Here is a 230,686-nt window from a genome sequence, read left to right on the forward strand (position 1 = left end):
AGCTCCGCCTCCGTCTCGGCGCGCCGGGCGCGGTCGCGCAGGCTCAGCATGAGCTGCCGCTTGGACCGTACGAACATGCCCCAGCCGATGACGGTGAGGGTGAACAGTTCGGTGAACGCGACCGCTCCGGCGTACGGCAGGTCGGGGTCGGGGCGCAGCCAGAAGAAGACCGGGGTCAGGGCGAGTTGGATGCCGCCGATCCAGGCCACGTACCGGAAGGGGCGGTGCACGGCGAGGGTGAAGAGGGCGACCAGGCCGGCGCCGCCCGCCGTGGTCGAGACGAGGCCGACAGGGATCATGGCGATCGCAAGCCCGACCGGCCAGCGGCGGCGCAGCCACACGGCGCCGCAGGCGAGGACTCCGACGAGCTGGTCCGCGACGGCGAGGGGGTGCGGGGTCGCGGTGTCGTTCTTGAGGGTCTTCGCGGCGGCCAGGCCGATGAACACGGCCAGCAGGAAGCAGCAGACGTCGACGACCCAGTCGCGGGCGGTACGGCGGGGGCGCCCGGGCCGTACGACGTCGGGATCGAGCTCGTCGGCCACGGCGGACGGCAGCAGCCAGCGGCGCCCCGCGAACGCCGCCGGTACCTGCGCGGTCCTGTCATCAGTCACGGTCGACAAATCTACGCAGGGCCAGGTCCGGTCACCCCACCGCGACGGGGATCGCCGACCAAAGTTGCGGCATCACAGACTTTCGGCGGACATGCCTCGCCCCGCGGCCCATGAACGTGGGGGGAGCCGCGGGGCGAGGGGCGAGCAGTGGTGCAGCTGGGCGTTCGGCTCAGCAGCCGAAGTTGATCAGGTTGAACGTGACGTAGTGGTCCGAGGTGTAGTAGTCCTCCTGGGACTCCTCACCGGTGACGATGCGGCGAGCTCCGCGCGTGGACGAGCCGGGCGTGATGACCGTGTACTCGTGGTAGTAGCCCGACGACTGCGAGGGCAGGACTCCTTCCTGGTTCCGGAAGACGACCCCGTCCTGCGAGTAGGGGAACGGCCCGTCCGATGCGATCAGGTCGAGCGTGTCGTACGCCTGGGACGGCAGGGCGCTGTAACAGATGCTGCCGACCGCGGCGGAGGCCGGCGAGGCGGTGGCGACGGTGCCGCCCACAAGCAGGGCGGACAGGAGAGCGGCTGCGGCTCCGATGCGAGTGGCGCGTGGGGGGAATCTCATGGCTCCATGATGACGCGCGTAGACAGTGGCATGTCAATGACAACTCTGCAGAATTTCCCGTCAAGTCCGATGAGTTTTCCAGGAGTTAACGTGCGGCCCCGCGCCCCCACGCGGTCCCCACAAGTACGAGCACGCCGCCTGCCAGCCCGAACGCGCCGAGCCGTTCGCCGCCGAGCGCGATACCGGCCGCGGCGGCCCACAGGGGTTCGGTGCCGAGCAGCAGGCTGACCCGGGAGGGGGAGGTCCGGCGTACGGCCCACATCTGGACGAAGAACGCGAACAGGGTGCAGAACGCGGAGAGGAACAGCAGCCCGGCCCACTCGCGTGGCCCGAAGTCGGCCGCCGTCGCCCACGGTGTGGTGTCGGCGCCGGTCGACAGGATCGCGAACACCGCGACGGCGGTGGCGAGTTGGACGGTGGTCAGGGGCAGCGCGTCGGCGCCCTGCACGGACTTGACGCGCGACATGGCGAGGACGTGCAGGGTGCGGGCGAGGGCCGCGAGCAGCATGAGGAGGTCGCCGAGGGAGGGGCGGGAGAAGCCCGCGCCCTGGGTCAGCAGCAGCACGCCGAGCACGGAGAGGGCTGCCGCGCCGAGGAAGGCCCGGGAGGGCCTGGTGCGGGTCACGGCGGCCTCCGCGAGCGGGGTGAAGATCATGGTGAGGCTGATGATCAGGCCCGCGTTGGTCGCCGAGGTGTGGACGACGCCGTAGGTCTCCAGGAGGAAGATCCCGGCGAGGATCAGCCCGAGCAGGCCCGCGCCGCGCCACTGGGCGGCCGTGAGAGCGCGCAGCGAGCGGTGGCCCACGACCGCGAGGACGGGCAGGACGAGGGCGAAGCGCAGGACCAGGACGGCGAGGACCGTGCGGGCCGTGGTGATGTCCTTGGCGGCGAGATAACTGGCGCCCCAGACCACCGCGACCAGCAGGACGGGCAGGTCGGTGAGCCAGGCTCGGCGGGGGGCGACGGCGCGCGGTACGGCGATCGAGGACATGGGGGCGGCTCTCCCGGTCTCCAGCGAAGGGGTGGAGACATCGGCGGCTGCCACACGGAACGATCACCGTACCGGCGCGGACCTCGGCTGACTAGGCGTTTTCCGCATCGGCGTCCGCGTACGAGCCGTAGGTCGGGCGGCCCGCCAGGTCGTACGACTGGATGGAGACGCCGGTGCTGGTGACGCGCCCGCCCGTGTGCCGGAAGGCCATGGGGGCGGTGCCCTCGGGGAACAGCCGCAGGCCGCTGCCGAGTACGACCGGGAAGGTCACCAGGTGGAGCGTGTCGACGAGGTCGAGCGCGAGGAGGGACCGGACGAGGGCGCCGCTGCCGTGCACCTGGAGTTCGCCCTCGGTGCGCTCCTTGAGGTCGGTGACCTCCTTGGCGAGGTCGCCACCGAGGACGGTGGTGCCGGCCCAGGAGGGGTCGGTGACGGTCGACGAGGCGACGTACTTCGGCAACGCGTTCAGCTTGGAGGCGATCGGGTCGGCCGGGTCGGTCTTGTCCGGCCAGTACGAGGCGAAGATGTCGTACGTACGGCGGCCGAGCAGATAGGCGCCGGAGCGGTCGAAGACCTCGACCACGAACCGGCCGAAGTCGTCGTCGCCGTAGACGAAGCTCCAGCCGCCGTGCTCGAAGCCGCCGCGGGTGTCCTCTTCGGGGCCGCCGGGTGCTTGGTAGACGCCGTCGAGGGTGACGAAGATGGTGGAGACGAGCTTGCCCATGTCGGGTGCCTGCTTCCTGGTGCGGGAGCGGATGGTGTCATCAGCTCAGACCCCTTGGGCCCCCGCAACTCATCGGTCTTCTCACCGGTCTTCTCACCGGTCTTCTCATCGGTCTTCGCTACGGCGTCTCATCCGGCGTGCGTCGAGAACATGCCGCCCGTCGGGCCCTGCTTGTCGCCGCCCTGGGCCTTCTTCAGGGCGTTGGCGAGGCTCTCGATGGTGAGGGACTGGAGGATCACGCGGCCGTTGCCCTCCAGGGTGGCCAGGGACAGGCCCTCGCCGCCGAACACGGCGTTCATCAGGCCCTGGCGGTTGAGGCCGCCGATGCGCTGGACGCCGTACTGGACGCCCTCCTCGAAGGCGACGAGGCAGCCGGTGTCGACCTCGATGCGGCCGCCGAAGTCGGCCGGATTCAGGTCGATGAAGTTGCCGGCGCCGGCGATGATCACCGTGCCGTGCCCGGTGAACTTCTCCAGGACGAAGCCCTCGCCGCCGCTCATGCCGGTGCGGCCGCCCTGGAAGGCGATGCCGAACTGGACGGTGGACTCGGCGGCCACGAAGGCGTCCTTCTCCGCGAACCACGCGCGCGTGCCGTTCAGCTCCAGGGCGCGCATCTCACCGGGGAGCACGCCCGCGAAGCCGACGGTGCCCTCGCCGCCCTGGGAGGTGAAGTACTGGAACGCCATCGACTCGCCGGCGAGCACGCGCTGGCCGACCTGCATGGCGGTGCCCATGGCCTGGCGGAGCATGCCGCCCATGCCGCTGCCGCCCGAGCCGCCGCCTTGTTGCTGGCCGCCGCTCGACGGTCCGCTCAGGCGGGTCTCCATGGTCACGTTCGTCGTCTTGAACAGGAACTTTCCGGCCTCGCAGTACACGGTCTGGCCGGGGTTCAGGTTGACGACCGCCATCTGCATGGCGTTGCCGACGATTTCTTGCTGAAGGGTCACGAGAGGAGAACGTAGCGGGTGGCCGTCTCGGTTCCGGGTGCGGGTGGGTTGTGGCTCGTGTCCCTGGGGGCTCCGCCCCCAGACCCCCGTCGGCCCTGAAGGGGCCTCGTCCTCAAACGCCGGACGGGCTGGATGATGCCGGCCTGTGTTGGAGAAGCGCCGGAGGGGCTGAGAATCAGCGCCTCCGGCATGTGGCAGCAGGCGTCAGCCGCCCAGCTCCTGATGGCGGGCCGCCAACCCCGCCGCCCCCTGCTCCGTCAGCGAGCCGAACAACCGCAGTCGCGAGATCCCGCCGTCGGGATAGATGTCCACGCGCGCGTGCGTACCGATCGCCGGGGTCGGCAGGACGAAGCGGTGGTTCGTGTCCGGCTGGAGGCGGGTGCGCGGGAGGATCTCCGTCCAGGTGCCGGTCTCGCCGTCCCGTACCGATACCGATGCCCAGCCCGCGCTGTTGCCCTTCAGGTACGCCGTGTCGATCTCGATGGCGCGGATCTGGGACTGGCCGGCCAGGCCGTAGCGGATCCAGTCGTTGCCCTGGTCGCGGCGGCGGCGGGTCTCCCAGCCGTCGTCCATCTTGCGGGAGCGGCCGGGCTGGATGGTGTTGGTCGCGGGTGAGTAGAAGAGGTTGGAGGCGTCCTCGGCCCGGCCGCCGTTCTCCAGGGCGACCACGTCGAAGGTGCCCAGCGCCGCCAGCCACTTCGGGTCGGGTACGACCTCGCCGTAGATGCGCAGGCGGGCGATGCCGCCGTCGGGGTGCTGGTTGACGCGGAGGTGGGTGAAGCGCTGTTCGACGGAGATGGCGAAACCATTCGCCGCGTGGCCGCCGACCGGTGTGCGCGGGACCAGGGTCGTCCACTTCACGTCGTCGGAGAGCAGGTCCTCGGGGGACGGGGAGCCTTGCGCCGAGACGCCCTCGACCGACACCGCCTGCGGGTAGTTGCCGCGGAAGTGGGCCGTGTCGACGACGATGCCCCGGACGACGCCGGGGGCGCCGAGGCGGACCAGCGCCCAGTCGTGGTCCTCGGCCGTCGGCCAGGGGTGGTCCGCCGAGGCGCCGCGGCGGCGGCGGGTCTCCCAGCCGTCCATGATCTTGCCTTTGTGGCCGAAGTGCTCGGGATCGAACTCCGCGGGCCCGGGTACCAGGAGGTTCTCGCGCTCGGCGAAGAACTCGTCGTTGGCGGCGATGACACCGGCGCCGAGCTGCCGGTCGGCGAGGTTGGCGTACTGGGTGAAGGGGAAGTCGGCCGTGCGGTAGTCCGCGTACGGGTCGCCGCCTCCGTAGGGGTTCGCGTCGCCGGTGAAACTGGGAATCGCCGTCACTGCTGTGTCTGCCTTTCGGGAGTGGGCCGCTGCGGGTGCGGGGTGTGAATCAGGGGGTACGGGTCAGGAGTTGGCCCTTCGGGTCGGTGAACTCGCCGTCCAGCACGATGCGTTCGCCGCGCAGCCAGGTCGACTTCACGACGCCGCTGAGGGTCTTACCGGCGTACGCCGTGACGCGGTTGCGGTGTTGGAGGGCTGCCGGGTCCACGGTGAACGTCTCGTCGGGTGCGAGGACCGCGAAGTCGGCGTCGCGGCCCGCCTCGATGGCGCCCTTCTGGTCAAGTCCCGCCAGCTGTGCGGTCCTTGAGGACATCCAGCGGACGACGTCCGTCAGGTCGTGGCCGCGCTTGCGCGCCTCCGTCCACACTGCGGCGAGGCTGAGTTGGAGGCCGGAGATGCCGCCCCACGCGGTGGCGAAGTCGTGGGTCTTCAGGTCGGCCGTCGATGGCGAGTGGTCCGTGACGACGCAGTCGATCGTGCCGTCGGCCAGCGCCTGCCACAGCAGGTCCTGGTTGGCGGACTCGCGGATGGGCGGGCAGCACTTGAACTCGCTTGCGCCGTCCGGGACTTCCTCCGCCGTGAGGGTCAAGTAATGGGGGCACGTCTCCACCGTGATGCGGACACCCTCGGCCTTCGCGGCGGCGATGAGGGGGAGTGCGTCCGACGAGGACAGGTGGAGCACGTGCACGCGCGCGTTGAGCCGCTTCGCCTGTGCGATCAGCCCCGCGATGGCCGTGTCCTCGGCGTCGCGCGGGCGGCTGGCGAGGAAGTCGGCGTACTTGGGGCCGCCCTGCTGCGGGGCCGCTTCGAGGTGGTGCGGGTCCTCCGCGTGGACGATGAGCAGGCCGCCGAATCCGGCGATCTCGGCCAGGGACAGGGCGAGTTGATCCTGGTCCAGGTGCGGGAACTCGTCCACGCCGGAGGGGGACAGGAACGCCTTGAAGCCGAAGACTCCGGCGTCGTGCAGCGGGCGCAGGTCCTTGACGTTGTCGGGCAGGGCGCCACCCCAGAAGCCGACGTCTATGTGGGCTTTCGTTGCGGCGACTTCCTGCTTCGTACGGAGGTTGTCGACCGTCGTCGTCGGCGGGAGGGAGTTGAGCGGCATGTCGATCAGGGTGGTGATGCCGCCGGCCGCCGCCGCGCGCGTGGCGGTCCAGAAGCCTTCCCAGTGGGTACGCCCGGGGTCGTTCACATGGACGTGGGTGTCGACCAGGCCGGGCAGCAGGACGTCGTCGCCGAAGTCCTCGAACCGTGCTCCGGACGGGACTTGGGCGTCGTACGGGAGGACGGCCGTGATCTTTCCTCCGGCGACCGCGACCGCCGCCGCGCGCGTCCCCTCGGGAGTGATGACACGTGTGGAGCGCACCACCAGTTCAGCGTCGGACACCCGGACCCCTCTCTCTGCCGCCGTCGTCACTTCCGTTACTTCCGGGAAACGGGATTTACGTCCACGTAACGGAATTCAACGTTCTGTTGAAGGAGTCTTCACTCCCGCTCCCGTACCGTCAAGGGCACACTTCTCCACGATGCGCCCCATGCGCACACTCTGGACGTTTCCACAAAGCGGAATTAAACTTCCGGCAAGCAGAACGTAGCTACGCACAGGCGGGGAGTCAACCGACCCCCGGGTAGGCTTCAGCCCTTCCCGCCCGTGCCGAAAGGAACGCGCCGTGCCGCCGTCCAGCGCCAGCACCACCGACTCCACCAAGTCCGCCACGGGCGGTGTCCAGTCCCTGGAGCGCGCCTTCGACCTGCTGGAGCGGATGGCCGACGCGGGCGGTGAGGTCGGCCTGAGCGAGCTCTCCGCGAGCAGCGGCCTCCCGCTGCCCACCATCCACCGCCTGATGCGCACGCTCGTGGCCTGCGGTTACGTCCGCCAGCAGGCCAACCGCCGGTACGCCCTCGGCCCGCGCCTGATCCGCCTGGGCGAGTCCGCGTCCCGGCTGCTCGGCACCTGGGCCCGCCCCTACCTCGCCCGGCTGGTCGAGGAGACCGGCGAGACGGCGAACATGGCGCTCCTCGACGGCGACGAGATCGTGTACGTCGCGCAGGTGCCGTCCAAGCACTCGATGCGGATGTTCACCGAGGTCGGCCGGCGCGTCCTTCCGCACTCCACCGGCGTCGGCAAGGCCCTCCTCGCCAACACTCCGGACCACGAGGTGCGCGCGCTGCTCGCCCGTACCGGCATGCCCGCCGCGACCGACAAGACGATCACCACGCCCGAGGGTTTCCTCGCGGCGCTGGAGGACGTGCGCCGCCTCGGCTACGCGATCGACGACAACGAGCAGGAGATCGGCGTGCGCTGCCTCGCCGTCTCCGTGCCCAACTCCCCCACCGCCGCCGCGATTTCGATCTCGGGCCCGGCGGGCCGGGTCACCGAGTCGGCGACCGACAAGATCGTGCCGGTGCTCCAGCAAGTGGCCGGCGAACTGTCGGAGGCACTGGCCAGCCAGAACCCCGCGTGAGCGCCGGGCAGTTCTGGCCCGGCCGGTACACCGACCGGCATGGCACCGAGGCGGTCGTCTTCGAGTCGGACGGCCGGGAGCTGATCCGCACGACGATCAGGGGCGTCCGCTTCGAGGGCTACAGCATGGACGACCTCGGCGCGCTCGGCGGGGAACCGCCGGAGGCCCCGTTCGCCTTCTTCGACGGGGCGTTGTGCTCCTGCCTCCTGGAGTGGGAGGTGCCGATGTCCGTCGCGGTCGAGGGGCAGGGCGTGCGTACGGCGGTGCTGGACTGCGCGTTGCGGCTCGGGGCGCCGGGCAGGCCGGGCAGGGGTCTGGACGCGGAGACACTGACGACCACTCTGCGCCTCGACGGGCACGCGTACCGGAGCAGGGACGGCCAAGGGGACTTCGAGTCGGCGCTGACCGACATCCAGCGTCTGCTTCCGGCGGGCGTCCGGATCCGGGCCTGCGTCGCATGCGCATGGTCCGACTACAACCCGGCCGGCAACGGACTCATGGCGGGGCTGGCCTGCTTCCGTGACGTCAAGGACCGCTACCGTCAGATCGACGACAAGCACGGACCCCGGGGCATCTTCGCCCTCTGGGACGAGCACACCGAGTTCGTCCAGGAGACCTGGCTCTGCGGGGAGTTCGAGCAACGGGACGGGGACGCCGGCTACCGGGGAGCGTTCCCGGCGCCGAACTAGCCCTGGCCGCGCCGCGGTTGACCGAACAGTTCCACGGCGTTGCGTACGTCCGTCAGTCCCCTCGTGAGCGCGCTCACCGAGCCGATCGCACCGGCGATGAGGAGCAACGAGCGGCGCAGGCGCGGGATTTCGGGGATGCCGTCGATGGTCATCGCGGCCAGCGCCGCGAGTTCGTCCTCGGCGATGACACGGTCGGGGAACTCGGCCGGATGCGCGGCCAGTTCGCGGCGCAACCGGGACACCGCGGTCCGCAGTTCCGCCACCCTCGGATCCTCGTCGCTGCCGGTCAATGACCTCTGCCCCAAGCTCCGCAACACAGCTCTCCCCCCTCGCACGCCTTCGTGCGCAAGAACTTTGTGATCCCGCCGCGCACCCCGCGAACACTGGTCGGGCGCCGAGGGACGCGGGCCAGTAAACGCCACCCGGTGCGGGGCGCGCCACTCCGTGGACCGAAATTAAGTAGGAGGATTCCGTCCGGTAGCCGCCGCGTCAGGTATGCAGGACGCATGACGCGAAACGAAGACCAGGTCGCCGGGCTGCTGCTCGCCGCGGGCGGCGGCCGGCGGCTCGGCGGGCGGCCCAAGGCGCTGCTACGACACCGGGGGCGGCCCCTCGTGGAGCACGCGGTCGGAGTCCTGCGCGCGGCCGGCCTCACCCGCGTCCATGTGGTCCTGGGGGCGCGCGCAGAAGCCGTACGGGAGCAGGCGGAGCTGACCGGGTGCGTGGTCGTGGAGAACCCGGAGTGGGAGCAGGGCATGGGGTCCTCGCTGCGGGCCGGGCTCGGCTCGCTGGCGGGTACGGGCGCGCGGGCGGCGCTCGTGTCGCTCGTCGACCAGCCCGGGATCGGCGCGGAGGCGGTGGCGCGGGTGCTGGCCGGGTTCACGGACGAGGACTCCCTCGTCTCGGCCGCCTACGACGGGGTACGCGGGCATCCGGTGCTGTTCGGTGCCGCGCACTGGGCCGGGATCGCCGAGAGCGCGACCGGGGACCGGGGGGCGCGGGCGTACCTCAAGGCGCACGCGGACGCGGTCACGCTCGTCGAGTGCGGGGATGCGGCGGAGCCGTACGACATCGACACTGAGGCGGACCTCGTCCACCTTGAGTGAGCGGGGTGGCACTGAGCGCCACTTTGGCTCGATCCGGAGAATCTCGATATCAACAAACCATTGAACTTCCACAATGAGGAAACTAGTATCCACTGTTCAGAAGCGCCCGACGGCCCCTCGGGTGCTCCCAGCCCTACCCGGGTCACTTGGCACCCGGTGCCACGCTGAAGGAAGTGACAGTTCATGTCCGCACCAGCGCCGTCCTCGCCGGTCGTCGTCGACGCCGAACCCCTCCCCCGGCAGGAGGAGGTCATCACCACCGAGGCCCTCGCCTTCGTGGCCGAGCTGCACCGCCGGTTCACACCCCGCCGGGCCGGACTCCTCGCCCGCCGGGCCAAGCGCCGCGCGGAGATCGCCCGTACCTCCACCCTCGACTTCCTCCCGGAGACCGCCGCGATCCGCGCCGACGACTCCTGGAAGGTGGCCCCCTCCCCCGCCGCCCTGAACGACCGGCGCGTCGAGATCACCGGCCCCACCGACCGCAAGATGACGATCAACGCCCTCAACTCGGGCGCCAAGATCTGGCTCGCGGACTTCGAGGACGCCTCCGCGCCGACCTGGGAGAACGTCGTCACCGGCCAGCTCAACCTGATCGACGCCTACACGCGCGCGATCGACTTCACCGACCCCAAGTCCGGTAAGTCGTACGCCCTGAAGGCCGAGGACGAGCTGGCGACCGTCGTGATGCGGCCGCGCGGCTGGCATCTGAACGAGCGTCACCTCCTGGTCGACGGTGAGCAAGTCCCGGGCGCCTTCGTGGACTTCGGGCTGTACTTCTTCCACAACGCGCAGCGGCTGCTGGATCTCGGCAAGGGCCCGTACTTCTACCTCCCGAAGACCGAGTCGCACCTCGAAGCCCGGCTGTGGAACGACGTGTTCGTCTTCGCGCAGGACTACGTCGGCATCCCGCAGGGCACCGTCCGCGCGACCATGCTGATCGAGACGATCACCGCCGCATACGAGATGGAGGAGATCCTCTACGAACTCCGCGACCACGCCTCGGGGTTGAACGCGGGCCGCTGGGACTACCTGTTCTCCATCGTGAAGAACTTCCGTGACGGCGGGCCCAGGTTCGTCCTCCCGGACCGCAACGCGGTGACGATGACGGCCCCGTTCATGCGGGCGTACACCGAACTCCTCGTCCGTACCTGCCACAAGCGCGGAGCGCACGCGATCGGCGGCATGGCGGCGTTCATCCCGTCCCGTCGTGACGAGGCGGTCAACAAGGTCGCGTTCGAGAAGGTCAAAGCGGACAAGGACCGTGAGGCGGGCGACGGTTTCGACGGGTCGTGGGTGGCCCACCCGGACCTGGTGCCGATCGCCATGGCCTCCTTCGACGCGGTGCTCGGCGAGAAGCCGAACCAGAAGGACCGGCTGCGCGAGGACGTCGACGTCAAGGCCGCCGATCTGATCGCCGTGGACTCACTGCACGCGAAGCCGACGTACCCGGGGCTCGTCAACGCCGTTCAGGTGGGCATCCGTTACATCGAGGCGTGGCTGCGCGGGCTCGGTGCGGTCGCCATCTTCAACCTGATGGAGGATGCGGCCACCGCCGAGATCTCGCGCTCGCAGATCTGGCAGTGGATCAACGCGGGCGTCGAGTTCGAGAACGGCGAGAAGGCAACTCCCGAACTGGCGCGCAAGGTTGCCGCCGAGGAGCTGGAGAACATCCGCGCCGAGATCGGTGCGGACGCCTTCGCCGCGGGCCACTGGCAGCAGGCCCACGACCTGCTCCTGGAGGTCGCGCTCGACGACGACTACGCGGACTTCCTGACGCTGCCCGCGTACGAGCAGCTCAACGGCTGACACACCGTCATCTGTCCGAGTGGCCCAGGGACTTGTCCGGGGCCACTCGGTCGCGTACGAGCTGCTTCACGGCCGTGGGCTCCGGGAAGCCCTGTTCGCGCCGGTCCCACACGACCTCGTCGTTGACCCGGACGACGAAGACACCACCGGTGCCGGGCTTCAGGGACAGTTCCGTCAACTCGGTCTCGAAGGTGGTCAACAGCTCCTGCGCCAGCCAGGCCGCGCGCGGCAGCCAACGGCACTGGGTGCAGTACTCGATCTGTACGCGGTTCTCCGCGAGGACGTCCGTCATCCGAGGTGTACCGACCAATCCTGTTCAGCCGCCGGTTTGCCGTGCAGGTCGGGGACCCGCTTGAGCCAACTCGGGCGGCCCTGCTGTGTCTTCGCCGCGCGGAGGGCCTCCTCGGCGGCGCGTTCCTCCCCGCTGGGGAAGTCGGTGGGGAGCCAGGCGGCGGAGGCCTTCACGCGCGCGTGGAGGTAGGCGACGTACGCCTCCCGTACGGCGTCGGGTGTGGCGAAGCCCGGTTCGTCGGCAAGCCAGGCGTCCGGCACCTCGGCCGCGATGCGGCGCAGCAGCTCCGCGGTCACCTTGGGGGCCAACTCGGCGTCTGCGGCCCGGGTGTTCGGGGTGTAGTGGCCAAGGGCGTGGTGGCGGAAGTCGTAGGCCTTCGTGGGGTCGGCGCCGTCCCAGCGGTGGTGGAAGACGAGGGCGGCGCCGTGGTCGATGAGCCACAGGCGCGGGGGTGCGATGCCTAGCGTGGGCCAGATCATCAGGTTGGAGCTGTGGACCGTACGGTCGACGTTGACGGTCAACGCGTCGAGCCAGACGATCTTCCCGGCCTCCAGTGGGTCGACCGTGCAGCGCGCGGCGACCTCCGGGGTGAAGTCCTGCGCGCCCGGCAGATAGTCCATGCCGAGGTTCAGTCCGGCGCTCGCGCGGTGCAGGTCCCGGACCTCCTGGTGGGGTTCCTCGTCGGCGATCTCCGGATCGAAGTGCACGAGCACCAGCTCGGGGAAGCGCAGCCCGAGGGCGCGGGCCAGCTCTCCCACGATCACCTCGGCGACCAGCGCCTTGCGGCCCTGCGCGGAGCCGGTGAACTTGACGACGTAGGTGCCGAGGTCGTCGGCCTCGACGACTCCGGGTACGGAACCGCCGGACCGCAGGGGCGCGACATAGCGGGTTGCCGTGACCTCTCTCAGCGTGTTCTCGGGCCCTTCGCCACCCACGGTGCGCCCCTTGCTTCCGGCTTTCGGCATGAAGTGAGCATAGTAACCAAGGGTGACTGCCACCTGTCCGGCATGGCCTCCGGCCGGATACTCCGGGGCAACCTCAGCCCACCCGTACTCGTCTCCCGACCGGGAACCCTGTCCCGTCGAGACAAGTGAAGGTGTCCGTATGACGACCCATCGCGACCAGGTACTGGCGCTGATGTTCGACGCACAGACCGCGCTCGTCCGGGCCTTCGAGGAGTGCGACGGCGAGTCCCGCTTCACGCCGCACGCATGGGAACGGCCCGGTGGCGGGGACGGCTGGGCCCGAATACTGGAGGGTGGCGCGGTGTTCGAGCGCGCCGGGGTCAACGTCTCGGCGGTGCACGGCGAACAGGTGCCCGCCGCGATCACCGACCGGCAGGACATCGACCCCGGCGCCGGGTTCTTCGCCACCGGCCTGTCCACCGTGCTGCATCCGCGCAACCCCTGGGTGCCCGCCTTCCACGCGAACTTCCGCTACTTCGAGGTCGGCGAGGGGCGCGAGGTCTGGTGGTTCGGCGGCGGCGCCGACCTGACCCCCTCGTACGGCTTCGAGGAGGACGCCCGGCATCTGCACCGGACTCTGAAGGACTGCTGCGACACGTTCGACCCGGACTTCTACGCGCGGGCGAAGAAGAGCTGCGACGAGTACTTCTACCTGCCGCACCGGGAGGAGACCCGGGGTGTGGGCGGCATCTTCTTCGACCGGATGCACCCGGAGGGGCCCGACGGCTGGGAGCGCGCCTACGGGTTCGTCGAGCGGGGCCTGAACTCCCTTGTCCCCGCCTACCTGCCGATCGTGCGGCAACGCGTGCAGACCGTCTACGGCGAACGCGAGCGGCAGTGGCAGCTGCTGCGCCGGGGACGGTACGCGGAGTTCAACCTGATCCACGACCGCGGCACCCGGTTCGGGCTGGAGAGCCGGGGCAACACCGAGGCCGTCCTGATGGCGCTGCCACCGCTGGCGTCCTGGAGCTTCGGTGTCGTCCCACGGCCCGGCAGCGAGGAGGAACGTCTCGCCGAGTTCCTACGACCTCGGGACTGGCTCACCGCCTAAGCGCTCCGCTGGAAGTGCCGCGAAGGCCGTCGAACGACTGCGCCACCGTCGTGGCGGGTCGCGCCCACGCGGCGGAGCCGCATATCGACACAGCCCCGCGCCCCTTCGGGGCGCTACCGAACCGCAGTCGACTTCACCGGGTCCGCTTAGCCGGCCAGCGGGTTCGGCAGCGGCAGATAACGCGCGTCGGCGCCGTCGGCTCCGGTCCAGCGCAGCAGCAGGTTGGTCTTGCCGGGCAGGGTGGGTGAGGAGAGGAGGGCGGCGACCTCGGGGAGGTCGTGGCGGGCCAGTTCGGCGCGGGCGGCGGGCCAGGGGTCCAGCTTCGGGTGGCGCTCGGCGAGGACTCCGGCGATTTCGATGAGGTGGTTGACGATCAGGCAGTACACCAGCCGCTCCCACCCGGCGGCCCGGTCCACGTCCGCCGGCAGCTTCACGCCCTCCGCGTCCCGGTACAGGGCCTGCACGGGCATTCCGTCGGTGTCGACGGCGACCAGCGTGTTCTGCAGATGCGCTTCGAGTACGACGCCGTGGTCGGCGAAGGCGGTCAGCGCGGGCGGTACGACCTGGCGCAGATATGCCTCCCACCAGGCCGCCGGGTCGGCCGTGGTGTCGAGCGGGTTGCCCTCGAAGCCCTCCACGAGGCCCGCGGCGAGGAGCGGCGTGGTGCCGGGCAGGACATGGCCGTGCAGGCCGTCGCGGACCAGGACGGCGAGTTCCTCGAAGGCGAAGTCGGCGGTGCGGTAGCCGCGGTCGCTCAGCCAGGCCGCAGGGCCGCTCATCGCCGCGAAGGCGTCCTGGACGGCCGTGTCGGTGCGCCGGAGTTTCAGCAGGTCGTGGCGCCACAGGCGGCGTACGTCGTTGGTGATGCGCACATCGAGGCTGAACTTGAGAAACAGGTCGTCGACGGGGCTGTAGAGCGTGCGGATCGCGGCCGTCGGCCAGGCCTCGGTCGCGGTCGTGCCGAGCCGGACGAGCCGGCCGTCCGCGAAGGCCTCCGCGAGGCCGGTGCCGACGAGGTCGAGCTGCCAGGGGTGGGCGGGCAGCAGCCGGTAGCCGGGCGGGGCCTCGGCGAGGGCGTCCAGGGCCGAGGTGTCGCCCTCCTCCACCACCGCGTCCTCGCGCACTCCGAGGAGCACCAGCGGAAAGTGGGCGTACGCCTCGGGGGCGTAGGGCAGCCAGCCCGCGACGGGGCCGCCGCCGCGGGCCTTCGGCGCGGGATGGTAGGGATGGCCGGTGATCAAGGACTGTTCGGAGCGGAGATACGGGTCGTCGGGCGCCGTCGCCCGGTCGCGGGCGGTGAGCAGCGCGGCGACCGCGTCACGGCTGTCCGTCATCTCGGCGGGCAGCTCGTGGTTGGACACCCCGGTGTGCCGGCGCAGTTCTTCGGCGACGAGTTTCACGAGTTCGTCGTGGCCGACGGGGTGCCAGTCGCCGCCCGCGTACACCTCGGGCTCGGCGGGCCGCCGCTCGCCGCGCACCCGCAGCAGCCGGCCGCTGCCCGGCAGCCGGTACACCCGACGCTCCCCGGTGTCCGGGAGCGGCTGGGCCACCTCCCGCAACAGGCAGTTGAGCAGGGGCGCGGTCGCGTACGCGTCGGCGCGCTCCGCCATGTCGTCGCCCGGGGGTGTGAAGTCGACGCGATCCATTCGTTCCCTAAGTCCGTGTCCTTCGATCGCGATCAGTATGTCTCTCGTCGTCACCGACCATGACGCCCCGTCCGCACCCGAGGAGTCGACCGTGGACCGTCCCCCGCTTCCCGAGGCCGAGGTCGCCGAGGAACTCGCCGTCGTACGGCCTGACCTCCTGCAACGGTACGCGGCCGAACTGCCCGGTGCCCGAGCCGCGGTGCTGACACGGCTGTGGCGGGCGCTCGCCCACGAACCGCTGCCGTGGATCGTCGGCCGGACGCCCGGCCTTGTCCTGCGCCTTGCCGACGGCCGTTCGCTGCACGGGCCGCGCGCCGATCCGTACGCGACCGGTGCGTACGTCACCGTCGTCCACCTGGGCAGCGTGCCCTACGACGATCCGGCGCGCCTGATGACCGATCTGGCCGTGCCGCACGGGACCGCATTCGCGGCCGAACTCGGGCACAGCGTCGCCTCGTTGGCGCTGTCCCGGGCCAACCAGCCCGCCCACTCGGAGGGCTGGCCGGCGATCGACTGGGAGTGGGAACAGCGGATCGTCGACGGACACCCCTTCCACCCCAACTGCCGTTCCCGGCCCGGGTTCTCGGTGGCCGAGCAGCTCGCGTACGGTCCCGAGCACCGGCCCGTGGTGGCCCTCGGGTCGCTGCCGGTGCGGGTGGACGAGTGTCTGGTGACGGGGGTGTGGCCGGGCGAAATGCGGGACGGGGGGCGGCTGTTGATCCCGGTGCACCCGTGGCAGGCGGCGCATGTGCTGAAGCGGGCCGGGGACGGTCCGGTGGACGCGCGTCCGCTGATGTCCCTGCGGACCCTCGCCCTGCCGGACGGGCCGCACATCAAGACCGCGCTGAGCGCCCGGCTGACGTCCTCGGTGCGGGACATCTCCGTCTACTCGATCGGTCTCTCGGCGACGTTGTCCGCGTTCGGGGAGACGCTGGCGGCGCGCTCGGACGGCCTGTTGCACGTCACCCGCACCTTGGGCGCCGTGACGGCCGACTCGCCCGACCTCGCCGCCGTACTGCGCGAGTCGCCGCAGACGTACGCGGACACGGAAGCGGGCGAGCGGGTCCTGCCGGTGGCCGCCCTCGCCGTCACCGACCTGCCCCGATCGCCCGCCTGGCTGGCCGAGTTCACGCGCCTCGCCCTCGTCGTCTGTCTGCGGCTGCTGGAGTCCGGTGTGGCCCTGGAGGCACACGGTCAGAACCTGCTGGTGGTGCTGGACCGGACGGGTGCCCCCGTGCGCCTGGTCTACCGCGATCTCGCCGACATTCGCGTCAGCCCCAAGCGCCTTGCCCGGCACGGGATTCCGGTGCCCGACCTGAGCGGACGCATCGTCACCGACGACGAAGTCACCCTGCGCCGCAAGCTGTTCGGGTCTCTCATCGCGGGAGCACTCGCGGGTACGGCGGGTTCCGGTACGGCACTCAGGGCGGCGCTCGCGGCGGTCGTACCGGATCTGCCCCGGACGCCGGACCTCGTGGCGCTGCTCCAAGAGCCGCTGCCGAGCAAGGCGTTGACGCTGATGCGGCTGTCGCCGGAGCTTCCCGGGGACCAGTGGACCGGGCTGCCGAACCCGCTCGTTTTGGAGCCCGGTCCATCTGATCAATAGGATCCGGCGATGATCACAAGACAACGGCTGGCGGCGGGGATCTGTGCCCTGCTCGCCACCCTCACGGCCGGGGTCGCCTTCCCCGCCGGAGCGGTCGCCGACGAGACGGACTCCACGGCCTCCCCCAAGGTCGAACTCGTGCTGGACGTCAGCGGTTCCATGAGCGCCAAGGACATGGATGGCGGCTCGCGGATGGCAGCGGCGAAGCAGGCGTTCAACGAGGTGCTCGACGCGACACCCGAGGAAGTGCAGCTCGGCATCCGCACGTTGGGCGCCAACTACCACGGCAACGACCGGAAGACGGGCTGCAAGGACACCGCGCAGCTGTACCCGGTGGGCACCCTGAACCGCACCGAGGCCAAGACCGCGGTGGCGACGCTCACGCCCACCGGCTGGACGCCGATCGGCCCCGCGCTGCTGAAGGCGGCGGACGATCTGAACGGCGGTGACGGCACCCGCCGTATCGTCCTGATCAGCGACGGCGAGGACACCTGCCAGCCGCTGGACCCGTGCGAGGTGGCCCGCGAGATCGCGGCCAAGGGCATCGGCCTGACCATCGACACGCTGGGCCTGGTGCCGGACGCCAAGACCCGCGACCAGCTCAGCTGCATCGCGGACGCGACCGGCGGCACGTACACCTCCGTGCAGCACAAGGAGGAACTCTCCGACCGTGTCGGCCAGTTGGTGGACCGCGCCGCCGACCCGGTGGTGACCCCGGTCGCCACCGAGGGCACCGCGCAGTGCACCAGCGCCCCGACCCTCAAGTCCGGTCTGTACACGGACCGCGAGGAGTTCGGCAAGCAGCGCTTCTACCGCGTGGACGTCAACCCCGGCCAGGAACTGCGCGCTTCGGTGAGCGTGGGCGCCGACCGTGAAGTCAACCCGGACTACGGGGTGTTGCTGCGCGCGGTCACCGTGCACGGCCGCGAGATCGTACGCGGCGAGGGCACGGGCAACGGCCGTACGGACGTCATCTCCACCGGCCTGCGCTACCCGAAGGCCGAGAGCGACGACGACAACGCCCCGGCCGAGACCGTGTGTCTCCAGGTCACCAACTCCTTCTCGGCCGTCTCCGGGGTGAAGACCACCCCCGGTCTGCCCCTCGAACTCACCGTCGACGTCGTGGACGGACCCAGCAAGGCGAGCGACGTGGCCTCCTTCGGCCTCGGCCGCGGCTGGTGGCTCCTCGGCGCCCTCGTGCTGACCGGCTTCGTGGCGGGTCTGCTCTGGGGCTGGGTGTCCCGTTGGCGTCTCGCGGTCTGGAGGACCAACTGATGCGGATCACACGCGTGTTGAGCACGGCCCTGCTGCTGGCGGGGCTGGCCGCGGGACCCGCGGTGGCGGACTCCTCGCCCTCGGCGAGCCCCTCCTCCTCCGACGACAGCTCGGCCCCCACCCAGGCCGGCACCTCCTTCCGTACGGCGACGGAACTCGACCAGGGCCAACAGGCCACCGCGAGCGGCTCCACAGGTGACTACCTGTACTGGTCGTTCGCCGCGGACGCCGGCCAACGCCCCACCGTCAAGGCGACGGTGAAGCTGCCGGAGACGCACGCTGGCGAGACCTGGCAGCTCGACGTCTACGACGGGCTGCGGCGCCGCCAGGCCTGCCAGTACGGGGCCGCGACGCGCACCGCCGCGCAGGACGCGACCTCCCTGGACCTGGCGTGCACGCTGCGTACCGTCCGTGCCTGGTCGGAGACCTGGGCCAACGATCCGCTGCCGGGCACGTACTACGTCCGGCTGACGGTCGTGGATCTCCCGTCCTCGGACCTGGGTCTCCCGGTGAGCACCGAGCTGCGGGTGGACTCCAAGGACATCGGTGGTTCGGCGGCGGTGGACGGTTCGCTGGCGCAGCCGCTGACGCCGGGGATCGCGGTCAAGTCGACGTCTAATGACGACAGTTCGTCGTCCTCGTCCTCGACCTCGGCCGCGCTGTCCAGCATCGAGCCGGACGGCGGCTGGTCGTCCGGCTGGTGGTCCGACCGCTGGGTGTGGACGGGTGTGGGTGGCGTGCTCGCCGCGCTCGCGGGGATCGGCGGCTACGCGCTCACGCGCGGGTCGGGACAACCCAGGCGGGTTCCGCCCACTGTGTGACGGTTCATCAGAAGGCCCGCTCCTGGCGGGCCTTCTGCCGTTTCAGGCCGCGTCTCACCCCTCCCGCAGCGCCTTCGCGAGCGTGCCCTCGCCGCTCACCTCGGCACGTCCGGCACGCACCGCGTCGGGAAGGCTCAACTCTCCCTGGGCGACGGCCGTGCAGGTGTCGACACCGAGCACCAGCCGAGCATCCGGCTCCCGGGGCGCAGGCCCTTCGCCGTAGACAGGCCCATCCCCCTCCGCCCCCACCCACAGATGGAACTCCCCCTCCTCCAGCCGGACTTCGACCAGCCCCTCGCCCTCCAGCGCGCGCAGCAACGGCAGCGCGAACCAGTGCGCACGCACCGCGTCCGTCGGCCGCCGCTCCCCCAGCTCGGGCGCGCCCCACGCACCGAGGGCTTGCAGCACGGGCAGCAACTCCCGCCCCCGGCCGGTGAGTTCGTAGACGTAGGCGGCACCCGGAGGCAGCAGCCGCCTACGGGTCGTCAACCCGTCCCGCTCCATGTCCTTCAGCCGTGAGGCGAGTACGTCCGTGCTGACACCCGGGAGATCCGCGTGCAGGTCCGTGTAACGGCGCGGGCCGGCGAGGAGTTCGCGGACGATCAGCAGGGTCCAGCGGTCGCCGACGAGGTCGAGCGCCCGGGCCGCGGAACAGTACTGGTCGTAGCTTCGGCGAGGTGACATGCGACGCAGTCTAGACATGTTGTTGGACTTTCCAAGCTCACACTTGGTAAAACCAAGCAACACACGAACCCGATGGGGCGAGGGCGCAATGGAGTTCCGGCAGTCGAGCAAGCTCAGCGAGGTCTGTTACGAGATCCGCGGTCCGGTGATCGAGCACGCCAACGCACTGGAGGAGGCGGGCCACAGCGTCCTGCGCCTGAACACCGGCAACCCCGCGCTCTTCGGCTTCGAGGCGCCCGAGGAGATCATCCAGGACATGATCCGGATGCTCCCCCAGGCCCACGGCTACACGGACTCGCGCGGCATCCTCTCGGCCCGCCGCGCGGTCGCCCAGCGCTACCAGACCCTGGGCCTCGAAGTCGACGTGGACGACGTGTTCCTGGGCAACGGCGTCTCCGAGCTGGTCTCCATGGCCGTACAGGCACTGCTGGAGGACGGCGACGAAATCCTCATCCCCGCCCCGGACTTCCCGCTGTGGACGGCGGTGACGACCCTCTCCGGCGGCAAGGCGGTCCACTACCTCTGCGACGAACAGGCCGACTGGTACCCGGACTTGGACGACATGGCGGCGAAGATCACCGACCGCACCAAGGCCGTCGTCATCATCAACCCGAACAACCCCACCGGCGCCGTCTACCCCAAGGAGATCATCGAGGGCATCCTCGACCTCGCCCGCCGCCACGGCCTGATGGTCTTCGCCGACGAGATCTACGACCAGATCCTCTACGACGACGCCGTGCACCACTCGGCCGCCGCGCTCGCCCCCGACCTGGTCGTCCTCACCTTCTGCGGCCTGTCGAAGACGTACCGCGTGGCAGGCTTCCGCTCGGGCTGGCTGGTGGTGACGGGCCCGAAGCAGCACGCCAAGAACTACCTGGAGGGCCTGACGATGCTGGCCTCCATGCGGCTGTGCCCCAACGCGCCCGCGCAGTACGCCATCCAGGCCGCGCTCGGCGGCCGTCAGTCCATCCGCGACCTGACGGTCCCCGGCGGGCGACTGCACGAACAGCGCAACGTGGTGTGGGAAAAGCTCAACGAGATCCCGGGGGTCTCCTGCGTGAAGCCGAAGGGCGCCCTGTACGCGTTCCCTCGCCTCGACCCGAAGGTCCACAAGATCCACGACGACGAGAAGTTCGTCCTGGACCTCCTGCTCCGGGAGAAGATCCAGGTCGTCCAGGGCACGGGCTTCAACTGGCCGACCCCCGACCACTTCCGCATCCTCACGCTGCCGTACGCGGACGACCTGGAGGCGGCGATCGGGCGGATCGGGCGGTTCCTGGGCGGATATCGGCAGTAACAGATATCCGCGCGTCGCCCTGGGTAGCTCCTCCGCATGACGGACCGCCCCCTGCTGCTCCTCGATGTCGACGGCCCCCTCAACCCGTACGGCGCCCGGTTCCTGCGCCACCGCGGCTATGTCACCCACCGGCTGTGGCCGACGAACTGGTCCGCCCGGCAGCAGCCCGGCTCCCGGCGACTGCGGCGCGGGCTGCGGGTGCGCCTGCACCCGGGGCACGGCGAGCGAATACTGGCGCTGCCGTACGAGCCGGCCTGGGCCACCACCTGGATGCACCAGGCCAACGAGCTGATCGCACCGGCGGTCGGGCTCCCCGGCGACCTGCCGGTGATCGAGTTCACCCAGCTGTTCGCCAAGGCCCCGGACGGCCTCTACTGGAAGACCCGCCAGATCGTCGCCTGGGCGGCCGGGCGCCCCTTCGTCTGGGTCGACGACCTGGTCACCGACCTGGACGTACGGCATGTCGAGGCACAACATGACGGGCCGGCGCTCCTCCTCAAGGTGGACCCGCGCAGGGGTCTACGGGAGGGCGATTTCGCGACGTTGGAGCAGTGGGCCCATAGCCTGTGAGGTATGGGTGATCTTTTCCTCGTACGGCACGGAGAGACCGAATGGTCCCGGTCGGGGCGGCACACCGGCTGGACCGATGTCCCGCTGACCGCGAAGGGGCGGGAGGAGGCGCGCGGGCTGGTGCCGCTGATCCGTTCGCACCGGGTCGGCGCCGCGTTCGTCAGCCCCTTGCAGCGCGCGCGGGAGACCGCCGAGCTGATCGGGCTGACCGACGTACGGATCGATGTGGATCTGCGGGAGTGGGACTACGGCGGGTACGAGGGGATCACGACCGTCGAGATCCAGCGCACCCGGCCGGACTGGTTCCTGTTCACCGACGGGGTCGCGCCCGGGCCGCCCGACCATCCCGGGGAGAGCCCAGAGCAGGTGGGCCAGCGCGCCGACCGCGTGCTGTCCGAGGTGGACGCGGCGCTCGCCAACACCGAGGGCGTTGTCGTCCTGGTGGCGCACGGCCACTTCCTGCGGGTGCTCACCGCGCGGTGGCTGGGTCTGGCGCCGTCGAAGGGCGCGCTCTTCCAGCTCGCGACCGGGACGCTGTGCCGGCTCAGCACGGAGCACGGGCGGCCGGTCATCGCCGCATGGAATGTCAGACCCCCGTCGTAGCCTTCGAATGGAGGGCACATACGACATCTCGGTGGACCGACGAACGGAGAGGAGCACGCCGTGACACGACCGCCGACCGCCGCGCAACGGCGTGTCATCGACGCCGCCGATCCCGTCACCGGACGGCTGCGGGGTACGGAGGCGCAGCTCGCCGCGCTGGTGAAACGGGAGCTCGCGTTCCGGCATCCGCGGCCACCGCACGACCACTTTCTGACGCCTGCGGGGCATCGCATACGGGAGTCCGCGCCGGAGGTTCCCGAGCCGGTCGTGGCAACCCCTGCGACCGCCGGCGTGTTCGCCGCGCGTATCGGCGGTGAGGACGTGACGGGCGACGGTCCGGCCCGCACGCGTGAGGTGCACAGCGCCTGGCAGGGGTTGCTGGAGCTGCGCCGGATGACGAACCCGGACGGTTCCGTGGAGCGGCCGTGCGGCTGGGAGCGGACGCATCTGGTGCAGGCCGCCGCGCTCGCCCTGGAGGCCGCAGGGCACCGGCCCGCCACGGGACAGGATGCGGAGGGCTACCGGGTGCGCGTGACCCCGCAGCCCGAGGCGGTCGCCGTGCGCGAGCCGGACGGGGAGGCGTTGCGCGCCTGCGCGGGGACGCTGGAGCGGGCGGGCTGGCAGGTGAGCGAGCACAAGGAGCCGCGTACGGGGGCGAGTTATCTGCTTGCCTCGCCGCGACGGACGTGAACGGACCCGACCGGACCTGACGGGCATGCCAAGATCGGTGCGGCAGATCGTCCATCAGTGCGAGAAGGGAACGCAGTGAGCGAGCCGTTTTCCGTCCCGGTGACCGTCCGCGGATACGAGACCGACAGCCTGGGACACCTCAATCAGAGCGTGTACCTCCAGTACGCGGAGCATGCCCGCTGGGCGCTGTTGCAGGCCGCGGGAGTGGGCCAGGCCGAGTTGCTCGCCCAGGGAATCGGGCCGATAGTCCTGGAGACGACCATCCGCTATCTCCGCGAACTGCGCGCGGGCGAGGACGTCGAGGTGAGCTGCGCCTTCGAGTGGGGCGAGGGCAAGACGTTCCGGGTTCTGCAGACGATCACCAAGACGGACGGCACGGTGTCCGCCGAGGCCGTGTCGGTCGGCGGACTGCTGGACCTCGAAAAGCGCAGGCTGGTCGCACAACCACGGGAGTTCTTCGAGCGGTTGACCACCGATCCGGGCCTGTTCGGGATCTGAACCGGGGCCACCGGGACTGACGCCCCGGTCCCCGCCCCCGCCGAGGTCACCCCTCCCCGAACGCCGCCCTGTGGTCCTGGGCCCACTCCCGGAAAGTCCGCGCCGGACGGCCCAGGACCTCCCGTACGTCATCGGTGACGACCTCGTTGCCGCCCTCCCGGACGAACTCCCTGCTGATCTCGGAGGCGTCGACGAACGTGTCGCTGTAGCCCAGCCCGAGCAGATACACGCGGGCCTCGGCCGAGGAGAGGCCGCGCACCTCGACCGGACGCCCGAGGGTCTCGGCGAGCACGGCTGCCTGGTTCGGAACGCTGAGCACCTCGGGGCCGGTCAGCGTGTACGTCCGGCCCGAGTGGCCCGCGTCGAGCAGGGCGGCCACCGCCACCTCGGACACGTCACGCGGATCGACCACTCCCTGGCCGCCGTCGCCGCTCGTGTTCGGTACCGGGCTGCCCGCCCGCAGGGATGCCGCCCAGCCGAGCGTGTTGGTGGCGAAGGCCGAGGGGCGCAGGATCGTCCACTCCAACTCACTGTCCCGCACGGCCTGTTCACCGGGTACGTGCCAGGTGCCGACCGGTCCGACGGCCGGGTTGCCGGCGCCGATACCGGAGAGCTTGACGATCCGGCGCACGCCCGCCGCCCGTGCCGCCTCGACGAGGCCGCGATCGTGCCCGCCGTCGTCCGGTCCGAACACCCCGACGAGGAAAGCGACTTCGGCGCCGGTCATCGCCGCCTCCACCGAGGCCCGGTCGGCGTGATGGCCCCGCGCCGCCTCAACTCCCTCCGGAAACAGGGCCTTTTCAGGGGTCCGGGTCAGAGCGCGCACCTTCTCACCGCGCGCCGCGAGTTGTCGTACGACTTCACTGCCGATGGTGCCCGTGGCACCCGTGACGAGGATCATGGCCACCACAGTGGGCGGGGAAGCGGCCTTGGTTCTAGGAGATTCCGGCACGTTCGGGGACCGTCTTCGGACCGGTGGCGCGCTTACCGTGGAGGGGTGACGAACGCCTTGTCCGAGCGGGCCGTGCCCCTGCCCGACGAACTGCGCCCCTGGATCGCGCGCGTCGGCGCCCTGCGGCTCGACGCCATGCCGAAGGAGCCGTTCGTGCATCTTCCGGACGCGGACACGAAGGTGGTCGTGCGGGTTGAAGGGAGCGGCCGTCGCAGCATCCTTGTCGTCGGGCCGCGCGTCCGGGCCACGTATCACGCGGGCAAGCCTCTCGTGTCCTGTGTGGAGGTGCGGCTGGCGCCGGGCACGACGTTGCCGCTGCTGGGCGTTCCGGCGGTCGACCTGGTCGGCCGGGCGGTGTCCCTGGGTGACCTGCCCGACCGGAAGGCCCGCCAACTCGCCGACGAACTCCGCTGGTTGGATCCCGACCCCGAGCGGACGGTGGAGCGGCTCGCGGAGGTGCTCCCCGCGCGGCTCACCGCCGTGGCGGACTCCTCGCGCACGGAACTCGTACGGGCCGGCGTCGACGCGATGTCGATCCGCACCGGACACCTTCCCGGCCCGGTGCCCGACGTGGCCCGCGAACTCGCCGTCAGCGAACGGCAGTTGCGCAACCTGTTCGCCGAGGGGGTCGGCCTCTCCCCCAAGCACTACGCCCGCATCAACCGCGTCCGCGCCGTGCTGGCCCACGCCACCGAACTCTCCTGGGCCCAACTCGCCACCGCCACCGGCTACTACGACCAGTCCCACATGACATCCGACTTCCGCGCCCTGATGGGTGTGCCACCCCGGTCGTACTTCACGGGACGGCTCCCGGCGGCCATGCCCTGCCAGTCGGTCCGGCGCGGCTGAACGCGGAATTCACAGTGCCCTGCTAACGCCACCCCACGGCTCTCCCAAGTTGACGCGCGAGTCTCAGCTGCCTTTCACAGTTGACGAGTACCGCGCCCGCCTTGGAGATGACGTGCCGTTCTTCCGAAGAAAAGCCGCCCGCCGCACCCTGCTCGCAGCCTTCGGTACGGCGGCGATCGCGAGCCAGTGGCCGTCCGCGGACGCCTCCACGTCGGGTGGGGCGGGGCTCGACACCCCGGCGAAGAAGGACATCGCGATGCGGCTGGTGTCGAGCGCGGAGAACTCCTCCCTGGACTGGGAGGCGCAGTACCCGTACATCGAGGACATCGGCGACGGCCGCGGCTACACCGCCGGGATCATCGGTTTCTGCTCCGGTACCAGCGACATGCTGGCGCTCGTCGAGCTGTACACGAAGCGGGCTCCGGACAACGTCCTCGCCGGCTATCTGCCCGCGCTGCGCGCCGTGAACGGCACCGACTCCCACAAGGGACTGGCCCCGGGCTTCCCGGCAGCGTGGCGGAAGGCCGCGAGGACGTCCGCCGCGTTCCGCAAGGCGCAGCGCGACGAGCGGGACCGCGGCTACTTCGACCCGGCCGTCGCGCGCGCCAAGAGGGACGGGGTGGGCACGCTCGGCCAGTTCGTCTACTACGACGCGATGGTCATGCACGGCCCGGGCACGGACGCCGTCTGCTTCGGCGGCATCCGCGCCCGGGCCCGCAGGCACGCCGACACACCGGCGGACGGCGGGAACGAGACGACGTATCTCGACGCGTTCCTCGACGCCCGCGTCTGGGCGATGAAGCAGGAGGCGGCGCACAGCGACGTGACCCGAGTCGAGACGGCCCAGCGGGTGTTCCTGAAGAAGGGCAACCTCGACCTGGACACACCGCTCAAGTGGAAGGTGTACGGGGACAGTTACGAGATCGGCTGACCGGCGAGGGGTACGGCCTCGGTCGTGCCCGTGACCTGTGCGCGGGCCCGGCCGAGGTGGTTGAAGACCAGGTTCAGCGCCACCGCGGCCACGCAGCCCGTGGAGATGCCCGAGTCGAGGACGATCCGCACGGTCTGCGGGAAGGCGTGGTAGAAGTCCGGCGCCGTGATCGGGATGATGCCGACGGCCAGCGAGACCGCCACGATCAGGATGTTGTCGCCGTGCTCCAGGCCCGCCCTGACGAGGGTCTGGATGCCGCTCGCGGCGACCGAGCCGAACAGGACCACGCCCGCTCCGCCCAGTACCGGGCGCGGTACGACGGCGATGAGCGACGCGGCCATCGGGCACAGGCCCATCAGCACCAGGAAGCCGCCGCCGGTGGCGACGACGTACCGGCTGCGGATGCGGGTCATGGCGACGAGGCCGATGTTCTGGGCGAAGGCGCTGCACATGAAGCCGTTGAAGAGGGGGCTGAGAGCCGAGCCGAGAGTGTCGGCGCGCAGGCCGGCGGTGATGGTCGCCTCGTCCGCCGGGCGTTCGACGATCTCGCCCAACGCCAGCATGTCCGCGGTGGATTCGGTCATCGAGACCACCATCACCACGCACATCGAGATGATCGCGGCGAGCTGGAACTGGGGTGCGCCGAAGTGGAACGGGGTCGGGAAGCCGATCACGTCCGCGTCCGCGACGGGGCTGAAGTCCGTTACGCCGAAGGGGATCGCGAGGAGCGTGCCGATCAACAGGCCGAGGAGCACGGCTATTTGCTTCACGAAGCCGCGCGTGAAACGACGGAGGACCAGGACGACGACGAGCGTGGCGGCGGCGAGGCCCAGGTACGTCCGCGAACCGTAGTCGTGTGCCGAGGGGTCCGGTCCCTGCGCCCAGCCGAAGGCAACGGGCAGCAGGGACACGCCTATCAGCGTGATCACGGTGCCGGTGACGACCGGCGGGAAGAAGCGCACCGCCTTGCTGAAGAAGCGGGCGGCGAGGAAGCCGAGGAGTCCGGCGACGATCACCGCGCCGAAGATGACGGGCAGCGCGTCGGACTTGTCCTTGGTGGAAGCCGCGATCGCGGTCATCGGAGCGACTCCGGCGAAGGTCACGCCGTTGACGAAGGGCAGCCGGGCGCCGATCTTCCAGATCCCGAGGGTCTGCAGGAAGGTGGCGAGGCCGGCGGTGAAGAGGCAGGCGCCGGTGAGGAAGGTGAGTTCGGTGCCGGAGAGGCCGACGGCCGCCCCGACGATGAGCGGCGGGGCGACGACGCCCGCGTACATGGCGGCCACGTGTTGCAGTCCCGTGGTGGCCATTTTGAGTGCGGGGAGTTTTTCGTCGACGGGGTGGGCGGTCACGGCGGTTCCTCCGGGTCAGCTAACACGTCGGCTCTGACGTGGGTTTCATGGAGGTGGTGCGCGGTCGTGCGGGACCGAGGGACGGAACTCGACAAAAGGGGTAAATAAGGCCGTTCCGGGGCGCACACAACCATGCACGCCCCGGCCGCGGCCACCGATCGAGGGCCGTCCCCCTCGACCGGAGATCTTCAACTCAGCGACGCCGTACGGCGATTCATGCTGAGCGTGGTCAGCCCTGCGCGGCGATCCGCGCCAGGCGCTGGGCTTCCTCCCGCGTGGAGCGGGCGATCGCGTCCTCGTCGACGTGCAACAGCCGGTTGTCCTCGACGATCTGACGACCGTTCACGAACGAGGCCGTGACGGGGGCTGCCGCACCGAAGACCAGCGCGGTCACCGGGTCGGCGATCGAGGCGTGCGCGAGGGTGTCCAGGTTCCACAGCACCAGGTCGGCCAGCTTGCCCGGCTCCAGGGAGCCGATCTCGCCTGCCCGGCCCAGGACTTGGGCGCCGCCGTACGTTCCGAGGCGCAGCGCCTGGCGGGCGTTCAGGGCTGCTTCGCGGTGGGCGCCGAGGCGGTTGATGAGGAGCGCGTTGCGCAGCTCGGTGTGGAGTTCGCCGGACTCGTTCGAGGCGGTGCCGTCGACGCCGAGGCCGACGGGGACGCCGGCGGCGAGCATGTCGGGGACGCGGGCGATACCGGCCGCGAGCCGGGCGTTGGACGAGGGGCAGTGGGCGACACCGGTCTTCGTCCGGGCGAAGGCGGCGATGTCGGAGTCGTTCATGTGGACGCAGTGCGCCATCCACACGTCCGCGCCGAGCCAGCCGGTGGACTCGAAGTAGTCGGTCGGGCCCATGCCGAACAGTTCCTTGCAGAACTGCTCCTCCTCGACCGTCTCCGAGCCGTGCGTGTGCAGCCGTACGCCGAGCCGGCGGGCCAACTCGGCGCCCTGCCGCAGGAGTTCGGTCGACACGGAGAACGGTGAGCAGGGGGCCACGGCCACCTGGGTCATCGCGTCGAAGGAGGCGTCGTGGTGCTCCCGTACCGTCGCCTCGGTCGCGGCGAGGGCGCCCTCCAGGGTCTCGACGGCGAAGTCCGGGGGCAGGCCACCGTCCTTCTCGCTGCGGTCCATGGAGCCGCGGGCCAGCGTGAAGCGGACGCCCATCTCGCGGGCTGCGCCGATGATGGCGCCGGAAAGGTCGCCGGAGCCCTGCGGGAAGACGTAGTGGTGGTCCATCGCGGTGGTGACACCGCCGCGGGCCATCATCGCGAGGGAACCCTGCGCGGCGGCGCGGACCATCTGCTCGTCGATGCGCGCCCAGGTCGGGTACAGCGCGACGAGCCAGTCGAAGAGGTTGTGGTCGGTGGCCAGACCCCGGGTGATCCACTGGTAGAAGTGGTGGTGGGTGTTGACCAGGCCGGGGGTCACCAGGTGACCGGACGCGTCGATCCGTCGTACGACGTTCTCCAGGCCCTCGGGGGCCCGGCCCGCGCCGAGGGACTCGATGCGGTTGCCGGCGACGACCACATATCCGTTCGCGTACTCCGTGTCGGCGGCGTCGACGGTCGCGATCGAACAGTTCTCGATGACGATGCGCTGAGTTGCTGCCATGGTTCGTCCTATTCACTGTGTGGAATGGGCACGGCAGGACCCTGGGATTTGAGTACCGCGGCCCGCGCTGGAGGGCGGACCACGGGTGCCGCAAAGGGAGTTGCTCAGAGGTTGGTGAGATCCACCGGGATCTTCGGCTCGCAGCCGTCCCGCAGGATCGTCGCCTCGATCAGGCCGTAGGGCCGGTCGGCGGCGAAGTACACCTCATTCTCGTTCTTCAGCCCGAACGGCTCCAAGTCCACAAGGAAATGGTGCTTGTTGGGGAGGGAGAAGCGGACCTCGTCTATCTCGCTGCGGTTGTTGATGATCCGCGAACCCATTTGGTACAGGGTCTGCTGGAGGGACAGCGAGTACGTCTCGGCGAAGGCCTGGAGCATGTGCTTCTTCACCTGCTCGTAGGACTTCTCCCAACTCGGCATCTTCTGCTCGTCGTCGGACCAGTTGAAGCGCCAGCGGGCGGAGACCTGGGTGGCCAGGATGCGGTCGTAGGCCTCGGGGAGGGTCGTGTACTTGTCCTTGACGTAACCCCAGAACTCGGAGTTGGTCGAGTTCATCACGACCAGGTCCTTCAGCCCGGATATGACCTCCCACGACTCACCGTCGTAGGTGATCTGCGTGACCCGGGTCTCCTGCCCCTTCCGTACGAAGGAGTGCTTGACCTCGTCGGCCCCGATGAACTGGGAGTTGGCGTCGGAGGCGTCGATCCGCTCCCACGCGTACTCCTCGATGCGGATGCGCGCGGTCTTGATCGGCTCCTGGCTGGTCACGAAGTGCCGGGCGAGGTGGATGCCGAACTGCTCGGCGGACTCGATGCCGTGCTCCTTGGCGAACGCGTACACCGTGTTCTTGGTGGTGTCGGTCGGCAGCACGTTGGCGTTCGAGCCGGAGTAGTGGACCTCGTCCATGTCGCCGCTCAGCGACACGGACACGTTGAGGTCCTTGATGTGATGGGTGGCGCCGTCCCGCGTGATCTTGACGACTCGGTTCTCGGCCTTGCCGTACTGGTTCTGTCCAAGAATCGTGGGCATGTCTGCTAGCTCCCTCGGTAAACGGAGTAGCCGAACGGGTTGAGCAGCAGCGGTACGTGGTAGTGCTCGCCGGGCTTCACGGCGAAGGTGATCGCCACTTCCGGGAAGAACACTCCGGTCGTCGCACCGCTGTCCCGATTCGCGGGGGCGTCCTGCTGCGCATCGGCTTGCTTCTTTTCGAAATACGGCTCTACGGCGAAGTCGAGCCGTACGTGTGTGGTGCCCTCCGGCAGTGCGGGGAGGTCCTTGCACCGCCCGTCCGCGTCGGTGGCGGAACCTCCGAGCGGCTGCCACTCCCCCAACGGGCCGCTGCGGGCGGCGAGTTGGACGGCGACGCCCTCGGCGGGGCGGCCGACCGAGGTGTCCAGGATGTGCGTGGACACCGAGGCGGTGGTGCTGGTGCTCATGCTCGGGCTTCCTCTTCGACGATGCGGGCGAGCCGGATGCGGTTGATCTTGCCCAGCTCGGTGCGGACGATCTCCCGTTCCTGCTCGGGCGAGTTGCCGATCCGCTCCTTGACCGCGTCGCGCATCTGCTCGCCGGTCCGGCCGGTGGCGCAGATCAGGAAGACATGGCCGAACGTCTCCTGGTACGCCAGGTTGAGATCGAGCATCTCCGCCCTGAGGTCCTCGGAGGCGCCCGCCATGCCGCGCTGTTCGCGGGCAGAGGTGGGGTCGCCGGGCTTGGGACGGCCGATCGGCGGGTGGCCGGCCATCGCCTCGGCCAGGTCCTCGGCGGTCAGGTCCGCCATCGCGGCATCGCTCGCGGTGTAGAGGTCCTCGGGACCGGCGTACGGGCGGGCGGCGAGCAGTCGCCGGGCCCACGCCGTGGAGGCACACGCCTCAAGGAGAGCGGCGAAGGCCGCGTGCTCCTCCAGGACGTTGAACCGGGCGAGGCCCGGCGGCGTGGAAGTCGACGTCACGGGAGCCTCCGTGGCCTTGTGCTGAACGGGCTGTCCAGTAGCTAACGCCCTCGACAACATCACGTCAACACTTTGTTGAAAATTCCGGGTAACAACCGGGCGCGGTGGCTCAGGCGCCCCTCTCGCGGTTCAGGCGTCCTTCTCGCGATTGAGGTAGTTGTACACGGTGAACCGGCTGACCCCGAGAGCGCTCGCGACGGTCTCCACGCCGTGCCGTACCGAGAAGGCGCCGCGCGCCTCCAGTATCCGTACGACCTCCTGCTTGGCCTTGCGGTCGAGGTCCGCGAGGGGCTTGCCCTTCTTGCGTTCCATGGCGGCCAGGATGTGATCCAGCGAGTCCGCGAGCTGCGGCAGCCGTACGGCGACCACGTCGGCGCCCTCCCAGGCGAGCACGACGTCGTCGGGGCCGGCCTCGTCGGGCGGGAGCATCTCGCCGCCCATGGCGTCGACCAGCGGCTTCACGGCCGTGATGAACGGCTCGTCCCCGATGCCGGTCACCGGTCACCCTCGCCGATCACGTTGAGCTGGAGCGAGACCCGGGTGGCGCCGGCCTCCAGGGTCCTGCGCAGCAGGGCGTCGACGGCGGTGAGCACCGCGTCGGTGCCGCCCTCGGCCGTGTTGCCGAACGGCCCCACATCCACGGAGTCCAGCTCCGCCGCCTCGATGACCTCCCTGGCGACCACCGCATGCGCGGGCGCCTCGTCGAGGTCGAAGGGCTCTGTCGTGAACTCCACTCGCAATCGCACGGGCACAACCTAACGCGCGGCGCCGTTTTCCACCGAGCCCTCTTGACAAGCTCCGACACCCGACGGCACTCTTCCGTTAAGCAGAAACAATATTCCGCAATACGGAATCTCAGTCAGCATCTCGACACGGAAGGGAGCGCGGCCCCAGATGGGATTCGCAGACCAGCGCTTCAACGTCAACCTGTCGATCCTCTTCACGGAACTCCCGCTCCTGGAGCGCCCCGCGGCCGCCGCCGCGGCCGGCTTCACCGCGGTCGAGCTGTGGTGGCCCTGGGTCGACTCCCCCACCCCCGAGCAGTCCCAACTCGACGCGCTCAAGCGGGTGTTGGAGGACGCGGGCGTCCAGCTCACCGGCCTGAACTTCTACGCCGGACAGCTACCCGGCCCCGACCGCGGTGCCCTGTCGCTCCCCGGCGAGGAGTCGGAGAAGTTCCGCGCGAACATCGACGTGGCCGCCGACTTCGCCCACTCCCTCGGCGCTACGGCTCTCAACGCGCTCTACGGCAACCGTGTGGCCGGCGTCGACCCGGCCGAGCAGGACGCGCTCGCGCTGGAGAACCTGGTCCTCGCGGCCCGCGCCGCCGACCGGATCGGCGCGGTCCTCCTGATCGAGGCCCTGAACAAGCCCGAGTCGCCGCTGTACCCACTCGTCAGCGCCCCCGCCGCCGTGGGAATCGTCGACAAGGTCAACGACGCGACCGGCCTCGACAACGCGCGCTTCCTCATGGACCTCTACCACCTGTCCATGAACGGCGAGGAACTCCCGTCGGTGATCGAGCAGTTCGCCGCGAAGACCGGCCATGTACAGATCGCGGACAACCCGGGCCGCGGCGCCCCCGGCACCGGCACGCTCCCCCTCGAAGACCTCCTCGACCAGCTGAGGAAGGCCGGTTACGACGGCTGGGTGGGCCTGGAGTACAAGCCGGGCGACCGCCCGAGCACCGAGGCCTTCGACTGGCTCCCGCGCGAAGCGCGCTGAACTCCCCGACGCAGCAGAGCAGTTAGAGAGGCACCCCATGAGCAGTCTCCCCAAGATCGCCTGGATAGGCCTCGGCATCATGGGCTCCCCCATGTCCGAGAACCTGATCAAGGCGGGTTACGACGTCACCGGATTCACCCTGGAACAGGACAAGTTGGACCGCCTGACCGCCGCCGGCGGCACCGCGGCCGGTTCGATCGCCGAGGCCGTGCGGGACGCCGACGTGGTGATCACGATGGTCCCCGCGTCCCCCCAGGTCGAGGCCATCGCCTACGGGCCGGACGGCATCCTGGAGAACGCCCGCGCCGGCACCCTCCTCATCGACATGTCGTCGATCACCCCGCAGACCTCGGTCGACCTGGCAAAGGCCGCCGTGGACAAGGGAGTTCGGGTCCTGGACGCGCCCGTCTCCGGCGGTGAGGCCGGTGCGATCGAGGCCGTGCTGTCCATCATGGTCGGCGGCGGACAGTCCGACTTCGAGGAGGCCGAGCCGATCTTCGACGCGCTCGGCAGGACCATCGTGCTGTGCGGTCCGCACGGCTCGGGTCAGACCGTGAAGGCCGCCAACCAGCTGATCGTCGCCGTGAACATCCAGGCGTGCGCGGAGGCCGTGGTCTTCCTGGAGAAGTCGGGCGTGGACCTGGCGGCGGCCCTCGACGTCCTCAACGGCGGGCTCGCGGGCTCCACCGTGCTGACGCGGAAGAAGGACAACTTCCTCAACCGCGACTTCAAGCCGGGCTTCCGGATCGACCTGCACCACAAGGACATGGGCATCGTCACGGACGCGGCCCGCAACGTCGGCGCGGCGCTGCCCGTCGGTGCCGTAGTGGCCCAACTGGTGGCATCGCTGCGCACCCAGGGCGACGGCGGACTCGACCACTCGGCGCTGCTGCGGGCCGTAGAACGCCTGTCGGGCGCACAGCTCTAGCACACCCCCCCAGACCCCGGGCGGCGCCCTCGCTGACAACTGTCCTGTCGCGCCCAGGCGTTGGCGCCGCCCGGAACCATGCCCACCAGTTCAACAAATTGTCGAGGAATGCTCTCCATGTCGCAGCGCGTGCTCACGACCGAGTCCGGCGCCCCGGTCGCCGACAACCAGAACTCCGCCTCCGCCGGCATCGGCGGCCCGCTCCTCCTCCAGGACCAGCACCTCCTTGAGAAGCTCGCCCGGTTCAACCGCGAGCGCATCCCGGTGGGGGCACCTCCCACGCCCTTAAGGCAGTGGGGGAGCGTGGTGCACGCCCGGGGCTCAGGCGCGTACGGCTACTTCGAGGTCACCGACGACGTCACCGGCTTCACACACGCCGGCTTCCTCAGCACGGTCGGCAAGCGCACCGAGGTCTTCCTGCGCTTCTCCACGGTCGCCGACTCGCTCGGCGGCGCGGACGCGGTGCGCGACCCGCGCGGCTTCGCGGTCAAGTTCTATACGGAGCAGGGCAATTACGACCTCGTCGGGAACAACACCCCGGTGTTCTTCATCAAGGACCCCATCAAGTTCCCGGACTTCATCCACTCGCAGAAGCGCGACCCCTTCACGGGCCGTCAAGAGCCGGACAACGTATGGGACTTCTGGGCGCACAGCCCCGAGGCCACGCACCAGGTGACCTGGCTGATGGGCGACCGCGGCATCCCGGCGTCGTACCGCCACATGAACGGCTACGGCTCGCACACCTATCAGTGGACGAACGCCGAGGGCGAGGCCTTCTTCGTCAAGTACCACTTCAAGACCAACCAGGGCGTGCGCAGCCTGAGCAGTGAGCAGGCGGCGGAGATCGCGGGCAAGGACCCGGGCTCCCATCAGACGGACCTGCTCCAGGCCATCGAGCGGGGCGTGAACCCGTCCTGGACCCTGCACGTCCAGCTCATGCCGGCGGCCGACGCGGCGGAGTACCGCTTCAACCCCTTCGACCTCACGAAGGTCTGGCCGCACGGCGATTACCCCCTTCAGCATGTCGGCCGCCTGGTGTTGGACCGCAACCCGGACAACGTGTTCGCCGAGGTCGAGCAGGCCGCGTTCTCCCCGAACAACTTCGTTCCGGGCATCGGCCCTTCGCCCGACAAGATGCTCCAGGGCCGCCTGTTCGCCTACGCGGACGCGCACCGCTACCGCCTGGGCGTCAACCACACCCTGCTCGCGGTGAACGCCCCGAAGGCGACGACCGCGCAGAACTACGGCCGCGACGGCTTCATGGCGTCCAACGCCACCTCCCAGAGCCGCGCGGCGAAGAACTACGAGCCGAACTCCTACGACGGCCCGACCGAGACCGGCCGCGCCCTGTCGGCCCCACTGGCGGTCACCGGCTACACGGGCACGCACGAGGCGCCGCAGCACACCAAGGACGACGACTTCTACCAGGCGGGCGAGTTGTACCGCCTGATGTCGCCCGAGGAGCGGTCCCGTCTCGTCGCGAACATCGCCGGCGGCCTCGCGCAGGTCTCCCGCGACGACGTGATCGAGAAGAACCTCGCGCACTTCCACGCCGCCGACCCGGAGTACGGCCGGCGCGTGGAGGAGGCGGTCCACGCCCTGCGCGAGGACTGACCTCACCGACGGCCCGTGCGTGCCGGACGACCCGGATGAGGGGTGGTCGGCGGCACCGCGCGGGCAGGGCCAGGACCGCGGCGGTGTGCGAGCCAGTGCGGTGGTGAAGGTCCCGAGGCCTCCTTCTCGACCTGAGGGAAGGAGCACCCCGGCTCCGTCGCGACCGCCGCGGTCCCAGCCGAACGCCCAGACTCCGTCCGGCGGCGCGAACGTCCTGGCGCGCCCAGCCTCGCACCGCCGGACGGCCAGCCCACGCCACGCTCCCTACACCGGGTTCTCCCCGGCGAGGGAGCGTTCGGCGTTGTCCAGGAGTTCCTTGTACGTCAGTACCTCGCCCGGCACGAGCCGCCGCTGCGGAGTTCAGCGGCCTGGAGCGGGAGCCGCCCGCTCCAGCCACAGCATCATCTCGGGCACCCGGAGGAACTGCGCGTCCTCGCCCTGTGCTGCGAGGTCCGACTGTGCCGCCGACGTGCGCGTCCGCCCGTTCCGCAGGAGGCTTGAGGGATGACTGGCATGACACCCCCACCGTCGGGGTTTCCGCACATCGTGGTGCATCCTCCGGCCCTCGACGGCTCCCGCCGGGTCACCACCGGCGACGAGACCCTCGGTATCGCCTCCCACCTCGACGATGTCGTCGAGATCCTGCGTCTGGCCGACCTGGACCGGATCGAGGTCGAGGAGAGCGACCTCATCGAGTGGCAGGGCGGCGGGCCCGAGGACTGGCCCGGGCTGTCGGAACACCACGAGCACCGCGATCCGTGAAGGGGCGTACGTCAACGGGCGTATGCCGGCTACGGCATCCTCAAATCAACCTCTGAACACCCCTCCGGAGGCTTCAACCACCCCCGGGCGCGGGCACATTCGTCACACGAGGCCCGCCGGCACGGGGGCGGCGGGCCTCGTTTTCCGATCGGCGCTTCGCGGCTCACGAACAAGGCGGCGGCCCATCCTCCCGGATGGGCCGCCGCCTTTATGTATCCGCCTTTATGTATCCGCGCCTCAGACCTTCAGGGGCCTGATCGACGTCGGTGCATGGCCCGGCTCGGTCGCTATCTCCTCGAACTCCACCACGTTGCTGATGTCGTTCGTCTTGCTCATCGCGATGTTGGTGACACGTTCCAGGATCGCCTCCACGACGACCGGCACCCGGAACTCCGCGGCGAGCTTCTTCGCCTGTTCGAAGGCGGTGCCGAGTTCGGCGGGGTCGGTGACCCGGATGGCCTTGCAGCCGAGGCCTTCGACGACCTTGATGTGGTCGACGCCGTATACGCCCAGCTCCGGGGAGTTGATGTTCTCAAACTCCAGATTGACCTGGAAGTTGATGTCCAGGCCGAGCTGCGCCTGCCGGATGAGGCCCAAGTAGGCGTTGTTCACCAGGACATGGACGTACGGGATCCGGTGCTGGGCCCCGACCGCCAACTCCTCGATCATGAACTGGAAGTCGTAGTCGCCGGAGAGCGCGACGACGGACGCCTCGGGGTCGGCCTTGGCCACGCCGAGCGCGGCCGGGATCGTCCAGCCGAGGGGGCCCGCCTGGCCGCAGTTGATCCAGTGGCGCGGGCGGTAGACGTGCAGCATCTGGGCGCCGGCGATCTGCGAGAGGCCGATGGTGGAGACGTACCGGGTCTCCGGGCCGAAGGCCTTGTTCATCTCCTCGTAGACACGCTGCGGCTTGATCGGGATGTCGTCGAAGTGCGTACGGCGCTGGAGAGTCGACCTCCGCTCCTGCGCGGACGCGGCCCAGGTCGAGCGGTCGGGGAGTCGGCCCTCCGCCTTCAACTCCCTTGCCACCTCGACGAACAGCTCCAGCGCGGCCTTCGCGTCGGAGGCGATGCCGTAGTCGACGGCGAAGATCCTGCCGATCTGGGTCGGCTCGATGTCGACGTGGACGAACTTCCGTCCGGCGGTGTAGACGTCCAGCTTGCCGGTGTGGCGGTTGGCCCAGCGGTTGCCGATACCGAGGACGAAGTCGGACTCCAGGAAGGTCGCGTTGCCGTAGCGGTGCGAGGTCTGGAGGCCGACCATACCGGCGTTCAGCTCGTGGTCGTCGGGGAGCGCGCCCCAGCCCATCAGGGTCGGGACGACCGGGGTACCGGTCAACTCGGCGAACTCGACGAGGAGTTCGGCCGCGTCGGCGTTGATGACACCGCCGCCTGCGACGATCAGTGGTCGTTCGGAGGCGTTCAGCAGGCCGATGGCCTTCTCGACCTGGGCGCGGGTCGCGGTCGGCTTGTAGACCGACAGCGGCTCGTACGTCTCCGGGTCGAACTCGATCTCGGTGAGCTGTACGTCGATCGGCAGGTCGATGAGGACCGGGCCGGGGCGGCCGGAGCGCATCAGGTGGAAGGCCTGCTGGAAGACGCCGGGGACCTGGGCCGCCTCCAGCACGGTGACCGCCATCTTCGTGACCGGGCCCGCGATCGAGGCGATGTCGACGGCCTGGAAGTCCTCCTTGTGGATCACGGCGGTCGGGGCCTGGCCCGTGATGCACAGGATCGGGATCGAGTCACCGGTCGCCGAGTAGAGGCCGGTGATCATGTCGGTGCCGGCCGGGCCCGAGGTGCCGATGCAGACGCCGATGTTGCCCGGGCGGGTACGGGTGTAGCCCTCGGCCATGTGCGAGGCGCCCTCCACATGCCGGGCGAGGGTGTGGTGGATACCGCCGGAGGCCTTGAGGGCGGCGTAGAAGGGGTTGATCGCCGCGCCCGGGACACCGAACGCGTCGCTGACGCCCTCGCGCTTGAGGATCTCGACTGCCGCGCGGGCAGCGGTCATACGAGCCATGGAGTACTCCTGCTTCGGCTGTCGGATTCGCGTCACCGTCGCGCCCCGCGGTGAAACTCCTCGATGACTTCCACATTATGGAAATTAACTTCTACTATCTGGAAGTAATGTAGGTGGAGGGGTCAAGGCCGTCAAGAGAGGGACAAGCAGGGGTTTCCAGGAGGACTATGGGGCGCATGTCCGAGAGCGTGCCGGTGCGCTGTCCGGCCTGTCGACGTGAGCACGTCTATGCCGCGCCGTCCTATCCCTGTGTGTGCGGGGCCCCCGTCGCCCCGCCGCTGGATCGGCGTGGGGTGGTGGCGGTCGTGACCCACCGGGTCTGGGACGAGGACTGGGTCGCGGTGCGCTGTACGGCCTGTGGCCGCCTGGACGAGTGGCCGTACCCGGAGCTGGGCTGCCCGTGCGGGATCCTGCTGCGGATTCCCGTCGCCGGGGAGGAGCCGCCGGCGCAACCGGCCCCGAAGGCCGCCGAGGTCGGCACCGGCGTCCGGGGCCGTCCCGCCTTCCAGCCCGTCACGATCCGCACCGCGCGCGACGCGGTCACGGCTGCCGCGCTGTATCTGCGCTGGCTCGGCTACCACGACATCCGCCGCGCCGACCAGCGGCCCCCGTCCGGCATCGGCCTCGCCGCCCGCGGCATCCTGGCGCAGGTGGACCCGACCGTACGGCCGGCCTCACTGCGCGACGTGGAGTGCCTGTGGCTGACGGCCATGACGGAGTCCACCGACTGCGTCTACTTCTCCCTCGCCGGATACGCCGACGACGCCCGCGTCCACGCCGACACCCTCGGCGTCCCACTGTTCGTCCTCGACCTCACGGGCACACCGCAGCCGGTGAACGAACTGGCCGACCAACTCGACGCGGCGGGGAGTTAGTTGGGCGGTCGGGGCGGTATGCGGCGACCACGGCGGGTTCGTGACGACAGACAACAGACGACAGACACCGCGCTGCGAGCGGCGGGCGCCAGGCAGCAGGCGACTGCCGGACCGCCGGACGCAGACGCGGGCCCCGGAGGCCATTCGCCGACGAACGGCTCCCGGCTGCGGGCTGCGGGCTGCGGGCTGCGGGCTGCGGGCTGCGGGCTGCGGGCTGCGGGGCGTTGCCACGAGGCCGCGCTGCAAGTCGCCGGACTCGCCGCAGACCGTCCCGCCAGATGCATCCCAGGCCGTAGGGCGCACCGAGTCACAGCAACTCGGCCGCCGAGCGCCGAACCCCCTCAACTGAGCGCCCCGTACGCACCACCGGCCGGCCGGGCACCCCACCCAGGTCACCCCTCACCCCGGCACCCCGGCGCCGCAAAACCCCAGCGCCCCCGGCACCCGGGGCCCACCACAACACCCGCGAACGCCCACCGACACCCACGGCCCCCGCCCGCACCCCCCAACACCCCCCACCTCACCGCCCCCGAACAGCCCGCTCCCGCAGCTCGACCTTCCGTACCTTCCCCGACACCGTCATCGGAAAGGCGTCCATGATCTGGAGCTGGGTCGGGATCTTGTAGTGCGCCAGCCTGCCCTCGCAGAAGCCGCGCAGGTCCTCCAGCGTCAGCGGGTCCGCCGGGTCGCGTGGGATGACGCAGGCCAGGACCTCCTCGCCGTAGCGCTCGTGCGGGATGCCGACGACCTGGACGTCCGCGACCTTCGGGTGGCTGTAGAGGAACTCCTCGATCTCGCGCGGGTAGATGTTCTCGCCGCCCCGGATGATCATGTCCTTGATGCGGCCGACGATCTCGACGTAGCCGTCCTCGCGCATCATCGCCAGGTCACCCGTGTGCATCCAACGGCCCGCGTCGATCGCCTCGGCGGTCTTCTCGGGCTCGTTCCAGTAGCCGAGCATCACGCTGTAGCCGCGGGTGCACAACTCGCCCGCCGTGCCCCGGGGTTGGGTCACACCGGTGGCCGGGTCCACGACCTTGACCTCCAGGTGCGGGAGGACACGGCCGACCGTGCCGGTGCGGTGTTCCAGGTCGTCGTCCATCCTCGTCTGGAGCGAGACCGGGGACGTCTCCGTCATGCCGTAGCAGATGGAGACCTCCGCCATGTGCATCTCGGCGACCACCCGTTTCATCACCTCGACCGGGCAGGGTGAGCCCGCCATGATGCCGGTGCGGAGTGAGGAGAGGTCGTATGCCGCGAAGTCGGGGAGGTTCAACTCCGCGATGAACATGGTCGGTACGCCGTAGAGGGACGTGCAGCGCTCCTGCTGGACCGCCTTCAGGGTCGCCGCCGGGTCGAAGGACGGGGCCGGGATCACCATGCACGCGCCGTGCGAGGTCGCCGCCAGGTTGCCCATGACCATGCCGAAGCAGTGGTAGAAGGGCACCGGGATGCAGACCCGGTCCTGTTCGGTGTAGGCGATCAACTCCCCTACGAAATAGCCGTTGTTGAGGATGTTGTGGTGGGAGAGCGTGGCGCCCTTGGGGAAGCCCGTCGTGCCGGACGTGTACTGGATGTTGATGGCGTCGTCGCAGGACAGTTCGGCGTAGGCGTACGGCTCGTCACCCGTGCCGCGGCTCAGCAACGCCTCCCAGCTCGGGTCCCCGATGTACACGACCTCCCGCAACTCCGGGCACCCGCCCCGCACTTGGTCGACCATGGCCCGGTAGTCGCTGCCCTTGTGGCTGACCGAGGCGAACAGGACCGAGATCCCCGCCTGCTTGAGGACGAACTCGACCTCGTGGGTGCGGTACGCCGGGTTGATGTTCACCATGACCGCGCCGACGCGGGCGGTGGCGTACTGAACCAGCACCCACTCCGCGCAGTTGATCGCCCAGATCCCCACCCGGTCGCCCTTCGCCACCCCGCTCGCGAGCAGCGCCTGGGCCAACTGCTCGATGTCGGCGGCGAATTCGGCGTACGTCCAGCGCCGCCCGGACGGTACGTCGACGAGTGCCTCGCGGTCGGGCCACGCGGCGACCGCCCGGTCGAGGTTGGCGCCGATGGTGTCACCGAGGAGTGAAGTCCCGCTGGTTCCATGGCTGTACGAGTTCATCGGCGGGTTCGTCGGCGCGTTCACCGGAAGTCCTCCTCGCGGTACTCGGCGGCCGACCCCGCGGCCGTCGCCTCACGCAGTTCGATCCGGCGGATCTTGCCGGAGACGGTCTTGGGCAGGTCGGCGAACTCCAGCCGCCGGATGCGCTTGTAGGGGGCGAGGACGTCGCGCGAGTGCTCGAACAGCACCTTCGCGGTGTCGGGTCCCGGCTCCCAGCCCGCCGCGAGCACGACGTACGCCTTCGGTACGGCGAGTCGCAGTTCGTCCGGCGCTGGCACCACGGCGGCCTCGGCCACCGCCTCGTGCTCCAGCAGGGCGCTCTCCAGCTCGAACGGGGAGATCTTGTAGTCGGAGGCCTTGAAGACGTCGTCGGACCGGCCGACGTAGGTGATGTAGCCGTCCGCGTCCCGGGCACCGATGTCGCCGGTGCGGTAGTAGCCGCCGGCCATCGCCTCCGCCGTACGGTCCGGGTCGCCGTGGTAGCCGGTCATCAGGCCGACCGGCGGATCGGACAGGTCGAGCGCGATCTCGCCCTCGGCCACGCCCGGCGCACCCGACACCGGGTCGAGGAGTTCGACGCGGTAGCCGGGGCTCGGCCGTCCCATCGAGCCCGTCTTCAGCGGCTGGCCGGGGCTGTTGGAGACCTGGACCGCGGTCTCCGTCTGTCCGAAGCCGTCCCGGATGGTGACGCCCCAGGCGCGCCGCACCTGCTCGATCACCTCGGGGTTCAGGGGCTCCCCCGCGGCCAGCGCCTCGCGGGGCGGGGTGCGCAGCTGGGTCAGGTCGGCCTGGATGAGCATCCGCCACACGGTCGGCGGGGCACAGAAGGTGGTGACGCCCGCGCGGTCCATCTCGGCCATCAGCCGGGCCGCGTCGAAGCGGGTGTAGTTGTGGATGAAGACGGTCGCCTCCGCGTTCCACGGCGCGAAGAGGTTCGACCAGGCGTGCTTGGCCCAGCCCGGCGAGGAGATGTTGAGGTGGACGTCGCCCGGGCGCAGACCGATCCAGTACATCGTGGCCAGATGGCCGATCGGGTACGAGGTGTGGGTGTGCTCGACCAGCTTGGGGTGGGCGGTCGTGCCCGAGGTGAAGTAGAGCATCAGCGGATCGTCGGCCAGGGTCGGGGCGTCCGGCGTGAACTCGGCGGGGGCGGCGTACGCGTCCTCGTACGTCCGCCAGCCCTCGACCGCGCCGCCGACCGCGATCCGTGTGTACGTCCCGGGCACCTCGTCGAACTTGGCGACGTCCCCGGAGCGCACGATCACCTGCCGGACCCGGCCGCGGGCGACGCGGTCGCGCAGGTCGGCGGGGCCGAGCAGCGGGGTGGCGGGGATGACGACAGCGCGCAGTTTCATCGCGGCGAGGGCCGTCTCCCACAGCTCGGTCTGGTTGCCGAGCATGACGAGGATGCGGTCCTCGGCGCGGACACCCTGGGCGCGCAGCCAGTTGGCGACCCGGTTCGAGCGCTCGGACATCTCCGCGAAGGACAGGACGGCCTCGGTGCCGTCCTCCTCGACGATGCGCAGGGCCGTGCGGTCGTTTCCGGCCGCGATGACGTCGAACCAGTCGAGCGCCCAGTTGAAGTGCTCGGGCCGGGGCCAGGAGAATCCCTCGTAGGCCGTGGCATAGTCCTCGCGATGCGCCAACAGGAAATCACGCGCACTACGGAACGACTCGATCGCCCTCGTCATCTGTCCTCCTAGGTACCGGACCATTGCCGGGCGGCTCTCTGACATCGTGTAATCCGTGATGCAGGTCTCACTACCCCCGTACGGGGGTGTGTGCAGCAGGGCGGCCGCAATGAAGGGGCAAGCGGGTGGCGACGGACGCGGCAGGGATGGTGGAGATTCAGTCGGCGCTGGTACGGCTGCGGCGCGGCACGGGGCTGCCGGTCGCCTTCGGCGGCCTGGTGGAGAGCGGTCGGCAGCAGATGCGCATCAGCGAACTGAGCGGCACGTTGACCCCGTCCCTGCGCGCCCTCGCGGTGTCCTCGGGCAACGGTCTGGGCGGCAGGGCGGTCGCCCTCGCCCGCCCGTGCGCCGTCCTGGACTACTCCGCCTCGCGCCAGATCAGCCACGAGTACGACGCCCCGGTGGCCGCCGAGGGCCTGCGCGCGATCCTCGCGGTCCCCGTCGTCGTACGGCGCCGGGTGCGCGGCGTGCTGTACGGCGCGCTGCGCACGGCCCAGCCGTTGGGCGACCGCATGTTGAGCGCGGCGATGGAGGCCGCCCGGGACGTGGAACAGGCGCTGGTGGTACGCGAGGAGGTGCTGGAGCTGCTGAGCGCGGCGCGCCCGGCACCGGCCCCCGACCCGGCGGCGAGCGCGGTGTGGGAGCAGGTGAGGGAGGCGCACGCGGCGCTGCGGGCGCTGGCCCCGCGCATCCCGGACCCGGAGCTGCGGGCCGAACTGCTCGACGCCTGCGGCCTGTTGACGGCGGAGGCCGCCCTCGGGGACGTAGGACTCGCACCGCGGGAGCTGGATGTGCTGGCGTGTGTGGCGGCGGGGGCGACGAACGCGGTGGCGGCGGAGCGGCTGGGGCTGCGGCCGGAGACGGTGAAGGGGTATCTGCGCTCGGCGATGCGGAAGCTCGGGGCGCACACCCGCGGGGAGGCCGTGGTGGCGGCGCGACGGGCGGGGGTGCTGCCGTGAGAGGAGCGGACGTACCCCCTGAGGCGGCTCCCGCGACGACCGTCTATTCATTCATCGGAGCTTTGAATTTCCTCATGCTGCACAGTTGTTATTTCCCTCACCACCCCATCCATCCGAATTTCAAGGACTGATTGCCTAATATTGGCCCGGACACGACACACGAGGGGAGCGGTGACCGTGCGACGGGACTTCAAGGAGCCTGCCAGAACCCGCCCCGACCTGGTCATCGGCCGGGAGGAGATGTTCTCCGCCGCCCGTGACCAGCTCGCCGAGGGTGGCAGTGTGCTGCTCCACGGCCCCGCCGGAATAGGAAAGTCGACCGTCCTGCGGGCGTTGACCGCGGAATACGGCGACACGGCGCGGACCGTGTTGCGCTGCTCGGCCACGGAGTCCGAATCCCATCTCCCCTTCCTCGCCCTCGCCGACCTCCTTGGTCTGGTCCTGGACGAGGTGTCCGAGCGGCTGCCCGTCGCCCAGCGCACCGCACTGGAATCCGCGCTCACCGGCCGCGGCGAGTCCTCCCTCCAGCGCGACGGACTCGCCCTGCGCCTCGCCGTCCTGTCCGCGCTGCGCGCCCTCGCCGCCGACGGCCCCGTCCTCGTCGTAGCCGATGACCTCCAGTGGCTGGACCCGGCCAGCGCGGAACTCCTCGGCTTCGCCGCCCGCCGCCTCGGCGACACCCAGGTGCAGATGGTCTTCGCGGTGCGCACCGAGGGCCAGGAGTACGACCGGTTTCTGAACGCCTCGCCGCCGGACACCCTCGCGTTCCGGCTCAGCCCGCTCTCCCGGGCCCAGGTGTCCGCGCTCCTCGACCACCGCGGCTACACCGGTCTGCCCCGCTCCACGGTCCGCGAGATCCACCGTACGAGTGGCGGGAACCCGTTGTTCGCGCTGGAGTTGGGCCGCGCCCTGGCCGAGAACCCGACCCCGCCGAGACCGGGCGAGCCGCTGCCCGTGCCCACGTCACTACGCGCGTTGGTGCTGAGCCGGCTCGACATGCTGCCCGCCGAGGCCCGCCGCACCCTGCTGGTCGCGAGCGCGGGCGCCCGCCCCACCGTCGCCCTGCTCCAGACCGCCGGCCGCGAGAACGCGGAGGCGGAGACCGCCCAGGCCGCCGAACTCGGCCTGCTGGCAACGGAACCCGAGGGTCCCGCCGTACGGTTCGCGCACCCGCTCATCTCGGCCGCGCTGTACGCGGAGGCGCCCGCGCAGGAGCGGCGGGCCGCGCACGCGGCGCTGTCGACCGCCGCCTCCGACCCCATCGAGCGCGCCCGGCATCTGGCCCTGGCCACCACCGGCACCGATCCGGAGGTCGCCGCCCGGCTCGCCGAGGCCGCCACGCTGGCCCGGGACCGCGGGGCTCCCTCGGTCGCCGCGTCGCTGGGGCTGCTGGCCGCCCGGCACACTCCGGCCGACAGCGTGCCGGGCCCCGACGAGCGACGGTTGCAGGCCTCCGAGGACGCGATCACCGCGGGCGAGCTGGACCTCGCCCGGGACATCGCGCGCGAGGTGCTGACCCGGGCCACGGTGCCCGCCGAGCGGGTACGGGCCTGGATCATCGTGATCGACACCGCGGGCCACGCCATGGCCGATGTCGACGCCGTCTTCCCGCAGGCCCTCGCCGACGCGGGTGAAGATCCCCGGCTGGTCTCCCTGGTGCGCTACCAACTGGCGTGGCGCGGACTGCTCGTCGAGGGCGACTTCGCCGAGGCCCGTGCGGAGGCCGCACGTTCGGCGGAACTGGCCGCGCTGGGCGGCGACCGGCGCACCGAACTCCTGGCGCTGTCCTTCCAGGCCCAGATCGAGACCCTGATGGGCCATCCGGACGCTCCCCTCACCATCAAGCGCGCGCTGAAGGAGCCCCAGGACCCGAGGGTGGCGTGCCATCACAACGGGGCGGGCTCGGCCCGGTTCCGCTGGCTGGTGATGAGCGATCAGCTGCCCGAGGCCCGCGCGACCATCACGGCGCTGCTGCGCGAGGTGCGGCGGCGGGGGTCGGTGGAGAGCGAGGTGCACTTCCTGCGCGGCTTCGCCGAGACCGAACTGCGCTCCGGGCACTGCGGCCGCGCCCTCGACCTGGCCCGCGAAGGCCTGCGGCTGGCCCGCGACTCCGGGATCGGCCAGACGGCGTCCGCGATGCTCACCGCGCTCGCCGAGGCCTCCGGCGGTGACGTCGAGGAGGGGCTGGCGCTTGCCCGGGAGGCGGTGGAACACGCCGAGGAGGACGGCGACCAGATGTATCTGTCCCGTGCCCTCGGGGCCCTGGGATACGCCCAGTTGGTCGCCGGGGACGCGCACGGCACCGTCCGCTCGCTGCGCCGGGTCCGCGAACTGGAGCAGGCCCTCGGGGTGACCGACCCGGCACGCGGACGCTGGCACGGCGACCTCGCCGAGGCCCTCGTCCGGATCGGCGAGACCGCCGAGGCCCAGGACGTCATCGACGTGACACGTGAACGCGCCCTGCGCCTCGGCCGCGAGAGCGTCCTCGCCGTACTCGACCGCGCCGAGGCCCTGGTCCGGGCGGCACGCGGCGAACACGACGAGGCCGTAGCGCAACTGACGTCCGTCCAGGACCGCCTCGCCAAGCTGGGCTACGGCCTGGAGGAGGCCCGCGCCGCCTTCGCGCTGGCGTCGCTGCGCACCGCACAGCCCGGACCCACGTCGTACGACGAGGCGACCCGGCTGTTCCGACGCTGCCGGGCGCTGCCCTGGCTGCGCCAGGTGGACGAGGCCACCGTCGCCAGGCCGCCGGCGGAGCCGACGCCCGTCCCCGCACCCGCACCCACCCTGGAGGGGCTCGACGGGCTGGCCTCGATGGAACGTCAGGTCGCCGCGCTCGTCATGGAGGGCGCCACCAACCGGGAGATCGCCGCCCGGCTGTTCATCAGCGTCAAGACGGTCGAGGCGACCCTGACCCGGGTCTACCGCAAGCTGGGGATCCGCTCGCGGGTGGATATCGTCCGACTGGCGGCGGGGCGCCGTCCGAACTGAGGACCTACGGGTTTACTGTGCGGCGACCGAGGGTTTTCCCTGCCCAACTCCCCTAGGGGGTTCCCTCATTGGGAGCAGGGTGTGCCGGGTCCTAGCTTAGAGATGTGCCGCTCGCCCGGGCATACGGGGGTCGGTCCCGCGACCCCCGTTGCACACCCCCACACCCGCGCGACCCCCCACCGGCAACCCTAATGAGGAGACTCATGTTCGGGCTCAACCGCGCAAAGAGAACCGCGGCTGTCGTCGCAGCAACCGCTGCCGCCGCCGCGACCGCACTGCTCAGCGCCCCCACCGCTGTGGCAGCCCCCCAGCCCATCGTCGGCGGTTCCACGACCACGACGACGTCGTACCCGTTCGTCATGCAGATCACGGACGCCTCGCAGAACCAGTTCTGCGGCGGCACACTCGTCTCCGCCACCAAGGTGGTCACCGCCGCCCACTGCATGGTCGGCGAGACCACCAGCAGCGTGCGCGTCGTCGGTGGCCGTACCTACCTCAACGGTACGAACGGCACCGTCAGCAAGGTCAGCAAGATCTGGATCAACCCCAGCTACACGGACGCCACCAACGGCGACGACGTGGCCGTCCTGACACTGTCGACGTCGATGCCGTACACCACGGCCTCCTACGTCTCCTCGTCGGACACCTCCGTGTACGCGGCCGGCACCACGGCCCGCATCCTCGGCTGGGGCACCACCTCGGAGAACGGCAGCTCCTCCAACCAGCTGCGGACCGCGACCGTCCCGATCGTGTCCGACTCCAGCTGCAAGAGCTCCTACGGTTCGGACTTCATCGCGTCCGACATGGTTTGCGCCGGATACACATCCGGCGGCGTAGACACCTGCCAGGGCGATAGCGGCGGTCCCCTGCTCATCGGGGGCGTCCTGGCAGGGATCACTTCTTGGGGCGAGGGCTGTGCCGAGGCGGGTTACCCGGGTGTCTACTCCCGGCTGACCACGTTCTCCAGCCTGGTGACCACGCAGGTCAACTCGTAACCCGGAAGAACTCCTGAGCACCCCTCAGGGAAATACCAGGGTGCGTTGCGGGCTTCCACGAGCAGCCCGCAACGCACCCTATCCATGTGCCCGTTGACGCCTGTTTCTTGTCGGCTACTTGTCGGCGGTGAGCTTCCCCGCCGCGCCCCAGCTGTCGGCAGGCACCTCGTGGATCCAGACCTGCACGCTGTCGGCGGGGATCTTGTACGCGTCGACGAAGGCGTCGGTGATCCGCTTGACGAGGTCCCGCTTCAGCTCGACGTCGCGCGGGCCCTGCTGGACGGTCACGATGGGCATGCTGAACTCCCTTGACTTGTCTGCCTGTTCGGTGACCCGAGTCCATCGCGTCGGGCGTCCCCGACCAAGAGGCAGTCCGCGACCGCAGCGATCAGTTCTCGTGATCGCCGCAGGCCAGCAGCAGGGCGTCCAGGTGCGGTGACGCTTTCGTGGCGTGCACGGCCAGGCCCGTCGAGAGCGTGAGGCCGGGCGCCGCGAACGGTACGAAGGCCACGCGCGGGCTGCGCAGCACGCGCGCGTGGGAGGCGTAGACGACCGTCCACAGCGGGCGCGCGCCGATGCTCGCGAGGGTGTCCTGGAGGGAGCCGCTCACCGGCCCGGGCAGCGCCTCGAACCCGGCCTCGTGGCAGGCACCGACGACCAGGTCGACCAGCGCGGGATTGTTCCGGCGCTCGGTGATGGCCAGCGGCAGCGCGGCCAGCTCCTCGATGCGGATCTCCGGCCGCCCGGCCAGCGGATGCGCGGCAGGCAGGGCCGCCACCAGCGGATCGGCCCACAGCGGCAGCACCCGTACACCCGGCGCCGGCTCGACCGCCCGGACGAACGCCGCGTCCAACTGCCCGCCCGCGACCCGCGCGAGCCGCTCGCCGACCGGCAGCGAGAACAACTCGACGGGCACATCCGGCGCCCGCTCGGCGAACGCACCGAGCACCCGGTCCAGATGCGCGCCGAGCCCGGTACTGGTGCCGATCCGCAGCCCCGACGGCGGGGCGACGGCCGCCCGGGCCCGCTCGGCGGCGGCCAGCACGGCCCGCGCCTCGGGCAGCAACCGCTCCCCCGCCCCCGTGAGCCGCACCCGCCGGGGCGACCGGTCGAACAACTCGGCGCCCAACTCCCGCTCCAGCCGCTGGATCTGCTGACTGACCGCCGACTGCACGATGTGCAGCCGCTCGGCCGCCCGCCCGAAGTGCAGCTCTTCGGCGACCGCCACGAAATAGCCCAGCTGCCGCAGTTCCATGGGTCCGACTCTAGAGGGAGCTCCCCGGTAGCTGTTTCAATGAGCGGCGGATGGGAGTGATCGCATGGTGTCCACGGACCGTTTCCTCGCCTTCGCGGCGATGTCGTTGCTGGTGATCGTGATACCGGGACCCAGCGTCCTGTTCGTCATCGGCCGCGCGCTCGCCCACGGCCGCCGCACGGCGGTGGCGACGGCGCTCGGCAACGTCTTCGGCTCGTACGTCCTGGTGACGGCGGTGGCGTTCGGCATCGGCTCACTGGTGGAACGGTCGGTCACGATCTACCTGACGGTGAAACTGGCGGGCGCGGCGTACCTCGTCTACCTCGGGGTCCAGGCGTTCCGCCACCGCAAGGACCTGAAGGCGTCCGCGATGCAGACAGGTCCTGCGACGGAACCCCGCGGCGATCTCCGCACGGTCCTGGACGGTGCCCTCGTCGGCGTCACGAACCCCAAGGGCGTGGTGTTCTTCGCCGCCGTGCTCCCCCAGTTCGTCAACCACTCGGCGGGCAGCGTCCCCCTCCAGATGCTCCTGCTGGGCCTCATCCCGATCTCCATCGGCCTGGTCACGGACACCCTGTGGGGCCTGACCGCCTCGGCCGCCCGCACCTGGTTCGCCCGCTCCGACCGCCGCCTGTCCCTGATCGGCGGCGCGGGCGGCTTCACGATGATCGGCCTGGGCGTGACGGTCGCGGTGACGGGGCGCGCGGACTGAGCGGATCTACGGCACAACAGTGCCGAAGCGGATGTCGTACGACGTCCCCTTGTGCATGGTGTCGAGCATCAGCGCTCCCTCTGCGACCACTTCGCCCCGCTGGGCCTTGGTCAGCGTGCCGAAGGGTTCGATGACGAGGTCCTGACCGTCGATTTTCCAGACACCGGCGAGGAACCCGTCGACGAGGAGCGTGCGGTGGGCGAGGTTGCCCTGCCAGGCGCGGCCCCGGTACTCGGGCGGTACGACCCGGGCGCGGTCGGCGTGCGAGAGGAGCAGGTTGTCGAACTCCGGCAGGAAACGCGGCGGGGCCGGGGTGTCGGCGGCGGGGCGGGACGCGTCCGGGAGGTCGAAGAGTTCGACGCCGTTCGGGTCGTAGAAGCTGACGAGCCGCGGACGCAGCCGCTCGAAGGCCTCGCGCAGCCGGGTCAGACCGGCCCACATCTGCATGTCCTTGACGGAGGCCGGGCCGAAGGCGCCGAGATAGCGCAGCACGGTCTGGTCCGGCGTGGGCACGGGCTCGGCGGGGCGCCCCAGCCAGTGCTCGGCGGTGGTGAGCGCGACCTGACCACTCCTCCCCCACAGCCCGCGCGGGGTGACCTGGACGAGCGGCAGCTTGCAACGGGCGGCGATGGCGAGGGCCTGCGGATCGGCGTCGGGCCACTCGACGAGCAGCGCCTCGCGCAACTCCTTCATGGTGCGCGGCTCGGCATCGACGAGTTCCCGGGCGAGTACGGCGAGCCGGTCGAGATCGACCCCGCCGAGCCCCTTGCGGAAATTGCCGAGCTCACGATCACGGGCGGCCTGCACCAACGGGCGCAGGGTGAGGCAGTCGGCGGCAGTGTGAGTGTGGATGGTGGAACGCATGGTGACGATCCGGACGACCTCCCGCTCGGCCATCAACCCGGACAGCTCCTCCGGCGTGAACCCGTCGAGGCGGGCGGCGAGCGCGTAGTACGGCGGCTTGACGTTCTGGGCCTGGAGGCCGAGCAGATGCTCGACAGCGGCGCGGGCGGAGAGGGGCGAGCGGCGCAGGAGGAGCTGCCGGTCGAGGGTGGCGCGGTTGAGGGCGCGGATGTCGAGTACGGGGCCGCCGGGGGTTGCCGCCTGCGTCGCCTTGGTCGTCATGCTCCGCACGCTAGCGGCGGTTGCGGACACCTTCGGTCCGCAACTCTCACCGAATCCCGGACCTGGTTCACACGCCCAGGTCGTTTGCCCCCGTATATCCTGCTCATGCTCCGTGATCACGCAGACGTAGATCCGACCGAGAGGCAGCCGCGATGCCCCAGCGACGCGCCCGCCCCACCTCGAAGAACGGCAGCAACGGCAGGAACGGCAGGACGTCCGGCTGGCGCCGCACGCCGGCCCCGCCCCCGCCGCCCGCACCGAAGCCCTCCGCATCGGCCGCAGACACACCGCCCTCGGAACCCTCCGACGCGGGCAGCGTCGTCCAGGCCGCCCTGTACCGCGACGGCGTACGCGTCTCGGCACCGGACACCCTCGCCGACACCTTCCGCGAACTGCGCGACCAGCCGTCCGGCATGGCCTGGATCGGCCTCGCCCGCCCCACCGAGAGCGAACTCCTCTCCCTGGCAGCGGAGTTCGACCTCCACCCGCTGGCCGTCGAGGACGCGATGGAGGCCCACCAGCGCCCGAAACTGGAGCGCTACGGCGAGACGCTGTTCGTAGTCCTGAGCGCCGCCCGCTACTTGGACACGACGGAGGAGGTCGACTTCGGCGAGCTGCACGTCTTCGTCGGCCCGGACTTCGTGATCACGGTCCGGCACGGCGCGGCCCCCGACCTGTCGGCGGTCCGCCAACGCATGGAGGAATCACCGGAGTTGCTGAAACTCGGCCCCGAGGCCGTGCTGTACGCCATCCTCGACGCGGTCGTCGACGGCTACGCACCCGTCGTCGCCGGCGTCCAGATCGACATCGACGAGATCGAGACGGAGGTCTTCCGCAGCGAACCGCAGGTCTCCCGCCGTATCTACGAACTCTCCCGAGAAATGGTCGAGTTCCAGCGCGCCACCCGCCCCCTGGTGGGCATGCTGCACAGCCTGATGGCCGGCTTCGCGAAGTACGGCACCGACGAGGAACTCCAGCGCTACCTCCGCGACGTCGCCGACCACGTCACCCACACCAGCGAACGAGTCGACGGCTTCCGCCAGGCCCTCACGGACATCCTCACGGTGAACGCGACCCTGGTCACGCAGCAACAGAACGCGGAGATGCGGGCGTTGGCTGAGGCGGGGTTCGAGCAGAACGAGGAGATCAAGAAGATTTCTTCTTGGGCGGCGATTTTGTTCGCGCCGACGTTGGTGGGGACGATCTATGGGATGAACTTCGAACGGATGCCGGAGTTGCACTGGGTGCTCGGGTATCCGTTCGCGATCATCCTGATGGCGGTTGTATGCACCAGTTTGTACGTCATCTTCAAGCGGAAAGGCTGGCTCTGAGCAGTCCATGGTGATGGTCGGGCTCGAATGGCCGAGCCAGCGGGCCGGAGCGACGACGAACTCGCCCGCCTTCTTCCGCATGGGAATGGCGAGCGAGAATCTCCACCGGCGAGCGGGCGGGCGACGAGGTCGTCCAGCTCTACCTCCACGATCCAGTGGCGAGCATCGTCCAACCGGTACGCCGACTGCGCGACTTCCGCAGGGTGAACCTGGCCCCGGGCAGGGGCATCACCGTCCGCTTCCGCCTCGACGCCGACGACCCCCTGGATGGCCCCCTGGACGGAGGACGCGAGTCAGGCGTCCAGACGTCGCTTGGCCAGCCAGGCGACGATCTCGGGGTCGTGATGGTCGAAGAACAGCGAGGCACCGGTGTCGAGCGTGCCGATCTGAGTCATCTGCTCGTCGGTGAGCTGGAAGTCGAAGATGTCGATGTTCTCCGCCATGCGCTCGGCTCGCACGGACTTGGGGATGGCGATGACGCCGCGCTGGGTCAGCCAGCGCAGGACGACCTGCGCGACGGACTTGCCGTGTTCGGTGCCGATCCTGGCCAGCAGCGGGTTGGTGAAGAGGTCGTTCTTTCCTTCGGCGAAGCCGCCCCAGGACTGGATCCGCACGCCGTGCTCGCGCATGAGGTCCTGGTAGTCGGCGCGCTGGAAGAACGGGTGGGTCTCGACCTGGTTGACCTGGGGGGTGATCTCGTTGTTGACGATCAGGTCCAGGAGGCGGTCCGGGTAGAAGTTGGCGACGCCGATCGCCTTCGTGAGGCCCTCGCGGTTGAGGGCTTCCATGGCGCGCCACTGGCCGTAGACGTCGCCGAAGGGCTGGTGCATCAGGTACAGGTCGAGATGGTCCAGGCCCAGCTTGGTCAACGACGTCTCGAAGGCACGCCTGGTGTTGTCCTCGGCCGGAGCGTCCTGGACCCACAGTTTGGTGGTGACGAACAGGTCCTCGCGCGGGACGCCGCCGGCCTTGATCGCACGGCCTACGGCTTCTTCGTTGCCGTAGGCGGCGGCCGTGTCGAGGAGCCGGTAGCCGGCGGCCAGCGCGTCGGAGACGGCGCGCTCGGTGTCCTCGGCGGGGATCTGGTAGACGCCGAAGCCGAGGATCGGCATCTCGACGCCGTTGTTCAGGGTCACGTACTGCATGGGGGGAAGTCCTTTGCTGTGCGGGCGCGTTCGCGGGGTCAGGGGGTGATGAGGGCCTTGAGGACCTGGCGGTCGGCCATTGCCCGATAGGCCTCGGGTGCCTGGTCGAGGGGGAAGGTCCGGTCGAAGACGCGGCCGGGGGCGATGGTGCCGTCGAGGACGTCCGGCAGCAGCTGCCCGATGTAGGCGCGTGCGGGGCTCGCCCCGCCGGTCAGGGTGATGTTGCGCATGAACTCGGCCGGGCCGATCGGCCCCTGTTCGTACTGGGGGACGCCCAGGCGGCTGATGGTGCCGCCGTCCAGGACCGCGCCGAGGGCGGTGTCGAGTGCCTGGCGGGTGCCGACGGCCTCGATGACCTTGTCCACGCCGCCGGTCAGCTCGCGGATGCGGGCGATGCCTTCCTCGCCGCGCTCGGCGACCACGTCGGTGGCGCCGAACTCGCGGCCCAGAGCGGTACGGGCTTCGTGGCGGCCGGCGAGCACGATCCGTTCGGCCCCGAGCCGCTTCGCGGCGATCACCGCGCACAGGCCGACCGCGCCATCACCGACGACCAGCACCGCGTCGCCGCGTCCGACACGTGCGGTGACGGCACCGTGATGGCCGGTGGTCATCACGTCCGACAGCGCCAGCAGCGACGGCAGCAGCGCGGAGTCGGCGGCCACCGGCAGCTTCACCAGCGTGCCGTCGGCGTACGGGACGCGAACCGCTTCGCCCTGCCCGCCGTCCACGCCGTCGAATCCGTAGCGGCCACCGTTGCGGCACGAGATGTACAGGCCCTTGGCGCAGTAGTCGCAGGTGTTGTCGCTGTAGGTGAACGGGGCGACGACCAGGTCACCGGCCTTCAGGCCGGTCACGTCCGCGCCGGTCTCCTCTACGACGCCGAGGAACTCGTGTCCCATGGGACGGCCGGGGTCGGTAGCGGGCATCGACCGGTAGGGCCACAGGTCGCTGCCGCACACACAGGCCGCGACGACACGGACCACGGCGTCGGCGGGCCGCACGATCTTCGGGTCGGGCCGGTCCTCGACACGGACGTCTCCGGCTCCGTACATCAAGGCTGCACGCATGAGAGGCACTGCTCCAAACGGGGGAATGCGGGGGGGCCGGGGGGTGCGGAAGGTCAGCGTTCGAGCAGGCGCGCCTGGGCCTCGGTGTGGGTGTCACCGGCGGCGGGCGGCAGGCTGCTGAGCTGGTCGAGCTGGTGGGCGGTCAGGGTGACGGCATCGGCGGCGGTGTTCTCCTCGACCCGGGTGACGCGCTTGGTGCCGGGGATGGGGGCGATGTCGTCGCCCTGGGCGAGCAGCCAGGCCAGGGCGACCTGCGCCGGGGTGGCGCCGACCTCGTCGGCCAGGGCCTTGACCTCGTCGGCGAGCGCCAGGTTGCGCCGGAAGTTCTCGCCCGTGAAGCGCGGGTTGTCGCGCCTGAAGTCGTCCTTGTCGAACTGGTCGGCGGAGCGGACCGTGCCCGTGAGGAAGCCGCGGCCGAGCGGGGAGAACGGCACCAGGCCGATGTTCAGCTCCCGCAGCACGGGCAGGACGCGCTCCTCGATGCCGCGGGTCCACAGGGAGTACTCGGACTGCACCGCGGTGACCGGCTGGACGGCGTGCGCGCGCCGGATGGTGTCCGGGCCGGCCTCCGAAAGACCGAAGGCGCGCACCTTGCCCTCGGCGATCAGCTCGCCGACTGCTCCGGCGGTCTCCTCGATCGGCGTGTTCGGGTCGACCCGGTGCTGGTAGTAGAGGTCGATGTGGTCGGTGCCCAGCCGCTTCAGGGAACCCTCGACGGCGGTACGGATGTTCGCCGCGCCGGAGTCCGGGTTCCAGGCGCCTCCTCCGCCGTGGGAGACCATGCCGAACTTGGTGGCCAGCACCACCTGGTCCCGGCGCCCCTTGAGCGCTCGCCCGACGAGTTGCTCGTTGGTGTAGGGGCCGTAGATCTCGGCGGTGTCGATGAGCGTGACGCCCAGCTCCAGCGCGCGGTGCACGGTCCTGATCGACTCCGCGTCGTCGGTGCCGGAGCCCGTGTAGCCGTGGGACATCCCCATCGCGCCCAGGCCGATCCGGGAAACCTCCAGGTCACGCAGCTTGATGTACCGCATCTCGCCCTCTTCCGATCCGTCGTGTTGCCCGGTCTCCCACTCTCGCCCGGCCCGGCAGGTCGTGCCGGTCGGCGGTGCGGGGGCGAGCGTCTTCCTCATTCACCTTGGCCGGGATTGCCGCGGTGTGGCAGGGCGGGATCTTCAGGGGTAACGACAGGGCCCCCCTCCCGCCCGCGCGGCGGGTGCCCGGCGGGTGAGACTGGAGTCATGGCATCCGAGAGCGCGCACAGCGAGGGCGCCGAGCTGGGCCGCTACCTGCGCGCCCGCCGCACCCAGACCAGCCCCGAACACGTCGGCCTCACCGTCGGCGCCGGCATCCGCCGCACCCCCGGCCTGCGCCGCGAGGAGCTGGCCACCCTCTCGGGCATCAGCATCGACTACTACGTACGCCTGGAACGCGGCAAGGAGACCCGACCCAGCCCCGCCGTCCTCGACGCGCTCGCCCGCGCCCTGCACATGGACGACCAGGAGCACCAGCACCTGCGCGAGCTCGCCGCGCGCGCCGCCCGCTACGTCTCCGGACCCCCGCCCGCGCCCAGCCGAACCGTGCGCCCCCACCTCAAGCTGCTGCTCGACTCGCTGCGCCCGAATCCGGCGTACGTCATCAGCCGCAGCATGGACATGCTGGCCTGGAACCCCGGCGGCCTGGCCTTGTACGCGGGCCTGGAGGACTGGCCGGCCAAGCAGCGCAACCTTGCCCGGTACCTGTTCCTGCATCCCGCGGCCCGTGATCTGTTCGCCGACTGGGACCGGCAGATCACCGCATGCGTCGCCCGCCTGCGTGCCGTCGCCGGCACCGCTCCCGACGCCCCCGACCTCACCAACCTCGTCGGCGAACTCCTCCTCAAGAGCCCCGACTTCGCGGGCCTGTGGGAGCGCTACGAAGTGACCGGACGCAAACCCGCCCACAAGACGTTCCAGCACCCGCAGGTGGGAACGGTCACCCTCACCTCGCAGTCACTGCATGTCGAAGGCACCCCCGGCCAGCGCATCGGCGTCTACACCGCCGAACCCGGCACCCCGGATCACGATGCCCTGCTCCTGCTCGATTCGTATCGGAATCTCACGGCTGGTGTCGGAGGGAAGCCGGATCCGACGTAGCGCCGAGACATGCAGCTCGCAGGCCGGGGCCTCAGTCGCGAGGGACAACCGGCCCGGGATCGCCGTCGGCGTCGGCGTCAACGTCGAGCGCATCGAGCACCGCGTCGCCGTTCGCCCTCGCCCACTCGGTCAGCATGTGGATCGGATCGATCAACGTCGCCCCGAGCGGGGTGAGTTCGTACTCGACGCGGGGCGGCACCTCGGCGTAGGCGTGGCGGCGGATGAGTCCGTGTGCCTGGAGCCGTCGGAGCGTCTGGGTGAGCACCTTGCGGGAGATGCCGCCGATCAGCTCGATCAACTCGCCATGGCGCACCGGGCCCTTGCTGAGGCCGTAGAGCACGACCGCCGTCCACTTGTCGGCGATGAGCTCGACGGTCAGACGCGCCGGGCAGTCGGCGAGGAAGGGATCGCCGGGACCGAAACCGCTCATGGCGCCTAAGGTACCTGCCGGTTCCTTTCAGAAACCTAGCCTGGGTTCTCTCCCCCCTTCCACAACACAGGAGAGTCATGCGACTCATGCGAGTCATCACCCAGCAGACGCTCGGCGGCCCCGAGGTGCTCACCGTCGTGGACGCGCCCGAGCCCCGGCCCCTCCCGACCGAGGTTCTCGTCCGCGTCAAGGCGATCGGGCTGAACCCGCTGGAGGCGCGCCTGCGGGCCGGCGAGTTCCCGCTGCTCGGCCGGCCGCCGTTCGTCCTCGGCTGGGACATCAGCGGCGTGGTCGAACAGGCGCCGGGGACATGGCGGTTCAGGCCCGGCGACGAGGTGTTCGGGATGCCGCTGTTCCCGCGGGCGGCGAGCGCGTACGCCGAGGTCGTGTCGGCGCCGGCGCTGCACCTGGCACGTAAGCCGGCGTCGCTCTCGCACGTCGAGGCGTCGGCGCTGCCGGTCGTCGGGCTGACGGCGTGGCAGGGCCTCGTCGACCTCGGCGGCGTGGGCGAGGGCGACCGGGTCCTCGTCCACGGCGGTGGTGGCGGGGTCGGTCACGTCGCGATCCAGATCGCGAAGGCGCTCGGCGCGTACGTCGTCGCGACCGCGAGCGGAAGCAAGCGGGAGTTCGTCGAGGGGTTCGGCGCCGACGAGGTGATCGACTACAGGGCGGTCGACTTCACCGAGGTGGTCCGCGACATCGACGTCGTACTCGACACGATCGGCGGCGACACCGTCGAGCGGTCGCTCGGAGTGCTCCGCCCGGGCGGTCACCTGGTGACGGCGGTCGCCGAGGAGGACGCGGAGCTCGTCGCCAGGTACGAGGCGGCCGGCATGCGCTTCAGCGGCATCGCGGTCGACCCCGATCCGGTCGCCCTGCGGGGTCTCGTCGAACTCGTCGAACAGGGCAGGCTCCGGGTCCATGTGCAGCGGACGTTCCCGTTCGACCGTGTCGCCGACGCGCACCGGCTGCTCGACGACGGTCACCTCCGGGGCAAGCTCGTCCTCACCGTCTGATCCCGACGTGGGGCATCGCGTGGGTCAGGCATCGGGTGTGTGTCGATACCGCTCGGCGTCGCAGGACGCCGAGCACGACCGCCGTCCTCCCGGTCGGCCTGGTCGACCTACCGTGCCGGGCGGAACGGTTGCAGAAAGCGGATCCCGTCCTCGATGCCGCCGTCCATCAGTTCCAGCAGTTGGGGCACCAGGTCCTGCATGCGGGGTGCGTGCAGGTGGCCTTCGAGGGCCTCGCGGCTCTCCCAGCGCTCGAAGATGACGAACGTGCCCGGTTCTCCCTCGACCTGGTGTGCCTCGTAGTCGATGTTGCCCGCGTCGTGACGTGATGCGGTGACGGCGGCTGTCATGAACGCCTTCATCGCGGCTTCCTTCCCGGATGTGGCCCGGGCTTCCCACAGCACGGTGACGTAGTGGTTCGACGTGGTGGTCATGCTTGCTCCTCCTGGCTCCGAACAGCACGGTCGTGCGCCGTTCACGACTCGACACTGAGCCCTGGGGAGCGTCGGCGGGAGCTACGGGGCTTCGTGGTACAGGGCGTACCACCCAGCGTGGCGGGGTGTGCGCGAGGATGGTGTGCATGGATCAACTCGGTGCCGCGCTGCGGGCGTGGCGGGACCGGCTGGATCCCGTGACGGTGGGCTTCGCACACGGCTCACCCCGTCGGGTCCCCGGTCTGCGGCGCGCGGAGCTGGCGACGCTGGCCGGCATCTCGGTCGAGTACGTGGTCCGGCTGGAGCAGGGACGGGTGGCGACGCCCTCGGCGCAGGTCTGCTCCGCCCTGGCTCGCGCCCTGCACCTGTCCGACGACGAGCACGCCCACCTTCTACGCATGGCCGGTCACGCGGCGGATCCGGCCCGGGTCCCGCGCATGATCCCGGGGAGCCTGTACCGGATCGTGGACCAGCTCGCCGGCAACCCGTTGGCGATCTACGACGCCACCTGGCAGTTGCTGCACTGGAATCCGCTGTTCGCGGCCACGTTCGGCGATCCCACTGTCCGCGGTGTGGGCGACCGCAACGTCCTGATCTGGCAGTTCCTGGGTGAGCTGCCCCGGGTCCGGCAGACGGCGGCCGAGCGGGCGGCGTTCGAGGAGTCCCTCGTCGCCGACCTGCGCGCGACGACGAGCCGCTACCCCGACGATCCCGACCTCGCGGCATTGGTGTCGAGGCTGGACCTCAGCCCACGGTTCCGCGAGTTGTGGAGCCGCCGGGCGGTGGGCGGTCACCAGAGTGCGCACAAACTCGTCGAGCACCCGGATGTCGGAGACATCGCCATGAACTCCGACATCCTCAACACCCAGGACACGAACCTCCGCCTCGTGGTGTACACGCCGCAGCCGGGCACCGACGCCCGCAGCAAGCTCGAACTCCTTGCGGCCATAGGGGTCCAGAGGATGTCTCCGCAGACATGAAGCCGGGTGGTACGCGCCGTACCAGGAAGTCCCGTAGCTCCCGCCGGCCCTCCCGGGAACCCAGCATGAAGTGCGTGAACAGCGCACGACCGTGCTGTCCGGACCAGGAGGAGCCAGCATGACCACCACATTCGTCACCGGGGCCAACAAGTCCCTCGGTCTTGAAACCGCTCGTCGCCTCGTCGAGGCGGGGCACACCGTCCTCCTCGGTGCCCGCGACCGTGAGCGCGGTCGGGCCGCGGCCGCCTCGCTCGGCGCCCGGTTCGTCCAGATCGACGTGACCGACGACGCCTCGGTCCAGGCGGCGGCCGAGGATGTCGCCGCGCACGAGGGAACGATCGACGTCCTGGTCAACAACGCCGGCGTCCTCGGCAAGGTCGGCGCCGTCGAGGAGTACACCGCGGCCGACATGAGCGCCGTGCTCGACGTGAACGTCGTCGGGATCGTGCGCGTCACGCACGCCTTCCTCCCGCTGCTACGCCGGTCCCCGAACCCCGTCATCGTCAACGTGTCCAGCGGGATGGGCTCCTTCGGCATGACCCAGGACCCGGCGCGGATCGAGTCGCAGTACGCCCTGCCCCTCTACTGCGCCTCGAAGGCCGCGGTCACGATGCTCACGACGCAGTACGCCAAGGAACTGAAGGACGTGAAGGTCAACGCCGCGGACCCCGGGCAGACAGCGACCGACTTCACCGGAGGCCTCGGCCACAGCGTCGTCGACGGCGCGGAGTCCATCGTGACCCTCGCGACGATCGGCCCGGACGGGCCGACGGGACAGTTCATCGACCGCTCCGGGAACCTCCCGTGGTGAACCTGCCTTCGCGAGGCCAACGGCCGGTATACCGACAGCGCCTCCGCATACGACGACGCCGCGCGGCTGTGAAGCACGATCGGCAACCGTGCCCAGGAGGCTCGTGCCTTGGTGTGCGTGGCCGGACTTGGAGTGGTAGTCATTCCAGGTGCCGGCGTGGTCCGCGCGCCCCTGCGATCGGCCGGTCCGCAGAATTGGGTGGCCCATCGACATATATCCCCTGTCCCCGACGGGAACAGCCGGTCCGGTCGACACGGTTGCAACGGCTGAGGGACCGGCGCCGCACGGTCGGGGAACACGGAGACCACAAGGTCGTCCGCCCCACCAGGATCCGGGCCCCACGACCGCTGTAAGCCCGCCGTGCACGGGGACCAAGACGTATTTCTGCAGGAGGACCTTTTCATGACTGACCGGCCCTTGACGCTCATGGCAGTACACGCCCACCCCGACGACGAGGCCACCAGCACCGGAGGGGTCCTCGCGCGGTACGCGGCGGAAGGCATCCGCACGGTTCTCGTGACCTGTACCGACGGCGCCTGCGGTGACGGACCGGGAGGTGTCAAGCCGGGCGATCCCGGACACGATCCGGCAGCCGTCGCCCTGATGCGCCGTCAGGAACTTGAGACGAGCTGTGAGGTCCTGAAGGTCAGCGATCTGGAGATGCTGGACTACGCCGACTCCGGAATGATGGGCTGGCCGAGCAACGACGCCCCCGGATCCTTCTGGCAGACCCCCGTGCAGGAAGGCGCGGCCCGGCTCGCGGACCTCATGCGGCACTACCGACCCGATGTGGTCGTCACCTACGACGAGAACGGCTTCTACGGCCACCCCGACCACATCCAGGCCCACCGCATCACGATGGCGGCGCTGGAGATGACCGCGCTGACACCGAAGGTGTACTGGACGACGATGCCCCGCTCGGGAATGCAGCGGTTCGGCGAGATCATCCGCGAGTTCCATCCGGACATGCCGGAGCCGGATCCTGCCGAGGCCGCCGAGATGGCCAAGATGGGCCTCCCCGACGATGAGATCACCACGTGGGTGGACACCATGGCGTTCAGCGGCCAGAAGTTCGACGCGCTGGCCGCGCACGCCAGTCAGGGCGACAACATCTTCTTCCTCAAGATGGGCAAGGAGAGGTTCGGCGAGCTGATGGGCATCGAGACCTTCGTACGCGTCCAGGACACCACCGGCGCGGCCGTACCCGAGAACGACCTCTTCGCCGGGCTGCGCTGATCCGAACGGCTGACGAAGCCGAGCCCTGCCCCCCTGCCTACGGGACCCCCACCTCGAACAGCACATACCCGGCGTACGACCCCGACGCCACAGCCGCGATGCCGAGCAGCAGGCACAGCGTGGGCAGGCCGAGGGTGCGCAGTTTGACGGCCAGGGGGATGAAGAGGGGGAAGCACGGGAGCAGGTAGCGGGAGACGTTGCCGAAGATCTGCTGGCTGCCCAGGACCAGGGCGATGGTAAGCACCGTGTGGACGAGCAGGACGGCGGGTGGGCGCAGTCGGATCAGGAGGGGGATCAGGAGTGCGGCCAGCAGGACGACGGCCACGCCGATGATGTCTTCGAGGGGGTACGCGAACAGGTAGTCGAAGCGGCCGACCGCCATGGAGCTGAAGACGTCGACGGTCTGTTCGCCGTAGTCGAAGCTGTGCGCCCACGCGCCGCTCTGGAGCTTGAAGTAGCCGGCCAGGTCGCCCATTTGATTGCCGACCCAGAGGAGGTAGCCGATCAGGCCGAGCGGTGCGATCGCCATCGCGGTCCAGGGGCCCGCGAGGTTCTCGCGGCGGCGGTGGAGCGTCTGCAGGGCGGCGACGGTGAGGGCGGCGATGAGCGCTACGGCCGTCGGGCGGTTGAGGCCGGCGGCGAAGGTGAGGACGCCCGCGGTGAGCCAGCGGTCGGTCATGACGGCGTGGCAGGCCCAGACGGCGAGGGCGATGTAGAGGGACTCCGAATACGCCGACCACTCCATGCCGGAGCCGGGCCAGACGGCCCACAGTCCGGCAGCGGCCAACCCTGCGCGCCTGCCCCCGAAGCGGGCGGTGACGGCGTAGATGCCGAGTGCGGCGGCGAACGAGGCGACGACCGAGACCAGCATGCCGGAGCCGTACAGGCCCAGGCCCGTGGCGTCGGAGACCAGTCGCATCGTCGCCGGGTAGAGCGGGAAGAAGGCCGCCGAGTTGCCTTCGAGGGTGATCAGTCCGGTGGCGCCGGGGACCTGGACGAGCGCGGGGTGGTAGCCGTGTGCGGCGACCTGCTGGTACCACCAGCCGTCCCAGGTGGCGAGTACGTCCCAGACGTGGGCGCCGCCGCCGAAACGCGGGTTCCTCGTCCGGAAGCCGCCGTCGGAGTCCAGCAGGTACATGAAGACGGAGAAGCCGATGAGCTTCAGCACGCCGTACAGCGCGAGCACGGGGCCGTAGTACCTGACCGTACGGCGCAGGTGTGTGCCAATGGCCTTGAAGGGAACGGTAGTTGAGGTTCTGGGCGCGGCTTCGGCGACGGGTCGGATCAGGGTCGTCGTGTCGTTCATATCGTGGTCGCCTCCGCCTCTCGGCGGCGCCCGGTGGGGAACACCCAGGCCCGAAAGAGCAGGAAGCGTAGGAGAGTCGCGGCCAGGTTGGCGGCGACCAGGATCCCGACTTCCGTGGTGCGTGCGGGAGTTGGTTTCGTGTGGTGCAGGAGTGCCAGTGAGCCGCTGGTGAGCGCCAGGCCGACCGTGAAGACCAGGAGTCCCTGGGCCTGGTGGCGCAACGCGCCGGTGCGGCCTCGTAGTCCGAAGGTGAGGCGGCGGTTCGCGGCCGTGTTGGCGAGGGCGCAGAGCAGCAGGGCCAGCGCGTTGGCGGCCTGCCCGCCCGTCTCCGGACGCAACGCCACGTACAGCAGGACGTATCCGAGCGAACTCACCGCTCCCACGGCGGCGAAGCGCAGGAGTTGGACGGCCAGGCCACCCGGGCGCGAGCCGTCGGCGGCGGCCCGGCGCAGCCCCGCCGTCGGGAGTGTGCCGCGCGCCAACTCCCGTCCTATGCGGGCGATTCCGCGTAGGTCGGCCAGTGCAGTGGCGAGGATGTCGACCCGGCTGTCGGGGTCGTCCACCCAGTCGACCGGGACCTCGTGGATGCGCAGTCCGGCCCGTTCGGCGATCACCAGCAGTTCGGTGTCGAAGAACCACCCCGAGTCCTTCACCAGGGGCAGCAGCCGCTCGGCGACATCACGCCGTACCGCCTTGAAACCGCACTGCGCGTCGGAGAAGCCGACGGCCAGGGTGGAGCGCAACAGGGCGTTGTAGCAACGGGAGATGGCCTCCCTCCTGGGGCCGCGCACCACCTGGGAACCTCGGGCCAGGCGGGTGCCGATCGCGATGTCGGAGTGGCCGGAGATCAGCGGGGCGACCAGCGGGAGGAGCGCCGCCAGGTCGGTCGACAGGTCCACGTCGACGTAGGCGAGCACGGGCGCCCGTGACCCGGACCAGGCCGCGTGCAGGGCCCGGCCCCGGCCCTTCTCGGCGAGCCGCAGCCACTCCGTCTCGGGGAGTTCGGCGGCCAGTTGGGCCGCTATGCGTGGCGTGTCATCCGTACTGGCGTTGTCCGCGACCGTGATGCGGAACGGGTACGGGAACGTCTCCAGCAGGTGTGCGTGCAGCCGCCGTACGCTCGGTTCGAGGTCCTTCTCCTCGTTGAACACGGGGACGACCACGTCGAGGACGGGCTCGCGGTGGTGTGCCGACACCGGGGTGCGGAGCGGTAGTTGACTCGTCGAAACCGTCTGGATCGTCAGCATTGCCATGTTCCGTCCTGGTCTGTGGGCTGCCGCAGGGCATGCGGGATCGCCTGCGGGCGCGATGTCGCAGCTGGACTTACGGGTTGGGGTGGTCTGAGCTGTCTAGGTGGTCTACGGGGCGGGTCAGCCGGAGCCCGTCGGGCCCCCGGACGCGGATGTCTCCGTCGCCGGCGGTGTCGTGGTCGTACTCGACGAAGTGCTGCGCCCCGATGACGAGTTGGCCGTCCCCGTGCCGGAAGGCGGCGGTGCAGTGTCGGACGTGGTCGGGTCCGAGGACGTGGTGGCCGAACTCCCGGTCGGGGTCGAGCCAGGTGTGGCGGGTGACCCGGTGGTCTGCGTGGCCGTCGGGCTGGTGGTCCCGGTCGGGGGCGTGTCCGGGGTACGGGTCGGGGTGGCGGTCGGGAGCGCCGGGCTCACGGCGGGTACGGGCAGTGGGGCCTGCGGCCTGTTGTCCACCTGGTCGTGGGGCAGCAGGAAGAAGCCGAGGCCGATTCCCGCGACGGCCAGGGCGGAGCCGACCGCCTTCTGTGCCGTGCGAACCCGGCGCCGGGCCAGCACACCGGACCGGAGACGCGTCCGGTGCCTCGGTTCGAAGGGGGTCGTTTCCTGGGTGTCGCGCATCATCCGCGCGAGCTCCCGCTCGAAGTGGTCGAACTGATCGTGGTCGAAGTGGTCCATCAACTCCCCCTATCCCACCGGCTCGATGACATCGCCGAGGATCCGGCGCAACCGCGCCACGCCCCGCGACGCATGGGACCGGGCGGTGCCGACCGGACACCCCAGCACTTCGGCGACCTGCTTGTCGGGCAGGTCCTGGTAGTAGCGCAGGACCACGGCGGCCCGTTGCGCAGGCGGCAGTTGGGCCAGCGCGGCCTCCAGCCGTGAGCGTTCCGCCACGGCGGCGGACACGTCGTCCACCTCCGCGCGGTCGGGCAGTTGCTCGACCGGGCGCTCACCCCACCAGCGCCGCCGCGCCGAACGGGCCGCCGCCCGCGCCAGGATCCTGCGCACGTAAGGCTCCGGTGCCTCCTCCGCGATCCTGGGCCAGGCGAACCACAGCTTGACCATGGCCTCCTGGAGCAGGTCCTCGGCGCGGTGCCGATCGCCTCCCACGAGCAGACAGGCCAGATGGAACAACGCCGACCAGCGTGCTGCCACGAACCCGTCGAACCCCTCGGCCCGACTCTGTTCCATCCGTACCGTCCACCGTCCCCGTTTCGGGCAAGCCCCTTACACAGAGAGAAAGGCCGTGGACCCCGCACCGCGCTGCACTTCAGTGCTGTGATCCGGGTTACATCCCGGTCAAGAGTGCGTCATGTGAAATCCGCGTCTGAGAGAGCGGGAGCCGTCCGACGTACAAGGGAGCATGCAGCTGCGACTCCCCCCGAAGGACAATTCCTTGATCCCGCGACGTATCCTCCTGAGCCTCGTCGTAGGGCTCGCCGCCTCGTTCCTGCTGGGGGCGTGCGACTCCTCGAACGGCACCGGCTCCGACAGCGCGGCCTCGGTGGCCCCGGTCGCATCGGATCCCGCGATCTCGACACCGGTCGCCTCGCCGTCGAAAGCCGGCGCGAGCAGCAGTTCCGGTGACGGAACCACGACCACCGCCGTGACGGCCAAGGCGATGAACGGCCTGGGCGACGTGGTCACCGACAACAACGGGAAGACTCTCTACCGCTTCGACAAGGACGAGCCGTCCCCCTCCAAGTGGACGTGCAAGGGCGCCTGCACGATGACGTGGATCCCCGTCATCGTGCAGGACTCCGTACAGACGTCGGGAGTCGCGAAGAGCCTGCTCGGCACGGTCCACCGGAACGGTCTGAAGCAGCTCACCCTCGCAGGCTGGCCGTTGTACCGGTACACCGGCGACACTGCGGCCGGAGAGGCGAACGGCCAGGGCAAGGACAACGCGTGGTACGCCATCACCCCGTCCGGACAGAAGTCCGCCGCGTCGGGCTGAACCGGTGAGCCGGACGCCACGTACCAAGTCATCGTGGTGGCACCGTGCCGCGGGCGGCAAGCACGCTGCCAGGAGAGAGGGTTGAACGATTTCCGTGGACTCAGGCCGTCCGGCCGGCAGCACTCTCGACGCGGCCGTCCCGGCAGCACAGCAGGAACCGGCGAGCACAGCGGGCGTCCGGCCGCCGCAAGTGCGGGGCCTGGACGGTCTTCGCGGCCTGGCGGCACTGTATGTGGTGCTGTTCCACTGCTGGCTGTACGCCTTCCCCGGCTATCCCCACAGTTCGGCGCCGCCCTGGCTGAAGGGGCTGATGTTCGGGCGTGTCGCCGTCGTCTTCTTCCTGGTGCTGTCCGGCTTCTCCCTGGCCATCTCCCCCGCACGTCGCGGCTGGCGTTCGGGCGGCGTCGCCGAGTTCCTGCGGCGACGCGCGTGGCGCATCCTGCCGCCGTACTGGGCCGCGCTGGCCATGAGCCTGATCATTTCCGCATTCATCGTGCCGGCCTCGCACTTCGGACCGCCGACCGTCCGGTCCTTTCTGGTGTACGGCGTCGTCGCCCAGGACGTGATCACCGCGCCCACGCCGAACGGTGCGTTCTGGTCGATCGGGGTGGAGGCCGAGCTCTATCTCCTCTTCCCCCTTCTCCTCCTGGTACGGCGGCGCTCGAACGCGGTGATCCTGGCCGCGTGCGTGACACTTCCGGTGATCGCCCGTGGGCTGATGGCGCCCGGCGCGTCCCCGGTGGAGGGCGACAACTGGCTCGCTCCCCATCTCGCGCCCGTGTTCGTCGCGGGCATGATCGGCGCGGGAGTCGTCGCTGCTCGTGACCGGGTCCGGCGCCTACCGTGGGCATGGTTCGCCGTCCTGGCGGCCCTGCCCGTCGTGGTTCTCGGCGTCGTCCAGGGTTCCGTGTGGACGGTGAACCACTACTTCTGGATCGACCTCGCCATCGCTCCCGCCATGACGATGCTGATCGCCGCGGTGGCCACCGGCAGGCCCGCACCACTTCTACGGTTCCTGACCGCGCGCCCCGTCCAGAGTCTCGGCGGCTTCTCCTACAGCCTCTACCTGATTCACCTGCCGATCGTCATGGTCGTCATTCGCCGGGTGGCCCCGCATGTCGTGTCTCCCGGCCTGCCCACGTTCTTGTTCACGCTGGCCGTGGCCCTGCCTGTTTCGGTGCTGGGGGCATGGGTGTTCTCCCAGATCTTCGAGATGCCGTTCAAACGCAACAGATCCTGGAAAACCCTGATCGCACGGGGCCGCTTTCACCAGCTCAGCGGGGCCCGGGCGGGCGAGCGACCGGAACGGCAGCCCTCACCCTGAGCCCGGTGCAACAGGGCGTGCCGCTCAGCGAGTTACCGCCCGGGACGGCGAGACGGGGGCCGGCTCGGACGCCGCGGATGCTCGGGAGAGGGGCGACGGCGGGCCCGCGGCCGAAGACGCGAGAGCGCATCCTCGATGCCGCGATGGACGTGTTCGCCGAGGAGGGCATCGCTCCGGCCTGAGAAGCCGTCGGGAATGACCGGTCAGGGCGAGCGCTGCCGGGCGGCTTGCCGCCCTGGAACGGGTTACGTCCACCTGCTCGCGTCGGGCTGAGTCGGGCCCACCTCCCGCAACGCAGGATCACGCAAAAACTTGCGTGATCCTGCGTTCACTTGCAGCCCGGAAGCGCAAGTCCGCAACCGCCACCGAGTCGCAGAGCGGACCGCGCGGGCCCATAAACCTTGCCTCAACGCCCGCCACTTGACCGCCCCGTCGGCCCGGAAGTGGCGTCCGCGTCGCCACCGCCCCCGAGTGATGGGTGCTTCTGGTGAAAATTGCGCTGTTCCGGCTGTAGACCGACTCACTCCACTCTGCAATATTTCGATGAAACAACGCAAAATCCTGCCTCACGGTCTCCTCGTGGAGACCTCCCGCACCTTTCTGCACCTGCACCACTCCCTCCGCCAGGAAAGAGCCGCCCTCGCCGCCCCCACCGGCGCGCGAGCCTCCGCAGGAAGTGACCCCGTATGACTCGACCGACTCGACACAAGCAGAGATCCCCGAGGCGGCGCGCAGCCGTCGCCGCACTCGCCTCCGCCGTGATGGTGCTGGGCCTGCCCGCCGTCGGCGCGCACGCGGCCGGCGGTCCCAACGTCGCCGCGGGCGCGAAGACCACCGCGGGCAGCACCCGCGGCGCGCACAAGGCCACCAACATCACCGACGGCGACACCGACACCTACTGGCAGGCCGGCAAGAAGTCGGCCCAGTGGGTACAGACCGACCTCGGGAAGAGCGAGCGCGTCCGGCAGGTCGTGCTGCGGCTGCCCGAGCACTGGCAGACCCGCAAGCAGACGCTGGCGCTCCAGGGCAGCGACGACGGAAAGAGCTTCGCGACGCTCAAGTCGTCGGCGCAGTACGTCTTCAGCCCCGGTGACGACAACACGGTGAAGATCTCGGTGCCTTCGACCCTGGCCCGGTACGTACGGGCCGACTTCAGCGCCAACTCGGTTGCCGGTACGGCCCAGTTGGCCGAGATGCAGGTCCTCACGGCCACCGCCGAAACCGCCAACCTCGCCCAGGGCAAGCCCTTCAGCGAGAGCGGGCACGCCGATGTCTACGGTGCGGCCAACGCCGGTGACGGCAACCGTGACACCTACTGGGAGAGCACGAACAACGCGTTCCCGCAGTGGCTCCAGGTCGACCTCGGCTCCTCGGTCAAGGTCAACCAGGTGACGTTGCGGCTGCCCAGCGGCTGGCCGAGCCGCAGTCAGACGCTCAAGGTCCAGGGCTCGACCGACAACCAGAACTTCACCGACCTGACGGCCTCGAAGGCGTACACCTTCGACAGTTCCGACGACCAGTCGACGACGATCAGCTTCGACACGACCACCACGCGGTACGTGCGCGCGCTGTTCACCGCCAACACCGGCTGGCCCGCCGGGCAGGCGTCCGAGCTGGAGGTCTACGGACCGGCGACCGGTGACACGCAGGCGCCCACCGCGCCCGGGAACCTGAGCTACACCGAGCCGGCCACCGGGCAGATCGAGCTGAACTGGACCGCGGCCACCGACGACACCGCCGTGACCGGCTACGACATCTACGCCAACGGGCAGTTGAGGTCGAGCGTCGCCGGGAACGTCCTGACCTACACGGACACCCAGCCGGCCGGCACCGACATCACGTACTTCGTGCGGGCCAAGGACGCGGCGGGCAACGTCTCCGCCAACAGCAACAGCGTCACCCGCAAGGGCTCGACCGGCGACACCCAGGCGCCCACCGCGCCCGGCAACCTCGCGTACACGCAGTCGGGCAGCGACGTGAAGCTCACCTGGCAGGCGTCGAGCGACAACGTCCAGGTCACCGGGTACGACATCTACGCCAACGACCAGGTCGTCAAGTCCGTTGCGGGTGACGTGACTTCGTACACCGACACCCCGTCGGCGACGGCCACGGTCACCTACTACGTGAAGGCGAAGGACGCTGCCGGGAACGTGTCGGTGGCGAGCAACAGCGTCACGCGGGCCGGTAACGGTGCCGGGTCCGACCTCGCGCAGGGCAAGCCCATCGAGGCGTCCTCGTACACCTTCACCTATGTCGCCGCGAACGCCAACGACGGCCAGACAGCCACCTACTGGGAGAGTGGGGGCGGTGCCTACCCGGCCACCCTCACCACCAAGCTGGGTGCCAACGCCGACCTCAGTCAGGTCGTCGTCAAGCTGAACCCCGACCCCGCGTGGTCGACGCGTACGCAGAACATCCAGGTGCTGGGCCGGGACCAGGACGCGACCGCGTTCACGAGTCTCGTCGCGGCGAAGGACTACGTCTTCAACCCGGCGAGCGGCAACACGGTGACCATCCCGGTCTCCGGCGCCGCGGCCGACATCCAGCTCAAGTTCGCCTCCAACACCGGTGCCCCGGGCGGGCAGGTCGCCGAGTTCCAGGTGATCGGTACCCCGGCCGCCAACCCGGATCTCAAGGTCACCGGTATCACCCACACGCCCGCGGCCCCGGTCGAGTCGGACGCCATCAGCCTGACGGCGACGGTCACCAACAGCGGCAGCAAGGCGTCCAAGGCCACCGACCTGAACTTCACGCTCGGCGGCACGAAGGCCGCCACGGCGGACGTCCCGGCCCTCGCGGCGGGCGCGTCTACGACGGTCACGGCGAGCATCGGCACCCGGGACGCGGGCAGTTACCCGCTCGGCGCCGAGGTGGACCCGTCCAACAAGGTCATCGAGCAGAACGAGGGCAACAACGTCTTCACCGCCCCCGACGCCCTCGTCGTCAAGCCGGTCTCCAGTTCCGACCTGGTCGCCGCGCCGGTCGCGTGGACCCCGTCGAGCGCCTCGGCGGGCGACAACGTCACGTTCACCGTGGCGATCAAGAACCAGGGGACGGTCGACTCGGCCTCAGGCTCCCACGCCGTCACGCTGACGCTCCTGGACGCCAACGGCGCCACCGTGAAGACACTCACCGGCTCCTACAGCGGCACCATCGCCGCCGGCCAGACGACCGCACCCGTCAGCCTCGGCTCCTGGACGGCCGCCAACGGCAAGTTCACCGTCAAGACGGTCATCGCCGACGACACCAACGAACTCCCGGTCAAACGGACCAACAACACCACCACACAACCCCTGTTCGTCGGCCGCGGCGCCGACATGCCGTACGACATGTACGAGGCCGAGGACGGCACAGTGGGCGGCGGCGCCCAGGTCGTCGGACCGAACCGCACGATCGGCGACATCGCCGGGGAGGCGAGCGGCCGCAGGGCGGTGACCCTCAACTCGACCGGCCAGTACGTCGAATGGACCACCCGCGCGTCGACCAACACCCTGGTCACCCGCTTCTCCATCCCCGACGGCACCGACACCACGCTCGACGTCTACGTCGACGGCCAGTTCCTCAAGGCCATCGACCTCACCTCCAAGTACGCCTGGCTGTACGGCGCCGAGACCGCGCCCGGCAACTCGCCGAGCGCCGGTGCCCAGCGCCACATCTACGACGAGGCGAATCTCCTGCTGGGCAGGACAGTTCCGGCCGGTTCCAAGATCCGGCTCCAGAAGGACGCGGCCAACACGTCACCCACCTACGCCATCGACTTCATCAACACCGAGCAGGCGACGGCGACTCCGAACCCGGACCCGGCCGCCTACGCGGTCCCGGCCGGCTTCTCCCAGCAGGACGTGCAGAACGCGCTCGACACGGTCCGCATGGACACCACGGGCAAGCTCGTCGGCGTCTATCTGCCCGCCGGTGACTACGAGACCTCCAGCAAGCTCCAGGTCTACGGCAAGGCGGTCAAGGTCGTGGGAGCCGGGTCGTGGTTCACCCGCTTCCACGCCCCCGCCTCGCAGGAGAACACCGACATCGGCATCCGGGCCGAGGCCACGGCCAACGGCTCGTCGTTCACCGGCTTCGCCTACTTCGGGAACTACACGTCCCGAATCGACGGACCCGGCAAGGTGTTCGACTTCTCCAACGTCTCCAACATCACCATCGACGACATCTGGGTCGAGCACATGGTGTGCATGTACTGGGGCGCCAACACCGACAACATGACCATCAAGAACTCCCGCATCCGTGACACGTTCGCCGACGGCATCAACATGACGAACGGCTCCACGGACAACCACGTCGTCAACAACGACGCCCGCGCCACGGGCGACGACAGCTTCGCGCTCTTCTCGGCGATCGACGCGGGCGGTTCCGACGAGAAGAACAACCTCTACGAGAACCTGACGTCGACGCTCACCTGGCGTGCGGCCGGTATCGCCGTCTACGGCGGCTTCGACAACACCTTCCGCAACATCAGGGTCGCCGACACCCTGGTCTACTCCGGCATAACGATCTCCTCGCTGGACTTCGGCTACCCGATGAACGGCTTCGGGACCGATCCGACGACGATCGAGAACGTCTCCCTGGACAGAACGGGCGGCCACTTCTGGGGCTCCCAGGTCTTCCCCGCCATCTGGGCGTTCTCGGCCTCGAAGGTCTTCCAGGGCATCCGGGTCAACGACGTGGACATCGACAACTCCACGTACGGCGGAGTGATGTTCCAGACCAACTACGTAGGCGGGCAACCGCAGTTCCCGGTGAAGGACACGATCTTCACCGACATCTCCATCACCAACTCCAAGAAGAGCGGAGACGCGTTCGACGCCAAGTCAGGGTGGGGCATCTGGGCCAACGAGCTGCCCGAACCCGGTCAGGGACCGGCTGTCGGGTCGGCCACCTTCATCAACCTGCGGATGAGCGGCAACGCCCAGGACATCCGCAACACCACCAGCACGTTCACGATCAACGTCCAGTAACTCCCGCCGCCAGAAGCTGAAGCGGGGCCGCCCTTCCTGACGAGGGCGGCCCCGTTTCGCGATGTGTGCGCGCCTACCAGCCGACGGCGACCAGGAGCCACTGCGGGTTGGCGTGCGAGATGAAGGAGGACTGGCCCGCTACGTCGTCGTAAGGGAAACCGTAGGCAAGCTGGTTGATGGCGTTGTCGTGCCAGAACTTGGCGTAGTAGTTCGCGGGCGCCGCCTTGTAGAACTGCGCCGGGTCGGACTGCTGCGACGCCGGAAGCGTGGCCACATGGCGATTGAGAGCGGCGCACGTGTTGGGATCGGCGGCCAGCGAGCCGGCGCACCCGAAGATGTCGGAGGTCGCCGCGTTCACGCCGACCGACTGGGCGTACGACGTGAAGTAGTTGGCGTTGGCGCCACCCGCGCGGAAGCTCGGGTCGCTCCCGGGCGCGATGATGCGGTACGGCGCCTGGGTCTGTGCCAGCACCTTGAACTGGGACGGCACCGCGTCCGTGAACCGCTGGAAGGTGGTGGCGCGGTCCTCGGCGAAGGTCGCCCGGTTCTCGCCGACCTCGGTGTCGTAACCGTCCTTGCTGTGCAGGCGCATGGCGAGTTTGAGGCCGAAGGCGTCGACGCGGGTGGTGTTGCCGTTGAAGACGTTGCTGCCGACCGTGAACTCGATGAAGTCGTAGTAGGAGCTGGTGGGCGAGCCCAGGTAGAAGTACATGCGGCCCGCGGAGTTGGCGGGCATGTCCAGGTAGGGCTGCTCGGCGATGGAGTGCGTCTGCCCGTTGAAGCTCCAATACACCTGGCTGTCCGGGTACTTGCCGTTGGTGCGGTTGAGGATCTTCACCTCCACGGCGTTGTTGGCCGTGGGGATGTCACTGGTGCTGCCCCAGAAGTCGTCGGGCGGAGTGGTGCTCCCGGGACCGTAGACCTGGAACTCCCAGAGCGAGTAGCCCCATTGGGTGGCCCGGGCGGTGCCGTACAGGCGGACATAGCGTCCGCTGCCGGTGACGGTGAGGTTCTGGGTGCCGCCGGTGGCGGTCGTGGTGGAGTAGACGGTGGTCCAGGTGGTCGCGTCGGTGGAGGTCTGGATCTGGTAGCCGGTGGCGTACGCGGCCTCCCAGTTGAGCGAGACGCGGGTGATCTGCTGGACCGTTCCAAGGTCCACCTGAAGCCACTGCGGGTCGGCGAAGGCGGAGGACCAGCGGGTGCCGGTGTCGCCGTCGACGGCCGCGCTCGCGGGGAAGGACGCGCTCTCGGTCGAGGACGCGGTGGCGGGCCGTCCTTGGGACAGCAACTGGTCGGCGGCGTGGGCGGGTGAGGGGCTCAGGGCGGCGAAGAGGGCGACGATCAGGACGACGACCAGACCGAGAGCCGTACGGGAGCGTACGACTGCGGTCGACGGTCTGCCGGGTGTGCCGGATACGCCGGCGGAACTCTGCATGGGGGGGTCTCCTCAAGCCGGTTCGGCGTGCGGGGGGTCAGGAGCAACAGCGGTTGCGAGAGCGCTCCCCCGGGTTGTAGTCCCGCCCTTGCCCGGCGTCAACAACTGAAGCCGAATCCACGGCAGTTCGTCGAAGTGGGTGTGCCACTCCGGGAATCTGTTCAGGATCCGACCCCAGGTCTCACCTCAACTCGACCTGTTCCTCCATCACTTGACGTATCCGGTCTGGACCTTCCCGCCCGGCTTTGGCCGCCATCAGTCCTTGTGGTCGGGGGCAATCCGCTCGACCAGCCGGAGCAGCGCCGACCACGCGAGGTCATACGCCTTGTCGTCCTGGAGGTCCGAATCGGCGTCCTCGCCGGTGAGTTGGCGGGCGGTGAGTGCGCAGACGTCAGGGGCGGGGGTGAGGAGCGGGGTGCCCGTGGCGGTGGCCGTGGTCTGGATCTCGCAGGCCTTGTCCAGGTAGTACATGCGCAGGAATGCCTGGGCGGGGGTCTCTCCTACGGTGAGCAGGCCGTGGTTACGGAGGACCATCGCGGGGTGGTGGCCGAGGTCGGCGACCAGGCGGTGTTGTTCGGCGAGGTTGAGGGCCACGCCTTCGTAGTCGTGGTAGCCGAGCCTGCCGTAGAACTCCATGGAGATCTGGTTGAGCGGGAGCAGGCCGTGCTGCTGGGCGGCGACGGCGCAGCCGGACCTGGTGTGGGTGTGCAGGACGCAGTGGGCGTCGGGGCGGGCCGCGTGGATGGCGCTGTGGATGACGAAGCCTGCCGGGTTGACCGGGTACGGGGAGTCCTCGACGGCGCGGCCGGACAGGTCGATCTTGACCAGGTTCGATGCGGTGATCTCCTCGAAGAGGAGGCCGTAGGGGTTGATCAGGAAGTGGTGTTCGGGGCCCGGGAGGCGGGCCGAGATGTGCGTGAAGATCAGGTCGGTCATCTTGAAGTGCGCCACGAGCCGGTAGACCGCGGCGAGTTCGCGGCGCAGTCGCCCTTCCTCGACGGCCGCGGTCGCGGCGGTGCGGTCGGGGTGGAGGGACAGCTCGGTCATCTGTGGTGCTCCTTCGGGGTGTTGGGCGCGTGCCCCGGGTCGGGTGCCCGGGGCACGGTCGGTGGTGGTCAGGCCGGGCTCAACTCGCGTACTGCGGTGGCCTGTTCGCCTGCCAGACGGCGGTGCCAGGCCTGGACCACGGCTTCTTCGGTCGGCTTGGTGAGCAGGCTGACGGCCACGTAGGCGGTGAGGCCGGCCAACAGGCCGTAGTAGATCGGCTCGTTGGCGAGGAGGCCGTCGGTCACCATGAAGATGATGACCGTCAGGCCGCCCGCGATCATCGAGGCCATGGCGCCGGGCAGGTTGCCGCGCTTCCACACGAGGCCGCCGAGGATGGGCACCAACAGACCGCCGACGAGCAGGTTGTAGGCGACCGTGAGGGCTTCGATGACGTCACCGAGGGCGCAGGCGATGGCCATCGCCGCAACTCCGAGGACGACAATCGCGAGCCGGTTCGAACCGATCTCGTCACCGTCAAGGGAAACCGTGCGACGGCGCAGCCGCGCCCAGATGTCGTTGTTGGCGACCGTCGCGGAGGCGATCAGGGCGCCGCTCGCGGTGGACATCATCGCGGAGAGGGCGGCGGCCAGGACCAGGCCCCGGACGCCGGTGGGCAGCGCGTGCCGGACGATCGTCGCGAACGCGTCGTCGGCGCTGGGGAGTTGGGGGTAGAGGGTCTTGGTGGCCATGCCGATGACGGCGCCGGCCAGGGCGTAGACCAGGCAGTAGACGCCGGCGACGGTGCCGCCCCAGGAGGCGACCTTGTCCGAGCGGGCGGTGAAGACGCGCTGCCAGATGTCCTGTCCGATGAGCATGCCGAAGGTGTAGATCAGCACGAAGGTGAGGATGGTCTGGCCGCCGATGGAGGTCGGCGAGAAGTAGCCGTGCGGCAGTCTGTCTGCCATGGCACCGAAGCCTCCGGCCCTCACCACGGCGATGGGCAGCAGCAGGACGAGCACGCCGAGGCTCTTGACCACGAACTGCACCATGTCGGTGAGGGTGATGGACCACATGCCGCCGAGCGCCGAGTAGCCGACGACGATCGTGCCGCCGATGACCACCGCGACCCAGCGCGGCACGTCGAACAGGACGTCGAAGACGCTGGCGTACGCGATCGTGGAGGTCACGACCAGCATGAGGGTGTAGATCCACATCACGACGCCGGAGATCACGGCGGCGGTGTCGCCGTAGCGCAGGGAGAGCATCTCGGCGACGGTGTAGACCTTGAGGCGGGCGATGCGGGCGGAGAAGAAGACGCTCAGGGCCAGCAGTCCCAGGCCGATGGCGAAGACCATGGCGGCGCCGGAGATGCCGTAGGTGTAGCCGAGGCGTACGCCGCCGATGGTGGAGGCGCCGCCGAGGACCACGGCGGCCATCGTGCCGGTGTACATGAGCGGGCCCAGCCGCCGTCCGGCGACCAGGAAGTCGCTCTTGGAGGCGGCTCGTTTCTTGCCCCACCAGCCGACGCCGATGATGCCCAGCAGGTATGCGGCCATGACGAAGTAGTCGACGGTCATCTGAGTTCTCCGGGATCGAGGGGGACGTGCCCTGGAAGTGGGATGACGTTATCGGCGTTCGCACTGGCATCGAAGTGGCGGTTCTGTCCAATATGGAGTCGCCCATTGGATGATTCCGGCAGTCCGCCATAGTGCCGCCGGATCGGGAGGATGCCCCTCATGACCGAGTCCGAGCAGCCGTCCGTGCCGCTGAGCGTGCTGCTCGCCGACCCTGCCCTCGGCCTGCGTCAGGTCGCCGGGCCCGCCGGGAACCAGCAGGTCAGCACGGTCGGCACCACGGAAATCGAGGACCCGTCGCCGTACCTGGTGGGCGGCGAACTGCTCCTCACCGCGGGGGTGCGGTTGCCGCTCGACGCGGAGGGCATCGACACGTATGTACGGCGGGTCGTCGCCGCCGGGGTGAGCGCCCTCGGGTTCGGTGTCGCGCCGGTGCACGAGGAGGTGCCGCCCGAACTGGTCGCCGCCTGCGATCGCCACGGGCTCCCGCTGCTACGGCTGCCGCCGGCCACCCCGTTCGTGGCGGTCGGGCAGGCCACCTACGCGGCGATCGCCGAGGCCCGCAACCGAGAGCTGCGCGAGATCTCCCGGGCGCAGTCGGCGCTGGCCACGGCCGCCGCCCGGCCGGACGCGCTCCGGGCCGTGCTCGCCCAGCTCGGCGCGCACACCGGCGCCTGGGCGGTCCTCTACGACGCCCGGGGCAACGAGCTGTTCAGCGCGGGTTCCCGGCCCGCGTCCCCGACACCGGGGCGGCTGCGCGAGCTCGCCGTGCGCACCGTCGCCCGGGTCCGCACCGGTTCCGCCGGACGACGGTCCGCACCGGCCGCGGCGGCCGACCACCAGGGCGGCATCCACCTGACCGTGCACACCCTGCCCGGGGCGGACGGCACCGCGACGGCCCTCGCCCTCGGCCAGGCCGCCACCACGGCCCCGACCCTGGTGCACCGGCAGGTCACCAGTACGGCGGCCGTGCTGCTGGCCCTCCTCACCAGCCCCCGGCACGCCCTGGGCACCGACACGCACAGCGCGGGCGCGCTGGTACGGCTGATGCTGGGCGCAACCCCGGCGGAGGTCGCGGGCGATCTCACGCCTGTGGGGACTTCGGAGGCGGGGCACTGGGTCGTGGTCCATGGCCGGCAGACCACCCCGCGTTCTGCGACGGCGCCGCTCCAGGGTGATGATCCGGCCCAACTCGCCACCCTGGGCACGGCGTTGGGCACGCCGTACCTGTACGTCGACGGCGCCGAGTTGAAGGCCCTGGTTCCGAGTGCGCCGGACGCTCGCCCCGACGTCCCCGCACAGGCCGCCGACTTGGGCTGGGTCCTCGGGTTCAGTACACCCGCGCCGGCCTCGGACCTGGCGCACGCCGATGTCCAGGCCGGACGGGCCCTGCAACGCGCGATCGCGGCGCAGGTGCCCGCCGTCGTCCACACCGGGGACCCGCTCACCGTCCACGGGATCGTCCCGTCGGCCGACGCCCGCGACCTGGCCCGTACCCGCTTCGCCCCGCTCGACGGGGCCGCTTCTCCGGGCGCCCCGGTCCTGCTCGACACCCTGCGAACGTGGCTGACCCTGCACGGCAGTTGGGACCGCACGGCGGCGGCCCTGCACGTCCACCGGAACACCGTGCGGCACCGTCTTGCACGGATCGCCGAACTGCTCGATGTGGACCTGCAGGACCCCGGCGTGCGGATGGAACTCTGGTTCGCCCTGCACTGGTTGCCGGACGCGACGCACCAGGACTCCTCGGATCAGCGGCTGTAGCCGTCCGAGCGCTTGCGGTGGATCGTGAACGTCTCGAAGACCGACAGCTCGCCGTGCGGCTTGTTCACGTTGTAGTACGTCACGTGCATGCGGGTCGTGTCACCGGCGTGCCGGCCCGGGTCGACGGTGAACGCCGCGAAGCCATAGGGGTGTTCGAGGTCGCGGACGCCGGTCCAGATCGCCTCCTCCTTGGTGTAGGTGGAGGTGCGCTTGCCGTTGGAGCCGGGGCTCGACGACACGGCGGTGATGACCTTGGCGGTGCCGTCCTTGAAGAAGGCCTGGTTCGTGGTGCCCGAGACGCCACCGCCGCCGAGGATCATGTGCACGGTGCCGAGGCCGGTGTCGATGGAGTCGGTGGCCGTGGAGACCGGGTTCGGGGTCAGCGTCTCACTGCCGGTGACGACTCCGCGGACGGCCAGCGAGCGTTCGTAGTTGTGCTCGTGGCCGCACAGGACCAGGTCGACGCCGTAGCGGTCGAAGAGGGGGCCGTACTTCTGGCGCAGGCCCAGGTCGGCGCCGTTCGCGTCGGAGGAGCTGATCATCACCTGGTGCATGGCGACGACGATCCAGTCGGTGTCGCGCGAGACTCGGGCGGCCTTCAACTCCTTCTCCAGGAAGGCGAGTTGGCGTCCGCCGGAGTAGCCGTTGATGTAGACGTCGCCGCCGTCCTGGAGGCAGTTGTCGTCGTTCTGCAGCACGATCACGCGGACCGAGCCGACCGTGAACGCGTAGTACAGGCCCGCGAGTTCGGCGTCGGTCTCGGTGGAGGGGAGGTTGAAGTAGGTCTGGTAGGCGCCGAGTCCGATCGGGCCGTTGGCCTTCTCGATCTCGTGGTTGCCGGCCGCCGGCATCCAGGGGCGGAAGCGGGCCGAACGGGTGTTGTTGGTGAAGAAGTTGTTCCAGGTGCGCACCCGGTCGACGTCCAGGTTGGCGTAACAGAGGTCGCCGTTGAGGAGGTGGAAGAGCGGGGCGACCTGCTCGATGCCGGTGACGATGTCCTTCGTCGCCGGGGTGGAGTTCGCGTCGAGCGCGACGGTGCCGTCGGCCGCCCAGGTGACCTGCGGGGCGGACTGGTCGCCGAAGCTGGTGAAGGTGAACGGGGCCCGGCCGCGCGGCGCGGTGCGGAAGGTGCCGCTGTCGGGCGTCGCGCCCTCGTGGGTGGCCATGTAGACGTAGTCGGTGCCGGGCTTCAGGCGCTTCAGCGAGGCGTGGTGGACGTGGACGGTACGGCTGGAGGTGCCGTCGACATAGGTGACGGTGTGCGCCTCGGCGCTGGAGCCGAAGCCGTGCTCCAGGGTGCCGTAGCGCACGACGGGTCTGGTCACCGGTTTGTCGGTGATCCACGAGACGTTCATCTGGGTGCGCGGGTCCGCGCCGAAGGTGAGGTGCAGGCCCTGGACCGGGGACGTACCGGAGGAGTCCGCGGTGAGGTGAAGGGCCGGGGCGGCGAGCGGAGCGGCCTGCGCCGTGCCTGCTCCCAGCAAGGGGGTGACGGCCGCGCCGGCGCCGGCCGTACCGAGGAGGCCCAGCGCGTGACGCCGGCTGACCCCCTCGGACGACTGCGCCGACCCGTCCGACGTCTCTGTCTGTGTGGTCATGGTGCCCTCCCTGGCGAGCAGTTGAGCTGACAACGTCCGCACATTGACGCTTGCCGGCGGCCCCCGAGTGAACAGTGCGTGGCCAGACGGTCATTGGGGCGCACGGTCCGGGCCGTGGGGGCGATTCTTGCCCCGCGCTTTGCCAGGGACGGCCACTTCGTTGACACGGGTGGGCGGCCGGGCGCCGGTTGCGCATGATTCCGGCCAGGTGTCGACGTATGTATCGACGTCCATGTCGGTGTGCGCCGAGGAGTGAACGACGATGGACAGTGGCGGTGGGAGGCGGCAAGCCGTGGTCGGAGTGAGCGGTTCGCCGGGGAGCCTGGCGGCACTGCACCAGGCCGTGCGCGGGGCCCGGCGCACCGACGCCGAACTCGAAGACGGCTGCGCCCGGACCGGACTGCCCGTGCCCCGGCTCACCCTCGAACCGGGTCGGGCGATCGTCGGCCCCGCCGGGGTCCCGTGTACTGGGTACTGGCCGTCACAGGCTCAAGCGGTACGGCACCACGCACACGACGACATCCGTACGGGCCCGCAGCACCGCCGCGAGCAGCAGCCCGCGCTGGTTCTGCAGGATCTGGTAGCGGCGGTGGCGGGGTTCCACCTCCGGGATGAGTACGGCGATCTGCCGCCCGTCCGCCGCCGCCCGCCGTACGTAGTCGACGATCGGCTGCACCAGCGAGCGCTGCGGGCTGTCGATGACGTCGAGTCGCACGCCCGGCTCCCAGCGGGCCCAACTCTCTTGCAGGGAACGGGTTCTGTCGGGGTCACCGTGCACGGCGACCGCGACGACCTCGTGGCCGAGGGCGCGGGCCGCGGTCAGGGCGAGCTGGGTGACCTTGCTGATCTCGCCGACGGGCACGATGACGAGGGAGTCGGTGAGGCGTACCGGCGGTGGCACCTCGCCGAGACCGAGTTCGTGGGCAACTGTCTTGTAGTAGTGCTGGATTCGGGCGAACAGCAGCATCAGCAGCGGGATCGCGACGACGACCACCCAGGCCCCTTCGAGGAACTTGCTGGCCAGCAGTACCAGTCCGGCCACGCTGGTGAGCAGCGCGCCGACGCCGTTGAGGAGTGCGCGGCGCAGCCAGCCGGGCGGACGTTCGCGCGCCCAGTGCCGTACGAGTCCGATCTGGCTGATGGTGAAGCCGATGAACACACCGATCGCGAACAGCGGGAGCATGCGGTGCGTGTCGGCGCCCACGGCGATCAGGAGGAGTGCGGCGAGCAGGGCGAGGGCCACAACTCCCCAGCGGTAGACGGGGCGTTCGGTGCGCAGTCCGAACAGGTGCGGCAGCCGGTGGTCCTTGGCGAGCAGGCTCATCAGGACGGGCAGACCGCCGAAGCTGGTGTTCGCGGCGAAGGCGAGCGCGAGGGTGACGACGAGGTTCGTGGCGTAGTACGGCCATCCCGTGCCGTAGGCGTCGGCGGTCAGTTGGGCGAGTACGGTGACGCCGCCGCGCGGGGCCACGTGGTCGCGCCGGATCAGTACCGCGAGGCCGATCAGCATCATCCCGAGGAGCGCGCCCAGCATCAGTTCGGTGCGCTGCGCCCGCCGCACCCGTGGCTCGCGGAAGGCGGGCACTCCGTTGGCGATGGCCTCGACCCCGGTCAGCGCGGAGCAGCCGGAGGAGAACGCCTTCAGGAGGAGCAGGATGCCCAACGCCTCGGTGGCGTGCACCGGTTGGGCGGTGCCGACGACCGCCGCGGGGTGCGAGCGCGCCAGGCCGAGGACGACGATGCCGAGGATGCTCACGACGAACAGCGCGGTGGGCAGCATCAGCACCCGCGCGCTCTCGGCCACGCCCCGCAGGTTCACGGCGGTGAGCAGGGCGAGCCCGACGAGACAGAACTCCAGCAGATGCGAGCCGAGGGAGGGGAACGCGGAGGCGAGACTCGCCGCGCCCGCCGCCAGACTGACCGCCACCGTCAGCACGTAGTCCACGACGAGACTCGCCGCCGCGAGATAGCTCGTGCGGGGCCCCAGGTCCTTCTTCGCCACCGCGTAGGCGCCACCGCCGTCCGGGTGAACAGCGATGACCTGCCCGTACGACACGACGAGCACCGCCAGCAGGCCGGCGATGACCAGCGTCACCGGCAGGGTGGCGTTCAGCGCGCCCGTCCCGGCGGTGATCAGCACGAGCACGATCGCCTCGGGCCCGTAGGCCACCGAGCTGAGCGCGTCGAGGGACAGCGCGGCCAGGCCTTCGAGGCTGGTCAGGTGGCTGCGGTCGCCCTCCCCCGGTCGCAGCGGAACCCTGGGCCGCAGTTCGCGGCGGGCCAGACCGAACGCCATGGAGGACCTCGCGATGCAGAGGGGTGGAGGGTGGGGGCTGTCCGGGGTCAGTCTGTCCGGCCCCCGGCGCACCGGGCGTGAAGGACGCGCCAGGGGCCTCGCGCTCCGCCGGAGGCCCGCCCGACCACTGCCGCGGACTGGTCTAGACCGCGCGGAGAGGTCAAGGTCACAGCCCCGTCCTCTGCTGCTCACCTGCGCCTTTGCCCTAGCATCCGAGCATGACGGTCCTGCCTGACGACGGGCTCTCGCTGGCCGCCGAGTTCCCTGACGCGACCCATGAGCAGTGGCAACGCCTGGTGGAAGGCGTACTGCGCAAGTCGGGCAAGGAAGTCTCGGGCGCGGCAGCGGAAGACGCTCTGTCCACCTCGCTGGAGGACGGGCTCCGCGCCCGCCCCCTGTACACCGCGGACGACTCCGCGCCCGATCCCGGCCTCCCCGGTTTCGCCCCCTTCGTACGGGGTGGCCGCGCCGAGGGCAACACCCTCGGCGGCTGGGACGTACGCCAGCAGCACACGACCGCCGACAACACCGCGGTCCTCGGCGACCTGGAGAACGGCGTCACCTCGCTGTGGCTGGTCGTGGGCGAGCAAGGCATCCCGGTCGCGCAGCTCGACAGCACCCTCGACGGCGTCTACCTCGACCTCGCGCCCGTCGTCCTCGACGCGGGCCCCGAAGTCGCTTCCGCCGCAGCCGAGTTGCTACGGCTGTACGAGGCGCGGGGCGTCGCGCGGGAAGCCGCCCGCGGCAACCTCGGCGCCGATCCGCTGGGCTTCGCGGCCCGCACCGGGGACGAGGCCTTCGACTTCGCGCCCGTCGCCTCGCTCGCCCGGCGCTGCGCCGAGGAGTACCCGGGGCTGCGTGCGCTGACCGTGGACGCGCTGCCGTACCACGAGGCCGGCGGCTCGGCGGCGCAGGAGTTGGGCGCCTCGCTGGCGACCGGTGTCGCCTGTCTGCGCGAGCTGACCGAGGCGGGACTGAGCGTCGAACAGGCCGTAGGACAACTGGAGTTCAGGTACGCGGCCACGGCCGACCAGTTCCTCACCATCGCCAAGTTGCGCGCGGCGCGCAGGCTGTGGGCACGCGTGGCCGAGGTGTGCGGGGCGCCGGGCGGGCAGGTGCAGCACGCGGTGACCTCGCCGGTGATGATGTCCCGCCGCGACCCGTGGGTGAACATGCTGCGCACGACGGTCGCGACGCTGGCCGCCGGGGTGGGCGGCGCCGAGTCCGTCACCGTGCTCCCCTTCGACCACGCGCTCGGCCTGCCGGACGCGTTCGCGCGCCGGATCGCCCGCAACACCTCGACGATCCTGGTCGAGGAGTCGCATCTGTCCCGGGTGATCGACCCGGCGGGCGGCTCCTGGTACGTGGAGCGGCTCACGGACGAACTCGCCCACGCGGGCTGGGAGTTCTTCCAGCGCATCGAGCAACAGGGCGGCCAGGCGGCCGTGTTGCGGTCGGGCAGCCTCCGTGAGGACCTCGCCGCGACCTGGGCGACGCGCAGCGCGAAGCTCGCCAAGCGCCGCGAACCGATCACCGGCGTAAGCGAGTTCCCGAACCTCGCCGAACGCCTCCCCGAGCGCGCACCCGCGCCCGAAGCACCGACCGGCGGACTGCCGCGCGTACGGCGCGACGAGGCCTACGAAGCACTCCGCGCCCGCTCCGACGCGCACCTCGCGGCGACCGGCTCCCGGCCGCGGATCTTCCTGGCCGCGCTCGGCCCGGCCGCCGCGCACACCGCCCGCCTCACCTTCGCGTCGAACCTGTTCCAGGCGGGCGGCATCGAGCCCGTCACCGAGGGCGAGTTCGCGGACAGCGGGGCCACTGAGGCCTGCCTGTGCTCCAGCGACGCGCTGTACGAGGAGCAAGCGGCCACGATCGCCGGGGAGTTGAGGTCGGCCGGTGCCGGGCACGTGTTCCTCGCGGGCCGTCCCGGGCAGTACACCGGTGTCGACGCCTACGTCTTCGCGGGCTGCGACGCCGTAGCCGTGCTCTCCGCCACCCTCGACCGCATGGGAGTGTCCTGATGGCAGCGATGGGGCGCATCCCCGACTTCTCCGGGATCGAGCTGGGGACCCCGGCCGCCGAAGCCGGTGCCGGTACCGACGAGTGGCGTGACGCCGTCAAGAAGGCGGCGGGTGGCGACGACCTCCTGTGGGAGACCCCGGAGGGCATCGCGGTCAAACCCCTGTACACGGGGCAGGACTTGGAGGGCCTGGACTTCCTGGCCACCTACCCGGGCATCGCGCCGTATCTGCGCGGCCCGTACCCGACGATGTACGTCAACCAGCCCTGGACTATCCGCCAGTACGCGGGTTTCTCCACCGCCGAGGAGTCCAACGCCTTCTACCGACGCAACCTGGCGGCCGGCCAGAAGGGCCTGTCGGTCGCCTTCGACCTGCCCACGCACCGGGGTTACGACAGCGACCACCCGCGCGTGACCGGTGACGTCGGCATGGCGGGCGTGGCGATCGACTCCATCTACGACATGCGCCAGCTCTTCGACGGCATCCCGCTGGACAAGATGACCGTGTCGATGACGATGAACGGCGCCGTGCTGCCCGTACTCGCCCTCTACATCGTGGCGGCGGAGGAACAGGGCGTACCGCCCGAGAAGTTGGCCGGGACCATCCAGAACGACATCCTCAAGGAGTTCATGGTCCGCAACACCTACATCTATCCGCCGAAGCCGTCGATGCGGATCATCTCCGACATCTTCGCCTACACCTCGCAGCGGATGCCGCGCTACAACTCCATCTCCATCTCCGGCTACCACATCCAAGAGGCGGGCGCTACGGCCGACTTGGAGCTGGCGTACACCCTCGCGGACGGCGTGGAGTACATCCGGGCGGGGCGGGCGGCGGGGATGGACGTGGACACGTTCGCACCCCGGCTGTCCTTCTTCTGGGCGATCGGCATGAACTTCTTCATGGAGATCGCGAAGATGCGCGCGGCCCGCCTCCTCTGGGCCAAGCTGGTCAAGCAGTTCGACCCGCAGAACGCCAAGTCCCTCTCCCTGCGCACCCATTCGCAGACCTCGGGCTGGTCGCTGACCGCGCAGGACGTCTTCAACAACGTCACGCGTACGTGCGTGGAGGCGATGGCGGCGACGCAGGGCCACACCCAGTCGCTGCACACCAACGCCCTGGACGAGGCCCTCGCCCTCCCGACCGACTTCTCCGCGCGCATCGCCCGCAACACCCAGCTCCTGATCCAGCAGGAGTCCGGCACGACCCGCGCGATCGACCCGTGGGGCGGCAGCGCGTACGTCGAGAAGTTGACCTACGACCTAGCGCGCCGCGCCTGGCAGCACATCGAGGAGGTCGAGGCGGCCGGGGGCATGGCCAAGGCCATCGACGCGGGCATCCCCAAGCTGCGTATCGAGGAGGCCGCGGCCCGCACCCAGGCCCGCATCGACTCCGGCCGCCAGCCGGTCATCGGCGTCAACAAGTACCGCGTGGAGACCGACGAGCAGATCGACGTCCTCAAGGTCGACAACTCCTCCGTCCGCACCCAACAGATCGAGAAACTACGGCGGTTGCGCGCCGAACGCGACGAACAGGCCACCCAGGACGCGCTGCACGCCCTGACCCGGGCAGCGAGCGGTGAGGGCAACCTGCTGGAGTTGGCGGTGAACGCGGCCCGCGCGAAGGCGACGGTCGGTGAGATCTCCGACGCGCTGGAGAAGGTGTACGGGCGGCACGCGAGCCAGATCCGTACGATCGCCGGTGTGTACCGCACCGAAGCCGGCGACTCCCCGTCCGTCGAGCGCACCCGCACCCTGGTCAGCTCCTTCGAGGAGGCCGAGGGCCGCCGCCCCCGCATCCTGGTCGCCAAGATGGGCCAGGACGGCCACGACCGCGGCCAGAAGGTGATCGCCACCGCCTTCGCCGACCTGGGCTTCGACGTCGACGTCGGCCCGCTGTTCCAGACCCCGGGCGAGGTGGCCCGCCAGGCCGTCGAGGCGGACGTGCACATCGTGGGGGTGTCCTCGCTGGCCGCCGGACACCTCACCCTCGTACCGGCGTTGAAGGAGTCCCTCGCCGAGGAGGGCCGCGAGGACATCATGATCGTGGTAGGCGGAGTCGTCCCGCCACAGGACGTACCGACACTCCTGGAGATGGGCGCGGCGGCCGTGTTCCCGCCCGGGACGGTGATCCCGGACGCCGCCCACGACCTGGTGGAACGACTGGCCACCGACCTCGGGCACACCCTGTGATCGAGGTCGACACCTATGTGAAGGGCGTACTCGACGGGAAGCGGGCCCTGGTGGCCCGCGCCATCACACTCGTCGAGTCGACCAAGCCACAACACCGGGCCATGGCACAGGAGTTGCTGACCGAACTCCTCCCCCACAGCGGCCACGCCCGCCGGATCGGCATCAGCGGCGTACCGGGGGTCGGCAAGTCGACGTTCATCGACGCGTTCGGCACGCTGCTCACCTCGCTCGGGTTCCGGGTCGCGGTGCTCGCCGTAGACCCGTCGTCGACCCGCACGGGCGGTTCGATCCTCGGCGACAAGACGCGCATGGAACGCCTGGCCGTCGACCCGGCGGCCTTCGTCCGCCCCTCCCCCACCGCCGGCACACTCGGCGGCGTCGCGAAGGCGACCCGCGAGTCGATCGTGGTGATGGAAGCGGCGGGCTACGACGTCGTCCTGGTCGAGACAGTAGGCGTAGGCCAGTCGGAGACGGCGGTCGCCAACATGGTCGACTCCTTCCTGCTGTTGACCCTGGCCCGCACCGGCGACCAACTACAGGGCATCAAGAAGGGCGTCCTGGAGTTGGCGGACGTCATCGCCGTCAACAAGGCGGACGGCCCGCACGAGCGCGATGCGCGGAGCGCGGCAAGGGAGTTGGCAGGCGCGCTACGCCTGATGCATCCCGCCGACGCGGCGTGGACCCCGCCGGTACTGAGCTGCAGCGCCCGCGAGGGCACCGGCCTCGACACGGTCTGGGAGCGCCTGGAACAACACCGTTCGCTGCTGGACTCCACGGGCCGCCTCGCCGCGAAGCGCCGCGACCAACAGGTGGACTGGACCTGGACGATGGTCCGCGACGACCTCCTGGGCCGCCTGCACTCAGATCCGACGGTACGTGCGCTGGCCCCGGACCTCGAACGCCAGGTACGCGAGGGCGAGTTGACGGCAACCCTGGCGGCAGAACAAATCCTGCGAGCCTTCGGCACCCCGCCCAACTGACCCAACCTGTTTTTAGGGGCGCGGGGAACTGCGCGACCAGCCCCCACCGGGCCCGCACCCAAAAATCGACGCACCCACCCCAAACCCTTTAGGCTGGCGGCGCAGCTGGTTCGCCCCGTCAGCCAGACGGAACGCGTCGCAAGAGGGAACCCGGTGAAAATCCGGGACTGCCCCGCAGCGGTAAGCAGGAACGACCGCCGTCATACGCACTGGGCCCACAACAGGACTTGGGAAGCGACGGCCAGTAGGTGTCCTCCGGTTCCAAAAGGGGACGTGCCCGCAAGTCCGAAGACCTGCCAACTGCCCACGCGCGAACGAATTTCGTGCGCGGAATCCCGGTGACCTCGTGGGCGGGTCGGCGTACACATCGGCGGTCACGATCGCCCGGTCTGACGTTCCTTCGCGCTCTCGTCCCCACCGGGACCTCAGGGAGACATCTCGCGAAGGAGAGTTCCGTGACGACAAAGTCCGCAGCCGCGGCAGCACGGGCCACCGTGTACGGCTATCCCCGTCAGGGTCAGGGCCGGGAACTGAAGAAGGCCGTCGAGGGGTACTGGAAGGGCCGCGTCGACGCCGACGCCCTCCGGGCCACCGCCGCCGAACTGCGCCGTACGAACTGGCAGCAGCTCGCCGAGGCAGGCATCCACGAGGTACCGACCGGTGACTTCTCGTACTACGACCACGTCCTGGACACCAGCGTCATGGTCGGCGCGATCCCCGAGCGCCACCGTGCCGCCGTCGAACGCGACGCGCTGGACGGGTACTTCGCGATGGCGCGCGGCACGCAGGACGTGGCGCCGCTGGAGATGACGAAGTGGTTCGATTCCAACTACCACTACCTCGTACCCGAGTTGGGCCCGGACACCGTCTTCACCGCCGACTCCACCAAGCAGGTCGCGGAGTTGAAGGAGGCCCTCGCCCTGGGCCTCACTGCCCGCCCGGTGCTCGTCGGCCCGATCACCTATCTCCTGCTCGCCAAGCCCGCCCCCGGTGTGTCGGCGGACTTCGATCCGCTGACCCTCCTGGACCGGCTGCTGCCCGTGTACGCCGAGGTCCTCGCCGACCTGCGGGCGGCGGGCGCGGAGTGGGTGCAGCTCGACGAGCCCGCCCTCGTCCAGGACCGCACCCCGGCCGAACTGAGCGCCGCCACCCGCACCTACCGCGACCTCGGAGCCCTTCCCGACCGGCCCATGCTGCTGGTCGCGTCCTACTTCGACCGGCTCGGCGACGCGCTGCCGGTGCTCGCGAAGGCGCCGGTGGAGGGGCTCGCGCTCGACTTCACCGGGACCGCCGCCGCCAACCTGGACGCCCTCGCCACCGTGGGCGGGCTGCCCGGCAAGCGCCTGGTCGCCGGTGTCGTCAACGGCCGCAACATCTGGGTGAACGACCTCACCAAGTCCCTCGCCACGCTCGGCACGTTGCTCGGGCTGGCCGAACGGGTCGACGTGGCCGCCTCCTGCTCACTCCTGCACGTCCCGCTCGACACCGCCACCGAGCGGGACATCGAGCCGCAGATCCTGCGCTGGCTCGCCTTCGCCCGCCAGAAGACCGCGGAGATCGTCACCCTCGCCAAGGGCCTGGCCCAGGGCACCGACACCATCACCGCCGAACTCGCCGCCAACCGGGCCGACTTGGCCTCCCGCGCGGGCTCCCCGATCACGCGGGACCCCGCCGTACGGGCCCGTACGGCCGCCGTCACGGAGGCGGACGCCCGCCGCGCGCAGCCGTACGACGAGCGGACCGCCGTCCAGCGGGCCCACCTCGGTCTGCCCCTGCTGCCGACCACCACGATCGGCTCCTTCCCGCAGACCGGTGAACTGCGCACCGCCCGCGCGGACTTGAGGGCGGGCCGGATCGGCACGGCCGGTTACGAGGAGCGCATCAAGGCCGAGATCCAGGAGGTGATCTCGTTCCAGGAGAAGACCGGCCTGGACGTCCTGGTGCACGGCGAGCCCGAACGCAACGACATGGTCCAGTACTTCGCCGAGCGGCTGACGGGCTACCTCGCCACGCAGCACGGCTGGGTGCAGTCCTACGGCACCCGTTACGTCCGCCCGCCGATCCTCGCCGGCGACATCTCCCGCCCGGAACCGATGACGGTGCGCTGGACGACGTACGCCCAGTCGCTCACCTCGCGCCCGGTCAAGGGCATGCTCACCGGGCCGGTCACCATGCTCGCCTGGTCCTTCGTCCGCGACGACCAGCCGTTCGGCGACACCGCACGGCAGGTCGCCCTCGCCCTGCGCGACGAGGTCAACGACCTTGAGGCGGCCGGGACTTCGGTCATCCAGGTCGACGAACCCGCCCTGCGCGAGACCCTGCCGCTGCGGGCCGCCGACCACCCCGCGTATCTGGCGTGGGCCACGGAGGCCTTCCGGCTCAGCACTAGCGGAGTGCGGCCGGACACGCAGATCCACACCCACATGTGCTACGCCGAGTTCGGCGACGTCGTCCAGGCCATCGACGACCTCGACGCGGACGTCATCAGCCTGGAGGCGGCCCGTTCGCACATGCAGGTCGCCCGCGAGCTGGCCGGGCACGGCTATCCGCGCGAGGCCGGACCCGGCGTGTACGACATCCACTCCCCGCGCGTGCCGGGCATCGACGAGGCGGCTGCCCTGCTGCGCAAGGGACTTGAGGCCATCCCGCCGGAGCGGCTGTGGGTCAACCCGGACTGCGGCCTGAAGACCCGCGGCTGGCCCGAGACCCGTGTGTCCCTGGAGAACCTGGTCGCCGCGGCCCGCACGGTCCGCAGGGAACTGACCGGTTCCTGACCCGAGGGCGGGGGCGGCCGGGAGGACACCCTCCCGGCCGCCCTCGCCGCGAGGTGTGTGGGAGACGATGATCCGCACAGCCCGGAGAACTGGAGCGACGAAGTGACCAGCCGCATCACCTTGATCTCGCCGGCCATGAACCGGTCCCTGCGGGAGACCCGGTTCGACGACGGCAGTCCGCTCGACGCGAGCGGCACGGCCCGCGCCGAGTCCGCCGCGGGTTCGCTCCGCTCGGCTGACCGGATGCTGGTCTCGCCCACCGTGCGGTGCCGGGAGACGGCGTCCGCGCTCGGTCTCTCGGCCGTGGCGGAGCCGGAGTTGGCGGGTCTGGACATGGGGCGTTGGCGAGGCCTGACCCTCGACGAGGTGATGGCTCGGGAGCCGGACGCGGTGATGGCCTGGCTGACGGATGCGGACGCGGTGCCTCATGGCGGGGAGCCGGTGCGGGCGCTCTGCGAGCGGGCGGCGCGGTGGCTGGATGCGGCGGCCGGGTTCGAGGGGAGGACCCTTGCGGTGGTCGAGCAGGAGTTCGTGCGGGCCGTTGCGGTCACGGTCCTTGACGCGCCTGGGCCTGCGTTCTGGCGGCTTGACGTGCCGCCGCTGACTGCGACCGACCTCAGTGGGCGGGCCGGGCGGTGGGATCTGCGGCTCGGGCGAGCGCTGGGAACCGACGTGTGCTAAAGGATGAGGGCCACCCCTCGGACACTTTCGGCCGACTATACATACTGCGTATACTCGCTGCGTATAGTCCGTACATGCCATCTCTGAGTGCTCTGAGTAAGAAGAGGAAAAGAACCCGGGACGGGTTGCGTGCCGTCGGCATGTTTGTGGCCGTTGCCGCGCTGGCCCTGTCGTCGAGCGGCTGCACCAAGCTCGACACGACCGCGCCGGCCGCTGCCCGGGCCGAGGCCGCGTCGGCCACCGCGCAGGCCCGGTTCGGGACGGTCGACTGCCGTGAGGTGAAGTGCATCGCGCTGACCTTCGACGCCGGGCCGAGCGAGAACTCGGCGCGGCTGCTCGACATCCTGAAGGAGAGGCAGGTCCCGGCGACCTTCTTCCTGCTCGGCAAGCGGCACATCGAGAAGTACCCGGAACTGGTCAAGCGCATGGCGGCCGAGGGGCACGAGGTGGCCAGTCACACCTGGGACCACAAGATCCTGACCCGAATTTCGCCCGCGCAGATACGCGACGAACTGGAACGCACGGACAACGCGATAGAGCGGATCACCGGCAAGCGGCCGACACTGATGCGCCCGCCCCAGGGCCGCACCGACGACACCGTGCACAAGATCTGCCGGGAGCTCGGCCTGTCGGAGGTGCTGTGGAGCGTGACCGCCAAGGACTACGCGACCACCGACTCCGCACTGATCACGAAGCGCGTTCTCGCCCAGGCCACCCGGGACGGTATCATCCTGCTGCACGACCTCTACCAGGGCACCGTGCCCGCCGTCCCCGGGATCATCGACGCGCTGAAGGAGCGCGGGTACGTGTTCGTGACCGTGCCGCAGCTCCTCGCGCCCGGGAAGGCGGAGCCGGGGAAGGTGTACCGGCCCTGAGTCACCACGTCAGATGCAGGGCGTACGGGGAACGGTGGATCATCGTCGGCCGCATGGTGACCGGACGGTCCTCCGCCAGCCGAAGGCCGGGCAGCCGCCTCGTCAACTCCTCCAGGGTGAGCCGGAGTTGCTCGCGGGCGAGCTGGGAGCCCGGGCAGCTGTGCACGCCGAAGCCGAACGCGAGGTGGCGGCCCGGAGCGCGGGTGATGTCGAACGTGTCTGCACGCGCATGCCGCCTCTCGTCACGGTTGGCCGCGCCGAAGGCGATGAACAGCGTTGCCCCGGCCGGGAGTTCGGTGCCGGCGAGGACGACCGGCCGGGTGGTGACCCTGCGGAACCCCTGCAGCGCGGTGTCGTAGCGGGCCGCCTCCTCGATCGCCGCGGGGATGCGCTCGGGCTCGGCGCACAGCAGCTCCCACTGTTGCGGGTGCCGGAGGAGGTGCAGGACGGTCGTGCCGATGAGCGCGGTGGTGGTGAGGTGACCGGCGATGAGCAAGTTCTGGAGGTGGGCGACGAGTTGGTGCCTGTGCTCCAGGGTCAGGTCGCCGTCCCCCTCCTCGGTCACCGAGGCGATCAGTTCCGTACAGAGGTCCTGGCGGGGTTGTGCGTGCCGCTCCTGTACGTACCGGTCGAGGGTGTGCTGCATCGCGACGACGTCCTCGGCCGCGGCGATCTGCTCGTCCTCCGCCAGCGGGCGGAAGAGCAACTCCTCGGCGCGGTGGCCGCCGTGGACGACCCCGGGTACGTCGGCGGGGTCGAGGCCGACGATCCTGCCGACGACCTCGCCGGGCAGCTGCCTGGCGTACGCCGACATCAACTCGACGTGTCCGTCCCCGTGCTCGCCCTTGTCCCCGTCCTTGACGAACGCGTCCACCAGGGCCGCGGCGCGCTCGGCGGCGTACGGCAGGACGGCCGTGACGCGGGCCGGCGAGAGGCCGCGGACGATCGGTGCGCGCAGCTGCTGGTGCTGCGCGCCGTCCGCGGTGACGACGACGGGCCGCCCGCCGAACCCGCCGCCGAGGACGGCGAGCGCGGCGGGCGACGGCAGCACGTCGGGTCGTAGTGCCATTGCCGAGGAGAAGTCCTCGGGGCGGCGCAGGACTTCGCGTACGTCGGCGTCCCGGGCGACGAGCCAGGCGTCGAGTTCGGCGAGGTGGGTGAGCCCCTCGGTCTGCCGTGCCCGGGTGTAGACCGGGTACGGGTCGCGCTGCAAGTCGTCGAGTCTGGCGTGCAGTTCGCGGTCCACGGGACACCCTCCGGACGGTGGTGCGGTGCGGGTCGGGCTCATCGTGCCGTACGGGTGCGCGGGTGCGGTAGGGAACTTCCGGGCAGTGAGGGCGAGTTGGTCAGAAAACGACGGTCCAGCCCTCCCGTGCGGCCTGATCGGCGGTGTACGAGACGCCGTGGACCTTGAGGCCGTTCGCGTCGAGGAGGGTGATCTCTCCGCCCTGGTTGCCGAGTTGGACGCCGTCCGTGAGCGGGACGAGCAGGGTGGCGCCCGCTGCGAGGGCGCCGGACGGTACCGCGCAGGAGTGGCCGAGCCGGTCCCGGACGCGCCAGCCGGTCGGGTCGAGCGGCTCGGGCGAGGCGTTGAGGAGCGTGACGCTCTCCGTCTCGGGTGCCGGGCCACGCGGGTTGACCAGGGCCGCCACGATCCGCACGGGCTGCCCGCCGGGCTCGTTGCGCGAACCGTCGGTGCCCTCCAGGGTGTGGCCGGTGGTGTCGTCGGTGTGCCAGGACTGGCTCTGGAAGGCGAGGAAGATGCCCACCCAGCGCGACTGTGCCGGGAAGTGGATCAGGATGCCGCCGTCCTGCCAGACCCCGTCGTCGCCGCTGAAACGGCGGCTGTTGCCCTGGTTCATGTGGATGTCGTGGACGCCGTTGCCCGGCAGGAAGCCGAACACCTTGTCCTTGACGGTCGGTTCGGGACCGAAGCGCTCGCCGAAGACGTACAGCCGGGCGTCCGGGTCGTCCACCGCGCGTCGTACGTAGTGGTCGAGGAGGTCGGCCAGGTCGTTGTCGGGACCGCTCGCGTCCGGCGGGAGCGTCCGCAGCTGTGCCGGGTCGAAGAGGTTGCCGCGCACGAAGTCGAGGTTCGGGCCGCCGGGTCCGGGCAGCAGGGTGTTCCAGCCGCTCGGGAGGCCCTCCAGGCGGGCCGTGACCGGGTGTTGGAAGTCCTCGCTGACGAGATAGAGCAGCTCGGAGGGCTGCTCCGCGGACAGGACGTTGACCGCGGCCCGGAAGTGTGTGCCCGAGTCGTCCGTGAGATGGATCTGGTAGTGCGGTGTACCGGCGGCGCCCTCGCGCCTCGTGTCCACCGCGCGCGTGATCAGTACGCCGTAGGCCTTCAGTGGCATGACGACCAACTCCCCCTGGGGACAGGCGGGATGCCCGCCCGTGGGAGAAAGCCTATGGGGGAGGCGCCCGCTCCGGCCGGGACGCGGGGAAACTGGGGGCGGCTGTCCGGTGTACGTCTCCGTACCTATGAACCGCTAGGCCATGGGTGTGAGCCGCCGATGAAAGTACCGCCGATCAAGAAGCGTTCTCTACGATCCATACATGGTCAACTTCCGTCTCGAACGCACGGCCCCGCTCCCGCTTGAGGAGGCGTGGCGCCGGTTGACGGAGTGGCCACGCCACGCCGACGTGGTCCCGCTGACCCGGGTCACCGTGGTCACTCCCCCGCCGACCCGCGAGGGCACGGTCTTCGTGGCCCGTTCCGGGCTCGGCCCGCTCGGCTTCGACGACCGGATGGAGGTCACCGTGTGGCGCCCGCCGACGGACGACGAGCCGGGCCTCGTTCGACTGGAGAAGCGGGGTCGGGTCGTCACGGGGTGGGCGGAGATCGAGGTACGGCCGGGGCCGGGAGGCCGTAGCCGCGTGGTCTGGCAGGAGGAGCTGGCGGTCCGCTTCCTGCCGCGCTTCTTCGACCGGCCCCTGCGGTGGGCGGCGCGGTCGATGTTCGGGCGGGCGGTGAACGGGCTGTTGAGACGGGCGTGACGGCCGACCACAGAGTTGCCCGAGGCTCGCCTCGATCCTCCCGGCTGGTCGACGGTCTCAGTCCCTCCGACCGACCGGAAGCCTCAGTCGTCCCTGCCTGTCGGCAACCTCAATCCTCCCGGCCGGCCAGCAGCCTCGGCCCCTCCGGCCCGTAGGCAGCCCCAGCTCCCCCAGCCCGCCGGCCGCCTCAGTCCTCCCGACCAGCCAGCCCCCTCAGTCCTTCCGGCCCGTCGCGGCGACCGTCACGCCCAGGCCGATCATGGTGAGCCCGCCGATCCCGCCGACCGCGGACAGCCGCCGTGGCGACCGCGCGAACCAGTCCCTGGCCGTGGACGCGACCAGCCCCCACACGCTGTCGGAGACCAGGGCGATGATGTTGAAGACCAGGCCGAGCAGCAGCATCTGGCTTGCGACGTGCCCCTGTTCACGGTCCACGAACTGCGGCAGTACGGCGGCGAAGAACACGATCGTCTTGGGGTTGGCCACCCCGACGGCGAACCCCTCCCACAGGGTGCGCAGACCGCTGTGCGGGGCCGTCTCCTCCCCGGCGAACGCGGCGCGCAGCGAGCCGCGTTGGCGCCATGCCTTCACCCCGAGATACATCAGGTAGGCGGCGCCGGCGAGCTTCAGGGCCGTGAAGACGAGCACCGAGCGCTCCACCAGTGACCCGATTCCGAGCGCGACGGCCACGACGAGCAGATAGGCGCCGAGCGTGTTGCCCACCACAGTGGTCAGCGCGGCCCGGCGGCCGTGGGCCAGCGCCCGCCCGATCACGAACAGCACGCTGGGTCCGGGAACCACGATCAGCAGGAAGGACAGGGCCGCGAAGGCGAGCAGTCGGTCGGTGGACATCATGGGCCCATGGAAGACGGGGGTACGTGGGGCTCGCAACCCAATTCCCGGTCCTGCCCGGACCGTCGAGGTCGATGTCCGGTGGCAGGGGCGAACGCTCTAGTGTGATGGCCCTGAACGGCCCATGTGGCCAAGGGAATCAGGAGAGGTGACCGGCGAATGTCGCTTCGCCCCGGGGACACGGAGTCGATCGGTGGTTACGCGCTGGTCGACCGGCTCGGCAGCGGCGGGATGGGTGTCGTGTATCTGGGGCGCTCGGCGTCGGGCCGGCAGGTCGCGGTCAAGGTCGTGCACGCCCAGTACGCGCTGGACGAGGAGTTCCGCGCCCGCTTCCGGCAGGAGATCGCCGCCGCCCGCCGGGTCAGCGGAGCGTTCACCGCCCCCGTCGTGGACGCCGACCCGGACGCCGAACTGCCCTGGATGGCCACGCTCTACGTCCCCGGCCGCACCCTGGCCGAAGTCATCGACAGGGACGGCCCGTTGGGCGGACAGGCCCTGCGCACACTCGCGCTGGGCCTGGTCGAGGCGCTGCGGGACATCCACCAAGCCGGTGTCGTGCACCGGGACTTGAAGCCGAGCAACGTCCTGCTCGCCGAGGACGGCCCCCGCGTCATCGACTTCGGCATCTCCCGCGCCGCCGACAACCAGGCCCTCACCGTGACGGGACGCCTCATCGGCACCCCGCCCTTCATGTCCCCCGAGCAGTTCGCCGCGCCCCGGGACGTCACCCCCGCCTCCGACGTCTTCTCACTCGGCTCACTGCTGGTGTACGCGGCCACCGGCAACCGCCCTTTCGACGGCGCCAGCCCGTATCTGACGGGCTATCAGGTCATGTACGAACAGCCACGACTGGACGGGGTACCCGAGCCCCTGCGCACCATCGCCGAACGCTGCCTGGACAAGGAGGCGACGGCCCGCCCCCAACTGGCCGAACTTCACAGCATGTTGCTGACCTTGAGCGAGTCCACCGCGACGGTGGCGGACCTCCCGAGCACGGCGCGCCCCCGCCCGGACACTCCCGAGACCGTCCCGGACAGCGGCCGACGCCCGCGCCGGACCAGGCGACTCGTCATCGCCCTCGCCACCGCGCTCGCCGTCACCGCGCTCGGCCTCACGACCCTGCACTGGATGTCGGACGGCACCACCGACTCGGGCACACCCGCCGCGTCCACGCGCTCCGCGTCCCGCACCGCCGTAGAACTGCCCACCGGCTGGAAGCCCTGGCGCGCGAGCCTGCTCACCGCCAAGGTGGGCAACCCGCTCGACTACGGCGAGTCCGGCTGCGTGGCGGGCGGCAGCACCCTGTACTGCGCCGGTACCGGCTTCACGGTGTCCGCGCTCGACGCCGCCTCCGGCCGGGTCGGCTGGCGCTCGGGCACCAGCCCGGAGACCTCGCGCCCCGTCGGCGTCCGGGACGGCCGGGTCTACACCTACGTCAAGCCGGACTCGTCCCGGACCTACATCGCCCGGCGACTGGTCGCCCTGGACGCGAAGACCGGCACCCAGCTCTGGGAGCAACCGGTCAGCGAGGACCACAACGCCGTGCTGTTCGACGGCGGCATCCTGGCGATGGACGTGACCGCGACGCGGTTCGTCGCCTACGACAAGTCCGGCCACCGACTCTGGACCGCCGCCGCGCAGTCGAAGGCCGGCACCGACTGCACCCCGACCGTGCTCGGCGGCGCCCCCTACGGCCTGTGCAGGCCTGCGGACGATCCCACCAAGGGCGGTGTCGGCGTGCTGCGCCTGGACCCGAAGGACGGCACGTCGAAGGATGTCGCCCAACTGCCCATAGGGGCCATGCCGTTGGGCACGCTCGACGGACGGTTGACGTTCGCGGTGCCGCGGTTGGCGGAGGGCTCCTTCGGCAGCGGCGAGGACCAGCCGTACACAGCCCTGGAGGAGTTGGACCCCGCCGGCGGGGGCGAGCGGGTCCCGCTGCCGGCAACCACGCGTGGCACGCCCACCCTCGTCAAGGGCGTCATCTGCTTCGTCCGCCCCAACGGCACGGTCACCGCCGTGCGCGCGACCGACGGCAAGCGGCTCTGGCAGCGGGAGACGGACACCGAGAACCTGTCGACGCCGGTGTTCTCGGCAAAGTCCAACAGGCTCTATTTCTCGAACCGGTTCGGCCGTCTGCTGGCCCTCGACCGGAGCACCGGAGCCGTCGCGTGGCGTACGTCCGCACTGGCGAACCCCGGCGACTCGACGGACGACACCACGCCGTACGTCCTGCTCGTCAAGGACGCGATCGTGGCCGTGGCGGGCTACACGGCGTTCTCGGTCCGCCCCCGTTGAACCGCTCAGGCCACCGACCCGATCCGCCCCACCTTCGCCGACGTCGCGTCGTGGTGGATCGGCGTGTGCGCCCCGGTGAGTGAAACCCCGCTGCCACCACGCTTGTTGGCGACGATCTCCGCGGCGATCGACAGGGCCGTCTCCTCGGGCGTACGCGCGCCGAGGTCGAGGCCGATCGGGGACCTCAGCCGCGCCAACTCCATTTCCGTGACGCCGACTTCACGCAGCCGCTCGTTGCGGTCGAGGTGGGTGCGGCGGGAGCCCATCGCGCCGACGTACGCCACCGGGAGCCGGAGGGCGAGGTGGAGCAACGGTACGTCGAACTTGGCGTCGTGGGTGAGGACGCACAGGACGGTACGGGCGTCGACGTCCGTGCGGTCGAGGTACTTGTGGGGCCACTCGACGACGATCTCGTCGGCGTCGGGGAAGCGGGCCCGGGTGGCGAAGACGGGGCGGGCGTCGCACACCGTCACGTGGTAGCCCAGGAACTTGCCGACGCGGACCAGCGCGGAGGCGAAGTCGATGGCGCCGAAGACGATCATCCGAGGCGGCGGGACCGACGACTCGACCAGGACCGTGAGCGGGGCCCCGCAGCGGGAGCCCTGTTCGCCGATCTCGACCGTGCCGGTGCGGCCCGCGTCCAGATGGGCACCGGCCTCGGTGACGACCGTACGGTCCAGTTCGGGGTGGGCGCCGAACCCGCCGTCGTAGGAGCCGTCGGGGTGTACGACGAGCGCGCGGCCCCGCAGCTCGGCGGGGCCGGAGACGATCCGGGCGAGCGCCGCCGCCTCGCCGTGGGCGGCGGCGGACAGTGCGGCGGCGGCCACCGGACGGGCGGGGTCGCCGACCCGTACCGGTGTGACGAGGATGTCGATGACTCCGCCGCAGGTCAGGCCGACGGCGAAGGCGTCCTCGTCGCTGTAGCCGAAGCGCTCCAGGACGGTTTCGCCGTCTGCCAACGCCTGTTGGCACAGTTCGTAGACGGCGCCTTCCACACAGCCCCCGGAGACCGAGCCGATCGCTGTGCCGTCGGCGTCCACCGCGAGGGCGGCGCCGGGCTGGCGGGGTCCGCTGCCGTCGACGGCCACCACGGTGGCGACGGCGAAGTCGCGGCCCTGCTCGACCCACCGGTGCAGCTCTTCGGCGATGTCCAGCATGTCTCGGTCTCCTGACGGGGTGGTGGGGAAAGGCTTTCCAGGATCTGCTAATGCACGCCCAGCCAGCTCTCGACCGGGTGGAGGGCGAAGTACACCAGGAAGATCACCGTCAGGCCCCACATGAAGGCGCCGATCTCCCGCGCCTTGCCCTGAGCGGCCTTGATGGCGACGTACGAGATGACTCCCGCGGAGACGCCGGCGGTGATGCTGTAGGTGAAGGGCATCACAACTACCGTCAGGAAGACAGGGATCGCGGTGGCCCGGTCGGCCCAGTCCACGTGGCGGGCGTTCATCAGCATCATCGAGCCGATGACGACGAGGGCGGCGGACGCGACCTCCTGCGGGACGATCGCGGTGAGTGGAGTGAAGAACAGGCAGGCCGCGAAGAACAGGCCTGTCACCACCGAGGCGAGGCCCGTTCGCGCGCCCTCCCCGACCCCCGTCGCCGACTCGATGAAGACCGTCTGGCCGGAGCCGCCCGCCACGCCGCCGATCGCGCCGCCGGCGCCGTCGATGAACAGCGCCTTCGACAGGCCCGGCATCCGGCCCTTGGCGTCGGCGAGTTTCGCCTCCGTGCCGACGCCGATGATGGTGGCCATCGCGTCGAAGAAGCCGGCCAGCACGAGCGTGAACACGATCATGCCGACCGTCATCGCGCCGACCTTGCCCCAACCTCCGAACTCCACATGGCCGAAGAGCGAGAAGTCCGGCATCGAGACCGCGCTGCCGTGCAGTTCGGGGGCGGCGCCGCTGGCCCACTGCCTGGGGTCGATGACCCCGGCGGAGTTCAGGATCGCGGCGACGACCGTGCCGGTGATGATGCCGATGAGGATGGCTCCGGGCATGTTGCGGGCCTGGAGCATGAAGATGAGGAGCAGGGTGCCGGCGAACAACAGGACGGGCCAGCCCGCGAGTTCACCCGCCGGGCCGAGGGTGACCGGGGTCGCCTTGCCCTGGTGCACGAAGCCGGACTTGTAGAAGCCGATGAGGGCGATGAACAGGCCGATGCCCATGGTGATGCCGTGTTTGAGGGCGAGCGGAATCGCGTTCATGATCATCTCGCGCAGGCCGGTGACGACGAGCAGCATGATGACCACGCCGTACAGCACGCACATGCCCATCGCCTGCGGCCAGGTCATCTGCGGGGCGACCTGCGAGGAGAGCACACCGGAGACGGAGAGACCGGCGGCGAGGGCCAGCGGCACCTTGCCGACGAAGCCCATCAGGAGGGTGGTGAAGGCCGCCGCGAACGCGGTCGCGGTGATCAGGCCCTTCTGCCCGAGCGTGTCCCCCGCCACGTCCTTGCCGGACAGGATCAGGGGGTTGAGCAGCAGGATGTACGCCATCGCCATGAAGGTGGTGACACCGCCGCGCACCTCACGCGCGACGGTCGATCCTCGCCGGGATATGTGGAAGTAGCGGTCGAGCCAGGACCGGCCGGCCGGGACGCGGGTTCCTTCACCCGCGTCTTCGGCGGCGGTCCTGGGCTCTACGGACTGCTGGGTCATGGGGCCATCTCCCAAGGTTCACAGGGGCACCCGCTCACTGCCTTCGGCGGCATGCGGGATTTGGGATGGACGACCCGGGGGACGGCCCGAGACGAACAATGTGGGGACCCGGAGGGTCACTTGCCCGTGAGGTGCTCCGGGCGTACCGGTGTCCTGTTCAGTTCCAGCCCGGTCGCGTTCCGAATGGCCGCTAGCACGGCCGGAGTTGACGACAGGGTCGGGGCCTCGCCGATGCCGCGCAGCCCGTACGGGGCGTGCTCGTCGGCGAGTTCGAGCACATCGACCGGAATGGTCGGCGTGTCGAGGATGGTGGGGATCAGGTAGTCCGTGAAGGACGGGTTCCTGACCTTGGCGGTCTTCGGGTCGACGATGATCTCCTCCATGACCGCCACGCCGAGACCCTGGACCGTACCGCCCTGGATCTGGCCGATGACGGACAGCGGGTTGAGCGCCTTGCCGACGTCCTGTGCGCAGGCCAGTTCGATCACCTTGACCAGGCCGAGTTCGGTGTCGACCTCGACGACGGCGCGGTGCGCGGCGAAGGTGTACTGGACGTGCCCGAAGCCCTGTCCGGTACGGAGGTCGAAGGCCTCGGTGGGGCGGTGCCGCCACTCGGCCTCGATCTCTACGGCCTCGCCTTCGAGGACGTCGACCAGATCGGCCAGCACCTCACCGCCGTCGGTGACGACCTTGCCGCCCTCCAGGAGGAGTTCGGCGGTGGCCCAGGCCGGGTGGTAGGTGCCGAGCTTGCGGCGGCCCATCTCCAGGACCTTCTCGCGGACCAGCTCGCAGGAGTTCTTGACGGCGCCACCGGTGACGTACGTCTGGCGGGAGGCCGAGGTCGAACCGGCGCTGCCCACCTGCGTGTCGGCCGGATGGATCGTCACCTGGGTGACGCCCAGCTCGGTGCGGGCGATCTGCGCGTGGACGGTGACACCGCCCTGGCCGACCTCCGCCATCGCGGTGTGCACGACGGCGACGGGTTCTCCGCCGACAACTTCCAGGCGGACCTTGGCAGTTGAGTAGTCGTCGAATCCCTCGGAGAAGCCGACGTTCTTGATGCCGACCGCGTACCCGACCCCGCGGACGACGCCTTCGCCGTGCGTGGTGTTGGACAGACCGCCCGGCAACTGCCGTACGTCGGCGGCCTCTCCGGCCGCGAGCCACTGCTGCTCGGGCGGCATGGGCATCGCCTTGACGCGGCGGAGGAGTTCGGCGACGGGGGCCGGGGAGTCGACCGGCTGCCCGGTCGGCATGATCGTCCCCTGCTCCATCGCGTTGAGCTGGCGGAACGCGACCCGGTCCATGCCCACCTTGTCGGCGAGCTTGTCCATCTGGGCCTCGTAGGCGAAGCACGCCTGGACCGCGCCGAAGCCGCGCATCGCGCCGCAGGGCGGGTTGTTGGTGTAGAGCGCGATGGCCTCGATGTCGACGTCGTCGATGACGTACGGACCGGCACCGAGCGAGGAAGCGTTTCCTACGACCGCCGGGGAGGCCGACGCGTAGGCGCCGCCGTCCAGGACGATCCTGGCCTTGAGGTGGGTGAGCTTGCCGTCCTTCGTGGCGCCGTGCTCGTAGTAGAGCTTGGCGGGGTGGCGGTGGACGTGCCCGAAGAAGGACTCGAAACGGTTGTAGACGATCTTGACCGGCTTGCCGGTGCGCAGGGCCAGCAGGCAGGCGTGGATCTGCATCGACAGGTCCTCGCGACCGCCGAACGCGCCGCCGACGCCGGACAGCGTCATCCGGACCTTGTCCTCGGGCAGGCCGAGCACGGGCGCGATCTGCTTGAGGTCCGAGTGCAGCCACTGGGTCGCGATGTAGAGGTCGACGCCGCCGTCCTCGGAGGGGACCGCGAGACCCGACTCCGGGCCGAGGAACGCCTGGTCCTGCATGCCGAAGGTGTACTCGCCCTCGACGATGAAGTCGGCGCGCTCCCGGGCGGCCGCCACGTCGCCGCGAATGATCGGCTGGCGGTGCACGATGTTCGGGTGCGGGACGTGGCCGATATGGTGGTCGTCGCGGCCCTCGTGGACGAGGATCGCGTCCGGCGCCGTGGCGGACAACTCATCGGTGATGACCGGGAGTTCGCGGTACTCGACCTTGATCTTCGCGGCGGCGCGGCGGGCGGTCTCCGGGTGGTCGGCGGCGACGATCGCGACCGGCTCGCCGTGGTGGCGGACCTTGCCGTGGGCGAGGACCGGGGTGTCCTGGATCTCCAGGCCGTAGTTCTTGACGTCGGTCGGCAGGTCGTCGTACGTCATGACGGCGTAGACGCCCGGGGTCTTGAGCGCCTCGACGGTGTCGATGGAGACGATCTCGGCGTGCGCGACCGGGGAGCGGAGGATCTGGCCCCAGAGCATGTCCTCGTGCCACATGTCGGAGGAGTACGCGAACTCGCCGGTGACCTTGAGGGTGCCGTCCGGGCGGAGCGTGGACTCGCCGATGCCGCCCTTGGTCTGCGAACCCTGGGTGACCTTGGTGGGAGTACCGATGGGGGTGCCTTTGACAGACATGTCAGACCGCCTCTCCCTGCCGGGCTGCCGCCAGGCGGACCGCGTCCATGATCTTCTCGTAGCCGGTGCAGCGGCACAGGTTGCCCGAGAGCGCCTCGCGGATGTCCGCGTCGGTCGGGGTCGGGTTGTGCTCCAGCATCTCGTCGGCGGCGACGAGGAGCCCGGGGGTGCAGAAGCCGCACTGGACGGCGCCGGCGTCGATGAACGCCTGCTGGATGGGGGCGAGTCGGGTGCCCTCGCCGGTCTGCGAGTCGGTCGGCTTGGGGTGCCAGGCAGGGGACCCACTCTGAGAAAGTGTGTCATTTTTCGCGGAAGTGTCACACTTTTCCGCACCACATGCCCGCTGCCGCGCGTAGTCCGCGAGGCCCTCGACGGTGACGACCTCGCGGCCCTCGACCTGACCGGCGGCGACGAGACACGAACACACCGGGATGCCGTCGAGGCGGACGGTGCAGGAACCGCACTCCCCCTGCTCGCAGGCGTTCTTCGAACCCGGGAGGCCCATCCGCTCCCTCAGCACGTACAGCAGGGACTCGCCCTCCCACACGTCGTCCGCTTCCTGCGGGCGGCCGTTGACCGTGAAATTGACGCGCATCAGGCGACACTCCCCTTCTCGATGGAGCGGCCGTCAGTGCCGCGGTACGACTCCCAGGTCCAGGTCAGGGTGCGGCGGGCCATGATGCCGACCGCATGCCGGCGGTAGCTCGCGGTGCCCCGGACGTCGTCGATCGGGTTGCAGGCGGCGGAGCACAGGTCCGCGAACTGCTTGGCGACCGACGGGGTGATGATCTTCCCGCTCTCCCAGAAGCCGCCCTCGTCGAGCGCCGCGTTCAGGAATTCCTCGGCGGCCTTCGCCCGGACGGGGGTCGGCGCGGCCGAACCGATGCCGGTGCGGACCGTGCGGGTGGCCGGGTGCAGGGCCAGACCGAAGGCGCACACGGCGATCACCATCGCGTTCCGCGTGCCCACCTTGGAGTACTGCTGCGGGCCGTCCGCCTTCTTGATGTGGACGGCCCGGATCAGCTCGTCGGGCGCGAGCGCGTTGCGCTTCACGCCGGTGTAGAACTCGTCGATCGGGATGAGCCTGGTGCCGCGCACCGACTCGGCCTCGACCTCGGCGCCGGCCGCGAGGAGCGCGGGGTGGGCGTCGCCGGCCGGGGAGGCGGTGCCGAGGTTGCCGCCGACGCCGCCGCGGTTGCGGATCTGCGGGGAGGCGACGGTGTGCGAGGCGAGGGAGAGGCCCGGCAGCTCGCCGCGCAGGTTCTCCATGATCCGGGTGTACGGGACCGAGGCCCCGAGCCGCACGCTGTCCGCGCCGACCTCCCACTCGTAGAGGTCGCCGACGCGGTTCAGGTCGAGCAGGTACTCGGGCCGACGGTGGTCGAAGTTGATCTCGACCATCACATCGGTGCCGCCCGCGATCGGGACTGCGGTGGGGTGCTCGGCCTTAGCGGCGAGCGCCTCCTCCCAGCTGGCGGGGCGAAGGAAGTCCATGACCGGCTCTCTTCTTCGTCTCGTGGGTCGTACGGATCAAGCCAGTTCGTGTGCGGCGGGTCCGGCTCGTTCATGTGCTGTTAATGCAGCGTGAGGTCAGTACACAGCGCCGTGCGCGGAGCGGGTCAGTCACGGAAACCATGAAGGAGTTGGCTGGCCAGGGCGGGCATCTTGTAGATTCATATGAACGGAGGTCATCAGTAACCCCTCCGATTCCCTGTGGAAACGTGGGAAACAGCCCCGCACGGCCCCGCACCCACAACACCTCTTGGTTCATCGTAGTTTTCTAGACAAAGAACGGCGGCGACGGCGATGCGGCTGCGCGCACTTCTGGACACCGATGCGCTGGGGCTGCGGCTGCTCGGCGGCGCGGACGAGCTGGACCGCACGGTCCGCGGGGTGATGACCACCGACCTGCGCGACCCCAGCCGCTACCTCTCGGGCGGCGAGCTGGTCCTGACCGGTCTGGCCTGGCGCCGCGACGCCTCCGACACCGAGCCGTTCGTACGGCTCCTGGTGTCCGCCGGGGTGGCCGCGCTGGCCGCCGGAGAGGCCGAGCTGGGGGCAGTCCCGGACGACCTCATAGCCGCCTGCGCCCGGCACCGGCTGCCGCTGTTCGCGGTCAACGAGTCGGTGGCGTTCGCGACGATCACCGAGCATGTCGTACGGCAGGTGTCCGGCGAGCGGGCCGGTGATCTCGCGGCCGTGGTGGACCGGCACCGCCGGATGATGACCTCGGGTCCGGCGGGCGGCGGCCCGGACGTGGTCCTGGACCTGCTGGGCTCCGACCTGGACCTGCGGGCGTGGGTGCTGTCGCCGACCGGGCGGCTCATCGCGGGCTCGAAGGTGTCGGGGCCCGCGCTGCCCGTCGACGTGTGCGCCAAGCTGGCCGCCGAGCACCTGGCCGCCGCCCGCACGGGCCGCCGGGGACCGCACCGGCTGGCGCTGGGCCCCTCGACGTACTCGCTCTTCCCGATCCGCAGCAGCGGGCGCTCCCCGCAGGGGTCCCGGGACGTGCGCGAGACGGTGCTGTCGGACTGGCTGCTGGCGGTCGAGGCGGACGCCGGGGACTGGCCCGACGAGCGACTGGACCTGCTCCAGGGCGTCACGCAGCTGATCGCGGTCGAGCGGGACCGGCGGGACGCGGCGCGCACGGTACGCAGACGGCTCGCGCAGGAGGTCCTGGAGCTGGTGCAGGCGGGTGCCGCGCCGGCCGAGATCGCCGCGCGCCTGCGGGTCGCCGCTCCCGTCCTGCTGCCCGGGCTCGGTGCGGCCCCGCACTGGCAGGTGATCGTGGCCCGCGTCGAGTGGGACGGCGGGGACATCGAGGCCGGGCCGGTCGCCCAGTCCCTGCTGGAGGAGATCCTGGTCGATCCGCTGACGACGGGCCCCGAGCCCTCCGACCGGATCGCCGTGGCCCACATGGGCGACGAGGCCATCGCCCTCGTACCGCTGCCCGCGGTGTCGGCGGAGCACGACGGCTCCGAGTCCGGGATCCACGCGGACGTACTCCTGGAGGCCGTACGGGACCCACTGTCGGCCGGGCTCGACGACGACGGGCGGGTCACGCTCGGGGTGAGCGCGGCGGTGCACTCGGCGGAGGGGCTGCGCGGGGCGCTGGAGGAGGCGCGGCACGCGCGGCGGGTGGCCGCCGCCAGGCCCGGGCGGGTGTGCGCGGCGGGGCACCAGGAGCTGGCCTCGCACGTCCTGCTGCTGCCGTTCGTGCCGGACGACGTACGGCGGGCGTTCACCGCGCGCCTCCTCGACCCGCTGCGCGACTACGACCGCCGGCACCGCGCGGAGCTGATCCCGACGCTGGAGGCGTTCCTGGAGTGCGACGGCTCCTGGACGCGCTGTGCGACCCGGCTGCACCTGCACGTCAACACGTTGCGCTACCGGGTCGGCAGGATCGAGCAGTTGACGAGTCGGGACCTCTCGCGCCTTGAGGACAAGCTGGATTTCTTCCTGGCGCTGCGGATGAGCTGACCCGAAGATCCCACGACTTTGTGAATTCTTTCACCCACCCTCTTGGCCGGGCCCCGGGATTCGTGCTGAGATGCCACCACTCAACAGCTCAATGGTGTGCTCGGGGAGGGCAACGTGGCGCATTCCGCCATGTCTGGAAACGGAACGACCGAAGGTGACGATCCCCTCCAGACCGCGGTGTGGCGGCTGCGCTCGCGGGCCTGCTGGGCCGACGCGGCGGCGCTGCTGCGGCCCGACACCGCGGCACCGGCCCTGCAGCGGACCGCGCTGCTCGTGGAGCGGTGTCTGTACACCGAGCAGGGCTGGGAGGAGGCCGATGACGCGCTGCGTACGGCCGAGGCCCTGGCCCACAGCGACGACGAGCGCGGTGCGGCGGCCTGCGAGCGCGGGCACCTCGCCTACGCGGCCACGCTGCACGGGGTCCGCGACCGGGCGGACGAGGCGCGGGCCGCGCTCGGGCGGGCGGCGGCGCTGATCCCGCCGGGTGGTTCGGGGCGGGCGCTGCTGGACTTCCGGCGCGGGCTGCTCGCGGAGAACCTCGCGCGTTCGCCGCAGGCGGCGCGGGCCGCGTACCGGCGTGCGCACGCGGGGGCCGCCGACCAGGCCGACCCGCTGCTGCTGTCGTTCACTCATCGTCACCTGGCCGGACTGGCCCTGCGGGACGGGGAGTTGGCGGAGGCGCGGCACGGCTTCGCCGAATCGCTGCGGATCCGGGAGGAGTTGGGCTACCTCGTCGGTACGGCACCGGCCCTGGCGTCCCTCGCGGACGCCGAGGTCGAGCCGGAGGCGTCCCGGCTGCGCGAGGAGGCCCGGCGGCTGTTCCGGCTGCTCGGGGGCGTACCGACCTGGCTGGCACGGCAGTTGGCGGTGCCCGCTCCGGGTGCGGCCACGGCGTAGGTCAGGAGCCCTCGGTCCGGTTCTGCACGACGTTCACGACGTGGTGGACGAACTGCAGGACGGACGCCCGGAGTTCGGGGTCGCGCGCGACCAACACCACGACGGCGACGAGCAGTAGGAAGGTCAGCAAACCGCCGCCGCGTCCGGGGCGGGAGTGGCTTCGCCGGGCTCCCGCCTGCGCGGCGCGCATCCCGTCCTGCGATGCCTGTCGCGCCGACTGCTCAGCGCCTCGTCGGGCGGCCTGCTGGCCGGGATTCGGAAACATCGGCGCTCTCCCCCATGGAACGGTCATTCCTCTCCATGGGGCACGTCACCGCCGGTCGGGCGGGTTCCCGGTGCGGCCCACGGTCGCCGGACCCGGACCCGCTCGTGACCGGAGTCACATATTCGCGTTCACACCGCGCCCGCGAAGTGCTCCCGCACCAGGGACTGCACCATGTCCCACTCCCCCGCGCACAACGCCTCCAGGAGTTCCAGGTGTTCGGCGGCGTCCGCCACCAGGTCGGCCCGCCCACGCGCGGCAGGGCCGCCGACCAGCGGCCACTGGGCGCGGCGGTGCAGGTCCTCGGCGATGTGGACGAGCTGTTCGTTGCCGGAGAGGGAGAGCAGCCCGCAGTGGAAGGCCCGGTCGGACTCGGCGTACGTGGCCCGGCATCCGGAGGACGCGGCGCGGACGGTTCCCTCGGCCAGGGGGCGCAGGTCGGCCCAGCGGGCGGCGGGCACCGTACGGGCGAGCCGCAGCATCACCGGGACCTCGATCAGGGCGCGGATCTCGGCCAGTTCGGCCAGTTCCCGGGCGCCCCGCTCGATCACCCGGAAGCCGCGGTTCGGTACGACCTCGACGGCGCCCTCGGTGGCGAGCTGCTGCATGGCCTCGCGCACGGGCGTCGCGGAGACACCGAACCGCTCGCCGAGCGCGGGCGCGGAGTAGACCTCGCCCGGGGTCAGCTCCCCGCCGACGAGCGCGGTGCGCAGGGCGTCCAGGATCTGCCCGCGCACGGAGGGCCGCTGGAGAACCTGACGGGGGCGGGGGATCGGCGTCTCGCTGTGCGTGTGCTCACCGCGCACCGCACTGGCGCCGTCCCCGAGATCCCGGTCCCGGCCCACGTCCGCGGCGCGCTGCTGCGGCGGCACCCAGGCCGCCCTTGTCGCACTCGGGTCCGGAACACCCGTCCCGGCGGAACCCTGCGTGCCCTGCTTCACGGGTCCTCCTCCGGACGTGTCGGTACTTGGGGTCATTACGGCGTCTTGTTACTCGTCCGTCAAGCACCTTAGGCGCAGATCGGACTAGTTCAAATCCCGAGCCGCGCGGGTAAGGTAAGCCTTACCTCTAAACCAACGGCGAATCGGTGGTCCCGGATGCCCCTGCCCTCTTCGGCCGTAGCGGACGCGTACGCCCGCCTCACCGAGGTCATCCCCGGGCTCGCGATCACCGAACTCACCCCGGAGCAACCGGCCCCGAGCGGCGGCGGCTGGGTCTGCGCCGCCGCGCTCGCGGAGGGCGGCGCGGGCCTGGAGGCGTTCCTGGCCCGGGACGACGCCCAGGTCCTGCGCGACCACGGCCGGCCGGGCCGCCCGGACGTGATAGCGACGTTCGGCCTGCACCGCTACGCCTGGCCGGTCGTCCTGCTGATCACCGTGCCGTGGTTCCTGCACCGCCGGGTCCCCCGCTTCCCGGTGACCCACATCTCCTACGACCGCACGGCCGCCGGCCTGGACATGGGCCACCTGACCGTCCGCACCGACTCGTTCGCCTGCCTGCCCGGCGATCCGGCGGCGGCGCTGCCCGGCGCCCGGGTGGTCGCGGACGAGGAGGCGCTGCGGGCGGAGGTGCGGGCCGCGGTCGCCGAGCACCTGGAACCCGTACTGACCGGCTTCGGCCCGCGGATGCGACGGCGTGGCCGCGCCCTGTGGGGCATGGCGACCGACGAGATCGTGGAGGGGCTCTGGTACGTCGCCGACCTCTTCGGCGAACAGCCGCGGGCCGTACGCGAGTTGGAGAGGCTGCTGCCGGGGGCGACCAAGCCGTACATCGGGTCGGCCGCGTTCCGTGAGGTGACCGGCCCGGACGGCGAGCCGCTGTCCACCCGGGACCGGGCGAGCTGCTGCATGTACTACACGCTGGACGCCGACGACGCCTGCGCGACCTGTCCGCGCACCTGCGAGGCGGACCGGGTCACCAAGCTGCTGGCTGCCGCCGCGAGTTGAGGGACCCTCAGGCGCGGGCCGGATTCCGGGACCGCTAGGATCAGCCGCGAACGAGGCGCCCGCCCGGTTACAGGTGATTCACAAATTCCTCACTTGTCGCAGGAACTTTCCGTGGAACCACCCGTACGGGTAGTCTTATTCGAACTCAACTCCCGCCCCTCAAGCGGCAGTTCGAGCAGAAAGCCGCCCTGGGCATCCCCTTGCACCTCCTTGGCGGCCTCTTGCCCCGAAAACGCCTGAGGGCCGTTGGGATTGGGCCACTATGGCGGGCGTTACGCCCTATCCCAATGCAAGGGACCCCAGATGAGACTGACCGACATATCGCTGAACTGGCTGCTTCCCGGCGCCGTACTGCTCCTGGGCATGCTGGCGGCGGTAGCGGTGCTCGCGCGGAGCAAGCGGTCCGGCGGGGAGCACGCGAAAGACGACTCGTGGGAGCGCACGGAGGAGCGCCGCAGGCGCAAGGAGGCCATATACGGCATCGCCTCCTACGTCCTTCTGTTCTGCTGTGCGGCGGTCGCCGCGGCACTCTCCTTCCACGGACTGGTCGGCTTCGGCCAGGAGAACCTCGGCCTCACCGACGGCTGGGAGTACCTGGTCCCGTTCGGCCTGGACGGCGCGGCCATGTTCTGCTCCGTCCTCGCGGTCCGCGAGGCCAGCCACGGTGACGCGGCCCTCGGCTCCCGCATACTCGTATGGACGTTCGCGGCCGCTGCCGCCTGGTTCAACTGGGTGCACGCGCCCAGGGGTGTCGACCACGCGGGCGCTCCGCAGTTCTTCTCCGGCATGTCGCTGTCGGCCGCGGTCCTGTTCGACCGCGCGCTGAAGCAGACCCGACGGGCCGCGCTGCGCGAGCAGGGTCTGGTGCCGCGTCCGCTGCCGCAGATCCGTATCGTCCGCTGGCTGCGGGCCCCCAGGGAGACCTACAGTGCTTGGTCGCTGATGCTCCTGGAGAACGTGCGCAGCCTGGACGAGGCGGTCGACGAGGTGCGCGAGGACAAGGCGAAGAAGGAAGAGACCCGACTGCGCCGGCGCGACCAGCAGCGGATCGAGCGGGCCCAGCTCAAGGCCATAAGCCGGGGCCAGCGCGGCCTCATCGGACGGGGCGGCGGCCGGTCGCCGGAACCGCAGGCCCTGGAGCGCGGCTCCGGTCAAGCTTCCGCGGAGCCTGCTCTATCGACGGGAGAACCGCTGCCGGTTCGCACGCGTCCCTCACTCCAGCCAGTCCGCGGGGCATCTGACCCGATAACCGTCGACCTCACCGCGGAGGACGACACGATGGCCCTGCCGCGACTCGACTCCCTTGAGCGCAAGCTCAAGGACCTGGAGCAGCAGTTCGGCTGAGCTGAGAACTGATATTCCGGGACCGGGCGACAACGGGACGGGGGCGGAGTCCAACTGGACGCCGCCCCCGTCCCGTTGCTCATGCCGTGTCCGAATCGAGCTCGAACCAGACGGACTTGCCCACCCCGTGGGCCGACACACCCCAGGCGTCCGCGAGGGACTGCACCAGGACCAGGCCCCGCCCGTGCGTACCGTCGTCGGCGATCGGTACGCGCAGTCTGGGCCTGCGGGCCACGAAGTCCCGTACCTCCACGCGCAGTCCACGTGGTCCGACGGTGGCCGTCAGCACGGCGTCGTGGTCGGTGTGGACCAGTGCGTTGGTGACGAGTTCACTCGTGAGCAGTTCCGCTATCTCCGATCGTCCCGGCCTCCCCCAGTGCCGTAACAGTTCACGCAACGCCCTACGTGCCTCGGGCACTGCCCGCAGGTCCGCGCGTCCGAGTCTGCGCCTCAGTTGAGGCGGCTGCGCCGGTTCCGTGGCGCTGTCGGCCGTTTCCTCCACCGTTTTCGCCGAGGAGGCCCCGATCGCCATGGGACCGCCCCCTCGTGCTTGCCTCTTCATGACCCCCGCCTGCACGCCGGTTTTCCGGTTCCCTTCCTGCTCGAACATGTTCACGGGGATCCATGCCCTCGTCGGGATCGGGGCAGTCATGTCGAGTCGCCGACGACCGGGTGTTCGGCCACGAACACTGCGTAACCGGCGGGGCGGAGGAATCGGGGGCAGTGCCGTCCGAAGCATCGAACGGCGACCATACGGCGTATGCGGCGCGGGTGGGGCGGTCGGGGCGTTCCCCTCCGGGGTCTCATGGCTCCCGGCCTCGGGACCCGACACCCCGTGACGTCCTGACCACGGGCGATCGCACCAGCTGCCGATACTGGGCTGCCGATCCGGCCGTAGTCCGCGAAGGCGTGGGGCGGGTGGTCCCCCCGGACCTCCCCAGAAGCCCATGAAGCCCACGCTCCGCGAAACTGGCCGGAATCAGCCGCTCAGGAACCGCGAACGGCTCCTCTGCGAGGCCTACTTGCCGCCGATTCCCTTCGTGCCGATGTGGAAGATCTTGTGGGTCGTGCGGGTCATGTCGACGACCAGCTTGCTGGTCTCCCCGCCCGCCCAGATCAGGGTGACGCGGGCCTCCGTGTAGCCGGCGGTGCCGTTGTCGGTGACCTTCCAGCCCACGGGGGTGTCCTGGGCCTCCAGGACACCGTCCGCGTGCTCCCGCGCCTCCCAGGCCTCCAGCTTCTTCAGGTAGTCGGCGCGGATGTAGTACTTCCGCAGCTCGTCGGTCAGCCTGCCGCTGTGGTCCGCGTCGCTCTCGGCGTCGATGTAGGCGCCGTAGAAGTCGGCGATGCGGGTGATGTTGTCGGACGGCTTGCCGCTGACGGTGCGCGGGCCGCCGGCGGAGGCCTGGGCGGAGACGCCCAGCCCGAGGGCGAGGGCGAGGCCGGCGGCCAGGGCGGTGCGGCGCATGGCCTTCTTGCTGTTCACGTGGGTTCCCCGTTTCGGTTCGGTGCCGTGCTGTGGTCGAGTCGAGCTTCGGCGTCCGGCGGCGAAGACCGCAATGACCGACACCCACTCCGCAACGGTGGAACCGTCCCACCCCGCCTGACCTCCTGATATATGGAGTGCCTGGGATGCCGTCCCAGGACGCGACACGCACGGGGGCACGGTGTCGGCCAAGGACAACGACAGGGACGTCGAGGAGTTCGCGGCGCTGCTACGGCGGCTGAAGTCGCGCACGGACCGCAGCTACGGCACGCTGGCCCGCCGCCTGAACATGAACGCCTCGACCCTGCACCGCTACTGCACGGGCGACACCGTCCCGCTCGACTTCGCGCCCGTGGAACGGTTCGCGGCACTGTGCGGGGCGACACCGGAGGAACGGCTGGAGCTGCACCGGCGGTGGATCCTGGCGATGGCGGCACGGCAACAACGACAGGCTTCCGGGGCGCCGCCGGAGAACCCGGTCCAGGAATCGGTGCAGGAATCGGTGCAGGAATCGGTACCGGCCGAGGTCCCGGAGCCGACGCCCAGGGAGATGACCGGACAGACGCCCGGGCAGCTGCCCTGGTACCGGCGGCGGCGCACGCTCATCGCCGCCGTGGTGTGCGCGGTGCTCGCCGTGTGGGGCAGTCTGTCGGCCGTGTCCGCCCACGACACCGCCAAGCCCGAGGCGGCACCGTCCGCTCTCCCCGCACCCCTCACCTGGACCGCCGACTCCCAGGTGTGGAGCGACCACTGCAGCCACGACTACGTCGTCGACAAGTCGCCCGCGCACGTCCCACCGCCCCCGGCCCCGGAGGACGCCGCGGCCTGGGCGGCGAAGCAGCACGCGGTGCACGGGCGGGTCACGAACGTCGAGATCTCGGTACAGGGGCGGACCTCCACGGCGGTCGTCCTGGAGGCGCTGCGGGTGCGGGTCGTGGGCCGGGCGGCACCGGCCCACGGCACCGTCTACGCCATGGACCAGGGCTGTGGCGGAGGGCTCAGCCCCCGCTACTTCGGTGTGAACCTGGACGCCCGCCGCCCCCTCGCCCGCCCGGTCGCCGGGAGCGACGAGGCGGGGGCGCGGGCCCCGGCCGTGCACCTGCCGTACCGGGTCTCGGCGCAGGACCCGGAGGTGCTGCTGGTCACGGCCCGCACCCAGACCTACGACTGCCGCTGGTACCTCGAACTCGACTGGTCCTCCCAGGGCCGCACCGGCACCCTCCGCATCGACGACCACGGCAAGCCGTTCCGCACGAGCGGCATCAAGGGCCTGCCGCACTACTGGTACTCGGCGAAGGGCTGGGCGCCGTACGACGGTTAGGACCGGACGGGTCTAGGGCCGGGGCACGTTACGGATGTTGGAGCGGGCCATCTGGAGCATCCGCCCAACTCCCCCGTCCAGCACGATCTTCGATGCCGACAGCGCGAACCCGGTCACCATCTCGGCGCTGATCTTCGGCGGGATGGAGAGGGCGTTGGGGTCGGTGACGACGTCGACGAGGGCCGGGCCCTTGTGCTTGAAGGCTGTCTTCAGGGCGCCTTCGAGATCCTTGGGCTTCTCGACCCGCACCCCGTAGGCACCGCACGCGCGCGCCACGGCGGCGAAGTCGGGGTTCTTGTTGGTGGTGCCGTACGACGGGAGTCCGGCGACCAGCATCTCCAACTCGACCATGCCCAGGGAGGAGTTGTTGAACAGGACGACCTTCACCGGCAGGTCGTACTGGACGAGGGTGAGGAAGTCGCCCATCAGCATGGAGAATCCGCCGTCGCCGGACATCGACACGACCTGCCGCTCGGTGTCGGTGAACTGGGCGCCGATCGCCATCGGCAGCGCGTTCGCCATCGAGCCGTGGGAGAACGAACCGATGATGCGGCGGCGGCCGTTGGGCGTGATGTAGCGCGCGGCCCACACATTGCACATCCCCGTGTCGACGGTGAACACGGCGTCCTCGTCGGCCAGTTCGTCGACCAGGGACGCAACGTACTCGGGGTGGATCGGGACGTGCTTCTCCACCTTCCGCGTGTACGCCTTGACGACACCCTCCAACGCGTCGGCGTGCTTCTTGAGCATCCGGTCGAGGAACCGCCGGTCCCCCTTCGGCTTCACCCGCGGGATGAGACAGCGCAGCGTCTCCTTCGCGTCGCCCCACACAGCGAGGTCCAACTTCGAGCGCCGGCCCAGGTGTTCGGGCCGTACGTCGATCTGGGCGATCTTCACGTCGTCGGGCAGGAACGCGTTGTACGGGAAGTCGGTGCCGATGAGGATCAGCAGGTCGCACTCGTGGGTGGCTTCGTAGGCGGCGCCGTAACCGAGCAGACCGCTCATGCCTACGTCATACGGATTGTCGTACTGAATCCACTCCTTGCCGCGGAGGGCGTGTCCGATCGGGGACTTGATCTTCCCGGCGAACTCCATGACCTCGGCGTGCGCGCCCGCGGTGCCGCTGCCGCAGAACAGGGTGACCCGGTCGGCCTCGTCGATCATCTGGACGAGTTTGTCGATCTCGGTGTCGCCGGGGCGGACGGAGGGGCGGGAGGTGACGAGGGCGGTCTCGGCGGCCTTGTCCGGGGCGGGCTCGGAGGCGATGTCGCCCGGCAGCGAGACGACGCTCACGCCACTCTGCCCCACCGCGTGCTGGATGGCGGTCTGGAGGAGCCGCGGCATCTGCTTCGGGTTGGAGATGAGTTCGCTGTAGTGACTGCACTCCTGGAAGAGCCGGTCGGGGTGGGTCTCCTGGAAGTACCCGAGGCCGATCTCGCTGGACGGAATCTGCGAGGCGAGGGCGAGGACCGGGGCCATGGAACGGTGGGCGTCGTAGAGGCCGTTGATGAGGTGCAGGTTGCCGGGACCGCAGGAGCCGGCGCAGGCCGCGAGCTTCCCGGTTATCTGCGCTTCCGCGCCGGCGGCGAAGGCGGCGGTCTCCTCGTGCCGTACGTGGATCCAGTCGATGGCGGAGTTGCGGCGGATCGCGTCGACGACCGGGTTGAGGCTGTCGCCGACGACGCCGTAGAGGCGCTTGACTCCGGCGCGGACGAGGATGTCGACGAACTGTTCGGCAACGTTCTGCTTGGCCATGGCTCTCAGGTGCCCTTCGGTTTCCTGTGTCCTACGGATCCCTCTGGGTTCCATGAATTCACAGCCTCGGCGCTCACGCCTCCCAAACGGCGGCGGCCGTGCGGTCGTCGGCATAACCCTTGACCCGTACTTGGGTGTCGGCGAGGAACGCGGCCAGGCCGGGCGGGGTGGTACCGGACCACCGCCCCGACAGGTGGGCGGACAGCTCGGGTTCGCCGCGCAGCGGTTCGGCGAGGCCGCCCGTGCACATCAGCAGGGTGTCTCCCGGGCGGGCGACGGAGGCACGGAAGCGGAAGGGTTCGCGGGGCGGTTCGGGGGCGGGTTCGTACGGGCTCGGCGGCGTCGGAATGCCGAGGTCCATGGTGAGCCGGTCACCCTCCGGGGTCTCGGCGGGCTGCGAACCGAAGCCGACGACGGCCTCCCCGGTCGTGTCGCCCGCGGTGGGCTCGATGTCCTGCCACTCGCCGTCGCGCAGCCGGAACAGTCCGCCCGGGCCGACACCGAAGAAGACGCGGGTACGGCACTCCGGATGGGCGGGGAGGAGCAGGCAGCGCAGGCTGGCCGAGTACTCCTCGGGGTCGATGCCCTGTTCGGCGGCGCTGGCGCGGAGTTTGCCGAGGCTGCGGTCGGTGAGCCGGTGCAGGCCGGACTTGAGATCACCGCGCCGGGCAGCGCGGATGTCCTCGGCGAGGCGTGCATGGCTGCGCCCCACGGCCCGCCCGATCCAGTGACAGGCCTCGGCGGCGGCCCGATGCGCTCCCGGCGTGGCCCGGGCCCCTGTGGCCATCGCGACCAGCACCAACGCCTGCTCCCCGACCCCGAACCGCGCGGTCAGCAACGAGTCCCGCCGCGGCTCGCCCCGGAACCGTGCGGAATCCCCCCGCACGGACGCGGCCCGGAGCGTGCTCGCCCCGTACCGGGCCCCGTCCAGCACGGTGTCCGCGACCAGGTCGTCGAGCTCGTCCGGGTCGGCCGGGGGCAGGGCGGTGGGCTCGGCGTCGTAGGTGGGCGGGCCTGAGCCGACGTAGTCGAGGGTGAGGGGTGCGGGTGGGGGTGGTGCGAGGGCGGGGAGGTTGGGGGGTGGGGCGATGGGGAGGGGCTGCGGGGTGGGGGCGGGGCTGTCGGCGAAGGGTGCGGGCGCGGCCGGTGGCTGGGGATAGGGACGCGGGTCGAACGGGCGGTCCTGGCGGGGGGATTGCTGGGCGATGGCGGGATTGTCGGTGGGGGGTGCGGGAACCGCCGATGACTGAGGGGCGGAAAGCCCGTCCGGACGAAGATCCCCCGGAGCGACGGCGGGGTTGTCGGCAGGAGGTACGGGAGCCGCGGGTCGCTGCGGGTAAGCGGGCGGGAGCTTCGCGCCGGCGGTCCGCTGAGGGGCGGCCGACGGGAGGTCGGGCTGCGTGTCCGCGTGCAGGCCCTGCCGGGTCGGCGCGGGCGGGGCCTTGTCGCTGGGGACGGCGGGGGCCAGGGGCATGACCAGCGGAGGCTCGACATGCGGGTCCGTGCCGGGAACGGCCGGGACCAAAGGCGCAACCACCGGAGGCTCACCACTCGGATCCACGACAGGAACGGCCGGGACCAAAGGCACGACCACCGGAGGCTCACCACTCAGGTCCACTTTGGGAGCGACCGCGCCGGAGCGCCCCAACACCGGAAGCTCGACATCCGGCTCCGCATCGGGAGCGACCACGCCAGACGGCCTCCACTCCGGAGGCCCAACACTCGCAGCCGCATCGGGAACAACCGCACCAGACTGCCGCCACACCGGAGGCTCGCCGTACAGATCCGAGCCGCCCCCTCCCGGACCCGGAACCGAAGACGACGAGGCGCCGGCGCCAGTGGCTGTGGTCGGCCGGTCACCCGGAGCCGCCGCGCCTGCCGCGTCGCCCCGGACGGGACCGAACTCACCGGTACTCCCCGTGGAACCGCCCCCAACCCCATCCACCCTCGAAGCACCCGAAGCACCCGAAGCACCGGCGGAGCCACCCCCACCGCCGCCCCGAACCGCACCGGGCGTCGGCCCCTCGACCGGCGTCCGTGGCGCCGAAGCAGAGGTGCCCGGTGTCTCCGTCGGCCCCTGGAGCGGGGTCCCTGGCGGGAATGCCGCAGCCCCCGGAGATGCCGTGGACGGTGGCTGCCGGCCTGCCTGCGGGGAGGCGGAACCCGGGTCAGCAAGTGGCTCGGAGTTGGGCTGGGCTGCCGCGCGGGGCCCCGGGACACCCGCGCCCACCGGACGCGCCCGCTCGTCCGCCGGAGGCACCCCCACCGTCCCAGCCGCCGAGGCGAACCGGTCGTCCACGGAGTCGGCCGCGACCGTGGGCCCCGTGTCCTCCGCGGTCTCGTCGTACAGCTTGCCCCACCAGTCGTCCTCGTGACCGGTCGGCGTTCCCCCCTGCTGGCTCATGCCCCTAATTGTCCACCGCGCGGGCCGGATGAAAACGGGGCGTCCGGAAAATCCGGTGCGCGCCCCTCCTCGAACGGCGTGTCGGATGACATACCGAACACCCATCCGACACAGGGCGACACACAGCCGCCGGACGGCCCCACCCCCCACGGGAGGACCGCCCGGCGACGGCTGAGTGACCCGGCCCCACTCCCCTACGTGCCGGCGCACGTCATGGGGCCGGGTCACGTTCCATGTGACCGAATCCCGTCGGGAGTTCGGCCCGTCCGGCCCCGAGTGTGACCGGCTTTCCTGAAGTTCCCCTGTGATTCGCGCCTGTCTCCCCCATGACCCACCGCGCACGAACCCGCAGGCCGAGCAGGCCCAATACGGGCATTGCGGGCGGCTGTCGGTACCGCGGTGGCGCAACCTTGGCAGAGTGGCGGGTGGTACGGCGATGATGTGCCGAGGCGGTTTTGCGCCGTGGCTGTTTTCCGCCAGGGTGTGCGGGACGACGGGGTCTTCGGGGAGGGGCGGCACCTGATGCTGGCGGCGATAGGCCTGGACGAGGCACACGAGTCGGCGTACCGGGCACTGGTGGCGGTCGGCGCCGCGGACGTACCCGATCTCGCCCGACGGCTGGCCCTCGGGGAGTACGACACCGAGCGCGCCCTGCGCCGCCTGGAACGGCACGGACTCGCGGCCCAGTCCTCGGCCCGCCCCGGCCGCTGGGTCGCCGCCCCGCCCGGGGTCGCTCTCGGCGCGCTGCTCACCCAGCAGCGGCACGAGCTGGAGAAGGCCGAACTGGCCGCCGCGCTGCTCGCCGAGGAGTACCGGGCAGCCGCCACCGAACCCGCCGTACACGACCTGGTGGAGGTGGTGATCGGCGCCGCGGCCGTCACCCAACGATTCCTGCAGCTCCAGCTCGGGGCGACCGAGGAGGTGTGCGCGCTGGTCACCGGGAACCCGGTCGCCGTCACCGGCATGGAGAACGACGCGGAGGAGCAGGCCGCCGGACGCGGGGTCCGCTACCGGGTCGTCCTCGAACGCGCGGTGCTCGACCAGCCGGACGGCATCACCGAACTCACCGCCGCGCTAGGCCGCGACGAGCAGGTACGGGTGGTGGACAAGGTGCCGACGAAGCTGGTGGTCGCCGACCGGACCCTCGCGCTGGTGCCGCTGACCTCGCACACCGCGGAGCCCGCCGCGCTCGTCGTGCACGCGAGCGGCCTGCTGGAGCTGCTCTGCGGCCTCTTCGAGTCGGTCTGGCGGGACGCGCTCCCGCTGCGCCTCGGCGCGTCCGGGGCCGCCGAGCAGGACCCGGAGGGCCCCGACGGCACGGACCTGGAGGTGCTGTCCCTGCTGCTGGCCGGGATGACCGACGCCAGCGTCGCGAAACAGCTCGACCTGGGCCTGCGGACGGTCCAGCGCCGGGTGAAGCGGCTGATGGAGCTGACCGGCGTGACGACCCGGCTGCAACTGGGCTGGCATGCGTACGAACTGGGCTGGGTGGCCCGTGGCTGACCTGCGGTTTCGCCCGGGATCCCGCAGGCTGGGCAGATGGGAGTGGGTGAACTCCTCCTGGTCGGCGTCGTCATCCTGCTCGGCCTGTGCGGAGTCTTGGTGCCCGGAGTGCCGGGGTCGTGGCTGGTGTGGGCCGCGGTCCTGTGGTGGGCGCTGAAGGATCCGCAGCCGGTGTCCTGGGGCGTCCTCGTGGGCGCCACGGTCGTCCTCTTCCTCTCCCAGGTGGTGCGCTGGACCCTGCCGCCCCGACGGTTGCGGGCGAGCGGCGCGACCCCCCGGATGGGCGTGTACGCCGGAGTCGGCGCGTTCCTCGGCTTCGTACTGATCCCCGTGCTCGGCGCGATCCCCGGATTCATGGCTGGCATCTACCTCCACGAACGCCTACGGCTGGGCCGGCACGGCGAGGCCATGGCCTCCCTTCGTACGGCGATGCGCTCGGGCGGCTCCAGCGTGCTGACCGAGCTGTTCACCTGCATGTTGATCATGGGGGCCTGGGTGGGCGCGGTGATCTGGGGCTGATCCTCAGCCGAGCATGGCCAGGTCGACCGTGTCGGCGAGTGCCCGCATGCCCGCGTCGCTGAAGTGCAGGTGGTCGCCGCAGTCGTAGGCGGGCCTGATCCGTTGCGGCTGCTGCGGGTCGCGGACGGCGGCGTCGAAGTCGACCACCCCGTCGAAGGGGCCGCCGCCGCGGATGAAGACGTTGACCTTCTGCCGTACGGCCTCGCGGGCCGCCGTGAAGGCGCCGGTGCCGCCGTACGGCGTGAGGGTCGCGCCGATGACGCGGATGCCGTGGGCGTGGGCGCGGGTCACGAGGGTGCGGTAGGCGTCCTCGAAGGCGCCGGGGTCGGTGGCGTTCGGGGTGCCTTTGATGTCGTTGATGCCTTCGAGGACGATCAGTACGCGCACGCCCGACCGCGAGAGGGCGTCGGCGTCGAGGCGGGACAGGGCGCTCGGTCCGACGCCGTCGCGCAGCAGGCGGTTGCCGGAGACACCGGCGTTGAGGACACCGAGTCGGCGGTACGCGGGCAGGGCGGCCAGGCGCTCGGAGAGTCGGTCGGGCCAGCGGTGGTTGGCGTCGCGGGTGGAGCCGTTGCCGTCGGTGAGGGAGTCGCCGAAGGTGACGACACTGCCGGCCGCCGGGGCGTCGAGGACGTCGACGCCGGTGACGTAGTACCAGGAGGTGGTGGTCGCCGTATAGGCCGAACCGTCGCTGTCGGCGGCCCGATTGCCGCTCGGGGCACGGTAGTTGGTCTGTCCGGCCGCTCGGTGGTAGGTCGCCGGGCCGGAGTCGTCGGGTGTGTGGACCGTGACCAGGAGGTCGGCTCCGTCGGGTACAGCGAGCGGGACGGCGTCGGTGACCAGGTCCTGGCCCGCCGGGATCGTGACCGTGCGGGCGCCCTGGAAGGTGGCGACGCGCATCGAACCGGGCACGGCGTCCGGCCCCGTCTTCCGGAGGGCGACGGTCACCGCGTCGAGGCGGAGGGGGGCGGTGCCGAGCCGGTTGGTGAGCCGGACGCGGGTGGCGCTGCCGCCGACGCCGAGATGGACGACGTTGCGGAAGGAGGCGCCGGGGCTGCCCGGGGCGGTTCCGGAGGCGGCGGCCTCCCAGGTGCCGGTCCAGGTGCCGGACGATTCAAGGGCCGGGCCTTCGGCTGTCGCCGTCCCCGTTGCACCGACTCCCGCGCCCAGCACGAGTACCAGCAGTGCCACGACGATCCGTCCGGCCCCGACCATGAGCGCTCCGCCTCTCCCCACCGGCCACAAGGAGGCGACCGTGCCACGCCGGGACGGGCGGACGGCGGCGCATCACCGGTGCCGGGCTCCGCGTCCCCTGTCCGGCGTAGGACGCAAGACCTGGGACCGGAGGCCGATGCGCGCGGCGGGCGGGCGTGTTTGGCTGCGGTCATGACCGAATTCACCGAGGCCGAGCGCGCGTACCTCAAGTCGCAGCGCCTGGGGCGATTGGCCACCGTCGACCCCCAGGGACAGCCGCAGGCGAATCCCGTCGGCTTCTTCCCGCAGGACGACGGGACGATCCTCATCGGCGGCTATGCGATGGGTACGACGAAGAAGTGGCGCAACCTGCGGAAGAACCCGAAGGTCGCGCTGGTCGTGGACGACATCGTCAGCCTCAAGCCCTGGAGGGTACGCGGCATCGACATCCGCGGCGAGGCCGAACTCCTCGTCGGCCCGCACGAGTTGGGGCCGCACATGAGCGAGGAGGTGATCCGCGTCCACCCGCGCCGGATCCACAGTTGGGGGCTGGAGACCGACTGACTCTCAGCTCAGCGCGTCAGCGCGTCCTCCAGGGTCAGCAGCTGCACCTTGCGGTCGAGGCCGCCCGCGTAGCCCGTCAGTGAGCCGTCGGCGCCGATCACACGGTGGCAGGGACGGACGACCAGCAACGGGTTGGCGCCGATCGCCCCGCCCACGGCCCGCACGGCGGCCCGGGACGCGCCGATCCGCGCGGCGATCTCGCCGTACGTCGTCGTCGCACCGTACGGGACGGAGTCGAGGGCGGTCCACACGCGCTCGCGGAAGTCGGTGCCGGAGGTCCTGAACTCCAGGTGGAATTCCTTGAGTTCACCGGCGAAGTAGGCGCCGAGCTGTTCACCGGCGGCACGGAAGGGGCCGGGGTCCTGCCGCCACTCCGGCCGCACGGTACGGCCTCCCTTCTGGCCGGGGACGGAGAGGGAGGTGAGGGCGCCGAACTCGTCGGCGGTGAGGAGGAGTTGACCCAGGGGGCTCTCGAAACTCGTCCAGCGGGTGGTCGTCTGATCGGTCATGGGGCGGGTCATCGGGACTCCAACTCCCCTGCTGTGCGCAGGTGTTGTACGGCGTACGAACGCCAGGGGCGCCAGGCGTCCGGGACGTCGGCATCGGGCGGCGCCACGTCGGGGTCGCCGAGGGCGCGGGTACGGATGACGGCGACGGCGGCGGCGTCCATGCCGGGCAGCGCGAGCAGGGCTGCCTGCGCGTCGTCCCGGTCGACGCCGGCGTCGAGTCGTACGGTGCCGTCGGCGAGGGCGGTGGCGAGGGCGGTCAGGGGATCGCCGGGCGCGTCATCCACCAGCGCGGACGGCTCGGGGAAGAGGTGGGTGAGGCTGCCGGACGGGGCGTCCAGCGTCTTGCCGTACCGCCGCACCAGCCGCTCGGCCTCCGCCCGCCCCACCAGCGCCCGCACGGCCAGTTCCTCCGGATCGGCGGCGCCCGGCGAGCGCAGGCCCGGCCGGGCGGCGACCAGTGGGGCGAGCCGGGGATCGCCGCCGAGCCGCTCGTCCACGGCGTACGGGTCGGCGTCGAGGTCGAGGAGGCGTCGTAGCCGGTGTACGGCGGTGGTCAGGTCGCGGTGGTCGGTGAGGTGCAGGCGGGCGTCGAGCCAGCCGCCGGGATGAGCGGGGGATGCCGCTTTGAGGGCGCCGGGGCGTTCGTCGACGGCGACGATTCCGGTGCCGTAGGGAAGGCGGAGGGTTCGGCGGTAGGTGCGGCGGCCGGGGGTGCCGGTGAGTTCCTCGATGCCGGGGATCGCCTCGCGTTGCAGCAGGTCGAAGACGGCGGCGGACTGGTACGGGCCGCGGTGTGCCAGCCGCAGCGGGATCCCGGCGGACGGCCCGGCCGGCCCGGTCCCGTTTGCCGGCCCCTTGGGCGTGCTGGTCCGCAGCTCGCTGGGGGTCGACGCGTAGACGGCCCGCATCGTGTCGTTGAACTGGCGCACGCTGGCGAACCCGGATGCGAACGCGATCTCCGTGATCGGCAGTTCGGTGGTCTGCACCAACACCCGCGCGGTGTGCGCCCGTTGGGCCCGCGCGAGGGCGACGGGTCCGGCGCCGAGTTCGGCGGTGAGCTGCCGCTGGACCTGCCGCGCGCTGTATCCCAGCCGTACGGCGAGCCCGGCGACACCCTCGCGGTCCACCACGCCGTCGCCGATCAGCCGCATGGCGCGGCCCACGACATCGGCGCGCGCGTTCCACTCGGCGGACCCCGGCACGGCGTCCGGGCGGCACCGCCGGCAGGCCCGGAAACCCGAGCCCTGCGCGGCGGCGGCCGTCGCGAAGAACCGCACGTTGCGCCGCTTCGGCGTCACGGCCGGACAACTGGGCCGGCAGTAGATCCCGGTCGTCGCGACGCCGAAGAAGAACTCACCGTCGAACCGGGCGTCCCGGCTCCGCACTGCTTCGTACCTGGTGTCCTCGTCCATCACGCCATCCAGTCTCCGCCATCCCCGGCACCGGGGCTGGCGGAAATCGGACGCGGCGCTGTGTGGTGCCGGGCGGCACCGTGTCCGGCTATGCCCGGCGTCCCCGCTTGGCCTCCATGGCCGCCTTGCCCTCCGCCCCCTTCCGCTTCCAGTCGCGCCGCAGTTCCGCCCTCACCCGGGCGTCGGTCTTGGCGACGATCCACTGGTTCTCGCGCATGAGCTTGCGGTAACTGTCGAGGCGGCGCTCGGCCAGTTCGCCGGAGTCCAGGGCCGCGAGCACGGCGCACCCCGGTTCGGCGACGTGCGCGCAGTCGTGGAAGCGGCACTGCCCGGCCAGTTCCTCGATCTCGGCGAAGACCTGCCCGACGCCGGTCTGCGCGTCCCACAGTCCGACACCGCGCAGCCCGGGGGTGTCGATCAGCACCCCGCCGCCGGGCAGGGCGAGCAGGTTGCGCGTGGTGGTCGTATGACGGCCCTTGCCGTCCATGTCACGCGTCGCCTGCACCTCCATCACGTCGTCGCCGAGCAGCGTGTTCGCGAGCGTCGACTTGCCGGCACCGGACTGCCCGAGCAACACGGACGTACCGCCGGCGACGACCGCGCCGAGCACGTCGGTCCCGTCCCCGGTGACGGCGCTGACACTCAGCACCGGCACGCCCGGCGCCGCCGTCTCCACGTCCTGGACGAGATACGACAACGTCACCGCGTCCGGCACGAGGTCGGCCTTGGTCAGCACGACGACGGGCCTGGCACCGGACTCCCAGGCGAGCGCGAGGAACCGTTCGATGCGGCCGAGGTCGAGGTCCCCGGTCAGCGGTACGGCGACGATCGCGTGGTCCACATTGGCCGCGAGGATCTGCCCCTCGGACCGCTTGGAAGAGGTCGAACGCACGAAAGCGGTACGACGCGGCAGGAGCGTCCGCACATAGCGCGGGTTGCCGCCCTCGGGGTCGACGGCGACCCAGTCGCCCGTGCACACGACCTTCATCGGATCACGCGGGACGACGAACTCGGTGTCGGCACGGACGGTACCGGCCGACGTGACGACATCACACAGGCCACGGTCGACCCGCACGACACGGCCGGGCAGGAGACCCTGCTCGGCGAACGGGGCGAACTCGGCCTCCCACTCCGCATCCCAGCCGTACGGCTGCAACGGATGCACAGAGGAAGACGACGAGAACGAACCCGGGAGAGAAGAGAAAGACAAGGGGTGACCCTTCACAAGGGTGGCCCCGGCACCGCGCACGCAGACGCGGGAGAAGCAGAGAGGTCAGCCGGCGGCCACGGGAGTGGACTTGATGAACTTCCGGATGCGGGCAACGCCCATCACAGAGACAGCCATCGGTCACACCTCCCAGACATGCTCAAGTCACCTACGACAACGCGTGGTTGCCGCTCGAACGCCACCAACTCTAGAAGGTGCGCTGGCCGCGACGCCACCGAATTACCGCGCCCCCATGGCCCAACCCGTTCAATTCCTACTGACGGCGCAAGGTCCCGGGCGCGCGGGAAAGGCGTCGGCAGTACGACCAGCGTGATCGCTTGCAGGCGCCGCCTCTGCGGATCGAAAGGCTGTTCACCGCGCAAGGCCAGCGGCGACGAGCGCGGTGGCGTAGGAACTTCCGTAAAGAACGCCGTCCCTGCCGTCTGGAAGCAACATGGTGCCAACCCCGTCGTCTGGCTCGCTGCCTGAGCTTGTTCCGCTTTGACGGACACCATCGCTGTGGCGGTCAGGCTGCGAGTGCGGTCTCGTATTCGGCGGGACTGCGGTAGCCGAGGCTGCTGTGCAGACGGTGCAAGTTGTACCAGCCCTCGATGAAGTCGAAGATCGCGGTGCGGGCGGTGGCCCGGCTGGGCCAGGCGGTGGTGTCGAGCAACTCCCTTTTGATGGTGGCGAAGAAGGACTCGGCGAGCGCGTTGTCCCAGCATTGCCCGGTGCGGCCGACGGACAGGAGGACGCCCAACTCCGTTGCCAGGGAGGCGAATTGCTGACTGGTGTACTGGCAGCCGCGGTCCGAGTGGAAGATCACCGGCCGGGTGGGACGACGCTCGCGGCAGGCGGACCTGAGAGCGTCGGTGACCAGTTCGGTCCGCAGGTGGTCGGCGGTGGTCCAGCCGACCACGCGGCGGGAGGCGATGTCGATTGTTCGTGAAGTACAAGGAGACCGCTCGGGGCGGGCTTGCGGTGAACATCATCGAATGCTGAGGAAGTAGGCCCTGAACAGCGCGTTCATGTCTTTCAGCGCTGTCAGGGCCTTCCCTGCTTACGTGGTGGAAAGTCCCCGGAAGCTCCCTGGGACAGGCGTGAAAGTCCCTGAAAAGTCCCTGGGAAATCCCACGGGACAGGCTTTTGACCTGGGGATTCGCGGCACCCGGGAGAGACCGTCCCCGTGCACAACGCCACCCGCGGCCGCATCGGCGAGACCCTCACTCTGCCCGCACTCGGCCGCTACCTGCGCCGGTTCGCAGGATCGCGGTCTTCGGCCTGTGACGGGAAAGGTCGTGAATCCGTCAGCGGCCTTCGGCAAGCAGCGCTGACAGCGCCCTGGTGACCACCGCCGTCACCGCGGCCGGGTGGGATACGAGGGTGAGGTGGGAACCGCCGTGGAACACCGTCACGTGCGAGTGTGCTCGGTGGGCCATCGCGAGTTCGGACTCCGGGGTGATGATCTTGTCTCCGGTGGAGATGAAGTACCAGGACGGCAGGGTCTTCCACGCGGCATAGCGCGAAGGCGTGTCGATGGCCGGGGTCGCGGTCATGGTCTGGGAGGCCCACAACTGGCGTGCCTGCGCCCGCGGAAGGTCGTCTCCGAAGTAGTTCACGAACGCGTTCTCCGTGAGGAGCAGGTTCGTGTTTCCGTCCGGTGTTCCGGGGACCTGCTGGAAGAGTTCGGAGGCCGGCTTGGTGGCGATCACCGAGGTGCTGCCGTCGAGTGCGCTCAGCGGCTCGCCGACGGCGGGGGCGGCGGCGTCGACGTAGACAAGGCCCACGACGTTGTCCACCTCGGCCGCGGCGTTGCTGATCACCGCGCCGCCGTAGGAGTGGCCGACCAGGAGCACCGGGCCGGGGATGGTGCGCACGAAGGCGGCGACCTTCTCGGAGTCGGTGGTGAGGTTCTCGACGGGGTTGTCCGCGGCGCGTACCGCGCACCCGGCGTCCTGCAGTTCCTTGATCTCGCCGTTCCAGCTCGACGAGTCCGCCCACGCTCCGTGAACGAAGACCACGGTGATCGGCTGACGGCCCGGAGCCGTGCAGTGAATCGGTGCGGCGCCCTGGGCGTGGGCGGCGGTGGGCAGGCCCGCGTGACCGGTGCCGATGAGAGTCAGCGAAGCCGCGAGGGTCGCCGCGGTCGCTATCGCGCGGGACCGGCGGAGAAGGGGCAATCCCAGCATGGGTTTCTCTCTCTTTCGTGATGGTTTGTCAGAGCGAGTGGTGCCGTGGGTCAGGCGCCGGAATATCCGTTGCCGACCATGGAGAGCGGGTCGACGACGGAGTCGAAGGTCTGCTCGTCGACGTGACCGCTTGCCAGCGCGGCCTCTTTCAGCGTCCGGCCGTTGGCGAGAGCGGATTCGGCGATGTGTGCGGCGTTCTGGTAGCCGATGACGGGGCTCAGTGCCGTGACCAACATCAGGCTCTCGCTGACGTATTGGCTGATCCGGTCGCGGTTGAGTTCGGTGCCGCTGACGGAGAAGACCCGGAACTTCTCCATTCCGTCGGCGAGTATCCGCGCGGAGTGCAGGAAGTTACTGATGATCACCGGGCGCATCGCGTTCAGCTCGAAGTTTCCCTGGCTGCCGGCGAAGGACACCGCGGAGTCGTTGCCGAGGACCTGGATCGCGATCATGACGATCGCCTCGCACTGGGTCGGATTGACCTTGCCGGGCATGATCGAGGAACCGGGCTCGTTCTGCGGCAGCAGCAGCTCGGCGAATCCGGTACGCGGTCCCGAGGCCAGCCAGCGCATGTCGTTGGCAATCTTCATCAGGGCGACGGCCAGGCCGCGCAACGCTCCGTGCGCCCGCACCATCGGGTCGAGAGACCCCAGTGCCATGAACTTGTTCTCGGCCGTGACGAACGGTTTTCCGGTCAGCTCGGCGATCGTCGCCGCGACGTCACGGCTGAAGCCCTCCGGAGCGTTGAGTCCCGTCCCGACCGCGGTGCCACCGAGGGCCAGTGCGAGGAGTCCCGCGCGGCTGTGCTCGATCTCCTCGACGCAGGCCCGGAGTTGGGCCGCGTAGCCGGACCACTCCTGACCCACCGTCAGGGGTACCGCGTCCTCAAGATGTGTGCGGCCGATCTTGACGACTTCGGCCCACTCGTCGGCCTTGGCCGAAATGACGGCGGCCAACTCCCGTGCCTGAGGCAGGAGATGGTCATCGATCTCCTGTACCGAGGCGATGTGCATGGCGGTCGGGAAGGTGTCGTTGCTCGACTGCCCCATGTTGACGTCGTCGTTCGGGGCAATCGGCTTCTGGGTTCCGAGCGTGCCGCCGAGCAACTGCGAGGCGCGGTTGGCGAGCACCTCGTTGACGTTCATGTTGCTCTGGGTGCCTGATCCCGTCTGCCAGACGAAGAGGGGGAAGTGCTCGTCGAGGTCGCCCGCGACGGCTTCCTCGGCGGCCCGGACGATCGCCCTTTTCTTCCACTCGGGCAGCCGTCCGGCCGTGGCGTTCACGAGCGCCGCCGCCTTCTTCACATGGCCATAGGCGTGGTAGACCTCCTTGGGCATTCGGTCGCCGCCGATGGAGAAGTGCACGAGGGACCGTTGCGTCTGCGCACCCCAATACCGGTCCGCGGGCACCTCGACGGCGCCCATGCTGTCGAACTCCTTTCGCGTTCCGCTCGCCCGGACCCCGATCGGTAGGTCTCTCATCTCCGGTGCGGGCTCGGTGTCGTGGCTCATGACTGCTCCTCCACGACACCGGTGGGGTAGACCGGCTGCCACATCGCGTCCTGGACGGCCTGGACCAGGTTCTCGTGGGACTTCGTCGCGACTCCGTCGGCTGCGGCGGCTTCGGCCACGGCGATCGCGACGGTGGCCGACGACGCCCTCAGATTCTCGACGGGCGGCAGCAGGGAGGCGCCCGGCTGCGACACGTCGACCTGGCCGGCCACCGCCTCGGCGGCGGCGAGCAGCATGTTGTCGGTCACGTGACGGGCGCCGGAGACGATCGTGCCGAGGCCGAGACCGGGATAGAGGAGCGCGTTGTTGGCCTGCCCGATCGTGTAGGTGACGCCCTTGTACTCGACCGGCGGCACCGGGATGCCGACGGCGATCAGCGCCCTCCCTTCGGACCAGTGCACCGCCTCGGACGGGGCGACCTCGATGCGGCTGGTGGGATTGGACAGCGGCAGCAGGATCGGGCGTTCCACGCCGTGCGCGAGAGCCCTGACGACGTCCTCGGTGAACGCGTTGTGGACGGTGGAGGTGCCGATGAGGATGGTGGGCCCGACGTGTTCGACCGTCGTGAGGAGGTCGATCTCGCCGTCGGCCCAGCCGCTCACCTCGGCCTTGGACCGCGCGTAGGCCCGCTGGTAGTCCGGCAGGTCGTGCATGTCGTCGGTCACCAGGCCGTGGACGTCGACGAGCCAGATGTTGTTCCGCGCCTGTTCGGGCGTCGCGCCGTCGCGCAGCATGGCCGCGTGGATCTGGTCGGCCATCCCGGTTCCCGCGGTACCGGCGCCGAAGACCACGAGCCGCTGCTCGGCCCAGCGTTGCTTCGTCACTTTCAGGGCCGAGAACACCGAGGCCATGACGATGGCCCCCGTGCCTTGCATGTCGTCGTTGAAGATCCGGTGGGTCTCGGCGTTCTCGACCAGGATCCGGCGCGCGTTCGACGGTCCGAAGTCCTCGAAGTGCAGCAGGGCGTCGGGAAAGAGCTCCGAGGCCGTCGTGAGGTAGAGATCGATGAACTCGTCGTAGCGCTTGCCGCTCACCCGCGCGTGACGGTTTCCGAGATATCGCGGGTTGTTGAGCAACTGCTCGTTGTCGGTGCCGACGTCGAGGTTGACGGCGACGACCCGGTTGGGGTCGATGCCGGCCGCGGCCGTGTAGACGGCGAGTTTCCCGATGGAGATGTCGGTACCGTTCGCGCCCCAGTCGCCGATCCCCAGAATCGCCTGCGCGTCGGACACCACGATCAGATCGACGTCGTCGGCGCCCAGCCCGAGCGACTCGAACGAGGCCCGTACGTCCCCGGGCCGGTCGATCGACAGGTAGACCGCCCGCGAGTCGCGGAAATCGGTGGACCACTGCTCGATGGCATCGCCCACCGTGGGGTCGTACACCACCGGCAGCAGTTCGGCGAGATGGTCGCCCAGAAGCTTGTAGTACAGGACCTGGTTCTGGTTGAGGACCCGGTTGAGGAAGATGTACTTGTGCAGGTCGGAGGGCTGGTCCAGGAGTTGTGCGTACGCGCGGGCGGCCTGCTCGTCCAGTGTCTCGACGGTCGCCGGGAGTCGGCCGACGATCCCGAGCTCCGCTCGCTCCGCGAGCGAGAACGCTGTACCGCGATTGCGATAGGGGTCCTGCAGAACGGTGGGGTTGATGGGCATGGCGTTCCTCCAAGAGGGCGCGACCTCGGTCGTCATGGGGCAGGGCGCCGGTGCGCTCCGGGCCGGTGGTCGCAGGCAGACGCTCGTGTCCGCCTGCGACGGGCGGAGGGCTCAGCCGGACACCGGGGTCTCCGGTTCCATGTCGTACGAGTTCTGGATGGCCTGATGCCGTGTCCCCAGGCCGTCGGTGACCTTTCGCAGCCACGGGACTTCCTGGAGGCGCTTGGTCTCCTCGATCATCGACTTCGGTTCCAGGTTGCGGAAGCTGTCGACCTCTCCCGCGGCGACGGCCGTCAAGGTCGCGTAGACCGCTTCCGGGTCGAACTGCGCCCGGGGGAAGGCGAGTTCGGAGTAGTCGAAGAGCCGCTCGGACGCGTCGTCCGCCCAGCTCTCCCAGGTCTGGAACATGCGGTCGTTGAAGCCGGTCAGAAACGGTCCCGGGTTGACCGTCGCGACTTCGACGCCGTGCTCCTGCAGTTCATAGGCCATGGTTTCTGCGATGGCCTCGACCGCGTGTTTGGACGCGGCGTAGATCCCGGTGAACGGGTTGACGTTCAGGCCTTCCCTGGAGGAGACCCAGACGATGCGGCCGGCGTGCCGCTCGGCCATCTGCTTGGCGATGCCTTGAGTGAGCACGAGCGGCCCGGTGACGTTGACCTCGAACTGGTTGCGGATGTTCGACTCGGGAATGTCGACCGTCGAACCGCCTTCGCCGATGCCGGCGTTGTTCACGAGGATCTCCACGCCCCAGCCGAGCGCCTTGCGGCGGTCCCCGGCATCGGTGACGTCGAGCTTCTCCACCCGCAGCTTGACCCCGCGCTCGGCCGCACGCCATTTCAGCGTCTGCACCTGGGCCCAGATCTCCACGGCGGCGATGACGTCGAAGCCCTTCTCGGCCAGGCGCATCGCGGCCTCGTACCCGAATCCGGTACCGGCCCCCGTGATGAGGACCTTCCGTAGCTGTGCGTTACTCATGTCGACATGACTCCTTCCGGAACGGACGGCGGACCGATCAGGACTGGATGAACGCCAGCAGGTCGTTGTTGACGGTGTCCGCGTGGGTCGTCGGCATCCCGTGGGGCAGGCCCGCGTAGGTCTTCAGTTCGCCGTGCTGGACGAGCTCGACCGCACGCGGACCCGATGTGGCGTAGGGGACGATCTGGTCGGCGTCACCGTTCATGATCAGGACCGGGACACTGATCTTCTTCAGGTCCTCGGAGTAGTCCTCTTCGATGAACGCGTCGATGCAGTCGTACTGGCCCTTGGCGCCGCCCATCATTCCCTGGCGCCACCAGTTGGCGATGACCGCCTCGGACGGCTCGACGCCCGGCTGGTCGAAGTTGTAGAACGGGCCGGACGGCACCGCCCGGTAGAACTCGGAGCGGTTCGCCGCCAGTTGGGCCTGGAGTCCCTCGAAAGCGGCCTTCGGGACGCCGACCCGGTTGTCGGCCGTCTGGATCACAGACGGGGTCACGGCCGCGATCAGCGCGACCTTGGCGACGCGGCTCTCGCCGTGGCGGCCGATGTAGCGGGCCACCTCGCCACCGCCGGCCGAGTGTCCGACGTGTACGGCGTCCCGGAGATCCAGGTGCTCGGTGAGGGCCGCCAGGTCGTCGGCGTAGTGGTTCATGTCGTTGCCCGCGTCGACCTGGGCCGAACGGCCGTGGCCGCGCCGGTCGTGGGCGATCACCCGGAACCCCCGGTGCAGGAAGAACAGCAGCTGGGCGTCCCAGTCGTCGGACGACAGCGGCCAGCCGTGACTGAAGACGATCGGCTGTCCGGTGCCCCAGTCCTTGTAGAAGATCCGTACGCCGTCCTGTGTCGTGAAGTCGGTCATTTTGGGTCTCGCCTCTCTGGGGGTGGTGAGTCGGGTCTGACGCCGGCGTCTCGGCCGTGTCCCGCTCGTCCGCCGGGTTCCGGTGCGATCAGCCGCGTGACCGGTCTCGACGGCAGGTGTGCTCGCGAGGTGGATGAAAGGGCGCGCCGAACCCCGCGCGCGCGTTGGTGACCGGGCGAGGGATCTGTGGTCTCCTCGCACCTTTCGTCACGGTAGACGGGCGTACTTCCTGCCGAGTGGACACGTTGTGGACGTCGCCGCCGCGGACGCGGCGCCGGGCTCGGCCCTACAGGTCGTTCTCGCCGACCACCAGCCGCCCGGCCTTCCGGTACTCCCGGACCGCGCCGGTCAGCAGGTCGTCGCTCGTGACGCGACCGCCCCGGCCGGCCGCGGCGTACGCGGCCGTGACCACCGCGCCCCGGATCGAGCCGCCCGCCAGCGCGAAGTCCCTCGCACACGGGCCCGGGTCGACGCCGTCGGCGCAGGGCACTCCGGCGAGGCTCTGCCGCCACAGGGCGAGGCGCTGGTCGAGGTCGGGGAAGGGGAAGTCGACCACCAGGTCGAGGCGGCGGGTGAAGGCGTCGTCGATGTTCGCGCGGAGGTTGGTGGTGAGGACCGCGATTCCGTCGAAGGACTCCAGGCGCTGCAGCAGGTAGGCGCTCTCCAGGTTGGCATAGCGGTCCCCCGCGTCCTTCACTTCGGAGCGCTTGCCGAACACCGCGTCGGCCTCGTCGAAGAGGAGCACGGCGTCGGTGCGGTCCGCGTCCGCGAAGATCCGCTCCAGGTTCTTCTCCGTCTCGCCGACGTACTTGTCCACGACGGCGGACAGCTCCACCACGTACAGGTCCACGCCCAGTTCTCCGGCGACGACCTCGGCCGCGAGGGTCTTACCGGTCCCGGATTCCCCGGCGAACAGGGCGACCACCCCGTGACCGCGACCGCCGCCGGTCCGCAGCCCCCACTCACCCAGCACGCGTTCGCGCTGCCGGGCGCGGACCACCAGCTCCTCCAGCTGCTCGCGCGGGCCGGCCGGCAGCACCAGGTCCGCCCAGCCGACCGCGGGAGTCACCCGCCGTGCATGCCGGTCCAGGGCGGGCGCCGACTGCTGCCGGGCGCCCCACTGCACATGGGCGGCGGTCAGCGGTCCGCCCTCCAGCACGGCGAGCGTCCGCGCGGACCTGGCCGCGCGGCGGATCTGCTCGGGGGCGAGGCGGTACGGGGCCACGGCTGCCGGAAGGTCGAACTCCTCGGCTTCACGGCCGAGTTGGGCCGCCCAGAGCAGCCGGGTGTCCACCGCTTCGGGTGGCACGTCGAGGCAGAGCACGTCACCGTCGGCGGACCAGCGGGGGTCGAAGGGTTCGGTGCCGAACAGCACCACGGGCACGTCGCCCGATGCCGGCAGGCCGCTGTGCCGAGGCAGTCCGCCGGACTCCAGCGCCCGGACCAGTGCACCCGCTTCCTCGGCCTTCTCCGGCAGCGGCCCGACCACGACACCCGCCCCGCGCAGCCGCGCCTCCCTCAACAGCACGGGCACCAGGTGCCGTTCGCCGAACGCCGGGTCGTACCGCAGTACCGGAAGGCCTGCCGCCCGGAGCGCCGCCACCGCCGTCCCGGACTGCGCCCCGCGCCCCCTGAGGTAGACCGTGGAGGGGCGGGCGGCGAGGAGCGCCCCGAGCCGGGACGCGAAGGGTCCGACGGACTGTCCTGTCGTCAACAGCTCGACCGCGCCCAGCAGTTGACCGTCCAGCCCGGTATCTCCCAGCAGGTGCGCGATGACCCGCTCCGGAACCCGCAACCCCCGCCCCGGCAGGGGCCGTTCGGCGTCCTCCAGGGTCAGCAGGCCGAACGCGGTGAGCGGTGCCCCCGGATGGAACCGGGCCCGCGCCGCCCAGTCCTGTGGTGCGAGCCCGGCCAGATCGAGGGCGAGCGCCACGCTGGCCCGGCGGCGCCCGACGTCGTCGTTGAGGTAGCCGTACAACGGCTCGAAGTCACGGTCCACGTCGGGCGCCAGGGCGGTGAGAAGGATGTGGATGTCCAGCGGCGTGAGCCCGAACCGGACGGCCACCTCCCCCAGCGCATCGTCCGCTCCGGCTCCTCCGTACGCGTCGTCGAGCTCTACGGGGATCCGTTCGCACCCCGCAAGCAGGTGCTCCACCCGCTCGGCCGACACGTAGAGCCCGCGCAGCGGATCACCCTCCGACGGATCTCCGGCGCGCCGGGCCTCGACCAGGGCGCTCACCCGTTCCCGCAGCAGCCCGAGGCGTTTCAGCAGGGCGTCGCTCACCGCAGCTCCCGTCGTCGGGCCGACACCGCTGAAGTTCCTTCGGGCGTACGGCTGTTCGCGATGTCGTGCACCCGGGCGACCGTCGGCTCCAGGACCGGGGGCGCCACCGTGTAGTCCGGCGAGAGCTGCACCGGCACGATCACCACGACCTCCAGCGAGGGCTTGAGTTCGCCGCCCAGTGCCGACCAGATGTCGGCGATGGAACGGGACTCCGCCGGCGGCACCCCGATCGTGAGCGGGATCGCCGCCCCCAGGCCGGGCAGGGTGCCGCCGTCCAGGTACTCGGCGGGCAGGACTTCGTACGGCAGCAGACCGGCGAGAACGGCGGACAGCAGCCGGTGTTCGTCCTCCGTGCGCTTGGTCCAGGCCGTGACCAGGTACGACAGCCGGAACCAGCGCGGCGGTTGGCGACGCTCGGTCACCGTGCCTGCCGCGTCGCGCAGCGCCACCGCACCGCGCTCCCGGCGGGCCACCTCCTCACGGATGTCGTACAGATACGCGTTCACGGTGGGCGCGTTGCGGCGGGCCGCCCAGTCGCGCGTGGGCGCGTCGAACACGACCTCCGCCGCGCCCCCGGGCAGCGCCCGGGCACTCAGCAGGCGCCGCAGTGCCTCGTCGATCTCGTGGATCACCGGTGGTTCTCCGCTTCCTCGTGCCGCGGGCGCCCGGGAAGCGTCACAGGTATCCCTCCCGCAGGGCGTACGCCACCGCGTGGGCCCGGTTGCGCAACTGCATCCGGGTCATCAGGCCGTGCAGGATGTTCTTCACGGTCCGCTCCGAGTACGCGAGCTTCCCCGCGATCTGCCGGTTGTCCAGCCCTTCGGCGACGAACCGCAGGACCTCCACCTCGCGGTCGGCGAGCCCGGTGACCGAGGCCACCACGGGACTGCCCGAGCCGTGCCGCCCGAGTTGTACGAGCATCCGGTTGAGCAGGTCGGGCGGGACCTCGCTGTCGCCGCGCGCGGCGGAGCGTACGGCCTGTTCCAGCCGGTCGCCGGTGGCCTGGTGCCGCCACACGAAGGTGTGCACCCCGCAGGCGACCGCGGTCAGCAACTCCCGTTCACGCAGCCCGTCGACGACCAGGACGACCTGCTGGGACTCGCCGCGGACCAGGCGGCGCAGGGCCGCGGCACCCGGCTCGTCGACCCGGTCGGTGAGTACGACCGCCACCGAGCGGCGGCCGACGGCCGGCGCGGGCCGTTCCAGGACCTCGATGTCCGGGCGGCCCCGCAGACAACTGCTGACTCCGGCACGCGACAGCGGGTCGTCGGCGTGCACGGTGACGGTGATCGGTTTCGGCGTCATGAATGTCTCCCCCCCCCGTGGGATACGGGCCCGGAGCCGGCCGGCACCTGAGCGCCGGGCCCGGTCGGGCTCGTCAGTAGCTGCTGTCCTTGGCCTTGGAGCCGTCGGGCGCGATGGCGAACCAGGTGCCGCCGACGCCCTCGCCGCTGGTCTCGCCCGCCGCGGTGTCCTTGGAGAACCGGTAGACGGGCCAGCCGCCGATGGTCACCTGGTTGGTGCCGTCGGGCCGCTGGACCGTGGAGATCTTGTCCCTGTCCAGCCCCTGGAAGACGATCTTGTCGTTGGCGAGGACCGGCGGCCAGGTCACCGCGCAGGCGTCCACGCAGGTCGCCTTGGACGGGTTCGGGGAGTCCGGGTCGAACCGGTAGAGCGTGAAGCCCTCACCGTCCACCACGGTCTTGCCCAGCTTGTCGTTGTGACCGAGCTGTACGGTCGCGGGCCAGTAGCCGCCCGACGGATTCGTCGACTGCGAGGGCTGCGCGGACCCCGAGGCCTGTGCGGCGGGCGCCCCGCTCGCGGCAGCACTGGGTGCGGCGGCGGGCAAGGAGGCCGCCGAAGTCGCCGCCGGGCTGTTGGAGCCACCGCATCCGGAGAGCAGCAGGACACCGCTGAGCGCCGCGACCATGCCGAAAGATGCGTAGGAACGCGTCATTACATTTCCCCTGTTGATGTTCATGTGATCGTTCGAGGCCCGGGCGTTCACCGTCGTGAGGGTGTGCCGCATCAGGTGGACACGGCCCGGGCGCTGTCTGATCAAGACAATCGGCCGGGTGTCCACGACCTGTTGACATCCGATTCACGAATCATCGACGTCCGCCTGGTGCCAACGCCTCGGTCCGACCCGGTGCGGAACCCGACCACGAACGCGGCTGATCCACCACACGGCCGGACGGCGTGCTCGCCCTGGTCCGGGACACGTCGATCAGCCCGGTCGGCGGCAATCAGCCGACCGGGCTGCGGAGCGAGTGTCGACTACGAGTCGGCGGTTTCCGTATCCGGGGCCCCTGCGTCGCTCTCCTCGTCGAGCCGGCGCAGTCTGGCGCGGAGGGGCTCCGCGTCGTCATGACCGAGTCGGTCCCAGAAGGCCAGCGCTTTGGTCCACGCGGCCCGCGCCGCGTCCGGGCGGCCGGCGCTCAGGTGGGTGTCTCCGAGTCGCCCGAGGGTGTCTGCCGTGGCCCAAGGGGAATGATCGGTCCGCCGGTAGAAAGCAAGGGCGTTGCGGAAGCTGGTGACGGCCTCGTCGTACCGTCCGAGATGGTGCAGGGCGAGGCCGATGCTGTCCCAGGTGGCCGCCGCGCCGGCGTCATCGCCGAGTTCCTGCTGAAGAGCCAGTGCCTTTCGGCAGTGGTCGAGGGCCTGCTGGTGCTGCCCGAGAAGCGTGTGGAACCAGCCCGCCGAGTTGAGCACGGCCGCGGTCGCCGTCCGACGACGGCTGTCGTCTCCACCATGGCCGTCAACGGCACGATGGAGCGCGAGGGAGCGCTGCGTGGCGTCGAGCGCGCCTTCCAGATCGCCCTGCCGCCCTGCCACGTAGCACAGATAGCGATAGCTCTCGGCGCAGGCTTCCATGTCCCCCAGTTCGGTGAAGAGTTCGATGGCCCGCTCGGCGTGGACACGTCCCTCTTCGCAACGGCCCAGATCCGTGGTGGCGGCGACGAGACCACGATGGACATGGGCCTGGGCCGACCGGTCGCCCAGTCGAAGCGCCGCGTCCATGGCGATGAGGTCGAGTGCCTCCTGTTCCTGCCAGAGGCCACGCCAGTGCAGATGATCGGTGATGGCCCAGACGAGCTGCCAGGTGTGAACGTCGTAGCGGTGGGTGGCGGCCTGTTCGACGGCCGCGAGGAGCACCTCCTGTTCGGCGGCGAACCAGGCCGCCGCCTTCCCGGTGTCCCCGGCGAACTCCTCGGCCCGCGTGCCCTCGGTCGCGGGCACCAGGGAGATGAGCACCTGTGAGGGGCTGGTCAGCGCGAGCGCCGCGTGGGCGGTGTGGAGGTAGTGGTCGAACACGCGGTGCCGGGCCGCCCGTACCTGCTGGGGTGGATCGAGGCTCTCGGTGAGTTCGGTGGCGTAGGCGCGCAGCAGGTCGTGGGAGGCATAGCGCCCCGGGACGGACTCGTCCAGGAGATGCGCCTGCAGCAGTTCCCGCACCAGCTGCCTGGTCTGCGGGACGGTGAGTCCGGCCAGGCTGGCCGCCGCGGGCAGCGTGAGGTCGGGACCGGGGTGTACGGCGAGCAGGCGGAACAGGCGGGCGGCGTCGGGGGTGAGGGCCCGGTACGACCAGAAGAAGACGGCGCGCACGTCGGCCGCGGCGTCCAGGCCGTGAAACGGGTCGAGGCCGGCGGCGCCGTCCCGCAGCTCCTCCGCGACCGCCGCCAAGGAAAGAGCGGACTGGGTCGCCACGCGGGCCGCGGTGACCGAGAGTGCCAGCGGCAGCCGCGCGCACCGGGCGATGATCTCCTCGACCGCGTCCGGCTCGGCCGCGACGCGCCGCTGTCCGAGGCGCTGGGCGAGCAGCGCACGGGCCTCCGGCACGGAGAGCATGTCGAGGCGAAGGGGAGTGGCGCCGTCCACGGCGACCAGCCCGGCGAGCCGGTCCCGGCTGGTGACGATGACGAGGCAGCCGGGCGCCCCGGGCAGCAGCGGGCGCACCTGTGCGGAGTCGCGGGCGTTGTCCAGCAGGAGCAGCACCCGCTTGCCGCTGAGCAGCGTGCGGTACCGGGCCGCGAGTGCGTGCACGTCCTGTGGCAGCCCGTGCACGTCGACGCCCAGCGACTCCAGCAGCGTACGCAGCGCGTGATCCGGTGGGCACGGTTGACCGACCGGGTCGAAGCCCCGCAGGTTCAGGTACAGCTGACCGTCCGGGAAGCGGTCGGCGACCTGTCGCGCCCAGTGCACAGCGAAGGTTGTCTTGCCGACGCCCGCCATGCCCGCGATGGCACTGACCACCACGGTGCTCCCCGGAACCAGCCGGTCCACCTCGGCCAGTTCGGCCTCGCGGCCGACGAAGACCGCCAGCCCTGCGGGTAGTTGGGCCGGGACGGTGGGGGCCTGGACAGATACGGGTGCGGGTGCGGAAGGCTGAGCGGGTACGGGTGCAGGCTCACCCGGGGCCGGCTGAGCGAGGAGCCCGGCGTCGGCTCGCAGAACGCGCTGGTACATCGCCTGCAGTGCGGGACCGGGATCGACCCCCAGCTCCCCCATGAGCAGCGTCTGCGCCTCACGATAGGTGGCGAGGGCCGCGGCCTGTCGCCCCGAGCGGTAGAGGGCGAGCATCAGCAGTTCCCGGAACCGCTCGTCGAAGGGGTGCTCGGCGATCAGTCCGGTCAGCTCCGCGGCGGCCTCCGTATGGGCACCGAGGTCGAGTTCGGCCGTGACACGGGCCGCCTCCGCGGACAGCCGCAGCTCGCCGAGCCGCTGGCGCTGGGTCTGCGCGTACTCGCCCCGGACACCGGCCAGCGCCGTCCCGCGCCAGAGACCGAGCGCGTCCCGCAGGTGCTCGACGACTGCCTTGCCGTCTCCCGCACGTCGCGCCCGCTCGGCCCGCGCGAGCAGTTCCCGGAAGACAGTGAGGTCCAACTCACCTTCTGTTAAACGGAGTTGATAGCCGTCCCCGGTGGAACGAATCACGGACGCCGCGGTGTCACCGGCCGGCTCCAGAGCCTTCCGCAGCCCGTGGACGTACGTCCGCAGAATGCCCAGCGCGGAAGCCGGCGCGCTGGTCCCCCACACCGCGTCGACCAGCCCGCTCGCCAGCACCTGCGAGCCCTCCGCCAGCAACAGCACGGCCAGCACCGCCCGCTGCTGTGGCGGCCCGAGTTCGATCTCGGCCGTACCACGCCACGCCCTGACCGGGCCCAGCACCGAGAACCGTAGGTGCTCCTTCAACTGGTTCCTCTCCCATCAGTCGACTACGGCGAGGCGGGCGACGCCCCGGCTCCCACGGGGATCGACGCCGCGGCCGTGACGTTGGCGGCGTAGGTACGCACAAGGGCGTGCCACTGATGGCGACCCGGCCGGGACGCCTGGAGCAGGCCCACGTGGTTGAGTTCGGTGAGGAGGGTCCGGGCGGCAGGTGCGGACGCGGCCGTGAGCGCCGACACGTCTTCGGCCCCGATGTCGTCGCCCGGTTCGAGGGCAGGCGCGAGAGAGCGGAAGAGACAGGCTGCCGCGGGACTGAGTTCGCGGTAGGAGCGCGCGAGGGTCTCACTCACGCTGGCCTCGACGGACCGCAACACCTCTGCGGTGTCACGGAGTTGGAGATCACCGTGTGCGGCGGCACCGACACCCGCGTACGCGAGCGCGAGCGGCAGTCGGTCACACCGCTCGACCAGGGCGTCGATGGCCCGGGGGTCCGCGTCACCCATCCGGCCACCGAAGTGTGTCGCCAGATGTGCCCGCGCTTCGTGTCGCGCGGGCAGACCGACCGGGACGAGGTGGGCTCCCACCGCGGTCCGCAGCGCGGTCATGCGCGGTCGGCTCGTGATCAGGGCGATGCTGCCGCGGGAACCGGGCAGTAGGTCGTGGAGTTGGTCGACGTCTCGGGCGTCGTCGAGCACGACGAGTACACGCCGGTCTCGCAGCAGGGTCCGGTACAGGCCGGCCATCGCCTGCCGGCCCTGCGGAATGCGTCTCGGATCGACTCCGAGGCCGCTGATCAGTTCGCGCAGCGCCGTCTCGGGAGTCAGCGGGTGGGCGTCCTCGGCGAAGCCCCTCAGATCGAGGTGGAGCTGGCCGTCCGGACAGTCCGGAAGCAGTGTGTGAGCCAGGTGCAGGGCCAGCGCGGTCTTGCCGACGCCGGGCATTCCGTCGAAGGCCACGATCGCCGGCTCCGGCCGGGACGAGCTGATCAGTCTCATCACGTCGGACAGGATGTCGGCGCGGCCGACGAAGAACGGCAGACGGGGCGGCAACTGTGCGGGCCGTTCGTGGAGCGGACCGTAGCCCCGCGCGGAGCCGGGGCGCGACCGGCCGGCCGCCGGTTCCCGCGTGGCGCCTATGAGTTGGTACGCCGACCGCAGGAGAGGGCTGGGGGCGATGCCCAACTCGTCGGCGAGCCGCGAGCGGATCGAGCGATAGGCCGACAGGGCCTCGCTGCGATGGCCGGCCAGGGCCAGGTTCGCGACCAGTTCGGCATGCACGGGCTCGTGCAGCGGACCGATGGCGGTGGCCTGCCACAGGGGATCGAGGACGAGGTGGGAACGCGACAGTTTCCGTGCCAGTTCGCCGGTTTCGACCGCCCACTGCAGGTACTCGCGGTCGAGTGCCGTGAAGACCGCCTGGGCGACGGGGGTCTCGGCCAGGTCGTCGCCGGCTGGACCGTGCCACAGCCGGAGGGCATCCACACTCCTTCGCAGCGAAGCGTCACCGTCACCTTCGGCGAGGCTCAGCCGGGCGTCGGAGGCCGCGCGTCTGAACGCCGACAGATCGAGCATGTCCGGCGAGGCGTCGAGGCGATATCCCGATCCGCTGCGCAGCAGCCATCGGCCGGAGGAACGGGTACGGAGGTCCGGCTCCAGAAGGCGACGCAGCGCGCCGACGTACTTGTGCACCGTGTTGACCGCGCTCAGTGGCGGGACGTCGCCCCACAGCAGGCCGACCATCTCGCTCATGCTGACCGGGTTGCCGACCCGGGCCAGCAGCAGCGCCAGCGCGCACCGCTGCATCCGTGGCCCCGCGTCCAGCTCGACGCCATCACGCCACAACCGGAGCGGACCGAGGATCTGCAGGGACAGGGTCCCCGACGCATCGCCGGTACCGGTCTCCCCAGTGTTCCGTGCAACCGTCGTCATGGTTCTCCCCACCTCATGTTCGAGTCATCGTGGGACAACATGCGCATCGCGTCGAACCGATCCTCCACCTTCTGGAGTCAGACTCCAGTAACTGGATGATACCTCTGGTTACGAAGTCCGGGCTCTGTTCGCTAGAATCTCGGTATGGATGGCGCCGCAGCCCGCCCTCGCCACGAGGAGTACCCGGACCAGACCCGTGCCGCCGTGGTTGACGCAGCGCGTCAGCTCTTCGCGGAGAGAGGCTTCTACCAGACGACGGTCCAGGAGATCGCGAAGCTGAGCCGGGTCTCTCCGGCGACCGTGTACGCGCAGTGCGGCGGCAAGCAGGGCTTGCTGCGCTCGCTCATGGACCGCTGGACGCGGACTCCGACGGTCGAGGAGTCCGTGCAGGAGTCGCTCTCCGGCGACGATCCCGCGCTGGTGATGGGAACCCTGACCGCCGCCTACCTCCACATCACCAAGGAGTGGGGCGACGTGATCCAGGTGGTCATCGATGTCGCGCCGCACGACGAGGAGTCCAGGGCGGTGCTGGCCACCGCCCACAAGCGGCACAATCAGCGCCTCCTGGCGATCTGCCGTCATCTTGAGGACATCGGTGCCTTGCGCGACGACGTCGACGCGCGGACGGCGACCCGGATCATCACCTACTACTACGGTCTCGACGGCCTGCTGCGAACCCGCGAGGTGTTCGGCTGGTCGCTGGAGCGATCGAACGAGTGGCTCTCCACCCGGGTGACGGCCGCCGTCCTGCGGTCGCCGGCCGAGCCCGGGGGATGAGTTCCCGAGGGCGTTCACCATGCCGTCAGAAACTCATGCGGCGTTCCGGCTTCGTCGGCTTCGGCTTCGGCTTCGGAGGCGGGATCTTCGCCTGCAAGTTGAGCACCTTCGACAGCCGCTTCAGGTATGCGGAATCCTCGTCCGTGGACTTCGTCGACGCGAGCGGGGTGGTACCGTCCCAGCGTTCCGTCGGCTCCCAGTCGTTGCGTTGGCCGGTCGGCACCACCGTTCCGTCGGGTCCCTGCTGCGTGACGGCACCCATCCGCCGTTGCCGTGGGTCATCGGCGGTGACAGTGATCGCCATGGCGGCTTCGATCAGGGCCTGAGCGGCGTGCTGCCAGGAGTACTGCTCCAGCGTCTCCCGCAGCTTCTTGGCGTCCTCACGCCTCTTGGGCAGCTCGTTCACCAGCTTCTCGATGGCGTCGGCCCAGGCCTGGGCCCGGGCATCCCGGCTTTCGGTGGTCTGCCCGCCCGTGCCCCGGTCGATCTCGACGGGGGCGTTCACCACACTGGGCACGCCGAGTTCCCCCAGACGCTCAAGGAACTGAGCCGCGCCGCTCTCCCCGTTGACGAGAACCGGAATGCCACGGCCCGCGCCCTCGGTGGCCACCAGGCCGAACCCCTCGTGCAGGGAGGGCATGATCAGTGCGTCGGCGTCCGTGCGGTCCTGGTCCAGCTCCTTGGCAATCGTCGTGAAGGGCAGCATGGTGACGCCGCCCTCGCCGTACTGACTGATGATGTTCTGCCAGTGCTTGTACTCCGTCGGCTTTTTGCCCGGATCGGGGCCGCCGCGGACGGTCAGGTGCGCATCGACCCCCCTGCGTCGGAGGATGCCGATCGCCTGGACCGCTGCCTCGACCCCCTTGATCTCGTCCTCGGCCCGGCCCGGCAGCAGCAGCTTGAGTCCTGTCGGCCCCTGCTTCTCTCCGTCGCTCCGGCCGGACGGACCCGACTCGACGAGTGGCCCGATCGGTGTCCCGGGAACGAATTCGTGCACGGCCGGAACGCGGATGATCTGCTGCGACAGCCGCTCGGCCTCCTTCGCGAGCAGCGGGCCGACGCCGGCGACGAGGTCGGCACGGTGCATCGCCGTGCGTTCGGCCTTGGACTTCCTGCCGGCCGACTGCCGTTCGTTCTTGATCACGTCGAGCCGTAGCGGGCTGGTGTGCAGGAAGTGCACGAGACGCGCCCGCGGGTACCACGCCTTCCGGATCGCCTCGGCGCCGGGACCGGAGAACCGGGAGTGTCCGATGATCACGTCGAAGGCGTCCTTGTCCTGGGGCAGACGGGGGTCCGGACTCCCACTCTTCGTGAGACCCACCAGCGCGTCACGCGGCTGCACGCCCGCCGGTGCCGGGATGTTGACGATGTGGGGTCGGGCGCCTCCCAGCTCCGGCGGGGCGCTGTGTTCACTCAACTTCTTGCCCTCGTCGTAGGGGTCGGGGTCGACGGTCAGCATGGTCACGTCGTACTGCGGAGCGAGGCCCTTCACCAGTTCCATGTTGAACACGGGGACTCCGCCCAGCCCCAGCCCGCTGACGTCGGACACCACGAGGACCCGTGTCCGGGGCGCGGCGGTGGCCTGCTCCTCGTCCGCCTGGACCCGTTGGACGTGCCCGGTGGGCGGGGTCGCCGAGGACCGTGCGGCGTGCCGCTCCGGGGCCCGCGCCACCACGGGAGCGGGGCCGGCCACGGCCCGGACCGCGTTGGCCTCAGCGGCCCGTTCGAACCGGTCGGACGGGTCGGAGACGCGCAGGCCGGTGCCGTTGTCCGTCCCCGCGACGGGGCCAGAGCGCTGCTGGATCACATGGGTCAGTTCGTGGGCGAGGGTGTGCCGGTCGGTACCGCCCGCGCCGAGGACGACATGGCTGCCGGAGGTGTAGGCACGGGCGCCGATCTCGGCGGCGGAGCGCTGTGCGGTGGGACCCGTGTGCAGCCGTACGTCGGAGAAGTCGGCGCCGAGCCGGGCCTCCATGTCGGTGCGGACGGGGTCGGCCAGCGGGCGGCCGGGGCCGCGGAGCACCTCGGGCACGGAGGAACGCCGCGCCTCGGGGGCGGCCGGCTCCGAGGAGCGCTGCACCCCGGCCCGGTGGCCGCACCCCGCGCCGTGCACGTGCCGGGCCTCGTCGACCGCGCGCAGGACGGCAGCATTGCCCGCGGCCCGTTGCAGCGCCGCGATGCGTGCCGGGGAGAGGACACCCGGTGAACCGCCTTGTTCCGTACGGGAGTCGGGAACCCGGGACGGCGACCGGGGCTCGGCCTTCTCGGGCTGGTGGGGCTGGACGCGGGGGCGCACGGCGACCCGCCTTTCTGTCGAGGGGTGGACCTCAGGACTTCCCGAGCCGCCACTGCTGGATGGAGGCGAAGCGGTCGTCGCAGGCCAGGGCCTGGACCTGGGTGTTGTCGCCGGTGTTGGTCAGGCACTCGCCGGTCTGGGCGTTGACGATCGTCACCACGCCGTCCGACACGGGTTGCAGCCGCCAGCGCTGGAGTGCGGGGACCTGACCTTGGCGTACGGCCTGGTCGCCGCCCTGGACCGCGCGGATCTGCACCTGCGGCTGCCCGTCGGCCTTGTCGAGCACACTGTCCGGCGAGCTGCCGGGGGTGAGGGCCACCGTGCCGTCGGAGAAGGGGAGTTGGGCCCAGAACTGGTTGAGACCCTGCTGTTTGCCCGTCCAGTCGGAGACCACGACCGGGGTGCCGTCGTCGGTCCGGCCGTCCTGCACGGTGAGGTCCTTGCCGTTCTGCACGCTTCGGATGGTGACCACCGTGTTGCCGGCCTGGTCCGTGGCCTGCTCCCCGGCGTTCTGGTTCTGATCGCCGCCCTGTTGTGAGCCGCTCTGCTGGTTCTGCTGCTGTGCCGCGGACTGCGAGGGCGAGGGTGACGGCGAGGGAGCGGCGGCCGACGGGCTGGGCACCGACGGTGGCGCCTGGGTGGCCGGCGCGGGCGGCAGCACGGTCGCCGGAGCCGCGGCCGCCGCCTGCTGGACCACCGCGTTCGAGACGAGCGACGGTCGCGGAATGAACCAGAGCGCGGCGAACACCCCCGCCGCGGCCAGCAGCAGGCCGAGCAGTACGAGCAGCCACTTCGGGAACAGCGCCAACCGTACGAAGGTGCCGCGCAGTTGGGCGGGCGGGATCACTCCGGGAGACCCGGGGAACGCGGAGGTCCCGGGGGTTCCCTCCGTCGTGGGTGTCACGGTCAGCGCGAACGGATACCGCTCCGGCCGGCCGAACAGCTTCACCCCGCCCGGCCGGATCCGCACCCGGGTGAGCCGGGTCCGCCCCTGTGCGACCCGCACCGTCTCGGGAACGGGGCGGAACGTCAGCACATCCTCGTCGTCCTTGCCCGAGATCCCGGCCGGCAGCGGCGAGTTGCCGAGGTTGTCGACCGCCACCCGGGGCCGTCCGGAGAGCCTGCCGCGCACGGTGACCGGCAGCAGTTCGGCCCGCATCTCGCCGAACGCCGAGACGGTGAGGGTGCCTTCGGCGACGTTGGACAGGTCCGGGTTCTCGCGCGGGTGCACGAGGACGCCGAACCGGGACGTGCCGGCCGTGGTGCGCGCCGAGCGCGGCGGGGTGAACACGACCTCGGCCGAGCCCTCGTCCCCGGGGTAGAGCCGCAGCGTGTCGGGGGCGACCAGCGTCCACTCGGCGGGATCGCCGACGACGGAGAGCCGGTACTCCTCGACGGTGTCGCCGTCGTTGCGCAGCCGCAGGGTCGCGGTCGCACTCGATCCGGGGTCGACTGCGGACGAAGCGGGTTCAAGGGAGGCGAAGGTCGTCACGCGGCCACGGTAGGAAGCGGTCCGACGGCACGGCAGAAGCAGCCGGGCAGGGTCCGATGGCCGTGCGGAAGACCGAACGGCCACTGAACGGCCCCGCTCTCCACAGCAGTTGGCCGTCCCACGAGCCCGGTCGGATCCGGTGTCCTTGGCGGCGGTGGCCGTACGGCCACGGCGGTCGGGCCCAAGAGCCTGTCGGGCGGCCGTTTCCCGAGGGGCCCGCCCGCGCCAGCCTGGTTCGTACGCAATCACCAGCTGTCACGCAAGGAGAAGCCGCCATGCCCACCTATCTCTCCCCCGGCGTCTACGTCGAGGAGGTGGCCAGTGGGTCCCGCCCCATCGAAGGGGTCGGCACCTCGGTGGCCGCCTTCGTGGGCCTGGCCCCGACCGGACCGCTGAACGAGCCCACCCTGGTGACGAACTGGTCCCAGTACACCGCCGCCTTCGGCGACTTCACCGAGGGCCTGCTGCTGGCCCACGCGGTGTACGGGTACTTCAACAACGGCGGTTCGGCCGCGTATGTCGTACGGGTCGGGGGCGCCGGCCCGGCCGGCTCCGGCGGGCGCCCGGCGATCGAGCCGTCGGGCCGGGAGGCCGCCCTCGGCACCTTCCGTGTCTCCTCGCTGAACGGCGCGAACCTCGGCGGCTCGCCCGTGGTCGAGGTCTCCGACACCTCCGGTGAGGGGCCCGACGACCGGTTCACGCTCACCGTCAAGGACGGCGACAAGGTCCTGGAGACCTTCGACGTCTCGGCGAAGAAGAGCAACCGCAACTACGTCGTCACCCAGGTCAAGCAGCGCTCCAAGCTGATCGCCGTCGAAGAGACCGCGTCCGCCGGGCAGTTGGCGCGGCCGGGGAACGGAACCGTGCAACTGGCCGCCGTACCCGCGTCCGTGCCGGCCGTGGCGCAGGAGCGCCTCAACAGCGGCCAGTTCCTCGGCGACCCCGCCGACCGGACCGGTTTCGGCGGTCTTGAGGCGCTGGACGCGGTCACCATGGTCGCCGTCCCCGACCTGATGGCCGCGTACGAGCGCGGAGCCATCGACCTGGACGCCGTCAAGGCGGTCCAGCTGGGGATGATCGCGCACTGCGAGCTGATGGGCGACCGGATGGCGATCCTGGACCCGCCCCCGGGCATGAACGCCCAGCAGATCCGCGAGTGGCGCCAGGACACGGCGGGCTACGACTCCTCGCACGCCGCCCTCTACTACCCCTGGATCAAGGTCTTCGACCCGTCCGGCGGCCGGCAGCGCCTGGTCCCGCCGAGCGGTCACATGGCGGGCATCTGGTCCCGCAACGACTCCGAGCGCGGGGTGCACAAGGCGCCCGCGAACGAGATCGTACGAGGCGCGGTGGACCTGGAACTGCAGATCACCCGCGGTGAGCAGGACACCCTCAACCCCATCGGCGTCAACTGCATCCGGGCCTTCCCCGGCCGCGGCATCCGCGTGTGGGGCGCCCGTACGGTCGCCTCCGACCCGGCCTGGCGCTACCTGAACGTGCGCCGCTACTTCAACTACCTGGAGGAGTCGATCCTCGCGGGCACCCAGTGGGTGGTCTTCGAGCCCAACGACGAGGCGCTGTGGGCCCGGATCCGCCGCAACGTGTCGGCCTTCCTCGTGAACGAGTGGCGGGCCGGGGCCCTGTTCGGCTCCCGCCCCGAGGAGGCGTTCTACGTCAAGTGCGACGCCGAGACCAACCCGCCGGAGTCGGTGGACGTCGGACGTGTGGTGTGCGAGGTCGGCATCGCGCCGGTCAAGCCCGCCGAGTTCGTGGTGTTCCGGCTCGCCCAGTTCTCGGACGGGACGGGCGAGTTGGCCGAATAGCTCATCCCGACCACCCGCCAACCCTTTGTTCCTGATCTCGGAAAGAGAAGCGAACCAGCATGTCCCTTCAGCCCGGTGACGCCCTCACCTCACACAACTTCGGCCTCCAGATCGACGGCGTCATGGTCGAGTACCTCCAGGAGGTCAGCGGCCTCTCCGTCGAGCAGGACGTCATCGAGTACCAGCAGGTCTCGGCCGACGGCAAGCCCGTCACGAAGAAGATGCCCGGCGTGAAGAAGGCCGGCGAGTGCACGGTCACCCGCGGGATGACCGAGTCGGCGGCGTTCACGTCGTGGATCAACGACTCCATCGCCGGGAACATGGGCGCCGCGCGCAAGAACGCGACGATCATGATGATGGACTACCAGAACAGCCCGGTGAAGCGCTACAACATGCGCAACGCCTGGTGCAGCAAGGTGGAGACCAGCGGGGTCAAGGCCGGAGACACCTCCGCGCTGACCGAGCAGGTGACCATCGTCTTCGAAGAGCTGGTCATCGAGTGATCAGGCGTACGGCCGCGCGAGCGGGCGGCACGGCCACGGCGGAGGCACCGGCTTCCGAGCCGGTGGCCCCCGTGGCGCCCCCATCTCCTACGTCGCCCGCGACAGCCCTGCGGACGGAGTTCTCCTTCGAGCTGCCGCGCGGGTACGTCGACGAGTCGGGGACGCTCCACCGGGCCGGCACCATGCGGCTGTCCACGGCCCGGGACGAACTCGTCCCCCTGCGGGACATCCGGGTCCAGGAGAACCCCGCCTACCTGTCGGTGGTCCTGCTGGGCCGTGTCATCACCCGCCTGGGCACGCTGCCCTCGGTGCACGACGGGGTGGTGGAGAACATGTTCGCCTCCGACCTCGCGTTCCTCCAGGACTTCTACCGGCAGATCAACGCGGAGGGCCACACCCGGGCGGCGGTGTCCTGTCCGCACTGCTCGGAGTCCTTCGAGGTGGAACTGGCCGGGAGCCGCCTGGGGGAATCGTGACGTACGCGACCGGCCGCCTGCACGAGGAGGTCGCGTACCTCGCCTTCCATCTGGGCTGGGGGCTGGGCGAGTTGCTGGATCTGGAACACGCGGACCGCAGGGGATACGTCGAGCGGACCGCGGCACTGCTGAGCCGCGAGGAGGGGTGAATCGACATGGCGGGGTTGTTGGCCGGGGTGTGGGGGCGGGTGCGAGGGGCTGCGCCCGGCTCCGATGCGGGGGTGCCGAGTGGGTCGGGTGAGCTCGCTCCCTCCCGTTCCTCCGGCGTGGAATGGCGGTCGACGGCTCCGGTGCAGCGGGTGCTGGGGGCCATGTCCCCGGTGGTGACGCTGGACTTCGCCGGTGGGCTGGCCACACACGGGAACCCGGCGCTGACCGGGGGGATCGTGGCCCCCGGCGGTGGAATGCGGGTCCTGGACGACGGCGGGCGGGGAGCTGACACCGGCGGCGGCCCGGCCCACGGGCCGCGCATCGGGGCACGGTCCGCGGTGGCTGGGCCGAGCAGGGTCCAGGGGGCGGGCGCACCGGTGAGGGCGGGCGGATCGGGTGGAGTGCAGCGGGCGAGGGCGGGGGGACCGGTTGGCGGTTCCGCCCCTGCGATGCCCGGCACGCCGAACAGTCCGAGCAAGTCACATGAGTCGCACGTTCCGTTCAACGAGGCGGGGCGCCCCGCTGTCCATCTCTCCAAGCCCTCCATGCCGTCCGGTTCCTTGGACTCATCCCGTACATCCGGCGCGGAGTCCGGCACCGGGGAGCCGTCGGCCCGACGTGTCGCACGAGCCGTACCCTCGCGGACCGCGAGGCCGCCGTTGCTCACCGCGCCGCCGGTCACTCCCCCTCGACGGCTGGCGATCGCCGGCGGGGCGGGTTCCACGGTCGCGCGGCGTATGTCGTCAGCGGGATCTCCTGAAGCCGCGCGAATCCAGGACGCCTCCGACGCGGGGGGCGTCGGCGGAGCCGAGGTCCGGTCGGCCACCATCCGCGATGCCGCTGACGTCGTAGAACGATCCTCTTCGAGCGGGACCGGTCCCGGTCCGGGCCCGGTGGGTTCCACCTCTGTACAACGTTCCACGTCCGGCGGGTCCGCGGTTTCGGGACCCGCGGAGAGGGTGCCCGGCGCGGCGGGGACCGGTCGGCCGCGAGCCGGGCTCGGTGCACCGCTGACTCCGGTGGCGCCCCGCGACACCGAAACCGACGCCGTCCCCGCGCAGCGCGTCCAGGTCCACGACGGGCCGGCCGGCACCACCGTGGTGTCACGTCGTACCGGGCTCGGTGCGCCGCTGCGTCCGGCGCCGTCGGCCACCCCGGCCATGCCCGACACTCCCGCACGACGGCCCGTCCCCGTCGGCCCACCCGCGTCGGCCACTGTGCCTCCGACCGCTCAGCGGGCGCATACGACGGCTGCCCCGCAGACGCCGTCCGGCCCGGTCACCGTGTCGCCGTCGACTGCGCCACCGTCCGCTCGTACGACCGCTGTTCCGTCGGCGGCCCGTACGGCGGGCGACGGCGTGCCCGGCTCGCGTTCGGTCCGCCCTGCCGACGACTCGGCCCCGGCTCCCCCAACGCCCGCTGTACAGCTGCTTCGTGCGGCTGATGCCCTGTCACCGACCACTACGGCAGGCGCACCCTCGTCGGCTCGCGAACCGGTGGACTCCGGCGGCGGTCCGGCGGGCTCGGTGCGGCTGTCCCGGCGGGAGCGTCCGCACCCGGAGAAGAGCGCCGGCCCGGTTCCCACCACCGACGCGGATCACGTGAGCCGATCCGCGTCCTCCGAACACGGCGCGGCGGACCCACCCCCTGGTCCGCCGCGTCGTCCCACCGTCCAGCCGCGCACGGTGCCCGGTGCGGCGGAGTCGAAAACACCGGAGACGCCGGTGACAGCGTCACGGACCTCCGCCCGCGCCGGGCGGTCCTCAGCGGACCCCGAGTCCGCGCACTCCGTACGGCGACCTGGCGTCGGCCCCGCATCCGCGCCGGTTCAGCGACGGAAAGGCGCCACCACGACCGCTGAACTTTCGGCACATGATGGTGACCGCGGTCCTTCGCAGCCGAGGCTCACCACCCCAGCCCAGCTCTCCGTCCCGACCCGCCCCGTTGCGACCGCCGCTTCCGCAGCCCTCACCTCCGCGCCCACCAACCTGCCCACCACAGCGGCAGATTCCACCGCGCCCATCATTTCGCGCGCGCTCGCCGGACCTCCAACGCCCACACCTCCGCCCACACCGGCGAACCCCGCCGAGCTCATCGCCCCCACCCGCACCACCACGGCGACCGGCTCCGCCGCACCGACCATTTCCCGCGCGCCCGCCACCAGCTCCGAGGCCGCCCGTTCCGCCCCGCCTGCCCCCGGCGCCCCTGTACCGGCCACCGACTCCGTCGCGCCGGTGCCGTCCGCCGCCCCCTCCGTGCCGACACCGTCCACCGCACCCGTCGAGCTCCCCACCCCTGTCGTGACGGCCGGTTCCGTCGCGCGGAGCGTGGCACTCGCCCCGCGCGGCCCCCGTGTTCCACAAACCATCCGCCCCATGGCGGCCACCCGTATGGCTACGGTTCTGTCTCCGGCGGTGCAACGCTCTTCCGGGGCTGCGCCGCATGCTCAACCTCCGGCGCCGACAAGGCTGTTGGCGGTTCCGTCAGCGCAGAGCGTTCCAGTCGCCCGCTCGAAGGAGCCCACGAACTCAGGCATCGGTCCCGCCGACACGTATTGCGTGACGGAGCCCGTCGAAGCGTCCGTCGCCCCTGAGGGATCCCGTGCCGCCCCCGCAGCCGGCGGTACGGCGAACCCTGCAGTCGGGCGTCGGTCCGGACCGACGCCCGTCCAACAGCGCCGCTCGAACGCGCGACCCGAGAACCGTGCGGCCCAGGTCGGCCGAAGACTCCATGCCGCACCTGGCGTCCCCCGCAGCACCGCCGAACCGACGACACCCGCCCCGTCGGCGGCACCCGCCACGGCCTCCGTCCAGAGGCGCCCGTTGACGACCACCGGGTTCTCCCCCTCAGCGCTTCTCGCCTCAGCGTCTCAGAGCGCTGTCGAGGCGACCTCACTCACCTTCGACCCGGCCGGATCATTCTCCGGCCCGGCATCAGCCACCGCCGCGACAGCGTCGCCGAACGCACCCGCACCACACGCAGACCGACCGCCGCTCCAGCGGGCGCAACGTCTGACGCCCTTGCCGCGAACCGTCGTTCGGACCTCCGCACCACCCGTCGCACCCCGTCCTCCCCGGGCGCGCCGGTCGGTGGTCCCGGCATCGTCGGCCCCCGCCGTGACCACCCGATCCACCACCCCAGTCCAGAGAGCTGACGCCACCCAGCCGCCGACGCCTCCGACCGGCCCGCCCACGGTACGGACCGCCCAGGCTTCACCCTCGCCCGCAAACCGTCCCGCCCCGACACCACCTCCACGCCCACCGGCCCCCGTGCAACGCCAGACCCCGGCACCCCCCGCACCGCAGCACCTCCGGGCTCCCGCACCTCCCGGCTCCGCTCTCGACGCCCTGCCTCCCGAATCCCTCGACGCCCTCGCCCGTTCCCTCCTGGAACCCCTCTCCCGCCTCCTGCGCTCCGAACTCCGCGGCGACCGCGAACGCCTCGGCCGTCTCCGCGACGCGCTCTGACCCACAGCCCCGTCACCCCGCGGTCGACGGCTCAACGACCCAAGGATTCAAGGACCTCAGCCATGCCAACCCCTCTGGACCCCGCCTCCACCGTCTTCTTCCGGCTCTCCATCGACGGCCTGGACCTCGGTCTCTTCAACAGCTGCGAGGGGCTCGCCTCCGAGGTGCAGGTGGAGCAGCACGAAGAGGGCGGCAACAACGGGTTCGTATGGCAGTTGCCGTCGCGGGTGACGTACCCCACCATCCGGCTCACCCGGCCGCTCACCCCGGACACGGGAAAGGCCGCCGCGTGGATCTCGTCCGTCGCCGTCGGGATCACCCGGCCGACCGGCCAGATCGCCGCACTGCGCGCGGACGGCTCCGTCGTCGCGCAGTGGGGTCTCGTCGAGGTGCTGCCCGTGCGATGGCAGGGACCCAGCATGGACCCGGCCAACCCCGGCGTCGCCACCGAGACCCTGGAGATCGCCCACCACGGCTTCACCGACGCCAGGGGCACCTGATGCCCTCCACCGGCGCCAACAACAGCCTCGTACGGGCCCGTCTCAGCATCCACCATCCGCCGAGCGGATCGAGTCGCACCCTGGGCGGCCGGATCGGCGAGGTCGAGTTCCAGTTCAACCCGAGCCAGTTGGAGCTCTCCCGTTCGGCCTCCTGGTACGCCCAGCGGGCCGTCGGCTTCGACCGCGGTGCCCAGCAGGAGTTCTCCGGCGCCGACCCGGCCTCGCTGGCCGTCGAGGTCTTCCTCGATGCCTCGGCCACCCCCACCACCCCCCAAGTCCGCAAGAAGGTCGAGCAGTTGCTCTCCTGCTGTGAGGTCGATCCGCAGAGCCTGCCGACCAATCGGCCGTCGCCGCCATGGGTGCGCTTCTCGTGGGGCGGCTTCAGCACCGTCCAGTTCACCGCGTACGTGGAGAGCGTCAGCGCCGCCTACTCGCTGTTCAGTCCGACCGGGGAGCCTCTTCGGGCCACGTGCCGGCTGTCGCTCAAGGAGATCCCGACGCCGACCAAGGGCCAGAACCCCACCTCCGGCGCCCTGACCGCCCAGCGTGTCCACCGCGTGGTCGTCGGCGACTCACTCCCCTCGCTGGCCTGGCGCGAGTACGGCAACGCCACGCGCTGGCGTGCCATCGCCGAGGCGAACGGTATCGACGACCCCATGCGACTGCGGCCCGGCAGCGAACTCCTGCTGCCGTCCGCCGACGACGTACGACGAGGACGAGAGCCAGGCGGAACACCATGACGACGAAATCCTTCACGACGGTCCTGAAAGTGCTGGTCCAGGGCTCCCCGCTGCCCGACCCGGTGGCCGGGCGGCTCGTCTCCGCCTGGATCGACACGAGCGTGAACGTGCCGGCCGCCTTCCGGCTCGTCTTCAGCGACCCGGGCCGTGATCTGCTGAGCACCTTCCCGGCGCTCACGGTCGGCGCGAAGACGGAACTGATCCCCTACACGGACGGCACCAAGGGCCTGCCGCTGCTCACCGGCGAGGTCACCGCCCTGGAGGCCGACGCCGACGGAACGGGCAAGTCGCTGATCGTCCGCGGCTACGACCCCGGCCACCGGCTCCTGCGCAACCGCCGCGTCGCCGGGTACCCGAACATGACCGCCGCCGACATCGTGCGCCGCCTCGCCACCCAGAACGGGCTCAGGACCGGCACGATCGACCCGACCCCGACCGTCTACGAACTCGCCACCCAACCCAACCTCACCGACTGGGACTTCCTCACCCGTCTGGCCCGCGAGAACGACGTCCACCTGTACTTCGACGAGGAGGGCCGCCTCCAGTTCACCGCGCTGCGCACGGCCTCCGGCGCGCCCGCCGACTCCACTCCGTCCCGACAGAGCCCCTACGTCCTGGAGTTCGGCGCCAACGCCACCAACAGCCGGGTCTCCGTCACCGCCGCCGGGCAGGTCCCCTCGGTCTCGGTGCGCGGCTGGGACGTACAGACCAAACGGCCCCTGTCCGCCGACGCGCCGGCCACCGCGAGCACACAGATCCTCACGGACACCACCCCCGCACAGCTCGGCACCCCGTTCGGCGCCGCCTCGCTCACCGGCACGGCGGTCCCGTACACCACACAGGCCCAAGTGCGGCACGCCGCCCAGGCGTTGGCGGACGATGTCACCGGCTCCTTCGCCGAGCTGGAGATCGCCGTCGACGGCAATCCCGAACTGCGGCCGGGGGTGCCGGTGGCACTCAACGGCGCGGGCTCGCCGTTCGAGGGCAAGTACACCGTCACGGGCGTACGGCACGTCTTCGCGTCCGGACAGCAGTACACGACGTGGGTGCAGGTGAGCGGGCGTCAGTTCCGTTCGCTGTACGGGCTGGCGGCCGGCTCCCAGGAGGCGCCCGCCCTGCCCGGAGTCGTCGTCGCCGTCGTCAGCAACATCAAGGATCCGCTGAAGATGGGCCGGGTCAAGCTGCGCTTCCCCTGGCTGTCCGACACGTACGAGAGCGACTGGTGCCGGGTGGCGCAGTTCGGCGGGGTGCGTGGGGGCGGGCTGATCCTGCCCGAGGTGAACGACGAGGTGCTGGCCGCCTTCGACCGGGGCTCACTGGAGCACCCGTACGTCCTGGCCGGTCTCTACAACGGTGTCGACAAGCTGCCCCGCATCAAGGAGGGCAGCCCGCCCGTCGACGCCACCAGCGGCACCGTCAACTGGCGGAGCCTGGCCTCGCGCAGCGGCCAGGCCGTCGAACTGCTCGACGACGGCCGCAGAGCGCGGGGCGTACGGCTGCGCACCGGCGACGGGGCGCTCACCGTCCACCTCGACCAGAACCGTACGACCGTGACGATCCGCAGCGACGGCAGCGTCACCATCCAGGGAGCGCGCGGTGTCGACGTGAAGGCGGGCGGCGACCTGAATCTCACGGCGGTACGAGCCGTGAACATCTCCGCCGGGGCCGCGCTGAACCTCAAGGCCGGCGGCAAGGTCGAGCTGGCGGCGGGCGGCGCGGTGTCGCTGGACGCGGTGGGCGCGGCGAGCATCAAGGCGGTCGGGCCGGTCTCGCTGGTCTCGGCGGCCAACGCGTCCGTCACCGCGGCGACCGTGACACTGAGCGGTGTCACCCTGGCCAACGGGGTGCCGTTCTGATGGGCGAGCAGTTCGTCGGCGCGGGCTGGGCGTTCCCGCTGCACACCGATGCCTCCGGCTCCATCGCCCTGGTCCGCCGGGAACGGGAGATCGAGGAGTCCATCCGGCTCGTACTCGCCACCGCGCCCGGAGAGCGGCCCATGCGGCCCGAATTCGGCTGCGCCGTCCACGACTTGGTCTTCGCACCGGTCAACGAGGCGACCGCCGGGCGCATCGGCTACGAGGTGCGGACCAGCCTGGAGCGCTGGGAACCCCGCATCGACGTGGCCGAGGTCGCTGTCACCGCGTCCGCCGACGACCCGGCGGTGCTGCTGATCGACGTCCGGTACGCGATCCGCGGCACCAGCAATCCGCGCAGCCTGGTCTTCCCCTTCTACGTGATCCCGTCCAGCGAAGGCGATGCGTGACTCCCATGGCCCTGCCCGCCCCCAACCTCGACGACCGGCACTTCCAGCAGTTCGTCGACGACGCCAAGCGCTACATCCAGCAGCGCGCCCCGGAGTGGACCGACCACAACGTCTCCGACCCCGGCATCACCCTCGTCGAAGCCGTCGCCTACATGACCGACCAACTCGTCTACCGCCTCAACCGGGTCCCGGACAAGAACTACCTGTCCTTCCTGGACCTACTGGGGGTGACGCTCTTCCCGCCGTCGGCGGCCCGCGCCGACGTCACCTTCTGGCTGTCGGCCGCCCAGACCGAACCCGTGCTGCTGCCCGCCGGAACCGAGGTGGCCACTCAGCGCACCGAGACCCAGGAAGCGGTCGTCTTCACCACCGAACAGGACCTGACCGTGCCGCCCTGCTCACTCCGGCGCGTGCTGCGGCAGGAGAACAAGGGGAGCCCCCAGGACCGTACGAGTGCCGTCCTGGGAACCACCGACGTGCCGGCCTTCGCCGCGAAACCGCAGCCCGGGGACGTGCTGCTGTTCGGTCTGTCCGCCGCGGTCCCCGACTGCGCGGTGGTGCTCGCCCTGGACAGCCGTGTCGACGGCGTCGGAGTGGACCCCCGCCAGCCGCCGCTCGCCTGGGAAGCGCGGACGGCGGCGGGATGGGAGCCGTGCGACGTGGACGAGGACACGACCGGGGGTCTCAACCGGGCCGGTGAGGTGATCCTGCACGTGCCCGGCGGACACACGCTCTCCCAACTCGGCCAGCACGAGGCGGGCTGGCTGCGCTGCCGGGTCCTGGAGCCGGCCCGCAACCAGCCGTTCTACGCCGCCACCCCGACCATCCGGTCCGCCGCCGCCTACACCATCGGCGGCACCGTCCGTGCCGTGCACGCGGTCGAGGTCCGCGACGAGCGGCTCGGGGAGTCGTCAGGGGCGCCCGGGCAGCGGATGCGGCTCGGGCAGGCGCCGATCGTCGCGGACGATCCGCCGCTGGAGGTCGAGGTGGCGGAGGGCGGCGACGGCGGCTGGCAGGCGTGGCGGATCGTCTCCGACTTCGCGGCCTCCGGGCCCTCGGACCGGCATCTGCGGGTCGACGCGACGACCGGGGAGATCACCTTCGGACCGTCCGTGCGGCAACCGGACGGCAGTATGCGGCAGTTCGGGGCGGTGCCCGCCAAGGGTGCCGTGGTGCGGGCCGCGCGCTATCGGGCCGGGGGCGGTCGCGGCGGCAATGTCTCGCGCGGTCGGCTCCAGGTTCTGCGCAGCTCCATCCCGTACATCGCCCGGGTGGAGAACCGGGAGGCCGCCCGCGGCGGGATCGACGGGGAGACCGTCGAGGAGGCCAAGGTCCGCGCGCCGATCGTGCTGCGGGCGCAGGAGCGGGCGGTGACCTCGCGGGACTACGAGGAGCTGGCCCGGCAGGCGGCGCCCGAGACCGCGCGGATCATGTGCCTGGGTGCGGAGTCGGACACGGACGGGGAGGGCGCCGTACGGGTTCTCGTGGTGCCCCGGGCCGTGCCCGATCCCGGCGGCCGGCTCCGCTTCGAGCAACTCGTCCCGGAGGACGAGCTGTTGGCGCGGGTGACGCGCCATCTGGACGAACGCCGCCCGCTGGGGACGCGACTGGCCGTCGGGCCGCCCTACTACCAGGGCGTCTCGGTCACGGCGACGCTGCACGCCTACCGGAGCGTCTCCGCGCAGGAGGTGCGGACCGCCGCGCTCGACTCCCTGTACGCCTATCTGGATCCGCTGATCGGCGGGGCGGACGGGAGCGGGTGGCCGTTCGGCCGGCCCCTCCGGTCGGGGGAGATCTTCGCCGCGCTGCAACGCGTGCCGGGCGTGGAGCTGGTGGACGAGGTGGATCTGTGCCCCGCCGACCCGCTGACGGGGCGCCGCGGCGAGCCGACGGACCGCATCGAACTGACCGGCTCCGCCCTGCTGTTCCCGTACGACCACCGCGTCCGAGTGATCGGGGACCGATGAACTCCCCTGTTGTCTCCCCCTGCCCGCTGCGGGACCAACTGCCGGGTGTGTACGCGGAGGACGGCTTCGCCGGAGTGTTCGCGGACGGGCTGGACACGATGCAGGCCCCGGTGCTCAACGCGCTGGACTGCCTGGACGCCTACTTCCGCCCCGGACTCGCACCCGTCCACTTCCTGGACTGGATCGGCGGCTGGGTCGGAGCCGAACTGGACGGCCTGGCAACGGAATCCGCCCGGCGGGAAGCCGTCGGAACGGCGATGGCACTGCACCGGCGCCGCGGGACGGCGTACGGGCTGGAGGCCGCGATCCGACTCGCCTTCGACATCACACCCGAGATCACCGAAAGCGGCGGCGCGGCCTGGTCGGCCCGGCCGCGTGGCCCGTTCCCCGGCGATCCGCGCCCGGGCCTGCGGGTGGTCGTGCGGGTCCCCGACCCCGCGGCTTTCGACATCCGACGCCTGGAAACCCTGGTCGCCGCGGCCCGCCCGGCGCATCTGCCCTTCACCGTCGAGGTGCTGGCTGAGAGGACTGACAAGAGATGAGCGAGAAGCCGACGGCCGATGGGCTGTGCCCGGTGTGCGGAACCCCCGGTCCCGGGAGCGGGGAGTCGTTCTGCGAGGTCTGCGGAACCTTGGTGGACTGGGACGCCGTTGAGGCTCCGGCCACCGGACCGACGGCCGCCCCTTCCGGTTCCGCGTCAACGGGATCAGGGGCGGGGCCCGTGTCCGGCGCACCGTCCACCGCCTCCGTGCCCCCGGAAGAGCGATCCGGCGAGCGGCGGCCCGGCGCCGACGGGACCTTGGCGACGACCTTCGTCTCACGCGCGGAACGCGTCGGCGGCGCCTCGCGCCCGCCGGCCGGGGACCCGTCCGGTTCCGCCGGGAGGGCCGCTACGACGCGAGGACCCGGCACGGGAGATGCGGCAGGGGGCTCGGCACGTCGTCCCGGCGGCGAGACATCCGGTGCGGGAGCGGCACCGGTTCCGCCGCCCGAGTCGACGACAAGCTCCGGAGAGGCGGTTGCCGTATCTCCCGGTGAGCCGGAACCTGCCCGGCCGGCGGAGGCCGGGGGCCGGACACGGGCCAGGGCGCTCCTCGTGCCCGTGGCCGGGGCGGAGGCCGCTGCCCCGGACGTACCCGCCGTGCTGCCCGGCCGCCCCGAGCCCGCGCGGCCGAGTGTGCGCGCCGCGACGGCGGAGGAGGAGACCGGCATCACCTGCTGGCGGTGCGGGGTGCGGAACAGCCCGGACCGTACGTTCTGCCGGAACGACGGCGCCCCGCTGGACCGCAGCGGAGCGCAGACACCGTCGGCGGCCCGTCGGCGGGGCGAGCGTTTCGCGGGATGGCGGCCCCGCGTGCCCTGGAGGCGGGTGCTGGTCGTCGTCGGTGGCGTCGCCGTGCTGGCGGGTGCCGCGTTCCTGACGCCGACCGTGATCGGTGCGGTACGCGACCACTTCACCGCCCCCGACCCGCTGCCGCCCGCCGCGGTGAGCGCGTCGAACTCCGACGCCGCACACCCCGCGCGGTCCGCTTTCGACGGAGTCAGCAACAGCTGGTGGGGGCCCGGCTTCTCCGGTGCCTCCGCGGGTCAGTACCTCCAGGCGAACTACAGTCGGCCCGTCGACCTGAAGAAGATGATCATCACGCCCGGTGTCTCGACCCGCTCCGCCGATCTCAATGTCCAGGCCCGCCCCGAGAGCTTCGACCTGCTCCTCACCGACGCCTCGGGCCGCACCTCGCTGACGCGTCACACACTCGCGGACGGCGGCCCTCAGATCGTCGACGCCGCGATGGACGACGTCGTACAGGTCGACATGATCCTGCGCGACGCGTACGGCACGGCCCAGACCAAGCAGGTGGCGATCGCCGAGGTCGAGATGTTCGGCCGCACCCCGAGCTGAACCGGCCGGTATCGGGGTGGGCGGTCGTGCCGCCGCTTCACTCGCCCTCCGCCCGCCTCCCTGGCAGGCGGAGGGCGATGGTCGTCCCCTCGTCCACCGTGCTGACGGCCGTTACCTCTCCCCCGTGCGCTTCGGCCAGGCGTCGTACGATCGCCAGCCCGAGGCCGCTGCCGCCGCTCTGCCTGCTGCGGGATTTCTCCGCCCGCCAGAAACGGTCGAAGATGTGCGGCAGTTCCTCGGCCGGAATTCCGCACCCGGTGTCCGAGACGGTGAGGACGACGAAGCGTCCCCGTTCCGGCTTACCCGGCACGTGCACGTCGGTTCCCCTCCCGGGGAGCCCCTCGTCGAGTTCGACCGTCGCGCCCAGGGTGACCGACCCGCCGGCGGGTGTGTGGCGCACGGCGTTCGACACCAGGTTGTCCACCATCTGCCGCAGCCGGACGGGATCGGCGTCGACCACGACGGCCGGGTCCGCCGTCACAAGCAGGGTGATGTCGGCCGCGCCCGCCGTGGCCCGGGCGGCGAGCACGACGGCCGAGAGCAGGTCGGCGACCGGAACCGGAACCGGGGACAGCCACAGTTCTCCCGCCTCCGCCGCCGAGAGGTCACGCAGGTCGTCGATGATGTGCTGCAACTGCATGGCCTGCCCCAGCAGTGTCGTCACCAGACTGGCGTCGGGCTGGGCGAGACCGTCCTCCACCGCTTCCAGCCATCCCCGGAGATTGCTGACCGGGGTACGCAGTTCGTGCGCGATGTCGTTCGTCATGTCGCGGCGCAGCGTCTCCAGTTCCTCACGACGCTCGGACATGGCGTTGAACGCGGCGGACAACCGGGCGATCTCGTCCCCGCCGCGCACGGGAACCCGGGCGGACAGTTCACCGCCCTCCATGCGCAGGGCGGCGGCGGTGAGCACCCGCAGCGGCCTCACCAGACGGATCCCCGCCAGGCTGGTGACGGTGACCGTGACCACGACGACCGCCGCCGCCCACCCGGCGATCCGCAGCTTGTTGGCGGCGGAGAGGTCGAAGAAGGTCGTGGCGGTGCGCCCGGGGCTGGCGACGTACAGGACCGCCGCCGGGGCCACGTACGGCGCCAGTTGCTGGGCTCGGCTCGTCGCGAGACACGAGGCGACGGCCGAGGCCGGGGGCACGGGCTCCTTCCCCGGCGTCCAGTCCCCGGTGATCGTCAACGTCACCGGGCCCGTGCCGCGGCGCCGCAGACAGGAGTCCACAAGGGAGTTGAGGGTGGACAGCGGCTTCTTCTCCGAGGACACCGGGGCGTCGAGGACCGCCAGCGGACACGGGGAAGCGCCGATCGCTCCCCCGTCGTTCGCGACCACCCGTGGACGGCCGCTGGCAAGCACCTCCACATGCGCGAGGACGCCCGAGTCCTGGCGCAGGCACCGGGTCAGTCGGCCCGCGATCTGGCGCAGGTTCAGGCTGTCCGCGGCGGACAGCCTGAACGGCCCTACGGCCCTGGGATCGATGGCCGCCGCTTCCGTCGTCCCCGTGCCCGTGGCCCTGCTCAGCTCCGGGTCGGTGGCGAGCGGGTTGACAGTCGCGGTCGCGTTGCCCGGGGGCTGGAAGGCGTGGCCGCCGCCCGCGCCGGAGTCCGCGAGGGCCCGTCCCTGCTCGGTCGTCAGGACGACACGGTGTCCGGCTTCGCTCGCGAGCCGTCGAACGGTCGGGCCGACCCCGGTCCAGCCGGGGTGGGTCGCGGCCCAGCCCATGAGGGTGTCGTAGATCCGGGCGTCGTCGGCGAGCGCCTGGCCCCGCTCCTTGCTGAGGGAGATGGCGGTGGTGTGCACGACCACCCACGCGGTGGCCATGATCGAGCAGACGGAGACGAGGGCGGACACCGCGAGCAGCCGGATCAGCAGACTGCGCCGCGGCATGACGGTCGCCGAGCGGGGTCTCTTCGCCGGTTCGTAAGGGGGCTCAGCGTCCGTCGTCACGCTCGGCCGTTCCGGCGCGGACGGCTCCGTCCTAGCCACGGGGGACGTTCTGGCGGTGATCGTCGACCAGCTTGTATCCCACTCCGTACACCGTCACCAGCGGCATCGGGCCCGTTCCGCCGGCTCCGGCCCGCTTGATCTTGCGACGCAGGTTCATCACGTGCACATCGACGGTCCTGGGGGTGATGAAGGGGTCGGAGCCGTGCAGCCGTTCGAGCAGCTGATTGCGGGTCAGGACATGGCCGGGGTGCTCGGCCAGCATCTCCAGCACCTTGAACTCGCCCGGCGTGCACGTGATCGGCTGCCCGTAGGCACACACCTCGTACCGTGCGGGATCGACCGAGACGGGACCCGCCCGCAGCAGGGGAACACGCTCGGTCGCCTCCTGCGGGGGCGGCGCGGTGCGCTCCCCGCGCCGCATCAGTGAGCGGATGCGAGCCATCAGCTCACGCGGGCTGAACGGCTTCGTCATGTAGTCGTCGGCGCCGAGGTCGAGACCGAGCAGGAGGTCGTCCTCCGAGGACCGGGCGGTCAGCAGGAGCACCGGCAGGTGCGCGAGAGCCGAGTCCGCTCGGACCACCCGGCACACGTCGAGTCCGTCGACTCCCGGCATCATCACGTCCAGGACCAGAAGGTCCGGGAGACGGCGGCGCATCGATTCGAGAGCGGAGCGGCCGTCGCCGGTGACCGTCACGGCATGACCTTCGTGCTCCAGGTAACGGCGGATCAGTTCGGCCTGGTCGACGTCGTCCTCCGCCACCATGACATGTGCGCACATGTGCTCGATTCTAGATTCGGCGGAGGCGCGTTTCGCATGCTCAGCACGGGACGGCCATCAGTTCATGACAATGATCTGACAATGTCGCCGTTCCCCGCGGACGTCCCCGCAGCCCTCGTCAGGAGTGGGACCCGAAGGACTTCACCGTGCACGCGGCGTTGATCTGGTCGTAGTCGCCGGGGACATCCGCCGAGGTCTGCGTCCAGCTCATCGGCTGACTGTCGGTGGCCGGTACGACCACCGCCGGCACTCCGTGGCTGACGAGACACTTCACGACGGCCACGACGTCCTCGTCGTAGTGCGGATTCTTGACGGGGTCCAGCTCGGGCGGCTGAAGAGGAGCCTTGTCCTTGCAGGCCTCCTCCGCCTTCCTGCGTACCGCGTCGGTCACCTGGCCGTTGGCGTTCGAGCCCATGCCGTTCCTGGCGAGACAAGCCGCATAGATCTTCCGGATCTGCATCCTCTTCTCGGCGGTGTCGTCGAGCCGGAGCTGCACACCCGGCGATTCCCCCGGGGAGGCGGACGCGCCGGCGCCGGAAGCCGACCGCGAGGCTTCGGAACCCGCGACGGGCGGCAACGAGGCCACGCCCGCTTTCCCGGCCTGCTGGTCCCGGCCCGAGCAGCCGGTGACCAGCAGACTCGCGGAGATCACGGCAGCGGTCAGGGAGAGCGGCACAAGCCTGAACCGGCTTTTGTACGTGGGCATATGGCTGTTTCCTTTTCTACGGGGGAACTCAGGTCGCGCCCTACGGGGGAACTCAGGTGGTGGCGAGGGCCTCGGTCGGGGTGAGCCGTGACGCGCTGACGGCCGGATACACGCCGGCCAGCACGCCGACCGCAAGGGAGGCGCCGATGCCGCGGGCGAGCACGCCGAGGGGGATGACCACAGGCCAGCCCTGGATCACCGCGTAACCGGTGGTGCAGGCCGCCCCGATGGCGGCGCCCGCGAGCGCGCCCAGCAGCGACAACACCACCGATTCCGTGAGGAACTGGCCCCGGATGTGTCCGCGGCCGGCCCCCAGCGCGCGGCGCAGGCCGATCTCCCGGCGTCGTTCGAGGACCGAGATGTACATGGTGTTGGCCACGCCGATGCCCCCGACCGCGAGCGCGATGCCGGCCAGCGCGACGAACAGCGTCGAGTAGGCGCTCTGGGCGACGAGCTTGGCCGTGAGCGCGTCGGAGGGGTTGGTGACCCGTACGAAGCTCGGAAGCGGAGGGTAGACCGTCGCGGCGAGCACCGATTTGACGGCGTCGATCGCGCTGTCCGGAGCCTTCGCGTAGACCACTGTGGGATGTCCGTCGAAACCCAGGTAGCGCTGGGCCGCGCTCCACCCGACGAACACGGACAGCTCCAGATCGGGATCGAGCGGCATCGGGTCGAGGATGCCGGTCACGGTGAACCACCGGTCTCCCAGCCGCAGTAGCGGAGCATCCTCGCCGACGGTCAGATGGCTGAAGCCGAGCGTGCCGGCGGCCCGGTATCCGAGCACGACCGTCGGAAGCGCCGCGGTTCCCGCGTCGATGAAGTGCCCGGTGTGGACCGAGCCTCCGACCAGGTCGAGGAGATTGGGCCGTGCCGCCAGTACGGTCAGCGCGGCGGTGTCGTCAGGGTCGTCGAACTCCGTGCGCCGGACGGGCTGGTGGGTGTTGGCGACCTCGCTGGTGGCCGTCACGGGTCCGATCCTCGCGGCCATCGCGGCGGCCTGTGACGGCAGCTTGATCGGCTCCTGTCCCTCGGGGACCAGGGGTTGGGCCTTGAGCCGGTCGGTGCCCAGCGCGGTCAGTCTGTCCAGCAGTGCCTGCTGGCTGGAGGCGGGTACGGCGGTGACAAGGATCAGCGTGGCGACACCGACCGAGATACCGAGCGCCGAGAGCAGGGCCCGGACCTTGCGCATCCGAAGTCCCGTGAGGCCCACTCTGATCAGCTCGACCGGCCCGAGACGGACCACCCTGGCCGTCGTCACACCACTGCTCCCGGCGGCCCGACGCCGAGCCCGCTTCGCACGGCTATCCGAGGCCATGGGTGGCTCCACGGCGAGTGTCGCGTGCATCGCTCATATCGCGTGTATCGCTTGTCAGTTGTCCGTCGCGGATCTCCACGCGACGTGGGAGCCAGGCGGCGATGTCGCGGTCGTGGGTGATGACGGCGATGGTCGTGCCCTCCCGGTTGAGAGCGGTCAGGAGTTCCATGACGGACTCTCCGTTGGCGGTGTCCAGCGCGCCGGTCGGTTCGTCGGCGAGGATCAGGGCCGGGTCGTGGACGAGGGCGCGCGCGATGGCGACGCGCTGTCGCTCACCGCCGGAGAGCTGTGCCGGCAGATGACCGGTGCGGTGCGCGAGCCCGACCCGGCCGAGGGCCTCTTCGGCCAGGGCACGCCGATCTCGACGGGGAACACCGGCGTACAACAGCCCGGTCGACACGTTCTCCACCGCGGTCAGCCCGTCGGTGAGGTGGAACTGCTGGAAGACGAAGCCGAGCATGCGGCCCCGCAGCGTGGAAAGCCGCCGGTCGTCCAGCTCCGTGACGTCGGTCCCGCTGATCTCCACCCGGCCGCTGCTCGGCCGGTCCAGCGTGCCCATGAGGTTGAGCAGCGTGGACTTTCCCGAACCCGACGGCCCGACGATGGCGAGGAGTTCGCCTTCCTCGATCGACAAGGACACCTCGTGCAGCGCGGTGACACCGCCCGGAAAGCTCCGGCTGACCCGGTCCACCCGCAGTACGGGACGGGGGGCGTCCGCGTCCGACGGTCGGGGGGTCATGAGGCGACCACCACGGTGAGCCCTGCGGCGACACCCTTGCCACTGACCTCGACCAGTCCGGTGGCGAACATGCCCGTCTGCACCCTCACCAGTTCACCGCCCGGTCGCTGTACGACGAACCCACCGCCGCTGAGGGCGACCAGGGCGCCGACCGGCACGGTGAGCACGTTCTTGTGGATCTCGGAGACGAACTCGACCTGGACGTCGGCCTCGTCGAGGCTCGCCACGTCCGACGCGCGCTTCGGCAGGACCGTCACATTGGTCTTGGACGAGGAGTCGTCTCCCGAGCCCGGTTGCGCGTCGGGTTGCGCGGAGTCGTTCTGGGCGGTGCGGGCGATCCCCGACACCGTGCCGGGGACCTCCCCGCCGGGAAGCACGATGGTCACGGTGTCACCGGGTCTGACCGCGGACACCTGCTGAGCGTTGACGGGCACGGTGATCACCTTCTTGGGCGAGACGTAGCTGAGGATGTCTTCGGCCACCGGGTCGCCGGTCTGTGCCTTCACGCTGTTCACGCGTACGGGGCCGGACAGCACGACGACGTCGCCGGCTTTCAGCTCGCCGGTCGGTTTCAGCCCCACGTCCTGCTGCCACCTCTTCAACGCCGCGGCGAGGGCTGCCGTGAAGGTCGAACCCTGCGCCTGGCCGGCCGAGCGCTGTGCCGTCCCTTCGAAGCCCACGTCGTAGCCGAGGGCCACGAGGTTGTTCCGCAGAACGGTCACGTCGTTCCCGACCAGACCGACCTTCTTCAGATCCCGGAAGAAGGGGGTGTCCCCGTAGAAGACCGGGACGGGTCTGTCGTCGACCCTGTAGAGCGCCTTGCCGCGCACGGTCGTCGCACCGTTCGACGGAAGCTTCGTGAGCGTGCCCTCACCGGTACCCTTCAGGTCCCTCACCGGCCCGAACCCCAGCTGGCCCGCTACGGTCTGACTGTTGCTCAGATCCCGGCGGACCACCTTGGCGGTATGGACGGAAGGCGCGGCAGTGGCACGCGAATCGGACGCGTCGTGCGGGTGCCGCACCACAGCGACAGCCCCGACCGCACCGACGGCCACCACCGTGGCCAGCACCACCGCCGGAACAACTCGGCTACGGCCACGGGACTCGCGGGACGCGGCGCGCTCAGCCATCACAGTCCCCGGCGCGTACTCGCTCGTCCGGGCACGGCCATGTCATGGCACGACGCCACATGCGCCACGGGGAGGGGCGGTCTCCCCCGATCAACAGCGCCCGTTCCGGCCGCCGTTCTCTGTCTACGATCGTGAGCATGACCCAACCATCGCGGGCCGATGTAATCGGACTGTCAGACGACGGTCAGGGGGTTTTGTTGCTGTGCACAGATCTTGGTGGCGCCGTCGGATGCTGTTGGTTCACACGGAGGTGAACGAGAGCGAGCGGTGCTGACAGTGGGCCCTGACCTCTTCAGCCCTGGCAGATACCTCCCCCGGGTACAACGCGGGCCGAAGCATCGTCGACGCAAAGCGCCATCGCAACCGCATCGGCGAGACCCTCGTCCTGGCCGCACCCGGCCCCTGCCTCCGCCGAGACGGACGCGGCAACATGGGCGAACTCCAATACATCGCAGGCGAGTTGGACGCCCTCTCCGCCATCCGCCCAGTCGTAGAAGCGGTGCTCGCCTGACGGCCGACCCCACACGCGACGCCACCGCCGGACACGTCTCCGCGCACGAACGCTCCCTGCCGGGACGGCCGACACGGTGGCGTGGTCGGCCCACTTCGGCGCGACAACACCGAGCGGTCGGCACAGCATGGAGAGAGGAGGGATTCTCGGCCGCATGACGGCAGTAGTGAGGAGCCATGATGGGTGCACCTTCTGCACGGTGCCCATGCCTGCCCGATCACTGCTCGGGAGCATCATGAGCAGCGAGGAAGAACGACTGCTGGCCGGCCGGTATCTCCTCGTCGAGCAGCTCGGCCGCGGTGGGATGGGGACCGTGTGGCGGGCCCGGGATCAGGTGCTCGGCCGTGAGGTGGCGGTGAAGGAGCTGACGGTAAGCGGTCTGCCGCACGAGGACCTCGTGGTGCTGCACGCCCGCATGGAGCAGGAGGCACGGGCCGCGGCGCGGGTCAAGCACCCGGGGGTCGTCACCGTGTTCGATGTGCTGGAAGAGGACGGTCGACCGTGGATCGTGATGGAGCTGATCGACGGACAGTCGCTGGCCGACGTCATCGCGACGGAGGGGACGCTGCTTCCACGGGACGCGGCCCGACTCGGAGCGCAGTTGCTGTCGGCGCTGGACCGGGCGCATCAGCTGGGGGTTCTCCATCGGGACGTCAAGCCCGCCAACGTGCTGCTTGAGCGTGGCGGCCGGGTGGTGCTCACGGATTTCGGCATCGCCGTCATGGAGGGCTCCAGTGGTCTGACCCGCACCGGCGATGTCGTTGGCTCACCGGACTTTCTCGCTCCGGAGCGTGCGATGGGCCACCGTCCGGGCCCGGAGTCCGATCTGTGGTCGCTCGGCGTGACGCTGTACGCCGCAGTGGAGGGACGGTCCCCGTTCCGCCGCACCACGACAATGAGCACCTTGCAGGCGGTGGTCGCCGAGGAACTTCCGGAACCTCGGCACGCGGGCCCGCTCGCTCCTGTCATCGAAGCACTGCTTCGCAAGGACCCTAACGAGCGGCCCACCGCTGAGCAGGCTCTGCGGATGCTGAGCGATGTGGCGGCGGGGCTGCCGGTGAACTCTGCAGCATCCGGGGCAGCGCACCATCCGCCCACGCAGGCGGCGGCGCCTACGGACGACAACGGCGGCGGGCTCTGCGCCCGGGCACCGACCCGCGCGACGCCGCCCACGTCGGTTCCGTCGCTCGGGTCGGTCTACCGACCCGAGTCCGGTCCGGCGACACACCCCCAAGGGCGGGCGCCCACCGCGCCGACCGTACCGGTGCCTTTCGCCCAGCACGACGACGATCCGGGTAAGGCGGGCAACACCACGCGGAGGCGACGCAAGTCGCTGATGATCGCCGGGGCCGCACTTGCGGTGGCTCTGGTGGGAGGCGGCGCCGCGGCCGTGGTGATGACCGGCAACTCCCATGACACTTCCCAGCCCGCGCCCGACACCTCCCGGAGCACGGCCCGAACGGCTGCCCAGACCCCTCCCAGTGACGCAGCCAAGACTGCCGCACCGGTGCGGACTGTGACCACCACCCCGACGGTGACGAAAGCGCCGCCGGCCACGGTGACGACTACGGTTACCCCGCCTGCGGGTATCGCGCCGAAGGGCCCTGCCACATCCTGCAACTACACCAGCAGCCGTCCAACGATCAAGAACGGCTCGTCCGGCGCAGCGGTCCAGCAGGCACAGTGCTATCTCAACTTTTCGATGACGGGAAACACGATTCCCGAGGACGGAAAGCTTCGGGCCCGTCACCGAGGCGGCGACGAGGCGGTTCCAGGCCTGCGCGAAAATCACAGTCGACGGGCTCATCGGCCCGGAGACGTGGTCCTACCTCATCTACTGGGCCAGTTCGCCGAACTACCTGTGCTGAGGCCGATACCGGGGCTGGCCACCGAGCCGGAACCCGGACGCCTTCGCCTACCGCAAGACGATCATCGTCCCGTTCTCGGCTGTAGTCGGGCCCGCATCTCCGACCCGGCCTCGATTGACGTCACCGCCCAACTGCACTGCTTTCACCTGCCAGTTGGAGGTGGGCTAGGTCATCTCGGTCAACGTGGAGGTATCGGAGAGAGCGCTGCTCGTCGTATGAGGGGTTGCCTCGAACACGCTGTCCGGGCGGGCCTTACCGCTGCACAGTCGCCCCGCTCTCCCAGGCGAGCGCGAAAAACCGTTCGATGCGGCCGAGGTCGAGGTCCCCGGTCAGCGGTACGGCGACGATCGCGTGGTCAACGTTGGCCGCGAGGATCTGCCCCTCGGACCGCTTGGAGGAGGCCGAACGCACGAAAGCGGTACGACGCGGCAGAAGCGTCCGCACATAACGCGGGTTGCCGCCCTCGGGGTCGACGGCGACCCAGTCGCCCGTACACACGACCTTCATCGGATCACGCGGGACGACGAACTCGGTGTCGGCACGGCGCACCGACAACGAGCACGTACGCGTGCTCAGGCTCGTTCGGGGCGTGGTCAGAGCACTCAGCGCCAGCCGAGCTCCGGTGCCACCTGGGTCAGGATGCTCTCCAGCACATGGGCGTTGTAGTCGACCCCGAGCTGGTTCGGGACGGTCAGCAGGAGGGTGTCCGCGGCCTGGATGGCCTCGTCCTCCTGGAGTTGCTTCACCAGTACGTCCGGCTCGGCGGCGTACGAGCGTCCGAAGATCGCCCTGGTCGTGTCGTCGATCATGCCGACCTGGTCGCGCGAGTTGCGGTCGCGGCCGAAGTAGGCCCGGTCCACGTCGTCGGTCAGGGCGAAGATGCTGCGGCTGACCGACACCCGCGGCTCTCGCGCGTGGCCCGCCTCCTTGTACGCCTCGCGATACGCCTCGATCTGCTTGCGCTGCTGGACGTGCAGCGGCTCGCCCGTCTCGTCGTCCTTCAGGGTGGAACTCTGCAGGTTCATCCCCAGCTGCGCGGCCCACACGGCGGTCGCGTTCGAGCTGGAGCCCCACCAGATCCGTTCGCGCAGTCCCTCGGAGTACGGCTCGACGCGCAGCAGCCCCGGCGGGTTGGGGAACATCGGCCGCGGGTTCGGCCGCGCGAAACTCTCGCCCTCGATCACCTTCAGGAAAGCCTCGGCGTGCTGACGGGCCATGTCCGCTCCGGTCTCGCCCTCCTCGGGGGCGTAGCCGAAGTAGCGCCAGCCGTCGATCACCTGCTCCGGTGAGCCACGGCTGATGCCGAGCTGCAGTCGGCCGCCGGAGATGAGGTCGGCGGCGCCCGCGTTCTCGGCCATGTACAGCGGGTTCTCGTAGCGCATGTCGATCACGCCGGTGCCGATCTCGATCTTCGAGGTCCGCGCGCCGATGGCCGAGAGCAGCGGGAACGGGCTGCCCGCCTGCTGCGCGAAGTGGTGCACGCGGAAGTACGCGCCGTCCACGCCCAGCTCCTCGGCGGCGACCGCCAGGTCGATGGACTGGTGCAGGAAGTCGGCGGCGGACCGGGTCTTGGAATGCGGACTCGGCGACCAGTGACCGAACGAGAGGAAACCTATCTTCTTCACGCAGGCCAGAGCGTCCGGCGGCCACGTTTGATTCCCCCCTCTCCCGTCGGCACACGGTGGACTTGGCGAAGTTTTGACTGCGGGCAAGGCCCGCCACACAGACAGTCATCGGTCACACACCTCCCCCACCACGAACCGGACCACATGCGGCAACGCGTTGCTGCCGCTACCGCCTTCCACCCGGCCGGAGTTGACCGACCCACCCCCGGACGGATCCAGTTGGTCTAGTCCTCTTGACGGAGGACCCCGCGAGCGGTTTGGTATGTACCAATATCCCGCGCACCCCGCCCCATCCCACCCCTCCCCTCCACTCCGCCCCCGGTGGGCATCCCAAAAGGGGTACTGTCATGCACCTGGCAAGACTGGCCGCTTCCGTGTCCGCCCTCGCGCTCTCGGTCACCGGCGTCACCGTCGCCCTGGCCCCCGCGAGCAGCGCCGCGGGAAGCAGCGTCTACTCCGTGGCTCCCTACGTCGACATGTCGAACAGCCAGGAAGGACTGCTCGACACCGCCATCACCGGACACAAGCTCAAGGCCTACACCGCGGCCTTCGTGCTCGGCGTCGGCTGCAACCAGATCTGGGGCGACACGCTCCCCATCGGCAACGACTCCTACACCGACCCCTTGATCGCCAAGGCCAAGTCCGAAGGCGCGTCGGTCATCGTCTCCTCCGGCGGTGCGAGCGGTGAGCCGCTGGCCTGGACGTGCTCCACCCAGAGCAGCATCGACGCCGGATACCAGGCCATCATCAACGACTACGGCGTCACCCAGCTCGACTTCGACATCGAGGGCGCCGCCATCGCGGACACCGCGGCAGCGGCCCGCCAGATGCAGGCGATGAAGGACCTCAAGGCGTCCAACCCCAACCTCCAGTTCTCCATGACCCTGCCGGTGCTGACGAGCGGGCTGACGGGCGACGGCGTCAACATCCTCAAGGCCGCCAAGAACGCGGGCATCAAGATCGACGTGGTCAACATCATGGCCATGGACTACTACGCCGGTACCGGCACCGAGATGGGTCAGGGCGCGGTCTCCGCGGCGAAGGCCACGCTGGCGCAGATGCAGTCCGTCGACTCCGGTTACACCTACGCCAACCTCGGCATCACGCCGATGATCGGCAAGAACGACGACGGTTCCACGTTCACCCTCGCCGATGCCCAGACGGTGGAGAGCTTCGCCGCGCAGAACAGTGTCGGGCGGCTCGCGTTCTGGGCGATCACCCGCGACCAGGCGTGCAGCGGAAGCGCCAACTCGCTGCCCACGTGCAGTGAGATCAGCCAGAACAGCCTCGCGTTCACGGACGCGTTCGTGCCCTACGAGGGCAGCTCGGGCGGCGGCGGAGGCACCACCACGGACTTCTCCATGTCCCTGTCGCCGGGCTCCGCCTCGGTGGCTCAGGGCGGTTCGGCGACCGCGGCCGTCTCCACAGCCGTCGCCTCCGGAAGCGCCGAGTCCGTCAGTCTCTCCGCCTCCGGCGCACCGTCCGGGGTGAGTGTCTCCTTCAGCCCCAACTCCGTGACTTCCGGCGGAAGTTCGACGCTGACGGCGACGGTCGGCTCGTCCGTGGCCGCGGGTACGTACCCGATCACCGTCACCGGCACCGCCACGAGCGGCAGCCACAGCGCGACCTACACGCTCACGGTCACCACGAGTGGAGGCGGCGGTGGCGGCGGTGGCTCACTGACCAACGCCGGCTTCGAGACCGGCAGTCTGAGTCCCTGGACCTGCACGGGCGGCAGCGCCGTGGTCTCCAGTCCGGTGCACAGCGGCAGCCACAGCCTCCAGGTCACCCCGAGCTCCAGCGCCACCGGTGAATGCGACCAGAGCGTCACCCTGTCCCCCAACACCAGCTACACGCTGACCGCTTGGGTGCAGGGCCCGTACGCCTATCTCGGCGTCACCGGCGGAGCCTCCGCGAGCACCTGGTCGAACAGCACGACCTGGAACCAGCTCAAGACGACCTTCACCACCGGCAGCAGCGGTGCGGTCACGGTCTACGTCCACGGCTGGTACGGCCAGTCCAACGTGAACGCCGACGACTTCACTCTCAGCTGAGAACGGGTTCCACGCACCAGGGCCTCCTGATGCAGCTCGGTGATGCGACACCGACGAGCTGTTCAGGAGGCCCTGTTCGTATGCGCCGGCGAGCGGGGTGTGCCGTCGCCGTGGGGTGTTACAGCGCCGCGGTCGTCCCGGCCCCGGAGCCGCTGCCGGCCAGCCACTGGTCCCAACCGAGGTTGAAGTCGGCGTAGCCGTTGTCGGCCGGGGCCTTGCCGCGGGGCGATCCGGTGATGGTGACGGGGTCGCCCTGCTTGACCTGGCCGTAGAACCACTTGGCGTCGGACAGGGAGAGGTGGACGCAGCCGTGCGAACCGCGGGCGCTGCCGCTGCCCGGGTTCGGGTCGCCGGTCGAGTAGTGCACGTAGGTGCCGGACTGGGTGAGGTGGATGTCCCAGGGCAGCGTCAGGTCGTAGAAGTTGGGGCTGCCCTTGTCGCAGCTGATGCCGACGCTGCAGGAGGTCATGTGGACCTTCTCCTGCTTGTCGATGACGGCCATCGTGCCGTCCCACGTGGGGTACTGGGCGCTGCCCGCGTTGATCGACAGGGTGCGCACCGTCGAGCCGTTCTTGGTCACCTTCATGGTGTGGCCGGTCACCGAGACGGCGGCGCGCACGTCGTCGCCGATCTTGAAGGTGTGGGTGTAGTTGTGCACGCCGTAGCGGCCGTTGCCGTTGCTGACGCCCGTCATGTCGGCGTCGATCTTCACCGTCGTACCGGAGGGCCAGTACGTCTTCGGGCGCCAGTCGGCGCGCTTGTCGCCCATCCAGTGCCAGGCGCCGACGACCGACTGCGAGGCGCTCACCTTCATGTGCTTCTCGACCGTGGCCCGTGCCGTGGCGGACACCGGGTTGGTGAAGATCACCGAGATCGGCATGGCCACGCCTACCGTGGTTCCGGTCTGCGGGGTGATCGTGTCCAGCAGCATCGGCGGGCCCGCGGGCTTCGTCGGTGACGGTGAAGCGCTGGCGCTGGGCTTTGTCGACGCCTTGGCGTCGTCCCCGCTCGCCTTGTCGCTGCCGCCCCCGCCGCAGGCACTCGCGCCCACCAGCATCGCACCCGTGACGAGTGCGATCCCTATGCTGCCCTTGCGCCGTCCCACGGCTTGCCCCACTCTCTCTTTTTCTTCGGCCCTCACGAGCCCGACTCCATGTCAGACGGAAATGATGTATGCCGCAGTTGCATGCGCCGTGTAAAGCGTGTCTCAAGATTCCGTACGCACCGCGGGCGCGCTGCCTACGGCGGGGTCCGGGCCCGGTCCTGGGGTCAGCGTTCGAAGACGCCGGTCAGTCGGGCGCGGTCGAGGACGGGGGCGGTGACGGCGGGCAGGAGGGCGCGGGGGCGTACCCGGTCCAGGGGTGGGGTGGTGGCGGCGCTGTCCAGGGGCGTCGAGAGGGCGAACAGCTGGAAGACGTAGCGGTGTGGGCCGTGGCCTTTGACGGGTGCGGGACCGTGGTAGCCCCGTCCGACGGTGGAGCGGAGGACCCGCACCCCGGGGCCGGGGTGTCGCGCGGCCAGGGCGCCGGGCTCCAGATGCCCGGCCGCCGGGTCGATCAGGGCGAGGCAGTGCACGGCCGGCCTGGTCATGGGGACGTCGATGTCCTCCACGACCAGGAGGAGTTGTGCGGTGCCGGGCGGGGGCGGGGTCCAGGCCAGGTGGGGGGACAGGTCGTCGCCGCCGACGTGCTTCGCGCAGTGCTTCAGCGGCATGAGGTCGCCGTCGCCGAAGTCCTGGCTGGTGAGGGTCAGTTGGTCGGGGCCTTGGAGGTTGGGCAGGTTCCACGCCGTGTGGGTCTCGCCTGCTCTGCGGTGGTGCAGGAGTCGGCCGAGCAGGGTCATCGCGTCGCCTCCACCATGTCGATGACCTCGGCGGTGGTGGCGGTTTCGCCGAGCTTGGGGAAGACGCGCTCGACGCTGTGCCGGTGGGCGTCGGCGTCGGGGTCGCCCATCGCGTCGGTGGCCAGGACGACGTGGTAGCCGTGGTCGGAGGCCGAGCGCGCGGTCGACTCGACCCCTGAACCGGTCGAGATGCCGGCGAGCACGATCTGGGTGACGCCCAGGTCCCGCAGGAGGGTGTCGAGTCCGGTGTCGTGGAACGCGCTGCGCCGCCGCTTGGTGATCAGGTGGTCGGTCGGCCGGACGTCGAGTTCGTCGATGAGGTCGGCCCAACCGGTGGGCGGCGCACCGCTGTTGGCGGACCGCCCGCTGTCCGTACGTCCCGGCGCGCGGCCGGTGACGTTGACCAGGACCACGGGCAGACCGTGCCGCCGGAACTCGCCGGCCAGGCGGGTCGCCCGTGCGACGGCGGCGGTGATCGGATCGTCGGTGAGGGGCGCGACGATGCCCTTCTGCAGGTCGACCACGACGAGCGCGGACGCGGGGTCGATCGTTGTCAGTGGCATGGGGGTTGCTTCTCCTGTGGATGTCGGCCGGGGAGTTGAGGTCGTCTCAGCCGTCTGCGTACTTGTCCGGTCGCGCGAGGGCGTCGCCGGTGGCGGCCTCGCGCGGTCCTGGGGTCTTGGCCGCGCGACCGGTGCCGGTGCCGCGCAGTGCGGAGGCGATCGCGGCGAGGAAGGCGAGGGTGGCGCCGAAGGCGAACACGATGACCAGGCCGGAGTGGAAGGGCCCGGATATCAGGGTCGGGAAGAACTCGCTTCCGGTGAGGGTCTGTTGCTGTGCCGTCGTCAGGTGGGTCAGGGCCCCGGTGGGCTGGAGCAGGTGCTGGATCGGGTTGACGCCCAACTGCGCGGCGAACAGGGACGAGACCGGGGGCAGGCCGCCGACCTGGGCGGCCAAGTGGGCCGGTACGCCCTGCTGTTGCAGTCCCGCGGTGAGGGTGTGCGGGAGGCTCCTGGCCAGTCCGGCGATCATGAGGGAGAAGAAGACTCCGATGGAGACGGCGGTGCCGGAGTTCTGGAAGGTGGCGCGCATACCGGAGGCGACACCGCGCAGGCGGGCGGGCACACTGCCCATGATCGAGGAGGAGTTGGGGGAGGCGAACATGCCGCTGGCGATCCCGTTGAGCGCGATCAGCACCGCGAAGATCCAGTAACTGAAGTCGATCGGCAGGCACAGCAGACCCAGGAAGGTGGCGCCGAACAGCAGCGCGCCGCCGGTGGCCAGCCCCCGGGAACCGAGCCGGTCGGACAGATAGCCGGACACCGGGCCCGCGGCGAGGAAGCCCGCGGTCAGCGGCAGCATGAAGATGCCGGCCCACAGGGGTGTGTCGCCGTAGTCGTAGCCGTGCAGCGGGAGCCAGATGCCCTGGAGCCAGATGATCAGCACGAACTGCATCCCGCCCCGGCCGATCGAGATGGCCAGGCCCGCCAAGTTGCCGAAGGTGAAGGCCCGTTGGCGGAAGAGGCTCAGTTGGATCATCGGCGCGGAGACGCGGTTCTCGATGGCGACGAACGCCGCGAGGAGGAGCAGTCCGCCGGCGATCAGCACGTCGACCAGCGGGTTGGTCCAGCCCATGGTGTGGCCGTCGTAGGGCTGGAGGCCGAAGGTGATGGCTATGAGGGTCGCGCTGAGGCCCACCGCGAAGGTGATGTTGCCCCACCAGTCGACCCGGCCGCCGTCGCGCTTGGCGGTCTCGCGCAGGGTGCGGTAGGCCCACAGCGTGAAGAACACGCCGACGGGCACGTTCACCCAGAACACCGCCCGCCAGTCCCAGGCCGACAGCAGGCCGCCGGCCACCAGGCCGATGAACATCCCGCCCAGACCCGCGACTTGGTTGATGCCCAGGGCGAAGCCGCGCTGTTCCTCGGGGAAGGCGTCGGTGAGTATCGCGGCCGAGTTCGCGGTCAGCATCGAGCCGCCGACGGCCTGCACCACCCGCCAGGCGATCAGCCACATCGCTCCGTGGCCGCCGTCGAAGGGGTCGAAGGAGAGCAGGACCGAGGCGAAGGTGAAGACCGCGAACCCGGAGTTGTAGATCCGGACCCGGCCGTACATGTCGCCGAGCCGCCCCACCGTGACCACCAACACGGCCTGGACCAGCCGGTATCCCATGATCATCCACAGCAGGTACGCGATGTTGCCGGGATCGAGCGGGTCCAGGTGCACTCCGCGGAAGATCGCCGGGAGGGCGATCAGCACGATGGAGCCGTCGAGGGCGGACATGAAGACCGCGGCGGTCGTGTTGGTCAGCGCGGTCCACTTGTACCGGTCGTCGCCGGCCGGGCGGCGCGGGGTGCGTGTCCTGGGCGGATCCGTCATCGGCTTGTCTCCTCCGGTACCGTCGGCGTCAGATGTTCTGGGCCAGTCGCTCCAACAGCGGGGCAGCCGCGGCGAGTTGCTCCAGCTCCGCCGGGGTGAACGTGCCGCCGGTCAGGGCTCGGGCGATGAGTTCGGCCCGCGCGTTGCGCTTGTTCTTCAGCGCCTGCCGGCCCGCGTCGGTCACCGTGAGCACCGCACGCCGGCCGTCGTCCGGGTCCGGGCGGCGCTCGACCAGGCCGCGGGTCCGCAGCGTGTTGAGCGTCGCCCCCATGGCCTGCGCGGTGATCTGCGCCTCCCGGGCCAGCGCCGAGGAGGTGGTGGGGCCCGTGCGGTCCAGCTGGGACAGGGCGGTCCGCTCGGGCATCGTGAGTCCGCCCTCGACCGGCACTTGACGCACCCGCCGCACCAGCACGCCGATACTCGCCAGCAGGGCCGAGGCGACCGCGTCAGGGTCCAGGTCTTCGTTCATATACTAAAGCTACCTTATCAATCTGCCTTAGTAAATCGACCCTCATGGTGCCGGTCGGCGGCCGCAGGAGGGCGTCGAGTCCGTGCCGGGGGGTGTCCCCCGGCACAATCCTGGGGTACGCCGGATCGTCTGCGCCGTAGCCTCGGACCTAGCGTTCGGCCATGGCTTCGACTTCGCTCACGCGCCTCGCCGTGGCACTGGCCACCGCCGTACTGCTCGCCGTCGAGGCGGCCACCGCCGTGGCCCGGCCCGCGAGTTCCTCCGCCGGGGACCGGTTGCGCCGGGACACCGAGGCGATCCACGCCCTCGGCGTCAGCGGTGTGCAGGCCCGCGTGGTCGCACCCGACGGTCGGCAGTCGGTCGCCACCAGCGGCACCGCCGACCTGCGCACCGGCCGCCCGGTCTCTCCCGACGGCTCCTTTCGGATGGCCAGTACGGCCAAGACGCTGGTCGCGACCGTGATCCTCCAACTGGAGGCCGAGGGCAGGCTGTCCCTGGACGACACCGTCGACCGCTGGCTCCCCGGAGTGGTGCGGGGCAACGGCAACGACGGCACCCGGATCACCGTCCGTCAACTGCTCCAGCACACCAGCGGCATCCACAACACCCTGCCCGGCTACACCACGGCGGCGGAGTACTACCAACAACGCCACGACGTCTACGGCCCCGAGCAGTTGGTGGCCGGCGCCATGGCCCACCCGCCGGACTTCCCGCCCGGTGCTGGCTGGGCATACTCCAACCCCGGCTACGTCCTGCTCGGCATGGTCATCCAGCGGGCCACCGGCCACCCCGCCCACCGGGAGATCGAAGACCGCGTCCTGCACCCGCTCGGCCTCGACCGGACCCGGTGGACCGGCACCTCGCACACCCTGCCCCGGCCGCACGCCGAGGGCTACCAACTCTTCGGCCCCGGCTCCCTGGTGGACGTCACCGATCAGGTCGCGGTGGACCACGAGACGTCGTTCGCCACCACCACGCGGGACGAGAACCGCTTCCTCCGCGCGCTGCTCGCGGGCCGCCTGCTGCCGCCGCGCCAACTCGCCGAGATGAAGCGGACGGTCCCCGTGAGCGCGGACGTCCAACAGCTGTGGCCCGGCGGCCGATACGGGCTCGGCCTGGTCGAACGCCCCCTGTCCTGCGGAGGGACCTACTGGAGCCACGAGGGCGGGGACGGCGGCTACATCACCCTCAACGGCGTGACCGGCGACGGCCGTCGGAGTGCCGTGGTCTCCATGTCCGAGGCACGCGGCGACACCCCGGAACACATCCTGACCCAGGAGAAGGCGGCCGGCACTCTGATCGACGACGCGCTGTGCGCCGGGGGCCGCGGCACCTCGTGAGCGAAGGCGCCCGCCGGTGAGAAGTGGCGGGGTCGGCTCACGCCGTACCCTCCTCGTCGCGCCGCTTCACGACCGCCAACCGCACAGCCAGGCCAAGGCAGATGACGGCCAGCAGCGGCAGGCCCACCAGGGCCGGATTGACCCACGCCGGGACCAGGTCGTAGGTGGCGTTGCACTTGTCGTGCAGGGGGAACCACTGCGAGGGCTCCTGCCAGTGCGTGGAGCGATACGACTGGTCGTAGGTCGCGCCGACCGCGCGGCAGGACTCCTCCGCGTCCAGGGAGTTGCCCGCGACGCCGCCGATGAGCCAGGTGACGGCGGTGGCGACGAGACAGAGCCCGGCTGTCACGACGAACCAGCCGGGTGTCCGCCACCGGCCGGTGACCAGGGGTCTCCCCCACAACCCCAGCACGAGCAAGGTGGGTACGGCCAGGAAGAGGGAGTTCGCGATCACGTCGATGGTGTTCTCCCGGCCTGTGAGGGCGAGCACACGGTCTGCTCGCCCTTACCCGGAACATCTCGCAGCCGAACAACCTCAAGACTTGCTGCAGGCAGCCCCGTTGAGCGTGAAGCCGGACGGCGCGGAGTTCTTGCTGTTGTTCCAGGTGCCGAGGAAGCCGAAGGTGAAGCTGCCGTCCGCGGCGACGTTCTTGTTGTAGTCGGCGGCGGTGGCCGTGACCCGGGAGCCGTCCTGGGCGACGCTCGCGTCCCACATCTGCGTGACCTGCTGGCCGTCACGGTAGGACCAGGCGACGCGCCAGGTGTCGAGGGCCTTGGTGGTGGTGACGGTGACGGCGGCCTGGAAGCCGTCGTTCCACTGGCTGACGAGGTCGTAGGTGACCTCGCAGCTCGCGGGCACGGTCGAGCCAGAGCCAGAGCCCGTACCCGAACTCGTCGTCGGGTCAGGTGAGTTGCTCGCCGTGGCCGAGGCGGTGCCCTGGGGTTCCGTGTCGGGGTTCTTGTCCGCGGAGGCGGTCGCCGTACGGCTCGCCGTGGGCCGGGTGGACGGGGAGGCCGTGCCCGACGGGTCCGTGCCGGTGGACGACACGGTGGGAGCGGGGTCCGCCACCGGCTGCCGGTCGGCGTCGTCGCTGGCCGCGTTGTCGTGCCCGGAACCGCCCATCGGCATCATCGACATCCCGAGCGCCACGAGGGACAGGACGACGGCCGCGGCGAGCAGTCCGTTGCGTACGAGGCGCGCCTTGTTCGCGGCCTCCTTCGGTTCCCCGGCCTCGATCTCGGCCGCGGGACGCCCCGCGCCCAGCCGTACCTCGGCGGCCCGGCGGCGGCGCTCCAGATAGGCGAGCCCGCCCCAGCCGATCACCCCGCTCGCGAGGGCCGACGGCAGTCCGCCGCCCTGCAGCCGCAGGCAGGCCGCGGCCTCCGCGCACTGCACGCAGGTGGCGAGGTGCCGCGAGAGGTCCTCGGGTGTGTCGGCGGTCGGTGAACGGGTCACCGCGTCCAGCAGCCGGGCGTAGCTGCGGCACTCCGCGGCCATCGGTGTGTCGAGGTGGCTGCGATGGCAGCGGTCCCTGAACAGGCCGCGTACCTGGGCGAGTTCACCGGAGACGAGCGCCGGGTCGAGGCCGAGGCGGCGGGCCACGACGGTCAGCGGCAGCGCCTCCACCTCGGCCAGCCACAGCAGCGCCGCGTCCGCCTCCTGCAGGTCCCGCAGGCCGCGCAGGGCGATCGGACGCTGCAACGGCATGCCGGTGTAGCGGGCGGCCTTCTCCGAGTTGAGCCACAGCCGCAGGTCCGGGTCGAGCCGGTGCCCGCGCCCGGCGGCCTCCCAGGCCGCCGCCGTGGTCCGTACGGCGGTCAGCAGCAGCGGGATCACCGGCAGCACGCGACGGGCCGGTCCGCGCATCGGGCCGGACCCGGCGGAACGGGCCTCCTGTATGCCGAGTGCGAAGGCCTCACTGGCCAGTTCGGTGGCCTCGGCGGCTCCGGACGTGCACAGGTCGGCGTAGGACAGTACGGCGTCCCAGCTCTCGGTGAACAGCGCTGCCTCAGCGGCGTCCTGAGGAGTCGGCAGGTCGGGCATGGGTCTCCTGCATCCACGAATGACGGCCAACTAGCTCTGACATGAAGCGAGTTGGAGGGGGGCTGCCTCGTGACAGGGCCAGAGCCTTTCACGCATCCCACACAACTGACAAGCCACGTATCCAATTGTGGTTACCGTCAATCGCCCTCTGTGCAGTTGTACGTGAACGAGCCTCTCCCGGCTCACCAGTCGCAGGAGTTGTCCACACCGTTACCTTTGCCTTACAGCGGCGCGGGCTCCTCGGCGGGCTCCTCGGGGAGGCTGTCCATGAAGGAGCTGACGGAGAAGACCGCGCGGCCTGGGCCCGGTTCGCCGTATCCGGGCGGGGACTTGAGGCCGAAGTCCTCCATCGTCGCGCGGTAGGCCTCCAGCAGACGGATGTGGTACTCCAGCGGAGCGCCCTGCGGATTGGCCTTGCCCAGCGGGGTGGTGGGCTCCGGGCACCAGGTCGTGAAGCGGGGCGTGATGCCCTGCGACATGAAGAAGCGCAGCCCCTCGGTCGTCGACGCGATCGCCTCGTCGACGGTCTTGAAGCCGAACGGCTCCGCCATCTCCACGCCGGCCACGAAGTTGGGGATCACATTGCGCGCGCCGAAGATCTCGGCGGAGTCGAGGATGCGCTTGTGCCACTCGGCGCGGCCGACGTAGCGCTCCTTGCCCGGGCAGTGCAGCTTGAACAGATACTCGTCCCACACCTCGTAGTTGGGGTGGTAGATCTGCACGCCGTAGTCCTTGAACCGCTGCACGTCGTCCTTGGGCAGCGCCTGCGCCACGACCTTGCCGATCCAACGCCCCGGGAAGCGCTCCTCGATGGCCTTGGCGTAGTGGCCGTAGAAGTCGGCCTCGTCGCGCCCGGCGACGGTCTTGGTGATCGCGCCGCCGGTGAGGGTGTAGGCGGTGGACACCTTCGCGGTGTCGTACCGGTCGATGATCTCCAGGGCTTCGAGGACCTCCTCGACGTCCTTGACCCCTGTGTACGGCCGCCCGGCGGCCTTGTGCTGGCGCCAGTTGTGGTTGATGTCGCAGTACTGGCACTCCTCCTTGGCGCCGAAGTACTGGCAGACGCGGAAGACGGTCAGGTAGATCAGGTAGCCCCACTGGATGGTCGGGGCCACCTCCATGACGGACTTCCCGTTGGCGAGCTTGTGCCGGTAGTACTCCGGCATCGGCGGCACACCGACGTCCGCGATCCGCTTGCCGTCGAGGTACAGCCCGAGGACACCGTCCTCGTCGGAGGCCACGCGGTACGGCGAGGTCGGGTTCACGCGCACGGAGACGACGGTCCGTCGCAGGTCGTACGGGCCACCCGTGAGGATGATCTCCTCCGGCGGGCGGCGCAGCGCGGCCTCGCCCAGCTCGGGCAGGGTGCCGTGGTCGAAGGAGAAGATGAAGTACGACTTCGGCTTCACCTCACCGCCCTCGTTGTCGCTGAGCGCGGACGGGTCGAAGGCGACACCCCCACGCAGCAGATCCTCCTTGAAGACGGCCTCCCGCGGCACATGCGGAAAGCGCTCCATCAGATCCTCGACCAGCGCGGTGCGGCTGCCCATCCCGTATCTCCTCCCGGCTCAGGCGCCCTGCTCAGGCGTACGACTCCTCACGGTATGCCTCCGGCGGTTGGGCGGGGGGAGCGGGGGGCGGTGTGGTGCGGTTCGGGCGGGTTTGGCGGGGCGGACGGGTCGGGGGTGGGGGGCTCGGGTTGTTTGCGGGGTGCGGGTGCGTTGTGGCTGGGTGCGCAGTTCCCCGCGCCCCTAAGGGCATGAGGTGGGCGGGGTTGAGGGCGGTCGGGTCAGCCCTGTCCCGCTCCCTCGCGGCTCGCGATGTGTTCCGGTACCGGGATGCCCGGGGGCAGCACCGGGTCCGGTACGGGGGTGCCCCAGGTCGAGGTCAGTGGGAGCGTTCCCGCCCATACGGCCAGCTCGGCGTCCGGGCCGTCGCCGTCGTCGGGGCCGCCGGTACGGATCTTGACCGATGCCTCCTCCAAGGAGAGGACGAGGAGGGTGGTGGCCGCGAGTTCCTTGCTGTTCGGGAGGCGGGCGTACGACCACTGCCCCGGCGTCGCGTGTTCGGTGAGGCGGCGCAGGCCGGCCAGCTTCTCCTCGGGGTCGGTGACCTTGCGGGGCACCCCGTGGATCATCGCGCTGCGGTAGTTGACCCCGTGCTCGAAGACCGACCGGGCCAGGACAAGGCCGTCGACATGCGTGACGGTGACGCACACGGGAGCTCCGCCCGTGAGGCTACGACTCGCGACGGAGCCGTGGAAGTACAGCCGCCGGCCGTCCCTCCCGTACACCGTGGGGACTACGACCGGCCGCCCCTCGATCACGACCCCCAGGTGACAGACGAAGCCGGCGTCGAGGATCGCGTCCAGGTCGGCACGGTCGAGGCTGCCCTGTTCGCGGAGCCTGCGGTGACGGGTGCGGTCATTCACAGGGAGCGGGTCGGCGACGGGGTGCGGATCGGTCATGACAGCAGAGGCTACCGATATCGCAGGACATAGGCTACAGATTGACCATCACGTCACATTCACCGACCGAAGTCGACGAAATCCGCACTCGTCGTCGGCGGATGAGAAGGTCAGGGAAAACGCGCGCACCCGGAGGGACGACAGGCATGACGGAGACGGTCACCAACTGGGCCGGCAACATCACCTACGCGGCGAAGGAACTCCACCGCCCGCGCACACTCGACGCGCTCAGGACCCTCGTGACCGAGAGCGCGCGGGTGCGGGTGCTGGGCAGCGGCCACTCCTTCAACGAGATCGCCGAGCCGGGCCCCGACGGCACCCTGCTGTCGATCGCCGCGCTGCCGCCGGAGTTCGACGTGGACACCACGGCCCGGACGGTACGGGTGTCGGGCGGCGTCCGGTACGCGGAGCTGGCCCGCCGGGTGGACGCGCACGGGCTCGCGCTGCCCAACATGGCGTCCCTGCCGCACATCTCCGTGGCCGGTTCGGTGGCGACCGGCACGCACGGTTCGGGCGTCGGCAACGGCTCGCTGGCGTCGGCCGTACGCGAGGTCGAGATCGTCACGGCGGACGGCTCCACGGTGACTATCGCGCGCGGCGACGACCGCTTCGACGGTGCCGTGACCTCCCTCGGCGCGCTCGGTGTCGTCACCTCGCTCACCCTCGACCTGGAGCCGGCCTTCGACGTCGAGCAGTACGTCTTCACCGAACTGCCGCTCGCCGGGCTGGACTTCGAGACGGTGGCGGCGTCGGCGTACAGCGTGAGTCTGTTCACCGACTGGCGGAAGCCGCGCTTCGGGCAGGTGTGGCTGAAGCGGCGCACCGACCAGCCGCCGGTCGACTTCCCGTGGGCCGCGCCCGCGACCGAGGCGCTGCACCCGGTGCCGGGGATGCCCGCGATCAACACCACCGAGCAGCTCGGGGTGGCGGGGCCGTGGCACGAACGACTCCCGCACTTCCGGGCGGAGTTCACCCCGAGCAGCGGGGCGGAGCTGCAGTCGGAGTACCTGCTGCCGCGGTCGGCCGCGGTCGACGCACTGCATGCGGTGGACGGCATCCGGGAGACGGTCGCCGGTGTCCTGCAGATCTGCGAGGTGCGGACGGTGGCCGCCGACGCGCAGTGGCTGAGCCCCTCGTACGGGCGGGACACGGTCGCGCTGCACTTCACCTGGATCGAGGACACGGAGCGCGTACTGCCCGTGGTGCGGCGGTTGGAGGAAGCGCTGGACGCCTTCGACGCACGGCCGCACTGGGGCAAGGTGTTCACCACTCCGGCGGCGGCGCTGCGCGGGCGCTATCCGCGGCTCGGCGACTTCAAGGCGCTGGCACAGGACCTCGACCCGGAGGGCACATTCGCCAACTCCTTCGTCCGGGACGTGCTCGGCGACTGAGCGGATGACCGGCCCGGTGGCCGACTTTGTACAGCCCCTTTCCTAACCCCTTGTCGAACCTCGCCCGCTGCCCATAGCCTTGCGGCGCGCCGGTGCCGTCGTGCCTCGGCATGACGCGAGGGGGAAGGGATGGCGACCGCTCCGGCACTGTGCCTTCCCGGGGGACAACCCCCGGACCCCCGGCAGGAAAAGCACTCGCACACCCGGTGCTTGCCGGCGAGGGGAGCTCGATGAAGCAGCGTGGCACATCACGCGACATCCGTACCGCGAACCGTTACGAGGTGCTGCGCCAGATCATCGCCGAATCACCCACCTCCCGGCAGGAGTTGGCCGCCGCCACCGGGCTGAGCCTGGCCACGGTGGCCACCCTCGTCGGTGAGCTGCTCGACCTCCGCATGATCACCGAGGTCGGTTTCGAGGACTCGGCGGGGGGCCGCCCCCGGGGTCTTGTGGCCGTCAACGCGTCGGGGGGCGCGCTGATCGGCGTCGACATCGCGGAGACGTACGTCCATGTCGAACTCTTCGACCTGGCACTGAACGTGCTGGCCCGCGCCGACGAGGACATGCGCCCCGGCGAGAGCCTGCCCGAGCAGGTCGTCGGCCATGTCGCCGCCGCCGTCGGGTCGGTGGTCGCGCAGGCCGGCATCGAGGGCGCGCGGGTGCTGGGCGTCGGGGTGAGCGTGCCGGGGCAGGTGGACCGCGACACCGGTGTCTCGGAGTACGCGCCCAACTGGGACTGGCACGACGTGCCGTTGCTCGACCTGCTGTCCGAAGTCATCGCCTACCCCCTGTACTTGGACAATCCGCTGCGCGCCGGCGCGGTCGCCGAGATGTGGTTCGGGGCGGCGCGCGGACGCGGGGACGTGGTGGTGGTCAACCTCGGGACCGGGGTCGGCGCGGGACTCGCACTCGGCGGGGCGCTGTACCGGGGGGTCAGCAACAGCGCCGGCGAGTGGGGCCACACCACGCTCGTCCTGGACGGCCGGCTGTGCCGCTGCGGCAACCACGGCTGTGTGGAGGCGTACGTCGGCGCACCCGGAATCATGCTGAACCTGCGGGAGTTGAGCCCCGACAGCCCGCTGCTGCACTCCGAGGACCAGACGGCCACCATCGACGCCCTCGCCCTCGGCATGGACGCGAACGACCCCGTGGCCCTCAAAGTCGTCCGGGAGACGGCCCGTTACGTCGGCGCGGGCATCGCCAACCTGGTCAACACCCTCAACCCCGAAGTCGTCGTGCTCAGCAGCTGGGTCGCCCGCAGGCTCGGCGAACCCCTGCTGCGCGAAGTGCGCGAGGCCGTCCAACGGCACGCGCTCAGGCGGCCGTTCGCCGCCACCCGGATCGTCCTCTCCCCCATTCTCACCGACCCGGCGTGCCTGGGCGCGGCCACGTTCGCGCTGGAAGGGGCACTTCAGTCGGTCGGGCAGCGGGGCGCGTCGGTGTCGAGGGCACGAGCGCGCGGAGGCCCGAAGGGCTGAGCACGGTCGTGCCCTCGACACCGACTTGGGCGCCCTCGCAGAAAAAGGCACAGCCAGGCAAGAAGATCGCAAGGAGCCGTACCGCACCACCTTCATGACGACGGAAGGGATGCACGTGACTCACCCCCACCCCAGGAGATCGACCCTCGCGACAGCGGCAGCCGCGCTCGCTGTCACCGGGGCCCTGCTCTCCGCACCGCCCGCGAACGCCGTCGGCGTCGCACCGGCCGAAGTCTCCCCCCACGCGGCCCAGACCATCGACAACATCGGCGCGTCCGGCGCCTGGTGGGTCAACGACCTGCAGAACTTCACGCCCGCGGTCCAGGCCCGGGTGGCTCAACTCCTCTTCTCCTCAAAGGGGTTGGGTCTCAGTTCATACCGCTACAACATCGGTGGTGGCGGCACGGCGGTCACCACCCCGGCCCGCGCCGCGCAGGACTTCCTCAACGCCGACGGCACCTACGACTGGAGCAAGGACAAGGGCGGCCGGACGTTCCTCACGTACGCCGCGAAGTACGGCGTGCAGGACCTCATCGGCTTCGTCAACAGCGCCCCCGCGCAGTGGACGACCAACGGGCAGAGCTGCGGCGGCCAGTTGAAGCCGGAGAACGAGAGCGACTACGCGAAGTACATCGCCGACGTCACCGCCCACTTCGCGAAGCAGGGCGCGAAGTTCGACTACATCAGCCCCTTCAACGAGCCGAACAACAACTTCGGCGACTGCGGCCAGGAGGGCATGCAGGTCACCGTCGACCAACGCGACGACATCGTGCGGGCGTTGGGCGCCGAGCAGCGGGCAAGGCACCAGAAGACCTCGATCATCGCCGACGAGTCGAGCAGCACGGTCAGCTTCTCCACGGAGGTCCCGCAGTGGATCTCGCAGCCGGACACCGCCCAGTACGTGTCCAAGCTGGCGCATCACACGTACAACAACCCGAACGACGGCCAGTTGGGCAACGTCTACGAGACGGCGAAGACGGTCGGCAAGCCCTCCTGGGCCACCGAGATCTGCTGCTTCGGCAAGGGCAGCACGGGCTGGAACCAGGAGTACGACCCGACGATCGACAACGCCCTGCTGATGTCCCGGATCATCTACAAGGACTTCGCGAGCTCGCACGACTCGGCGTTCCAGTGGTGGGTGGCCCTCGCGAGCGGCTACGGCACGGACCCGGCCGCACGCAACGACGTCGGCTGGAACGACGGGCTGATCTACTACGACCCCGACTACGCGACGAACGGCAACCAGACCCTGTACTTCACCAAGCGGTACTACGCGCTCGGCCAGTACAGCAAGTTCGTGACACCGGGCTCCGTCGCGCACAACGTGACGGGCGCGCCGAGCGGTGTCGAGGTGAGCTCGTACGACCGGGACGGCAAGTGGGTCGTCGTGGTCAACAACCAGAACACGACGGACACTTCGCTGAATCTGCACTTCAACAGCAAGGTTCCGGTACGGGCGACCCAGGCGGTCCGCACCTCGGCCACGGAGAACTGGGCGAAGGTCACGAAGCCGGACGTGAGCGGCTCCACGGTGTCGACGACACTCGCGGCCCGCTCGATCACGACGTACGTCTTCGACCAGAAGGACCGGAAGGGACAAGGGAGTTCGGCTGTCACCGGCGCCCTGCAAGGCAAGCAGTCCGGCAAGTGCCTGACGGCGGACACCGCCGGTGCCGCGCTCGGCACCTGCACCGGCGGGGCCGAGCAGGCGTGGTCGTACGACGCGAAGGGTGGCCTGAAGAGTGCCAACGGCTATCTGACGGTGGGGAGTTCGGGGTTGACGACCGCCGCGGACTTCACGGGTGATCCAGGCCAACGATGGCTGCTGAACGGCAACGGACAGATCCTCAGCGAGGCGTCCGGGAAGTGCCTGGACGTGAGCGGGCAGGCGACCTCGGACGGCAGCAAGGTGATCCTCTACAGCTGTAACGGCGGGACCAACGAGGCCTGGTCGAAGGTGTCATGACCACCTGAGTGCAGGGTGCGGGTCGCCTCCACGGCGGCCCGCACCTTCGCCATGTCCGGCATTCCGAACGCCGCACAACACTTCGAACAGGCTTCGTCCAACCCCTTGCCGAAGGCTTAGGCGAAGGTTAACGTCCCGCACCGCACCTCGATTTGAGCCACTGGCCGCTGAGCTGTGGAGCCGCAGCCGCGCGAGAGACAAGGACGTCACCATGTCGGCAATGAGCAACAGCAACTGGTCCCGACGATCGATATTCCGGGCGGCTGCGGGAATGGCCGCGGCCGGCACGCTGGCCGCGTGCGGCGGCAACAACGGGCGGGGCGGGGGCTCCGGTTCGGGCAAGCAGCTCGTCCAGTACTTCCACGCCTACGGCGAGGCAGGCACGGAGCAGGCGATCAAGAAGTACGCGAAGGCGTACTCCAAGGCCAACGTGACCACGAACTGGATCACCGGCAACAACTTCGAGGCCAAGCTCTTCTCGTCCCTGCTCACCAAGCAGGCGCCCGACGTCTTCGAGTTCCACCCGCAGCTGCAGCTGGTCAAGAGCGGCCAGGTGGCCGACCTGAGCGACATCATCGATCCGGTCAAGGACGACTTCAACCCGGCCGACATCAAGTCGCACACCGTGGACGGCAAGGTCTACGGGATCCGGATGATCGACGACCCGCAGTTCTTCTACTACCGCAAGTCGATGCTGGAGAAGGCCAAGGTCGACGTCCCGACCACACTGGACGAACTCCTGGAGGCCGCCGCCAAGCTGACCACCAGCAAGGTCAAGGGCGCCTACCTCGGCAACGACTTCACCGCCGTCCAGAACCCGATCATCTGGTCGGCCGGCGCCGACACGATCGACGCGAACAACCAGATCGCCTACCACACGGACGGCGTCGTCGAGGGCCTGAAGAAGCTCCGCCAGCTGTTCACCAGCGGCCACGTACTCCTCGACGCCCCGACCGACTTCTGGGACCCGTCCTCGCTCAACCAGGGCCTGTGCGCCATCCAGTGGGGCGGCATGTGGTCCATGCCGGCGATGCAGAAGGCACTCGGTGACGACCTGGGCATCTTCCCCTTCCCGAGCATCGGCAGCAGCGGCAAGCAGTCGGTCTACAACGGCGGTTGGTCGATGTTCGTGAACGCCAAGGGCGACAACGTCGAGGCGGCCAAGGCCTACGTCAAGTGGCTGTGGATCGACCAGAAGAAGTACCAGGAGGACTGGGCGACCTCCTACGGCTTCCACATCCCGCCGCGCACCTCGATCGCCAACCAGGCCACCAAGCTCAAGTCCGGCCTGCCCGCCGAAGGCGTCAAGCTCTTCACCGACTACGGCCACTTCGACAACATCGCCTACGACCAGACCATGCAGACCGCGTTCGCCGACGTGATCGCGAACTCCATCCGCAAGAACGGAAACCCGGAAGCCGCGCTCGACGCCTGCGACAAAAAGGTCAACGTCGAGCTCAAGAAGCTGTTCGGATAGGCCGGCGGACGGAACCCGAGATGTCGACCACCACCACGCGCGGGGTCGCCCAGCCCGCCACGGCCAAGGCCTCCCAGGCCCGGCCGCGGCGGGGGCTGCGGTCCAACGCCACTCTGAACTTCTGGCTCTTCACCGGCCCGTTCCTCATCGGCCTGGTGATCTTCGTCTTCGTCCCCATCGGATGGAGCATCTGGCTCAGCTTCTTCGACGCCCGCTACACCGTCACGCCGAGCCATTTCATCGGCTTCGACAACTACAAGCAGATCCTGACCAACAGCAACTTCCCTGAATCGCTGATGACGTTCACGGTGTTCGCCGCGTTCATCGTGCCGACCACGTGGGCGCTGTCGCTGGGTCTGGCACTGCTGGTGAACCAACTCCGGTTCATGCGGGCGTTCTTCCGGTCGGTGTTCTTCCTGCCGACCGCCGTCTCGTACGTCGCCGCCGCGCTGATCTGGAAGATGTCCATCTTCAGCGGCGTCCGCTTCGGTCTGATGAACACCGTCCTCGGCTGGTTCGGTGTCGACAACATCGCCTACCTGGCGAACCCGAGCCCGCCCTGGTACTGGCTGGTCATCGTGACCCTGCGCCTGTGGATCCAGGCCGGCTTCTACATGATCCTGTTCCTGGCGGCGCTCCAGAACATCCCTGCCGAGCTCTACGAGGCCGCCTCCATCGACGGCGCCAAGCGGGGCTGGCAGACCTTCCGGTACATCACACTGCCCCAACTCCGCGCCACCTCCACCGCGGTGGTCCTGCTGCTGCTCGTCGCCGCCTACCAGGCGTTCGACGAGTTCTTCAACATCATCGGAACCAAGGCGACTTGGGCCCAGACCCCGCTCATGGAGCTGTACAAGACGGCCCTCGGCACCAGCCAGGACTACGGCGCCGGCAGCGCGGGCGCGGTCATCCTGTCGCTGCTGATCTGCATCGTCACCCTCGCCCAGGGCAAGATCATGGGCTTCGGAAGGGGGGAGGAGTCCAAGTGACCACCACCGCACCGCAGTTGGGCAAGAACCGCAAGAAGCGCGGCGGCATCCTCGGCAACACCGGCCTGTATCTCGCCGTCGGCGTCGCCGCCCTGCTCTTCCTGCTCCCCTTCTACCTGATCCTCCGCAACGCCCTCTCCACGGACCCGGAGATCACCGGCGAGAACTGGAAGCTGCTCCCCTCCTTCCAGTGGGGCAACATCTCCGAGCTGTTCGACGACCCGACCGTCCAGTTCGGCCGCTCCCTGTGGAACTCCACGGTCGTCGCCGTCCTGATGACCGTGGGCACCCTCCTGGTCTGCTCGCTGGCCGGCTACGGCCTGGCCCGCATCCCCTACAAGCACGCCAACAAGGTCTTCTACGCCGTCCTGGCGACCCTGATGGTCCCCACGGCCGTCACCTTCGTGCCGAGCTTCGTCCTCGTCTCGTCCCTCGGCTGGGTCGACACCTACCGGGGCCTCATCATCCCGGGCCTGTTCAGTGGTTTCACCTGCTTCCTCTTCCGGCAGTACTTCCTGGGGTTCCCCAAGGAGTTGGAGGAGGCGGCACGCGTGGACGGGCTCGGCTACTGGGGCGCGTACTGGCGGATCGTCGTGCCCAACTCGCTGAACTTCTTCGCGGCGATCGCCACGATCACCTTCATCAGCGGCTGGAACGCGTTCCTCTGGCCGCTGGTCATCGGCCAGGACCCGAACTCCTGGACCGTCCAGATCGCCCTGTCGTCGTTCATGACGAACCAGACCGTCAACTTCCACCTCATCTTCATGGCCACCGCAGTTTCCATCCTGCCCCTGGTCTTCGTGTTCCTCTTCCTCCAACGCTGGCTGGTCCAGGGCATCGCGCAGACCGGCATCAAGGGCTGACACCCGCATCTCACGACCTGGAGATCCATGACTTCCAGCACCGCCGCCGACTACATCGAGGACGTCTCCCCGGGCAGCGGAGCCCTCCCGCCCCGCGCCCGGTACACGTCCCCGGACACGAAGTCACTGTCACTGAACGGCAGTTGGCGCCTGCGTGTGTCGGCGACGGCCGACGCCGAGGACGACTCGTTCGCCGCGGAGGGCTACGACGCCGGGGACTGGGCCGAGGTCACGGTCCCCGGCCACTGGGTCCTCCAGGGTCACGGCTCCCCCATCTACACCAACCACCTCTACCCCTTCCCGGTCGACCCGCCGCGCATCCCGACCGAGAACCCGACCGGCGACCACCTGCGCACCTTCGACCTGCCGTCCGAGTGGCCTTCGGACGGCGGGGCCGTGCTGCGCTTCGACGGGGTGGAGTCCTGCGCCCGTGTCTGGCTGAACGGCACGGACATCGGCGAGTTCAAGGGGTCGAGGCTGCCGCACGAGTTCGCCGTCGGGCACCTGTTGAAGCCCTCCGGCAACGTGCTCGCCGTCCGCGTCCACCAGTGGTCCGCGGGCTCCTACTTGGAGGACCAGGACCAGTGGTGGCTGCCCGGCATCTTCCGTGACGTCACCCTGCTGCACCGCCCGCCGGGCAGCGCCCTCGACTTCTTCGTGCACGCCTCCTACGACCACCTCGGCGGCGAGGGCACCCTCCGCGTCGACTCCGACGTCGACGGCCGGATCACCGTGCCCGCCCTGGACATCGATGTCGCGACCGGCGAGTCGGTCACCCTGCCGGTGCAGCCGTGGACGGCCGAAACCCCGTACCTGTACGAGGGGTTGCTCACGACGGAGGGCGAGCGCGTGCCGCTGCGCATCGGCTTCCGGACCGTCGAACTCTCCGACGGCCTCATCAAGGTCAACGGCCGACCGATCCTCTTCAAGGGCGTCAACCGCCACGAGTGGCACCCGGAGAAGGGCCGCGCCCTCGACCTGGAGACCATGAGGGAGGACGTGCTGCTGATGAAGCGGCACAACATCAACGCCGTCCGCACCTCGCACTACCCACCGCACCCCGACTTCCTGGACCTGTGCGACGAGTACGGCCTGTGGGTCATCGACGAGTGCGACCTCGAAACCCACGGTTTCACCGAACAGGCCTGGCGCGACAACCCCGTTGACGACGACCGCTGGACACCGGCCCTCCTCGACCGCGCCGCGCGCATGGTCGAGCGCGACAAGAACCACCCGTCGATCGTCATCTGGTCGCTCGGCAACGAGGCGGGTACCGGTCGCGGACTGACAGCCATGTCCGAGTGGATCCACGGCCGCGACGACTCACGCCTCGTGCACTACGAGGGCGACATCAACTGCCGTGACACGGACGTCTATTCACGGATGTACGCCGACCACGCCGAGGTCGAGCGCATCGGCCGGGACCTCGACGGCGGCACCCACAAACGCCGCCAACTCCCCTTCATTCTCTGCGAGTACGCCCACGCCATGGGCAACGGCCCCGGCGGGCTCGCCGACTACCAGCGCCTCTTCGAGTCGTACGACCGGCTCCAGGGCGGTTTCGTCTGGGAGTGGATCGACCACGGCATCAAGGACGAGCGGTACGGCTTCGCGTACGGCGGCGACTTCGGTGAGGAGCTGCACGACGGGAACTTCGTCTGCGACGGGCTGATCTTCCCGGACCGCACTCCCTCCCCCGGCCTGATCGAGTACAAGAAGGTGATCGAGCCGGTCCGGATCACGGGCGACGGCACGGACGGCACCGTACGGATCACCAACGCGTACGACTTCGCGGACCTGTCCGCCCTGGCCTTCGCGTGGTCGTACCAAGTGGACGGCGAGACGGTCGAGTCGGGCACCCTCACCGTGCCGTCGCTCGCGCCGGGCGAGTCGGCCGACGTGAAGCTGCCGGAACCGCCCGTGGGGTCCGGCGGCGCCGAATCGCAGTGGACCGTACGGGCGTTGCTGGCGGCGGACACCGCATGGGGTGCCGCCGGGCATGTCGTCGGCTGGGGCCAGTTCCCGGTCGTGGCACGCCCGTTGCCGTCCGTCTTTGCCGTCGCCGGGCCCGTGCTCGGGGAGCGGCGGATCACCCTCGGCCCTGCCACCTTCGACGCCCGTACCGGTGAGGTGAAGACGATCGGCGCGGTCGACGTCGCCGGTCTCCGCCTGGACGTGTGGCGGGCGCCCACCGACAACGACGACGGCGCGTCCTGGCAGACGGACGTCCGCTTCGGTCTGCTCTGGCGCAAGTTCGGCCTGCATCGCATGCGACACCGCCTGGACGGCGTGGAGTTGAGCGAGGACGCGCTGACCGTACGCACCCGGGTGGCGCCCGCCGCCTGGGAGATCGGGCTCGCCACGGTGTACCGCTGGACCTCGGACGGCAACCGGCTGAAGCTGACGGTGTCCGTGGGTCCAGAGGGCGACTGGTCCGCGCTGCCCCTGCCCCGGCTCGGCATCCGCTTCGGGCTCGACGCGAGCGCCGATCGCGTGAAGTGGTTCGGCGGCGGTCCCGGCGAGGGGTATCCGGACACCAAGTCGGCTTCCCTGCTGGGCCGTTGGGAGTCCAGGGTCGACGACCTCCAAACCCCCTACGTCCGCCCGCAGGAGAACGGCGCCCGCCCTGACGTCCGTTGGGCGGAGATCGGCGGGCTGCGGATCGACGGCGACCCGGAGTTCTGGTTCACCGCCCGCCGCTGGACGACGGAGCAGCTGGACGCGGCCACCCACCGCACCGATCTCCTCCCCAGCGACACAGTGTGGGTGAACCTCGACCACGGTCAGCAGGGCATCGGCTCGCAGTCCTGCGGCCCGGGCCCACTCCCGCAGTACTTCCTGAACGCCCAACCCACCGAGTTCTCCTTCGTGTTCTCGGAAACCGTGTACTCGGAAACCCCGGAGACCAGTTGACCGGCACAGTCATGAAATCGTCCGCGGCCGACCGGCTCTTCACCCGGTCGGCCGCGGTCGCGTCCTGCGTCGGGTTCATCCTCATCGGCACGCTCCAGTCCCTCTACGGCCCCGCGATCCCGGGCCTGCGCCACGAGTTCGGCCTGTCCCCCTCGGCCGCCGCCCTCGGACTGAGCCTGCACTTCACGGGCGGGGTCGCGGGCGTCCTGGCCTTCAACGCGATCCACTCCCGGATCAGCAACAGGGCTCTGCTGGCGTGGAGTTACGGCCTGATGGCGGTGGGTGCGGCCGGTTTCGCACTCGCGCCGAACTGGCCCCTCACCCTCGCCGCCGCGTTCCTCGGAGGTCTCGGCTTCGGCGGGATCGACTACGGCCTCAACCAGCTCTTCGCCGTCGGCTTCGGCGACCGTTCCACCGCCATGCTGAACGTGCTCAACGCGCACTTCGGCATCGGCGCGGTGCTCGGCCCGGCGCTCGTGGCCTGGCTCGGCCCGGACGACTACCCGTACGCCTTCGGGGCGTGCGCAGTACTGGCGACCGTGCTGATACTGGCGGGCTCAAGTGGCGTACGTACACGTGTATCTGACGTTTCATCAGCGCAGACGCCACGCAGTTCCCTGGGCCTGTCCCGTGTGCTCGTCGGCTTCCTGGTCCTCTACATCCTCAACGTGGCGGTCGAGGCGGGCGTCGGAGGCTGGGAGCCCACGCATCTGGAGACCGTGGGCTACACCGCGACCGTGGCCGCGTCGGCGACCTCGGTGTACTGGCTGATGATGACGGCGGGCCGGTTCCTCGTCGTGCCGATCACGATGCGCCACGCCCCCGAGCGCATCCTCGCGGTGTGCGCGGCCGGTATGACGGTGTGTCTGCTGTTGACGCTGATTAAAGGAGTGGCACCGGTGGCGTACGCCGGTGTTGGCTTGTTCATCGCGCCGGTCTTTCCGACGGGCTTTGCGTGGCTCAACGAGGCCCTCCCCCAGGCCAAGCGCGCCGGGGCGTGGGTGATCGCGGCCTCGAATGTCGGCGGGGTGGCGGCTCCGCCGCTGCTCGGTGTCGGGATCGAGGCCTCCGGGATCCACGCGGTGCCCTGGCTGTTGACCGTGTTGTCGGGCGGGTCGCTGCTGGCGACGCTCCGGCTGATCCGACTGACGAGGAGGTCCGCATCATGAACGCTCGGTTCCGGCTCACCCGAAGGCTGATCCAGTGAGCGCCAGCAGCATCGAGGTGCGTGGTCTGTCCCGCACCTTCCACACGACCGTCCGGCGGCCGGGCTTCGTCGGCGGTCTGCGCTCTCTCGTCAACCCGGAGCGCGTGCCCAAGCACGCCGTCTCCGACGTCACCTTCGACGTCGCCCCGGGCGAACTCCTCGCCCTGCTCGGCCCGAACGGCGCCGGCAAGTCCACCACCATCAAGATCCTCACCGGCATCCTCAGGCCCACCTCCGGCGAGGCCCGGGTGGCGGGCGTGGTGCCGTACGAGGAGCGGGAACGCAACGCCCGTAACATCGGGGCGGTGTTCGGGCAGCGGACCCAGCTCTGGTGGGACCTGCCGGTGCGCGAGTCGTTCTCGATCCTGCGGGACATCTACGAAGTGCCGAAGGCCCAACACGCGGCCCGACTGCGGGAGTTCGACGACATCCTCGAACTGTCCGCCTTCTGGGACACCCGGGTCCGCCATCTCTCGCTGGGCCAGCGGGTTCGCTGCGACCTGGCCGCCGCCCTGCTGCACGATCCGCCGGTCGTCTTCCTCGACGAGCCGACCATCGGCATGGACGTGGTCGTGAAGGAGCAGGTGCGGGAGTTCCTGCGGCACCAGGTGGAGGAGCGCGGCCGTACGGTCCTGCTGACCACGCACGACATGACGGAGGTCGCCCGGCTCGCCGAGCGGGTCGTCCTCATCAACCACGGCCGGCTGGTCCTGGACGGCACCCTCGACGAGATCCGCCGCAGGTTCGGCTCGACCTGGCAGATCCGCGCGACCCTCGCCGACGCGCACGCCGAGGTCGTGGCCCTGCCCGGCATCGCACTCGTACGGCGGGACGGCCCGCAGGTGGTCTTCGGCCCGGACGGAGCGGAGGGGCCGACCGTCCACCAGGCGCTGAAGCAGGTCATCGAGCGGTACGAGGTGACCGAAGTCGCCATGGACGAGGCCGAGTTGGAGGACGTGATGCGGGCCGCCTACGTCCAGGCCGGGCCACCGGCCGAGGAGGCCTGACATGGCCGCCCTGCACGCCTGGCGCGCCGCCCGCGTCACCCCGCTCGGCGAACTGCTCGCCCCGCCCCGCATCACGGGCGCCCTGCTCCGCCTGACGGTGCAGGTCGTACTGGTGGCGTCCCTGTGGCGCGGTCTGTACTCCCAGACCGGCGCCACCGCCGGACTCACCCGCGACCAGGCGGTGACGTACGCCGTACTGGCCGTACTCGCCTCCCGACTACGGGAGTTGGACCAGCAGGCGGGCCGGGACACGGTCCTCCAGCACATGCACTTCGGCACGATCATCTACTGGTATCTGCGCCCGCTGCCGCCCCAGCGCTACTACGCGCTACGGGCGTTCGGCGAGCAGATGTACGGGCTGGCCTGGGCGCTGACGGGCTACGTCGTCTGCCTCGCGGCCGGAGTCGTGGAGCCACCCAAGTCACCTGCCGTGGCAGGGGTGTTCGCGCTGAGCATGCTGCTGGGCCAGCTCGTCCTGTACTACGTCATGCTGCTCATCGACCAGCTCTGCTTCTGGACGCTCCGCAACGGGGCCGCGATGCTCATCCTGATCTTCGCGCAGAACCTGCTGTCCGGGGTGTACGCGCCGCTGTGGTTCTTCCCGGGCTGGTTCATCACGATGAGCCGGTTCCTGCCGTTCCAGGCCACGCTCAGTGTGCCGCTCTCTATCTACGTGGGCCGCGTGCCGTTGTCCGACGCGGGCGCCCAACTCGCCCTGCAGGCCGTGTGGGTGGCTGTCCTGTCCCTGTTCACCCGGTTCCTGTGGCGGCGCGCCGCCCGCCGGGTCGTGGCGCAAGGAGGTTGATGTCCGTGAAAGCCGTTCGGATCGTGTGGCGTATCACGCGCCTCAACTTCCGTGCCCAGCTGGAATATCGCTCCGAGTTCCTGCTGATGATCGCGATCGGCGCGATCTGGCAGGTGTCGGTGATCGTGTTCGCGACCGTACTGCTCACCCGGTTCTCCGGGATGGGCGGCTGGGACAGCTCGGACGTGCTGCTGATCCCGGCGACGCGGATGATGGCGCACGGTCTGATGGTGCTGTTCCTGGGCCGTATGCACAGCATCGGCCGGTACATCCAGGAAGGCCGGATCGACATCTATCTGGTGCGCCCGATGCCGGTCCACCGCCAGGCCCAACTGGAGTACTTCCCCACCAACGCGATCGGCGACCTGACGGTGGCGGCGGGCCTCATGGTCGGCGCGCTCAGCCGCAGCCACCTGGACTGGACGGCGGGCCGCATCGCGTACCTCATCGCCGCGCTCCTGGGCGGCATGCTCCTCGAAGCGGCCCTCTTCACGACGGTGGCGGGTGCCTCCCTCCGCTACCCGTCCGCGGGTTACTGGAGCCGCTGGGTGGAGGACCTCCTCGGCACCTTCGGCAACTACCCGCTCAACGTCCTGCCCCGCGCGGTGGGCGGCTTCCTCACCTACGGCCTTCCGCTCGCGTTCGTCGCCTTCCTCCCGGCCGCCGTGCTGACCGGGCACGGCCACCACATCGGGGTGCCGTACTGGCTGGCGGCATGCTCACCGCTCGTGGGCGTGCTGGCGTATCTCGGGTCGCGGCTGCTGTGGCGGTGGAGTCTGAGCCACTACACGGGGGTGAACGGGTGACCGCCACGGCGGTCCCGTCCGACTTACGGGCCCGTCTCGCGGTCTGCCTGGTCTTCGTCATCCTCGGCTGCACACAAGGCAGTTGGATGGCGCGCATCCCCGCGATCCGCGACCGGGTCGGACTGGACACCGCGCAATGGGGCGTGGTGTCCAGCGCGTCGGCCGCAGGGGATCTGGTCGCGCTGACCCTGATCACCGTGCTGATCGGGCGGGTGAGCACCCGGCTGCTCTGCCTGGCCGCGACCGGGCTGGTCCTGCTCAACGCACCTGTGCTGGCGGGTGCTTCGGCGGTTCCGGCGCTGGTGCTCGGCCTCGCGGTGTGGGGGCTGTCGGCCACTTTCCTGAACACGCCTGTGAACGCCCTCGCCGTCGCGGTGGAACGCGCGCACGGCCGCCCGCTGATGTCCCACTTCCACGCCTGCTTCAGCTGCGGGGTGCTGGCGGGCGGGGCCCTCGGCACGCTGGCCGCGGCGACGGGGGTACCGCCGGGGGTCCAACTGGCGGTGAGCAGCACAGTACTTGGGGCGCTGTTGCTGATGCTGGGCGGCCGACTGCCGCACGAGGAGGTCCGGACCGAACGGCGGCGGCCGCTCCGGGACCGTTTCACACCGCAGTTGGTGCTGCTGGCCGCCGTGGCGTTCCTGGCGTCCTTCGTCGAAGGCGCGGCGTCACAGTGGAGTTCGGTGTTCACGGCCGACTATCTGGACGCGGGGGCGGCCTGGGGCGCGGCGACGTACACCTGCTTCACCGTGGCGATCCTGGTCGGGCGGCTGGTGGGCGACCGGTTCGTGGCGAGGTGGGGCCGCCGTGTCTTCGTCCAGGTGTCGCTGCTGACCGTCGTACTGGGAGCGGGAGTTGGGCTCGTGCACCCCGGACTGCCGTTCGCGCTGGCCGGCTTCACGGTCGTAGGGCTGGGTCTGGCGTGTGTGCTTCCGGCGGTGTTCGCGCTGGCCGGGCGGCAGCCCGGGGTGCCGCCCGGTGAGGGAGTGTCGGTGATCACGATCGGTCAGTGGCCGGGATTTCTGCTGGCGGGACCGGCCGTGGGGCTGCTCGCGGGGGCGACGGGTCTGCGGGTGGCGCTGGCGACGCTGGCCGTCGCGGGGCTGGGGGCGGCCGTACTGACGAGGAGGGTGTCGATGGCGTGACCCAGGTCACGTCAGGGCCTTGCAGCAGATCGATGCGCTTTCCCGTCGAGGAGGGGTGACAGGAAGGGAGGAGCGTGTGGATCTGGCAGCCAAGTGGGCAGCGGGCACAGGGCTCGGCGGTGCCGGGTCGGTGGAGGAGGACTTCCACCGGTTCGCCGCCGCCCGGTCGGCCGCGTTGTTCCGGGGCGCGCTCGTCCTGACGGGCAGCCGCGACGCGGCGGAGGATCTGGTCCAGGAGACCCTGGAGCGGGCCTGCCGCAAGTGGCGCGCCATCAGCGTCAAGGACGCCCCGGACGCGTACGTACGGCGGATCATGGTCAATCTCGCCAACGACCGTTGGCGAAGATTCCGCCGTACGACCGAGCACCCGGTCGACGGCGACCCGGCCGCGCCGGGCGACGAGTACGGACGGATCGACAGCAGGGACCAGTTGGTCCGTGCGCTTCAGCAACTGCCCATGCGGATGCGGACGGTGGTGGTGCTGCGGTACTTCCACGATCTGTCCGACGCCGAGATAGCGGCCGACCTGAAGATCTCGCCGAGCACCGTCCGTTCCCAGCTGGCCCGCGGAATCGACCGGCTCAGAAGCCAGTTCCCCGCACTCTCCGACCCTTCATCACAGCAGCTCACGGAAGGAACCCGATGAGTTCGTACGACCCGCGGTCCTCCGGCTGCACACCTTTCGAAGAGGAACTGATCAACGCCATGAACAACTTCGCGCACTCCTCCGACTCGCCGGCCTTCGACACGGCCGGCATGGTCCACCGCAACCGCCGCAGGCGGGCCACCCTCATCGCCGGATTCGCCGCGGCCCTGATCCTGGCGGGCGGCGGCACGGCGCTGGCCTCCATGTCCGGCGATGCCTCGCAGCCGGCGGCGAAGCCCGCCGCCGTCGACCACAGCAAGGCCACCTTCCTGTTGGGCGGCCTCACGAAGACGCCCATCCCGGTCGACCTCACGGGCCAGGACCTGGCCACGGCCAAGGCGCAGTTCCTCAAGGCGCAGCTCAAGACCGGCACGATCGTCAAGACGAAGAGCCCCGGCTGCAAGCCGGCCTCGGTCGTCGAGCTCACTCCCCACAGCCCGAAGATCGTGACCAAGGGCGACACGATCAACGTGAAGCTCTGCGCGGGCTGATCGACCCCGTCACCGGATGAGGACCCGGTCCTGGGCGTGCGCGCGCGAGCCGCTCAGGGCAGGTGGTGGAGGTAGAGGCGACCTGGCCGCGGAACTGCTCCGGGGTCACCTCGGTTCATTCCTCGATCGGCCAGCGGATCTCCAGGTTCGTGATCTCCTGGGTCGCGTCCGCGTGAACCGCCGCCGCCGACAGGTCGACCACCGTCTGGGTGAAGAGGTGATGGGCCCGCGGGTCCACCAAGTCCGTCAGTGCCGCTGGCCCACCGTAGCTCCCACGCAGCAGCCATCCCGGCCCGTCGCACCCGACGATCCGCGTCGGCTGAAGCACCCGCTGCCCGTCCTTCACGACGAAGATCCGCGCACGGACCTCGGATCCGAGACTGCTCTCGGCCTCCTCCGCCGTACCGCCCTGATCCCGGATCCCCTGGATGATCTTCGGGCGGGTCTGCCTCCAGGCCGGCCCCACAGGAACCCTGAACACCTGAAGGCTGAGGGCGTGATCGCCGAGAGAGACGATCACCCCGACGGCACGCCCGCCGGCCATCAGCGGATGCATGCGCGCACCCTCCAGCCGCGGCACCCTCAGCACGCCGTAGTCGAACCGCTCCACTCCGGAGGGCGCCGGCGTCTCGGTCGCATCCCAGGGCCCGAACTCGCCGTCCCTCACCTGAGGACAGGTCATCTCGCCGGAATCGATCACCTCGGACCAGAGGTCTTCCGCCTCGGACAACAGAACGTCGAGAGTGCCCGCCGACGCATCGGGGCGCCAAACGTACTCCACGAGCCGGGCAACAATCTGATCCCAGCTTTTAGTCGCGTCCTCGACGCCCAGCTCAATCGCGCGGAAGTCTCCCGCGATCAACCCTGCCAGTAGCGTGTCGCCCGACTCCGCGATCCGCTCGACGAACGCCGGGTCCTCAGCTGCGGCAACACCAAGGGCCATGACGAGGAGCACGCCCGGAGTCAGTCGATCCCAGACACCGAACTCCGCAGAGGCACGGCTCTCTGAGGACAGGACCCCGTCCCGACCGTATTGCTCGACGATTCCCTCAGCACCCGCTCTGGCCTGATTCATCGGCCACCCTCTGCTATGGGAATTCCGGAACCTCTCGCCGGTGATTCACCGAAATCGCACTCTCCTGGATTTCGATTTCACCAGATCCGACTTGCCCAACGAGCCATTCACGCAATTCGCCATACTCGACCGCAGGTGGAACATCGACGGCCATATAGTTTGGAAGACTATGCGCCAATTCCCAACTGCATCCAGCATCTCGGAGTCGGGATTCGACATCCCCTCTCCCCTCTTGCTTCAGGAAGATGATCCGAATCGTCGAATGTCCTGACTCTTGCGTGAACTCCTCGAAGACGAGCTCACGGCGATCGTTGTCAGGGCGAACTTGAATGAGGTCACCAAAAGAAACTCCACGAGCAAAGAACGGCGTGTTGACAATCCGAATCTCTAGCCTGACGCTCGTCTTCTCCCCCCATAGCCGCTCCACGGAGACCGGAGGCCAGTTCGCGCTCTCCGAATCGAGGTCAAACGCAACTTTGAACAGCTTGGCGCCGCTCGCAGAAGTGGGACGCTCATTCGACTCGCCCATGGCTACTCCTCCGGAAGGAAATCTCGAAGCTCATCATCCCACTGCTCTACCGTCTTCGCCGACTTGTCTCTGTTGCAAGCCCTACAAGCTACGCAACCATTATGAGTGGCCCCGCACCCGCCTTGCACCTTCGGTATCTCATGGTCGATCTGAGCATCGTCTGGTAGACCCTTGATCGCATTGCCGGTGGCATCGCGCGAAGCCCTGCGTTCTACAGTCCTACCGCAGTAATCACACTTGAGAGTTCCGCCATTCTTAGCCTCGTTAGCATCGTAAACGGTCTGCCGTCCATTGTCCGTGAAATCCATCCCGGCACGATCGTCTGGCGAAGTTCCGCAGTTATGAACTAGGACTGGCGTGGCCCCCGCCAGCACATAGTAGGTGTGGAGGGTCCCGACAGTGAGGTCGTACGTGGTGCTGTGCTGATGGAAGTTCCGCACCCCGCGAATGACGACCGTCGTACCGTCTGGCTGGCGGAGCTTGGTGCCGACGGTGAGGTAGCGGGCGTCGGTCCAGCGGTGGTGGGTGGCGTCCCAGAAGGGGTGGTGCCAGGTGGTGGTGAGGGTCTGGGCGTCGGTCTTCTTGAGCTGCGGCGGACCCCGGACCGGCGCCGTGTCCAGGGTCAGAGTCGTGAAGTCCTTGTCCGTCGTGGTGACGATGACGTTCTGGACCTTCTCTGGGGCCGTGACGCCCGTCTGCGGGTCCGTCGCCAGGACCGTGTCGCCGACCTTGACCTTGCTGATCGGTTTGGATGAGCCGTCTGCGAGGCGGACTTCCGTGCTGGGTACGAAGCTGTGGGTTGCGCAGCTGGCTGCTTCGGCCCCGGCTCCTTCCGTCTTCTCCGCTTCCAGGACCATGTGCTCGGCCTTGACGGCGTCGTCGGCGATCTTCGCGGCTTCCTCCGCGTCCTTGACCGCGGTGTACGCATGGTCAAGGGCTCGCCAGACCTTGAACGCCTCGACACCTACCTTGATGGCCTTGAAAACCTTGCCCCAGGGCACCGCTGTCAGGGCCGTGTTGACGCAGCCCATGACGTCGCCCTTGGTGAAGCAGTTGTAGGCGTCGGTGAGGCCGATGACGTCCGCGACCAGGCTGAGCAGGCGGTGTTTGAACCCTGAAACCTGTCTCTTCGCCGCGGCGGCCGCGGCGTTCGCTGTCGCTTTCTGGCGCTCCAGGGCGCGTTCTTCGTCGTGGACACGTTGCGAGCTGTCGGCGACGTCCGCCTTGTACTTCTTGGCGTACGACTTGGTGTTGGTGGGTGTGCTGCCCGAGCCCGGGTGGTCGTGCAGCGCCGGTGAGTTGGGGTCCCTGTCGGTGGGTGTGCGGTTGAGGCAGGCGGGGCAGTTGCGGGTCGGGCAGTCGGCCTCCGCACAGCCGCCGCTGGGGTCGGACGTGGTGACCGGGGTGTCGTCCGCGTAGTCGTAGGCGTTCCAGGACTGCGGGGAGCCGGTGTCCAGGACAGGGTCGGGGCTGAGGAAGCGGCCGATGGACGGGTCGTACTCGCGGGCGCCGAGGTTGGTCAGGCCCGTGTTGTCGTCCTGGGTGCCGCCGACGTAGCCCTGCTGGCCGATCCAGGTCCCGGTCTGGTCGCGTGTTTCGCCGAAGGGTTTGTACTGGCGGCGGGTGACCTGCTGTGTCTGGGAGTCGATCTCCATAGTGCCGGTGCCCTGGCGGTCGGGGACCAGGTAGGTGAACTTGCCGTCGGAGGAGTGGGTGGCCACGGTTTCGCCGGCGATGGAGATGTAGCGCACGCCGTCGGCGCTGGTGGCCCCGGCCTTGAGGGTGATCTCCTCGTCGCCCGTGTAGAGGGTGGTTCCGTCGGGGCTGTGCCGGAGCAGCAGGCTGCCGTCGGCGTCGTACAGGTACTTGGTGTCCCCGCTTGATCCCGTCGAGGACAGCTCCGACAGGTTGTCCTCGTCGTCGTACGTGAGGGTGTCGGTGCCCGCGCGGGTGGTGCGGGTCAGGACGTTGCCGTCCTGGTCGTAGGTGTAGGCGTTGGTGGTGTTGGCCGTCGAGTTGCCGGGCACCACCGTGTTCACCTGGGACACCGCGTGGGCCGGACCCTTGCCCGCCGCGAACGGGGTGTACGAGGCCGTCGCGTCGTGGGTGGCGTCGCCCGTCGTGTCGTGGTCGACCTGCGAGGAACGGGCTCCCGTCGCGTCGTAGGACCATGACTGCCAGTACGGCGACGGACCGCCCACCGTTGTCGAGGCGCCGGACGCGGGGGTCGCCGCGCAGTCGTCGGTGGCCGTCCACGCGTCCTTCAGGTGCTGCGCCCAGTCGTAGTCGAAGCACTGGGTGTCGGTCGAGCCGGTCTCCAGCTTGTCGGTGATCTTCGTGACGTTGCCGGACGGCTGGTAGGAGTAACTGGTCTTGTCGGCTATCGCGGCACCCGACTTGGTGATGGTGGTCGAGTCGGTCAGCCGGTGGGTCTGGTCGTCGTAGTTCAGGGTCTGCTGGGCGAAGTTGCCCGAGGTGCCGTAGGTGAGCTGGTAGGGCTCGTCGAACTCCGTGTAGCTGAGCTTGTCGACGTAGTCCCAGGTGTCGCCGGCGACCGTGATGGGGCGGTCGAAGGCGTCGTAGGTGTAACCGACCGTCTCCTGCGGCAGCTTGACCGTGGTCGGTACGGCGTCGGTGTACGAGGAGATCGTGCCGGTGAGGTTGTAGCGGTTCTGAGTGGTGTACGTCCCCTGCAGCGCGCCCTCGGTCGCCGGGATCACCAACTGGGTTGCCTGCGGCCAGCCGTGACTGTCGTATCCGGCCACCTTCTCCGTGTAGGCGGAGCCGCCGGTGCCGCCCACGTAACGGATCGAGGCGGTGGGCTCGCCCTTCTTCAGCGTGTCGTACGTCCAGGCAGCCAGTTCGTTGCCGGTGGACTGCGCGGCGCCGCCGGTGGTTTCGAACTCGGCCTTCTTACGGCCCATTTCGTCGTACGTGTCGCTGATGGTCTTGCCGCGGGCGTCGGTCGTGGTCATCAACTGGCCGGCGTTGTCGTACGTGGAGCTGGAGGAGCCGGTGTCGGGGTCGGTCTGGGAGGTGCGACGGCCCAGGAGGTCGTAGCCGCTGGACCAGGTGTGGCCCTGGCCGTCGTCCTCGCCGGTCTGGTGGCCGGATGTGTCGTAGGAGTAGGTGACGGTGTCGGCCGCACCGGTGGCTGTGGTGCCGTGGTAGCGCAGCAGCTTGACCACTTGGTCGCGGGCGTCGGTGTACGTGGTGGTGGGTGTGGCGCCGAAGGGCGTGGTCCCCGCGGACGGAGTGACGTCGACGCGGTCGGAGCCGGGGTAGGCGGTGGTGGTGCGCCAGGTCTCGGACGCGAAGTGGTAGGCGATCGAGGCTGTGACCCGGCCCGCGCCGTCGTAGAACGTGCCGGTCTGGGACGGGGTCTGGTTGTCGGGCGCGTCGACCGGCGTGCCGGAGGGGGCACCGCTGTTGTAGTACGCGTCGGAGGAGCTGACCGCCCAGCCGTGCGAGTCGTAGACGGTGTCGGTGATCGTACGGCCGCCGTCGACCGTCGCCGTCTGCGTCTCGCGCGGGCGCAGCATCGCGTCGTAGATCGAGATGGAGGTGCGGTAGGCGTTGTCGTCGGTGAGGGTCTGGGTGGTGACCGTGGACGGCACCGACGGCGAGAGGTTGTAGCTGTACTTGATGTTGGGGTTGTTGTCGGTGGGGAAGCCCGGGCTCCACACCGCGGTCAGGCGGCCCAGCGGGTCGTAGGCGCTGGTGGTGGAGTATCCGGCCGCGTCTGTGGTCTTCAGGTCCAGGCCGCGGGCCGGGTCGAGCGTGGTCGTGGTGGCGAAGCCCGCGGTCTGGCCCGTGACCTTCGGCCGGGTGACCGTGATGGCGGTCGGGGACGCGCCGGCGGTCGGGGTGTAGGCCGTGGTCGTGACGCGGCCGTCGGCGTCGGTCTCGGTGAGTTCGCGGCCGTAGGAGTCGTAGGTGTTCTTCAGTGCCGTGATGTAGTGCGGGGTGCCGTCGTCGGCGACCGAGTCGGCCTTCTGGACCATCGTGACGTCGCCCTTGGCGGGCGTGGCGGTGTTGTCCGTGGAGCCGTCGAAGAAGGTGAGGTCGTCGCTGATCAGGTCGTGCGGGTACTTCGGCGTGGCGGAGCAGGAGACCGCGACCTCCTGGACGCGGCGCGGGATCGGCAGCAGGTTGCCGGAGGCGTCCGTCGCGTACCAGGTGCGGCTGCACTTGTCGTCGCTCGACGTCGCGATGTCGCCCTGGTCGTCGACGCTCTTGGGCAGACCGGTGGCGTCGTCGATCGAGTAGTCGACCTCCGTCGTGCGCTTGGTTCCGTCCGCCTTGGTGGTGACGGTGCGGGCCCGCTGGATGTTGGTGCGGTGGGCGAGCAGCGGGTCCAGGGTCGCCTTCGTACGGGACTGGGTGGCCGTCGCCGCCGAGGTCCAGGGGTCGGTGACGCTGTCCGAGAGGAGCGCGCCGCCGTCGCCGTTGTAGGACTGCGCTTCGTAGGTCTGGCCGGCCAGCCAGTCGGAGTCCTTCTGCGGGTCGTCGTTCGCGGTGTCGTTGAGCGTGACACTGCGGGTACCGCTTGAAGTCTTGTCGCCGTCCATGCCCCGGAAGTACGTCTCCCGGGACAGCGTGATCTGCGCGGGTGCCGTGCCGGTCCGGGTCTCGACCGTGCCGTAGCCGCGCCACTGGTTCCAGGTGCGGTACTTGGCCTGGGTCAGCGGGTCGTCGTTGTAGTGCCAGGCCGGGTCGCCGACGTACTTGTACGACGTCTGGACGGGGAGCCCGCCGGCCGTGGGGTCCTGCGTCGTCACGGAGTTGACGAGGAACTTGTTGAACCAGTCCAGCTGCGGTGAGGTCTGGCCCGGTGCTGTCCAGTACTGCGGGTAGCAGCGGTAGGTGTTGTCGTCCTGGCTGGACGGCAGCACCGGGGTGCCCGTGCGGTGGCACTGGGGCGCGGTGTAGTTGACGGTGGTCACTTCGCCGGATTCGGTGGTAACCGTGGTCATCCGGTAGCGGGTGATCGGCTGGTAACCGTCGAGGCCGTCCACGCGGTTGGCCAGCGCCTGTCCGGCGAACTTCACCGGCGGCAGGTCGAGGCTTCCGCCGTCCTTGCCGGTGTGCACGATCTGGCTCAGCCACAGTGACGGGGTGGTGGTGTCCCCGGTGGGCGGGAAGGTGTGGGTCAGCGTCCAGGCGTCGACGTTCTGGTAGGCGGTGCCGACCAGGGTCTGGGTGCGGATGCCCGTCAGACGCTTGGTGCTGAAGAACGACAGGCCGTGGTTGTTGCAGGTGCCCGTTGAGGCACAGGTCTGGTCGACGGGGACGTCCGGCCAGTGCGAGGCGTTGGCGGTCGTCATCTTCGTCGTGGCGCAGTCGAAGCCGGAGTCGGCCAGGCAGCGCTCGGAAGTGTCGAAGAAGACCTGGGCTGCGGCCGGGGCAGTGGTGTCGTAGACCTTGCCGGCCAGTTGCCCGTACTGGATCTTGGAGAGGTAGCCGTCGCGGGCGTACGTGGTCGGGGTGGTGGCGTTGTCCCGGCCGTAATAGCCGGTCTCGGGTGTGTACCAGTAGCTGATGGCGTTGCCGTGCGGGTCGACGGTGTAGTCGAGGTTCCAGCGGTAGCCCTGCTGGCACCAGGAGTCGGCGAAGGTGGCCGCGTGACACGGCTCGGTGGCGTCGTTGCCGTAGACGGGCGCGGTGAAGACCGAGTTGGTGGTCGCGTTGCCCGTCGCCCAGCCGGGCAGCCGGTTCTTGCCGAAGTAGTACTGCGTGCCGTCGGCGGTGGTGACGACGAAGTATTCGTTGTCGTTGTCGCCGTTGACCGTGTCGGTCTTGACCTCGATCTTCTCGCCGTTGTCGCCCTGCGGGTGCCAGGTACCCGACTTGTCGTCGTGGACAAGGGTGTTGGACGAGCCGTTCAGCGACAGAGTGAGCGAGTCGACGTCGTCGGACCAGCATTCGTCCGAGGTCTTGGGGGTGCTGTTCGCCGTGTCGTCGGAGCAGGAGGCGTAGCTGCGCTCGACGAAGCCGGGTGAGTAGTCCCAGCCGTCGCCGATCCAGGAGGACTGGGCGTTCGTCGAGGAGGTGCGCCCGTCGACGCTCTGCGAGCTGTAGCCGAGGGACACGTTCGGGGCCAGGCCGCCGGGCACATCGGGCACCGAGATGGGGTACGAGTAGCTGAAGGCACCGGCCGAGTCGCCGGCCGACCACTGGCCGGACGGGGCCAGGGCGGTGGCCGCATAGCTGCCGCCGCCGCCCGTAGCGGCAGCCTCCGCCGCGAGCACCATCGGCTGCGCCGTAGTCGTGGCGGCCAGCGCGATCTCGGCCGAGACCGTCTGGGTCTTTGCGTCGTTGGTCGAGGCCAGCGGGGTCTGCTTGCGGCAGGCGGTGGCTTGCGGGGTGGTCAGAGCACAGGCCGGTAGTTGGACGAGGCGCAGCCGGCCTGCCCAGTCACCGCCGTAGGCGTCCTTGAACGCCGAGTAGTTCAGGCCCACTTGGGCGATGCCACCCGAAGTGGTGCTGTCGGGCCGCACGGTGAGGACGACGCCGTTCAGAGCGAGTTTCTGCGCGGCCGTCTGGCCCGGAAGCGACACGTGGACGCGGGTTCCCGCATCCACCCGGTGTGCGCTCTTCGCCGCGGCAACCGTCACCGGGACGCCGTCAGCCCGCTCGGCGGCGGCGCCGCGTGCGGGGACCGCCACGTCGGCCGCCCCCTTGGCGGGCCAGGTCTTGTGGGCCTGGGCGGCGCTCCAGCGCCCCATCTGCGGCACCTTCGCGACCTTGCCCTTGACCGGCGTGACGGGAACCGACGGTTCCTTCTTCGCCTTCACAAGGTAATTCGCGTGCTGTTCAGCCGCAAGCGCGTCCGCCGGCGCGATAAACCCGACCAGCAGACTGAGCACACCGATTGCGACGATCCACAAAGCGGGCACCCTGCGTATCCGCATGGTCTTTCTGTAAATCCGCCAACGTGAATTGCGACGCACTCCGGACCCCCCATTCCAGCACGGCTGTCGAGGGCCTATTGGATCAGACCAAAGAGTCTCCTCACAGCCCCTTCACATGTTCAAAAGGTATAGAGATCGCCACGTATCACCCTCCTTTCGACCAAAATTCGACGCCAAATGCACCAACTACCCCATGAACATGAGCGATTACCCAACAAGAACCTCAACCGGCCCATGCGGCAGCAAAGTTGCACACTTCATCTACACCGCTGGCGATCTTCACCGCGGCGAATTCCTTCCTCACACTGTTGTCGCCTTGCTCTGATTGCGGGTAGCCTCCCTCGCGCCCATAGGTGCTTTTCACTCGGACTCAAACTGGGGGGCAGATGTCCGACCGTTTCCGCCGAATTTCCACCGGCGATCCATTCAAAAGGAGCCCGCGAATACCGGGCAGATTCCTGGTTCTCGCCACGGTCAGCGCGCTCTGCCTGGCACCGCTCGCCGCTCAACCCGCCACCGCGGATTCCGGACCGGGCTCCGTCGCGGATGTCAACACCGGCCGACCGGACCTGACGCCGGCGCCGGCGGATGACACGAAGTCACCGGATCCGACCGGGTCCCTGCGCCCGACCTATGACGACGGCGGGCTGACGACGGCCGAGGAGTCGGCGCTGTCCAGCGCGCAGAAGCAAGCCGCGGCGAGCGGCGAGCCGGTCCGGGTCGACGCCCTGACCACCGAGACGGCCACCACGACGGCGAACCCGTCGGGCACCGTCACCTACGACTCCAGCGTGCTGCCCGTACGGGTCCGTGAGGCGCACCGCTGGGTCCCGGTCGACGCCACCCTGACGCGCAATGCGGACGGCACCTGGAGTCCTACGGCCGCGGCCGAACCGCTCGCCTTCTCCGACGGTGGCACCAGCCCCCTTGCCACCATGACCGAGGGCAAGGCATCCCTCGCCGTGTCCTGGCCCCGCACTCTGCCCACCCCGCACGCCTCCGGCGCCAGCCTGACCTACCCGAGCGTGCTGCCCGGCGTAGACCTCCGCGTCACCGCCGACACCCAGGGCGGCTGGTCACAGGTCCTCGTCGTCAAGAACGCCCAGGCCGCAGCCGACCCAGCCCTCGCCCAACTCGCCCTCACCACAAGGGCGAAAGGCGTCACCGTCGCTGACGACGGGCACGGCAACCTCTCCGCGACCACACCGGACGGCAAGGTGCTCTTCAGCGCCCCGCAGCCGGCGATGTGGGACTCCAGCGGCACCGGCGCGGCACACACCGCCCCGGAATCCGGCCCTGCCCCGAAGGCCCGGGTGGCCCGTGTCCAGGGACACCTGCACGGCAAGACCCTGTCTCTCGTGCCTGACGCCAAGCTGCTCACCGACGCACACACCCGGTTCCCGGTCTTCATCGACCCGACCTGGAACCCGCACTACGCCACTGGCTCCAAGCAGCACTACGTAGAGACCCAGCAGGGGTGTCCCACAGCGAAGAACTACGACTCCACCCAGTACGGCGACCCGGGCGTCGGCTACAACAGTTGGTCCGGCTGCATCGGCGGCGAGCGCTCCTACTTCCAGCTCGCCGTGCCCTCAAGCGTCGACGGTGCGCACATCGTCTCGGCCACCGTGAACGTCAAGGAGAACTACTCCGCCAGCTGCAGTCTCTCCTCGGACGTCTATCTCTACTGGTCCGGCGCAATCAGCTCCTCGACCACCTGGAACACCAAGCCGACGCTGACCGGCAAACTGGCCACCAAGAGCTTCGGCCCGGCCTGCACCAGCGAACCCTCCGGCGGCTTCTCGGTGACCGACACCATCAAAAAGGGTGCCAAGGTGCCCTGGAAGAGCTGGACGTTCGCCCTCGTCAACAGCCAGAACGGCAGCGGCGACGGCAACTACTTCAAACGCTTCGACAACAACCCCTCGATGTCCATCACCTACAACCACGTGCCCAACAAACCCGGCACGCTGGCCACCAAGGTCGGCTCCACCTCGCTCGGCTGCGGCACCGCCACGCCCTACCCGATCGTCGGCAAGACCCTGGCCACCACCCCGCCCACCCTCAACGCCACCATCAGCGACACCGACAAGGACGCCCTGGCCGCCACCTACTCGTACTGGGTCGGCAGCGGCACGGCCACCACAACGGCCAGCGCCACCGTCGCCAGCGGCGCCAACGCACCCAAACAGCTGCCCTCGACGTTCATGAGCGGCCTCGCCGACGGCAGCCTGGTCAGCTGGAAGGTCACCTCCTCCGACGGCGAGGACACCTCCGCCGTCTCGGCCACCTGCCACTTCACCGTCGACCTGCACAGCCCTGCCCAGCCCACGGTCAAATCCGCGGACAGCCTGTACCCGGAGGACGCACCGGGCATCACCGCCGCCGGCACGGCAGGCAAGTTCACTCTCTCCGTGAACCCTGGCACGAACGGCAACAACGCCACCAAGTTCTTCTACGGCCTGGACGCCGCGCCGCCCACGTCCAACACTCCAGCCGCGCAGACCGTGACGGCCAGCAACAACGCCGCCACGATCACGGTGACACCCGTGGCACCGGGCACTCACACGCTCTACGTCAACGCCATCGACTCGGCCGGCAACGTCTCCTCCCAGCAACAGTACGAGTTCACCGCGATCGGGCACGCCGCGAAGACCTACGCCAGCCTGCAGGCGGCCTTCGACAACACCGCCACCACCGACGACAGCAACCGCACCACCGCCGACGTCGACGGAGCGGGCGGTTCTCTGTCCCTGCAGGACCTCAAGGCGGCCGGCTGGCAGCCGACGGGCAAAATCACGGTGGACGGCGCAACCTTCACCCTGCCCAACTTCGGTGCGGGCACCGGCGACAACGTGCTGGCCGCCAACCAGACCGTCCAGATGAACGGCACGAGCGGCCAGGCCCTCGTCCTCCTCGGCTTCTCGACCTACGGGTCCGTCGGCTCCCAGCACCAGGACGGCGACACGACCAGCCCCGTCGTGCCCGACAACACCAACACGTCCGCCACCAAATGCAGCCTGGGCAACGGCACCTACGAAGACTGCGTCACGCCGACGGGATCCATCACCTATGGAGACGGCACCTCGCAGCCCTACTACCTGACCATGCCCGACTGGGTGGACGGCCCCGACTCCCTGGCCGCGGTCACCCTGCCGCACCGCAACATCCCCACCGCCCAGATCACCCACAGCACCAACATCTACGCCTTCGCGGTGCCCCTGAAGGCCGGCGCCACCGTCAATTCGGTGACACTGCCCGACCTGGCCGACGCCGCGCGCAAGTACGTGCCGGGAATGCACATCATCGGCATGTCCGTCCGCGACACCACCACCGCGGCCAACAGCGCCACCTGGACCGGTAGTTGGAGTGCACCCACCGAAGAGCGGTTCCAGTTCTCGTCCATGGGCGCCTTCAGCAACCAGACCTTCCGGATTGTCACCCAGACCAGCGCCGGCGGCGACAACGTGCGGCTGCGCCTCTCCGATGCCCTGGGTACCAGCCCGCTGACCCTCGACCATGTCACCGTCGCCCGGTACAGCAGCGGCGCGACGACGACAGCCACTCCGGTCGACGTCACCTTCGGTGGCAGTAAATCGGTGGTGATCCCTGAGGGCGGCGAACTCTACAGTGACCCCATCCCTATGACGGTCGCGCAGGGCACCTCTCTCACAACCAGCATCCACCTGGTCAACCAGGTGGACTACCTGGTCATGCACCCCTGGGCCTCGCCGGACACGCTGGGCTACATCAGCCCCGTCGGCAGCGGCGACCACACCACCGACACAGCCAGCACGGCGTTCAACGCCACGGGCTCGGTGGCGGGCCGCTTCTCCGACATCCTGACCGGAGTGGACATCACCAGCACGGACAACCGGCCGACCGTCTCCGTCATGGGCGACGGACTCGTCAACAGCAGCACCACAGGCACCACTGCCGGTTATCAGACCCAGCGGTACAACAACGACCTCTCCTACCGCCTGCGCACCAACACCGACGGCGTACCGGTCTACGGCGTTGTGAACTCCGGCATCGAGAGCAACTTCCTCAGCACGGACGAGGGCGCCGGCGGCCGCTCAGCACTCACCCGCCTCGACCGCGACGTCCTGTCCATCCCCAATGTGCGTACCGTCGTGGTCACCCAAGGCTTGGAGGACATCGTCGCCGGCCACGACGACGTCGACGTCGACAGCGCCCTCGGTCTCCTGCGCGACCAGCTCAAGGGCTGGGGCATCAAGGTCATCTTCACCACGCTGACTCCCTGCGACGGCTACAGCGCCTGCACGGCAGCGGTCGACCAGAACCGCATCGACACCAACACCTGGATCACCGACCAAGCCGACTTCACCTCACCGACGGTGAGTTACGTGGACGCCGAAGCGGTCGTGGCGGTCACCGACACGGCGAGCACTGCGGACCCGCAAGCGCTGAAGCTGGGCAACGACGCGGCTCCGGCGGACTTCGACGCCGGCGACCACGTCAACCTGACCGCGGACGGCTACAGCGCCATCAGCAACGCCTTCGACCTGGCTTCGTTGGGGCCGGACACGTAACACCGATCTCGCTGCCCGCCCGAACCACAACCACCCGCCCTCCCACTGCCGTTGCCGTGGGAGGGCGGCCCACGTCAGTCCGAGTGCGCCACGGCCACCCCGCCGGCCGGCGCACGCCCCAACTCCCTTATCCCCGGTATCGGTGAGGCGACCAGCCACAGCACCGAGACCGCACCCCCGACCCCGGCGACCACCAGCGTCACCCTCAGGCCCCCCAGCGTGGCCAGTTCACCGCCGACCAACGCGCCCAGCGGACGCACCCCGTAGTTGACGGTGCTGTACGCGCCGGCCACGCGGCTGCGCAGGCCGTTGGGGACCACCGATGCCTGGAGGGAGTTGAGGTTGACGTCGAAGAGCATGACGCCGAAGGCGGAGAGGAACTCGGCGGCGCCCAGGATGCCGAGGCGGGCCCAGACCGGACCGGTGGCCGCCGCGACCAGGGCGATGGGGGCGGGGAAGAGAACTGCTCCGACAGCGACGCTGCGGCCGACGCCGATCCGGCGGGCGATGCCCGGGGACGCCACCGCGCCCAGCAGGCCGCCCGTCGCGCCCACCCCGAACGCCAACCCGATGGCGCCGGGCGACAGTTGGAGGACCCGGTCGGCGAACAGCACGAGCAGGCCGGTGCCCGTGAGGAACGTGAAGAAGTTGAGGGTCGTCGCGCAGAGGAGCCCCGCCCGCATGACGGGCTCGTGGATCACGAAGGCCAGCCCCTCCCTCGCGCGCCGCAACAACGAAGGTCCCGTCGACACCGTAGGAGCCGGCTCGTCGACTCGCGTGCGGCCGACCAGGATCGCCGACGCCATGAACGACAGCGCGTCGGCGATCACCGCGACCGGTGCCGTCAACGCCTGGACCAGGCCGCCGCCGATCGCGGGGCCGGCGATGAAGGACGCCGATCTGCTCGCGCTGAGCTTGCTGTTCGCCTCTACGTACGAGTCCGGCGGTACGAGGTGGGCGAAGAAGGACGAGTAGGCCGTGTTGAACACGACCGCCGCCGTACCGGTCAGCAGGGCCACCGTGTACAGCTGGCCGAGCGTCACCGTGTCGAGCACGTAGGCGATCGGGAGGGTGAGCAGTACTGCGGCTCGGAACAGGTCCGCGAGCAGCATGAGTTGTCGTTTGCCTGGGCGGTGGTCGACCCAGGCACCCAGGAACAGGCCGAGCAGGTTCGGGGTCCAGACGAGGGCGGTCAACCAGGCGACCTGGTTCGCGGAGGCGTGCAGAGCGCCAACTGCCATGAGAGGCAAAGCCAGTTCGGAGATACGGTCGCCGAACTGCGAGACGGACTGGCCACACCAGAACCGCACGAAGCGGCGGTCACGCCACAGGCCGCCTGACGCGGGCCGAGGCGTCCATCGGCCCTTCATTCCGGTATGTCCGTCTCGCTGTCCTCGTTCTCGGTCTCACTCGCGGAGCCCTCCGGCAGGGCGTACATCAGCAGGCGGACGCCCCGGCCGTCCGGCGGCCGTCGGTCCGGTCGGCGGACGACGTACGGCGCGATCAGTTCCTCGAACGCGTCCTTCAGCGCGGCCAGTTCCTCCGCCGTCACCACGATCCGCGTGTTGTTCGCCCCGGCGAGCCCGGTCCACTCCGGTTCCAGTCCGGGTGCCGTGTCCATGAGCCAGCGCAGGGGCAGGTCGGCGTTGCGCGCGAACATCTCACCGGCCAGCAACTGCGCCGCCGACCGGCCCTCCTCGTCCTCCGGCACCTCGACTCGGAAACCCCGTGCCACCGCCGCCCAGCGCCGCTCCCGCCGGTCCGTCCCGCCCTCCGCGTCGCGGACCAGGCCGAAGCCGGCGAGGTGGCGTAGATGCCAGCTGGTGACGGACGGGGTGGCGCCCACGTGCGGTGCGAGCCGGGAGGCGGTGGCGGGGCCGTGGCGCTGTAGGCGTTCGAGGATCGCGAGCCGCACGGGATGCGCCAGCGCGCGCATGACCTTCGGGTCGGATATCTCTGTGTCACCGAAACGGTTGCCGGAATCCATACTCTGAGAGTGTTCTCCCAGAAAGCCTGAGAGTCAACTCTCAGATTCTCTACGCCAGTTGAGGGTGGGACGCCTCAAGCCGGCTGCGGCGTAAGGCGTTTGTGGCCCTTCCTGTCGTAGTACTGGACCATCGCGAAACCGAAGAGCAGGCCGATCGCCGTACCGATTCCGATCATCGTCCACGCGCGCGTGAGGCCCGCGTCGCCTCGGGCGTCGAAGTAGAGGATCGCCCTTACGCCGTCGCTGAGTTGGCGCATGGGCTCGAAGTGGGAGAGGAAGCGGTAGAAGCCGGGGACGGCCTGGAGGGGGACGGTGGCGCCGGAGGACGGCAGGCCCAGGACGATGAACACGAACATGGAGACCAGCTGGCCGATCCCGCCGAACGCGGCGTTGATGGCCTGGACGCCCAGGCCGACGGCGAGGGCCGCGCAGTAGGAGTAGATCCACAGCAGTGGGATGTGGGTCGCGTCCATGCCGAGGATGCTGACGCTCGCGAGCATGATCAGGGAGACGCTGAGGAGGGTGATTCCGGCTGTCATGACCATCTTCAGGAGCAGCGTCTGGGTGCGGTTGATCGGGACGGTCGGGCGGCGGGTGTGCCAAGGGCCGATCTCGTTGTCGGCGTAGCCGAGGCCGGTGTCGACGCCGTTGCTGATGACGTTGCCGCCCATGAAGCCGGCGAGGACGAGCAGCAGGGTGTAGTAGAAGGCGGTCAGGCCGATGCCGCTGTTGTTGCCGATGGGGTGGCCGACCTGGGTGGTGACGGCGACGGGGTCGGCGAGGAGCAGTTTCGTCGTGGAGTCGGGCTTCGCGGAAGCGGAAGCGGTGGCCGCCGTGAGCTGTTTGCCGATGGTCAGGGACGCCTGCTGGGCCGCCGTCGTGGAGATCTTGCTCGCGAGGGAGGAGCCGAGGCTGCCCTTGCCGGGGTTGGTCAGGACGGTGATCGTCGGCCGGGTGGTGGCGTTCGTGGTGGTGAGCGCGGCGACGGAGGTGGTGAAGTCGGCGGGGATGACCAGTGCGCCGTAGACCTTGCCTGCGTCGAGTTCATTCTGGGCCTGGGCCCTGGTGAGCTGTCGCCAGCCTGCCGCGCTGCTGCTGGTGTTGGTCACGATGGAGTGGGCGATCTGGGTGCCCAGGTTCTGCTGCTGGCCGGTGAGCGGCTTGCCGGTGTCGCTGTTGACGAGGGCGATGGGCAGGTCGTGCAGCTCACGGTTCGGGTTGACGATGCCGCCCATGTAGAGGAGGGACAGCAGGAATGCGAGCAGGCCGGTCAGCACGGTGGGGATGAGCCACAGTTTGGGGCGGCCGAGGAGTGCGGTGGCGCGGAGGCCGGTGGGGGCGGGGGTGCCGGAGTCGTCGTCCATGGTGGGCAAGTCTGGTGCCGGAATCCGGCGGTGGCGGTGCGGAAACGCGCCGGGCACCCCTCTTGTTATTAGCTATTGTCCTAGGGACTCCAGTTGTCGCAGGTCAGGGGAGAGGTGACGGGCCGTGGCGCGTGCGGGACTCACCGCCGACCGTGTCGTGGCGGCTGCCGCCGACCTCGCCGACGAGGTCGGCTTCGAGAACGTCAGCCTGTCCGCGCTGGCCCGCGGCTTCGGTGTGAAGGACGCGAGCCTGTACTCGCATGTCCGGAATCTTCAGGACCTGCGGACGCGGGTCGCGTTTCTCGCGGGCGGTGAGTTGATCGACCGGATCGCCGTCGCGGTCGCCGGCCGCGCGGGCCGGGACGCGCTGGCCGCCTTCGCCGACGCCTATCGGGCCTACGCCCTGGAGCACCCGGGCCGGTACGCGGCCACCCAGATCCGCGTCGACCAGGCCCTGGTCGCCGACTCCCCCGCCCTGCGGCGCACCGCCGAGATCACCTACGGCATGCTGCGCGCCTACGGCCTGGAGGAACCCGATCTCACCGACGCCGTACGGCTGTTGCGCAGTACGTTCCACGGCTACTGCGCGCTGGAGTCCAGCGGGGGGTTCGGCGCGCCGCGTGACGTACAGCGGTCGTGGGAGCGTGCGGTCGACGCGCTGCACGTGGCGCTGACGCACTGGCCGCGCGAGGCTCAAGTGGGGTGACGGAGACGCCGGTTCCGGTCCGCGCCCCAGGTGCATCGCTGACCACTTAGACTGGAAGCTTCGCCGACGTCACGTGCCACCCCGGGGGGAGGGAGCGCGCCTTGTCTCAACAGCAGCTGGGACGCGGTCCCTTGAGAGTGCCGGGGCCGCCCGGTCCGGCGACTCCGGGAGGAAGCCCTCCGACGCGCTTCGTGAGCTGGCTCGGCCGGTTCGGATGTGTGGCCGCCGGATACGCGGTGTTCCAGTTCCTGTTCGGCGTGCTGCCCGATTCGATCGCCGGGGAGCCGGCCAAGTACCTGATCTCCGGGCTGAGCGGGTTCGCCACGGTCGGGATGACGTGGCTGGCGGCGGCCCTGCTCCGGGCCAGGTCCGCCGGACACGTGCCGGGCCTCGCGCCTGCTCCCCTGGCGCCGCTCGCCCCCGGGCCGCTGCCGCAGGTGTTCGCGTCGGCGTACGGCGCCCTCGCCGCCCAGGTGGCCGTGGTCGACGACCCGGTCCGCGGCCGGCTCGTCGGATGGCCACACTCCCTCCAGGAGCCGGACGGTCCGGCCCGGCCGACCTCGCTGGCCACGGCGTACGGGCTGCACATCGTGCTGGATCTTGGAGTGCCCGACGGGCGGTTGCACACCGGCGACCTCATCGACACGCTGTGGCGGCTGCGGTTGCAGGGCGGCGGCTGGTCGGCCCGGTCGCAGGGAGACGTAGCCCGGCCGGAGGTCACCGCCGTGGTACTGGGCGCACTGGCCCGGGCGGGGGCGTCCCGGGAGCGGCTGGCGGACGAGGTGGCACGCTGCGAGGCCGGGTTCACCCGTGAACTCGACAGCACGGGGCGGGCGTTGACCCATGTCGTGACCACCGTGATGCGCGGGCTGCTGCGCGCGGCGCCCACCTCGTCGATGCTGCCCGTCCTGCGCGGTGCCCTGATCGACGGGGCGCTCTCCGACCCGCAACGTCAGCATCGCCGCAGCTGGAGCCACCGGCTCTCGCCGCTACCGGGGGTCTGGCGTCCCGCTCAGCCTTTCGCCCTGCACACGGCGCAGGCCGTGGTCGCCCTGGACCGGACGGCCCGGGTCCTGGGCGAGGGGACCGTGGAGCGGTCGGCGCGCGAGGACGGGGTGCGCTGGCTGCTGGCGTGTCCCGGGACGGCGCACGACAGTTGCGTCGATCTGGCGAACCTGCGCGACGAGGTGCGCAGACCACACCCGGACGACGCCTCGCATCAGGAGGTGCTGAACGTACGGCACTTCACGGCGTCATGGATCGTGCGTGCCCTGCTCACGCCCGGCGCACAGGAGATCGCGCGGCAGGACGGGCTGGAGGATGCCTGGCGGGAGCGGTTGAACGGCGCGGCGACCGCCGTGTGGGCGGCGCAGACCGACGGCGTCTGGTCCTGGGGCCGGGACGGCGTCACGCTCACGGAGACCGAAGAGCTGCGGCAGCCCATCTGGATGACCTATCAAGGGCTGTCGGCGCTGCGCGCACATGCCGTATGGATGTATCAGCCGGATACTCGAACGAGGCTGGTGTGAGCCGGAGTTGGGGAGCGAGTGCATGGGTGGTCGGCAGATCCTGGCGGCGCGACGGCTGCTGGCCGAGACGCTGGACGGCGAACTGTCCGATCACGAGACGGTGACCACGGCCCGTGCCGTCATCGCCGAACTGGGCTCCCCCGAGCGGCTGTTGGAGCTGGTCGCCGAACTCGCCTCCGGTGAGGGCGATCCGCAGGGCTGCGCCCGGCTGTCGTACCGTCATGTCCTGGGTTTCGACAAGCTGTTGCTGATCGACGGCGGACCGCGGCACATGCTGCGCGCGCACGTCTGGCATCCCGGTGCGGCGGCGATCGGCAAGGAGGACATCCACAACCACCGTTCCCCGCTTGCCTCTTACGTGGTGCGGGGGCGGCTCGCCATGGAGTTGTACGAGGCGCGGGGCGACGGCGGGATCGCGGCGGACCGGTACGAGGAGTCGCTGTCCGAGCGCAGCGCCGACTGGCAGTTGCGGCCGACGGGACCGGCACGCCTGCGGCTGACGCACACGGGGCAGTACACGGCGGGCAGTGCCTACGCCCTGTCCGCGCACACCCTGCACCGGGCCTGGTGCGACACGGACGTGCCGACCGTGACGTTGTTCCTGGAGACGGGTGCCGGCCGGCGGCGCCACACCGATGTGTTCACGGCGGCGGGCCCGCATCCGGGGGCGGTGGCGAAGGTGCCGCTGGACGTACGGGACTATCTGGACGCGCTGAACGGCCTGGCGGAGTCGCTCAGAAGTTCGTGAGGGCCTGTCGTACGACATCGAGGTTGTACTCGTCGATGTCGATGCCCGCGGCGGTGAGCTCGGACGGTGGCAGCCAGAGGTACGCCTGGTCGGGCTCGGGGAGGGTGATCTCCAGGGTCAGTGGCCTGACCAGGAAGTTGTCCTGCCAGTTCTTGGTCTCGCGGCCCCGGTACTCGCTGACGAACGACGAGTCGCCGATCTTGCGGACGATCTCTCCGAGGAGCCCGGTCTCTTCCTTCAGCTCCCGCAGCGCACCGTCCTCGGGACGCTCGTCCGGCTCCAGTTTCCCGCAGGGAACGCCCCACACGCGCGGCAGGAACCGCTCGGTCGCGCTGCGCCGCACCAGGAGCACGCGCCCGTCGTCGTCCATGACGACGGCAGCCGCCAGTCGCTTGTCGCCGGGGTCCATGGTCATGGTTCCTCGGTCCCTCGCCGGTGATGAGTCCAAGGGGTCTGATACCCAGGAAAGCATCCAACGTACCAAGGATCGCCGTCCTGCGGCTGTGCCCCCGGTCTCACTCGTTACGGTTCGTGACAGTGCGCACGGTCACGACAGGTCGCCCACGGCCTCCCGTTTCCCGGCCGGCCGCCGGAATATTGCGCCCGGCACCACGGCAACCTCCCCCGCATCAGTGGCGACTTGGGGACATGACCAACGCAAGACGCACCACGACGCACCGTCGCCGCACCCGCCGCCGTATCGCCCGCAAGCCGCTCGCGGGCTCGCTCGCCGTCGTGGCCCTGCTGGGCGGTGCGTGGTACGCGACCGCGGCGACGAGCGGCTCCGGGAGCGGCGGATCGACCGCGGCCGGGGCGTCCACGTCCGCCTCCGCGTCCACCGGCGCCGCCGCTTCCCCCGAGGCCGCCACCGACGGTTCTACGTCCGCCTCCGGCACGGCGACCGCGTCCGCCTCGGCGAAGACCACCCCGAAGGCCGCCGCGAAGACCTCGCCCGCCGCCAAGGCCGCGACCGGCACGCTGTCCGTGAGCACCACCACGGTGACACTGGCCGCCAAGTTCCCCTATCTGACCGCCGGTTACAACAACGCCCGGCAGTGGACCCGCACGACCACGGCCGTGGCCCCCAACGGGACCCTGCGCGTGGCCTGGCCCGCCGCCGACGGCGTCCACGTCACCCCGCTGACCGCCGCCGGAACACGCTCGGGCGCCGACACGGTCGTCAAGGGCGCCAAGGAGGTCGGCGGTCTGGTCGCGCACAACGACGGCTTCGCCCTGCTCACCCGGGTGGCCGACACCAACAAGTGGAAGGAGACGGCCGCCGCGATCGTCCGCTACACGAACGGCAAGCAGACCTTCCGCACCAAGCTCACCGGCACCGCCTCGAACGACACCTCCCCCGGTCTCGACGGCCAACTCACCTGGAACGGCAGCAAGTACGGCGCGTACTTCGTCGTGCACGGCGCGGGCGGCTTCGCGGACGGCCATTTCGGCGACAAGTTGGCCTACATCAGCGCCAAGGGCGCCAAGTTGAGCGGTGGTTGGAGCTGGGGCTGCAGCCACAACGAGGGCATCGCGCTGCACGCGGAGACCTCCGGCGCCTTCACCTCGCTCTGCTTCGACGACTGGCGCTCGGGCCTGTTCGTCTCCACCGGGATCGGCGCCCCGGACGTCGCACCGGTCGTGCAGCGCGAACAGTGCTGGGCAGGGTACTGCGGTGGTACCTTCCCCGGCCGCACGGGTGACCTGGTGAAGTCGGCGAGCGGCCGGTACGCCACCGCCTTCGCCTCGCGCGGAGCCGCCTCGGCCAAGAAGAACTCCGCCGACTCCAGCGGACGCGGCTGGACGGTCACCCCGAAGACGAGCACGCACCAGGTCGCCGTCGCCTTCATGGCCAACCGCAACTCCGGTCCCGGCAAGGCGATTTACCTCACGAGCGCGGCCGGCACCGAGAACGTCAACGTGCACATCGCCCCGTACGGCAAGGACCGCCTCCTGGTCTCCTGGGAATCCCTGAAGGGCGCCAAGTGCAACGCCGGCACCTGCACCGGCACCTTCACGGGCACCCACCTGCGGCTCATCGACTGGAACGGCAAGGTCCAGAGCGCGGACAAGGTGGTGACCGCCCGCATCAGCGGCGACATAGCGGCCCTGAAAAACGGCACGCTGACCTGGGCCTACGCCCCGGTCACGCCGACCTACGCGACCGCGCTCAACGGGGCTTCACCGACCACGACGAGTCTGCGGATCGCTCGGCTGACGCCGTGAACCGGAAGCCCACCCGCTTGCCGCCAACCCAGTGAACGGAGACGCCGTGATCCCCGTCGACCTCCACGGACACCAGTTCCGCGAGGGGACGGGGGTCCGGCTCCGCGGTGAGCCGGACCAGGGCGACGAACAGGGTGGGCCCGTCACCGACGACACCTTCGCCGTCCAACAGGCCGTGCAGGGAGGTGAGTTCGGCGTCCAGCCCTTCCTCCGCCGACCATCCCGTGACCCGGACCGACGTCCCCGCAGCCGCGCCCACCACCAGATGGGCCCGCACCTCCACCGCTCCCTCTGCCACCACAAGGCTGACCACCCGGACCCCGGAAGCCGCCGTGTGCCGGGAAGCGACCCACCCCTCCCCCACCCCCAACGGCACGATCCCCGTACGCCCCGGATCCCCGCCCACCATCACACTGTTGTCGTACGACGACGAGGGCGCCGTCACCGTCGAGTAGGCGAGGCGCGTGTAGTACGGGTCGTAGCGGACGTCCTCGCTGCCGTGGTTGTGGAGGCGGACCAGGCCGTCCGAACTGGTGGACTGGAGCAGCCAGTTGGCGGGGGTGATCGGCGTGACCGCGTCCTCCCGCTCCACCGGGCCCGGTTCCTCCGGTGCCGTCCACACCTCGTGGTCCGGTGGGAGGAGCAGGCCGAGGAAGCCCTTGCTGGCCCAGTACGGGGACGCGGGGCCCGAATAGCCTTGCAGGACAGCCTCGTTGGGCCCGTGCCAGCCGAGGGTGAGCAGGCCGTGGGAGTCGACCGCCCCGCGTTCCAGGAAGTACTTCAGTGCGCCCGAGGCCAACCGTCGCGTCTCCCCCGGTGGCAGGGGCGTACGGCCCGTCAGCGCGCCCAGCCACAGCGGAGCCGTCGTCGCGAAGCGGTAGGTCAACGACCGGCCCTGGTGCATGGGGGCGCCGTCGGCGCCGAACAGGCGGGCGTAGTCGGTGAGATGGCGTTCCAGGCGGCCGCCGTAGTGGTCGAGGAGTCGGGTGTCGTCGGCGAGCCAGGCGTGCAGGACCGGGTAGAGGTGCATGGCCCAGCCGTTGTAGTAGTCGAACTTGCGGCCGTCGCCGTCCGTGTACCAGCCGTCGCCGACGTACCAGTCCTCGATGCGCGACAAACCCCGGTCGATGGCCTTCCGGGAGGCGTCGGGCTCGTAGCCGATGTCCTGGAGGAAGCCGCCGACCGTGACGGGGAACAACTCCCAGTTGCAGGGCCAGGGTTCGGCGGTGAGGGCGTCGGCGAGCCAGGCCGCCGCGCGTTGTCGTACGGGCTCGTCGAGGCGGTCCCAGAGGAGGGGGCGGGTCAGGCGCAGGGCGAGGGCGATCGAGGCCGCCTCGACCAGGGGCTGGCTGCGGTCCTCGATCGTCGGCCAGACGCCCGCGACGCCTGCCGCCAAGCCGTCCGCGTAGCGTTCCAGCGCTGTCTCGTCGCGGCGGAAGGCGGCCAGCAACAGGGTGCGGGCGTAGCCCTCCAGGCCGTCGGAGAGTCTGCCGGACCAGCTGGTGTGGGTGCCGGGGAGGTGGTAGAGCGCCCGGTCCTCGGTCGCGTACGGTTCCACGGCGGCGAGGAGGGTGTCGGCTGCCGTCTCCCAGTGGGCGCGGGTGTAGCCGGTGCGGGGGCTCAACACACGGTCGTCGGCAGGGAGTTGCATCGGCTCGCTTTCACACGCGGGGGCATGGCGGGAGAGTGGAACCTGGGGCGCCCCGGTTCCGGTCGGAACGCCCCAGGGGTCTTTCGGGTCTCACCCCACTCGTACCCGGTCCTTCGGCAGCAGATGCCGGGCGACGAGTGTGTCGCGGACCAGGCCCGCGTACACCGTGGCACCGTGCGCGGAGGTGTGCGTGTTGTCCTTCTTCTCGTTGTAGAGATAGATCGCCTTGGAGCCTTCCACTCCCAGCGACTCCACCAGCGCCTTGGTCTGCGCCGTGAGGTCGACGAGCGTTACCCCCTCGGCGGCGGCGACGGAGCGGACGACTCCCGGCAGGTCCACGCCGAGTCCGTTCACCAGCAGTGCTGTGTTGTTGTTCAGTGTGCCGTCGGCATTGAACCAGCGTCGGACGATCGGTGTCACCAGTACCGGGCGTCCGCCCATGTCACGGATACCCGCTACGAGGGTTTCCAAGTTTGCCCGATAGGTCGCCTCGTCGGTCGTCTTGTCGTTGTGGGCGAGTTGGACGAGGACCAGGTCGCCGGGGCGGATCAGCGGCTGAACTGTCCCCCAGAGCAGGGGATTCGCCAGGTAGGTGACCGTACTCTCCCCGGAATCGGCGTAGTTGGCGACGGACACGCCCTTGCGCAGGAACTGCGGGAGCTGTTGGCCCCAGCCGGAATACGGGTCGCCCGGTTGGTCGCAGACCGTGGAGTCGCCGATCAGGATGATCTGGCGGGCGTGGTGAGCGGGCTTGACGCTGATGTCGGCGAGTGCGGGGGCCGTGCCGCCGAGGGTGAGGTCGAGGCCGGGGGTGCCGTCGGGGCCGGTGGGTTCGCCCTCGGGGGTACGGACGTCGACCGTGAAGCTGCGGGTCACCGTTCGGCCGGCCGCCGTCGCCGTCTCGGGGAGCAGGGAGCGCCGGGTCTCGCCGGTGACGGCCGTACTCGCGGCGGTCGCGGCGCCGAGGCGGACCGTGACGTCGTAGGTGCCTGGCGGGACGTCGAAGTGGCAGGCGGTCGCGGTGCAGTTGGAGATGCCGAGCGGGGGCGTGCGGTCGTGGGCCCGGGCGGGTGCGGTCGACAGGGCGGTGCTCAGGGTCAGTGCGGCCAGCAGGGCGATGTTGAAACGTCTCATTCGCGGCTCCTCCGTCCGACGACAAGGCCTGGCGGTGGACCGTACCGCTCCGAACAAGCGCTTTCTAGATCTGCGGCAGATTTCACGTCCTCACCAACTCCAAGGCAGCGAAAGCCCTTTCGCGAAATCGATTCAACTGCCACCCTCCAAAGCACCCGCACCCCCACCTCCCGAAGGAGGCACCCCCATGTCCGGTTCTGTGAACAGACCGGTTCGCCGCCGCACCTTCGTCCTCGGCGCAGCGGCCACGGCCGGTTCGGCGGCGCTCGCCGGGCCGCTCGCCGAGAGCGCGTCCGCCGCGAGCTTCGGCTACACCGACGACGGCTCGAACTACGTCGTCGACACCGGCGCGAGCCTCGTCTTCAAGGTCAGCAAGACGAACGGCGACCTGACCTCGCTGGTCTACAAGGGCACCGAGTACCAGGGCTACGGCGGCAAGAACTCGCACGTCGAGTCCGGCCTCGGCACCTCCACCGTGACGATCGCGCAGTCCGGTTCGACGATCCTGATCTCCGTCGCGTACGGCACGCTGAAGCACTACTACGCGGCCCGCAGCGGCGAGAACAACGTCTACCTGTGGACCAACAAGGCCGACACCTCGGTCAGCGCGACCCGCTACATCGTGCGCGTGAAGGCCGGCATGTTCCTCAACGACGAGCCGGATTCCTACACTTACGCGCCCACCACCATCGAGTCGGCGGACGTCTTCGAGAAGTCCGACGGCCAGACCCGCTCCAAGCACTACTCGAAGAACCGGGTCATCGACTACGACTACGTCGGCTGGACCACCGGCAGCGTCGGCCTGTGGGTCGTGCGCAGCAACCACGAGAAGGCGTCCGGCGGCCCGTTCTACCGCTCGCTGCTGCGCCACCAGAGCGCGGACGGCGGCGGGTTGTACGAGATCCTGTACTACGGCGAGAACCAGACGGAGGACCAGCGATTCGGTCTCCAGGGGCCGTACGTCATCGCGCTCACGGACGGCGGCGCACCCTCCTCGTCCCTCTACCACGCCAACCTCACCACCTCGTGGGCCGATTCGCTCGGCATCTCCGGCTACACGGCGGCGAGTTCGCGGGGCCGGGTCGCAGGTGTGGGCATCACCGGGCGCGACACGGCGTACGCGTACACGGTCGGGCTCGCCAACTCGGCGGCGCAGTACTGGGGTTCGGCGCGGGCCTCGGACGGCTACTTCTCGATCACGGGAGTGCTGCCGGGGACGTACACGCTGACGGTCTTCAAGGGTGAACTCGCCGTCTACACCGGGTCGGTGGCGGTCACGGCGGGCGGGACGACGACGCTGAACAGCATCGCGATCCCGTCCTCGAACGACCCGTCCAACGCGAGCGCGATCTGGCGGATCGGCAACTGGGACGGTTCGCCGAGCGGGTTCAAGAACGCGGACCTGATGACGTACGCGCATCCCTCGGACGTCCGGGCCGCGTCCTGGACCGGCAACGTCGTGGTCGGCAGCGGGACGGAGACCTCGGGGTTCCCCTGCTATCTGTGGAAGGACGTCAACAGCGGCATCATCGTCTACTTCAAGCTGACGGCCGCCCAGTTGGCCGCCGCGCACACCCTGCGCATCGGGGTGACGACGGCGTACGCGAACGGCCGGCCGCAGGTCGTCGTCAACGACACCTGGACCTCGGCCGTCCCCTCCCCGCCAACCCAGCCGAGCACCCGGTCGCTGACCGTGGGCTCGTACCGGGGCAACAACAACACGTTCACGTACAGCGTTCCGGCGTCCGCCTGGCTGACGGACGCGAGCGCGTACAACACGCTGAAGATCTATGTGGCGAGCGGCTCGGGGACGACGTCGTTCCTGAGTGCGGGCACGTCGATCGACGCGATCGATCTGCTCGCCTAGAGGCGGCAACTCCCGGGCGGGGCACGGCGACTTGAAGGCATGACAGAGCCGAACACGCACCGCCGCTCCCCCGCCCGGCGTCGGGCCGCCGCCGTGGCGACCGGTACCGCGGCCGCCCTCGGGCTGGTCGCGGTGTCGCTGGTGACCCAGGCGCGGGCCGCCACCGTCATCACCGTCGCCAAGGACGGCTCGGGCCGATTCACGACCGTGCAGGCCGCCGTGAACGCGGCCGTCGCCGGTGACACCATCTCCGTCGCGAAGGGCACGTACGCCGAGATCGTCAACGTGCCTGTCGGCAAGACGGGGTTGACCATCCAGGGCGCCACCGGCAACGCCGAGGACGTCGTCATCACCTATGACCGGGCCGCCGGTTACACCGACTCCAGTGGCAACAAGTACGGGACGCTGGGCAGTTCGGTCGCGACCTTCTCGGCGAGTGGCCTCACCGTCACCGGGGTCACCGTCCAGAACACCTTCGACAAGTCCGCCCACCCCGACATCACGGACACGCAGGCCGTCGCGATCACCGCGCAGGGCGACCGGCAGACGTTCACCAACGACCGGTTCATCAGCCGCCAGGACACCGTCCTCAACTGGTCGCCGTCGTCGACCGGCCAGTACCGGCAGTACTTCTACTCGTCGTTCATATCCGGCGACGTGGACTTCGTCTTCGGCAACGCCACCGCCGTCTACGACCGGGTCAACATCCAGCTGCGCAACTCGGGTGCGGCGGCGGGCGGCCTCAACGGCTTCCTCTCCGCGCCCAACACCAGCTCCGCGAAGACGTACGGCATCCTCGTCACCGGCAGCTCGGTGAGCAGCTCGGCGGCGGCCAACACGTACTACCTGGGCCGCCCTTGGCATCCGACGGCGGACGCGGTGGGTCAACTGGTCGTCCGGGAGACCTCGTTGCCCGCCGCCGTGAAGGTCGCCGGGCCCTGGACGGACATGAGCGGGTACTCGTGGAAGAACGCCCGCTTCTTCGAGTACAGGAACACGGGCGCGGGGGCCACGGTGAACTCCAACCGTCCGCAGCTCACCGACTCCCAGGCCGCGAACTACACGGCCCAGAAGTACCTGGCGGGCACGGACGGCTGGAATCCGGTCCGGTAACCGTGCGCTCAACTACCGCGCGTCCACTGCTGGTTGGTAGCCCCGCTGCACGTGTACGTGATGATCGCGGCGGAGTTGGCGGTGGACGCGCCCGACACGTCCAGGCACTCGCCGCTCGTCCTGGCCTTGACGAGGACGTAACTGCCGGACGTGGTCAGGCTCCACTGCTGGGTGGTGGCGCCGGTGCAGTTCTCCTGGGTGACGTTGGTCGAGTTCTCCTGGAGGCACAACGAGCTTCCCCGGCCCATGAGTTCGTAGTAGCCGGTGCCGAGGTCCTTGAACCACCACTTCTGGTTGGTGCCGCTGTTGCAGGTGTACTGGCTGATCGCGATGCCCTGCCACAGCGACTGGTTGGCCACGTCAGCGCACTTGCTGCTGTTCCTGGCGATGAGCGTGTTGTACGTCGCGCTCGTGCCGCTGATCGTGCCGGCGGTCGTGTCGATCGACACCTCCGGGTACCAGGACGCCATGGACATCGAGGTGGTGGTGGGGAAGGTCAACGGCAGCCAGACGTAACGGGAGTCGTTGACGGTGCCGCCGAAGGAGTTGCCCCAGCGGTCGCCCATGTAGAGGTACGAGGTGCCCGAAGTCCCCGTGATCGGGAGGACGTAGGCGGTCTGCGAGTTGTATGCGGTCGAGTCGCCGACGTTGGTGAAGGCCGTCCACGGGCCGGTGATGCTGGTGGCGGTGGCGTACTGCTGCTGGTTGGCGCTCCAGCCGGTGGCGGCCGAAGTCAGCATGAAGTAGACGCCGTTGCGCTTGAACAGGGCCGGTGCCTCGCGGTGTCCGCCCACCCACGGGTTGGCGACCAGGCTGTCGATGGCGGTGTAGTCGGCGGTGAGCTTGTAGATGTGCAGGTCGTAGTTCTCGTTGGCGGCGGAGACCATGTAGGCGGTGCCGTCGGTGTCGACGAAGGTCGTGATGTCCCGGGACATGTTGTCGCCGAGCGGCTGGAAGCTGCCCTGGTAGGTGTAACTGCCGTCCACGGTCGAGGAGACGGCGACGGCGGCCTTGGCCTCGCTGTAGTCGACGCCGTTCTCCTTGTGCATCCACATCACGAACTGGCCGGTGGACGCGTTGTAGATGACCTTCGGCCGCTCGATGTAGGCGGTGCCCAGCTCGGAGGCGCTGGACTGGGTCAGGACGTGGTTGCGGAACTCCCAGTTCTTCAGGTCGGTGGAGCGGTAGGCGTCCACGTACTTGAAGGTGTTGTCGGAGTTTCGGTCCTCGCCGAACCAGTAGTAGTAGCTGCCGACCTTGATCACCCCGCCGCCGTGCGCGTGCACGGCGTTGCCCGAAGTGTCCGTGAACTGCGTGCCGTTGGTGATGGTCTGGGCCGCGGCCTGGGCCGGTCCTGCGGTCACCAGTGCGGCGGCGAGCACGCAGCACAGGGCGACGAGGATTGCGTACACACGTCTCATCTGACGCCTCTCGGAGGTGGGGGGACAGCAAGAAGGAGTGGGGGGTTCGATATTTCGTACGACATCTGTCATTACGAACGCCGAAAAGGTATGGGTGTGTTACGGGAAGGTCAACGGGTCGCGCGTGACAAAGATGGCCGCGAGATTTCTGTTATCGCCGCCGCCGATGCCCGTCTCCAATGACGTGCGCAGCCATTCCCACAAGACAGCAGCCGCCGTAGGCGCCCTCGCGACCGTCGCCCTCCTGGTCGGCGCTCCCCCTGCCTCGGCCGCCGGCGCCCGTGACGCCACCGCCGACGTCCTCGCGGACCGCGATGTCACGCTCACCGGCGACACGGTGGTCACCGTGCCGTCCGGGACGACGACGTACGACGGGGTGTTCCGCGGCCAGGGCACACTGACCGTGCGCGGCGGCGGCACGCTGATCCTCACCAAGGACAGCGACTTCACGCTCCCGGCGGCCCGGCAGCGGCAGAAGGTGACCACCCAGGGCGGCAACCACCCGTACACCACCGTCAGCAATCCGGACCCGCCCGCGATCACGGTCGCGAGCGGCACAACTCTCCAGTACGGCACGGGTGGTGGGACAGGCCTCATCGGCCACTTCCCCTACGGCACGCCCGGCTACCAGCTCAACGAGTTGAACGTGCGCGTCGACGGCACACTGCGCCTCTCCCTGACCCGCACCTTCAACATCGGCACGATCAGCGGCTCGGGCCTGGTCACGCAGCCCCGCAACATGTGGGGCACCCTCGACCTCGCCGGAACTCACCCGTTTTCGGGGGTGATTGACAACGGCACCGGCATGGCGGTCGGCCGCCCCGAGTACCCGGTGGCGCTGCCCAACGCCCGCGCGATCCTCAACCAGGGCTCCTGGATCATCGACACCCCGCTGTACCAGACGATCACCCTGCGCCAGAACTTCTACCAGCGCGAGTACGGCAGCGACGTCAACGTCCACTCCCGGCCCGGCAGCAAGGTCGTCCTCACGGGCCAGTACAGCTACAGCGACCAGGGCGGCGACACGAACCCGTCGCTCAGTGACCCGAACCTCAACTGGCGTGCGATAGCCCACCAGTTGAACAAGCGCGGCACCAACATCGAGGGCGCGAACGTCCAGTGGGGCGACGGCACCACCCACCAGATCTTCATGCCGGGCACCAAGGACACCGTCTACATCAACCTCCACGAGGCGAGCGGAGTCCGCTCCCGGCTGACCTTCGACTACGACGGTCCGGTCACCCTGGGCGCGCCGATCGGCGGCGGCAGGTACCACGACACCCTGGCCGCGCCCGGCGCCGGTGACATCGTCATCGCGGGGACGCGCGGCAACGACGTGACGTTCGCGGCGCCGCAGTACTACGACGGGTCGACGACCGTGGAGAAGGGGGCGGTGCTGCGGTTGGGGTCCGGGAAGCCGGGCGGCGACGGCGGGTTGCTGACCGGCACGGAGGGGCGGCGGATCGTCGACGACGGGACCCTTGCCGTGGAGAACGTTGCACTTCCCTTGAAACTGTCACACTTTGGCGGCAAGGGGTCCCTGGTCCAGTCCGGCGCCGCGACGACGACACTGACGGGCGCGGCGGTGACGTACACCGGGACGACGACGGTCTCCAAGGGCACGCTGGCACTCAGGTCGGGCGCAACTCTCGCCCACAGCAAGGCGATCCGGCTCACCTCGGCGGGCGCGCGGCTGGACGTGGGGACGGCGGGCCTGCGTGTGGCGACCAGCCTGACCGGTGTGGGCGCGGTGAAGGGTTCGGTGACGAACGACAGCGTGGTGACGACCGGGCTCACCGTGACCGGGAACTACACGCAGAGCTCGAAAGGTGAACTGGTCCTGCGCGACAAGCCGTTGAAGGTCGCGGGCAAGGTCGGCCTGGCGGGCGACCTGGACCTGTCGGCCGCCGGGACTCATCCCGCGCGGACCATCACGATCCTGGACCACACGGGGCACGGAACAACGACGGGCGCGTTCAAGGGACTTCGCGAGGGCACCAAGCTGAAGCTCGCCGACACGACGTACCGCATCAGCTACCGGGGCGGCGACGGCAACGACGTCGTCCTGACGGCCGTCACCGCGAGCAGTGCCTCAGCCACCGCCCACTCCAACCCCGAGTCGTCCTCCGACACGACGGTCACCGAGGCCCGCACGGCGAACACCGCCCGCAGCGACGGCTTCGGCTGGTGGCCGTACGCACTCGGACTCGGCCTGCT

Annotated in this window: 184 protein-coding genes, 5 pseudogenes and 1 riboswitch (2 of these 190 only partly in view); of the genes and pseudogenes, 90 read left to right on the top strand and 99 right to left on the bottom strand. The window is 70.1% G+C overall.

All coding sequences use genetic code 11. From position 1 onward, the window contains the following. The 7 genes from AB0I69_RS09845 to allB all read right to left on the bottom strand — a co-directional run. On the bottom strand, positions 1 to 620 hold the start of the coding sequence (locus tag AB0I69_RS09845; protein ID WP_363095089.1) for a histidine kinase. Its footprint begins 637 nt before the window's first position; the window shows 620 of its 1,257 coding nt (coding positions 1-620); it begins with the start codon at positions 618 to 620; its stop codon lies off the left edge, out of view. 160 nt (positions 621 to 780) lie between these two features. Then, a complete protein-coding gene (locus AB0I69_RS09850) occupies positions 781 to 1,170 on the bottom strand; it encodes a ribonuclease domain-containing protein (protein ID WP_363095090.1) in 390 nt (129 codons plus the stop codon). An 85-nt stretch (positions 1,171 to 1,255) separates the two neighbouring features. Further along, entirely contained in the window at positions 1,256 to 2,161 is a 906-nt protein-coding gene (locus AB0I69_RS09855) for a DMT family transporter (protein WP_363095563.1), read from the bottom strand. A 91-nt stretch (positions 2,162 to 2,252) separates the two neighbouring features. Further along, complete coding sequence (locus AB0I69_RS09860) at positions 2,253 to 2,885, bottom strand: dihydrofolate reductase family protein (RefSeq protein WP_363095091.1); 633 nt, start codon at positions 2,883 to 2,885, stop codon at positions 2,253 to 2,255. Positions 2,886 to 3,013: 128 nt separating this feature from the next. After that, positions 3,014 to 3,832 (bottom strand): AIM24 family protein, encoded by an 819-nt coding sequence (locus tag AB0I69_RS09865; protein WP_363095092.1) that lies wholly within the window; start codon positions 3,830 to 3,832, stop codon positions 3,014 to 3,016. A 204-nt stretch (positions 3,833 to 4,036) separates the two neighbouring features. Further along, on the bottom strand, positions 4,037 to 5,152 hold the full coding sequence (alc, locus tag AB0I69_RS09870) for an allantoicase (protein WP_363095093.1): 1,116 nt from the start codon (positions 5,150 to 5,152) through the stop codon (positions 4,037 to 4,039). 49 nt (positions 5,153 to 5,201) lie between these two features. After that, on the bottom strand, positions 5,202 to 6,539 hold the full coding sequence (gene allB, locus AB0I69_RS09875) for an allantoinase AllB (RefSeq protein ID WP_363095094.1): 1,338 nt from the start codon (positions 6,537 to 6,539) through the stop codon (positions 5,202 to 5,204). 283 nt (positions 6,540 to 6,822) lie between these two features. Here allB and AB0I69_RS09880 point away from each other — a divergent pair, with 283 nt between their 5' ends. Beyond that, a complete protein-coding gene (locus AB0I69_RS09880; RefSeq protein ID WP_363095095.1) occupies positions 6,823 to 7,617 on the top strand; it encodes an IclR family transcriptional regulator in 795 nt (264 codons plus the stop codon). Beyond that, positions 7,614 to 8,306 (top strand): DUF6304 family protein, encoded by a 693-nt coding sequence (locus AB0I69_RS09885; RefSeq protein WP_363095096.1) that lies wholly within the window; start codon positions 7,614 to 7,616, stop codon positions 8,304 to 8,306. The genes AB0I69_RS09880 and AB0I69_RS09885 overlap by 4 nt, the downstream gene beginning before the upstream one ends. Here AB0I69_RS09885 and AB0I69_RS09890 read toward each other — a convergent pair. Continuing rightward, the gene (locus AB0I69_RS09890; RefSeq protein WP_363095097.1) at positions 8,303 to 8,596 is read right to left on the bottom strand and encodes a DUF5955 family protein; all 294 of its coding nucleotides are present in this window, start codon (positions 8,594 to 8,596) and stop codon (positions 8,303 to 8,305) included. The two genes, AB0I69_RS09885 and AB0I69_RS09890, sit on opposite strands and share 4 nt — an antisense overlap. A 216-nt stretch (positions 8,597 to 8,812) precedes the next feature. Here AB0I69_RS09890 and AB0I69_RS09895 point away from each other — a divergent pair, with 216 nt between their 5' ends. Both AB0I69_RS09895 and aceB read left to right on the top strand, forming a co-directional pair. Beyond that, on the top strand, positions 8,813 to 9,412 hold the full coding sequence (locus tag AB0I69_RS09895; protein ID WP_363095098.1) for a nucleotidyltransferase family protein: 600 nt from the start codon (positions 8,813 to 8,815) through the stop codon (positions 9,410 to 9,412). A gap of 183 nt (positions 9,413 to 9,595) precedes the next feature. Continuing rightward, positions 9,596 to 11,218 carry a malate synthase A gene (aceB, locus tag AB0I69_RS09900; RefSeq protein ID WP_363095099.1) on the top strand — a complete coding sequence of 541 codons (1,623 nt, stop codon included), beginning with the start codon at positions 9,596 to 9,598 and terminating at the stop codon, positions 11,216 to 11,218. 7 nt (positions 11,219 to 11,225) lie between these two features. Here aceB and AB0I69_RS09905 read toward each other — a convergent pair whose 3' ends face one another. Both AB0I69_RS09905 and AB0I69_RS09910 read right to left on the bottom strand, forming a co-directional pair. Further along, on the bottom strand, positions 11,226 to 11,510 hold the full coding sequence (locus AB0I69_RS09905; RefSeq protein ID WP_363095100.1) for a SelT/SelW/SelH family protein: 285 nt from the start codon (positions 11,508 to 11,510) through the stop codon (positions 11,226 to 11,228). Continuing rightward, positions 11,507 to 12,475, bottom strand: a complete 969-nt coding sequence (locus tag AB0I69_RS09910) for a HipA family kinase (protein ID WP_363095101.1) — start codon at positions 12,473 to 12,475, stop codon at positions 11,507 to 11,509. The genes AB0I69_RS09905 and AB0I69_RS09910 overlap by 4 nt, the downstream gene beginning before the upstream one ends. Positions 12,476 to 12,614: 139 nt before the next feature. Between AB0I69_RS09910 and hemF the strand changes: the two genes are divergently transcribed. Then, positions 12,615 to 13,526: an oxygen-dependent coproporphyrinogen oxidase gene (hemF, locus tag AB0I69_RS09915; RefSeq protein WP_363095102.1), complete on the top strand. Its 912-nt coding sequence runs from the start codon at positions 12,615 to 12,617 to the stop codon at positions 13,524 to 13,526. Positions 13,527 to 13,672: 146 nt separating this feature from the next. Here the strand turns inward: hemF and AB0I69_RS09920 are convergent, their stop codons facing one another. After that, a complete protein-coding gene (locus AB0I69_RS09920) occupies positions 13,673 to 15,172 on the bottom strand; it encodes an IucA/IucC family protein (RefSeq protein WP_363095103.1) in 1,500 nt (499 codons plus the stop codon). A gap of 37 nt (positions 15,173 to 15,209) precedes the next feature. On the opposite strand from AB0I69_RS09920, the gene AB0I69_RS09925 reads away from it, so the two are divergent. From AB0I69_RS09925 to AB0I69_RS09935, 3 genes are read left to right on the top strand one after another with little or no spacing between them, the layout of a single operon-like run. Further along, entirely contained in the window at positions 15,210 to 16,778 is a 1,569-nt protein-coding gene (locus tag AB0I69_RS09925) for an IucA/IucC family siderophore biosynthesis protein (RefSeq protein WP_363095104.1), read from the top strand. A gap of 9 nt (positions 16,779 to 16,787) precedes the next feature. After that, positions 16,788 to 18,053, top strand: a complete 1,266-nt coding sequence (locus AB0I69_RS09930; protein WP_363095105.1) for a VWA domain-containing protein — start codon at positions 16,788 to 16,790, stop codon at positions 18,051 to 18,053. Beyond that, positions 18,053 to 18,874 (top strand): hypothetical protein, encoded by an 822-nt coding sequence (locus AB0I69_RS09935; protein ID WP_363095106.1) that lies wholly within the window; start codon positions 18,053 to 18,055, stop codon positions 18,872 to 18,874. Before AB0I69_RS09930 ends, AB0I69_RS09935 begins: the two co-directional genes overlap by 1 nt. 54 nt (positions 18,875 to 18,928) lie before the next feature. On the opposite strand, the gene AB0I69_RS09940 is transcribed toward AB0I69_RS09935, so the two are convergent. Beyond that, the gene (locus tag AB0I69_RS09940; RefSeq protein ID WP_363095107.1) at positions 18,929 to 19,558 is read right to left on the bottom strand and encodes a helix-turn-helix domain-containing protein; all 630 of its coding nucleotides are present in this window, start codon (positions 19,556 to 19,558) and stop codon (positions 18,929 to 18,931) included. Between the two features lie 88 nt (positions 19,559 to 19,646). On the opposite strand from AB0I69_RS09940, the gene AB0I69_RS09945 reads away from it, so the two are divergent. The 5 genes from AB0I69_RS09945 to AB0I69_RS09965 all read left to right on the top strand — a co-directional run bounded on the left by AB0I69_RS09945 (position 19,647) and on the right by AB0I69_RS09965 (position 23,216). Then, on the top strand, positions 19,647 to 20,855 hold the full coding sequence (locus AB0I69_RS09945; RefSeq protein WP_019061942.1) for a pyridoxal phosphate-dependent aminotransferase: 1,209 nt from the start codon (positions 19,647 to 19,649) through the stop codon (positions 20,853 to 20,855). A 36-nt stretch (positions 20,856 to 20,891) separates the two neighbouring features. Then, complete coding sequence (locus AB0I69_RS09950; protein ID WP_363095108.1) at positions 20,892 to 21,425, top strand: HAD domain-containing protein; 534 nt, start codon at positions 20,892 to 20,894, stop codon at positions 21,423 to 21,425. Between the two features lie 3 nt (positions 21,426 to 21,428). Next, on the top strand, positions 21,429 to 22,028 hold the full coding sequence (locus AB0I69_RS09955; protein WP_363095109.1) for a histidine phosphatase family protein: 600 nt from the start codon (positions 21,429 to 21,431) through the stop codon (positions 22,026 to 22,028). A gap of 60 nt (positions 22,029 to 22,088) precedes the next feature. After that, positions 22,089 to 22,718: a hypothetical protein gene (locus AB0I69_RS09960; RefSeq protein ID WP_363095110.1), complete on the top strand. Its 630-nt coding sequence runs from the start codon at positions 22,089 to 22,091 to the stop codon at positions 22,716 to 22,718. Between the two features lie 75 nt (positions 22,719 to 22,793). Continuing rightward, positions 22,794 to 23,216, top strand: a complete 423-nt coding sequence (locus AB0I69_RS09965; protein WP_363095111.1) for a thioesterase family protein — start codon at positions 22,794 to 22,796, stop codon at positions 23,214 to 23,216. A 46-nt stretch (positions 23,217 to 23,262) separates the two neighbouring features. Here AB0I69_RS09965 and AB0I69_RS09970 read toward each other — a convergent pair whose 3' ends face one another. Continuing rightward, positions 23,263 to 24,126 (bottom strand): NAD(P)H-binding protein, encoded by an 864-nt coding sequence (locus tag AB0I69_RS09970; protein ID WP_363095564.1) that lies wholly within the window; start codon positions 24,124 to 24,126, stop codon positions 23,263 to 23,265. 87 nt (positions 24,127 to 24,213) lie between these two features. Here AB0I69_RS09970 and AB0I69_RS09975 point away from each other — a divergent pair, with 87 nt between their 5' ends. Together AB0I69_RS09975 and AB0I69_RS09980 are read left to right on the top strand one after the other, a co-directional pair. Next, positions 24,214 to 25,017, top strand: a complete 804-nt coding sequence (locus tag AB0I69_RS09975; RefSeq protein WP_363095112.1) for a helix-turn-helix domain-containing protein — start codon at positions 24,214 to 24,216, stop codon at positions 25,015 to 25,017. A 112-nt stretch (positions 25,018 to 25,129) separates the two neighbouring features. Continuing rightward, on the top strand, positions 25,130 to 25,948 hold the full coding sequence (locus AB0I69_RS09980) for a chitosanase (RefSeq protein WP_363095113.1): 819 nt from the start codon (positions 25,130 to 25,132) through the stop codon (positions 25,946 to 25,948). On the opposite strand, the gene AB0I69_RS09985 is transcribed toward AB0I69_RS09980, so the two are convergent. From AB0I69_RS09985 to AB0I69_RS10015, 7 genes are all read right to left on the bottom strand, one after another. Continuing rightward, complete coding sequence (locus AB0I69_RS09985; RefSeq protein ID WP_363095114.1) at positions 25,933 to 27,297, bottom strand: nucleobase:cation symporter-2 family protein; 1,365 nt, start codon at positions 27,295 to 27,297, stop codon at positions 25,933 to 25,935. The genes AB0I69_RS09980 and AB0I69_RS09985 overlap by 16 nt on opposite strands. 229 nt (positions 27,298 to 27,526) lie before the next feature. Beyond that, positions 27,527 to 28,906, bottom strand: a complete 1,380-nt coding sequence (locus tag AB0I69_RS09990) for an 8-oxoguanine deaminase (protein ID WP_363095115.1) — start codon at positions 28,904 to 28,906, stop codon at positions 27,527 to 27,529. Between the two features lie 104 nt (positions 28,907 to 29,010). Beyond that, positions 29,011 to 29,934: a factor-independent urate hydroxylase gene (gene pucL / locus AB0I69_RS09995; protein WP_363095116.1), complete on the bottom strand. Its 924-nt coding sequence runs from the start codon at positions 29,932 to 29,934 to the stop codon at positions 29,011 to 29,013. A 5-nt stretch (positions 29,935 to 29,939) separates the two neighbouring features. Then, on the bottom strand, positions 29,940 to 30,341 hold the full coding sequence (gene uraH, locus AB0I69_RS10000) for a hydroxyisourate hydrolase (RefSeq protein ID WP_363095117.1): 402 nt from the start codon (positions 30,339 to 30,341) through the stop codon (positions 29,940 to 29,942). Next, positions 30,338 to 30,856, bottom strand: a complete 519-nt coding sequence (gene uraD, locus AB0I69_RS10005; RefSeq protein WP_363095118.1) for a 2-oxo-4-hydroxy-4-carboxy-5-ureidoimidazoline decarboxylase — start codon at positions 30,854 to 30,856, stop codon at positions 30,338 to 30,340. The genes uraH and uraD overlap by 4 nt, the downstream gene beginning before the upstream one ends. Positions 30,857 to 30,985: 129 nt before the next feature. Next, positions 30,986 to 31,354 (bottom strand): helix-turn-helix domain-containing protein, encoded by a 369-nt coding sequence (locus AB0I69_RS10010; RefSeq protein WP_033279482.1) that lies wholly within the window; start codon positions 31,352 to 31,354, stop codon positions 30,986 to 30,988. Further along, positions 31,351 to 31,602 (bottom strand): thiamine-binding protein, encoded by a 252-nt coding sequence (locus tag AB0I69_RS10015; RefSeq protein WP_078623106.1) that lies wholly within the window; start codon positions 31,600 to 31,602, stop codon positions 31,351 to 31,353. The genes AB0I69_RS10010 and AB0I69_RS10015 overlap by 4 nt, the downstream gene beginning before the upstream one ends. 148 nt (positions 31,603 to 31,750) lie before the next feature. On the opposite strand from AB0I69_RS10015, the gene AB0I69_RS10020 reads away from it, so the two are divergent. The 4 genes from AB0I69_RS10020 to AB0I69_RS10035 all read left to right on the top strand — a co-directional run bounded on the left by AB0I69_RS10020 (position 31,751) and on the right by AB0I69_RS10035 (position 35,885). After that, positions 31,751 to 32,581, top strand: a complete 831-nt coding sequence (locus tag AB0I69_RS10020; RefSeq protein WP_363095119.1) for a TIM barrel protein — start codon at positions 31,751 to 31,753, stop codon at positions 32,579 to 32,581. Between the two features lie 37 nt (positions 32,582 to 32,618). Next, positions 32,619 to 33,509 carry a 2-hydroxy-3-oxopropionate reductase gene (locus tag AB0I69_RS10025; RefSeq protein ID WP_363095120.1) on the top strand — a complete coding sequence of 297 codons (891 nt, stop codon included), beginning with the start codon at positions 32,619 to 32,621 and terminating at the stop codon, positions 33,507 to 33,509. 117 nt (positions 33,510 to 33,626) lie between these two features. Next, entirely contained in the window at positions 33,627 to 35,123 is a 1,497-nt protein-coding gene (locus AB0I69_RS10030; RefSeq protein ID WP_363095121.1) for a catalase, read from the top strand. Positions 35,124 to 35,636: 513 nt separating this feature from the next. After that, positions 35,637 to 35,885, top strand: a complete 249-nt coding sequence (locus tag AB0I69_RS10035; RefSeq protein WP_363095565.1) for a hypothetical protein — start codon at positions 35,637 to 35,639, stop codon at positions 35,883 to 35,885. Between the two features lie 237 nt (positions 35,886 to 36,122). On the opposite strand, the gene gcl is transcribed toward AB0I69_RS10035, so the two are convergent. Continuing rightward, the gene (gene gcl, locus AB0I69_RS10040) at positions 36,123 to 37,907 is read right to left on the bottom strand and encodes a glyoxylate carboligase (protein WP_363095122.1); all 1,785 of its coding nucleotides are present in this window, start codon (positions 37,905 to 37,907) and stop codon (positions 36,123 to 36,125) included. A gap of 167 nt (positions 37,908 to 38,074) precedes the next feature. Between gcl and AB0I69_RS10045 the strand changes: the two genes are divergently transcribed. Then, entirely contained in the window at positions 38,075 to 38,782 is a 708-nt protein-coding gene (locus tag AB0I69_RS10045; RefSeq protein ID WP_363095123.1) for a hypothetical protein, read from the top strand. A 520-nt stretch (positions 38,783 to 39,302) separates the two neighbouring features. Here the strand turns inward: AB0I69_RS10045 and AB0I69_RS10050 are convergent. Together AB0I69_RS10050 and AB0I69_RS10055 are read right to left on the bottom strand one after the other, a co-directional pair. Further along, positions 39,303 to 40,898 (bottom strand): AMP-binding protein, encoded by a 1,596-nt coding sequence (locus tag AB0I69_RS10050; protein WP_363095566.1) that lies wholly within the window; start codon positions 40,896 to 40,898, stop codon positions 39,303 to 39,305. A 20-nt stretch (positions 40,899 to 40,918) separates the two neighbouring features. Beyond that, positions 40,919 to 42,589 carry an AMP-binding protein gene (locus AB0I69_RS10055; protein ID WP_363095124.1) on the bottom strand — a complete coding sequence of 557 codons (1,671 nt, stop codon included), beginning with the start codon at positions 42,587 to 42,589 and terminating at the stop codon, positions 40,919 to 40,921. Between the two features lie 146 nt (positions 42,590 to 42,735). Between AB0I69_RS10055 and AB0I69_RS10060 the strand changes: the two genes are divergently transcribed. From AB0I69_RS10060 to AB0I69_RS10070, 3 genes are all read left to right on the top strand, one after another. Further along, a complete protein-coding gene (locus tag AB0I69_RS10060; protein WP_363095125.1) occupies positions 42,736 to 43,548 on the top strand; it encodes a helix-turn-helix transcriptional regulator in 813 nt (270 codons plus the stop codon). Between the two features lie 171 nt (positions 43,549 to 43,719). Beyond that, positions 43,720 to 46,539 carry an AAA family ATPase gene (locus tag AB0I69_RS10065; RefSeq protein WP_363095126.1) on the top strand — a complete coding sequence of 940 codons (2,820 nt, stop codon included), beginning with the start codon at positions 43,720 to 43,722 and terminating at the stop codon, positions 46,537 to 46,539. Between the two features lie 203 nt (positions 46,540 to 46,742). Next, positions 46,743 to 47,534, top strand: coding sequence for a serine protease (locus AB0I69_RS10070; RefSeq protein ID WP_363095127.1), 792 nt, complete (start codon positions 46,743 to 46,745; stop codon positions 47,532 to 47,534). A gap of 114 nt (positions 47,535 to 47,648) precedes the next feature. On the opposite strand, the gene dmpI is transcribed toward AB0I69_RS10070, so the two are convergent. Both dmpI and AB0I69_RS10080 read right to left on the bottom strand, forming a co-directional pair. Next, positions 47,649 to 47,831 (bottom strand): 4-oxalocrotonate tautomerase DmpI, encoded by a 183-nt coding sequence (gene dmpI, locus AB0I69_RS10075; protein WP_363095128.1) that lies wholly within the window; start codon positions 47,829 to 47,831, stop codon positions 47,649 to 47,651. A 91-nt stretch (positions 47,832 to 47,922) separates the two neighbouring features. Continuing rightward, positions 47,923 to 48,789 carry a LysR family transcriptional regulator gene (locus AB0I69_RS10080; RefSeq protein ID WP_363095129.1) on the bottom strand — a complete coding sequence of 289 codons (867 nt, stop codon included), beginning with the start codon at positions 48,787 to 48,789 and terminating at the stop codon, positions 47,923 to 47,925. 64 nt (positions 48,790 to 48,853) lie between these two features. Here AB0I69_RS10080 and AB0I69_RS10085 point away from each other — a divergent pair, with 64 nt between their 5' ends. Next, positions 48,854 to 49,501, top strand: a complete 648-nt coding sequence (locus AB0I69_RS10085; RefSeq protein ID WP_363095130.1) for a LysE family translocator — start codon at positions 48,854 to 48,856, stop codon at positions 49,499 to 49,501. Between the two features lie 6 nt (positions 49,502 to 49,507). Here the strand turns inward: AB0I69_RS10085 and AB0I69_RS10090 are convergent, their stop codons facing one another. Then, positions 49,508 to 50,626, bottom strand: coding sequence for a winged helix DNA-binding domain-containing protein (locus AB0I69_RS10090; protein ID WP_363095131.1), 1,119 nt, complete (start codon positions 50,624 to 50,626; stop codon positions 49,508 to 49,510). Positions 50,627 to 50,778: 152 nt separating this feature from the next. On the opposite strand from AB0I69_RS10090, the gene AB0I69_RS10095 reads away from it, so the two are divergent. Together AB0I69_RS10095 and AB0I69_RS10100 are read left to right on the top strand one after the other, a co-directional pair. After that, positions 50,779 to 51,957 (top strand): magnesium and cobalt transport protein CorA, encoded by a 1,179-nt coding sequence (locus AB0I69_RS10095; protein ID WP_363095132.1) that lies wholly within the window; start codon positions 50,779 to 50,781, stop codon positions 51,955 to 51,957. A gap of 98 nt (positions 51,958 to 52,055) precedes the next feature. Continuing rightward, positions 52,056 to 52,214: pseudogene (locus AB0I69_RS10100) on the top strand (fibronectin type III-like domain-contianing protein); the annotation flags it as partial. A 36-nt stretch (positions 52,215 to 52,250) separates the two neighbouring features. Here the strand turns inward: AB0I69_RS10100 and AB0I69_RS10105 are convergent. From AB0I69_RS10105 to AB0I69_RS10115, 3 genes are read right to left on the bottom strand one after another with little or no spacing between them, the layout of a single operon-like run. Then, positions 52,251 to 53,102, bottom strand: coding sequence for an aldo/keto reductase (locus AB0I69_RS10105; RefSeq protein WP_363095133.1), 852 nt, complete (start codon positions 53,100 to 53,102; stop codon positions 52,251 to 52,253). A 38-nt stretch (positions 53,103 to 53,140) separates the two neighbouring features. After that, entirely contained in the window at positions 53,141 to 54,169 is a 1,029-nt protein-coding gene (locus AB0I69_RS10110; RefSeq protein ID WP_363095134.1) for an alcohol dehydrogenase catalytic domain-containing protein, read from the bottom strand. 53 nt (positions 54,170 to 54,222) lie between these two features. Further along, positions 54,223 to 55,200 (bottom strand): aldo/keto reductase, encoded by a 978-nt coding sequence (locus tag AB0I69_RS10115; RefSeq protein WP_363095567.1) that lies wholly within the window; start codon positions 55,198 to 55,200, stop codon positions 54,223 to 54,225. A gap of 207 nt (positions 55,201 to 55,407) precedes the next feature. On the opposite strand from AB0I69_RS10115, the gene AB0I69_RS10120 reads away from it, so the two are divergent. Beyond that, the gene (locus AB0I69_RS10120; RefSeq protein WP_363095135.1) at positions 55,408 to 56,301 is read left to right on the top strand and encodes a helix-turn-helix transcriptional regulator; all 894 of its coding nucleotides are present in this window, start codon (positions 55,408 to 55,410) and stop codon (positions 56,299 to 56,301) included. Between the two features lie 31 nt (positions 56,302 to 56,332). On the opposite strand, the gene AB0I69_RS10125 is transcribed toward AB0I69_RS10120, so the two are convergent. Further along, entirely contained in the window at positions 56,333 to 56,731 is a 399-nt protein-coding gene (locus AB0I69_RS10125; protein WP_363095136.1) for a helix-turn-helix domain-containing protein, read from the bottom strand. Positions 56,732 to 56,817: 86 nt separating this feature from the next. Here AB0I69_RS10125 and AB0I69_RS10130 point away from each other — a divergent pair, with 86 nt between their 5' ends. Then, positions 56,818 to 57,747 carry an NADP-dependent oxidoreductase gene (locus tag AB0I69_RS10130; protein WP_363095568.1) on the top strand — a complete coding sequence of 310 codons (930 nt, stop codon included), beginning with the start codon at positions 56,818 to 56,820 and terminating at the stop codon, positions 57,745 to 57,747. A gap of 107 nt (positions 57,748 to 57,854) precedes the next feature. Here the strand turns inward: AB0I69_RS10130 and AB0I69_RS10135 are convergent, their stop codons facing one another. Continuing rightward, complete coding sequence (locus AB0I69_RS10135) at positions 57,855 to 58,178, bottom strand: putative quinol monooxygenase (protein ID WP_363095137.1); 324 nt, start codon at positions 58,176 to 58,178, stop codon at positions 57,855 to 57,857. A gap of 146 nt (positions 58,179 to 58,324) precedes the next feature. On the opposite strand from AB0I69_RS10135, the gene AB0I69_RS10140 reads away from it, so the two are divergent. The 3 genes from AB0I69_RS10140 to AB0I69_RS10150 all read left to right on the top strand — a co-directional run bounded on the left by AB0I69_RS10140 (position 58,325) and on the right by AB0I69_RS10150 (position 61,205). Beyond that, a complete protein-coding gene (locus AB0I69_RS10140) occupies positions 58,325 to 59,158 on the top strand; it encodes a helix-turn-helix transcriptional regulator (RefSeq protein WP_363095138.1) in 834 nt (277 codons plus the stop codon). Positions 59,159 to 59,276: 118 nt separating this feature from the next. After that, on the top strand, positions 59,277 to 59,969 hold the full coding sequence (locus AB0I69_RS10145) for an SDR family NAD(P)-dependent oxidoreductase (protein ID WP_363095139.1): 693 nt from the start codon (positions 59,277 to 59,279) through the stop codon (positions 59,967 to 59,969). A 402-nt stretch (positions 59,970 to 60,371) separates the two neighbouring features. Continuing rightward, positions 60,372 to 61,205: a PIG-L family deacetylase gene (locus AB0I69_RS10150; RefSeq protein ID WP_363095140.1), complete on the top strand. Its 834-nt coding sequence runs from the start codon at positions 60,372 to 60,374 to the stop codon at positions 61,203 to 61,205. A 37-nt stretch (positions 61,206 to 61,242) separates the two neighbouring features. On the opposite strand, the gene AB0I69_RS10155 is transcribed toward AB0I69_RS10150, so the two are convergent. The 4 genes from AB0I69_RS10155 to AB0I69_RS10170 form a co-directional block, all read right to left on the bottom strand. Continuing rightward, positions 61,243 to 62,511 (bottom strand): hypothetical protein, encoded by a 1,269-nt coding sequence (locus tag AB0I69_RS10155; RefSeq protein ID WP_363095141.1) that lies wholly within the window; start codon positions 62,509 to 62,511, stop codon positions 61,243 to 61,245. Then, positions 62,508 to 63,764 (bottom strand): glycosyltransferase, encoded by a 1,257-nt coding sequence (locus AB0I69_RS10160; protein ID WP_363095142.1) that lies wholly within the window; start codon positions 63,762 to 63,764, stop codon positions 62,508 to 62,510. Before AB0I69_RS10160 ends, AB0I69_RS10155 begins: the two co-directional genes overlap by 4 nt. A gap of 117 nt (positions 63,765 to 63,881) precedes the next feature. Continuing rightward, complete coding sequence (locus AB0I69_RS10165; RefSeq protein WP_363095143.1) at positions 63,882 to 64,436, bottom strand: hypothetical protein; 555 nt, start codon at positions 64,434 to 64,436, stop codon at positions 63,882 to 63,884. 9 nt (positions 64,437 to 64,445) lie between these two features. Next, a complete protein-coding gene (locus AB0I69_RS10170) occupies positions 64,446 to 64,952 on the bottom strand; it encodes a SigE family RNA polymerase sigma factor (RefSeq protein ID WP_363095144.1) in 507 nt (168 codons plus the stop codon). Between the two features lie 205 nt (positions 64,953 to 65,157). On the opposite strand from AB0I69_RS10170, the gene AB0I69_RS10175 reads away from it, so the two are divergent. The 3 genes from AB0I69_RS10175 (at position 65,158) to AB0I69_RS10185 (ending at position 72,012) form a co-directional block, all read left to right on the top strand. Beyond that, entirely contained in the window at positions 65,158 to 65,718 is a 561-nt protein-coding gene (locus AB0I69_RS10175; protein WP_363095145.1) for a hypothetical protein, read from the top strand. A 94-nt stretch (positions 65,719 to 65,812) separates the two neighbouring features. Then, entirely contained in the window at positions 65,813 to 67,042 is a 1,230-nt protein-coding gene (locus AB0I69_RS10180) for an acyltransferase (protein ID WP_363095146.1), read from the top strand. Positions 67,043 to 67,728: 686 nt separating this feature from the next. Beyond that, a complete protein-coding gene (locus tag AB0I69_RS10185; protein WP_363095147.1) occupies positions 67,729 to 72,012 on the top strand; it encodes a discoidin domain-containing protein in 4,284 nt (1,427 codons plus the stop codon). A gap of 73 nt (positions 72,013 to 72,085) precedes the next feature. Here the strand turns inward: AB0I69_RS10185 and AB0I69_RS10190 are convergent, their stop codons facing one another. The 3 genes from AB0I69_RS10190 to AB0I69_RS10200 form a co-directional block, all read right to left on the bottom strand. Beyond that, on the bottom strand, positions 72,086 to 73,447 hold the full coding sequence (locus tag AB0I69_RS10190; protein WP_363095148.1) for a beta-1,3-glucanase family protein: 1,362 nt from the start codon (positions 73,445 to 73,447) through the stop codon (positions 72,086 to 72,088). Between the two features lie 255 nt (positions 73,448 to 73,702). After that, the gene (locus AB0I69_RS10195) at positions 73,703 to 74,494 is read right to left on the bottom strand and encodes a class II aldolase/adducin family protein (protein ID WP_363095149.1); all 792 of its coding nucleotides are present in this window, start codon (positions 74,492 to 74,494) and stop codon (positions 73,703 to 73,705) included. 68 nt (positions 74,495 to 74,562) lie between these two features. Further along, the gene (locus AB0I69_RS10200; RefSeq protein WP_363095150.1) at positions 74,563 to 76,011 is read right to left on the bottom strand and encodes a sodium:solute symporter; all 1,449 of its coding nucleotides are present in this window, start codon (positions 76,009 to 76,011) and stop codon (positions 74,563 to 74,565) included. A 159-nt stretch (positions 76,012 to 76,170) separates the two neighbouring features. Between AB0I69_RS10200 and AB0I69_RS10205 the strand changes: the two genes are divergently transcribed. Beyond that, positions 76,171 to 77,772, top strand: a complete 1,602-nt coding sequence (locus AB0I69_RS10205) for a PucR family transcriptional regulator (protein ID WP_363095151.1) — start codon at positions 76,171 to 76,173, stop codon at positions 77,770 to 77,772. Here the strand turns inward: AB0I69_RS10205 and AB0I69_RS10210 are convergent. Together AB0I69_RS10210 and AB0I69_RS10215 are read right to left on the bottom strand one after the other, a co-directional pair. Continuing rightward, a complete protein-coding gene (locus AB0I69_RS10210) occupies positions 77,760 to 79,370 on the bottom strand; it encodes a metallophosphoesterase family protein (RefSeq protein WP_363095152.1) in 1,611 nt (536 codons plus the stop codon). The genes AB0I69_RS10205 and AB0I69_RS10210 overlap by 13 nt on opposite strands. A gap of 481 nt (positions 79,371 to 79,851) precedes the next feature. Further along, entirely contained in the window at positions 79,852 to 81,666 is a 1,815-nt protein-coding gene (locus AB0I69_RS10215; protein ID WP_363095153.1) for an APC family permease, read from the bottom strand. A gap of 218 nt (positions 81,667 to 81,884) precedes the next feature. Here AB0I69_RS10215 and AB0I69_RS10220 point away from each other — a divergent pair, with 218 nt between their 5' ends. From AB0I69_RS10220 to AB0I69_RS10245, 6 genes are all read left to right on the top strand, one after another. Then, on the top strand, positions 81,885 to 83,690 hold the full coding sequence (locus tag AB0I69_RS10220) for a methylmalonyl-CoA mutase subunit beta (RefSeq protein WP_363095154.1): 1,806 nt from the start codon (positions 81,885 to 81,887) through the stop codon (positions 83,688 to 83,690). Between the two features lie 8 nt (positions 83,691 to 83,698). After that, positions 83,699 to 85,882 (top strand): methylmalonyl-CoA mutase, encoded by a 2,184-nt coding sequence (gene scpA, locus AB0I69_RS10225; RefSeq protein ID WP_363095569.1) that lies wholly within the window; start codon positions 83,699 to 83,701, stop codon positions 85,880 to 85,882. After that, positions 85,879 to 86,862, top strand: coding sequence for a methylmalonyl Co-A mutase-associated GTPase MeaB (meaB, locus tag AB0I69_RS10230; RefSeq protein ID WP_363095155.1), 984 nt, complete (start codon positions 85,879 to 85,881; stop codon positions 86,860 to 86,862). Before scpA ends, meaB begins: the two co-directional genes overlap by 4 nt. An 89-nt stretch (positions 86,863 to 86,951) precedes the next feature. Continuing rightward, positions 86,952 to 87,178, top strand: a riboswitch (cobalamin riboswitch). Positions 87,179 to 87,317: 139 nt separating this feature from the next. Continuing rightward, entirely contained in the window at positions 87,318 to 89,636 is a 2,319-nt protein-coding gene (metE, locus tag AB0I69_RS10235) for a 5-methyltetrahydropteroyltriglutamate--homocysteine S-methyltransferase (protein WP_363095156.1), read from the top strand. A gap of 102 nt (positions 89,637 to 89,738) precedes the next feature. After that, the gene (locus AB0I69_RS10240; protein WP_363095157.1) at positions 89,739 to 90,317 is read left to right on the top strand and encodes a histidine phosphatase family protein; all 579 of its coding nucleotides are present in this window, start codon (positions 89,739 to 89,741) and stop codon (positions 90,315 to 90,317) included. A 140-nt stretch (positions 90,318 to 90,457) separates the two neighbouring features. After that, the gene (locus AB0I69_RS10245) at positions 90,458 to 91,192 is read left to right on the top strand and encodes a polysaccharide deacetylase family protein (protein WP_363095158.1); all 735 of its coding nucleotides are present in this window, start codon (positions 90,458 to 90,460) and stop codon (positions 91,190 to 91,192) included. Position 91,193: 1 nt separating this feature from the next. On the opposite strand, the gene AB0I69_RS10250 is transcribed toward AB0I69_RS10245, so the two are convergent. Together AB0I69_RS10250 and AB0I69_RS10255 are read right to left on the bottom strand one after the other, a co-directional pair. Beyond that, a complete protein-coding gene (locus AB0I69_RS10250) occupies positions 91,194 to 92,438 on the bottom strand; it encodes a cytochrome P450 (protein ID WP_363095159.1) in 1,245 nt (414 codons plus the stop codon). Between the two features lie 100 nt (positions 92,439 to 92,538). Continuing rightward, positions 92,539 to 93,549, bottom strand: coding sequence for a DUF2278 family protein (locus tag AB0I69_RS10255; protein WP_363095160.1), 1,011 nt, complete (start codon positions 93,547 to 93,549; stop codon positions 92,539 to 92,541). 202 nt (positions 93,550 to 93,751) lie between these two features. Here AB0I69_RS10255 and AB0I69_RS10260 point away from each other — a divergent pair, with 202 nt between their 5' ends. Further along, positions 93,752 to 94,192, top strand: a complete 441-nt coding sequence (locus AB0I69_RS10260) for an SRPBCC family protein (RefSeq protein WP_363095161.1) — start codon at positions 93,752 to 93,754, stop codon at positions 94,190 to 94,192. A 213-nt stretch (positions 94,193 to 94,405) separates the two neighbouring features. Here the strand turns inward: AB0I69_RS10260 and AB0I69_RS10265 are convergent, their stop codons facing one another. Continuing rightward, on the bottom strand, positions 94,406 to 95,047 hold the full coding sequence (locus tag AB0I69_RS10265; RefSeq protein WP_363095162.1) for a LysE family translocator: 642 nt from the start codon (positions 95,045 to 95,047) through the stop codon (positions 94,406 to 94,408). Between the two features lie 156 nt (positions 95,048 to 95,203). On the opposite strand from AB0I69_RS10265, the gene AB0I69_RS10270 reads away from it, so the two are divergent. Next, positions 95,204 to 97,342 (top strand): serine/threonine-protein kinase, encoded by a 2,139-nt coding sequence (locus AB0I69_RS10270; protein WP_363095163.1) that lies wholly within the window; start codon positions 95,204 to 95,206, stop codon positions 97,340 to 97,342. Between the two features lie 5 nt (positions 97,343 to 97,347). Here AB0I69_RS10270 and AB0I69_RS10275 read toward each other — a convergent pair whose 3' ends face one another. The 5 genes from AB0I69_RS10275 to AB0I69_RS10295 all read right to left on the bottom strand — a co-directional run bounded on the left by AB0I69_RS10275 (position 97,348) and on the right by AB0I69_RS10295 (position 104,014). Beyond that, positions 97,348 to 98,499: an XdhC/CoxI family protein gene (locus AB0I69_RS10275; protein ID WP_363095164.1), complete on the bottom strand. Its 1,152-nt coding sequence runs from the start codon at positions 98,497 to 98,499 to the stop codon at positions 97,348 to 97,350. A 47-nt stretch (positions 98,500 to 98,546) separates the two neighbouring features. Next, a complete protein-coding gene (locus AB0I69_RS10280; RefSeq protein ID WP_363095165.1) occupies positions 98,547 to 100,007 on the bottom strand; it encodes an NCS2 family permease in 1,461 nt (486 codons plus the stop codon). A 116-nt stretch (positions 100,008 to 100,123) separates the two neighbouring features. Continuing rightward, positions 100,124 to 102,520 carry a molybdopterin cofactor-binding domain-containing protein gene (locus tag AB0I69_RS10285; RefSeq protein ID WP_363095166.1) on the bottom strand — a complete coding sequence of 799 codons (2,397 nt, stop codon included), beginning with the start codon at positions 102,518 to 102,520 and terminating at the stop codon, positions 100,124 to 100,126. Position 102,521: 1 nt separating this feature from the next. Then, complete coding sequence (locus AB0I69_RS10290) at positions 102,522 to 103,115, bottom strand: (2Fe-2S)-binding protein (protein WP_363095167.1); 594 nt, start codon at positions 103,113 to 103,115, stop codon at positions 102,522 to 102,524. Continuing rightward, positions 103,115 to 104,014 (bottom strand): xanthine dehydrogenase family protein subunit M, encoded by a 900-nt coding sequence (locus AB0I69_RS10295; RefSeq protein WP_363095168.1) that lies wholly within the window; start codon positions 104,012 to 104,014, stop codon positions 103,115 to 103,117. Before AB0I69_RS10295 ends, AB0I69_RS10290 begins: the two co-directional genes overlap by 1 nt. Positions 104,015 to 104,326: 312 nt before the next feature. Between AB0I69_RS10295 and AB0I69_RS10300 the strand changes: the two genes are divergently transcribed. Both AB0I69_RS10300 and AB0I69_RS10305 read left to right on the top strand, forming a co-directional pair. Next, positions 104,327 to 106,000, top strand: a complete 1,674-nt coding sequence (locus AB0I69_RS10300) for a PucR family transcriptional regulator ligand-binding domain-containing protein (RefSeq protein ID WP_363095169.1) — start codon at positions 104,327 to 104,329, stop codon at positions 105,998 to 106,000. A gap of 114 nt (positions 106,001 to 106,114) precedes the next feature. Next, positions 106,115 to 106,897 carry a hypothetical protein gene (locus AB0I69_RS10305; RefSeq protein ID WP_363095170.1) on the top strand — a complete coding sequence of 261 codons (783 nt, stop codon included), beginning with the start codon at positions 106,115 to 106,117 and terminating at the stop codon, positions 106,895 to 106,897. Position 106,898: 1 nt separating this feature from the next. On the opposite strand, the gene AB0I69_RS10310 is transcribed toward AB0I69_RS10305, so the two are convergent. Continuing rightward, entirely contained in the window at positions 106,899 to 107,162 is a 264-nt protein-coding gene (locus tag AB0I69_RS10310) for a hypothetical protein (protein ID WP_363095171.1), read from the bottom strand. A gap of 128 nt (positions 107,163 to 107,290) precedes the next feature. Then, positions 107,291 to 108,100: a GntR family transcriptional regulator gene (locus AB0I69_RS10315; protein ID WP_363095172.1), complete on the bottom strand. Its 810-nt coding sequence runs from the start codon at positions 108,098 to 108,100 to the stop codon at positions 107,291 to 107,293. A gap of 156 nt (positions 108,101 to 108,256) precedes the next feature. On the opposite strand from AB0I69_RS10315, the gene AB0I69_RS10320 reads away from it, so the two are divergent. Both AB0I69_RS10320 and AB0I69_RS10325 read left to right on the top strand, forming a co-directional pair. Then, positions 108,257 to 109,105, top strand: a complete 849-nt coding sequence (locus tag AB0I69_RS10320) for a (2Fe-2S)-binding protein (RefSeq protein WP_363095173.1) — start codon at positions 108,257 to 108,259, stop codon at positions 109,103 to 109,105. A gap of 303 nt (positions 109,106 to 109,408) precedes the next feature. Further along, the gene (locus AB0I69_RS10325; RefSeq protein WP_363095174.1) at positions 109,409 to 110,449 is read left to right on the top strand and encodes a DUF2637 domain-containing protein; all 1,041 of its coding nucleotides are present in this window, start codon (positions 109,409 to 109,411) and stop codon (positions 110,447 to 110,449) included. A 79-nt stretch (positions 110,450 to 110,528) separates the two neighbouring features. Here the strand turns inward: AB0I69_RS10325 and AB0I69_RS10330 are convergent, their stop codons facing one another. Next, positions 110,529 to 110,981, bottom strand: coding sequence for an ATP-binding protein (locus tag AB0I69_RS10330; protein WP_363095175.1), 453 nt, complete (start codon positions 110,979 to 110,981; stop codon positions 110,529 to 110,531). A 486-nt stretch (positions 110,982 to 111,467) separates the two neighbouring features. Beyond that, the gene (locus AB0I69_RS10335) at positions 111,468 to 111,935 is read right to left on the bottom strand and encodes a hypothetical protein (protein WP_363095176.1); all 468 of its coding nucleotides are present in this window, start codon (positions 111,933 to 111,935) and stop codon (positions 111,468 to 111,470) included. A 181-nt stretch (positions 111,936 to 112,116) separates the two neighbouring features. On the opposite strand from AB0I69_RS10335, the gene AB0I69_RS10340 reads away from it, so the two are divergent. Further along, positions 112,117 to 113,256 carry a helix-turn-helix transcriptional regulator gene (locus AB0I69_RS10340; protein WP_363095177.1) on the top strand — a complete coding sequence of 380 codons (1,140 nt, stop codon included), beginning with the start codon at positions 112,117 to 112,119 and terminating at the stop codon, positions 113,254 to 113,256. Between the two features lie 12 nt (positions 113,257 to 113,268). On the opposite strand, the gene AB0I69_RS10345 is transcribed toward AB0I69_RS10340, so the two are convergent. Together AB0I69_RS10345 and AB0I69_RS10350 are read right to left on the bottom strand one after the other, a co-directional pair. Then, the gene (locus AB0I69_RS10345; protein ID WP_363095178.1) at positions 113,269 to 115,011 is read right to left on the bottom strand and encodes a pyruvate dehydrogenase; all 1,743 of its coding nucleotides are present in this window, start codon (positions 115,009 to 115,011) and stop codon (positions 113,269 to 113,271) included. Positions 115,012 to 115,084: 73 nt separating this feature from the next. Continuing rightward, a complete protein-coding gene (locus tag AB0I69_RS10350; RefSeq protein ID WP_363095179.1) occupies positions 115,085 to 116,485 on the bottom strand; it encodes a protein phosphatase 2C domain-containing protein in 1,401 nt (466 codons plus the stop codon). Between the two features lie 1,452 nt (positions 116,486 to 117,937). Here AB0I69_RS10350 and AB0I69_RS10355 point away from each other — a divergent pair. Beyond that, on the top strand, positions 117,938 to 118,918 hold the full coding sequence (locus tag AB0I69_RS10355; protein ID WP_363095570.1) for a helix-turn-helix domain-containing protein: 981 nt from the start codon (positions 117,938 to 117,940) through the stop codon (positions 118,916 to 118,918). A 36-nt stretch (positions 118,919 to 118,954) separates the two neighbouring features. Continuing rightward, entirely contained in the window at positions 118,955 to 119,437 is a 483-nt protein-coding gene (locus AB0I69_RS10360; protein ID WP_363095180.1) for a DUF456 domain-containing protein, read from the top strand. Between the two features lie 3 nt (positions 119,438 to 119,440). On the opposite strand, the gene AB0I69_RS10365 is transcribed toward AB0I69_RS10360, so the two are convergent. After that, positions 119,441 to 120,652 carry an SGNH/GDSL hydrolase family protein gene (locus tag AB0I69_RS10365; protein ID WP_363095181.1) on the bottom strand — a complete coding sequence of 404 codons (1,212 nt, stop codon included), beginning with the start codon at positions 120,650 to 120,652 and terminating at the stop codon, positions 119,441 to 119,443. Between the two features lie 171 nt (positions 120,653 to 120,823). Here AB0I69_RS10365 and AB0I69_RS10370 point away from each other — a divergent pair, with 171 nt between their 5' ends. Beyond that, complete coding sequence (locus tag AB0I69_RS10370) at positions 120,824 to 121,195, top strand: PPOX class F420-dependent oxidoreductase (RefSeq protein WP_363095182.1); 372 nt, start codon at positions 120,824 to 120,826, stop codon at positions 121,193 to 121,195. An 8-nt stretch (positions 121,196 to 121,203) separates the two neighbouring features. On the opposite strand, the gene AB0I69_RS10375 is transcribed toward AB0I69_RS10370, so the two are convergent. The 15 genes and pseudogenes from AB0I69_RS10375 to AB0I69_RS10445 all read right to left on the bottom strand — a co-directional run bounded on the left by AB0I69_RS10375 (position 121,204) and on the right by AB0I69_RS10445 (position 140,893). After that, complete coding sequence (locus tag AB0I69_RS10375) at positions 121,204 to 121,704, bottom strand: methylated-DNA--[protein]-cysteine S-methyltransferase (protein WP_363095183.1); 501 nt, start codon at positions 121,702 to 121,704, stop codon at positions 121,204 to 121,206. Positions 121,705 to 121,712: 8 nt separating this feature from the next. Beyond that, complete coding sequence (locus tag AB0I69_RS10380; RefSeq protein WP_363095571.1) at positions 121,713 to 123,116, bottom strand: AlkA N-terminal domain-containing protein; 1,404 nt, start codon at positions 123,114 to 123,116, stop codon at positions 121,713 to 121,715. Between the two features lie 88 nt (positions 123,117 to 123,204). Next, positions 123,205 to 124,326 (bottom strand): ribosome small subunit-dependent GTPase A, encoded by a 1,122-nt coding sequence (rsgA, locus tag AB0I69_RS10385; RefSeq protein WP_363095184.1) that lies wholly within the window; start codon positions 124,324 to 124,326, stop codon positions 123,205 to 123,207. Between the two features lie 523 nt (positions 124,327 to 124,849). Beyond that, a pseudogene (locus tag AB0I69_RS10390) lies at positions 124,850 to 125,266 on the bottom strand (IS3 family transposase); the annotation flags it as partial. Between the two features lie 364 nt (positions 125,267 to 125,630). Beyond that, the gene (locus tag AB0I69_RS10395) at positions 125,631 to 126,512 is read right to left on the bottom strand and encodes an alpha/beta hydrolase (protein ID WP_363095185.1); all 882 of its coding nucleotides are present in this window, start codon (positions 126,510 to 126,512) and stop codon (positions 125,631 to 125,633) included. Between the two features lie 50 nt (positions 126,513 to 126,562). Continuing rightward, positions 126,563 to 128,023: a class II fumarate hydratase gene (gene fumC / locus AB0I69_RS10400; protein ID WP_363095186.1), complete on the bottom strand. Its 1,461-nt coding sequence runs from the start codon at positions 128,021 to 128,023 to the stop codon at positions 126,563 to 126,565. Then, positions 128,020 to 129,675: an NAD-dependent malic enzyme gene (locus tag AB0I69_RS10405; protein WP_363095187.1), complete on the bottom strand. Its 1,656-nt coding sequence runs from the start codon at positions 129,673 to 129,675 to the stop codon at positions 128,020 to 128,022. The genes fumC and AB0I69_RS10405 overlap by 4 nt, the downstream gene beginning before the upstream one ends. Positions 129,676 to 129,786: 111 nt before the next feature. After that, positions 129,787 to 130,650 (bottom strand): SDR family oxidoreductase, encoded by an 864-nt coding sequence (locus tag AB0I69_RS10410; RefSeq protein WP_363095188.1) that lies wholly within the window; start codon positions 130,648 to 130,650, stop codon positions 129,787 to 129,789. 37 nt (positions 130,651 to 130,687) lie between these two features. Next, positions 130,688 to 131,512: an alpha/beta hydrolase gene (locus AB0I69_RS10415; RefSeq protein ID WP_363095189.1), complete on the bottom strand. Its 825-nt coding sequence runs from the start codon at positions 131,510 to 131,512 to the stop codon at positions 130,688 to 130,690. Positions 131,513 to 131,798: 286 nt separating this feature from the next. Further along, entirely contained in the window at positions 131,799 to 133,796 is a 1,998-nt protein-coding gene (locus tag AB0I69_RS10420) for an ATP-binding protein (protein ID WP_363095190.1), read from the bottom strand. Beyond that, entirely contained in the window at positions 133,793 to 134,428 is a 636-nt protein-coding gene (locus AB0I69_RS10425; RefSeq protein WP_359610233.1) for a DUF4255 domain-containing protein, read from the bottom strand. The genes AB0I69_RS10420 and AB0I69_RS10425 overlap by 4 nt, the downstream gene beginning before the upstream one ends. A 43-nt stretch (positions 134,429 to 134,471) precedes the next feature. Continuing rightward, complete coding sequence (locus AB0I69_RS10430; protein WP_359610231.1) at positions 134,472 to 135,101, bottom strand: response regulator transcription factor; 630 nt, start codon at positions 135,099 to 135,101, stop codon at positions 134,472 to 134,474. 73 nt (positions 135,102 to 135,174) lie between these two features. Further along, a complete protein-coding gene (locus tag AB0I69_RS10435; RefSeq protein WP_359610230.1) occupies positions 135,175 to 135,753 on the bottom strand; it encodes a hypothetical protein in 579 nt (192 codons plus the stop codon). A 320-nt stretch (positions 135,754 to 136,073) separates the two neighbouring features. After that, a complete protein-coding gene (locus tag AB0I69_RS10440; protein ID WP_363095191.1) occupies positions 136,074 to 138,989 on the bottom strand; it encodes a BTAD domain-containing putative transcriptional regulator in 2,916 nt (971 codons plus the stop codon). Positions 138,990 to 139,012: 23 nt separating this feature from the next. Further along, a complete protein-coding gene (locus AB0I69_RS10445; protein WP_363095192.1) occupies positions 139,013 to 140,893 on the bottom strand; it encodes a BTAD domain-containing putative transcriptional regulator in 1,881 nt (626 codons plus the stop codon). A gap of 144 nt (positions 140,894 to 141,037) precedes the next feature. On the opposite strand from AB0I69_RS10445, the gene AB0I69_RS10450 reads away from it, so the two are divergent. Further along, a complete protein-coding gene (locus AB0I69_RS10450; protein WP_363095193.1) occupies positions 141,038 to 141,670 on the top strand; it encodes a TetR/AcrR family transcriptional regulator in 633 nt (210 codons plus the stop codon). Positions 141,671 to 141,695: 25 nt separating this feature from the next. Here the strand turns inward: AB0I69_RS10450 and AB0I69_RS10455 are convergent, their stop codons facing one another. Both AB0I69_RS10455 and AB0I69_RS10460 read right to left on the bottom strand, forming a co-directional pair. Beyond that, entirely contained in the window at positions 141,696 to 143,966 is a 2,271-nt protein-coding gene (locus tag AB0I69_RS10455) for a DUF4157 domain-containing protein (protein WP_363095194.1), read from the bottom strand. Positions 143,967 to 143,997: 31 nt separating this feature from the next. Continuing rightward, positions 143,998 to 145,458, bottom strand: coding sequence for an RICIN domain-containing protein (locus AB0I69_RS10460; RefSeq protein WP_363095195.1), 1,461 nt, complete (start codon positions 145,456 to 145,458; stop codon positions 143,998 to 144,000). Between the two features lie 275 nt (positions 145,459 to 145,733). On the opposite strand from AB0I69_RS10460, the gene AB0I69_RS10465 reads away from it, so the two are divergent. From AB0I69_RS10465 to AB0I69_RS10520, 12 genes are all read left to right on the top strand, one after another. After that, a complete protein-coding gene (locus AB0I69_RS10465) occupies positions 145,734 to 147,281 on the top strand; it encodes a phage tail sheath subtilisin-like domain-containing protein (protein WP_359610221.1) in 1,548 nt (515 codons plus the stop codon). A gap of 59 nt (positions 147,282 to 147,340) precedes the next feature. Continuing rightward, complete coding sequence (locus tag AB0I69_RS10470) at positions 147,341 to 147,784, top strand: phage tail protein (RefSeq protein ID WP_352345023.1); 444 nt, start codon at positions 147,341 to 147,343, stop codon at positions 147,782 to 147,784. Further along, the gene (locus tag AB0I69_RS10475; RefSeq protein WP_363095572.1) at positions 147,784 to 148,260 is read left to right on the top strand and encodes a hypothetical protein; all 477 of its coding nucleotides are present in this window, start codon (positions 147,784 to 147,786) and stop codon (positions 148,258 to 148,260) included. The genes AB0I69_RS10470 and AB0I69_RS10475 overlap by 1 nt, the downstream gene beginning before the upstream one ends. Next, positions 148,257 to 148,409 (top strand): DUF6760 family protein, encoded by a 153-nt coding sequence (locus AB0I69_RS10480; RefSeq protein ID WP_359610220.1) that lies wholly within the window; start codon positions 148,257 to 148,259, stop codon positions 148,407 to 148,409. Before AB0I69_RS10475 ends, AB0I69_RS10480 begins: the two co-directional genes overlap by 4 nt. A 3,270-nt stretch (positions 148,410 to 151,679) precedes the next feature. Continuing rightward, a complete protein-coding gene (locus tag AB0I69_RS10485; RefSeq protein ID WP_363095196.1) occupies positions 151,680 to 151,877 on the top strand; it encodes a hypothetical protein in 198 nt (65 codons plus the stop codon). A gap of 62 nt (positions 151,878 to 151,939) precedes the next feature. After that, positions 151,940 to 152,377 (top strand): phage tail protein, encoded by a 438-nt coding sequence (locus AB0I69_RS10490; RefSeq protein WP_363095197.1) that lies wholly within the window; start codon positions 151,940 to 151,942, stop codon positions 152,375 to 152,377. Next, positions 152,377 to 153,117 carry a LysM peptidoglycan-binding domain-containing protein gene (locus tag AB0I69_RS10495; protein WP_363095198.1) on the top strand — a complete coding sequence of 247 codons (741 nt, stop codon included), beginning with the start codon at positions 152,377 to 152,379 and terminating at the stop codon, positions 153,115 to 153,117. The genes AB0I69_RS10490 and AB0I69_RS10495 overlap by 1 nt, the downstream gene beginning before the upstream one ends. Continuing rightward, a complete protein-coding gene (locus tag AB0I69_RS10500; RefSeq protein ID WP_363095199.1) occupies positions 153,114 to 154,973 on the top strand; it encodes a VgrG-related protein in 1,860 nt (619 codons plus the stop codon). The genes AB0I69_RS10495 and AB0I69_RS10500 overlap by 4 nt, the downstream gene beginning before the upstream one ends. Next, positions 154,973 to 155,380 carry a GPW/gp25 family protein gene (locus AB0I69_RS10505; RefSeq protein ID WP_363095200.1) on the top strand — a complete coding sequence of 136 codons (408 nt, stop codon included), beginning with the start codon at positions 154,973 to 154,975 and terminating at the stop codon, positions 155,378 to 155,380. The genes AB0I69_RS10500 and AB0I69_RS10505 overlap by 1 nt, the downstream gene beginning before the upstream one ends. A gap of 5 nt (positions 155,381 to 155,385) precedes the next feature. Beyond that, positions 155,386 to 157,347: a putative baseplate assembly protein gene (locus AB0I69_RS10510; protein ID WP_363095573.1), complete on the top strand. Its 1,962-nt coding sequence runs from the start codon at positions 155,386 to 155,388 to the stop codon at positions 157,345 to 157,347. After that, a complete protein-coding gene (locus tag AB0I69_RS10515) occupies positions 157,344 to 157,889 on the top strand; it encodes a phage tail protein (protein ID WP_363095201.1) in 546 nt (181 codons plus the stop codon). The genes AB0I69_RS10510 and AB0I69_RS10515 overlap by 4 nt, the downstream gene beginning before the upstream one ends. Positions 157,890 to 158,443: 554 nt before the next feature. Beyond that, positions 158,444 to 159,247, top strand: coding sequence for a hypothetical protein (locus tag AB0I69_RS10520; RefSeq protein ID WP_363095202.1), 804 nt, complete (start codon positions 158,444 to 158,446; stop codon positions 159,245 to 159,247). A gap of 37 nt (positions 159,248 to 159,284) precedes the next feature. Here the strand turns inward: AB0I69_RS10520 and AB0I69_RS10525 are convergent, their stop codons facing one another. From AB0I69_RS10525 to AB0I69_RS10550, 6 genes are all read right to left on the bottom strand, one after another. Beyond that, a complete protein-coding gene (locus tag AB0I69_RS10525) occupies positions 159,285 to 161,201 on the bottom strand; it encodes a HAMP domain-containing sensor histidine kinase (RefSeq protein ID WP_363095203.1) in 1,917 nt (638 codons plus the stop codon). 31 nt (positions 161,202 to 161,232) lie between these two features. Then, positions 161,233 to 161,979, bottom strand: a complete 747-nt coding sequence (locus AB0I69_RS10530) for a response regulator transcription factor (protein WP_359610206.1) — start codon at positions 161,977 to 161,979, stop codon at positions 161,233 to 161,235. 118 nt (positions 161,980 to 162,097) lie between these two features. Next, positions 162,098 to 162,685: a hypothetical protein gene (locus AB0I69_RS10535; RefSeq protein ID WP_363095204.1), complete on the bottom strand. Its 588-nt coding sequence runs from the start codon at positions 162,683 to 162,685 to the stop codon at positions 162,098 to 162,100. A 52-nt stretch (positions 162,686 to 162,737) separates the two neighbouring features. Next, positions 162,738 to 163,943, bottom strand: a complete 1,206-nt coding sequence (locus AB0I69_RS10540) for an ABC transporter permease (protein ID WP_363095205.1) — start codon at positions 163,941 to 163,943, stop codon at positions 162,738 to 162,740. A gap of 43 nt (positions 163,944 to 163,986) precedes the next feature. Then, on the bottom strand, positions 163,987 to 164,739 hold the full coding sequence (locus tag AB0I69_RS10545; protein ID WP_363095206.1) for an ABC transporter ATP-binding protein: 753 nt from the start codon (positions 164,737 to 164,739) through the stop codon (positions 163,987 to 163,989). Beyond that, complete coding sequence (locus AB0I69_RS10550) at positions 164,736 to 165,869, bottom strand: peptidoglycan-binding protein (RefSeq protein ID WP_363095207.1); 1,134 nt, start codon at positions 165,867 to 165,869, stop codon at positions 164,736 to 164,738. The genes AB0I69_RS10545 and AB0I69_RS10550 overlap by 4 nt, the downstream gene beginning before the upstream one ends. A gap of 815 nt (positions 165,870 to 166,684) precedes the next feature. Between AB0I69_RS10550 and AB0I69_RS10555 the strand changes: the two are divergent. After that, positions 166,685 to 167,347: pseudogene (locus tag AB0I69_RS10555) on the top strand (serine/threonine-protein kinase); the annotation flags it as partial. An 805-nt stretch (positions 167,348 to 168,152) separates the two neighbouring features. Further along, positions 168,153 to 168,248 (top strand): annotated as a pseudogene (locus AB0I69_RS10560) (hypothetical protein); the annotation flags it as partial. Positions 168,249 to 168,515: 267 nt separating this feature from the next. On the opposite strand, the pseudogene AB0I69_RS10565 reads toward AB0I69_RS10560, so the two are convergent. Both AB0I69_RS10565 and AB0I69_RS10570 read right to left on the bottom strand, forming a co-directional pair. Next, positions 168,516 to 168,845: pseudogene (locus AB0I69_RS10565) on the bottom strand (hypothetical protein); the annotation flags it as partial. Between the two features lie 5 nt (positions 168,846 to 168,850). Next, positions 168,851 to 169,873, bottom strand: a complete 1,023-nt coding sequence (locus AB0I69_RS10570; protein ID WP_363095208.1) for an LLM class flavin-dependent oxidoreductase — start codon at positions 169,871 to 169,873, stop codon at positions 168,851 to 168,853. Positions 169,874 to 170,220: 347 nt separating this feature from the next. Between AB0I69_RS10570 and AB0I69_RS10575 the strand changes: the two genes are divergently transcribed. Continuing rightward, positions 170,221 to 171,927, top strand: a complete 1,707-nt coding sequence (locus AB0I69_RS10575) for a carbohydrate binding domain-containing protein (protein WP_363095209.1) — start codon at positions 170,221 to 170,223, stop codon at positions 171,925 to 171,927. Between the two features lie 118 nt (positions 171,928 to 172,045). On the opposite strand, the gene AB0I69_RS10580 is transcribed toward AB0I69_RS10575, so the two are convergent. The 5 genes from AB0I69_RS10580 to AB0I69_RS10600 form a co-directional block, all read right to left on the bottom strand. Then, the gene (locus AB0I69_RS10580) at positions 172,046 to 172,984 is read right to left on the bottom strand and encodes a L,D-transpeptidase (protein WP_363095574.1); all 939 of its coding nucleotides are present in this window, start codon (positions 172,982 to 172,984) and stop codon (positions 172,046 to 172,048) included. A 212-nt stretch (positions 172,985 to 173,196) separates the two neighbouring features. Next, positions 173,197 to 173,769: a YbhB/YbcL family Raf kinase inhibitor-like protein gene (locus tag AB0I69_RS10585; RefSeq protein WP_363095210.1), complete on the bottom strand. Its 573-nt coding sequence runs from the start codon at positions 173,767 to 173,769 to the stop codon at positions 173,197 to 173,199. Continuing rightward, the gene (locus tag AB0I69_RS10590; protein WP_363095211.1) at positions 173,766 to 174,332 is read right to left on the bottom strand and encodes an isochorismatase family cysteine hydrolase; all 567 of its coding nucleotides are present in this window, start codon (positions 174,330 to 174,332) and stop codon (positions 173,766 to 173,768) included. Before AB0I69_RS10590 ends, AB0I69_RS10585 begins: the two co-directional genes overlap by 4 nt. A gap of 46 nt (positions 174,333 to 174,378) precedes the next feature. Continuing rightward, positions 174,379 to 176,148: an MFS transporter gene (locus AB0I69_RS10595; protein WP_363095212.1), complete on the bottom strand. Its 1,770-nt coding sequence runs from the start codon at positions 176,146 to 176,148 to the stop codon at positions 174,379 to 174,381. 28 nt (positions 176,149 to 176,176) lie between these two features. After that, the gene (locus AB0I69_RS10600; protein WP_363095213.1) at positions 176,177 to 176,617 is read right to left on the bottom strand and encodes a MarR family transcriptional regulator; all 441 of its coding nucleotides are present in this window, start codon (positions 176,615 to 176,617) and stop codon (positions 176,177 to 176,179) included. A 161-nt stretch (positions 176,618 to 176,778) separates the two neighbouring features. On the opposite strand from AB0I69_RS10600, the gene AB0I69_RS10605 reads away from it, so the two are divergent. After that, positions 176,779 to 177,957, top strand: a complete 1,179-nt coding sequence (locus AB0I69_RS10605) for a serine hydrolase domain-containing protein (protein ID WP_363095214.1) — start codon at positions 176,779 to 176,781, stop codon at positions 177,955 to 177,957. Between the two features lie 37 nt (positions 177,958 to 177,994). On the opposite strand, the gene AB0I69_RS10610 is transcribed toward AB0I69_RS10605, so the two are convergent. From AB0I69_RS10610 to AB0I69_RS10625, 4 genes are all read right to left on the bottom strand, one after another. Further along, a complete protein-coding gene (locus AB0I69_RS10610) occupies positions 177,995 to 178,447 on the bottom strand; it encodes a hypothetical protein (protein WP_363095215.1) in 453 nt (150 codons plus the stop codon). Between the two features lie 45 nt (positions 178,448 to 178,492). Further along, on the bottom strand, positions 178,493 to 180,001 hold the full coding sequence (locus AB0I69_RS10615; RefSeq protein ID WP_363095216.1) for a cellulose binding domain-containing protein: 1,509 nt from the start codon (positions 179,999 to 180,001) through the stop codon (positions 178,493 to 178,495). Between the two features lie 221 nt (positions 180,002 to 180,222). Then, on the bottom strand, positions 180,223 to 181,551 hold the full coding sequence (locus tag AB0I69_RS10620) for a radical SAM protein (RefSeq protein WP_363095217.1): 1,329 nt from the start codon (positions 181,549 to 181,551) through the stop codon (positions 180,223 to 180,225). Between the two features lie 239 nt (positions 181,552 to 181,790). Beyond that, positions 181,791 to 182,468 carry a pyridoxamine 5'-phosphate oxidase family protein gene (locus tag AB0I69_RS10625; RefSeq protein WP_363095218.1) on the bottom strand — a complete coding sequence of 226 codons (678 nt, stop codon included), beginning with the start codon at positions 182,466 to 182,468 and terminating at the stop codon, positions 181,791 to 181,793. Positions 182,469 to 182,614: 146 nt separating this feature from the next. Between AB0I69_RS10625 and AB0I69_RS10630 the strand changes: the two genes are divergently transcribed. From AB0I69_RS10630 to AB0I69_RS10695, 14 genes are all read left to right on the top strand, one after another. Further along, entirely contained in the window at positions 182,615 to 183,859 is a 1,245-nt protein-coding gene (locus AB0I69_RS10630) for a D-arabinono-1,4-lactone oxidase (protein ID WP_363095219.1), read from the top strand. 230 nt (positions 183,860 to 184,089) lie between these two features. Continuing rightward, positions 184,090 to 185,337: an ROK family transcriptional regulator gene (locus AB0I69_RS10635; protein ID WP_363095220.1), complete on the top strand. Its 1,248-nt coding sequence runs from the start codon at positions 184,090 to 184,092 to the stop codon at positions 185,335 to 185,337. 109 nt (positions 185,338 to 185,446) lie between these two features. Continuing rightward, a complete protein-coding gene (locus AB0I69_RS10640) occupies positions 185,447 to 187,303 on the top strand; it encodes a glycoside hydrolase (protein WP_363095221.1) in 1,857 nt (618 codons plus the stop codon). Between the two features lie 211 nt (positions 187,304 to 187,514). Further along, positions 187,515 to 188,780: a sugar ABC transporter substrate-binding protein gene (locus tag AB0I69_RS10645; protein ID WP_363095222.1), complete on the top strand. Its 1,266-nt coding sequence runs from the start codon at positions 187,515 to 187,517 to the stop codon at positions 188,778 to 188,780. Between the two features lie 20 nt (positions 188,781 to 188,800). Further along, entirely contained in the window at positions 188,801 to 189,769 is a 969-nt protein-coding gene (locus AB0I69_RS10650; RefSeq protein WP_363095223.1) for a sugar ABC transporter permease, read from the top strand. Continuing rightward, positions 189,766 to 190,632 carry a carbohydrate ABC transporter permease gene (locus tag AB0I69_RS10655; RefSeq protein ID WP_363095224.1) on the top strand — a complete coding sequence of 289 codons (867 nt, stop codon included), beginning with the start codon at positions 189,766 to 189,768 and terminating at the stop codon, positions 190,630 to 190,632. Before AB0I69_RS10650 ends, AB0I69_RS10655 begins: the two co-directional genes overlap by 4 nt. A 27-nt stretch (positions 190,633 to 190,659) precedes the next feature. Beyond that, positions 190,660 to 193,545, top strand: coding sequence for a glycoside hydrolase family 2 TIM barrel-domain containing protein (locus AB0I69_RS10660; RefSeq protein ID WP_363095225.1), 2,886 nt, complete (start codon positions 190,660 to 190,662; stop codon positions 193,543 to 193,545). Between the two features lie 11 nt (positions 193,546 to 193,556). Continuing rightward, entirely contained in the window at positions 193,557 to 194,714 is a 1,158-nt protein-coding gene (locus AB0I69_RS10665; RefSeq protein WP_363095226.1) for an MFS transporter, read from the top strand. Positions 194,715 to 194,748: 34 nt separating this feature from the next. Then, positions 194,749 to 195,759: an ATP-binding cassette domain-containing protein gene (locus AB0I69_RS10670; RefSeq protein ID WP_363095227.1), complete on the top strand. Its 1,011-nt coding sequence runs from the start codon at positions 194,749 to 194,751 to the stop codon at positions 195,757 to 195,759. Between the two features lies 1 nt (position 195,760). Continuing rightward, complete coding sequence (locus AB0I69_RS10675; protein ID WP_363095228.1) at positions 195,761 to 196,564, top strand: ABC-2 family transporter protein; 804 nt, start codon at positions 195,761 to 195,763, stop codon at positions 196,562 to 196,564. Then, positions 196,564 to 197,370 carry an ABC-2 family transporter protein gene (locus AB0I69_RS10680; protein ID WP_363095229.1) on the top strand — a complete coding sequence of 269 codons (807 nt, stop codon included), beginning with the start codon at positions 196,564 to 196,566 and terminating at the stop codon, positions 197,368 to 197,370. Before AB0I69_RS10675 ends, AB0I69_RS10680 begins: the two co-directional genes overlap by 1 nt. After that, positions 197,367 to 198,515 (top strand): MFS transporter, encoded by a 1,149-nt coding sequence (locus AB0I69_RS10685; protein WP_363095230.1) that lies wholly within the window; start codon positions 197,367 to 197,369, stop codon positions 198,513 to 198,515. Before AB0I69_RS10680 ends, AB0I69_RS10685 begins: the two co-directional genes overlap by 4 nt. A 76-nt stretch (positions 198,516 to 198,591) precedes the next feature. Then, complete coding sequence (locus AB0I69_RS10690; RefSeq protein ID WP_363095231.1) at positions 198,592 to 199,161, top strand: SigE family RNA polymerase sigma factor; 570 nt, start codon at positions 198,592 to 198,594, stop codon at positions 199,159 to 199,161. Then, entirely contained in the window at positions 199,158 to 199,652 is a 495-nt protein-coding gene (locus tag AB0I69_RS10695; protein ID WP_363095232.1) for a hypothetical protein, read from the top strand. Before AB0I69_RS10690 ends, AB0I69_RS10695 begins: the two co-directional genes overlap by 4 nt. Before the next feature lie 115 nt (positions 199,653 to 199,767). On the opposite strand, the gene AB0I69_RS10700 is transcribed toward AB0I69_RS10695, so the two are convergent. Genes AB0I69_RS10700 through AB0I69_RS10710 form a run of 3 tightly spaced genes read right to left on the bottom strand, consistent with a single transcriptional unit; the run spans position 199,768 to position 208,170 of the window. Continuing rightward, complete coding sequence (locus AB0I69_RS10700; RefSeq protein WP_363095233.1) at positions 199,768 to 200,727, bottom strand: DUF3710 domain-containing protein; 960 nt, start codon at positions 200,725 to 200,727, stop codon at positions 199,768 to 199,770. 13 nt (positions 200,728 to 200,740) lie between these two features. Next, entirely contained in the window at positions 200,741 to 201,256 is a 516-nt protein-coding gene (locus AB0I69_RS10705) for a DUF4265 domain-containing protein (RefSeq protein ID WP_363095234.1), read from the bottom strand. 2 nt (positions 201,257 to 201,258) lie between these two features. After that, positions 201,259 to 208,170: an RHS repeat-associated core domain-containing protein gene (locus tag AB0I69_RS10710; protein ID WP_363095235.1), complete on the bottom strand. Its 6,912-nt coding sequence runs from the start codon at positions 208,168 to 208,170 to the stop codon at positions 201,259 to 201,261. 386 nt (positions 208,171 to 208,556) lie between these two features. On the opposite strand from AB0I69_RS10710, the gene AB0I69_RS10715 reads away from it, so the two are divergent. After that, a complete protein-coding gene (locus tag AB0I69_RS10715) occupies positions 208,557 to 212,723 on the top strand; it encodes a hypothetical protein (protein ID WP_363095236.1) in 4,167 nt (1,388 codons plus the stop codon). Positions 212,724 to 212,797: 74 nt separating this feature from the next. Here AB0I69_RS10715 and AB0I69_RS10720 read toward each other — a convergent pair whose 3' ends face one another. The 3 genes from AB0I69_RS10720 to AB0I69_RS10730 form a co-directional block, all read right to left on the bottom strand. Next, positions 212,798 to 214,093, bottom strand: coding sequence for an MFS transporter (locus AB0I69_RS10720; protein WP_363095237.1), 1,296 nt, complete (start codon positions 214,091 to 214,093; stop codon positions 212,798 to 212,800). Then, complete coding sequence (locus AB0I69_RS10725; protein ID WP_363095238.1) at positions 214,090 to 214,710, bottom strand: helix-turn-helix domain-containing protein; 621 nt, start codon at positions 214,708 to 214,710, stop codon at positions 214,090 to 214,092. The genes AB0I69_RS10720 and AB0I69_RS10725 overlap by 4 nt, the downstream gene beginning before the upstream one ends. Before the next feature lie 74 nt (positions 214,711 to 214,784). Beyond that, on the bottom strand, positions 214,785 to 216,074 hold the full coding sequence (locus AB0I69_RS10730) for a DUF3533 domain-containing protein (protein WP_363095239.1): 1,290 nt from the start codon (positions 216,072 to 216,074) through the stop codon (positions 214,785 to 214,787). Positions 216,075 to 216,198: 124 nt separating this feature from the next. Here AB0I69_RS10730 and AB0I69_RS10735 point away from each other — a divergent pair, with 124 nt between their 5' ends. The 3 genes from AB0I69_RS10735 to AB0I69_RS10745 all read left to right on the top strand — a co-directional run bounded on the left by AB0I69_RS10735 (position 216,199) and on the right by AB0I69_RS10745 (position 219,057). After that, a complete protein-coding gene (locus AB0I69_RS10735) occupies positions 216,199 to 216,780 on the top strand; it encodes a TetR-like C-terminal domain-containing protein (RefSeq protein ID WP_363095240.1) in 582 nt (193 codons plus the stop codon). A 191-nt stretch (positions 216,781 to 216,971) separates the two neighbouring features. After that, a complete protein-coding gene (locus AB0I69_RS10740; RefSeq protein WP_363095241.1) occupies positions 216,972 to 218,309 on the top strand; it encodes a hypothetical protein in 1,338 nt (445 codons plus the stop codon). A gap of 22 nt (positions 218,310 to 218,331) precedes the next feature. Beyond that, positions 218,332 to 219,057, top strand: a complete 726-nt coding sequence (locus AB0I69_RS10745; protein WP_363095242.1) for a hypothetical protein — start codon at positions 218,332 to 218,334, stop codon at positions 219,055 to 219,057. On the opposite strand, the gene AB0I69_RS10750 is transcribed toward AB0I69_RS10745, so the two are convergent. After that, on the bottom strand, positions 219,044 to 219,466 hold the full coding sequence (locus tag AB0I69_RS10750; RefSeq protein WP_363095575.1) for an NUDIX hydrolase: 423 nt from the start codon (positions 219,464 to 219,466) through the stop codon (positions 219,044 to 219,046). The genes AB0I69_RS10745 and AB0I69_RS10750 overlap by 14 nt on opposite strands. A 239-nt stretch (positions 219,467 to 219,705) precedes the next feature. Between AB0I69_RS10750 and AB0I69_RS10755 the strand changes: the two genes are divergently transcribed. Continuing rightward, on the top strand, positions 219,706 to 221,283 hold the full coding sequence (locus AB0I69_RS10755; RefSeq protein WP_363095243.1) for a hypothetical protein: 1,578 nt from the start codon (positions 219,706 to 219,708) through the stop codon (positions 221,281 to 221,283). On the opposite strand, the gene AB0I69_RS10760 is transcribed toward AB0I69_RS10755, so the two are convergent. Both AB0I69_RS10760 and AB0I69_RS10765 read right to left on the bottom strand, forming a co-directional pair. Further along, positions 221,228 to 222,934, bottom strand: coding sequence for a DUF2264 domain-containing protein (locus AB0I69_RS10760; protein ID WP_363095244.1), 1,707 nt, complete (start codon positions 222,932 to 222,934; stop codon positions 221,228 to 221,230). The two genes, AB0I69_RS10755 and AB0I69_RS10760, sit on opposite strands and share 56 nt — an antisense overlap. Before the next feature lie 90 nt (positions 222,935 to 223,024). After that, the gene (locus AB0I69_RS10765) at positions 223,025 to 224,068 is read right to left on the bottom strand and encodes a rhamnogalacturonan acetylesterase (protein WP_363095245.1); all 1,044 of its coding nucleotides are present in this window, start codon (positions 224,066 to 224,068) and stop codon (positions 223,025 to 223,027) included. A gap of 187 nt (positions 224,069 to 224,255) precedes the next feature. Between AB0I69_RS10765 and AB0I69_RS10770 the strand changes: the two genes are divergently transcribed. Beyond that, positions 224,256 to 225,935 (top strand): rhamnogalacturonan lyase B N-terminal domain-containing protein, encoded by a 1,680-nt coding sequence (locus tag AB0I69_RS10770; RefSeq protein WP_363095246.1) that lies wholly within the window; start codon positions 224,256 to 224,258, stop codon positions 225,933 to 225,935. A 39-nt stretch (positions 225,936 to 225,974) separates the two neighbouring features. Next, positions 225,975 to 227,048, top strand: a complete 1,074-nt coding sequence (locus tag AB0I69_RS10775; protein WP_363095247.1) for a pectinesterase family protein — start codon at positions 225,975 to 225,977, stop codon at positions 227,046 to 227,048. Positions 227,049 to 227,056: 8 nt separating this feature from the next. Here AB0I69_RS10775 and AB0I69_RS10780 read toward each other — a convergent pair whose 3' ends face one another. Then, positions 227,057 to 228,469 (bottom strand): RICIN domain-containing protein, encoded by a 1,413-nt coding sequence (locus AB0I69_RS10780; RefSeq protein ID WP_363095248.1) that lies wholly within the window; start codon positions 228,467 to 228,469, stop codon positions 227,057 to 227,059. A gap of 184 nt (positions 228,470 to 228,653) precedes the next feature. Between AB0I69_RS10780 and AB0I69_RS10785 the strand changes: the two genes are divergently transcribed. Further along, on the top strand, positions 228,654 to 230,686 hold the 5' portion of the coding sequence (locus tag AB0I69_RS10785; RefSeq protein WP_363095576.1) for an autotransporter. The gene runs 76 nt beyond the window's last position; 2,033 of the gene's 2,109 nt are visible here — the first part of the coding sequence; it begins with the start codon at positions 228,654 to 228,656; its stop codon lies off the right edge, out of view.

It is taken from the genome of Streptomyces sp. NPDC050508 (assembly GCF_040655155.1).
In the GTDB taxonomy this organism is placed as follows: Bacteria; Actinomycetota; Actinomycetes; order Streptomycetales; family Streptomycetaceae; genus Streptomyces.

Excerpts from the sequence above, each read along its gene's own strand:
- AB0I69_RS09850 (WP_363095090.1), bottom strand. The coding sequence starts at position 1,170 with ATGAGATTCCCCCCACGCGCCACTCGCATCGGAGCCGCAGCCGCTCTC.
- AB0I69_RS09855 (WP_363095563.1), bottom strand. The coding sequence starts at position 2,161 with ATGTCCTCGATCGCCGTACCGCGCGCCGTCGCCCCCCGCCGAGCCTGG.
- AB0I69_RS09860 (WP_363095091.1), bottom strand. The coding sequence starts at position 2,885 with ATGGGCAAGCTCGTCTCCACCATCTTCGTCACCCTCGACGGCGTCTAC.
- AB0I69_RS09895 (WP_363095098.1), top strand. The coding sequence starts at position 8,813 with ATGACGCGAAACGAAGACCAGGTCGCCGGGCTGCTGCTCGCCGCGGGC.
- aceB (WP_363095099.1), top strand. The coding sequence starts at position 9,596 with ATGTCCGCACCAGCGCCGTCCTCGCCGGTCGTCGTCGACGCCGAACCC.
- AB0I69_RS09905 (WP_363095100.1), bottom strand. The coding sequence starts at position 11,510 with ATGACGGACGTCCTCGCGGAGAACCGCGTACAGATCGAGTACTGCACC.
- AB0I69_RS09910 (WP_363095101.1), bottom strand. The coding sequence starts at position 12,475 with ATGCCGAAAGCCGGAAGCAAGGGGCGCACCGTGGGTGGCGAAGGGCCC.
- hemF (WP_363095102.1), top strand. The coding sequence starts at position 12,615 with ATGACGACCCATCGCGACCAGGTACTGGCGCTGATGTTCGACGCACAG.
- AB0I69_RS09920 (WP_363095103.1), bottom strand. The coding sequence starts at position 15,172 with ATGGATCGCGTCGACTTCACACCCCCGGGCGACGACATGGCGGAGCGC.
- AB0I69_RS09925 (WP_363095104.1), top strand. The coding sequence starts at position 15,210 with ATGTCTCTCGTCGTCACCGACCATGACGCCCCGTCCGCACCCGAGGAG.
- AB0I69_RS09930 (WP_363095105.1), top strand. The coding sequence starts at position 16,788 with ATGATCACAAGACAACGGCTGGCGGCGGGGATCTGTGCCCTGCTCGCC.
- AB0I69_RS09935 (WP_363095106.1), top strand. The coding sequence starts at position 18,053 with ATGCGGATCACACGCGTGTTGAGCACGGCCCTGCTGCTGGCGGGGCTG.
- AB0I69_RS09940 (WP_363095107.1), bottom strand. The coding sequence starts at position 19,558 with ATGTCACCTCGCCGAAGCTACGACCAGTACTGTTCCGCGGCCCGGGCG.
- AB0I69_RS09945 (WP_019061942.1), top strand. The coding sequence starts at position 19,647 with ATGGAGTTCCGGCAGTCGAGCAAGCTCAGCGAGGTCTGTTACGAGATC.
- AB0I69_RS09950 (WP_363095108.1), top strand. The coding sequence starts at position 20,892 with ATGACGGACCGCCCCCTGCTGCTCCTCGATGTCGACGGCCCCCTCAAC.
- AB0I69_RS09955 (WP_363095109.1), top strand. The coding sequence starts at position 21,429 with ATGGGTGATCTTTTCCTCGTACGGCACGGAGAGACCGAATGGTCCCGG.
- AB0I69_RS09990 (WP_363095115.1), bottom strand. The coding sequence starts at position 28,906 with ATGGCAGCAACTCAGCGCATCGTCATCGAGAACTGTTCGATCGCGACC.
- pucL (WP_363095116.1), bottom strand. The coding sequence starts at position 29,934 with ATGCCCACGATTCTTGGACAGAACCAGTACGGCAAGGCCGAGAACCGA.
- uraH (WP_363095117.1), bottom strand. The coding sequence starts at position 30,341 with ATGAGCACCAGCACCACCGCCTCGGTGTCCACGCACATCCTGGACACC.
- AB0I69_RS10020 (WP_363095119.1), top strand. The coding sequence starts at position 31,751 with ATGGGATTCGCAGACCAGCGCTTCAACGTCAACCTGTCGATCCTCTTC.
- AB0I69_RS10025 (WP_363095120.1), top strand. The coding sequence starts at position 32,619 with ATGAGCAGTCTCCCCAAGATCGCCTGGATAGGCCTCGGCATCATGGGC.
- AB0I69_RS10030 (WP_363095121.1), top strand. The coding sequence starts at position 33,627 with ATGTCGCAGCGCGTGCTCACGACCGAGTCCGGCGCCCCGGTCGCCGAC.
- AB0I69_RS10035 (WP_363095565.1), top strand. The coding sequence starts at position 35,637 with ATGACACCCCCACCGTCGGGGTTTCCGCACATCGTGGTGCATCCTCCG.
- gcl (WP_363095122.1), bottom strand. The coding sequence starts at position 37,907 with ATGGCTCGTATGACCGCTGCCCGCGCGGCAGTCGAGATCCTCAAGCGC.
- AB0I69_RS10045 (WP_363095123.1), top strand. The coding sequence starts at position 38,075 with ATGGGGCGCATGTCCGAGAGCGTGCCGGTGCGCTGTCCGGCCTGTCGA.
- AB0I69_RS10050 (WP_363095566.1), bottom strand. The coding sequence starts at position 40,898 with ATGAACTCGTACAGCCATGGAACCAGCGGGACTTCACTCCTCGGTGAC.
- AB0I69_RS10055 (WP_363095124.1), bottom strand. The coding sequence starts at position 42,589 with ATGACGAGGGCGATCGAGTCGTTCCGTAGTGCGCGTGATTTCCTGTTG.
- AB0I69_RS10060 (WP_363095125.1), top strand. The coding sequence starts at position 42,736 with ATGGTGGAGATTCAGTCGGCGCTGGTACGGCTGCGGCGCGGCACGGGG.
- AB0I69_RS10070 (WP_363095127.1), top strand. The coding sequence starts at position 46,743 with ATGTTCGGGCTCAACCGCGCAAAGAGAACCGCGGCTGTCGTCGCAGCA.
- dmpI (WP_363095128.1), bottom strand. The coding sequence starts at position 47,831 with ATGCCCATCGTGACCGTCCAGCAGGGCCCGCGCGACGTCGAGCTGAAG.
- AB0I69_RS10080 (WP_363095129.1), bottom strand. The coding sequence starts at position 48,789 with ATGGAACTGCGGCAGCTGGGCTATTTCGTGGCGGTCGCCGAAGAGCTG.
- AB0I69_RS10085 (WP_363095130.1), top strand. The coding sequence starts at position 48,854 with ATGGTGTCCACGGACCGTTTCCTCGCCTTCGCGGCGATGTCGTTGCTG.
- AB0I69_RS10090 (WP_363095131.1), bottom strand. The coding sequence starts at position 50,626 with ATGACGACCAAGGCGACGCAGGCGGCAACCCCCGGCGGCCCCGTACTC.
- AB0I69_RS10095 (WP_363095132.1), top strand. The coding sequence starts at position 50,779 with ATGCCCCAGCGACGCGCCCGCCCCACCTCGAAGAACGGCAGCAACGGC.
- AB0I69_RS10105 (WP_363095133.1), bottom strand. The coding sequence starts at position 53,102 with ATGCAGTACGTGACCCTGAACAACGGCGTCGAGATGCCGATCCTCGGC.
- AB0I69_RS10110 (WP_363095134.1), bottom strand. The coding sequence starts at position 54,169 with ATGCGTGCAGCCTTGATGTACGGAGCCGGAGACGTCCGTGTCGAGGAC.
- AB0I69_RS10115 (WP_363095567.1), bottom strand. The coding sequence starts at position 55,200 with ATGCGGTACATCAAGCTGCGTGACCTGGAGGTTTCCCGGATCGGCCTG.
- AB0I69_RS10120 (WP_363095135.1), top strand. The coding sequence starts at position 55,408 with ATGGCATCCGAGAGCGCGCACAGCGAGGGCGCCGAGCTGGGCCGCTAC.
- AB0I69_RS10125 (WP_363095136.1), bottom strand. The coding sequence starts at position 56,731 with ATGAGCGGTTTCGGTCCCGGCGATCCCTTCCTCGCCGACTGCCCGGCG.
- AB0I69_RS10130 (WP_363095568.1), top strand. The coding sequence starts at position 56,818 with ATGCGAGTCATCACCCAGCAGACGCTCGGCGGCCCCGAGGTGCTCACC.
- AB0I69_RS10135 (WP_363095137.1), bottom strand. The coding sequence starts at position 58,178 with ATGACCACCACGTCGAACCACTACGTCACCGTGCTGTGGGAAGCCCGG.
- AB0I69_RS10140 (WP_363095138.1), top strand. The coding sequence starts at position 58,325 with ATGGATCAACTCGGTGCCGCGCTGCGGGCGTGGCGGGACCGGCTGGAT.
- AB0I69_RS10145 (WP_363095139.1), top strand. The coding sequence starts at position 59,277 with ATGACCACCACATTCGTCACCGGGGCCAACAAGTCCCTCGGTCTTGAA.
- AB0I69_RS10150 (WP_363095140.1), top strand. The coding sequence starts at position 60,372 with ATGACTGACCGGCCCTTGACGCTCATGGCAGTACACGCCCACCCCGAC.
- AB0I69_RS10155 (WP_363095141.1), bottom strand. The coding sequence starts at position 62,511 with ATGAACGACACGACGACCCTGATCCGACCCGTCGCCGAAGCCGCGCCC.
- AB0I69_RS10160 (WP_363095142.1), bottom strand. The coding sequence starts at position 63,764 with ATGGCAATGCTGACGATCCAGACGGTTTCGACGAGTCAACTACCGCTC.
- AB0I69_RS10165 (WP_363095143.1), bottom strand. The coding sequence starts at position 64,436 with ATGGACCACTTCGACCACGATCAGTTCGACCACTTCGAGCGGGAGCTC.
- AB0I69_RS10170 (WP_363095144.1), bottom strand. The coding sequence starts at position 64,952 with ATGGAACAGAGTCGGGCCGAGGGGTTCGACGGGTTCGTGGCAGCACGC.
- AB0I69_RS10185 (WP_363095147.1), top strand. The coding sequence starts at position 67,729 with ATGACTCGACCGACTCGACACAAGCAGAGATCCCCGAGGCGGCGCGCA.
- AB0I69_RS10190 (WP_363095148.1), bottom strand. The coding sequence starts at position 73,447 with ATGCAGAGTTCCGCCGGCGTATCCGGCACACCCGGCAGACCGTCGACC.
- AB0I69_RS10195 (WP_363095149.1), bottom strand. The coding sequence starts at position 74,494 with ATGACCGAGCTGTCCCTCCACCCCGACCGCACCGCCGCGACCGCGGCC.
- AB0I69_RS10200 (WP_363095150.1), bottom strand. The coding sequence starts at position 76,011 with ATGACCGTCGACTACTTCGTCATGGCCGCATACCTGCTGGGCATCATC.
- AB0I69_RS10205 (WP_363095151.1), top strand. The coding sequence starts at position 76,171 with ATGACCGAGTCCGAGCAGCCGTCCGTGCCGCTGAGCGTGCTGCTCGCC.
- AB0I69_RS10210 (WP_363095152.1), bottom strand. The coding sequence starts at position 79,370 with ATGACCACACAGACAGAGACGTCGGACGGGTCGGCGCAGTCGTCCGAG.
- AB0I69_RS10215 (WP_363095153.1), bottom strand. The coding sequence starts at position 81,666 with ATGGCGTTCGGTCTGGCCCGCCGCGAACTGCGGCCCAGGGTTCCGCTG.
- AB0I69_RS10220 (WP_363095154.1), top strand. The coding sequence starts at position 81,885 with ATGACGGTCCTGCCTGACGACGGGCTCTCGCTGGCCGCCGAGTTCCCT.
- scpA (WP_363095569.1), top strand. The coding sequence starts at position 83,699 with ATGGGGCGCATCCCCGACTTCTCCGGGATCGAGCTGGGGACCCCGGCC.
- AB0I69_RS10245 (WP_363095158.1), top strand. The coding sequence starts at position 90,458 with ATGTTTGTGGCCGTTGCCGCGCTGGCCCTGTCGTCGAGCGGCTGCACC.
- AB0I69_RS10255 (WP_363095160.1), bottom strand. The coding sequence starts at position 93,549 with ATGCCACTGAAGGCCTACGGCGTACTGATCACGCGCGCGGTGGACACG.
- AB0I69_RS10260 (WP_363095161.1), top strand. The coding sequence starts at position 93,752 with ATGGTCAACTTCCGTCTCGAACGCACGGCCCCGCTCCCGCTTGAGGAG.
- AB0I69_RS10265 (WP_363095162.1), bottom strand. The coding sequence starts at position 95,047 with ATGATGTCCACCGACCGACTGCTCGCCTTCGCGGCCCTGTCCTTCCTG.
- AB0I69_RS10270 (WP_363095163.1), top strand. The coding sequence starts at position 95,204 with ATGTCGCTTCGCCCCGGGGACACGGAGTCGATCGGTGGTTACGCGCTG.
- AB0I69_RS10275 (WP_363095164.1), bottom strand. The coding sequence starts at position 98,499 with ATGCTGGACATCGCCGAAGAGCTGCACCGGTGGGTCGAGCAGGGCCGC.
- AB0I69_RS10280 (WP_363095165.1), bottom strand. The coding sequence starts at position 100,007 with ATGACCCAGCAGTCCGTAGAGCCCAGGACCGCCGCCGAAGACGCGGGT.
- AB0I69_RS10285 (WP_363095166.1), bottom strand. The coding sequence starts at position 102,520 with ATGTCTGTCAAAGGCACCCCCATCGGTACTCCCACCAAGGTCACCCAG.
- AB0I69_RS10290 (WP_363095167.1), bottom strand. The coding sequence starts at position 103,115 with ATGCGCGTCAATTTCACGGTCAACGGCCGCCCGCAGGAAGCGGACGAC.
- AB0I69_RS10295 (WP_363095168.1), bottom strand. The coding sequence starts at position 104,014 with ATGGACTTCCTTCGCCCCGCCAGCTGGGAGGAGGCGCTCGCCGCTAAG.
- AB0I69_RS10300 (WP_363095169.1), top strand. The coding sequence starts at position 104,327 with ATGCGGCTGCGCGCACTTCTGGACACCGATGCGCTGGGGCTGCGGCTG.
- AB0I69_RS10310 (WP_363095171.1), bottom strand. The coding sequence starts at position 107,162 with ATGTTTCCGAATCCCGGCCAGCAGGCCGCCCGACGAGGCGCTGAGCAG.
- AB0I69_RS10320 (WP_363095173.1), top strand. The coding sequence starts at position 108,257 with ATGCCCCTGCCCTCTTCGGCCGTAGCGGACGCGTACGCCCGCCTCACC.
- AB0I69_RS10325 (WP_363095174.1), top strand. The coding sequence starts at position 109,409 with ATGAGACTGACCGACATATCGCTGAACTGGCTGCTTCCCGGCGCCGTA.
- AB0I69_RS10330 (WP_363095175.1), bottom strand. The coding sequence starts at position 110,981 with ATGGCGATCGGGGCCTCCTCGGCGAAAACGGTGGAGGAAACGGCCGAC.
- AB0I69_RS10345 (WP_363095178.1), bottom strand. The coding sequence starts at position 115,011 with ATGGCCAAGCAGAACGTTGCCGAACAGTTCGTCGACATCCTCGTCCGC.
- AB0I69_RS10350 (WP_363095179.1), bottom strand. The coding sequence starts at position 116,485 with ATGCCCCTGGCCCCCGCCGTCCCCAGCGACAAGGCCCCGCCCGCGCCG.
- AB0I69_RS10355 (WP_363095570.1), top strand. The coding sequence starts at position 117,938 with ATGCTGGCGGCGATAGGCCTGGACGAGGCACACGAGTCGGCGTACCGG.
- AB0I69_RS10360 (WP_363095180.1), top strand. The coding sequence starts at position 118,955 with ATGGGAGTGGGTGAACTCCTCCTGGTCGGCGTCGTCATCCTGCTCGGC.
- AB0I69_RS10365 (WP_363095181.1), bottom strand. The coding sequence starts at position 120,652 with ATGGTCGGGGCCGGACGGATCGTCGTGGCACTGCTGGTACTCGTGCTG.
- AB0I69_RS10370 (WP_363095182.1), top strand. The coding sequence starts at position 120,824 with ATGACCGAATTCACCGAGGCCGAGCGCGCGTACCTCAAGTCGCAGCGC.
- AB0I69_RS10375 (WP_363095183.1), bottom strand. The coding sequence starts at position 121,704 with ATGACCGATCAGACGACCACCCGCTGGACGAGTTTCGAGAGCCCCCTG.
- AB0I69_RS10380 (WP_363095571.1), bottom strand. The coding sequence starts at position 123,116 with ATGGACGAGGACACCAGGTACGAAGCAGTGCGGAGCCGGGACGCCCGG.
- AB0I69_RS10395 (WP_363095185.1), bottom strand. The coding sequence starts at position 126,512 with ATGCTGGGATTGCCCCTTCTCCGCCGGTCCCGCGCGATAGCGACCGCG.
- fumC (WP_363095186.1), bottom strand. The coding sequence starts at position 128,023 with ATGAGCCACGACACCGAGCCCGCACCGGAGATGAGAGACCTACCGATC.
- AB0I69_RS10405 (WP_363095187.1), bottom strand. The coding sequence starts at position 129,675 with ATGCCCATCAACCCCACCGTTCTGCAGGACCCCTATCGCAATCGCGGT.
- AB0I69_RS10410 (WP_363095188.1), bottom strand. The coding sequence starts at position 130,650 with ATGAGTAACGCACAGCTACGGAAGGTCCTCATCACGGGGGCCGGTACC.
- AB0I69_RS10415 (WP_363095189.1), bottom strand. The coding sequence starts at position 131,512 with ATGACCGACTTCACGACACAGGACGGCGTACGGATCTTCTACAAGGAC.
- AB0I69_RS10430 (WP_359610231.1), bottom strand. The coding sequence starts at position 135,101 with ATGACGCCGAAACCGATCACCGTCACCGTGCACGCCGACGACCCGCTG.
- AB0I69_RS10435 (WP_359610230.1), bottom strand. The coding sequence starts at position 135,753 with ATGACGCGTTCCTACGCATCTTTCGGCATGGTCGCGGCGCTCAGCGGT.
- AB0I69_RS10445 (WP_363095192.1), bottom strand. The coding sequence starts at position 140,893 with ATGACGACGGTTGCACGGAACACTGGGGAGACCGGTACCGGCGATGCG.
- AB0I69_RS10450 (WP_363095193.1), top strand. The coding sequence starts at position 141,038 with ATGGATGGCGCCGCAGCCCGCCCTCGCCACGAGGAGTACCCGGACCAG.
- AB0I69_RS10465 (WP_359610221.1), top strand. The coding sequence starts at position 145,734 with ATGCCCACCTATCTCTCCCCCGGCGTCTACGTCGAGGAGGTGGCCAGT.
- AB0I69_RS10470 (WP_352345023.1), top strand. The coding sequence starts at position 147,341 with ATGTCCCTTCAGCCCGGTGACGCCCTCACCTCACACAACTTCGGCCTC.
- AB0I69_RS10490 (WP_363095197.1), top strand. The coding sequence starts at position 151,940 with ATGCCAACCCCTCTGGACCCCGCCTCCACCGTCTTCTTCCGGCTCTCC.
- AB0I69_RS10495 (WP_363095198.1), top strand. The coding sequence starts at position 152,377 with ATGCCCTCCACCGGCGCCAACAACAGCCTCGTACGGGCCCGTCTCAGC.
- AB0I69_RS10500 (WP_363095199.1), top strand. The coding sequence starts at position 153,114 with ATGACGACGAAATCCTTCACGACGGTCCTGAAAGTGCTGGTCCAGGGC.
- AB0I69_RS10505 (WP_363095200.1), top strand. The coding sequence starts at position 154,973 with ATGGGCGAGCAGTTCGTCGGCGCGGGCTGGGCGTTCCCGCTGCACACC.
- AB0I69_RS10510 (WP_363095573.1), top strand. The coding sequence starts at position 155,386 with ATGGCCCTGCCCGCCCCCAACCTCGACGACCGGCACTTCCAGCAGTTC.
- AB0I69_RS10515 (WP_363095201.1), top strand. The coding sequence starts at position 157,344 with ATGAACTCCCCTGTTGTCTCCCCCTGCCCGCTGCGGGACCAACTGCCG.
- AB0I69_RS10530 (WP_359610206.1), bottom strand. The coding sequence starts at position 161,979 with ATGTGCGCACATGTCATGGTGGCGGAGGACGACGTCGACCAGGCCGAA.
- AB0I69_RS10535 (WP_363095204.1), bottom strand. The coding sequence starts at position 162,685 with ATGCCCACGTACAAAAGCCGGTTCAGGCTTGTGCCGCTCTCCCTGACC.
- AB0I69_RS10545 (WP_363095206.1), bottom strand. The coding sequence starts at position 164,739 with ATGACCCCCCGACCGTCGGACGCGGACGCCCCCCGTCCCGTACTGCGG.
- AB0I69_RS10550 (WP_363095207.1), bottom strand. The coding sequence starts at position 165,869 with ATGGCTGAGCGCGCCGCGTCCCGCGAGTCCCGTGGCCGTAGCCGAGTT.
- AB0I69_RS10575 (WP_363095209.1), top strand. The coding sequence starts at position 170,221 with ATGCACCTGGCAAGACTGGCCGCTTCCGTGTCCGCCCTCGCGCTCTCG.
- AB0I69_RS10580 (WP_363095574.1), bottom strand. The coding sequence starts at position 172,984 with ATGCTGGTGGGCGCGAGTGCCTGCGGCGGGGGCGGCAGCGACAAGGCG.
- AB0I69_RS10585 (WP_363095210.1), bottom strand. The coding sequence starts at position 173,769 with ATGACCCTGCTCGGCCGACTCCTGCACCACCGCAGAGCAGGCGAGACC.
- AB0I69_RS10590 (WP_363095211.1), bottom strand. The coding sequence starts at position 174,332 with ATGCCACTGACAACGATCGACCCCGCGTCCGCGCTCGTCGTGGTCGAC.
- AB0I69_RS10595 (WP_363095212.1), bottom strand. The coding sequence starts at position 176,148 with ATGACGGATCCGCCCAGGACACGCACCCCGCGCCGCCCGGCCGGCGAC.
- AB0I69_RS10600 (WP_363095213.1), bottom strand. The coding sequence starts at position 176,617 with ATGAACGAAGACCTGGACCCTGACGCGGTCGCCTCGGCCCTGCTGGCG.
- AB0I69_RS10605 (WP_363095214.1), top strand. The coding sequence starts at position 176,779 with ATGGCTTCGACTTCGCTCACGCGCCTCGCCGTGGCACTGGCCACCGCC.
- AB0I69_RS10615 (WP_363095216.1), bottom strand. The coding sequence starts at position 180,001 with ATGCCCGACCTGCCGACTCCTCAGGACGCCGCTGAGGCAGCGCTGTTC.
- AB0I69_RS10620 (WP_363095217.1), bottom strand. The coding sequence starts at position 181,551 with ATGGGCAGCCGCACCGCGCTGGTCGAGGATCTGATGGAGCGCTTTCCG.
- AB0I69_RS10625 (WP_363095218.1), bottom strand. The coding sequence starts at position 182,468 with ATGACCGATCCGCACCCCGTCGCCGACCCGCTCCCTGTGAATGACCGC.
- AB0I69_RS10630 (WP_363095219.1), top strand. The coding sequence starts at position 182,615 with ATGACGGAGACGGTCACCAACTGGGCCGGCAACATCACCTACGCGGCG.
- AB0I69_RS10635 (WP_363095220.1), top strand. The coding sequence starts at position 184,090 with ATGAAGCAGCGTGGCACATCACGCGACATCCGTACCGCGAACCGTTAC.
- AB0I69_RS10640 (WP_363095221.1), top strand. The coding sequence starts at position 185,447 with ATGCACGTGACTCACCCCCACCCCAGGAGATCGACCCTCGCGACAGCG.
- AB0I69_RS10645 (WP_363095222.1), top strand. The coding sequence starts at position 187,515 with ATGTCGGCAATGAGCAACAGCAACTGGTCCCGACGATCGATATTCCGG.
- AB0I69_RS10650 (WP_363095223.1), top strand. The coding sequence starts at position 188,801 with ATGTCGACCACCACCACGCGCGGGGTCGCCCAGCCCGCCACGGCCAAG.
- AB0I69_RS10660 (WP_363095225.1), top strand. The coding sequence starts at position 190,660 with ATGACTTCCAGCACCGCCGCCGACTACATCGAGGACGTCTCCCCGGGC.
- AB0I69_RS10665 (WP_363095226.1), top strand. The coding sequence starts at position 193,557 with ATGAAATCGTCCGCGGCCGACCGGCTCTTCACCCGGTCGGCCGCGGTC.
- AB0I69_RS10675 (WP_363095228.1), top strand. The coding sequence starts at position 195,761 with ATGGCCGCCCTGCACGCCTGGCGCGCCGCCCGCGTCACCCCGCTCGGC.
- AB0I69_RS10680 (WP_363095229.1), top strand. The coding sequence starts at position 196,564 with ATGTCCGTGAAAGCCGTTCGGATCGTGTGGCGTATCACGCGCCTCAAC.
- AB0I69_RS10695 (WP_363095232.1), top strand. The coding sequence starts at position 199,158 with ATGAGTTCGTACGACCCGCGGTCCTCCGGCTGCACACCTTTCGAAGAG.
- AB0I69_RS10700 (WP_363095233.1), bottom strand. The coding sequence starts at position 200,727 with ATGAATCAGGCCAGAGCGGGTGCTGAGGGAATCGTCGAGCAATACGGT.
- AB0I69_RS10705 (WP_363095234.1), bottom strand. The coding sequence starts at position 201,256 with ATGGGCGAGTCGAATGAGCGTCCCACTTCTGCGAGCGGCGCCAAGCTG.
- AB0I69_RS10710 (WP_363095235.1), bottom strand. The coding sequence starts at position 208,170 with ATGCGGATACGCAGGGTGCCCGCTTTGTGGATCGTCGCAATCGGTGTG.
- AB0I69_RS10715 (WP_363095236.1), top strand. The coding sequence starts at position 208,557 with ATGTCCGACCGTTTCCGCCGAATTTCCACCGGCGATCCATTCAAAAGG.
- AB0I69_RS10720 (WP_363095237.1), bottom strand. The coding sequence starts at position 214,093 with ATGAAGGGCCGATGGACGCCTCGGCCCGCGTCAGGCGGCCTGTGGCGT.
- AB0I69_RS10725 (WP_363095238.1), bottom strand. The coding sequence starts at position 214,710 with ATGGATTCCGGCAACCGTTTCGGTGACACAGAGATATCCGACCCGAAG.
- AB0I69_RS10730 (WP_363095239.1), bottom strand. The coding sequence starts at position 216,074 with ATGGACGACGACTCCGGCACCCCCGCCCCCACCGGCCTCCGCGCCACC.
- AB0I69_RS10745 (WP_363095242.1), top strand. The coding sequence starts at position 218,332 with ATGGGTGGTCGGCAGATCCTGGCGGCGCGACGGCTGCTGGCCGAGACG.
- AB0I69_RS10750 (WP_363095575.1), bottom strand. The coding sequence starts at position 219,466 with ATGGACCCCGGCGACAAGCGACTGGCGGCTGCCGTCGTCATGGACGAC.
- AB0I69_RS10755 (WP_363095243.1), top strand. The coding sequence starts at position 219,706 with ATGACCAACGCAAGACGCACCACGACGCACCGTCGCCGCACCCGCCGC.
- AB0I69_RS10760 (WP_363095244.1), bottom strand. The coding sequence starts at position 222,934 with ATGCAACTCCCTGCCGACGACCGTGTGTTGAGCCCCCGCACCGGCTAC.
- AB0I69_RS10765 (WP_363095245.1), bottom strand. The coding sequence starts at position 224,068 with ATGAGACGTTTCAACATCGCCCTGCTGGCCGCACTGACCCTGAGCACC.
- AB0I69_RS10770 (WP_363095246.1), top strand. The coding sequence starts at position 224,256 with ATGTCCGGTTCTGTGAACAGACCGGTTCGCCGCCGCACCTTCGTCCTC.
- AB0I69_RS10775 (WP_363095247.1), top strand. The coding sequence starts at position 225,975 with ATGACAGAGCCGAACACGCACCGCCGCTCCCCCGCCCGGCGTCGGGCC.
- AB0I69_RS10780 (WP_363095248.1), bottom strand. The coding sequence starts at position 228,469 with ATGAGACGTGTGTACGCAATCCTCGTCGCCCTGTGCTGCGTGCTCGCC.